This window comes from Porticoccus sp. W117 (assembly GCF_030341905.1).
GTDB lineage: Bacteria > Pseudomonadota > Gammaproteobacteria > Pseudomonadales > Porticoccaceae > SCSIO-12696.
Genome location: NZ_JATAAF010000001.1, coordinates 228,350 through 390,110, shown reverse-complemented (window position 1 = coordinate 390,110; position 161,761 = coordinate 228,350). Strand labels below are relative to the sequence as shown.

The 161,761-nt window shown below is 52.4% G+C and carries 136 protein-coding genes and 1 tRNA gene (1 of these 137 only partly in view); 85 read left to right on the top strand and 52 right to left on the bottom strand.

All coding sequences use genetic code 11. The features are described 5' to 3' along the window. Positions 1–276 precede the first annotated feature (276 nt). From QSV34_RS01755 to QSV34_RS01705, 11 genes are all read left to right on the top strand, one after another. Positions 277–822 carry a putative antibiotic biosynthesis monooxygenase gene (locus QSV34_RS01755; RefSeq protein WP_289151450.1) on the top strand — a complete coding sequence of 182 codons (546 nt, stop codon included), beginning with the start codon at positions 277–279 and terminating at the stop codon, positions 820–822. Between the two features lie 937 nt (positions 823–1,759). Next, entirely contained in the window at positions 1,760–2,365 is a 606-nt protein-coding gene (locus QSV34_RS01750; protein WP_289151448.1) for an RNA polymerase sigma factor, read from the top strand. Next, a complete protein-coding gene (locus tag QSV34_RS01745) occupies positions 2,365–3,444 on the top strand; it encodes a FecR family protein (protein WP_289151446.1) in 1,080 nt (359 codons plus the stop codon). The genes QSV34_RS01750 and QSV34_RS01745 overlap by 1 nt, the downstream gene beginning before the upstream one ends. Positions 3,445–3,584: 140 nt before the next feature. Continuing rightward, positions 3,585–6,719: a TonB-dependent receptor gene (locus QSV34_RS01740; protein WP_289151464.1), complete on the top strand. Its 3,135-nt coding sequence runs from the start codon at positions 3,585–3,587 to the stop codon at positions 6,717–6,719. A gap of 95 nt (positions 6,720–6,814) precedes the next feature. Further along, positions 6,815–7,963 carry a cellulase family glycosylhydrolase gene (locus QSV34_RS01735; protein ID WP_289151444.1) on the top strand — a complete coding sequence of 383 codons (1,149 nt, stop codon included), beginning with the start codon at positions 6,815–6,817 and terminating at the stop codon, positions 7,961–7,963. A 16-nt stretch (positions 7,964–7,979) separates the two neighbouring features. Further along, complete coding sequence (locus QSV34_RS01730; RefSeq protein ID WP_289151443.1) at positions 7,980–9,170, top strand: aldose epimerase family protein; 1,191 nt, start codon at positions 7,980–7,982, stop codon at positions 9,168–9,170. A gap of 12 nt (positions 9,171–9,182) precedes the next feature. Further along, on the top strand, positions 9,183–11,039 hold the full coding sequence (locus QSV34_RS01725; protein ID WP_289151441.1) for an MGH1-like glycoside hydrolase domain-containing protein: 1,857 nt from the start codon (positions 9,183–9,185) through the stop codon (positions 11,037–11,039). A gap of 8 nt (positions 11,040–11,047) precedes the next feature. Next, positions 11,048–12,490: a sulfatase-like hydrolase/transferase gene (locus QSV34_RS01720; RefSeq protein WP_289151439.1), complete on the top strand. Its 1,443-nt coding sequence runs from the start codon at positions 11,048–11,050 to the stop codon at positions 12,488–12,490. 88 nt (positions 12,491–12,578) lie between these two features. Further along, positions 12,579–14,738 carry an MGH1-like glycoside hydrolase domain-containing protein gene (locus QSV34_RS01715; RefSeq protein ID WP_289151437.1) on the top strand — a complete coding sequence of 720 codons (2,160 nt, stop codon included), beginning with the start codon at positions 12,579–12,581 and terminating at the stop codon, positions 14,736–14,738. A 245-nt stretch (positions 14,739–14,983) separates the two neighbouring features. After that, a complete protein-coding gene (locus QSV34_RS01710) occupies positions 14,984–16,399 on the top strand; it encodes a glycoside hydrolase family 172 protein (protein WP_289151435.1) in 1,416 nt (471 codons plus the stop codon). A 19-nt stretch (positions 16,400–16,418) separates the two neighbouring features. Then, positions 16,419–17,753 (top strand): serine hydrolase domain-containing protein, encoded by a 1,335-nt coding sequence (locus QSV34_RS01705; protein WP_289151433.1) that lies wholly within the window; start codon positions 16,419–16,421, stop codon positions 17,751–17,753. 201 nt (positions 17,754–17,954) lie between these two features. On the opposite strand, the gene QSV34_RS01700 is transcribed toward QSV34_RS01705, so the two are convergent. The 6 genes from QSV34_RS01700 to QSV34_RS01675 are packed head-to-tail and all read right to left on the bottom strand — an operon-like array spanning position 17,955 to position 23,184. Beyond that, complete coding sequence (locus QSV34_RS01700) at positions 17,955–18,365, bottom strand: methylglyoxal synthase (protein ID WP_289151431.1); 411 nt, start codon at positions 18,363–18,365, stop codon at positions 17,955–17,957. Between the two features lie 13 nt (positions 18,366–18,378). Further along, entirely contained in the window at positions 18,379–19,086 is a 708-nt protein-coding gene (locus tag QSV34_RS01695; RefSeq protein WP_289151430.1) for a FadR/GntR family transcriptional regulator, read from the bottom strand. Positions 19,087–19,111: 25 nt separating this feature from the next. Further along, the gene (locus QSV34_RS01690) at positions 19,112–20,002 is read right to left on the bottom strand and encodes an SMP-30/gluconolactonase/LRE family protein (protein ID WP_289151429.1); all 891 of its coding nucleotides are present in this window, start codon (positions 20,000–20,002) and stop codon (positions 19,112–19,114) included. 2 nt (positions 20,003–20,004) lie between these two features. Then, positions 20,005–21,567, bottom strand: coding sequence for a sodium/sugar symporter (locus QSV34_RS01685; protein ID WP_289151427.1), 1,563 nt, complete (start codon positions 21,565–21,567; stop codon positions 20,005–20,007). 22 nt (positions 21,568–21,589) lie between these two features. Beyond that, positions 21,590–22,219, bottom strand: coding sequence for a 2-dehydro-3-deoxy-6-phosphogalactonate aldolase (locus QSV34_RS01680; protein ID WP_289151425.1), 630 nt, complete (start codon positions 22,217–22,219; stop codon positions 21,590–21,592). Positions 22,220–22,248: 29 nt separating this feature from the next. Then, positions 22,249–23,184, bottom strand: a complete 936-nt coding sequence (locus QSV34_RS01675) for a 2-dehydro-3-deoxygalactonokinase (RefSeq protein ID WP_289151423.1) — start codon at positions 23,182–23,184, stop codon at positions 22,249–22,251. A 148-nt stretch (positions 23,185–23,332) separates the two neighbouring features. On the opposite strand from QSV34_RS01675, the gene dgoD reads away from it, so the two are divergent. The 6 genes from dgoD to QSV34_RS01645 all read left to right on the top strand — a co-directional run bounded on the left by dgoD (position 23,333) and on the right by QSV34_RS01645 (position 29,227). Next, complete coding sequence (gene dgoD / locus QSV34_RS01670) at positions 23,333–24,481, top strand: galactonate dehydratase (protein WP_289151421.1); 1,149 nt, start codon at positions 23,333–23,335, stop codon at positions 24,479–24,481. A gap of 61 nt (positions 24,482–24,542) precedes the next feature. Further along, complete coding sequence (locus tag QSV34_RS01665) at positions 24,543–25,364, top strand: SDR family NAD(P)-dependent oxidoreductase (protein ID WP_289151462.1); 822 nt, start codon at positions 24,543–24,545, stop codon at positions 25,362–25,364. Between the two features lie 226 nt (positions 25,365–25,590). Beyond that, entirely contained in the window at positions 25,591–26,280 is a 690-nt protein-coding gene (locus QSV34_RS01660) for a TorF family putative porin (protein ID WP_289151419.1), read from the top strand. Between the two features lie 60 nt (positions 26,281–26,340). After that, positions 26,341–27,606 (top strand): ammonium transporter AmtB, encoded by a 1,266-nt coding sequence (locus tag QSV34_RS01655; protein ID WP_289151417.1) that lies wholly within the window; start codon positions 26,341–26,343, stop codon positions 27,604–27,606. Positions 27,607–27,646: 40 nt separating this feature from the next. After that, the gene (locus tag QSV34_RS01650) at positions 27,647–27,985 is read left to right on the top strand and encodes a P-II family nitrogen regulator (protein WP_289151416.1); all 339 of its coding nucleotides are present in this window, start codon (positions 27,647–27,649) and stop codon (positions 27,983–27,985) included. A gap of 78 nt (positions 27,986–28,063) precedes the next feature. Beyond that, positions 28,064–29,227, top strand: coding sequence for a formylglycine-generating enzyme family protein (locus tag QSV34_RS01645; RefSeq protein ID WP_289151415.1), 1,164 nt, complete (start codon positions 28,064–28,066; stop codon positions 29,225–29,227). Between the two features lie 24 nt (positions 29,228–29,251). On the opposite strand, the gene pgi is transcribed toward QSV34_RS01645, so the two are convergent. From pgi to hexR, 3 genes are all read right to left on the bottom strand, one after another. Further along, positions 29,252–30,847 carry a glucose-6-phosphate isomerase gene (gene pgi, locus QSV34_RS01640; RefSeq protein ID WP_289151413.1) on the bottom strand — a complete coding sequence of 532 codons (1,596 nt, stop codon included), beginning with the start codon at positions 30,845–30,847 and terminating at the stop codon, positions 29,252–29,254. A gap of 118 nt (positions 30,848–30,965) precedes the next feature. Beyond that, a complete protein-coding gene (gene gap / locus QSV34_RS01635; protein ID WP_289151412.1) occupies positions 30,966–31,967 on the bottom strand; it encodes a type I glyceraldehyde-3-phosphate dehydrogenase in 1,002 nt (333 codons plus the stop codon). A 117-nt stretch (positions 31,968–32,084) separates the two neighbouring features. Beyond that, entirely contained in the window at positions 32,085–32,930 is an 846-nt protein-coding gene (gene hexR, locus QSV34_RS01630) for a transcriptional regulator HexR (RefSeq protein ID WP_289151410.1), read from the bottom strand. A gap of 176 nt (positions 32,931–33,106) precedes the next feature. On the opposite strand from hexR, the gene zwf reads away from it, so the two are divergent. The 9 genes from zwf (at position 33,107) to QSV34_RS01585 (ending at position 47,220) form a co-directional block, all read left to right on the top strand. Next, a complete protein-coding gene (gene zwf, locus QSV34_RS01625) occupies positions 33,107–34,552 on the top strand; it encodes a glucose-6-phosphate dehydrogenase (RefSeq protein ID WP_289151409.1) in 1,446 nt (481 codons plus the stop codon). Next, entirely contained in the window at positions 34,553–35,287 is a 735-nt protein-coding gene (pgl, locus tag QSV34_RS01620) for a 6-phosphogluconolactonase (RefSeq protein ID WP_289151407.1), read from the top strand. Continuing rightward, positions 35,284–37,092, top strand: coding sequence for a phosphogluconate dehydratase (edd, locus tag QSV34_RS01615; RefSeq protein ID WP_289151405.1), 1,809 nt, complete (start codon positions 35,284–35,286; stop codon positions 37,090–37,092). Before pgl ends, edd begins: the two co-directional genes overlap by 4 nt. Before the next feature lie 18 nt (positions 37,093–37,110). After that, the gene (gene eda / locus QSV34_RS01610) at positions 37,111–37,737 is read left to right on the top strand and encodes a bifunctional 4-hydroxy-2-oxoglutarate aldolase/2-dehydro-3-deoxy-phosphogluconate aldolase (protein WP_289151403.1); all 627 of its coding nucleotides are present in this window, start codon (positions 37,111–37,113) and stop codon (positions 37,735–37,737) included. Between the two features lie 33 nt (positions 37,738–37,770). Further along, positions 37,771–40,434, top strand: coding sequence for a phosphoenolpyruvate carboxylase (gene ppc / locus QSV34_RS01605; protein WP_289151401.1), 2,664 nt, complete (start codon positions 37,771–37,773; stop codon positions 40,432–40,434). A gap of 188 nt (positions 40,435–40,622) precedes the next feature. Next, positions 40,623–45,074, top strand: a complete 4,452-nt coding sequence (gene gltB / locus QSV34_RS01600; protein WP_289151400.1) for a glutamate synthase large subunit — start codon at positions 40,623–40,625, stop codon at positions 45,072–45,074. Between the two features lie 3 nt (positions 45,075–45,077). Beyond that, positions 45,078–46,523, top strand: coding sequence for a glutamate synthase small subunit GltD family protein (locus QSV34_RS01595; RefSeq protein ID WP_289151398.1), 1,446 nt, complete (start codon positions 45,078–45,080; stop codon positions 46,521–46,523). Between the two features lie 116 nt (positions 46,524–46,639). Next, positions 46,640–46,894, top strand: a complete 255-nt coding sequence (locus QSV34_RS01590; RefSeq protein WP_289151396.1) for an AbrB/MazE/SpoVT family DNA-binding domain-containing protein — start codon at positions 46,640–46,642, stop codon at positions 46,892–46,894. Then, on the top strand, positions 46,894–47,220 hold the full coding sequence (locus QSV34_RS01585; protein WP_289151394.1) for a type II toxin-antitoxin system PemK/MazF family toxin: 327 nt from the start codon (positions 46,894–46,896) through the stop codon (positions 47,218–47,220). The genes QSV34_RS01590 and QSV34_RS01585 overlap by 1 nt, the downstream gene beginning before the upstream one ends. A gap of 75 nt (positions 47,221–47,295) precedes the next feature. Here the strand turns inward: QSV34_RS01585 and QSV34_RS01580 are convergent, their stop codons facing one another. Beyond that, the gene (locus QSV34_RS01580) at positions 47,296–48,744 is read right to left on the bottom strand and encodes an MFS transporter (protein ID WP_289151393.1); all 1,449 of its coding nucleotides are present in this window, start codon (positions 48,742–48,744) and stop codon (positions 47,296–47,298) included. A 657-nt stretch (positions 48,745–49,401) separates the two neighbouring features. Between QSV34_RS01580 and bglX the strand changes: the two genes are divergently transcribed. Genes bglX through QSV34_RS01565 form a run of 3 tightly spaced genes read left to right on the top strand, consistent with a single transcriptional unit; the run spans position 49,402 to position 54,816 of the window. Beyond that, entirely contained in the window at positions 49,402–51,624 is a 2,223-nt protein-coding gene (gene bglX, locus QSV34_RS01575; RefSeq protein ID WP_289151391.1) for a beta-glucosidase BglX, read from the top strand. 11 nt (positions 51,625–51,635) lie between these two features. Further along, positions 51,636–52,958, top strand: a complete 1,323-nt coding sequence (locus QSV34_RS01570; RefSeq protein WP_289151389.1) for a glycoside hydrolase family 2 TIM barrel-domain containing protein — start codon at positions 51,636–51,638, stop codon at positions 52,956–52,958. Between the two features lie 46 nt (positions 52,959–53,004). Next, a complete protein-coding gene (locus tag QSV34_RS01565) occupies positions 53,005–54,816 on the top strand; it encodes a glycoside hydrolase family 3 protein (RefSeq protein ID WP_289151388.1) in 1,812 nt (603 codons plus the stop codon). Positions 54,817–55,113: 297 nt separating this feature from the next. Here the strand turns inward: QSV34_RS01565 and QSV34_RS01560 are convergent, their stop codons facing one another. After that, positions 55,114–57,939 (bottom strand): TonB-dependent receptor, encoded by a 2,826-nt coding sequence (locus QSV34_RS01560; RefSeq protein ID WP_289151386.1) that lies wholly within the window; start codon positions 57,937–57,939, stop codon positions 55,114–55,116. A gap of 233 nt (positions 57,940–58,172) precedes the next feature. After that, the gene (locus QSV34_RS01555) at positions 58,173–59,774 is read right to left on the bottom strand and encodes a sugar porter family MFS transporter (RefSeq protein WP_289151384.1); all 1,602 of its coding nucleotides are present in this window, start codon (positions 59,772–59,774) and stop codon (positions 58,173–58,175) included. Positions 59,775–60,110: 336 nt separating this feature from the next. On the opposite strand from QSV34_RS01555, the gene QSV34_RS01550 reads away from it, so the two are divergent. The 3 genes from QSV34_RS01550 to glk are packed head-to-tail and all read left to right on the top strand — an operon-like array spanning position 60,111 to position 62,967. Further along, positions 60,111–61,139 carry a sensor histidine kinase gene (locus QSV34_RS01550; RefSeq protein WP_289151383.1) on the top strand — a complete coding sequence of 343 codons (1,029 nt, stop codon included), beginning with the start codon at positions 60,111–60,113 and terminating at the stop codon, positions 61,137–61,139. 2 nt (positions 61,140–61,141) lie between these two features. After that, on the top strand, positions 61,142–62,011 hold the full coding sequence (locus QSV34_RS01545) for a LytR/AlgR family response regulator transcription factor (protein ID WP_289151381.1): 870 nt from the start codon (positions 61,142–61,144) through the stop codon (positions 62,009–62,011). Positions 62,012–62,013: 2 nt separating this feature from the next. Continuing rightward, positions 62,014–62,967, top strand: coding sequence for a glucokinase (glk, locus tag QSV34_RS01540; RefSeq protein ID WP_289151379.1), 954 nt, complete (start codon positions 62,014–62,016; stop codon positions 62,965–62,967). 54 nt (positions 62,968–63,021) lie between these two features. Here the strand turns inward: glk and QSV34_RS01535 are convergent, their stop codons facing one another. Beyond that, on the bottom strand, positions 63,022–63,507 hold the full coding sequence (locus QSV34_RS01535; RefSeq protein WP_289151378.1) for an Lrp/AsnC ligand binding domain-containing protein: 486 nt from the start codon (positions 63,505–63,507) through the stop codon (positions 63,022–63,024). A gap of 157 nt (positions 63,508–63,664) precedes the next feature. Here QSV34_RS01535 and ald point away from each other — a divergent pair, with 157 nt between their 5' ends. Beyond that, on the top strand, positions 63,665–64,783 hold the full coding sequence (gene ald, locus QSV34_RS01530; protein ID WP_289151376.1) for an alanine dehydrogenase: 1,119 nt from the start codon (positions 63,665–63,667) through the stop codon (positions 64,781–64,783). Positions 64,784–64,941: 158 nt separating this feature from the next. Here ald and QSV34_RS01525 read toward each other — a convergent pair whose 3' ends face one another. The 5 genes from QSV34_RS01525 to QSV34_RS01505 are packed head-to-tail and all read right to left on the bottom strand — an operon-like array spanning position 64,942 to position 69,545. After that, the gene (locus QSV34_RS01525; protein WP_289151374.1) at positions 64,942–65,496 is read right to left on the bottom strand and encodes a PqiC family protein; all 555 of its coding nucleotides are present in this window, start codon (positions 65,494–65,496) and stop codon (positions 64,942–64,944) included. Next, a complete protein-coding gene (locus QSV34_RS01520; RefSeq protein ID WP_289151372.1) occupies positions 65,493–66,449 on the bottom strand; it encodes an MlaD family protein in 957 nt (318 codons plus the stop codon). The genes QSV34_RS01525 and QSV34_RS01520 overlap by 4 nt, the downstream gene beginning before the upstream one ends. After that, the gene (locus QSV34_RS01515; protein WP_289151370.1) at positions 66,446–67,270 is read right to left on the bottom strand and encodes an ABC transporter ATP-binding protein; all 825 of its coding nucleotides are present in this window, start codon (positions 67,268–67,270) and stop codon (positions 66,446–66,448) included. The genes QSV34_RS01520 and QSV34_RS01515 overlap by 4 nt, the downstream gene beginning before the upstream one ends. Continuing rightward, positions 67,267–68,379, bottom strand: coding sequence for an MlaE family ABC transporter permease (locus QSV34_RS01510; protein ID WP_289151368.1), 1,113 nt, complete (start codon positions 68,377–68,379; stop codon positions 67,267–67,269). Before QSV34_RS01510 ends, QSV34_RS01515 begins: the two co-directional genes overlap by 4 nt. Next, positions 68,379–69,545: a cation:proton antiporter gene (locus tag QSV34_RS01505; RefSeq protein WP_289151367.1), complete on the bottom strand. Its 1,167-nt coding sequence runs from the start codon at positions 69,543–69,545 to the stop codon at positions 68,379–68,381. The genes QSV34_RS01510 and QSV34_RS01505 overlap by 1 nt, the downstream gene beginning before the upstream one ends. Before the next feature lie 128 nt (positions 69,546–69,673). Here QSV34_RS01505 and QSV34_RS01500 point away from each other — a divergent pair, with 128 nt between their 5' ends. After that, positions 69,674–69,802, top strand: coding sequence for a hypothetical protein (locus QSV34_RS01500; protein ID WP_289151366.1), 129 nt, complete (start codon positions 69,674–69,676; stop codon positions 69,800–69,802). A 110-nt stretch (positions 69,803–69,912) separates the two neighbouring features. Here the strand turns inward: QSV34_RS01500 and QSV34_RS01495 are convergent, their stop codons facing one another. After that, positions 69,913–70,125 carry a DUF2970 domain-containing protein gene (locus tag QSV34_RS01495; protein WP_289151364.1) on the bottom strand — a complete coding sequence of 71 codons (213 nt, stop codon included), beginning with the start codon at positions 70,123–70,125 and terminating at the stop codon, positions 69,913–69,915. Positions 70,126–70,161: 36 nt separating this feature from the next. Continuing rightward, the gene (metH, locus tag QSV34_RS01490) at positions 70,162–73,872 is read right to left on the bottom strand and encodes a methionine synthase (protein ID WP_289151362.1); all 3,711 of its coding nucleotides are present in this window, start codon (positions 73,870–73,872) and stop codon (positions 70,162–70,164) included. 179 nt (positions 73,873–74,051) lie between these two features. On the opposite strand from metH, the gene QSV34_RS01485 reads away from it, so the two are divergent. Further along, positions 74,052–74,696, top strand: a complete 645-nt coding sequence (locus QSV34_RS01485) for a lipocalin family protein (RefSeq protein WP_289151361.1) — start codon at positions 74,052–74,054, stop codon at positions 74,694–74,696. 97 nt (positions 74,697–74,793) lie between these two features. Next, positions 74,794–75,390 (top strand): Fe-S biogenesis protein NfuA, encoded by a 597-nt coding sequence (nfuA, locus tag QSV34_RS01480; RefSeq protein WP_289151360.1) that lies wholly within the window; start codon positions 74,794–74,796, stop codon positions 75,388–75,390. A 77-nt stretch (positions 75,391–75,467) separates the two neighbouring features. Here the strand turns inward: nfuA and nhaA are convergent, their stop codons facing one another. Further along, positions 75,468–76,916 carry a Na+/H+ antiporter NhaA gene (nhaA, locus tag QSV34_RS01475; protein ID WP_289151359.1) on the bottom strand — a complete coding sequence of 483 codons (1,449 nt, stop codon included), beginning with the start codon at positions 76,914–76,916 and terminating at the stop codon, positions 75,468–75,470. Between the two features lie 110 nt (positions 76,917–77,026). Between nhaA and hemH the strand changes: the two genes are divergently transcribed. The 3 genes from hemH to QSV34_RS01460 all read left to right on the top strand — a co-directional run bounded on the left by hemH (position 77,027) and on the right by QSV34_RS01460 (position 79,923). Further along, on the top strand, positions 77,027–78,043 hold the full coding sequence (hemH, locus tag QSV34_RS01470; protein WP_289151357.1) for a ferrochelatase: 1,017 nt from the start codon (positions 77,027–77,029) through the stop codon (positions 78,041–78,043). Positions 78,044–78,052: 9 nt separating this feature from the next. Continuing rightward, on the top strand, positions 78,053–79,012 hold the full coding sequence (locus tag QSV34_RS01465; RefSeq protein ID WP_289151356.1) for a YbgA family protein: 960 nt from the start codon (positions 78,053–78,055) through the stop codon (positions 79,010–79,012). Positions 79,013–79,236: 224 nt separating this feature from the next. After that, a complete protein-coding gene (locus tag QSV34_RS01460) occupies positions 79,237–79,923 on the top strand; it encodes a DUF3299 domain-containing protein (protein ID WP_289151355.1) in 687 nt (228 codons plus the stop codon). 5 nt (positions 79,924–79,928) lie between these two features. Here the strand turns inward: QSV34_RS01460 and QSV34_RS01455 are convergent, their stop codons facing one another. The 3 genes from QSV34_RS01455 to QSV34_RS01445 all read right to left on the bottom strand — a co-directional run bounded on the left by QSV34_RS01455 (position 79,929) and on the right by QSV34_RS01445 (position 82,251). Continuing rightward, positions 79,929–81,221 carry a type II toxin-antitoxin system HipA family toxin gene (locus QSV34_RS01455; protein WP_289151353.1) on the bottom strand — a complete coding sequence of 431 codons (1,293 nt, stop codon included), beginning with the start codon at positions 81,219–81,221 and terminating at the stop codon, positions 79,929–79,931. Beyond that, complete coding sequence (locus QSV34_RS01450) at positions 81,218–81,553, bottom strand: helix-turn-helix domain-containing protein (protein WP_289151351.1); 336 nt, start codon at positions 81,551–81,553, stop codon at positions 81,218–81,220. Before QSV34_RS01450 ends, QSV34_RS01455 begins: the two co-directional genes overlap by 4 nt. 173 nt (positions 81,554–81,726) lie before the next feature. Then, a complete protein-coding gene (locus QSV34_RS01445; protein ID WP_289151350.1) occupies positions 81,727–82,251 on the bottom strand; it encodes a MerC domain-containing protein in 525 nt (174 codons plus the stop codon). 297 nt (positions 82,252–82,548) lie between these two features. Between QSV34_RS01445 and QSV34_RS01440 the strand changes: the two genes are divergently transcribed. Further along, on the top strand, positions 82,549–83,286 hold the full coding sequence (locus tag QSV34_RS01440) for a DUF1826 domain-containing protein (protein ID WP_289151348.1): 738 nt from the start codon (positions 82,549–82,551) through the stop codon (positions 83,284–83,286). Positions 83,287–83,392: 106 nt separating this feature from the next. Next, on the top strand, positions 83,393–85,786 hold the full coding sequence (locus QSV34_RS01435) for a TonB-dependent receptor (RefSeq protein WP_289151346.1): 2,394 nt from the start codon (positions 83,393–83,395) through the stop codon (positions 85,784–85,786). 55 nt (positions 85,787–85,841) lie between these two features. Here QSV34_RS01435 and QSV34_RS01430 read toward each other — a convergent pair whose 3' ends face one another. From QSV34_RS01430 to QSV34_RS01420, 3 genes are read right to left on the bottom strand one after another with little or no spacing between them, the layout of a single operon-like run. Further along, on the bottom strand, positions 85,842–86,186 hold the full coding sequence (locus tag QSV34_RS01430) for a hypothetical protein (RefSeq protein WP_289151344.1): 345 nt from the start codon (positions 86,184–86,186) through the stop codon (positions 85,842–85,844). A gap of 43 nt (positions 86,187–86,229) precedes the next feature. Further along, positions 86,230–87,267 (bottom strand): CobW family GTP-binding protein, encoded by a 1,038-nt coding sequence (locus QSV34_RS01425; RefSeq protein ID WP_289151342.1) that lies wholly within the window; start codon positions 87,265–87,267, stop codon positions 86,230–86,232. A gap of 10 nt (positions 87,268–87,277) precedes the next feature. Continuing rightward, the gene (locus QSV34_RS01420) at positions 87,278–87,739 is read right to left on the bottom strand and encodes a Fur family transcriptional regulator (RefSeq protein WP_289151340.1); all 462 of its coding nucleotides are present in this window, start codon (positions 87,737–87,739) and stop codon (positions 87,278–87,280) included. A gap of 718 nt (positions 87,740–88,457) precedes the next feature. Here QSV34_RS01420 and QSV34_RS01415 point away from each other — a divergent pair. Continuing rightward, positions 88,458–89,099 (top strand): response regulator, encoded by a 642-nt coding sequence (locus QSV34_RS01415; RefSeq protein WP_289151338.1) that lies wholly within the window; start codon positions 88,458–88,460, stop codon positions 89,097–89,099. Between the two features lie 14 nt (positions 89,100–89,113). On the opposite strand, the gene QSV34_RS01410 is transcribed toward QSV34_RS01415, so the two are convergent. After that, a complete protein-coding gene (locus tag QSV34_RS01410; RefSeq protein WP_289151336.1) occupies positions 89,114–90,844 on the bottom strand; it encodes an ATP-binding response regulator in 1,731 nt (576 codons plus the stop codon). Between the two features lie 225 nt (positions 90,845–91,069). Here QSV34_RS01410 and QSV34_RS01405 point away from each other — a divergent pair, with 225 nt between their 5' ends. Both QSV34_RS01405 and QSV34_RS01400 read left to right on the top strand, forming a co-directional pair. Then, complete coding sequence (locus QSV34_RS01405; RefSeq protein ID WP_289151334.1) at positions 91,070–92,140, top strand: TIGR03032 family protein; 1,071 nt, start codon at positions 91,070–91,072, stop codon at positions 92,138–92,140. A 63-nt stretch (positions 92,141–92,203) separates the two neighbouring features. Next, positions 92,204–98,212, top strand: a complete 6,009-nt coding sequence (locus QSV34_RS01400) for an autotransporter domain-containing protein (RefSeq protein WP_289151332.1) — start codon at positions 92,204–92,206, stop codon at positions 98,210–98,212. 315 nt (positions 98,213–98,527) lie between these two features. Here the strand turns inward: QSV34_RS01400 and QSV34_RS01395 are convergent. Next, a tRNA-Leu gene (locus tag QSV34_RS01395) sits at positions 98,528–98,614 on the bottom strand. Positions 98,615–98,711: 97 nt separating this feature from the next. On the opposite strand from QSV34_RS01395, the gene queA reads away from it, so the two are divergent. The 6 genes from queA to QSV34_RS01365 all read left to right on the top strand — a co-directional run bounded on the left by queA (position 98,712) and on the right by QSV34_RS01365 (position 107,446). Further along, complete coding sequence (gene queA, locus QSV34_RS01390) at positions 98,712–99,761, top strand: tRNA preQ1(34) S-adenosylmethionine ribosyltransferase-isomerase QueA (RefSeq protein ID WP_289151460.1); 1,050 nt, start codon at positions 98,712–98,714, stop codon at positions 99,759–99,761. Between the two features lie 125 nt (positions 99,762–99,886). Next, positions 99,887–101,011: a tRNA guanosine(34) transglycosylase Tgt gene (gene tgt, locus QSV34_RS01385; RefSeq protein WP_502928978.1), complete on the top strand. Its 1,125-nt coding sequence runs from the start codon at positions 99,887–99,889 to the stop codon at positions 101,009–101,011. Positions 101,012–101,184: 173 nt separating this feature from the next. Beyond that, entirely contained in the window at positions 101,185–103,038 is a 1,854-nt protein-coding gene (gene secD / locus QSV34_RS01380) for a protein translocase subunit SecD (RefSeq protein ID WP_289151329.1), read from the top strand. Positions 103,039–103,134: 96 nt separating this feature from the next. Continuing rightward, positions 103,135–104,055 (top strand): protein translocase subunit SecF, encoded by a 921-nt coding sequence (gene secF / locus QSV34_RS01375; protein ID WP_289151457.1) that lies wholly within the window; start codon positions 103,135–103,137, stop codon positions 104,053–104,055. Between the two features lie 159 nt (positions 104,056–104,214). Further along, on the top strand, positions 104,215–107,028 hold the full coding sequence (locus QSV34_RS01370; protein WP_289151327.1) for a DUF748 domain-containing protein: 2,814 nt from the start codon (positions 104,215–104,217) through the stop codon (positions 107,026–107,028). Positions 107,029–107,080: 52 nt separating this feature from the next. Beyond that, complete coding sequence (locus QSV34_RS01365; RefSeq protein ID WP_289151325.1) at positions 107,081–107,446, top strand: VOC family protein; 366 nt, start codon at positions 107,081–107,083, stop codon at positions 107,444–107,446. Between the two features lie 144 nt (positions 107,447–107,590). Here QSV34_RS01365 and QSV34_RS01360 read toward each other — a convergent pair whose 3' ends face one another. Next, on the bottom strand, positions 107,591–108,166 hold the full coding sequence (locus tag QSV34_RS01360) for a lytic transglycosylase domain-containing protein (RefSeq protein ID WP_289151324.1): 576 nt from the start codon (positions 108,164–108,166) through the stop codon (positions 107,591–107,593). Further along, a complete protein-coding gene (locus QSV34_RS01355; RefSeq protein WP_289151322.1) occupies positions 108,153–109,895 on the bottom strand; it encodes a proline--tRNA ligase in 1,743 nt (580 codons plus the stop codon). Before QSV34_RS01355 ends, QSV34_RS01360 begins: the two co-directional genes overlap by 14 nt. An 85-nt stretch (positions 109,896–109,980) precedes the next feature. Between QSV34_RS01355 and QSV34_RS01350 the strand changes: the two genes are divergently transcribed. Then, entirely contained in the window at positions 109,981–110,415 is a 435-nt protein-coding gene (locus QSV34_RS01350) for an HIT family protein (RefSeq protein WP_289151320.1), read from the top strand. A gap of 11 nt (positions 110,416–110,426) precedes the next feature. On the opposite strand, the gene QSV34_RS01345 is transcribed toward QSV34_RS01350, so the two are convergent. The 3 genes from QSV34_RS01345 to QSV34_RS01335 are packed head-to-tail and all read right to left on the bottom strand — an operon-like array spanning position 110,427 to position 112,111. Then, positions 110,427–111,242 carry a DUF6279 family lipoprotein gene (locus QSV34_RS01345; RefSeq protein WP_289151318.1) on the bottom strand — a complete coding sequence of 272 codons (816 nt, stop codon included), beginning with the start codon at positions 111,240–111,242 and terminating at the stop codon, positions 110,427–110,429. Between the two features lie 34 nt (positions 111,243–111,276). After that, on the bottom strand, positions 111,277–111,666 hold the full coding sequence (locus QSV34_RS01340; RefSeq protein WP_289151316.1) for a hypothetical protein: 390 nt from the start codon (positions 111,664–111,666) through the stop codon (positions 111,277–111,279). Positions 111,667–111,673: 7 nt separating this feature from the next. Further along, positions 111,674–112,111, bottom strand: coding sequence for a YHS domain-containing (seleno)protein (locus QSV34_RS01335; RefSeq protein WP_289151314.1), 438 nt, complete (start codon positions 112,109–112,111; stop codon positions 111,674–111,676). 72 nt (positions 112,112–112,183) lie between these two features. Here QSV34_RS01335 and QSV34_RS01330 point away from each other — a divergent pair, with 72 nt between their 5' ends. From QSV34_RS01330 to QSV34_RS01310, 5 genes are all read left to right on the top strand, one after another. Beyond that, positions 112,184–112,678: an MOSC domain-containing protein gene (locus tag QSV34_RS01330; protein ID WP_289151313.1), complete on the top strand. Its 495-nt coding sequence runs from the start codon at positions 112,184–112,186 to the stop codon at positions 112,676–112,678. A gap of 63 nt (positions 112,679–112,741) precedes the next feature. After that, on the top strand, positions 112,742–113,326 hold the full coding sequence (locus tag QSV34_RS01325) for a TetR/AcrR family transcriptional regulator (RefSeq protein WP_289151311.1): 585 nt from the start codon (positions 112,742–112,744) through the stop codon (positions 113,324–113,326). Positions 113,327–113,412: 86 nt separating this feature from the next. After that, positions 113,413–114,516, top strand: a complete 1,104-nt coding sequence (locus QSV34_RS01320; RefSeq protein ID WP_289151310.1) for a lipid A deacylase LpxR family protein — start codon at positions 113,413–113,415, stop codon at positions 114,514–114,516. 133 nt (positions 114,517–114,649) lie between these two features. After that, a complete protein-coding gene (locus tag QSV34_RS01315) occupies positions 114,650–114,976 on the top strand; it encodes a hypothetical protein (RefSeq protein ID WP_289151308.1) in 327 nt (108 codons plus the stop codon). A 146-nt stretch (positions 114,977–115,122) separates the two neighbouring features. Continuing rightward, complete coding sequence (locus QSV34_RS01310; protein ID WP_289151306.1) at positions 115,123–116,184, top strand: AI-2E family transporter; 1,062 nt, start codon at positions 115,123–115,125, stop codon at positions 116,182–116,184. An 18-nt stretch (positions 116,185–116,202) separates the two neighbouring features. On the opposite strand, the gene QSV34_RS01305 is transcribed toward QSV34_RS01310, so the two are convergent. Beyond that, positions 116,203–117,657 (bottom strand): protein adenylyltransferase SelO, encoded by a 1,455-nt coding sequence (locus tag QSV34_RS01305; protein ID WP_289151304.1) that lies wholly within the window; start codon positions 117,655–117,657, stop codon positions 116,203–116,205. Positions 117,658–117,695: 38 nt separating this feature from the next. Beyond that, positions 117,696–118,904: a TonB family protein gene (locus QSV34_RS01300; RefSeq protein ID WP_289151302.1), complete on the bottom strand. Its 1,209-nt coding sequence runs from the start codon at positions 118,902–118,904 to the stop codon at positions 117,696–117,698. A 274-nt stretch (positions 118,905–119,178) separates the two neighbouring features. On the opposite strand from QSV34_RS01300, the gene QSV34_RS01295 reads away from it, so the two are divergent. Continuing rightward, positions 119,179–119,847: a cyclic nucleotide-binding domain-containing protein gene (locus QSV34_RS01295; RefSeq protein WP_289151300.1), complete on the top strand. Its 669-nt coding sequence runs from the start codon at positions 119,179–119,181 to the stop codon at positions 119,845–119,847. Positions 119,848–119,923: 76 nt separating this feature from the next. Here QSV34_RS01295 and QSV34_RS01290 read toward each other — a convergent pair whose 3' ends face one another. Continuing rightward, entirely contained in the window at positions 119,924–120,646 is a 723-nt protein-coding gene (locus QSV34_RS01290) for a M14 family metallopeptidase (RefSeq protein ID WP_289151298.1), read from the bottom strand. A 15-nt stretch (positions 120,647–120,661) separates the two neighbouring features. Then, complete coding sequence (locus tag QSV34_RS01285) at positions 120,662–121,171, bottom strand: M14-type cytosolic carboxypeptidase (RefSeq protein WP_289151296.1); 510 nt, start codon at positions 121,169–121,171, stop codon at positions 120,662–120,664. Positions 121,172–121,441: 270 nt separating this feature from the next. Between QSV34_RS01285 and QSV34_RS01280 the strand changes: the two genes are divergently transcribed. From QSV34_RS01280 to dinB, 6 genes are all read left to right on the top strand, one after another. Continuing rightward, entirely contained in the window at positions 121,442–122,548 is a 1,107-nt protein-coding gene (locus tag QSV34_RS01280; RefSeq protein WP_289151294.1) for an efflux RND transporter periplasmic adaptor subunit, read from the top strand. After that, positions 122,545–125,739: an efflux RND transporter permease subunit gene (locus QSV34_RS01275; protein WP_289151292.1), complete on the top strand. Its 3,195-nt coding sequence runs from the start codon at positions 122,545–122,547 to the stop codon at positions 125,737–125,739. The genes QSV34_RS01280 and QSV34_RS01275 overlap by 4 nt, the downstream gene beginning before the upstream one ends. After that, positions 125,736–126,635, top strand: a complete 900-nt coding sequence (locus QSV34_RS01270; protein ID WP_289151290.1) for a hypothetical protein — start codon at positions 125,736–125,738, stop codon at positions 126,633–126,635. The genes QSV34_RS01275 and QSV34_RS01270 overlap by 4 nt, the downstream gene beginning before the upstream one ends. A gap of 112 nt (positions 126,636–126,747) precedes the next feature. Further along, positions 126,748–126,957, top strand: a complete 210-nt coding sequence (locus QSV34_RS01265; RefSeq protein WP_289151289.1) for a hypothetical protein — start codon at positions 126,748–126,750, stop codon at positions 126,955–126,957. A gap of 18 nt (positions 126,958–126,975) precedes the next feature. Next, entirely contained in the window at positions 126,976–127,353 is a 378-nt protein-coding gene (locus tag QSV34_RS01260) for a nuclear transport factor 2 family protein (protein WP_289151287.1), read from the top strand. 141 nt (positions 127,354–127,494) lie between these two features. After that, positions 127,495–128,559, top strand: a complete 1,065-nt coding sequence (gene dinB, locus QSV34_RS01255; protein ID WP_289151285.1) for a DNA polymerase IV — start codon at positions 127,495–127,497, stop codon at positions 128,557–128,559. A gap of 100 nt (positions 128,560–128,659) precedes the next feature. Here dinB and QSV34_RS01250 read toward each other — a convergent pair whose 3' ends face one another. After that, the gene (locus tag QSV34_RS01250) at positions 128,660–129,217 is read right to left on the bottom strand and encodes an NAD/FAD-utilizing enzyme (RefSeq protein ID WP_289151284.1); all 558 of its coding nucleotides are present in this window, start codon (positions 129,215–129,217) and stop codon (positions 128,660–128,662) included. Positions 129,218–129,371: 154 nt separating this feature from the next. Here QSV34_RS01250 and QSV34_RS01245 point away from each other — a divergent pair, with 154 nt between their 5' ends. Further along, positions 129,372–130,262: a TraB/GumN family protein gene (locus QSV34_RS01245; RefSeq protein WP_289151282.1), complete on the top strand. Its 891-nt coding sequence runs from the start codon at positions 129,372–129,374 to the stop codon at positions 130,260–130,262. A 117-nt stretch (positions 130,263–130,379) separates the two neighbouring features. Here the strand turns inward: QSV34_RS01245 and QSV34_RS01240 are convergent, their stop codons facing one another. Next, the gene (locus tag QSV34_RS01240) at positions 130,380–130,976 is read right to left on the bottom strand and encodes a chalcone isomerase family protein (protein ID WP_289151281.1); all 597 of its coding nucleotides are present in this window, start codon (positions 130,974–130,976) and stop codon (positions 130,380–130,382) included. Then, a complete protein-coding gene (locus QSV34_RS01235) occupies positions 130,973–131,560 on the bottom strand; it encodes a nuclear transport factor 2 family protein (protein ID WP_289151279.1) in 588 nt (195 codons plus the stop codon). The genes QSV34_RS01240 and QSV34_RS01235 overlap by 4 nt, the downstream gene beginning before the upstream one ends. Positions 131,561–131,660: 100 nt before the next feature. Here QSV34_RS01235 and QSV34_RS01230 point away from each other — a divergent pair, with 100 nt between their 5' ends. The 10 genes from QSV34_RS01230 (at position 131,661) to QSV34_RS01185 (ending at position 140,955) form a co-directional block, all read left to right on the top strand. Further along, complete coding sequence (locus tag QSV34_RS01230; protein ID WP_289151277.1) at positions 131,661–132,620, top strand: acyl-CoA desaturase; 960 nt, start codon at positions 131,661–131,663, stop codon at positions 132,618–132,620. Further along, positions 132,617–133,951: an NAD(P)/FAD-dependent oxidoreductase gene (locus QSV34_RS01225; RefSeq protein ID WP_289151275.1), complete on the top strand. Its 1,335-nt coding sequence runs from the start codon at positions 132,617–132,619 to the stop codon at positions 133,949–133,951. Before QSV34_RS01230 ends, QSV34_RS01225 begins: the two co-directional genes overlap by 4 nt. Then, complete coding sequence (locus QSV34_RS01220; RefSeq protein ID WP_289151273.1) at positions 133,935–134,747, top strand: DUF1365 domain-containing protein; 813 nt, start codon at positions 133,935–133,937, stop codon at positions 134,745–134,747. The genes QSV34_RS01225 and QSV34_RS01220 overlap by 17 nt, the downstream gene beginning before the upstream one ends. Next, positions 134,744–136,027, top strand: coding sequence for an SAM-dependent methyltransferase (locus QSV34_RS01215; protein WP_289151271.1), 1,284 nt, complete (start codon positions 134,744–134,746; stop codon positions 136,025–136,027). Before QSV34_RS01220 ends, QSV34_RS01215 begins: the two co-directional genes overlap by 4 nt. Positions 136,028–136,158: 131 nt before the next feature. Further along, the gene (locus QSV34_RS01210) at positions 136,159–136,674 is read left to right on the top strand and encodes a DUF2878 domain-containing protein (protein ID WP_289151269.1); all 516 of its coding nucleotides are present in this window, start codon (positions 136,159–136,161) and stop codon (positions 136,672–136,674) included. Further along, positions 136,661–137,470 (top strand): DUF1295 domain-containing protein, encoded by an 810-nt coding sequence (locus QSV34_RS01205; RefSeq protein WP_289151268.1) that lies wholly within the window; start codon positions 136,661–136,663, stop codon positions 137,468–137,470. The genes QSV34_RS01210 and QSV34_RS01205 overlap by 14 nt, the downstream gene beginning before the upstream one ends. Positions 137,471–137,527: 57 nt before the next feature. After that, positions 137,528–138,562: an SAM-dependent methyltransferase gene (locus QSV34_RS01200; RefSeq protein WP_289151266.1), complete on the top strand. Its 1,035-nt coding sequence runs from the start codon at positions 137,528–137,530 to the stop codon at positions 138,560–138,562. 28 nt (positions 138,563–138,590) lie between these two features. Further along, positions 138,591–139,904: a sensor histidine kinase gene (locus QSV34_RS01195; RefSeq protein ID WP_289151265.1), complete on the top strand. Its 1,314-nt coding sequence runs from the start codon at positions 138,591–138,593 to the stop codon at positions 139,902–139,904. Next, positions 139,901–140,617, top strand: a complete 717-nt coding sequence (locus tag QSV34_RS01190) for an SDR family NAD(P)-dependent oxidoreductase (protein ID WP_289151264.1) — start codon at positions 139,901–139,903, stop codon at positions 140,615–140,617. Before QSV34_RS01195 ends, QSV34_RS01190 begins: the two co-directional genes overlap by 4 nt. Positions 140,618–140,625: 8 nt before the next feature. Further along, on the top strand, positions 140,626–140,955 hold the full coding sequence (locus QSV34_RS01185; protein WP_289151262.1) for a DUF6482 family protein: 330 nt from the start codon (positions 140,626–140,628) through the stop codon (positions 140,953–140,955). A 2-nt stretch (positions 140,956–140,957) separates the two neighbouring features. On the opposite strand, the gene QSV34_RS01180 is transcribed toward QSV34_RS01185, so the two are convergent. The 5 genes from QSV34_RS01180 to QSV34_RS01160 form a co-directional block, all read right to left on the bottom strand. Next, complete coding sequence (locus QSV34_RS01180; RefSeq protein ID WP_289151260.1) at positions 140,958–141,644, bottom strand: response regulator transcription factor; 687 nt, start codon at positions 141,642–141,644, stop codon at positions 140,958–140,960. Between the two features lie 112 nt (positions 141,645–141,756). Further along, positions 141,757–144,636, bottom strand: coding sequence for a valine--tRNA ligase (locus tag QSV34_RS01175; protein WP_289151259.1), 2,880 nt, complete (start codon positions 144,634–144,636; stop codon positions 141,757–141,759). Between the two features lie 203 nt (positions 144,637–144,839). Continuing rightward, the gene (locus QSV34_RS01170; protein ID WP_289151257.1) at positions 144,840–145,019 is read right to left on the bottom strand and encodes a hypothetical protein; all 180 of its coding nucleotides are present in this window, start codon (positions 145,017–145,019) and stop codon (positions 144,840–144,842) included. 18 nt (positions 145,020–145,037) lie between these two features. Further along, positions 145,038–145,454: a DNA polymerase III subunit chi gene (locus tag QSV34_RS01165; RefSeq protein ID WP_289151255.1), complete on the bottom strand. Its 417-nt coding sequence runs from the start codon at positions 145,452–145,454 to the stop codon at positions 145,038–145,040. A gap of 82 nt (positions 145,455–145,536) precedes the next feature. Continuing rightward, positions 145,537–147,015 (bottom strand): leucyl aminopeptidase, encoded by a 1,479-nt coding sequence (locus tag QSV34_RS01160; RefSeq protein ID WP_289151253.1) that lies wholly within the window; start codon positions 147,013–147,015, stop codon positions 145,537–145,539. Between the two features lie 82 nt (positions 147,016–147,097). Between QSV34_RS01160 and lptF the strand changes: the two genes are divergently transcribed. The 3 genes from lptF to QSV34_RS01145 all read left to right on the top strand — a co-directional run bounded on the left by lptF (position 147,098) and on the right by QSV34_RS01145 (position 149,833). Then, positions 147,098–148,210 (top strand): LPS export ABC transporter permease LptF, encoded by a 1,113-nt coding sequence (gene lptF / locus QSV34_RS01155; protein WP_289151252.1) that lies wholly within the window; start codon positions 147,098–147,100, stop codon positions 148,208–148,210. Continuing rightward, positions 148,210–149,280 carry an LPS export ABC transporter permease LptG gene (gene lptG / locus QSV34_RS01150; protein ID WP_289151250.1) on the top strand — a complete coding sequence of 357 codons (1,071 nt, stop codon included), beginning with the start codon at positions 148,210–148,212 and terminating at the stop codon, positions 149,278–149,280. The genes lptF and lptG overlap by 1 nt, the downstream gene beginning before the upstream one ends. Before the next feature lie 304 nt (positions 149,281–149,584). Further along, positions 149,585–149,833: a hypothetical protein gene (locus QSV34_RS01145; protein ID WP_289151249.1), complete on the top strand. Its 249-nt coding sequence runs from the start codon at positions 149,585–149,587 to the stop codon at positions 149,831–149,833. A gap of 154 nt (positions 149,834–149,987) precedes the next feature. Here QSV34_RS01145 and lexA read toward each other — a convergent pair whose 3' ends face one another. The 5 genes from lexA to QSV34_RS01120 form a co-directional block, all read right to left on the bottom strand. Beyond that, entirely contained in the window at positions 149,988–150,602 is a 615-nt protein-coding gene (gene lexA / locus QSV34_RS01140) for a transcriptional repressor LexA (RefSeq protein ID WP_289151248.1), read from the bottom strand. 148 nt (positions 150,603–150,750) lie between these two features. After that, positions 150,751–151,065: a DUF6763 family protein gene (locus QSV34_RS01135; protein WP_289151247.1), complete on the bottom strand. Its 315-nt coding sequence runs from the start codon at positions 151,063–151,065 to the stop codon at positions 150,751–150,753. A gap of 280 nt (positions 151,066–151,345) precedes the next feature. Next, a complete protein-coding gene (locus QSV34_RS01130; RefSeq protein WP_289151246.1) occupies positions 151,346–151,837 on the bottom strand; it encodes an asparaginase domain-containing protein in 492 nt (163 codons plus the stop codon). 114 nt (positions 151,838–151,951) lie between these two features. Further along, entirely contained in the window at positions 151,952–152,980 is a 1,029-nt protein-coding gene (tdh, locus tag QSV34_RS01125) for an L-threonine 3-dehydrogenase (RefSeq protein WP_289151245.1), read from the bottom strand. A 149-nt stretch (positions 152,981–153,129) separates the two neighbouring features. Further along, positions 153,130–154,323: a glycine C-acetyltransferase gene (locus QSV34_RS01120; RefSeq protein WP_289151244.1), complete on the bottom strand. Its 1,194-nt coding sequence runs from the start codon at positions 154,321–154,323 to the stop codon at positions 153,130–153,132. A gap of 198 nt (positions 154,324–154,521) precedes the next feature. On the opposite strand from QSV34_RS01120, the gene nagZ reads away from it, so the two are divergent. The 6 genes from nagZ (at position 154,522) to QSV34_RS01090 (ending at position 159,372) form a co-directional block, all read left to right on the top strand. Then, the gene (gene nagZ, locus QSV34_RS01115; RefSeq protein ID WP_289151242.1) at positions 154,522–155,520 is read left to right on the top strand and encodes a beta-N-acetylhexosaminidase; all 999 of its coding nucleotides are present in this window, start codon (positions 154,522–154,524) and stop codon (positions 155,518–155,520) included. Positions 155,521–155,531: 11 nt separating this feature from the next. Then, the gene (locus QSV34_RS01110) at positions 155,532–156,650 is read left to right on the top strand and encodes a mechanosensitive ion channel family protein (protein ID WP_289151240.1); all 1,119 of its coding nucleotides are present in this window, start codon (positions 155,532–155,534) and stop codon (positions 156,648–156,650) included. A 5-nt stretch (positions 156,651–156,655) separates the two neighbouring features. Then, positions 156,656–157,228: a hypoxanthine-guanine phosphoribosyltransferase gene (locus tag QSV34_RS01105; protein WP_289151239.1), complete on the top strand. Its 573-nt coding sequence runs from the start codon at positions 156,656–156,658 to the stop codon at positions 157,226–157,228. A gap of 98 nt (positions 157,229–157,326) precedes the next feature. Continuing rightward, positions 157,327–158,088, top strand: a complete 762-nt coding sequence (locus QSV34_RS01100) for an S-methyl-5'-thioinosine phosphorylase (RefSeq protein WP_289151238.1) — start codon at positions 157,327–157,329, stop codon at positions 158,086–158,088. Further along, a complete protein-coding gene (locus QSV34_RS01095; protein ID WP_289151236.1) occupies positions 158,085–158,675 on the top strand; it encodes a hypothetical protein in 591 nt (196 codons plus the stop codon). The genes QSV34_RS01100 and QSV34_RS01095 overlap by 4 nt, the downstream gene beginning before the upstream one ends. Then, positions 158,665–159,372 (top strand): 4'-phosphopantetheinyl transferase family protein, encoded by a 708-nt coding sequence (locus QSV34_RS01090; protein WP_289151235.1) that lies wholly within the window; start codon positions 158,665–158,667, stop codon positions 159,370–159,372. The genes QSV34_RS01095 and QSV34_RS01090 overlap by 11 nt, the downstream gene beginning before the upstream one ends. A gap of 4 nt (positions 159,373–159,376) precedes the next feature. Here the strand turns inward: QSV34_RS01090 and QSV34_RS01085 are convergent, their stop codons facing one another. After that, the gene (locus QSV34_RS01085) at positions 159,377–159,985 is read right to left on the bottom strand and encodes an RNA polymerase sigma factor (RefSeq protein WP_289151233.1); all 609 of its coding nucleotides are present in this window, start codon (positions 159,983–159,985) and stop codon (positions 159,377–159,379) included. A gap of 177 nt (positions 159,986–160,162) precedes the next feature. Here QSV34_RS01085 and QSV34_RS01080 point away from each other — a divergent pair, with 177 nt between their 5' ends. Both QSV34_RS01080 and QSV34_RS01075 read left to right on the top strand, forming a co-directional pair. Further along, a complete protein-coding gene (locus QSV34_RS01080) occupies positions 160,163–161,182 on the top strand; it encodes a FecR family protein (RefSeq protein ID WP_289151231.1) in 1,020 nt (339 codons plus the stop codon). Between the two features lie 197 nt (positions 161,183–161,379). Continuing rightward, positions 161,380–161,761: the start of a TonB-dependent receptor gene (locus QSV34_RS01075; RefSeq protein ID WP_289151230.1), read on the top strand. It continues 2,894 nt past the right edge of the window; 382 of the gene's 3,276 nt are visible here — the first part of the coding sequence; it begins with the start codon at positions 161,380–161,382; the stop codon falls past the right edge of the window.

Here is a 161,761-nt window from a genome sequence, read left to right as displayed (position 1 = left end):
GAGCCCCCCTCAGCAAGGCAAAAAGTGCGTAAATATCGAGTTATTTACGCAAAATTTGGAGAAAACGAGCACCTGAATTTTTGAATTGCAGAAACTGGCACTGCATTATCAATTAATCAGATGTTCCCTAGTGCTTGATAATCAAAGTATTAATCACCAAAGACGGCTGTATGTATTGGAAGTCTGTGATTGAAAATGGATATACAGAGATGGACAAGAAATTTGCTTTAACTTTTTGAAGATCAATTGCTTGAAAATGACCTGGTGGTGATATTCATGTCTAAGTTAGCCGGTAACAGTGTTGTGACTGTTGTTCATCATAGAGTAAAGCTGAATCAAATTGATGAGTATATCGGCTGGCAAAAGAAACTCACTAAAGCTTCTGAAAAGTTTGAAGGTTATGTCAATACTATTTTGATAGAGCCTGGAATGGTGACTCCAAATGATAACGAGTACGTGATCATCTTCAAATTTGAAAACGCTGAGCTATTGCAGCGTTGGAATACCTCGGAGATCAGAGAAAAAATATTGTCTGAGTCGAGCGGTTTTTCTGAAGAATCTCCAAAGTTACGAACATTTATGGGGTTAGAACACTGGTTTATGAAGCCAGGTGAAACTCCGTCAAGAGGAAAAATGACGGTAGTTTCTTTTTTTGCAATTGGACCTTTGGTGTATTTTATTCCACCAAATTTGGGTGGTTTGTTAATCTTCAATGACGTGATTAACCAAACTATTATTACAGCCGTTGTTACTATTTGTATGTCTTATATTGCATTGCCAATAATGACAAGAATATTCAAGCGCTGGTTGAGTAAAACGTGAAAACACTTTCAATTGATCAGAATGCAGTTTAATTAATTACAGGTTTAGGGAAGGGGTGTCTCAGGAACTTAGCGTCAGAGAGTGCTTGAGGGATAACCTGAGACGGACTCTAGCGACAAAATATAGAAGCCACTTTAATGTGGTTCTTTTGTGACTAAGCTTTAATTGTACAGACTCAGCCTTGGCTGTTAATAAGTGATATTCGCCTTGTTTATGACGCCTAATCAGCCAGAAAAGTTAGACCTACAGGCAAGTAAAGTCGTAGCCGCTAGGTGTTCTACCGAGCGGTTGTTGGTTTCCGACACTTTTCCGACACCAGTACGTCATTGTTATACTTTTTCCGACAAAATCAGCAACGAACGCCGTCATAAAGGTTAATAAAAACAATAACTTAAATTTAGCGGCACACCTACGAACCGAGCGGTCGAAGGTTCGAATCCTTCCGAGTGCGCCATATACGCAAAAGGCCTGTCAGCAATGACAGGCCTTTTGCGTATGGGGTTGTCCGACACTTGCCCCACACCCCCGAATCTGTGCCATTTGCCACCAGTAATAATGCGGGCATTTGAACAACACCTCGGTTAGCTGTTTGCTCCAACCGGTCAATAACTCCTGAATACCAGAGATTATTAAATCTCAATAAATCAAATGCTTGCAAACTTGTTCTTATTGGCTAAATTCTCCTTTTTCCTCTCCTGGAAACGCGCCATGAGTCATACACTATACTGAACAGCAAAAAATAAATTTTTTAGGGGTGTGGGTTTATAGGGTTCACTGGTTACATAGATGTGCGCTTTTGTAGTGTAGCTAGCTGCGCGTGGCCTGTTGCTGATAACTGCTTGATATTTTGTCCTGAAGTGGTGATGAGGCGCAGGTTATATACCGTTTGTAGCGTGAGTTGTGGCAATTGGACCTTTTTGAGGGGAAATCTGTGTAAATGGCAGTAGATGAGAAAGTTTCAGGGCATGAGCCTAGAGGGCGTTTATCGGTTGTTTCCAAGAACTTTTTGGAAAATAGTGCCTTTCTCCGGCGTTTTTTAGCCCGTTTTCTATTTGACCGGCAGGATATCGAAGATGTCGCTCAGGAGGCTTATCTGCGAGCCTTTAAAGCGGAGAAGGATAAAAAAATTGACCAACCAAAGGCGTTCTTGTTCCAGATTGCCAAAAACCTGGCACTTACAGAGCTGACTCGAAAATCACGACAAATTACGGATTACATTGAAGATATTGAATCTTCAATGGACACACAGGATCGACCCTCGGTGGAGGAGGAAGAAAGTGCTCGGCAGCACTTGGCGTTGTACTGTGAGGCTCTAGCCTCTTTACCTGAACGGCGAAGGGTTGCTTGCTTGTTACGCAAAGTACATGGTTTTACCCATCGGGAGATCGCCGATCGGATGGGTATTTCAATAAGTGCCGTACAGAAACACTTACTAAAAGGCATGCTTGCTTGTAAGGCTTACATACGAGAGCGGGAAACATTCAACCCCGACTCTGATTCAAGTCTTGCGTCCGGTTATATGCCTATGGAGAAGAAAGATTGATGGAAAACATTTACGAATTTCCTGATCGCTCCCTGATTGAAAAGGAAGCCGGTGAATGGATTATCAAACTGGATAGTGACTCTTCTCTCTCAGCAGAAGAAGAGCTTGCTCTGCGCGAGTGGCTGGGTCGAAGCTCTTTGCATAGAGAAAAGATCGAAACTCTAGCCAGGTTCTGGGGCAATATGAATGTGCTGACGGAGTTGGCTGTTCCACTGGGTAAACATGATAGCCAGCGTGGCAAGCGAAGGGGGCGAAAACAGCTTAAGTGGCTGGTTTCTACAGCGGTTGCTGCCAGTTTGATTGTGTCTTTGGTTGTTCTGTCACCTCTTTTTAAAGGGGCAGCGAATATTGATAGCGGCCTCTATGCTACGGCAGTGGGTCAGCAGCGAGATAAAACCCTCGTCGATGGCTCGGTTGTGCAACTCAATACCAATAGCCAGATAAGAATTGATTACAGCGAAGGGTACCGCGACATTTACCTTTTACAGGGAGAGGCTCATTTCACCGTCGCCAAAGATGCGGAACGCCCGTTCCGGGTTTACGCGGGTAGAGGCAGAGTTCAGGCAATCGGGACGGCATTTTCTGTGCGTCTTAAAGGGGCTGATGTAAGTGTGACTGTTACTGAAGGCGAAGTTGGTCTGGTTGCTCTGCAACAAGAAAAGGATAGTAGCTTCGAGCCGAGTGCACCTCAACATAAAGATGCAGTAGCTAAAAAATTTGGCCATTTGAAAGCGGGGCAGATAACTACTATTAAGAATATTTTAGCCTCTTATGAAGATTCTGAAAGTAGCATGGATCCGATCACCGATATTGACCAGCATCAAATGGATAAGCAGCTCTCCTGGAGAAAGGGTTTACTCATGTTTACGGGTGATCCACTGGAAATGGTAGTCGCAGAAATCAGTCGTTACAGCACGGTATCCATTGAGATAAATGATCCAGAGGTGCGAGCCATAAAGATCGGTGGTCAATTCAGGGTTGGCGAAACGGAAGCTATGCTGGATTCACTGGAAAGTAACTTTGGCCTTCACGTACAACGTACTGGATACAATCAGGTGGTGTTGTCGCTTCCTGAATGATCAACCCCGGCTGGTCAAGAGGTTTTTAACGTGTTAGGGGTAAGCTCTATAGCCCCTGATGTGTTTTTGAAATCTTTAAAGAGCGGTATTCTTATATAAAAACACTACAAAGAAGTATGTCAGGAGGGTGTTTTTTGATTGTGAAACCAAAAATTTTTAAGAAAATATTTTTCCACAGGTGTGGCTTTTTATTTCTCAACAGTTTCATAGTTGGAAAGGCCATGCTGAAGGAAAATATAAAGTTTTCTAACAGAAATTTGGTTTTTGGGAATAGGGGGTATAAAGAGTCTTTCTGGCGAACTATAGTTTTTATCTTTCTGTTTCAGTCAGGGACTTTTTTATCGGCTAATGCTGCAGTTGATTCTGATGATGAGTACTTTGAAGTTGATGTGCCCGCGTCAAATGCTGCTGCAGCACTTAATAAATTGGCCGAACAAACGGGCGCAACTTTTTTATTCCCCTATGCTGTTGCAGAAACTCGCCAAGCCAATGCAGTTGTTGGGAATTATCAAGTAGTTGATGCCCTGCAATTATTGTTAGCAGACTCTGATCTTTCTGTCGGTCTTTCCACTAAAGGTGTTATCAAGATTTCCCTCAAGAAATCTTCTGATAATGATATGCCAGATGAGGAGAAGACTGTGAAAAAAAATAAACTGTCAACAGGTATCTTAGCTGCATTGGGGGCTTTTTTTTCGGCAAGTAGCTCGGCGGAACAGGCCGATCAAAGTGTAGACATTTCTGAAGAGCTGGTGGTTACCGGGTTTAGAGGTAGTCTGGAGCGAGCAATTGATCAAAAGCGTAATGCTGAGCAGATAGGAGACTTCATTTCAGCTGAGGGTTTGGCGGACTTTGCAGATCAAAGTGTCAGTGCGTCACTAAGCCGGGTAACTGGTGTGGGTGTGTCTGGTACGGAGCCATTTTTTACCGGTGTTCAAATTCGTGGTATTTCCCAAAACAGCGTACTTGTCAACGGACGTGTTTTGCGGGGTGCTAACCCGGAAGGTGGTGACCGCTTTATTGATTTGCAAACTGTGCCTTCTGAAGTTTTGCGGGGTATCGAGGTTTTTAAATCGCCTACCGCCGATATGGTTGAGGGGGGATTGGGAGGCGTGGTCAATGTGAGAACCTGGAGTCCTCTCGATATAGATGAAACCAAGTTCAGCTTAACCGGCCAAATACAGGATAATTCGCAAGCTGAAGATAAAGGGCAAAGACTCGCCGCTCTTTATTCTACCAAGTGGGATACTGACGCCGGCGTTATTGGCTTGATGGTCAATGTGAGTACCGCAGAGAGCGGGCAGCGTCTGGATAATACCAATTTCTTTGCTTTACGTGATATTGGCGACTTGGGTATCGCCAACGTACCGGGCTCTCTGGTTTTTCCGCAATTGCCAATTTCCGGAGCAATAACGCAAGAGTTGCAGGCGGATACTTACACCGCAGCTCTTCATTTTGCACCCAATGATAATGCCCGCTTTCACTTTGATATTTTTGGTAGTGATTTCCAGCTTATCGACTCACGCCGTTCCTTTGTGCTGCTGGGTTTTGACCCCACAGCACTCACATTCTCCAACGTTCAGTCTGCCGATTTGGGCAGGTTAGTGTCAACGGATGTAGATGGCTATGGATTGATTCAGGAAGGTGTTTCATTTCCTCGTACCCAAGAGTTCAGACACTTCACTCTTGGCAGCGAAATTACCCATGGAGACTATACTTTCAGTGGAGAGGCGACTTATTACGAGTCCGATAGCCTGAAGCTCTTTTACGCCAACCCGACACGTCGTGTCGATAGTATTAGTGCCAATATTGATCTTAGAAATTCAGATGGTGGTGTACTCACTCCAGACCCAGCTTTAGATTATCAAGATCAATCTCAGTATTATCGCTTTAATACTTTCCTGGATGACCAACCAGAAGACAGTATTGAGACAACACTGCGCTTTGATGTGGATTACAACCTTCAGGGAGATTTCTTCAGTAGGATTAAAGTTGGTGTGCGCTATTCTGATTATGAGCGCAATCGGCAACGTTTTAATGTTGACCAATCACTGACAACTGTTGACCGCAATGGTAATGGTATGACCGGAGACGCGGAAGATGGTTTGGTTTTGTCCGGTGGCTCAATTCCAGTGCTGAATTCTTCGATAAGTGGATTTTTGACAGAGTTTGGTGGGTTCCCTGTTTTTGCTGCTCCCGATGCATTTGCATTCCAGGATCGCGCTTCAATTTATGCTCAATTGGCACGGGACGGGATTAACAATGTTCCGCTTGTGGAGAGCAACTCATTTAGCCTGGGTGAAACTAGTTTTGCAGCCTATATATCTGGGGATATCAGTACAGAGTGGGGTGGTTTGCCACTGACCGGTAACTTGGGTGTTCGTATAGTACAAACCGACGTCAGCAATGTGGGTGTGCTGGAAACGGAAGATGGTTCTTTCCAACCCTTTACCCGGGATGCAGACTATACGAACGTCTTGCCTAGCCTGAATCTGGCTTTGGGCGTGCGCGATGATATGGTTTTGCGCTTTAGCGCATCTAAAACAATTGCACGAGCCCGGTTTGAGGATTTGATTCCGACACCAAGGTTGAACTTCTTTGAAAATACTGGCTCTATCGGAAATCCGGCTATTGAGCCTGCAGAATCTACTAACCTGGATGTTTCTCTGGAGTGGTATTTTGCTGATGGTAATATTCTGAGCGGTGCTCTGTACTACAAGGATGTAGGTGATTTCATTGTCAACACCTTTGATGACCAAGTGTTCGACACCTCAACAGGACCAGAAACTTTCAGAGTATCAACACCTGCCAATAGTGGTGAGAGTGGTGGTATTTATGGTTTTGAATTGGGCTTCCTGAAAACATTTGGTGACTTTGGTATTCAGGCAAACTATACCTATTCTGATGATGATCTAGGTATTGAAGATGGAGCAGGGCGGGCCATACCAGCACTGCAACTGTCTGAGCACACAGCCAACCTGACGGCTTTCTACGAATCAGGCCCTCTTGGCTTGAGAGCCGCTTACCAATACCGTAGCTCTTTTGTTTTCGACCAGGTAATTGATGGTGATCGTGCATCTTTCGTACAAGATCGCGGCACTCTCGATTTGTCCGCCTCCTACGATGTCAACGATAACATCACCATTACCGCTGATGTGACTAATCTCACCAACGAGGTTACCAGTCTGCATTTTGGTAACTCCGGTGATATAGACCAGCCCTGGCGCGCGTTTTCTACGGGGCGTAATGCCTTTGTTGGAATCCGTATGACATATTAAGCGGGTCTCCTCTTAATATCCTTGGGACTGCTTTAGCAGTCCCGCTTTCTATAGTTAGACGCTTAACTCTGTTGTTGAAAGGGCTGGGAGATTCCATGCGATTGTTGTCAAAATCCCTCTATCAAATCGGATTGTTGTACTTTGTACTTTGTTCTTATGCATTAGCAGAAGAGCACCGCTGGAGCGCCGAGCAGGCCAACAAATGGTACGCGGAGCAGCCCTGGCCGACGGGCTTTAACTACGCACCGCGCTATGCCATTAATCAGTTGGAAATGTGGCAGAAAGAGACCTTTGATCCCGAGGTGATCGACCAGGAACTGGGTTGGGCGTCTGAGATCGGTTTTAACATGGCCCGGGTTTTTCTCCACGACCTACTGTGGGAACAAGACCGTAAAGGCTTTCTAAAACGCGTTGACCAGTTCCTGGCCATTGCCGACAAACACAACATCAAGGTGATGTTAGTGTTGTTTGATGATGTCTGGGATCCTTTCCCCAAGCTCGGTAAACAGCGCAGCCCCATTCCCCATACCCATAATTCCGGTTGGGTGCAGGGGCCGGGCAAAGCCATTCTCGGTGACTACGACCGCCATGATGAGCTGCAAAGCTATGTGCAAGGCATCGTCAGTCGCTATGGCCAGGATGAGCGGGTAGCGATTTGGGATTTGTACAATGAACCGGGTAACACCAATCCCAATTCCTACGACATTGTTGAGCTGGGCAATAAACACCGCTACAGCCTGCAACTGATCAAAAAAGTGTTTCGCTGGGCACGAGAAGTACAGCCTTCGCAACCCATTACCTCTAGCATCTGGCGCTCCAACGACGGCAAGTGGGTGGGGGAGGATCCCCAAAGCCCCTATCGCGGTTTGTACCGCTTTATGCTCGACCATTCAGACATTCTTACCTTCCATGTTTACAGCGACCTGCAGGCCACGCAAAGCTTGGTGAGTGCCCTGCAGCAGCACGGTAGGCCACTACTCTGTACCGAGTACATGGCGCGGGAAACCGGCAGTACTTTCGAAAACATCATGCCCTATTTTGCGGACAACAAGGTCGGCGCGATCCACTGGGGGTTTGTTTCTGGAAAAAGCCAGACCATCTATCCCTGGCGTTCCTGGCCTGAAGCCTTTAGCGGTGAAGCCGACCCCTGGTTCCACGATCTGCTCAGGGCTGATGGCACCCCATACAGCGATAAGGAAGTGGCGCTTATCAAAGCGCTGATTATTAAAAGCAAACAAGAATAACGTACGGAGCATCACCATGACCCTAAGACTGGCCGTAACACTTTTTAGCCTGTTATTGCTGAACCTTGGTTGTTCCCCTTCGCAGCCGGATCAGGAGGCAAGCAAGGTGACCCATTTAGAAAGCCAAAGCAGTGAACAACAGGTACAACGGGTTAGCACAACGATGTTTGGCAAGCTGGACGACGGCCGTGAGGTAGGGCTGACGACCCTGAGTAATAGTGCTGGCATGCGGGTGGCCATTATGGACTTGGGTGCCACCATTGTTGAATTACACACACCGGATCGAGATGGGAACCTGGCTGACATTACTCTCGGTTTTGACAACCCTGGTCAATACCTGACCGACAGCCCCTATTTCGGTGCCATTGTTGGGCGCTACGCCAACCGCATCAAAGACGGCAAATTCACCCTGGAAGGGCAGGACTACAGCCTCGCCGTGAATAACGGACCCAACGCCCTGCACGGTGGCCTGGTAGGTTTTGATAAACGGCTCTGGCGCAGCCAGGGTAAATCCTCCGGCAGCGATGCCTCCGTCACCTTCTCACTGGTCAGTGAAGACGGTGATGAAGGTTATCCCGGCACCTTGAAAGTACAGGTCACTTACACCCTGGACGACAGCAACCGCCTGCGCGTCGACTACCTGGCCACCACCGATAAAACCACTGTGGTCAACCTGTCCCAGCATGCCTACTTCAACCTCAATGGTCATGGCGCAGGGGAGATCATCGGTCATCAACTCATGTTGAACGCCAGTCACTATACGCCGGTTGATGCCACCCTGATTCCTACCGGCGAAATCGCTACTGTGGTCGATACGCCCATGGATTTCCGGCAAGCCAAAACCATTGGTCGGGATATTGCTGTTGGCCACCAACAGCTGGCCTTTGGTGGCGGTTATGACCACAACTGGGTGCTGGATAAATCAGGTACGGAATCATTGCAGTTAGCTGCCTCAGCCTACACCCCAAAAACCGGCCGAACTATGGCCATATACACCGACCAGCCGGGTATTCAGTTTTACGCGGGTAATTTTCTTGATGGCACCGTCACCGGCAAAGACGGAGTGGTGTATCACTACCGCAATGGTTTTTGTTTGGAGACTCAGCACTATCCGGACAGCCCTAACCAGCCGAACTTTCCCTCCACCGTACTCAAGCCGGGGGAGCAGTATAAAACCACCACCGTTTTTGAGTTTGCGGTCAAGTAAGCAGGGCGTGAAATGAAAAAGTTAACCTTCAATCGAAGATTCGGTATGGCGGCAGCGCTTGCTTTAGGCATTGGCCTGTCACTTTCCGGGTATGCAGGAACAGATGCCCAGGCAGATAAAAAAACCGCTGAGATGCAGCGCCTGAAAAACCAGGCCCGACAAACCCTGGCACAGGATGTTAAAGAATTTAACAACTACTCGAATCGCCCTGTCTCAGATGGGCCATTCAACACCGGCAATGTCGGCCAGCTCTTGGCGGACAACGCTCCTTATTTTATTAGCCCCAGCGAAGACTTTACCGAGGTTTTTAATTACCGCTGGTGGATGATGTCCAAGCATTTTCGCCTGTGGAAAGACCCGGATACCCAGGAAGAACACTGGGTCATCACCGAGTTTTTCGGCTGGCCGGGACACGGTAGCCGCAGTGGCGCTATCCCTTGCCCGGCCGGCCACCAGTTTTACGACATGCGCTGGTTTCGCGACACCCAATACCTGAAAGACTACATCGACTTCTATATGAGCGGCCACGCATCCAAGCACAATCAGCGCGAAGGGCGACCCTTTCACAGCTATATAGCCCGTCCGGAAAGCCACCACTATTCCAGTTGGATGATCGACGGCACCGAAGCCTTCCTGAAAGTGCACCCAGACAATGTCTGGCGAGATCAATTACTTCCCCATATGGAAGCCCACCAGCAGGTATGGGACGACAAATTTCGCGTGCGCAAAGGGGGCAGCAACACCGATGGCTTGTACAAGGTGCTCGACCTTTACGATGGCATGGAGTTTACCATTTCCGCCAGCCTGCCTCTGGTTGCAGGGGATGGTCCCTACGCCATCTATACCGAAAAGGACTGGCGCGATTACTACCAGGGCTGGAAGACCATAGACGAGCTGCGGGGCTCAGATCACGTTAAGGCTTACACCAGCGCCTTCGCCAACGCCTACCCACTGGTTTATCTGGTGCGCCCCTCAATCAACAGCTATTACTACGGCAACCTGAAATCCCTGGGCAACCTCTATGCCCTAAAGGCAGAGGGTTCTGCTGACAAAAGGGACAAGCTGAAAAGTGAGGACTACTTGCTGCGAGCACAAAGGTTGCAAGCCAAAACGCTGGACACCCTGTGGCACCAGGAAGATCAATTTTTCTATTCCCACACGGCGGCGGATAACAACTACGGGCCAAAAGACACGCCCTCCATCGTGCGCGAATCCGTCGGCTATACCCCCTGGTACTTCAACATGATCCCGGCAGGGGAAACACAATACGACGGCGCCTGGGCACAGTTGTCATCCCCTGAAGGCTTTATGGGCAAGTTGGGTATGACCACCGCTGAAAAACGTCACCCCTATTACAACGAAGAAGCCTATGCCTGGAACGGTCGCGGCTGGCCCTTCCAGAATTCGGTGGTGAATAAGGCCTACGCCAACTACCTGAAAAACTACAAACAAGAGGTCACCCCGAAAGACAGGAAGCTACTGTTTAGCCATATCGAAAAGCTGGTTCATCTGCACGGGGAAGAGCGCAATATTGGTGAATATTACCTGCCCTCGAAGAGCGCTGAATTTGGCGGCGTGAAAGATTATTTTCATTCCACCTTTCCAGACATGTTGATCGAAGACCTGCTGGGATTTACCGCCTCACACGACAACCGCTTCTCACTGCAACCGCTGTTGCCGACAGGGCAGTGGGATCACTTTTACCTGGGTAACATCCGCTACCACGACCGTGATGTGGACATTGTTTGGAAGCAGGACTGGGATGCAGGGCAAGCCGGCGACCAGTCGGGTCTGTGCGTGTGGGTGGATAACGAGCTAGCTCAATGTGGTACAGATTTGACTGAAAAATTAACCATAAAATTGAAATAGAGCGCGAGATGAAACGCTTTACGAATACAATTTTTAAACATTTATCTAAGCCATTGGTAGTAGCGCTGTTGGCCGTACATCCATTAAAGCCCATGGCGGACTACTTGGAAGGTGACGCAAACGAGCCAGCCGATAAGCCCAATATTATTGTTATTTTTATTGACGATATGGGTTGGGGGGATTTGTCCAGCTTTGGCAGTAAAGTAGCCAATACGCCAGCGATTGACCAGTTAGCTAAAGAAGGCATGGCTTTTGAGCAGTATTACGTGAACTCGCCCGTGTGCTCGCCATCACGTATAGCCTTGTCGACCGGGCAATACCCGTTGCGTTGGGGTATTACCTCGTATCTGGATAACCGCGCCACCAACGCCAAGCGGGGCATCCAAAACTGGCTTGATCCCAAAGCACCCATGTTGGCGCGCTCCCTAAAAAAGGCAGGTTACGCCACCGGCCATTTTGGCAAATGGCACATGGGCGGCCAGCGCGATGTTGATGATGCGCCGCCCATTACCGACTATGGCTTTGATCAATCGTTAACTAATTTTGAAGGCATGGGACCCAAGCTACTGCCGCTGACGCGCAATGGCCGTAATACATTTAATCGCACCTGGAGAGATGCTGAGCGCTTAGGCCCCTATATGTATATGCAGCGTTCACGGATCACCACCGGTTTTATCGATGCTGCCATAGGCTTTATTGACAGAGCAGCCGACGACGGCAAGCCGTTTTACGTCAATATCTGGCCTGATGATGTACATGGCCCCTGGTGGCCACCGGCAGAAGACTACAACATTGCCAATTCTGGTGGCAGACGTGGCCTTTACTTGGCGGTGCTAGAGTCTATGGATAGGCAATTTGAAGCGTTGTTTGACTATATTCGCCAAGACAAAAGGTTACAGAATAACACCTTGATCCTGTTTGCGTCTGATAACGGGCCCGATCCCGGTATTGGCGACGCCAACGGTTTAAAAGGCTACAAAGCGCACCTTTATGAAGGCGGTATTCGCTCACCACTGATTGTTTGGGGGCCAGCGTTCATGGCCAAAGATGTCATTGGTAGCCGCAATAAAGATTCGGTTTTTTCTTCTATCGATATTGTGCCGTCTTTACTTGAATTCGCGGATGCTGAGTTGGTTGAGGGCGTGAGCTACGATGGTGAAAACCTGCTTAAAACCCTGCTGGGGAAATCGCAAGCCTCGCGCAAGCAGCCGCTGTTTTTTAACCGTCTTCCAGATCGTCACATCTATAAAGGTATTACAGAAAATTACCTCGATCTGGCGGTTCGTTCCGGCAAATGGAAGTTACTCTGTAAATACGATGGCAGTGAGCCGCAACTGTATGATTTGCTCACTGACCCGGGTGAAAGCAATAACGTAAGCGAAACACATCCCAAGAAAACGCGGGCGTTGGTTAAAGAGGTAATTAGCTGGTATCAAAACACGAAAAGGTAAAGGCAAGGTCGCTTTTTAATAGACAAAAAATAGGGGTTTTGGTCGGTTTAAATAAATCGGCGATACATACAGAGAGAATAGAATTATTGTGAACAATGATAAAGCTCACCCTGGAATCTTCCGAGTTAGCCTGCTGGCGACATTTATCCTGATTGCTAGCGGTTGCAGCACTGACGCTGAAGATACCAGCAATGCTCTTGCTGCTTGCTCGGTTGATGCGCAAGAAATAAAGGATACACGCAATGCGCTTAAGGCTAAGGCAATCAAGAATCTCAAAACCTACGTCAATGAGTTTAATAATTATGGTCCGATCATTGACAACCTGGTTGGTATAGAAGGTCAGTCAAGCAATATCCGTGGCAGAGCGCCATGTCGAACCAAAACCGAAAGGGGAGGGGATATTTCATGCATTCACAACGATGACGCTTTTGTCTTTTTGCGTGACAACACGCCCTATTTTGAAAGCCCCGACAATGCCTTTAACGAAGTCTATGCCTATCGTTGGTGGGTGTATCGCAAACATTTACACGAGTACCAAGATGCCAATTTAAGTCGTAAAGTCTGGAACGTCAGTGAATTTCCAAACGGCCAAGGCCATGAATCGCCCGGCACGGCCATTGTTTGTCCAGCAGGGTTACAGTTTTATGACGGCCGATGGTTAAGAGACAGCCAATATTTAAGAGACTACGCCATCTATTGGTATCACGGTGAAGGGGCTAACCGAGCGTACATGGGAGGTTATGATCGCACTCTTTCTTATGTGGTTCGCGACTATGCGCACAACAACAGCGTTTGGCTAAACAATGCGGTTGACGCCTTCTTGCAAGTGCATCCTGATGTGTGGGATGAGAGCTGGAGTGAAAGTGAGCTGTGGAAAGACAAAGTGCTTACCGGCATGGAAGATCACTTTGGCGATTGGGATAACGACTTTACAGTGAATGCCAAGGGCAAAATAACCGACGGCATGTTCAAAAACCTTGATGCCCATGACTGCATGGAATATGCCGCTTCCACTCAGGCCGCTATGGTTCAGTCCGAAGGGCCATTTAGCTATTTCACCACCGATAACATTGGCGATACTTATAATGGCTGGGGGCTGTGGAATAAGTTTAAACAAGGCAAAAGCGGGCTGGATTTTAACGCCTTTGTTGATAATGGCTATAAGCGAGATGGACAAGGCAGTTTTTTAGACAAGAACTATCCGCAAATCAATACGGTACGCCCCAGTTTAAATAGCTACATGTATGCGGATTTGCTGTCGATGGCAAGATTGATGACGCGGCGTGCGGCAGAGTTAGGCGATACAGATCCTAAAGCGGCTGAATATAGGGGCAAAGCCACAGATTACACAAATAGAGCCGAGCAGTTGCGCGCAAAAATTCTCGACGTGCTTTGGAATGATGAGCAGTCTTTCTTTAAAACCCATACCGCAGACGACAATATTTATGCCGCTAAAGTAGATGGTGATGGCGACGCCTATCACATGCCATCCTATGAAACCCCTATGCGCGAATCTGTCGGTTATGTGCCCTGGTATTTTGACGGCATCGTGCCGCAAGGCGACAGTAAATATAACCTTGCCTGGCAACAGCTAAACGATGTAGAGGGCTTTGCAGGAAACTTTGGTATCACCTCCGTGGAAAGACGTAGCCCTTACTTTAATGAGCTTGCCTACTCATGGAACGGGCGCGGCTGGCCGCTGTTAAATTCGATTATTGGTAAGTCTTATGCCAATTTTGTTCGTAACTATGCGCCAGTTGAAACCCGTGATGACTGGCAAGCTAAGTACTTCGATTATTTACAAGAATATGTTGAGCTGCACCGCTCACGTGGCACCAAAGAAACAGGCTATGAAGACAGTTGGGCGATTGGCGAATACTACTTACCAGTCACCAGCACAGGTTACGCCAAAGAAGGTAACAAAGACACTCGATTAGGGCAGATGGGCGGTGAAATTGATTATAACCATTCGTCGTTTAACGACATTATCATCAGCGATTTGCTCGGCTTTAAAGCCAGTCACAAGCCTGAATTTACCATTGCCCCCTTAGTCCCTGAAAACAAATGGAATGACTTTTATTTGGGCAATGTCTTGTATCACGGCCGCGAAATCGACGTGATCTGGAAAAAAGACTGGGATAGTGGCAAACAAGGACAACAGCCTGGCTTAGTTGTACTGGTTGACAACGAACCAAGCGCCTGTGCGCCATCGCTTAACTCAGAAATTAACGTGACTTTGGCAAAGTAAAATAAACGATGCGTATGAAACCAGTCTGCTTATCACTGACGGCCGCTGCAGTGTTGTTATCGGGCTTCTCTGAATCATCTTCATCGGGCAGTGAGGCCCAGCCTAAAGCAAAGCATTCGATAACACTTGAGGTCGTTGCACGTCCAGATACCAGTACGACCAATGCGCACTATGTTAATGCGCACTACGTTTCTGACCGTGCATCCTTAGCGGTCAGTGCGTTAATTAATTGGGAAACCTGAACAATGCAAGCAAAACTAACTTGTAGCGCGCTTACTGCATTGTTATTAAGCGCCTGTAGCTCAACCACCAACACGGCCAAAACCGGCGCAGCAGTCTTTAAGGACGACAAAGCGCAAACCAACTCAGAGCTTTATAGCAAACCCGCTAAAGGCACTATTACTCGCTGGTTCAGCCCAGAAAATCCAACCGGTGCAAAAGGCAAAGGTGGTATCACCAACAAGGGCGCGAAGGGCAATGCCTTTTTCATTGTCCAACCGGGTGCTACCCAAAATATTTTACAAGCTGAAGGGGCTGGCATTATTCAGCGCATGTGGATGAGTGGCTCAATTGCGGTTACGCCCGAGCAACGTCGTGGGGTTGTCATCAATATGTACTGGGACGGTGAAGACAAACCTGCGGTATCTGCCCCTATCGCGGACTTTTTTGGCAATGCCCTGGGCGAGATGACCCGTTTTGACAGCGAGCTGTTTTCTAACCCGGAAGGGCGCTCGTTTAACTTTACTATTCCAATGCCGTTTCGCGATGGCGCAAAAATCGAAATCGTCAATGAATCGTCATCGCAAGTGCTTTTTTGGTATGACATTAATATGGTACAGGTAGACGCCTTACCTGATGATGCCATGTACTTTCACGCTCACTGGCGCAGAGATCATCAAACCGAATTAGCAAAAGATTTTGAAATTCTGCCCAAAGTACAAGGCACTGGTCGCTTTATTGGCACCAACGTCGGCATTATCGGCAGTGCTGGCTACGATGAATCCTGGTTTGGCGAAGGCGAAGTGAAAATCTATCTCGATGGCGATAATGAATTGCCATCGTTGGTAGGGACAGGTACAGAAGACTATATTGGCACTGGCTGGGGCCAGGGTGAGTATATCGGTCAGCAGTTTGGCTCAATGATCACCGATACCGACCACAACTTGCACACCCTTTATCGCTACCATATTAAAGACGCGGTTTATTTTCATGAAGATATTAAAGTAACCGTGCAACAGATGGGGCATGTACACCAGGATGTACTGGCGAAAATTAGAGACGATGGCATGCCAGTAATCCCTGTGTGGAGTGCCGATACCAAAGGGCTGCGCATGGGCGACCCAGGCGGTGAGCCAATCGAGCATTTGCGCTTTTTAGATGATGACAGCCTGGATCCTTATGAAAGAAAAGGCTGGGGGGTGAACTACTACCGCACGGATGACGTGTCAGCCACCAGTTACTTTTATTTAGACAGCCCAGTTAGTAACTTACCACCATTACAGCCCCTTGAAGCGCGCATGCGCGATATGCAGGAAAAAGTGTGGACACTGCTGGAAGCGAAGAAAAAGAAACTCTCGGAGCGCGAAAAACGAGACATAAAACGTCACGAAGCGTTTGAAAAAGCGCAGGCCGAGAAAGCACTGGCTGAAAAAACCGAGTAAGAAAAATAAAGAGAAGTAGATGAAATCATCCGTGTTATTTCTTGGCGCAAAAACGAGTAAGGCAATTAGCATTCCCGCGTCGGTCTTGTGGGTGCTGTCGTTACTGCTGGCCTGCTCCCTGGTCAGGGCAGGCGATTTGCCTGCGGCGTCGCCCGAAGCATTGGGCATGTCTTCCGATCGCCTGCAGCGTTTGGATAAGCAGTTGCAGGCCTATGTGGACAATAAGAAACTTGCCGGAAGCGTGGCCTTGGTGGCGCGCAAGGGGCGGGTTGCCTACTGGAAAGCCTTTGGCTATCGCGATCTGGAGTCCAACCAGCCCATGCAACGCGATACCCTGTTTCGCATCGCTTCGCAAACGAAAAGCCTGGTCAGTGTGGGCATTATGTTGCTGCAGGAAGAAGGGCGCTTGCTGATCTCAGACCCGGTGGATAAATACCTGCCTGAATTTGCCAAGACCACCGTTGCGGTGGTCGATGAAGCGGGCGGCTATCAAGTAGTTGATGCTAAACGTCCTATTACCATTCGCGACCTGCTGACTCATACTGCCGGTGTTGGCTATGGCGAGGGTTTGGCAGCGGATCGCTGGAAAGCAGCGGGTATTCAGGGTTATTACTTTGCGGATCGGGATGAACCTATCGCCGAGACTGTTAACCGCATGGCGGCCTTACCCTTCGAGGCCCAGCCGGGCGAGAAGTTTGTCTATGGCTACAGCACCGACATTTTAGGGGTTGTGATCGAAAAGGCCTCTGGTCAGACATTGGATGCCTTTCTAAAGACCCGCCTATTCGAACCCTTGGGGATGCACGATACTCATTTCTACCTGCCAAAAAGTAAAAAGGCGCGTCTCGCGGTGGTGTACTCGTCCACCGACAAAGACGATATCGAGCGGGCGCCCAATCCCGGTACACACATAGGTCAGGGGGCTTACCTGAACGGCCCCAGAAAAAGCTTTTCCGGGGGCGCGGGGCTACTGTCCACCGCCATGGATTATTCGCGCTATCTGCAAATGTTACTGAACGGCGGCGAGCTAGACGGCAAGCGTATCCTCTCTCCCAAAACCGTTGAACTGATGACCGTGAATCACCTGGATGGTCTGCCCTTTAACAAAGGCAACGGTTTTGGTTTGGGTTTTTATGTGACCCATGATTTAGGTGCCAGCGGTGAGCTTGGTTCTGTTGGCCAATATGGCTGGGGTGGCGCCTACTTCACCACCTATTGGGTCGATCCCCGGGAAGAACTGCTCGTGGTTTTTATGACGCAGCTTGTTCCGGCCAAGGGCGTGGATGCTCACCAGAAACTACGCAGCCTGGTTTATCAGGCGATTACTCAGATTGAAATCAACGACTATGAATAAATTCTTGAACTTAGTTGGCAGTAAGCGAGTAAAAGGGTTTTTTTGTCAATTCTAGTGCGAACATCAAAATCATAGTGGTACTCTCCTCTGTTTCTTTTAGATTGATTTCTCACAACCAGTCTTGCCACATTGTTATGTAGGCAAAGCCAGCTTGCATCAAAGCATGAGGTGGGTTGGTGGTAGTGTGTTTAAACTTGCTTGTTAGCGGGGGTTTGGATTAACCGGAATGCCGTCAGTTATAGGCAGGCGACCGAAGTTTTCGGCAATTAAGTTGGCCGTAGCCTCGTTATAGGCGTGAGGAATATTGTAAAGAGTTGCCAGTCGGGTCAGGGCTTTCACATCCACATCGTGGGGCATAGGGGAGAGTGGATCAATAAAGAAAATCAGGGCGTTGAGTCTGCCTTCACAAATGCGTGCCCCAATTTGTTGGTCTCCGCCCAATGGACCACTTTTTAACAGCTCTATATTCAATTCCGGGCAAGTCTGCAGTATCAATCCACCGGTTGTTCCTGTGGCAACAATGTCACAGTTGGCCAGCTGGCTGCGATGGATTTTTACCCAATCGAGCAGGGTATTTTTCATTTCGTCGTGGGCAACTAAGCCGATTTGCATAAGTGGTGACCTGTTAAGTTTGTTCTTTGGCAATGGCTTTGCGAAACATATCCAGAGCTTCCTGGTTCATCGCTGCCATCAATTGCTTTGCTTTTTTATGATGGCCGGACTTTATCGCTTCGTAGGTGGATCGGTGGGCAGCTACGCTGGCAATCCGTACACCCTTCAAACTATTGGTAAAGCGAATGCTGAACTTCAGGGCAGTACTAATCATTTGGTGGAACTGGGTCAAGAAGCGATTGCCACTGGCATTTAACACTGCCACATGAAAGGCAATGTCGGAGTCCAGGGGGTCGTCAAGCCCTGCTTCCGCAGCTTCCATTCGTTTGACGGCTTTTTCAATGTCAGCAAGCTGCTCAGCTGATGCGGATTGAGCAGCCAATCCTGCCGCCATGGGCTCAATGGCAAGGCGCATTTCGGCAAACTCCGCCAGTAGCGGCAGGGAAAATTTACGCTCCAGCAGCCAGCTCAGTACATCCGGGTCCAGCAGGTTCCAATGTTCTTCTGGCTGCACCCGGGTTCCCTGCCTGGGGCGGGCACTTAGCAAACCTTTTGCAGTAAGCATTTTGACTGCTTCGCGCAGTACGGTGCGGGAGGCATCGAATGTTTCGCACAGCTCTGCTTCAATAGGAAATGGTTGTTCAGCGGTGTAACGCTCAGTGACAATATCCTTTCCCAGTTCCTGGACAATGGTTTGTGTCAAATTTTGGGTAGAAACCATTTGTTTTACTCTTGGAATCGTATTTTCACGTCTGGTAAATAGGCTCTTGCAATCCGGTTATAGTTGTTTCCAGCACAAACAAATTCCCCGCCTGTGTGTCTTTGGCCAATTGCTGGCTGTTTAAACCCTGACGTGCAGACGTGACAAACAGGGTTTTCATATCTGCCCCACCAAAGGCTAGGCAACTGGGTTGCTGAGTTGGTATTGCCACTTTCTCTGTGATCTGACCTTGAGGTGTGTAACGTACGACACAATGGCCTCCCCAATGTGCACTCCATACATGCCCGTTAGAGTCGGTTATGCCCCCATCGGGAAACTGGCCTACTGGTGTTGCTGAAAACTGTTTTTGCTCAGATATGCTACCACGTGAAATATCGTATTTATAAGAATAAATGTGCTGTTTAGGGGAATCAGCAAAATAGAATGTGCTGTTATCCGGCGCCCAGCAAATACCGTTCGAGATGGCAATATCGGATTTGTGTATAGAGAGTTCACCGTTGCTGTCCAGGCAGTACAGATTGGCCGGCTTGCCAGTAGCGGCACCTTTGTCTTCCACCATGGCGCCCACCCAAAAGCGTCCCTGGCGATCCAGGCGGCCATCGTTGAGGCGGCGGCCGCTGCCGGGCTGTAATTCTTCTGGGCGATGCAGCCATTGCAGGTTGCCGGTTCTGTACTCGTAAAGGGCAAACCCGCTGGCAAAAGCCACCAGTAGTTTGTCCGGGTTGTCAGTTAGCGCAAAACAACACAGCCGCTCTGGGGTATCAAAGTACTCAATATCCAGGCTTGGGTAAGCCATGCAGAACAGGCGGCTTTCCTGAATATCTGTCCACCACGCAGCTTGGCTGCGGGCGTCCCACACAACGCCCTCGCCGAGAGTGTTGTGTACGGGAATGCTATGAATTAACTCAGCGCTCACAGTTACCACCAGGTTGCATACAGGGCTGAGAGAATCAGCACAACGCCCACAGTAGCTATATTAAAGCCGTTGCTGGTGGAGAAATTGACTTCGCCCACATTGACGGTTTCACCTTTGACCTCCTGCCTGGACTGCAGGGAAATCACCACGGCCAGTACCGTACAGGCCAGGAAAACCAGACCGACCCGATCCATAAACGGCAGCTCTGGCCAGAACAGTTTGCCCAGCAGGGATAAAACAAAGGAGCCTACCGCAGCCGTCAGTGCAGCAGTGGCAGTGGTTTTTTTCCAGAACATGCCCAGCAGGAACAGCACCACAATGCCAGGCGTAAAGAAGCCGGTGAATTCCTGGATAAACTGGAAGGCTTGGCTGAAATTACCCAGCAGGGGCTTGGCGATAATCATGGCAATGACGATTGCAGTCAGAGCCACTATACGGCCAATAGAGACTAGCTTATTGGTATCGGTATCTGGTTTGAAGTGGCGGTAGATGTCCATGGTAAAGATGGTGGAAATTGAGTTCATCATGGAACCCAGAGAAGACAGGATGGCAGCAATCAAAGCGGCAAATACCAGGCCCTTCAAACCGGCGGGTACCAGCTTCATCATTTCCGGGTAAGCCTTGTCCGGTGAGCTGAGGTCCGGTGCCAGCATCACTGCGGCAATACCGGGCAACACCACAATAACCGGCATCAACAGTTTCAGGTAAGCGGCAAAGGCGATGCCTTTTTGTGCTTCCTGAACGCTTTTGGCGGCCAGTGCACGCTGGATGATGTACTGGTTAAAGCCCCAGTAAGACAGGTTCATAATCCACATGCCGCCCACCAGCACAGAGATGCCGGGCAGGTCTTTGTAGAAGGGATTATCCGGCGACAGGATCATATCGAACTTTTCTGGCAGCTTGGCAGTGAGTTCGTTAAAGCCACCGACAACGCCGCTGTCGCCACCGATTTTGTCCAGTGTCAGGTAAGTGATCAGCAGGCCGCCAAATACCAACAGAACCACCTGCACAATATCGGTAAATGCCACTGCTTTCAGGCCGCCATACAGCGAGTAGGCGGTGGCCAGTACGCCCAGAATCACCAGACCGTAGACCAGATCTAGGCCGGTAACGGTATTGATGGCCAAAGCGCCGAGCCAGAGAATGGCAGTGAGATTAACGACCACATAAAGCGATAGCCAGAACACCGCCATGATCATCCGTACCCGGTGATCGTAGCGTTGCTCCAGATACTGGGGCATGGTGTAAATGCCGTGCTTGAGAAAAATCGGCAAGAAATATTTGCCAACAATAAGCAGGGTTATGGCAGACATCCATTCGTAAGAGGCGATCCCCAGGCCCAGTGCATAGCCGGAACCGGACATGCCGATAATCTGTTCCGCAGAAATATTGGCGGCAATCAGCGAGGCACCAATGGCCCACCAGGGCAGGGACTTGCCCGCCAGGAAATAATCTTCAGTGGTTTTATCGTGGCCGGGTTTTTCCCGGCTAACCCACTGGGCCAGGCCAATAATAAACAGCGCGTAAACGCCAATCACAGATAAATCCAGCGTAGATAAATTCACAGTTCACCCTCCTGTTTTTCAATTATTGTGCGCGGATTGTTGCAGTGACCAACGCCTGTGCCTTTTGCTGCAATTCTTCCAGAGCTACACCGGGCTGATAAAGGTCGCCGCCAATACCAACAGCAGTGACACCCATCTTCAGCCAGTCACAGATGTTTTCGGGATTTATGCCACCGGTGGCCACTACGCCTACGTTCGTGGGCAAAATCGCAGAAATGGACTTGAAGTAATCTGGCCCGATGCTGGTCGCAGGGAATACTTTCAAATAAGTAGCGCCGGCATGGATGGCCTGGTAGGCCTCAGTTGGTGTGTTAAAGCCTGGTACTGGAATCATGCCCAATTCCAGGCTGCGTCGAATAATGTCCGGATCAGTGTTTGGAGCTACTATTAATTTGCCCCCGGCTTGGTGTACTTGCTCCACTTGCTCCACTGTGACCACAGTGCCGGCTCCGCACAGGCAGGTATTACCGAAGCGTTCACATAACAGCCTGATACTGGTGTAAGGGTCAGGGGAGTTAAGGGGGACTTCTATTACCCGTATCCCTTCAGCCACCAGAACTTCAGAAACATCGAGAATTTCGTTGGGGCGAATGCCGCGCAATATGGCGACGACAGGGTGTTGTGTCAGTAACTGCAGAGGATCGAAAGGCATATTTTGAGTGACCTGTGAACGTGATGAGATTATCGCAGTGTTTGCATGCCTGCCAGAGAGAGCTGGTCGCCGTCCAGAGTTTGGCAGGGTATTTTGCAGTGTTCGCAAGCGAGGCTGTAAAGATGATTTAGTGATTTGTTCGCGATGAAATGTATCTGACTTTGAGAATGGGTTGAGCCAAATAACTTGATCGCATTCTGAATGTCTTTGCCAATAATTAGTCCGGAAAGAAAGTCTGCTGCCTGCTCTGCAGATATCTCTCCGGTAATTTGCCGACTGCGGGTTTCAAACAGCAGATGAAGCAGGTCGCAGCTACTTTGTTCTATGCTGCGCTGAATACCTTGTATAAAAACAGCTTCGTCCGGAAGGTTATTTTCAGTATTCGGTACGAGGATGCTGTGGCGTTTCAATGTGGCGTACAACTCACCACTTAAGCTGGTTAAAAAGCTCTCCACAACGCCGCTGCTTATCTGCACCCATTTACTGTGTGTACCTGGCAGGCAAAGTAAATGACTTCCACTGTTGAGGTGAGCCTGGCATTGCAGTGCCCCTAATAGTTGGGTTTCTTCACCGCGCATAACATCGATGGTACCAGTGGGACTGGTGCAACGAATACCGGGAACAATTTGTGTTGGAATGCCATGAGTGGGTACACGAAAAAGATGATCTTTCAGTGTAGCCAAGGGTAGGGGGCAATTTATATATCCGGCATCCAGCCAACCAATGGTGGAGCCTACCATGCCGCATAACAATATTTGTTCAATGTTTTGCCCAATCCAGGGTTTTATCAGTTTGGCCAATATTTTGGGAATTTGATCCGGGTTGGTATTGGCTATGCCGGGACCATTGCGTCTATCGAGACACTGCTTTGAAGCACTATCCAGTAAAAACAGACGCAGATTGGTTGTGCCCCAATCGCCAACGATGTAACAGGCGGTTGTGCCCGTAGTGCGGCTTTCTGTCATTTTGGGAGGCACTCGTTCATCGATCGCTAATATATTCTGTGTGAGCTTGGTGTTGTTATTTAGTAATATAAATACTATTATAATTTTTGATGAGAGTCCACTGATGATTTATTCGTCATTCCATTCCTGATAAGCAAGGTGTTCATGCATGAAAATCAAAGGCATTCGCTTATATCCTGTGGCGCCAAGATGGGTGTTTCTGGCAATTGACACCGATGCAGGAATTACGGGGTGGGGGGAGCCTGTTATTGAAGGGCGTGCCGCTACGGTAGTTGCAGCAGTTGAAGAGCTTTCGCTCTACCTGATTGATAAAGACCCACGCCAAATTAATGATATTTGGCAAATGCTCTATCGCGGTGGTTTCTATAGAGGTGGGCCAATCCTTATGTCGGCAATTGCAGGCATTGATCAGGCGCTATGGGATATCAAAGGTAAAGCCTTGGGGCAACCAGTCTATGAATTGCTGGGCGGTACCTGTCGGGACAGCATGAAAACCTACGCATGGGTAGGTGGTGATGATCCTGGTGATGAAGTGCGTCAAATGGAAGAGAGGCTGGAGCTGGGCTGGGATACTTTCAAGTTAAATGGTTGCGGTGCCCTAAAATTGATCGATACCTTCAGGGCAGTTGATAAAGTTGTAGAACGAATCGCCACCATTCGGGAAGCCTTTGGCAGCCGCATCGATTTCGGCCTGGATTTTCATGGTCGCGTCTCGGTTCCTATGGCCAAGGTTCTGTTGAAAGAATTAGAGCCGTTTCACCCCTTATTCGTAGAGGAGCCGGTACTTGCTGAACAATATGAACAGTATGCCAAACTTGGCAGGCAGACCAGTATCGTTCTGGCAGCTGGTGAGCGCATGTACAGCCGTTTTGAATTTAAGCACGTACTACAAGATGGCGGGTTGGGAATTATTCAGCCGGACTTGTCCCACGCAGGGGGTATTACCGAATGCTTGAAAATTGCCACCATGGCAGAAGCCTACGATGTTGGCCTGGCGCCGCACTGCCCATTGGGGCCAATAGCCTTGGCTTCTTGCCTGGCAGTGGACTTCGTTTCCTACAATGCGGTCATTCAGGAGCAGTCTATGGGTATTCATTACAATCAAGAAGCGGATCTCCTGGACTATGTAGTCAATAAAGACGACTTCGCTATGACTGACGGCAATATTAAACCACTGCCTGGCCCTGGCTTGGGAGTGGTTATTGACGAAGAGGCCGTCAAAGAGGCCGCCGAACGGCCTATGAATTGGAAGAATCCGCTATGGCGCCATGATGATGGTTGTGTCGCGGAGTGGTAACAGATAAATATTAATCGCCACTAAAAAGTGAGCCAGATCAATAGCAGAGGCAAGATTGGAAATGAGTTCGCCAGATTTTATAAGTGATGCCAAAGGAACACTGGATAACGCGACAAATGATTTTTTCCCGAAATACAAAGATCTTTCCGAAGTGGGGGTCTTTATTACTGGTGGTGGGTCGGGAATTGGCGCCGCTATGGTTGCAGCCTTTGCTGTTCAGGGGGCTAAGGTGGGTTTTGTGTCGCTGACTCAAGAGCCGGCTAATCAGCTTTGTGAGGATGTAGAGCAGCAGACCGGCAATCGCCCTCACTATTACCCATGTGATATTCGCGATATTTACAACCTGGGTAACATCATGAGGAGCTTTCAGGAAGATATTGCTCCCATCAGGGTGCTTGTTAATAACGCTGCCAGAGACACGCGTCACGATGTGAGCAGCTATACACCAGAGCAGTGGGATGATGCTATGAATACCAACCTTCGACCACATTATTTCACAGCTCAATATGCTGTAGATGGTATGCGCAAAGTTGGGGGTGGCTCCATTATCAACTTGGGCTCAAATTCTGCCATTCTCGGCTTGTCTGGCTACCCGGCTTATGTTGCTTCAAAGGCAGGCATTATTGGTTTGACCAAGGCACTAGCGCGGGAGCTAGGCCCGGACAATATTCGGGTGAATTGCTTGATTCCAGGGTGGGTGATGACCGAGCGCCAAAAAAAGCTGTGGGTAACGCCTGAGGCTTTGCAGGAATGCCTGGATCAGCAATCGCTGAAAAGCACCATTTCATGTGAAGATGTTGCCCAATCGGCGCTCTTTCTTGCTGCCAATGCATCAGCCATGATTACCGGACAATCACTCATTATCGACGGCGGGCGGGTTTAGGGGGGCTAAGTAGCTGCCCTGAAAGTATCCTATTTTTTTTGAGTTGCACTATATTTGTGCAACTATGGTTTAAATGATATTTATGCACTACATTTGTGCATAAATTTTATCGTGAATGCTTTGATTCTTCTTAACTGTTTGAAAAATAAATAAAAATAAAAATTGGCACGGTATGTGTAATAGAAGGTTAGAAATTTAACTAACCCTCTAAAAGGAGTACACAACCGTGCGCAACGTTACTTTTAAATCCCTTCTCGCTGCTTTGATTCTGCCTGCCAGTATGGCTCAGGCGGAAGATGTTATTTCTGCCAATGTCAGCCTCACTACCGATTACATATTTCGCGGCCAGTCCCAAACCGGTGAGCACGGTGCCATTCAGGGCGGTTTTGATTACAGCGCTGATAGCGGCTTTTACGCCGGTGCCTGGGCGTCCACTGTGGACTTTGGTTCTTCCGCCCAGGCGGAAGTGGACTTTTACGGCGGTTATGCCGGGTCTTTTTCTGAGTCAGTGGATTACGACATTGGCTACATCTATTACAGCTACACCGGTGAGAGTGCGCTGGACTATCAGGAGCTGACCTTTTCGGTAAGCCTGTCTAATTTGAGTCTTGGGTTGGTGTATTCCGACGAATACCTGGGTGAAGGCGGTGAGAGCTTTGTTTATCTGTCTTCCGGGTACTCCATTTCCCTGCCTCAAGAGTACGCCCTCGACCTGCACCTGGGCTTCAACAGTGCCGACGATATGGACATCACTTTTGATGGCACTGGCGACGACAGCTACATCGACTGGTCTGCAGTCGTTACCAAGAACTTTGGTGGCGCCGACTTCAGCTTGGGGTACTACGGCACTGATATTGGTTCCGGTAATGAGCTGGCGGATGACCGTCTGGTGTTCGCCATCAGCAAGTCTCTGTAATTACAAGTCCATGTAACTAACGGGTAATCATTTTCCTGAAAAGCGCTTGGGAGAACCATTGTGGAAAATCAAATTTTTGAACTTCAGTTCGCCATGGACACCTTTTACTTCCTGGTGTGTGGCGCGCTGGTAATGTGGATGGCGGCGGGCTTTGCCATGCTGGAATCCGGCTTGGTGCGTGCCAAAAATACCACCGAAATTCTCACCAAAAACGTCGCCCTGTTTGCGGTGGCCTGCACCATGTACCTGGTGTGCGGCTACCAGTTTATGTACGACGGTGGCTGGTTCCTGTCCGGTATCGGCGGTGGTGAAAACTACGCGGCTGAGCAACTGGCGGCTTCTGCAGAAAACGGTTTTGGCGGTGATTCCGTCTATTCCGGTGCCTCAGACTTTTTCTTTCAGGTGGTGTTCGTGGCTACCGCTATGTCCATTGTCTCCGGTGCGGTGGCCGAGCGTATGAAACTGTGGGCGTTCCTGTTGTTCGCGGTGGTCATGACTGGCGTTATCTACCCGCTGGAAGGTGGTTGGACCTGGGGCGGCAAAGACGTCTTTGGCCTGTTTAACCTGGGTGACCTTGGTTTCAGTGATTTTGCCGGCTCCGGCATTGTGCATATGGCTGGTGCCGCGGCTGCGTTGGCTGGTGTGTTATTGCTTGGCCCTCGTAAGGGCAAGTACCGCAAAGATGGCAGTGTTGTCGCCATTCCCGGTGCCAACCTGCCGATGGCAACCCTGGGTACCTTTATCCTGTGGATGGGCTGGTTTGGTTTTAATGGCGGTTCAGTGCTGAAACTGGGTGATATTTCCAGTGCTCATTCGGTGGCCATGGTGTTTACCAATACCAATGCGGCGGCGGCCGGTGGTTTGGTGGCTGCTCTGTTGGTAAGCAAGCTGATTTTCAAAAAAGCAGATCTCACCATGTGTCTGAACGGTGCGCTGGCGGGCCTGGTGGCCATTACCGCAGAGCCTTCTACCCCGACTCCTTTGCAGGCCACTCTGTTTGGTGCGCTGGGTGGTGTATTGGTGGTGCACAGCATTGTGATGCTGGACAAGCTGAAAATCGATGATCCGGTGGGTGCTATTTCCGTACACGGTGTGGTTGGCTTGTTGGGGCTGTTGCTGGTTCCTGTCACCAATGACGGTGCCACCATTGGCGGCCAGCTCGCTGGTGCGGCAACCATCGCTTTGTGGACCTTTGGTGCCAGTGCTGTGGTTTGGTTGTTGCTGAAAGTGACTATGGGTATTCGCATCTCCGAAGATGAAGAATACGACGGTGCCGATCTGGCTGAGTGTGGTCTGGAGGCATACCCGGAATTCACTAACCGTTAATGGACTCGTTTAACGAGACAAGTGTAAAGAGGATAAAGTGATGAAATTAGTATCGGCAATTATCAAGCCATTCAAAATGGATGATGTGCGCGAAGCCCTGGCGGAAGTGGGCGTACAAGGTATCACCGCAACAGAGGTAAAGGGTTTTGGACGCCAGAAAGGGCACACAGAGCTGTACCGTGGAGCCGAGTACGTGGTGGATTTTCTGCCCAAGGTTCGCCTGGATATCGCGGTTTCCGGTGATCAGGTGGATGTGGTGGTGGAAGCGATCATCAAATCTGCGGCTACCGGAAAAATTGGTGACGGCAAAATCTTTGTATCTGACCTGCAGGAAGTGGTTCGTATTCGTACCGGGGAAACCGGGGTGGATGCGCTGTAGTCTGGAGCGACTTAGTATCTGTTACCATGCTTTGCAGCTGGTATGACGTCGCCTGTGGTTGTATTCGAGGGCTCAGTAATGAAGAGCACAAAACAAGAAAAGTTTTTACTCCCCAAACTTTCCGGGTTGGCTGTTGCTTTGTTGCTGGTTGGTTGCGAAAGAGAAGGTGGGTCGGGAGCTGGAGTCTCTGCCCCATATTCTGATCAGGCTGCGTCGCAGCCGGTGGTATGCACCTCCTGCGGTGATCTGGGCAAGCTGTCTCCCCGACAACAAGCAATGCAACAGGTAAAACAGGTGGCTGATTCACAGCCAAAGGCAGATGGTGGTACACCGGAAGGGATGGTATTGATCCCTGCTGGCACTTATACCCTGAGCGATACCGTTACCCACAGCACCATGAGCCCTTTGGCCCGTCGGGGCTTTAATCGCCCGCCCGTGTATACCTATGAAACAGAAGCCTTCTGGATTGACGCTCACGAGGTGACTAACGCGGAATTCAAACAGTTTGTGGATGCTACCGGTTATGTCACCACTGCGGAAAAGCCTTTCGATCCGGCAGACTTCCCCGGCTTGAGTGCCCAGCAGCTTGCCGAGGTAAGAGCCACATTCAAACCCGGAGCCGTGGTATTTACACCCCCCGATCACGCAGTTGAGCTGGATACTTTCAATCAGTTTTTGCAGTGGTGGTCTTATGTGCCCGGTGCCAGTTGGAAGTACCCCAAAGGGCCGGGCAGTGATATTGCTGACATGATGGACCACCCGGTGGTTAATGTGTCCTGGTACGACGCCAAGGCCTATGCTGAGTGGGCGGGCAAGCAGTTGCCCAATACTCATCAATGGGAAATTGCCGCTCGCGGTGGCCTGGTGGGCAAGGAGTTTGTCTGGGGGGAAGCGCAGCTTGGCAAAGGCGGTGAAAGTGGCCGCGAATACCAGGCGAATATCTGGCAGGGAGAGTTTCCACAGGCCAACAATAAGGCCGATGGTTTTGTGAGCACAGCGCCGGTAGGCAGTTTCCCGGCCAATGGGTTTGGTATTTACGACATGGCGGGCAATGTTTGGGAGTGGGTAGACGATCTGGCTCCGGGTTACCCGGCGGAGTCAGGGTATCGAACCCAGCGTGGAGGTTCCTACCTGTGCAGCGACGTTTATTGCGCCGCTTTCCGCCCGGCCCACAGTGCCGGATCAGATGCCTATACCGGCCTTGGACATACCGGGTTTCGTTGCATCAGGATGAAGCAATAAACAGCATCAGGGTGATATTAAAGGCTAGCTGGCCGTCACTCGTTTCAGCAGTTGTGCCGTAGACGCATCCCAGCTGCTGTCACCATCTTGTTGAGCAAGCTGCCTGGCAATTTTCTTGCCCAGTTCCACGCCCCATTGGTCAAAGGAGTTGATGCCCCAGATAACGCCTTCGGCAAACACTTTGTGCTCGTAAAGAGCAATCAAGGCGCCCAGGTTGAAAGGTGTGAGCTCGTCCATTAGCAACGTGGTGGAAGGGCGGTTGCCGGGGTAGCGAGCGTGTGCTGGGGTGTCTGCCTCGCTGTGGCCCTTCATCAAAGCCGCTCCCTGGGCCAGCATGTTTTGCAGCAGAATGCGGTGGTGTTCTTCGCTGCTCAATGTGTCTTTGGCCGCGCCGATAAATTGCACCGGTATCAGTTGGGTGCCCTGATGGAGCAGCTGGAAAAACGCGTGCTGGCCGTTAGTGCCCGGTTCCCCCCAGATAACACCGCCGGTGCGATAGGAGATGTCATCGCCATTCTGGGTGACGGACTTGCCGTTACTTTCCATTTCCAGTTGTTGCAAATAAGGCGGCAGGAAGTTCAGGCGCTCACAGTAGGGGATTACCGCAGTCGATGTTGCATTGAGAAAATTGTTGTACCAAATATTCAGCAACGCCAGTATGACCGGCATGTTCTCGCTGAAATCCGTGTTAAAAAAGTGCTCGTCCATGGCCTTGGCGCCATCCAGCAATTCCACAAAACGATCGTAGCCGACGCTGATGGCAATCGACAGGCCAACACCGCTCCACAGGGAGTAGCGGCCGCCTACCCAGTTGCCAAACTCGATAATCTGGTCTCCGGGTACGCCGTAATTCAGTGCGTTGTCACGGTTGGCGGTAATGCCCAGAACATGGCTGCTGGACTCGGGGTTTGCCAGGCCCAATTGCTGGTTCAGCCAGGCGAGGGCGGTTTTTGCATTGAGCAGGGTTTCCTGGGTGGTGAAGGTTTTACTGACAATCACCACCAGGGTGGTTTCTGCATTGAGGCATTTCAGCAGTGTGTTGATCTCGGCGCCATCGACGTTGGAGATAAAGTGACAGCGCACACCTGCATGAGCGTACTGCTGCAGGGCTCGACAGGCCATTTTCGGCCCCAGATCCGAGCCGCCAATACCGATATTGATCACATCGGTAATCTGTTTTCCGCTGCTGCCAAGCCATTGGCCACTGCGAATGCGGTCGCTGACGTCTTTAATCTGGGCCTGGCCTTTGTCCACCAGTTCGGCAACATTGCCACCGTCTACAGAAAAGTCGAACTTCGCCGGGTTGCGCAGTGCGCTATGCAGTACCGGGCGACCCTCTGAACGGTTGATGGGTTCACCGCTGACCATGGCTTTGATGCTGCTTGCCAGGGGGGATACTTCCGCCAGGCTGAACAGGGTGCCTAGAACGCTACTGTTGATCAGGCTTTTGGAATAGTCGAAAAACAAACCTTGCCAGGCAACGCTCATTTGTTGGGCACGGCCAGGATCACTTTCCAGCAGGTTGGCGATACTCAGATCGCCAGCACGGCTGGCTTGTGCCTTCAACAGCTTCCACTGCTCGGTAGAGGAGGGATCGAAATCTGTATTGGTATTCGTCATGCCGGCCACTGTAGCAGAAAATAAAAAAGGACTTATGCCAAAACCACCTGTCGAGGGGTAGGTTTCCTGTTACAGCTAGGCATAAGTCCGGAAAACGAAAATTCGATATCTTAAGTCGTTAAAGGTCGCCGATAACCAGTGCGTTGTCGAGCATGCGGTTGGAGAAGCCCCACTCGTTGTCGTACCAGGCGAGAATTTTCACCTGATCGCCAATCACTTTGGTTTGGGTCTTGTCAAAAATAGACGATGCCGGATTGTGGTTAAAATCTGTGGATACCAGTGGCAGGTCATTAACCGCCAGCACAGATCCCATTTCTCCGTGGGCGGCTTCTTCAACCGCGTGATTGATTTCTTCCACCGACGTGCTTCTGCTCGCCTTGAACGTCAAATCCAGCAAAGAGGTGTTGATCACTGGCACCCGTACCGACAGGCCATCCAGTTTTCCGCGCAGCTCTGGAATAACATCGCCAATGGCGGCAGCGGCACCGGTTTTTGATGGAATCATCGATTGGGTGGCAGAGCGGGCACGACGCAAATCCGTGTGGTAAATGTCATTCAATACCTGGTCATTGGTGTAAGCGTGCACCGTATTGGCCAGGCCGGATTCAATACCCACCGCGCTGTGCAACGCCTTGGCAATGGGTGCCAGGCAGTTGGTGGTGCAGGAAGCGTTGGAGATAACCCGATGCTCTGCGGAAAGAATCTGGTGGTTGACGCCGTGTACCACGGTGGCGTCCATATCAGTGCCGGGGGCGGAAACCAGTACGCGTTTGGCGCCAGCCGCCAGGTGCTTGCTGGCATCCGGGCGTTTGGTAAAGAGGCCGGTGCACTCCATCACCAAATCAATTTCCAGGCTTTCCCAGGGCAGTTCTTCAGGGTTGCGTTCTGCAAATACCTGAATGGTGTCGCCGTCGATAAGCAGCCCGTGTTCGGTTACCGCGACCGTGCGGCCAAAGTGGCCGTGCACCGTGTCGTGGCGCAACAGGTGTGCATTGATTTCCGGGGAGCCCAGATCGTTGATGGCGACAATCTGTATGCGGTCGTTGTAGCCGCCTTCGTAACAGGCTCTAAGGACATTGCGTCCGATACGGCCAAAACCATTAATTGCTACCCTGATCATGACAAGACACCTGCAAGCAAAATTGACATGCGCGCAGTATTTAGTAATTAAATTACAAAATCAACGTTAATTTTTGATTATTTGTTGAAAATTGAAAGTTATTTAGATTTTTGCGAGTTATCTTTTGTGTTTTCGTGTGGCCAGAAGTGAGTCTTTGATTTTTTTCAGGTGGTTGGAGAACTGCGGGCCTCGTTTTACCGCCACTGCGGTGGCCAGTACATCGATCAGAACCAGGTGGTTGATGCGTGACGTCATGGGTGTGTAGAGGTCGGTGTCTTCCGGGGTGTCTACCGGGAGTACGATATCGCACTGCTTGGCCAGTGGGGAGCGTGCGTCGGTGATACCGAGCACTGTGGCACCGGTTTCTTTAGCGACTTCGGCATTTTCGATGATTGCCTTGGTGCGCCCGGTGTATGAGATAAATACCGCTGTATCCTGTTGCCCCATGGCGGAGCAGCTCATGCGTTGATTGAGGATGTCGGTGTGGGCGATGACCGGGGTGTTGAAGCGAAAGAACTTGTGTTGTGCGTCCATGGCTACCGAGCCGGAGGCGCCAAGCCCAAAAAACACAATGCATTTGGCCTGAGCCAGGGCGTTTACCGCCATTTCCAGAGATGGGATATCCAGTGAAGATTGCGTCGTGTGCAGTGTTGCGCGGGTGGATTCAAAGATTTTTTCCGCCAGGGTGCTCAGACTGTCTGAGGGGGTGACGTCCCGTGTCATTAAAGGCTGTCCGTTGGACAGCTCTTTGGCCAGTTTTACTTTGAAGTCCGGGTAGCCCTTACAGCCCATGCTACGGCAAAAGCGGTTGACGGTAGGCTCGCTGACACCGGCTTGTTTGGCGATAACGGCAATCGGAGTGTGTATCGCATCTTCCGGGGCCGCCAGTACCGCCTCGCACACTTTGCGTTCCGACTTGCTCAGGTGAAGGTTTGGGCTTTTCAGTAATGGCAGCAAATTCATGGGGCTGTGCCTGGTGTCTGGGTTGAATTCTGGTGTTGGATTGGTGTCGTCATGATACGTTCGTTGCTGTTGGTGTGAAAGCCACGCTAGCAAAAATGAAAATAAATTACAAAAAATGTTGTTTTTTGTGATTTTTGTCGGTAATTTGTAATCCACTTAATTAACGAGGTGTTGTTGTGGCTTGTGATGTATTGATCTTTGGCGGTGTGGGCGATTTGGCGTATCGCAAGCTGTACCCGTCTTTATACAAGCTGGATAAAAACGGCAGTCTGCCGGAGGGCCTGCGAATTTTTGGTGTTTCCAGGCGGGAAATCCCGGAAGAGGAGTTTCTCACAGAGATTCGCCAGGGCATTTCCCGCAACGAAGACATTGACGCGGATGCCTGGCAGAGCTTTCTTGATCGGCTTCAACTGGTGTTTGCCGATGCCACCGTTGCCGATGACCTGCGCCCGATTAAAGAGCAGTACTTTTCCGACGGCAGTCGCGAACTGATGGTTTACCTGGCAACACCACCCAACATCTTTGCGCCTATTTGCCAGTCAATGGCAGCGGTGGGTCTAAATCGGCCCAGTACGCGTATCGTGGTTGAAAAACCTCTGGGGGATGATCGCGAGTCATTCCGGGAGATCAACTGCCACCTGACGGAGATTTTTGATGAAAGCCAGGTGTATCGCATCGACCATTATCTGGGTAAAGAGGCGGTACAAAACCTGCTGGCGCTGCGCTTTGCCAATGCCCTGTTTGAGCCATTGTGGAATAACAATTACATCGACCACATCCAGATTACCGTTGCCGAAACCGTCGGTGTGGAAGGGCGCTGGGGTTTTTATGACGAAGCCGGTGCGATGCGCGATATGGTGCAGAATCACCTGTTGCAGTTGCTCTGCCTCACCGCCATGGAACCACCTGCGGAGCTGGCTGCGGATGCGGTACGCGATGAAAAACTGAAAGTGCTGCGTTGCCTCAAACCCATTGTTGCCAGCAACCTCAAAGAAACTGTGGTGCGTGGCCAATACGCCGCCGGGGCTGTTGCTGGTGAACCGGTTCCCGGGTATCGGCAAGAGGAGGGGGCAGCTCAGAAATCCGATACCGAAACCTTTGTTGCCCTGAAGGCGGAAGTGGATAACTGGCGCTGGGCTGGCGTGCCATTCTACTTGCGCACCGGCAAACGTCTGCCCATGCGTTATTCCGAAATTGTTATCCAGTTCAAAGAGATTCCTCACTCCATTTTTAGCGGCTCCACCAGCGAACCCAACCGCCTGACCATTCGCCTGCAGCCCAACGATAGCATCCAGCTGAGCTTGATGAGCAAGGTGCCGGGGCTGAAAAAGGGAATGGATTTAAAGGCGGTGCCACTGGACTTGTTCTTCTCCGAAATTTTTGCGGGTGAGCAGGGGGTGAGCGCCTACGAGCGCTTGCTGCTGGATGTGATCAACTCCAATCCGACCCTGTTCGTGCGCTCCGATGAGGTAGAAGCAGCCTGGACATGGGTGGATGGCATCCGCTCCGCCTGGCAGGAAGTTGGCCAAAACGTGGCTCAGTACACCGCTGGCAGTTGGGGGCCTACCGCTGCCATCGCATTGCTGGCGAAAGATGACCGCCAATGGTACGAGGACATTTAAATGGTCAACGGAATACGCAAAGTTCTGACGGATACGGTCTCAATTGCCTCTTATTCGTCTTCGGATCAACTGGCCGAGCAGCTGGCGGCCACCGTCGCCCGTGAACTACGGGACGCTGTCACCGAGCGCGGTGTAGCTACCCTGGCTGTTTCCGGTGGCAGTACCCCGAAGGCTTTCTTTCAGGCGCTTTCCAGAAGGGAGCTGCCCTGGCAGCACGTCATCGTGACCTTGGTTGATGAGCGCTGGGTGGATGCGGATCATCCGGCTTCTAACGCTCGCCTGGTGGCCGAACAGCTGTTGCAAAATCGGGCGCACAAAGCGCGTTTTATGCCACTTAAAAACAGCAGCGAAACGCCTTTCGATGGTGTCAACGAAGTCGAGCAAAGTTTGCAAGAGCTGCCATTGCCGTTTGATGTGGTGGTACTGGGCATGGGTGATGACGGCCATACTGCCTCCTTCTTTCCCCAAGCCGACAATCTGGAAGAAGTGCTGGATATGGAGGGTGAGCGTCTCTGCTTGCCTACCACGCCTCCGGTGGCTCCTCACGACAGAATGACGTTGTCGCTGCCTGCGGTTCTCAACTGTCGCTTTCTCGCCTTGCATTTCGAAGGCAGCAACAAGTGGCGGGTTTTCCAAAAAGCCCTGGGTATGGCCAGTCAGGCCTCTTACCCGGTTTCTGCTGTGTTGCGGCAGAACAAGGTTCCTGTAAACCTCTTTTACACAGGTGAGTCATGAATCCAGTTGTTGAGCAGGTAACGGCCCGTATACGCGAGCGCAGTCGCCAGGGCAGGGCAGATTATCTGGCTGCCATGGCGCAGACGCGGGAAGAGAATCCCCCCAAAAAACGCCTTTCCTGTGGCAATTTGGCCCACGGGTATGCGGCTTGTGGTGAGCAGGATAAGCAGACCATACGCTTGATGAACAGTGCCAATCTGGGCATTGTTACTTCCTACAACGATATGTTGTCAGCCCACCAACCATTGCTGGATTACCCGGAGCAAATCAAAGCAGTGGCCAGAGAAGTTGGCAGCAGCGCTCAGGTGGCCGGTGGTGTTCCCGCCATGTGCGATGGGGTCACCCAGGGTCAACCGGGTATGGAATTGAGCCTGTTTAGCCGCGATGTGGTGGCCATGGCCACTGCGGTTGGCCTCAGCCACAACCTGTTTGACGGTGTGCTGTGCCTCGGAGTGTGCGACAAAATCGTCCCCGGTATGATCATCGGCGCATTGCAATTTGGTCACTTGCCCACGGTTTTTGTCCCGGCCGGCCCCATGCCTTCGGGCATCCCCAATAAAGAAAAAGCCGCTGTGCGCCAGCGTTTTGCCGAGGGCAAAGCCTCTCGCGAAGAATTGCTGGAAGCGGAATCTGCCTCCTACCACAGCCCTGGTACTTGCACCTTTTACGGTACGGCCAACAGCAACCAGGTGTTGATGGAAATGCTCGGTGTGCAATTGCCCGGCAGTTCTTTTGTGAACCCGGAAGACCCGATGCGAGCAGCGCTTACCAGAGAGTCTGTGCTCAAGGTAATCGCCGCCGCCGACCCTGCCAGTGGTATCAGGCCCCTGTGCGAAACCGTCACTGAGGAATCGCTGGTCAACGCCGTGGTTGCCTTGTTGGCTACTGGCGGTTCCACCAACCACACCTTGCACCTGGTAGCCATTGCTGCCGCTGCCGGTATCGATTTGCGCTGGCAGGACTTTGATGACTTGTCTCGTGCGGTGCCTTTGCTGGCCCGCGTGTACCCCAATGGCGAAGCCGACATTAATGCCTTCCAGAGAGCCGGTGGTATGGCCTTCCTGGTGCGCGAGTTGCGTTCTGCCGGGCTGCTGAATGAGAACGTGCATTCCTTGATGGGTGAGGGTCTGGACAGTTTCGAGCTGGCACCTCAGCTGACGGATGATGGGCGCATTGCCTGGCAACACAACGTGCTCGAATCCCGTTTGCCAGAGGTGCTGACCGGTGTTGCAGAACCCTTTGACCAAGAAGGTGGCCTGCGGGTATTGCAAGGCAATCTGGGAGAGTCGGTAATCAAAGTCTCCGCGGTGAAACCGGAGCACCGGGTGGTGTCCGCCCCCTGTCGTATTTTTCACGCCCAGGACGACATCAAAACTGCTTTTGATGCCGGTGAGTTGGATCGCGATGTTATTGCAGTGGTGCGCTTTCAGGGGCCAAAAGCCAACGGCATGCCCGAATTGCACAAGCTGACGCCCTATCTGGGGCTGTTGCAGGATCGCGGTTATCAGGTGGCATTGGTTACCGACGGCCGTATGTCCGGCGCGTCAGGCAAGGTGCCTGCGGCCATTCACCTGTCTCCTGAGGCGGTGGATCAAGGGCCCATCTCGCGCTTGCGCGACGGCGACCTGATTACCCTGGATGCGGAGCAGGGCATTCTCAACGTAAATCTGAGCGATCAGGAACTGGCCCAAAGAGAGCCCGCCACTGCTCCCAGGGACACCCAGAATCTCGGTCGCAATCTGTTCGCCAACTTTCGTCAAGCGGTAGGGGGAGCCAGCAGTGGCGCCTCTTCCCTTGATCCCTGATTGAAAGGGTAATTTCCCATGACTCTTGTCAAAAAACTTGCCGATATCAAAGTGTTGCCTGTTCTTGTTATTGAGGATGACGGCCTCGCTGTTGATCTTTGCCGAGCCTTGCACAACGGTGGTATTAAAGCAGTGGAAATTACCCTGCGTACGCCCGCTGCCGCTGCCGCTATTGCTCGCGTCAAGCAGGCACTTCCAGAGCTGAGTGTGTCTGCAGGTACCGTGCTCAACGGCGATCACGCGTTGCTGGCCGCCGATGCCGGGGTGGATTTTCTGGTCAGTCCCGGAATCGTTGAATCTCTGGTGAAAAAAGCCGAAGCACTGAGCTTGCCACTGCTGCCTGGGGTGGCTACCGCGTCTGAAGTGATGCGTGGCACCGAGATGGGTTTGAACTGCTTTAAATTGTTTCCGGCAGTGGCCGTCGGTGGTATGGACTTGTTGAAGTCGCTGGCGTCGCCGCTGCCCAACGTGTCTTTCTGCCCTACAGGTGGTTTGAGCCTGGACAACTTTACCGACTTTCTGGCGCTGCCCAACGTGGTGTGTGTCGGGGGTTCCTGGATGGCCAATAGCAGTGTTATAGCGGACAGGGATTGGCAACGCATTGAAGACATTGCCAGAGACACGGTTGCCCGTGTCGTGCAATAACGTGTCGCCCAGTAAGTCTCAGAGAATTCCATAATGTCTTCCCAATCCCTGCACGACAATTCCCTGCACAAGCGTTCTCTCCACAACCATTCTATCCATAAGAATGTGCAACTGCTTGGCACCATGCTCGGCAATACCGTCAGGGCTGCCGAAGGTGACAGTGTCTTTGCAAAAGTAGAGATGATCCGCCAATTGGCCAAGCAGGGCAGGGCTGGCGACCCGGTAAAGCAGCAGGAGCTGCTGAATCTGTTGTCAGGTCTGGAGAAAGAAGAATTTCTACCGGTGGTACGAGCCTTTAGCCACTTTCTCAAACTGGCCAACATTGCCGAACAGCACAACGGGTTGTCTCGCTGGAGTGAGTCGACTTATTCCGCCAGCGGCACTTTGGCCAATGTGTTTTCCAAATTGTCCGAAAGCGGCGTCGGTGAGCAGGAGATCGCGGATGCGGTGGCCAGCCTTCATATGGAAATGGTCATTACCGCTCACCCCACGGAAATTACCCGCCGCAGCCTGATTAACAAACACGTGGAAATTCAGCACTGCCTGGGCCAGCTGGAACTGGATGGCATGGCGGATGCCGAGCGCGACGCTCTGGAAAAACGCCTGCAAGAATTGGTGGCCCATATCTGGCACACCAATGAATTTCGGTCTGCCCGCCCAACCCCTGTAGACGAAGCGAAATGGGCCTTGGCGGTGGTGGAAAATTCACTGTGGCGAGCCGTACCAGAATTTTTGCGCCGCCTTTCTTGCACCCTGGAAGAAGCTACCGGCAAGTCGCTGCCGCTGGATGCCAAACCCGTATCGTTTGTCTCCTGGATTGGCGGCGACCGGGATGGCAACCCCAATGTGACCGCCGAAGTCACCCGCGAAGTGATTTTGCTGAATCGCTGGAAGGCGATTGACCTCTATTTGAAAGACATTCGCGAGCTGATTGATGAACTTTCCATGTCTGCCTGTGACAGCGAACTGGCGGAATACACCAATGGAGCTGCCGAGCCCTACCGGGTGGTGTTGCGCGATTTGCGTAATCGCCTGAAAAATACCCTGCGCAATATTGATGCTGAACTCAGTGGCAAATCCGTCAAAGGGCACGCCGGTCTGGAGTCAGCGGATCAGCTGTGGCAGCCGCTGCAGCTGTGTTACCAGTCACTGCACGCCTGCAACATGGGCTCTATTGCCGACAGCAAACTACTGAATACCTTGCGCCGTATCGCCTGCTTTGGCCTCAATTTGCTGCAACTGGATGTTCGCCAGGAGAGTACCCGTCACAGCGATGTGTTCTCCGAACTCACCCAATATCTGGAATTGGGTGATTACAACCAGTGGAGCGAGGAGCAGAAGCAGGAGTTTCTGGTGGCGGAGTTGCAAAACAAGCGCCCGCTGGTGCCTGCTCAATGGCAACCCTCGGCGCCGGTCAAAGAAGTGCTGGATACCTGTGCGGAAATTGCCCGCCAGCCCAAAGGCACCATCACTTCCTACGTGATTTCCATGGCCCGCCAGCCCTCCGATGTGCTGGCGGTGAAACTGTTGCTGAAAATTTCCGGTGTTGAGGAACCTCTGCCGGTAGCACCGCTGTTTGAAACCCTCGATGACCTGGTCAATGCCGCCAGTACCATAAAGCGACTGTTGGATAACTCCTGGTATCGGGAGCATATTCAGGGCCAGCAAATGGTGATGATCGGATACTCCGATTCCGCCAAAGACGCCGGCATGATGGCGGCGGGCTGGGCGCAATACAAAGCCCAGGAGCAACTGCTGGAAGTTTGCGGTAAGGCCGATGTGGCGCTGAAATTGTTTCATGGTCGCGGCGGTACCGTGGGGCGCGGTGGTGCGCCCACACACGCAGCCCTGTTGTCGCAACCCCCAGGCTCCCTCCGCAATGGTTTGCGAGTGACTATTCAGGGGGAAATGATTCAGGCCCAGCTGGGGTTGGCGTCACTGGCCAGTAAAACCCTGGCGCTATACAGCAGTGCGATTCTTACCGCTGATCTGGAGCGCCCGCCGGTGCCGAGCCAACAGTGGCGCGATGTTATGGAATTTCTGTCCGAGCACTCTTGCAATGCCTATCGCCAGTTGGTGCAGGAAGACAGCGATTTTATTGAGTACTTTCGCTCCGCCACTCCGGAGCAGGAATTGGCCAAATTACCTCTCGGCTCGCGGCCGGCGAAGCGCCGTCAGGGCGGTGGCATTGAAACCCTGCGGGCGATTCCCTGGATATTTGCCTGGAGCCAGAATCGTCTGATGTTGCCCGCCTGGCTGGGTGCCGGGCAGGCGCTGCAAAAATGCATCGATGCTGGCCAGCAGGAATTGCTGGAGGCCATGTGTACACAGTGGCCTTTCTTCTCCACGCGCTTGTCGCTTTTGGAAATGGTGTATGCCAAGACGGACAGTAAAATTTCCGCTTACTACGATTCACTGTTGGTTGGCACCGAACTGCATTCTCTGGGCGAACAGCTGCGCAACCAGCTGCAGGCGGACATCGGAACGGCTCTGGCCATCTCCAATGACAGTGACTTGATGGATGATGCGCCGGAAAACAAACAGTCGGTGATTTCCCGCAACGCCTACACCGACCCACTGAATTTTATTCAGGCCGAATTGCTGCGCCGCAACCGAAATGAATGCGACGACACCCTGGAACAAGCCTTGATGGTAACGATTTCGGGGATTGCTGCGGGCATGCGCAATACGGGCTGATGCTGCCTGTTACCTATGTCCAATTGTCAATTGCGTAAGAGAGGGATAAAACGAGTTACCAAAAAAGTTTGCTTACCTGGCTTTTTTGCCAGCTCTCCGAAAGTTGTTTTATGTAATTTAAATTCCGGGCTCATTGAGGGTTTTATGTTCTGTCGCGCGTCAAGAGTAGTTTATGGGGGAATATGACTGTGTCTGAAGGGTTATATCGTCTGGATGAATTCAAAGACAGCTGCGGTTTTGGCTTGATCGCACACCTGCGCGGTGTGCCCAGCCACGGGTTGTTGCAAAACGCCATCGGTGCGTTGACCTGCATGACCCACCGCGGCGGTATTGCCCCGGACGGTAAAACCGGCGACGGCTGCGGTTTGTTGATGCAAAAGCCCGACAGCTTTTTGCGCAATATCGCCCGCAGTCATTTTGCGGTTGAGCTGCCCTCAGTGTATGCCGTTGGCGCGATTTTTCTGAGCCAGAACGAACCGTTGCGCGATGTCGCCAAGGAGGTGTTGGCCGCTGAAATCATGACCCAGGGCTTGCAGGTGGTGGGCTGGCGCCATGTGCCGGTGGACGACAGCTGCCTGGGGGAAATTGCCAAAGAATGTCTGCCTGCCATTGAACAGGTGTTTGTCGCCACCCACGAGTTAGACAAGGCCAACTTTGAAGCCCGCCTGCTGATTGCCCGCCGTCGCGCTGAGCAGCGCCTGGAATCCGATGAAGATTTTCACGTAGTCAGCCTGTCCAGTGGCGTGCTGGGTTACAAGGGCCTGATGATGCCGGTGGATCTGTCGAAGTTTTATCTGGATTTGGCGGACAGCCGCCTGGAAACCGGCATTTGCGTCTTCCACCAGCGTTTTTCCACCAATACCTTGCCGCGCTGGTCGCTGGCGCAACCGTTCCGCATGCTGGCCCACAACGGCGAGATCAACACCATTGAAGGCAACCGCTCCTGGGCGCGGGCCCGGCGTAGCAAATTTGCTTCGCCACTGCTGCCGGATTTACTGGAGGCGGGGGAGTTGGTGAGCAGCTCCGGCTCCGATTCCTTTAGCCTGGACAACATGCTGGAACTGCTGGTGACCGGTGGCATGGACATGCACCGGGCGGTGCGCCTGCTGGTGCCCCCCGCCTGGCACAACGTGGAAGATCGCGACCCGGAAGTACGCGCCTATTATGAATACAGCGCCATGCACATGGAGCCCTGGGACGGCCCCGCTGGACTGGTGCTCACCGATGGTCGTTATGCCATCTGTACTCTGGACCGTAACGGCCTGCGTCCGTCCCGCTGGACCCTGACCCGTGACGACCACATCATTGTGGCCTCGGAAATGGGGGTCTGTGACTTACAGCCTCAGGACGTGGTGGCCAAAGGCCGCCTGGGCCCTGGGGATATTCTCTCCGTGGATACTCACACCGGTCGCATCTTTCATCGGGACGATCTGGAACATTTTTTGGCCAGTCGCCATCCCTACAAAAAGTGGCTTCGTGAGGGCGTGACGCGGCTCGATTCCACCATGGAAGACGAGAGCATCGAGCTGGAAGGCACCCTGGAGCCGGAACAAATACGCACCTACATGAAGATGTTCAACCTCTCCATGGAGGAACGCCAGCAGATCATCCTGCCCATGGCGGAAGGGGGTAAGGAGGCGGTTGGCTCCATGGGGGACGACACACCCATCGCGGTGCTGTCTCGCAAGCAGCGCAACCTGTTTGATTACTTCCGCCAACAATTTGCCCAGGTCACCAACCCGCCCATCGATTCGCTCCGTGAAGTGACGGTGATGTCACTGGGTACCGTGGCCGGTCGCGAACACAACCTGTTTGAGGAAACCCCTCGCCACGGGGTGCGCATTAACCTCAACAGCCCGCTGTTGTCGCCGCGCAAATACTACGCCCTCAAACACAACGAACACCCGGAGTTTCTTGCCCACAAGTTTGATCTCAACTACGACCCGACGGAGATAAACCTGGAAGCGGCCCTGAAACAACTCTGCGAGGACGTGGAACAAAAAGTCCGCGAGGGCATACTGGTCTGTATCCTTTCCGACCACAGTATCCGCGCTGGTTGCCAGCCCATTCATATCCTGCTGGCGGTGGGTGCGGTACACAATCACCTGATCAACACCGGCCTGCGCTGCGACTCCAATATTGTTGCCAGTACCGGTCAGGCCAGGGACGCCCACCAGATTGCCACCCTCATCGGCGTTGGTGCCTCGCTGGTGTACCCGTACCTGAGTTACCACACTCTGTACGACCTCAGCTGCAGCAACGAACTATCTTGCAGCGTCAATAAGGCCTTTAAACAATATCGACGGGGCATTAATCACGGGCTATTGAAGATTATCTCCAAGATGGGCATTTCCACCCTGGCGTCCTATCGCGGTGCCCAGCTGTTTGAAGTGATTGGCCTGTCCAAAGAAATCACCGAGCGTTGCTTCCCGCAAACCACCAGCCGCATTGAGGGCGCCACCTTTGCGGATCTGGAAGCGGACCAGAAAGTGCACGCCACCCGTGCCTGGCAGATTACCCGCACCCTGGAGCCCGGCGGCCTGCACAAATTTGTCTACGGCCAGGAGCAACACGCCTTTGATCCGGACGTGGTGAAAGCCCTGCAAAACGCTGTACGCAACGGTGGCCAGGAACACTGGCAGCCCTACGCCGCATTGATCAACAACCGGCCGACGCTGGCACTGCGGGACATGCTGCAGCTGAACCCGAATCAACAGGCCATTGCGCTGGATGAAGTTGAGCCGGTAACAGACATTGTTCGCTGTTTCGACTCCGCTGCCATGTCCCTGGGGGCCTTGTCCCCAGAAGCCCACGAAGCCCTGGCGGTGGCCATGAACCGCTTGGGCGGGCGCTCCAACTCCGGGGAGGGTGGCGAAGACCCGGTGCGCTTCAACACCGAAAAAATGTCCCGCATCAAGCAGATTGCCTCTGGCCGCTTTGGGGTAACGCCGCACTACCTGGTGAATGCGGACGTACTGCAAATCAAAATCGCCCAGGGCGCCAAGCCCGGTGAGGGCGGCCAGCTGCCCGGCCACAAGGTCAACGACCTGATTGCCCGGTTGCGCTTCTCGGTACCCGGCGTGACCCTGATCTCGCCGCCGCCGCACCACGATATTTATTCCATTGAGGATTTGGCCCAGCTGATCTTCGACCTCAAACAGGTCAACCCGAAAGCCCTGGTATCGGTAAAACTGGTGTCCCGCCCCGGTGTGGGCACCATCGCCGCCGGCGTGGCAAAAACCTACGCGGACTTGATCACCATCTCCGGCCACGACGGTGGCACTGGCGCCAGCCCGATTACCTCCATTCGCTACGCCGGTTCCCCCTGGGAACTGGGCTTGGCAGAAGCCCACCAGACCTTGCAGGTGAACAACCTGCGGGACAAGGTGCGGCTGCAAACCGACGGTGGCCTGAAAACCGGCCTGGATGTGGTGAAAGCCGCCATTCTTGGCGCCGAGAGCTTTGGCTTTGGTACCGCGCCCATGGTGGCGTTGGGCTGTAAATACCTGCGTATTTGCCACCTCAACAACTGCGCCACTGGTGTTGCCACTCAGGATCAACAACTGCGCGACAAACACTTCGAAGGCACCGTGGAGATGGTGATGAACTTCTTCCTCGGCGTGGCGGAAGAAGCGCGGCAGATTATGGCGTCTCTGGGGGTCAGTAGCCTGAAAGAGTTGATTGGCCGCGTTGATCTATTGGATATATTGCCCGGCGACACCGACAAACAACGTCACTTGCAGTTAGCGCCCATCGTCCATACCGATGACCTGCTGGAAGGCAAGCCCCGGTTCTGCATGCTGGAACGCAACCAGCCGTTTGACAAGGCGGAACTGGCAGAGCGCATTCTCAAAGACACCCAGCAAGCCATCCACAGTGGCGAGGGCGGCGAATTCCACTATCCGGTGAGCAATTGCGACCGCTCCATTGGCGCGCGTTTGTCCGGAGAAATCGCCCGTACCTTCGGCGCCGAAGGATTGCCAAACCCGCTGAAACTCCACCTCGACGGCGTGGCGGGCCTCTCCCTGGGGGTGTGGAACGCACCGGGGCTGGAAATTTACCTGAAAGGCGATGCAAACGATTACGTGGGCAAAGGCATGGCTGGCGGCAAGATCGTGTTGCGCCCGGCGGATGGCAGCCAGTTCTCCACGCAACTGGCGCCCATTATGGGCAACACCTGCCTGTACGGCTCTACCGGCGGCCGCCTGTATGCCTCCGGTACCGCCGGTGAACGCTTTGGGGTGCGCAACTCTGGCACCGTGGCGGTGATTGAAGGGGCAGGGGATCATTGCTGTGAATACATGACTGGCGGCATTGTGGTGGTACTGGGCAAAGTGGGCCACAACTTCGGTGCCGGTATGACCGGTGGCTTTGCCTTTGTGCTGGATATGGAGCGCACCATGATGGATCGCATCAATATGGATTCTGTGGATATCAATCGCATCTCCAACGAAGGTGCTCAGGCTTATCGAACCTTGCTCAAACAGTTAATACGAGAGCAGGTGGACGAAACCGACAGTGCCTACGCGCGGGAAATCGTCGACAACTTTGAGGATTACCGTTCCAAGTTCTGGTTGGTGAAGCCCAAGGCGGCCAATCTGGAAGGCCTTTTGTCCAGCTACCAGAAGCGGGGGGAATAAAAAATGAGTAAGCCAAACATCCCCCTGCAAAAGCCCTCGTTCGATAACAACGACTTCCAGTTTGTGGAAGTACCCCGGGAAGACCCGGAGAAAAAGCCCATCGAGGTACGCCGCGACCAGTATGTAGAGATTTACAACCTGTTCGAGCCGGAACAGGCGGCCCAGCAGTCCCACCGCTGCCTGGATTGCGGCAACCCCTACTGCGAATGGAAATGCCCGGTACACAACTACATTCCCAACTGGTTGCAGCTGGTGAGCGATGGCAATATCGCCGAGGCGGTGGAGCTGTGTCACCAGACCAACTCCCTGCCGGAAGTCTGTGGCCGGGTGTGCCCGCAAGACCGCCTCTGTGAAGGTGCATGTACTCTCAACGACGGCTTTGGTGCCGTGACCATTGGCAATGTGGAGAAGTACATTACCGATACCGCCCTGGAAATGGGCTGGAAGCCTGACCTTTCCCAGGTAAAAACCATCGACAAAAAAGTCGCCATTGTCGGTGCCGGCCCGGCGGGTCTGGCTTGTGCGGATGTATTGACACGCAACGGCATCAAGGCCGTCGTTTTTGACCGCTATCCGGAAATTGGCGGTTTGCTCACCTTTGGTATCCCGGAGTTCAAACTGGAAAAATCGGTGATGGTGAAGCGTCGGGAACTGTTTGAAGGCATGGGTATTGAGTTCCAACTAAACACAGAGATTGGTAAAGATATCGCTTTCCAACAGCTGATGGATGACTACGACGCTGTCTTTCTCGGCATGGGTACCTACACCTCCATGCAGGGAAACCTCCCCGGTGAAGACCTACCCGGCGTCTATCCGGCGTTGCCGTTCCTGGTGGGCAATGTTAAAAACAACCTCAATATGGAGCAGGGGGACACCCCCTACATCAACCTGGAAGGCAAGCGCGTCGTGGTACTCGGCGGTGGCGATACCGCCATGGACTGTAACCGCACGTCCATACGCCAGGGTGCCGACAAAGTGACCTGTGCCTACCGCCGCGACCGGGACAATATGCCGGGCTCGCGCAAAGAAGTGGAAAACGCTTTGGAAGAGGGGGTGCACTTCCTGTTTAACCGCCAGCCGGTGGAAATCGTCGGCGATGGCATAGTGGAAGGCATCAAACTGGTAGAAACCCGCCTGGGTGAGCCCGACGCCAGTGGCCGCCGCCGCCCGGAAACCGTGCCCGGCAGTGAAAAAATCATCCCTGCTGACGTGGTGCTGGTAGCGTTTGGCTTCCGTCCCAGCCCGGCGCCCTGGTTCGCTGACTTCGACATCAACCTGGATGACGGCGACCGTGTGATTGCCTCTGAACACCAGGAACTGCCATTCCAGACCGGCAACCCGAAAATTTTCGCCGGTGGCGATATGGTGCGCGGTTCTGATTTGGTGGTGACGGCCATCTGGGAAGGCAGGCAGGCGGCGCGGGGGATTATGGACTTCTTAGAGGTGTGAGTTTAGAGGTGTAAGTCTTGAGGTATAAGTCTTAGCTCCCAGCCCTTTGTTTTACTCTTGTATAACTTTTTGCTCGGTTATACAATCGTAAAACATTTTAATCAGGAGACAGTGCCATGACAGCCGTTGCTGTACGCCAATCAGGTGGAGCGAACATCGTCAGCATTCCCAAGGCTATCGTCAAAACACTGGGATTACAGGTAGGCTCAAAACTGGATTTATCCATTGTTGATAACCGGATTGTTTTGACGCCTATTGAAGATGAACAATCTTTGGAAGAACTGCTGGCTAATAGCCCCAGAGAGTGCTTTCAGGTTACTGATGAAGATCGGGAGTGGATTGACGCCATCCATACAGATAAGGAAATCTAATGTACGTACCAGAGAAAGGAGACATCGTTACTTTGAGTTTTGACCCCAGTGCTGGAAATGAAATTATGAAGCGTCGCCCGGCGCTAGTGATTTCTCGCCAGATGTTCAATGAGCATACGGGGTTTGCCATTGTCGCTCCTATCACCAGCACCAAGCGAGGAATGGCACTGGAAGTTGAGCTTGAGGGAACAAATTCTCAGGGAGTGGTTTTAATTCACCAACTGCGCTCGCTGGATGTGGACAGCCGGGGTGTTGAGTTCGTTGAAAAGGCTCCGACTGCACTCATAGAGCGAGCTACCAGTTTGGCGGTTACCATTATTCGCTGAAACCGTCGTATTTCCCCCTTGGTTACCAGGCGTCGTTCTGGTGGTAATTGCCATTAATCCTATGAAATAGGACTATCAGCCGGAGCGACTTGCCTCTAACTGCAGGCGTATTTCGTGAGCTTTTTGCTCGGTAATTGGGTAGCGACTGACGGCCCAGATCGCCAGCAGTGAGGCGAACATGGGGATCAGTACATCGAACAACCGCATCAGGAAAATAGTTTGTTCGCTTTGGTTGCCTTCAAGGGCCACATCAAAGCCGGTGGCATTGAGCAAAAAGCCGCCGATGGCGATGGCTGCAGCCATGCCCAGCTTCACTACCCACCAGTAAATGGAGCCAAACATGCCTTCACGGCGTTGTTTGGTTTCCAGTTCATCCATGTCGCAGACATCGGCGATCATGGAACCCATTAATGTAAATAACCCGCCGAGGCCAAATGCCATCAGTGGTGTTGGTAGCAATAATAACCATGGTGTGGCGGGTGAGTAACACAGCCATTTCAGGCCATAGCCGACCACTGAAATACCGATAGCCACATAGAACGTATTTCGTTTGCCGATTTTGGACGACATCCAGCTGACAATAAAAATAACGCAAAATGTAGCAATTGCCGATAGCGTACCGGCCCAGCCTGCGTACTGTGCCCCCAACTCTTGGTCGCCACCAAAAACGTAATAAATAATCACATAAAACTGGAAAGATGAAACCAGCATAAAACCATTAAAAACCAGGAAGGTAGCAGCGCATAGATAGAGAAACGGTTTAAATTTTATGGTGGCGACAAAGCCCGCAAAAAATCCTTTTATACCTGTTGGAAACTCTTCAAATTGACTTTTGTTGTTGTCGCCAGTTTCTGTACGTTGTGGCGGTGGACGTTTTCTGTGAACTTCTTTCAAAAAGATTGCCGGCAACACGCCAACAAAAATGGTGAAAGCCGCGATAATAATGGCTAGCCAGCCGGCCCCGTTGACCATGCCGCCAAACCACTCCAGCTGCATAAAAAACAGAAACCAGGGGGCAATTAAATAAGCCATTTGCCCCATAAAGTTTTGTACCGCCATCAATCGGGTTCTTTCGTGATAGTCCGGTGTCAACTCGTAGCCAAGAGCTACCCAAGGAGTAGCGAAAACCGTATAGGCCAGGTAGAAGATGAAAGACCCGGTGAGAAAAAACCAGAAATAGTAAGATTCACTTTGCCCTTCAGGCAGCTGCCACAGCAGGGCAAAAATAAAACCGGCAGCAATGGCACCCCAAAAAATATAGGGCCGCCTGCGCCCCCACTTTGATTTTGTATTGTCTGAGATATAACCCATCAGTGGGTCGGTGATGGCATCGGTGAGTCGTGGCAGGGCACCCAAAAGACCAACCAGTGCCGGGTTCATACCCAACCCTAAATTCAGCACAATTGTCATCCCGCCAATAGCGGCAGCCAGCAGATTATTAACAAAGGCACCGGTGCCGTATATCAGCTTTTTAACAAGCGGAATGCGGTCTTGGGGAGCGGTTTGGTAATGTTCCTGTGCCATGGGCCAGAATGTTCTGTTGTTATGATTTCGATCCAAGACTAGCCGGGATCACTCTGCAAGCACATGAATATGCGTTGAATGGCACCTGTCGCGAGACAAGTTGGCTGCCACTGGCTTATGGTTGCCGGGATATTTGATTTATAGTCGAAAAAACAGCCTTCTACGCTATTTGCCTACAAAACTCCGATTGCAGCGATGCGTTTGTCCGAGTTATCTCATCTCCGAACCAGCCTGTCCCGTTTGTATTGTCTATAAGCCACCGAAACTTTAATTTTTACTGTGACAATCTCTGTAACTCAAGGGCACTTCTAAAAATTGATTATGGCCTCTGCGCAATCTGACAAGCGTTATCGCAAGGCGGCCCGCGCAGGGCAAGGCTGGTTGTCCTTGGCAAGCGAGCCAACACGGCGATAACGCTTGTCAGGCCGCGCCCTTCGGGGCTTTCAGGCTGCTCCGCCCTCGGTGTTGCGCCTTCTTGACAGGCAATCAGCATGCCTGCGAAGCCGCGCCTTGATGGCGAACCAGCCTGAAAGCCAGAGGCCGCAAGCAATTATTAGAAGTGCCCTAAAGACAACAGGTCAAAAACTGATTGGCCGAACCTGACCCTGCAACGCAGATATAAAAAGAGACGATAAAAATATGTTATGCAGTAATAGCGTGGCGATTCAAAACGACCGGGAGTTTGGCATTCCGCAATCCACAGAGGAAAAAGTCTCTGAGCTGATTCAGAGAATGAACCTGGATGAAAAAATTGGTCAGATGAGCCAGTTGCAAGCGGGCTGTGGCCATATCCCTGACCACCTTGCAGATGATATCCGCCATGGTCGTGTTGGTTCTGTACTGAATGAAGTGAATGTTGATGTTGTCAATGAATTGCAGCGCATCAGCATTGAGGAAACCCGCCTGGGGATTCCTCTGTTGATTGGCCGCGATGTGATTCACGGCTTCAAAACAGTATTCCCCATTCCGCTGGGGCTTGCAGCGAGCTGGGATCCACAACTGATAAAACAAACCTGCCGTATCAGTGCGCAGGAAGCCGCTTCCTGTGGAGTTAATTGGACATTTGCACCAATGATCGACATTAGCCGCGACCCCCGTTGGGGGCGTGTTGCCGAGTCTTTGGGGGAAGATCCCTATTTGTGCGCGACCCTGGGCGCTGCCATGGTGGATGGTTTTCAGGGAGATAAGTTGTCTGAAAAGGGCGCCATCGCTGCCTGTGCCAAACACTTTGCCGCTTACGGTGCGGCGGAGGCGGGCAAAGACTACAACACCGTAAACGTACCTGAAAATGAGTTGCGCAATGTGTACCTGCGTCCATTCAAAAAATTGGCAGATTCCGGGGTGGCGTCTTTTATGACCGCATTCTGTGATCTCAATGGTGTGCCAGCTACCGGCAACAGCTGGTTGCTGGATGACGTACTGAGAAAAGAGTGGGATTACCGTGGGCTGCTTGTCAGTGACTGGGATTCCGTGATTGAACTCAGCGTGCACGGCTTTACTCACAACGACAAAGAGTCTGCCTGCGAAGCGGTTAACGCCGGTGTCGATATGGAAATGGCCAGCAGGTCTTACAAGCACCACTTACAGCAGTTGGTGGATGAAGGCCGTGTCGACCTTCCGCAGATCGATCGCATGGTGGCCAGAATACTCACCCTTAAATTCGACCTGGGGTTGTTTGATAACCCCTATACCTCAGCGGCGGATTACCCCGCTTTGGTCAATGTGGATCACCTTGAAGTGGCGCAGCAATCAGCGGCAAAAAGCTGCGTGCTGCTAAAGAATGACAACCAGGTGCTGCCATTGAATGCCGATCAGATGAGCTCCATTGCCGTGATCGGGCCATTGGCGGACGATGATTATGAGCAGTTGGGCACTTGGGTATTTGATGGTGATCCTCACCACAGTGTCACTTGCAAAGCGGCCATTGAGCGCCTGGTTGGCGATAAGCTGGATGTACGTTACTGCAAGGGCCTGCAGACAACCCGCTCTGAATCCTGTGAGCAGTTTTCAGAAGCACTGGAATTGGCAGCCCAGTGTGATGCCACTGTCGTTGTCGTGGGTGAAGAATCCTTTATGTCCGGCGAGGCACACTCGCGGGCCAGTATTGATTTGCCTGGCCAACAGGTGGCACTGATCGATGCGTTGGCGAAAGAAGGCAAGCCTCTGATTGTTGTTGTTATGGCCGGTCGGCCGCTGACCATTGAAAATATTCTCGATAAAGCCGATAGCATTCTCTATGCCTGGCACCCAGGCACTATGGGCGGCCCGGCTATTGCGGATTTGCTGTTTGGTTTTCAGGCGCCTTCCGGGAAGTTGCCGGTTACCTTCCCACGTGCGGTTGGTCAGATTCCCATTTACTACGCCCACAAAAATACCGGTCGCCCGGTGTCGGATGTGAACTGTCTGTCCATGGCAGATATTCCAGAGCGCCCGGAACAAACCTCTCTGGGTATGGCGTCGTTCCATCTGGATGTGAACTACCGGCCACTGTTTCCTTTTGGCTATGGGCTGTCCTATACCTGCTTCGAATACTCAGGCATCCGCATGGCCAGGCAACAGGTGGCCCTGGGAGGCCAGGTTGAGATTGTGGCGGATATTAAAAACACCGGGCACTGTGCCGGTGAGGAAGTTGTACAACTGTATATCCGTGATCTGGTGGGCAGCGTTACTCGCCCGGTAAAAGAGTTAAAGGGATTTCAACGGGTCTTGTTGCAGCCAGGAGAGCAAAAAACCATCACCTTTACACTGCACACCGATGAGCTGGCGTTTTACGGCAGAGACATGCAGTTAAACACCGAACCGGGAAGTTTTCAGGCATGGGTTGGTGGTGATTCAGATGCCCGATTGATGATTGATTTTGATATTTACGATGATGAATAGTGGAGCTGGCTATGATTGCTGCAGGTAAAAAACTCATCTTTGGCTTATCAACTGCAATGCTTGTTGCGTTGTTTTGTATGCCTGTATTAGCGACACAAAATGCATCCCAGGCGATTAAAGTAGAAGTGGTGCAAACCGATGGCGTTTACAGTTTGCTTCGCGGCGGCCAGCCGTACCACGTTAAAGGCGCTGGAATAGATGATGGTGACATAGACGCGTTTGCCAAACATGGTGGCAACTCCTTTCGCACCTGGTCTGTTGTTGATGGCAAAGGCAGAACCGGGCAGGAGCTATTGGACAAAGCCCAAAAGCTGGGTTTGACGGTCTCTCTGAATTTACCCCTGGGTGCAGAACACTGGGGGTTTGATTACAGCGATGAAGCCGCGGTGGCGGCTCAGTTCGAAGAAATCAAAAAACACGTTCTCAAATACAAAGACCATCCTGCCCTGCTGACCTGGATTATTGGTAACGAGCTGAATTACGACTTCACCAACCCGAAAGTCTTTGATGCAATTAACGACATTGCCAAAATGATTAAGGAGGTTGACCCGAACCACCCCACAACGACTACCTTGGCAGGCTTTGACAAACGCGCTCTTGCTTTTATTGAAGAGCGAGCATCAGCGTTGGATTTTGTCAGCTTTCAAATGTATGGTTCATTAGTCGTGCTGCCAAAATTTCTCAAGGAAATCGACTATAAAAAACCGTTTTTTGTCACGGAATGGGGTGCTGTTGGCCATTGGGAAGTGGGCAAGACTTTGTGGAAGGCACCGGTGGAATTTACCAGCAGTGAAAAAGCCGATAACTATTTGAAGGGTTACACAAAAACCCTGGAATCCGTATCGAATCAATTGCTTGGTAATTACGTGTTTCTCTGGGGGCAGAAACAGGAGCGCACGCCCACTTGGTACAGCATGTTTCTGAAGTCCGGCGAAAGCACCGAAACGGTTGATGTAATGCACTACATATGGAATGACAAATGGCCGGAAAATCGGGCACCGATCGTAAAAACCATGCTGTTGAAAGGTCGAAATGCCCACAGCAACATCGCTTTGAGTCCAAATCAGACGGTAACGGCACGGTTCCTTGTGAAAGATCCAGACAAGGACAAACTGCGCTATCGCTGGGAGTTGATGTTCGAGAGTAAAGCAACGGAGGCGGGCGGCGCCAAAGAAGTCATTCCTCCGGTGATTACCGGTTTGGTCAAAGGAGATGGTAAATCAGTCAAACTGACCGCGCCTGGCCGAGTGGGTGCATACCGGTTATTCGCCTATGCCTACGACGACAAGGGACATGTTGCACACGCCAATATTCCTTTTTATGTCACCAAGTAGTGTGTGAACGCATTATGGAAACGCCACTGAGATTTATAGGTTGATCATGGAGAAATCGCTCGCTAACCCGGAAATTAAAGCTCGTGTCGAGGCACTGCTGTTACAGATGAATCTGGATCAAAAAATTGGCCAGATGACCCAGACAGAGCGAATGTCCTGCACACCGGAAGACGTAAAAAACTACCACTTGGGGTCAGTTCTCAGTGGCGGTGGCTCCTGCCCAGGTGATAATCGCCCGGACGATTGGGTGCGTATGAATGACGCTTACTGGGCTGCTTCCATGGAGCAGAGTGACGAGCACCTGGCGATACCGATTATTTATGGTGTCGATGCCATTCACGGCAATAACAATGTGCTGGGAGCAACCGTGTTCCCCCATAACATTGGTTTGGGAGCTGCCAACGATCCGGAACTGTTGCAGCGAATTGCCCAGGCTACAGCGCGGGAAATTCTTGCCACTGGGGTTGAGTGGACGTTTGCACCCACCTTGGCGGTAGCCAGAGACAAGCGTTGGGGTCGCACCTACGAGAGTTATTCGGAAGAAAATACCATTGTCGGCAGTTACGCTGAAAAGTTCGTTAACGGCCTGCAAAGTGATAGCCATGATGACTGTGTGGTGGCCTGTGTTAAACACTGGGTAGGGGATGGCGGTACAACCCACGGTATTGATCAAGGCGATACTGCGTTGAGTTTTGACGAACTCAAGCGTACCCATATCGAGCCCTATTATGCGGCAATCGATGCCGGCGTTATGACCATCATGGCTTCGTTTAACAGTTGGAACGGAGATAAGTGCCACGGCCATCGCTACCTGATCAGCGACTTGTTGAAAGACGAAATGGGTTTTCAAGGATTTGTGATTTCTGACTGGGATGGTATTGACTACCTTTCGGAAGATTACTTTGATGCGGTCGGCAAGGGTGTCAACGCTGGCATTGATATGTTTATGGTGTCGGAGGAATGGCAACCTTTCCTCCGCCATCTGAAAAGGCACGTCCAAGATGGCACCGTGCCAATGAGTCGCATTGATGATGCAGTGCGGCGTATCCTGACGGTGAAGTTTGCCTGCGGCTTGTTTGAGCGGCCGCGTCCCGTTGAACGCCCCTGGTCGAACCATGAATGTTTTGGTGGCTCTGAGCATCGCGACATTGCCCGTGAGGCGGTGCGCAAATCTCTGGTGCTGCTGAAAAATGACAGTGATCTTCTGCCTCTGAATAAGCAAGCCAATATTCTGGTGGCGGGGAAAAATGCTCACAACCGAGGCCATCAGTGCGGCGGCTTTACCGTTGCCTGGCAGGGTGCCCTGGATAACGAAACCATCGAGGGTGGCACCTCCATTTGGGAAGGTATTCATCAACAAAGCCCCAGTGCAACGTTGAGTGAAGATGGCCGTGATGCTGATCCGGAAAAACACGATGTTGCCATTGTTGTTATCGGTGAATTGCCCTACGCAGAAGGGATGGGTGATATCCGCGATGGCAATGATGTGATTGTGGAAGCTGGCTCCCAGATCAAGGGGTTAATGAAAGTATTGGAGCCTTATGGTCACACTCTGGAGTTGGCCCAATTGCACCCGGAAGACCTGGCCACAATCCAGCGTATAGCCAGCAAAGGCATTCCAGTGGTTACGGTTCTGGTTTCTGGTCGACCTTTGGTGGTCAATCGGGAGCTGGATGACTCAACCAGCTTTGTTGCCGCCTGGTTGCCTGGCTCAGAAGGGCAGGGGGTGGCCGATGTGTTATTTGGTGATTATGACTTCCAGGGCCGGTTAAGTTTTTCCTGGCCGGAGAAAGTATCAGCAGATGCGGGGATAGACGATGAGTTGTTTCCTTATGGGTATGGTTTGAATTACCAGTAACCAGCTTTCTGAAAAATTCTAGTTTCCTGAGATGCTGTCTCTTTGAAGCAGCACTTTTTTGTATTGGGTACAATCTCCGTTACCGCAGCGCGGCGATCTTCATATCTTCAAGTTAACCGTTCAATGTTTCCATTGACTACGCCAAAAGCCGTAGGGTGGATTAGCGCAGCGTAATCCACCAATCGCTCTAAAATATTGCAGATTCTTCACTGCAATCAGAATGAAAGCATTTAAGATCGCCCATAAAAAACGCAGCCCGAAGGCTGCGTAAGTATGGGGGTAGATTGGTTTGTATGTTTAGAACAGAGCTCTAAAGCGCAGTCCGTAGGTGCGTGGCCGTGAGAAGAAGCGGGTGTTATCAAATTCGGTGATGATAATAGCCTGCTCTTTTTGCTCATCGGTGACGTTGTTGACGTAAAGCTCTGCACGATACTTGTTGTCAAATCCGTAGGAAAAGCCCAGTCCGAAATCCAGTGTCCAGTAGCCTTCAATTTCGTCATCCAGTCGACCTCTGGGGTCGTCGGGGAAACGGAAGTCTATGCCATTGAATATGGTCAAGTGCTGATCGGAACGGTAGCCAGCGGACAACACACCATCAAATTGACCGTAGTTGGTAACATATGCCTTGGACAGGGAGGCGTTGAATTGCAGATTGGGAGTGCGGGGCAATTCGTTGCCTTCGATGGAAACGTTTACCGCGTCCAGCGGAGATACGTCTGCCTGGAAGCGGCTGTCGCTTACTTCGACGGAGTCCTTCACTTCTGTGTCGATGTACAGCAAGTTATAACGGAAGTTCCATTCGCCCGGGAAGTCAAATCCACCTTCAAATTGCGCGCCTTTGATTTCTGCATTGGAGGCGTTAAAGGTAAAGTTCACTACGTTGCCGCCCAGTGCTTCCAGCTCGGCATCGCTGAGCATTGAAACATCAAAGCCTTCAAAGTTAAGGATTTGCAGGCTGGAAACCAGAGTGTTCAACTGCAGATCTTTGTAGTCGTAGTAGAACGCTGTGGCGTTGAATGTGGCGGGAATGTCACCCAGAGTAAAGGCGTTTTTCAAACCCACTTCGTACAGAGTCACCTTTTCTTCATCGTAGGTGGGTGCCAAGGTGTCGGTATCAAACGCACGGGGCGCGCCACCGGCTGGGTTGGGGGTAACTACACCTTCGGTGCCTGACAGGTTGTCATTAAAACCGCCGGATTTGTGGCCGGTGGCCACCAAGCCGTAGAGCAGACTATCTTCGAAAACATCCATTTCCAGTCGGATGCGCCAGTCTACAAATTCGTTTTCTACGCGGCCGTTTTGCAAAGCGATGTCGTTACCGGGAACAATGAACGACAGGCGATCTGCATTGCCCGCGAATATGCCGTCTACAAAGCCGCCAGCTGTGGGGCAGCCCGTTGCGGATACTAATAAATCAGGGCAGAGAGGTAGATTAGTGACATCACCGCCGCCGCCGCCGGGTACTTCGCCATTGGCGAGGATATCGCCCAGCCCATCGCGAGCACCGAAGGTGCGAACGCCGTCCAGGAAGAAGTCGATGGATTCGTTACTGGTCACCAAACCGTCGCCATCGGTGTCCGGGTTAAAAATGGTGCGATCAAATCCGTTAAACTCAAACCCTTCTGTACCAAACGCACTGGCTCCGAGCTGGAAACCTTCTACGCCCTGGAAGAACACATAACGGGCATTTACGCCAAAGCGTTGTTTTTCATCGGATGTGTAACGCAAGCCACCGGTCAGACGTACTTTTTCACTAATTTCCCAAGTGGCATCGGTGTAGTAAGAAATACTTTCCGTATCAGTCGTCTGGTTAAATTCGTTACCGGCAAAGAACGCGTTGCGGTCTGCCGTGGCGCCCAAAAAGGTTCGTTGTGATTCTTCAAAGTAGAATACGCCTGCAGACCAATAGCCTTTCGCTGAGCCGATACCATCGCCGGAAAAGCGCAGCTCGTGAATATCAGATTCGGAATCTGTAATAAATTTCACCCGGGCGAAATTATCGAAAGTCTCACTAAAGGGCGTGGCTCCAATAGGAGGTGTGTCGTTGCGCAAGGTATCCAGTGCACCGGGGTAGAACGGTGACAGGGCCGCGCCGCCGAATTCGTAATCGTAGATCAGGTGACGACGGGAAACGGTGTATTCCACATCGAAGTTATCGGCACTGTACTTCACTCGGCCTTTTAAACCCCAGTGAGAAGTATCTTCTTCGGGGGTAAATGCACGGCCAAATACCGCTCTGGGATTGCTAATGCTGTCCGGGTCAATACCGTTGCCCAACAGGTTGGCGTAGTTAGAACCGGTATAACCAGTACCTTTTTGCTCAACTCGGTCGTAGGTGAGTTGCATGTCCCATTGATCCGTTGGCTTATACAGGTAGGAAATGCGCACACCTTCGTCATCCGCGGCTTCTGCAACACCTATGCCTTCGCTTTCTGCCACTGGTACGTCCAAACCCAGTTCATCACTGGTTGGAGATATGTTGCTGTAGTAGCTATCGTGCTCGCTAACAAAGCCGGCAACCCGGAGGGCAGAATTATCGGTTAATGCGATGTTGGCGACACCTTCAAGGCGTTGTTCACCAAAATTACCGAAAGATAGATCGACTGCGCCGTCGGTATTGCCGATACCTGGAGACCAGGGAATGATATTTACGGTTCCCGCTGTGGCGTTACGGCCACGCAGGGTACCCTGTGGCCCCACGTTCACTTCCACCCGTTGAATATCGAAGAACGATGCGCCGATGCCGGCGGGGCGAGGAATGTAAACACCGTCCAAGTGGGTGGCTGCTGCTGGGTCACCCAGTTCGGTGTTATTGGAGGAGCCAATACCGCGAATGTACACCTCAATATTGCCCTGATTGTTGGAGATGGACAGGCCAGGAATGGACGCGTCGATATCTTCGATGGTGGCCACGCCCAGTTGTTTGAGGTCTTCCCCGCTGATTTGTGCGGCGGTGCCGGCATAGTCTTGTAGAGATTGTTCGCGCCGTTCAACCGTAACAACGATTTCTTCCATAACGGATTTGCCGTCTTTCCCTTCGCTTTCTTCCGCCACACTGAGCGGCGATAGCATGGCGACTACAGGCAGAATGGTTGTGTTGAGCTTAACTTTGTTATCAAACACGGCATACCCTCTTAGTAAATAATTATTGATGGAACTTTACATTGATGGAAATTTACTGGTTTACACTCTACGACAGGCCAGGAACACCCTCTACAGGTTTGCGTTAAGTCGTCTCCTGCGTGCGATAAAGCGGTATGAAGTTGGAAAATAGGCAGAAGTTAAAGCGCATAGAAGCGCTGAATGGTATTTAAGTTATTTTTTTTATGAAAACTAAGCTGACGAAAATTTCTATATCAACTTTTTAAAATCAGTGATTTTTCCAATTCTTCCAGAGACTTATCTTTCGTTTCTGGAAGTATTTTTATAATCAGAATAAGGCCGATGAACGCAAATACCCCGTAAGCCAGGAATGTGATTGATGCTCCCAGAATGGCCAATTTCCATGGAAAGACAAGTTGTACCAGAAAGCTGACCGCTGAGTTGATTAAACCCACCAGAGAAATGGCCAAGGCGCGAATTCTGTTGGGAAACAGCTCAGAGAACAGCACCCACATAACAGGCCCAATGGAAATGGCAAAGCTGGCGACAAAGCCCAGTATGGCAATCAGTATCAGCTGTGAATTGATTTGAGTAGCCAGAGCCATCAATTGGGGCTCATGGATTTTCGCCAGTTCATCCCCCAGAGCTTGAAGGATGGCCGCTTTAAAGCTGATGTCATCGCCGTGGATAACGCCATTCAAATGAGCTACTTGATGAACAATTTGCTCCGGCAGGCTTTGTATCGCTTGCTCAGACAACACATAGGTAGCGGTATGAAAACCATAAGCCAGCAGGCACATAAATACGGCTATACCCGAAAGGCCCCAAACAAGCAGCGGCTTCCGGCCCAACTTGTCCACCAGAAGAATGGCCAGAATAGTGAATGCAAGGTTGGTGAGACCCACCAATATGGCTTGCATAAAGGAGGCGTCTGTACCGATTCCCGACTGTTCAAAGATCATTGGGGCGTAGAAGAAAACTGCGTTTATACCAGTGATCTGCTGCAATATGGCGATTGAAATGCCCAGGATCATAACCAGGCGAAGAGAGGGATGGAGCAGTTCTGAAAACGAGCGTTTCTGCGGCTTAGTGTCGGACAGAATGCTATTTCTGGTGGTCTCCACAATGGAGCTTGCCGCTTCGGGGCCAGCTATGCGCGCAAAAATTCCAAGGGCTTTTTTCTCTTGCTTTTGCATAATTAGCCAGCGGGGGCTTTCCGGTACAAAGAACAACAGACCGAAATACACAATGGCGGGCAGGGCCTCTATGCCAAGCATCCAGCGCCAGTTCCATTGCCCCATATTCAGGGTGGTTGCCAGCTGAGATTCAGACTGCCCGAGCTTGAGAATCAGATAATTGGTAAAAAATGCGGTGGAAATGCCAATCACAATATTCAGTTGGTTGAATGACACCATGCGCCCGCGCAGTTTTGGCGGGGCAATTTCTGCAATGTACATGGGGGCGATGATCAATGCAGCACCCACGCCGAAGCCGCCGATCATGCGGGCTATCACCAAAGTGACAAACGAATTTGCCAACGCCGATGCCAACGCCGAAATAAAAAATAACAATGCTGCGTATTTCAGTACGGTTTTTCTGCCCCAGCGATCACTGGCAAGGCCACTGACCATCATGCCCAGTGTGGCGGTAAGTGTCAGAGAGGCAACGGCCCAGCCCAGTTCGATTTTGCTGAGGTTAAACTCCGGTTCAATAAACCGAACCACGCCGGAAATAACGGAGGCATCAAAACCCATCAAAAAACCACCCAGAGCAACAATCAGCGCTACATAGGCAGCGTACGATTTGCTGTAAGTTCGGTCGGCAGGTTTTTTCTCTGGATTTTGATCGTTATTCACGGTTGTGGACCTTTTTTATCCTGGTAATTTTGCTGTTGGCGTATCCTGTGAACAATATTGATGCGGTGAACAGGGTAATTGGTGGGATAAGATGGATTGGATTTTGAATATGACTCGATGCTCTTGTGTACTATTCTGTTGCTTAGCCATGTTTGGTAAACATGGGCACGAAATGGCGTATGGTTTTGCAAACCAGGTATTTACACCAAAAGGCAATTGCATTTGAAAAGTCCATTAAAGGCTGTACCTCGTCTGAGAGCTGAAAACCGCTTCCACTACATCTGGGTTTTGCAGATTGTTTTTTGGGCCGGCTTCGTCCTTGTTACGTTTACAACCTTGACCCTGTGGTACGAGCAAACCTCCTGGGCGTATATCGGCCACAATTTATTGCAGGCGGTAATAGCTGCGCTGCTGTCGCTTATTTTGCACCTGATTTTTAATGCCATTTGGGAATTGCCTATTACAGTGCGTATTGTAGTTGGTTTGCTGGCTGTGCTTGTTGTCGCCCTGGCGTGGACAGCGTTCAGAATTGCGTCATTTATGTGGATTACAGAGGAGGAAAATGTATGGAGTGATTTTGGTGGCTGGTTCTTTGGCGCCATCTTTATCTTTTTATGCTGGAGCACCCTGTATCACGGTATCCGCTACTTCTATCTGCTTGACTCCGAACATCACATGAAATTACAGGCTGAAGCCTTGGTGGGGGCCGAGCACATCAAGCGTTTGAATGCCGAGTCAGCGGCCAAAGAAGCTCAGTTGCAAATGCTGCGCTACCAACTGAATCCCCATTTTTTGTTCAATACGCTCAATGCCATTAGCTCTCTGGTGCAACTTAATAAAGCCGAACAGGCCAACGGAGTGATTGTCAGGCTGAGCCGTTTTCTGCGTTATTCATTGGATAACAATCCAGACCTTAAAGTCCCCTTGCGGAGGGAAATTGATGCGCTGATGCTCTATCTGGAGATCGAAAAAACCCGCTTTGAAGAGCGCTTGCATCTGGATTTTCAGGTAGACCCTGATGTAGAGGATGCACTGCTTCCAAGCCTTTTGTTTCAGCCCCTGATTGAAAATTCAGTGAAGTACGCCATTGCCAAGAGCCCCAATGGTGGAGCCATTCGCTTCAGAGCCAGCAAGGCTGGCGAGCGAGTGCGGCTCGTGCTCAGTGATACCGGCAGCAACAAAACAGTGGAAAGCAGCAGAGGAAAGCGCTCCGGTGGCCGGGGTATCGGTTTAAAAAATACATTGGATCGACTGAAAATAGCTTACGGAGAAGATTTCAGTTTTGATCTGGGCAGCAGCGATTCCGGCGGCCTGCAAACCACCATCGAAATTCCCTATGAAGCCTCTGCAGAGGAGTTGGTATAGCTATGGAAACCCCACCTGTGGTTGCAGAAAGCCAGAATGCCGAGAGCAAATTGCGCACCATTATTGTGGATGATGAGCCACTGGCGCTTGAGCTGCTGCGTTCCTATCTCGGCAACTTGTCAGTTATCGATATTGTTGCCGAGTGTCGCAATGGTAGTGAGGCTGTGGATGCCATTATTGAACACCAGCCAGATCTTGTGTTTCTCGATATACAGATGCCCGGTTTAAATGGGTTTGATGTTATCAACAAATTGCAGGCGGACATTGTGCCTCTGATTGTTTTTGTCACTGCCTATGACGAATACGCGCTCAGTGCCTTCGATGTCTGTGCGGTGGACTACATTCTCAAGCCCATTGACCTTGAAAGGGCGACCCGGGCAGTGGATCGCTGTATGGAACGCCGGGGCAGTGCAAACGATCATGGCAATGGCAAATCTGCCATTGTTGACGCCATGGAACAAATTAACCAAAAAACGTCTCTGGCAAACCGTTCAATCACTCTGGATTCTGGTATTCAGAATACACACATTGTCGTCAAGGATCAGGGTGTGGTGACATTGATTGAACAGGCGGATATCGAGTGGGTGGATGCCGCCGGAGACTACATGTGCATCCATGCATCCGGTGATACGCATATTATGCGCAGTACCTTGAAAGACCTGTTGGATCATCTAAATCCTGACGTTTTCAAGCGCATTCATCGTTCCACCATTGTCAATCTGAACTGTATAGAACAGATTCTTCCCCACACCAAAGGTGAGTATTTTTTAAAGTTGCGCGGTTCTGAGCGGGTTAAGGTAAGCCGTAATTACCGGGGGACGATCAAGGATTTTTTAACCGGCTTCGAGTCGGGAGAGAGCCAGGGGGGGTGAGAGTGCCTGACAACATTAGCCTGGTAGCGGATATTGGCGGCACCAATGCGCGCTTTGCCTGGGTAGAACAAGGGCAGGTAGTCTTGCGGGACATCAAGGTTTACCAAGCGATAGAGTACCCCGGTTTGATGGATGCGCTACAGGCTTACCTGCAAGACTTTTCCCTGACAGTGCCACAAAAAATCTGTTTTGCGATCGCCGGTATGGTCAATGGTGACCATATTAACCTGATGAACAATCATTGGTCGTTCAGCAAGAGCCAGCTTTCTGCAGATCTGGGTGTTGAGGTGACTGTTATCAATGATTTTAGTGCCCAGGCATACAGTATTGACTGCCTGCCCAGTGAGCATATTCACTGGTTGGGGGAGCCGCGCCCGGCAGGTGGTGAGCCGCGAACGGTTATTGGCCCTGGAACCGGTCTGGGTGTCGCTATTCAAAGTGCCGATGGTGAGTTAATACCCTCTGAGGGTGGGCATGTCAGCTTTGCTCCCCACAATGCCCATGAAGATGATCTGCTCCGGTTGCTGCGGAAACGCCTGGGGGGGCGAATTTCTAACGAACGACTGCTGTCAGGCCAGGGGCTGGAAAATCTCTATTGGGCGAATGCACAGCTGCAGGGTAAGCAATCCACCAGAAGCGCGCCGCAGGTGGTGGACGGTTGCGCACAAGGTGATTCCATATGCCGACAGGCGCTGGATGATTTTGTGATGATCCTGGCGTCGGTTTGCGGCGACTTGGCATTGCTGACGCTGTCATCCGGTGGTGTCTATCTCACCGGTGGCATACTCCCCAGGGTGTGGCAGTGGTTTGATACCGATGCCTTCCGTACCCGTTTTGCGGACAAAGGTCGTTATCGCGCCTTTTGCGAAACGGTACCGGTTGCCATGATCCGGGCAGAGCAACCGGGCTTGTTGGGTTGTGCCGCTGCTTTAGGCGGCCGCCGGGAGGATCGTTGACGGCACAGGGGTATGCAGTCGTTTGGGAAGTGGGCTGCTGATTTACCTCGCCGTTTAACGATTGCCATGCACCGGCACTTCCAGTGTCTCCTTCAATTGCTCCATCACTACGTAACTGGTGGATTCCTGCACGCCGGGTAGCTGCAATAACGTTTCCCCCAAAAACACCCGATAGGCGCTCATGTCGGCCACTCTGGCCTTGATTAGGTAGTCAAAGTTGCCGGTTACCAGATAGCACTCCTGCACCTCTGGCAGGGCGACGGCGGCTTCGCGAAATTCAGCAAACTTTTCCTGGGAGGTGCGATACAGGCGTATCTGCACAAACACCACCAGGGCTGCATCCAGAAATTCCGGGTTGATCAGGGCCGTGTAGCCGTTGATAACACCTTCCTTTTCCAGGCGTTTGATGCGGTCGATACAGGGTGTTACCGACAACCCCACCCGGCGCGATAGTTCGGTGTAGCTGATGCGGCCATCCTTTTGCAGCAGTTTGAGGATGTTGCGGTCGATCTTGCTGAGTTCTTTGGCACGCTTCTTCATAAATTTACTGTCTATTAGATTTAAACAGGATAATTTTCTGCTTTTATCGAAAATTAAGCAAACATTTTTGTGCTTTATCCCTATAATTCCTGAAAACACAGTGTGAGCCAAATGGTGGCAGGCACCCTCATTTGAAATGACGCGATAGGAGCTAATTATGTTGATCGGTGTACCCAAGGAAATTAAAAACCACGAATACCGCATTGGTCTGACCCCGGATTCCGTGAAAGAGCTGGTGCGCAACGGCCACCAGGTGATCGTTGAGACCAACGGTGGCGCTTCCATCGGTTTTGACAACGGTCAATACGAAGCCGCTGGCGCCGAAATTGTCGCCACTGCCCAAGAGGTTTTTGAGCGCGCCGAGATGGTCGTTAAAGTGAAAGAGCCTCAGCCCAACGAGTGCGAAATGCTCCGTGAAGGCCAGGTGTTGTTCACCTACCTGCACTTGGCTCCAGACCTGCGCCAGACCGAACTGCTGGTTAAATCCGGCGCGACCTGCATTGCTTACGAAACCGTTACCGACAATGCGGGTACCTTGCCGTTGTTGGCACCTATGTCCGAGGTTGCGGGCCGTATGTCTATCCAGGCCGGTGCTCACCACCTGGAAAAAGCCCAGGGTGGCCAGGGCGTTCTGCTGGGTGGCGTACCCGGTGTTGCCCCTGCCAAGGTGTTGGTTATCGGCGGTGGTGTGGTTGGTACCAATGCGGCCTACATGGCGGAGGGCATGGGCGCTGATGTCACCATTCTGGATCGCTCGGTTCCCCGCCTGCGCGAACTGGACAAGGAGTTTGGTGGCCGCATCAACTGCGTATACTCCACTGCTGCAGCGGTAGAGCAGTACGCTCTGGAAGCTGACCTGGTGGTTGGCGCGGTACTGATTCCCGGCGCTGCCGCTCCCCGTCTGCTGACCCGCGATATTATTTCTCGCATGAAAAACGGCTCAGTGCTGGTAGACGTGGCCATTGACCAGGGCGGTTGCTTTGAAACCTCCAAAGCCACTACCCACGAAGAACCCACCTACGTGGTTGACGGTGTGGTTCACTACTGCGTGGCCAACATGCCCGGCGGTGTTGCCCGTACCTCTACCATGGCTCTGAATAATGTGACTCTGCCTTACGCCATTGCCTTGGCCAACAAGGGCGCCAAAGAAGCCATGCTGGAAGACCAGCACCTGCTCAATGGCCTCAATGTGCACAAAGGCCAGATTACCTACGATGCGGTCGGTGTGGCTCACGATCTGCCTTATGTGGATGCGGCTGAAGCGCTGAATAGCTAAGTTGTTTTCAAGGCTGTAAAAAAACCGACGTCGAGAGGCGTCGGTTTTTTTTGTGCCTGTTTGCTTGTCATTCTGAATGTAGCCCGGGTGAAGTGCAGCGGAACCCGGGAAAGTTTGTAACCAACCCTGTCCCCGGGTTCCGCTGCGCTCCACCCGGGCTACAGGCTGTTGGCAATCTTCTGGCTGAGTTGCAAAAGAGCATCGCTAAAACCTTCCGCAAGAGCGCTGTATTCATCGTTCGCCAATGGGCTGCTAAAAGTATCCAGCTGGGTTTGTGGTGACTCGTTTTTGTTTTCGGTATTGGTCAGGTGCCACTGCACTTTGATGGTAGCACTGCCATTCGTTTTATCCATAGTGAGCACATTAACCGTCACCCGGTAGCGGGGTTGCTGGCTTTGTCGCCAGGGGTGTATCACCAACTCGCTGGATCCGGTGAGGGTGGCAAGGTTTTCCAGCAGGACGCGTTCAATGCTGTTTTGCAGTGGCTCCCCCCAGCGATGAAACTGTTCCAGGTTGAGTTGCCCGGCCTGTGAGCTGACCGTGATCTGTGGGCGATTCAGATATTCCGCCACGGTCACCGGGCCAATACCAATGGAGCAGTCGCAGGGCGCACTGGCGCCTGTTGCTTTGCTGCTTAACAGGTAATAGTTGCTTTGCGGTGTGCTGCTGCAACCTGCAATCAGCAGGGCTGCGAAAAGTGTCAGGTATTTCATTGCTGGTTTTTCCCTTGAATAAGCGATTCCGGCTCCCGTTCCAGAGTTTCCGCCAGTAGCCGCATGGCGCGGGCGGTACGTTCCAGCTCGGCGGCAGCGCGGGTCATTTGTTGCAGCATGGGAGAGTCCTCCGACAGCACATAGGCGGCGTTGGCAGAGGCCTGGTCAATGTTGCTCATGCTGGTGGCGAAGGTATCCAGACTTTGCTGCAACGAGGCAGACATGGTGGGTAGCTCCCGGTTGATGCCTTGCAGTGTGGTATTAAGGCTTTGCAGGGTAGGGTCGATATTCTCGGTCACTTCACCCACTTTAAATTTCAGATAACTGGCCAGCCCTTGGTAGGCCGCCAGTGTGGTGTTGATGTTCTTGGTGAGTTCCTGGGTATTGCGATCGTTGACGATCTGGTCGAGGCCGTTGAGGGTGGTGGTGATGCGCGAGCTGATGCCCTTCAGGTCGATCTGTTGCAGGTTTTGCGAGATCGCCTCCAGGTCGCTGGGCACGGTGGGGAATTGGGTGTATTCCGTGTCCACTTCAACCAGTCGCGGTGTGGCATCCGGGTAGTAATCCATCTGCACATAAACCAGGCCTGTCAGCAGACTTTGCAGGCGCAGTTGCGCGGCCAGCCCGCAACCTTCCAGGCCGCGAATCTCCCCCGGTGTGCCCACCTGGTTGACCCGGTTTTCGTTGATGGCGATGGTAATAAAGTTGAGCACCTTAAAGGTGGCGGTTTCGATGTTGACGGTGATGTCGGTGACTTCGCCAATGGTGACGCCCTTAAGGGCCACCGGCGCGCCGATACTGAGACCATCCACGGAGCTTTCATACACCAGGGTAAAGTGCTTGCGTTCGGCGCCAAACAGGCCATTGTTGATAAAAATTGCCAGTAGCCCGGCGAGCACCAGTGCGCCCACCACAAAGCCGCCAATGGCAATATGCCTGCTGTTGGAATTCATGGGGTTTTCTCCCTGTGGCTGTTATCCGTCTGATCGTGAGCGAGCTGCCCTCTGGAAAGCTTTCCCCTGGCAAGAAAGTTCCTCACCTGATGGTGCGGGCTGTCGGTTTTCAAGCGCTGCGGGTGGCCGCAATCGAGCATGGTTTTACTTTCCGGGTCGAGAAACACGCTGTTGTTGCCAATGGCAAAAATGCTCGCCAGTTCGTGGGTAACCACCACAATGGTAGCACCGGTGGTTTGTTGTATCTGCACAATCAGTTCATCCAGCAGTTTGCTGCTGAGAGGGTCGAGCCCGGCACTGGGCTCGTCGAAGAACAGCACCTCCGGATCCAGTGCAATGGCTCGCGCCAGCCCGGCGCGCTTTTGCATGCCGCCGCTGATCTGTGAGGGGTAATAATTCTGGAACCCCGCCAAACCAACCAGGGCCAATTTGTAATGCACCAGATCGGCGATCTCCGCCTTGCTGAGCTGAGTGTTTTGTTGCAAGGGCAGGGCGACGTTTTCCGCCAGAGTCATGGCGCTGAACAGGCCGCCGGTCTGGAACGTGGTTCCCCAGCTGCGGCGCATATCATCCTGCTGCCGTGCGCTGGCATCAAAGTAGCTCACGCCGTTGTAGCAAATTTCCCCGGCGGCCGGTTGCAACAGGCCAATCAGGTGTTTCAGCAGGGTGCTTTTGCCGCAGCCGCTGCCTCCCATAACAATAAAAATGTCGCCACGATTTACCGTAAAGGTCAGGTCTCGCTGAATCAGGGTGTCACCGTAGGCCATGGTGAGGCCGGTCACTTCGATGTGCGCTTTGTGTTTGGTATCTGCCGCGCTCATATGCCCATCTCGCTATACAAAATATTCAACAGGGCATCACTGATCACCAGATAGACAATGGCGGTTACAACGGCTTTGGTGGTGGCCTGGCCAACCGCTGCGGAGTCGCGGCCACAGCTCATGCCAGCACGGCACCCGGCAATGGCAATCAGTGCGGCGAAGACCACCGCTTTTACCAGGCCGCTCAGTACCTGAGTCATATCCAGTGCCTGTCGAGACTGTTCCACATATTGCAGAAAGCTGATGTCCATCCCCAAGCCGACAATGGCGCCGCCGATAATGCCGAGAATGTTCGCGTAGATCACCAGCAGCGGCATAATCAAAATCAGCGCCACCATGCGTGGCAGCACCAGAAATTCCATGGGGGAAATACCCAGGGTGCGCACTGCATCGATCTCGTCATTGACCTGCATGGTACCCAGCTGTGCGGCGTAGGCTGCACCGGTACGGCCCGCCATAATAATCGCGGTCATCAGGGCGCCCATTTCCCGCACCATGCCAATGGCCACCAGGTCGGCGACATACACTTCCGCTCCCAGCAGGCGCAATTGCACAGCGCCCAGATAGGCGAGAATCATCCCCACCAGTATGCTCAGCAGGGTAATAATGCCGAGGGCCTGCGGCCCGGCGAGAAACAAAAATTGCCCCAAATCGGTAAAGCGCATATTGGCGCGCCCCACCAGTAGCTTGCCGGTGGCTTCGGCGCACTCGCCGAGAAAGCCCAGGAAACCCAGCATTTTTTGCATGCCACTGGTCAGCGCCCGCCAGGGATTAAAGCCCGGTTGTTGAGGCTTGCTTTGCTGGCGTGTTGGAACCGCCGTTGCCAGTTTTAACAGTGATTGAGCCCCCTGCGGCAGTTTGCTGCCGTCAAAGGCGATGTTTTGCTCAGTGCAGTAATTGTGGCAGCTGAGCAGCACTGCGCTGAGGCGGGAATCCCACTGGCAATCATCGGCGATGGTGACGCGTAGCTGCTGAAGGTCGTGCCTCGCCAGTTGTTTGGCAATCACGGAAAAGGGGGCTGTACCCTTGCTGGCCAATTGCCACGGGCCGTTAAACAGCAGTTCGCCGCTGTTGCCCTCGACCTTCAATTCGAATTGCGGCTCGCTCATCAGTCGCGCCTCAGCCGGTCGCTGACGGCAATGGGATTGGGGAAGTTGAAGGTAACAATGTAGCTGGAAATCAGGAAGGTGAGAATGGCCGCCGCCTGGATGGCGTGGGAGGCGAGGGTGCCAATCAGGGAGGCGTTAAAGGCCACGTAGGCGATCAGCAGGGAGAACTCGCTGATTTGGCCAAGGCGGAAGCCCAGGTCCCAGGCAAGCGGGCGTTTTTCGTGCTGGTATTTCAGCAGGAAACGGAAAGTGGCCGGTTTCAGGGCCAGCATTACTGCGCCCAGCACCAACGCCGGCAGCAGAATTTCTTCCAGCAAGCCGAGGTTAAAGCCGGCTCCCAGAGCGACAAAAAATAGAATCAGGAAAAAGTCCCGCAAGGGCTTCAGGCTCAGAGCAATGTACTGGGAGATGGGATTGGTGGCGATGGTAATGCCCGCCAGAAAGGCGCCGATCTCCCGGGAGAGACCGACTACTTCTGCCAGTTCCGCCATGCCCAGGCACCAGCCCAGCGCCAGCAGAAATACGTATTCGCTGACCCGGTCGAATCGGGCGAACAACTTCACCAGCCCAAAGCGCACCGTGACCACTGCAATGCCAATCAGTACCGGCAGTGCCAACAGAGTTTTGCCAATTTGCAGTGGGTCGATTTCGCCGCCGGAGCCGCTGAGTAGCACCAGCAAGACAAAAATGGCGATAAAGTCCTGCACCAGCAGCATGCCCACCATCATGTCGCCGATATGGCGGTGGTGAAGAATGGTAGTGGGCAATAGTTTGATGCCGATAATGGTGCTGGAGAACATCATCGCCAGTCCAATAATGATGCTTTCCAACTGGCTGAAGCCAAATACCAGGCCAATCAGGTAGCCCACGGCGGCAAACAGGGCGGAGCTAATCAGAGTGATCAGGGTGACTTTGCGAAACACATTGAGCAGTGACTGGGGTTGCATATCCAGCCCAAGCAAAAACAGCAGGAAAATAATGCCGATATGGGAAATTTCCGTCAGCAGCCCGATGTCAGATACCCAGCCCATGCCGTAAGGGCCGATGATTGCGCCCAGCACAATATAGACAACCAGCAACGGCTGCCGACCGTACAGCGCCAGAGAGGCGATAACAGCGGCGCCGGTAAAAATCAGGAAAAACGACTGAAAAACCGTTTCGGTCATGGAGTGCCCGGAATTGTTTTTATCTTTGCCAACTATCCCTTGTTCTCCGGGGGGATGCAAGGAAGATGCAATAGGGTCTGTTACAAGCTAGAATCGGCCCACAATTACAACGATAGGAGGGACATTTGATGTCTGAGCAGGAACAACAGGTAGACTCTGCCGGTAGTGACGATAACGGCAAAACCGACGCCATGGCGGCGCTGTTCGCTGTGCTTTTGGTTGTGGCGGGAATGATTTATTGGGTGAGTCAGCAGTAAGAAAATCGTCATCGCGAGCGCAGCGTGGCGATCTCGATCAGTTTTGATGCGGCCTTTAGGAGATTGCCGCGTCGCCTGCGGCCCCTCGCAATGACGGTGGAATCATTCAGTTAAGGCAGTACCAGCCTCACGATTGCGATTAGTCCAAAAATAAAAACAACTGTAAAAACAATCCCGCAAATCAAAAAGGTTTTAAAACTCCCCGTCTTAAAATCCCGTTCGCGGTTTTTATCACTTTGTACACCGATGCCCGCCGCCAGGGTGCTGCCAATCAGCTCCTTGACGGTGGGTTTGTCTTGTTCGGATGGCTGACTTTCTTTCATATTGCCTCCGGGGACAGATTTAAATCTGTCCCCCTCCTAATATCCCAAAACCGGCGTTAACCAACGCTCCAATTCCCGTAATTCCATCCCTTTGCGCTGGGCCAGGCTCTCCACCTGATCTTGCTGTATTTTCCCGGTATTGAAGTATCGGGATTCCGGGTGGGAGAAGTACCAGCCACTTACCGCTGCGGCGGGGAACATGGCGTAGCTGTCGGTTAACGATACACCAATACTTTCTTCCACATCCAGTAATCGGAAAAGGGTGGCCTTTTCGGTGTGATCCGGGCAGGCCGGGTAGCCGGGGGCTGGGCGAATACCGGTGTATTTTTCTTTGATCAGCGCTTCATTGTCCAGACTTTCGTCCGGCACATAGCCCCAGAACTCCGTGCGCACTCGCTTGTGCATATGCTCCGCAAAGGATTCTGCCAATCGGTCTGCCAGTGCTTTGATCATAATGGCATTGTAGTCGTCGCCGTTGGCTTCGTATTGCTGGGCCAATTCTTCCGCGCCAATGCCAGCGGTAACCGCAAAGCCGCCAATATAGTCTTCTGCGTTGCTGTCTTTGGGGGCGATGTAATCCGCCAAGCTGTGGTGTTTGATGGTGGCACCGGGCTTGGCGTTTTGCTGGCGAATATGGTGCAACTGCACCAACTCAGTAGAACGCTCTGAGTTCTCATACACGGCAATATCATCGCCATTTACCCGGTTGGCCGGCCACAGGCCGATCACTGCTTTGGCAGTCAGCAGTTTTTTGTCGACTATCTCTTTCAACATAGCCTGGGCGTCGTTATACAGACTGGTGGCGGCTTCGCCCACCACCTTATCCTCGAGAATGCGCGGGAATTTGCCCGCCAGATCCCAAGAGATAAAAAACGGTGTCCAGTCGATGGTGTCGATCAGTTCTTCCAGGGGGTAATCGTCAAACACTTTGGTGCCGGTAAAGGTGGGCGCCGGCGGTTGGTAATTGTCCCAATCCCACTGGAAGCCCGCCTCGATGGCTTTGGGGTAGGGCAACACTGTGCCCCGCGGTTTGCGGTTGGCGGTACGCACTCGCACTTTTTCGTATTCGTCGGTCAGCTCTGTGTAGAACGGTTTGCGCAGCTCATCGCTCATCAGAGTGGTGGCAACCCCCACGGCGCGAGAGGCATCCGCCACATACACCGCTTGGTTGAGATTGAATTTGGGGTCAATTTTTACCGCAGTGTGAGCCTTGGAGGTGGTGGCGCCGCCGATCAAAAGAGGCAGGTTCATCTCCAACCGTTCCATTTCGCTGGCCACGTGCACCATTTCGTCCAGAGATGGCGTAATCAAACCAGACAGGCCAATAATATCGGCGTTTTCTTTTTGTGCGGTGTCGAGGATTTTTTCCGCGGGTACCATCACTCCCAGGTCCACCACTTCGAAGTTGTTGCACTGCAACACCACGCCGACAATGTTTTTGCCGATATCGTGCACGTCGCCCTTAACGGTGGCCATAATCACTTTGCCGTTGGATTTGGCTTTGCCGTCTTTTTCTGCCTCGATATAAGGTTGTAGATAGGCTACGGATTGCTTCATCACCCGGGCAGATTTCACCACTTGCGGCAAAAACATTTTGCCGGAGCCAAACAGATCGCCCACTACGTTCATGCCATCCATCAGCGGGCCTTCAATCACATTCAGCGGGCGGCTGGCGTTTTGGCGGGCGGCTTCGGTGTCTTCTTCGATGTAGGCGTTAATGCCTTTGACCAGAGCGTGTTCCAGACGTTTTTCCACCGGCCATTCACGCCATTCCAGGTCTTCCTTTTTCTCGCCGGTGCTGCCATCGCCGCGGTATTTTTCGGCAATATCCAGCAGCGCTTCGGTGTTAGCCTGATTGTTGGCGGCAGGTCGGTTAAGAATGACATCCTCTACTTTTTCCCGCAGTTCATCCGGCAAGTCGTCATACACCGCCAGTTGGCCAGCGTTGACGATGCCCATATTCATGCCCGCCTGAATGGCGTGGTACAGAAACACGGAGTGGATCGCCTCGCGCACCGGGTTGTTGCCCCGGAACGAGAACGACACGTTTGATACACCGCCGGAAATCATCGCCCCCGGCAGGTTTTGTTTGATCCAGCGGGTGCCTTCGATAAAGTCCACCGCGTAGTTGTTGTGCTCCTCAATACCGGTGGCTACGGCAAAAATATTGGGGTCGAAAATAATATCGTTGGGGTTAAAACCGACGGTATTTACCAGCAAGTCGTAGCTGCGGGAACAGATTTCAATGCGGCGCTGCAGATTGTCCGCCTGACCTTCGGTATCGAACGCCATTACCACTACAGCAGCACCGTAGCGCTTGCACAGCTGGGCTTTTTCCAGAAACTCGGCTTCGCCTTCTTTGAGGCTGATGGAGTTCACAATGGGCTTACCCTGAATGCATTTCAGGCCCGCTTCAATCACGTCCCACTTGGAGGAATCCACCATAATGGGAATGCGGGAAATGTCCGGTTCCGACGCCACCAGATTGAGAAAGGTGACCATGGCTTTGTGGGCATCCAGCATGCCCTCGTCCATGTTGATATCGATCACCTGGGCGCCGTCTTCCACCTGAGCGCGGGCTACGTCCAGGGCGGTATCGTAATCCTCTTCCAGAATCAGCCGTTTAAAACGGGCGGAGCCGGTGACGTTACAGCGCTCGCCCACGTTTACAAACAGGGAGTCGGCGGTGATGTTAAAAGGTTCCAGCCCAGAAAGGCGGCAGGCGGGTTCCAACTCTGGCACTGTGCGGGGCGCGCACTTGGCGGCTCGCTCGGCAATGGCGCGAATGTGCTCCGGCGACGTGCCGCAGCAGCCGCCGATAATATTGAGCAGACCGCTGGCCGCAAATTCACCGACAATCTCCGCCATTTCCTCAGCGGTTTGGTCGTATTCGCCAAACTCATTGGGCAGCCCCGCATTGGGGTGGGCGCTGACCAGGGTATCTGCCACCCGCGACATTTCTTCCACGTAAGAGCGCAGCTCCGCCGCACCCAGAGCGCAGTTCAAGCCTATGGAAAACGGTTTGGCGTGAGCCAGAGAATTCCAGAATGCTTCCGTGGTTTGCCCGGACAGGGTGCGGCCACTGGCGTCGGTAATGGTGCCGGAAATCATAATCGGCAATTCGAAGCCCAGCTGCTCAAATACTTCCTGCACCGCGTAGACCGCCGCCTTGGCATTGAGGGTATCGAATACGGTTTCGATTAAAATCAGATCGGCACCGCCTTCGATCAGCGCCTCGGTCGCTTCAATGTAATTTTCTACAAGCTCATCAAAGCTGGTGTTGCGCGCTGCCGGGTCATTTACATCGGGCGAAATAGACGCGGTGCGGCTGGTGGGGCCAAGCACACCGGCCACAAAACGCGGCTTGTGGGGCTCTTTTGTGGTCCAGGCATCGGCTGCCTCACGGGCCAGGCGGGCGCCTTCCCGGTTTAGCTCCGCCGTCAAATCCTCCATGCCGTAGTCCGCTTGGGAAATGCGGTTTGAGTTAAAGGTATTGGTTTCCAGAATATCGCTGCCCGCCGCCAGATAGGCATCGTGGATATCGCGAATAATATCCGGCTGGGTAAGGGTCAGAAGGTCGTTATTGCCCCCCAAATCCTGCCCCCAATCCGCAAAGCGTTCGCCCCGGTAATCTGCCTCCTGCAGTTTGTGCTGCTGGATCATGGTGCCCATGGCGCCGTCGAGAATCAGAATGCGTTCGGAAGCGGCGTTGTGCAGGGCGGCGATACGGGTGTTGCGGTCAGTCACGGGAATACCTGAATGTGCGAATTAGCCGGCCATTTTACCAACTTAGCTGTGGCGAAGCGTCAGCCCACAGGCTTTTTTGCTTGAGCATTTTTGGGGTTGCCTATGAAAAATTTTTGGAAAGAGCCAAATCTCCCGTTGACGCGAATTTCACAATGGCGGTGCTTTAATGCGGAACCTGTATGCAGCGGAGAAAAGCTATGTGGGTATTGCCACAAAAGAGAAAGGCTTCTGCGGTGGGTTGGCTTGGAGCCACCTTGTTTCTGGCGGGCTGTGCCAGTCACCCGGAGCCTTTACCGCGGGCGCAGCAGGTCGACCTGGAGCGTTTTATGGGCGCCTGGTATGTGATTGGTTATACCCCCACTTTCCTGGATAAAAACGCTCATAACGGTGTTGAGCACTACTACCTGAAAAAGAGTGCTTCTGGTGGAAAAGACAAAATTCTCACCACTTACCAGTTTCGCAAAGGCAGTTTTGATGGCGAGTTAAAAACCCTGAAGCCCACTGGCTTTGTGTACGACAAAGACACCAACGCGGAATGGCGTATGCAATTTTTTTGGCCGTTCAAAGCGGATTACATCGTGATGTACCTGTCGGAGGACTATCAGCAAACCGTTATTGCTCACCCCAACCGGCGCTATGCCTGGATTATGCAGCGCACACCGGAAATGCCGGAAGATACATACAATCAATTGCTGAACAAGCTCGAAGTGGCGGGGTATGACCCGGCTATTATCAAGCGCCAGCCTCAGAATTGGCAGAATGATCAGCAGCGCCTGGCTGATATAGAACGTATTGGCGCTAGCGAACCGTTGGTTGAGCGCTGAAGACTTCTGCTCGGTATTGTTGTTCTGGCTATGTACTGGGGGTAGAATACATGACTAAATTAGTAAGGTATAAGCTCTCAGATACAGGCGCTACAGAATGACCTCGGCACAACTCAATATCGACATCACTGAATCCGCTCAAGAATACCTGGCAGGCTTGCTGGCCAAGCAGGATTGCGAAGGCATCGGTATCCGCATGTTTGTTTCCGATCCTGGTACCCCCAAAGCGGAAACCTGCATCGCCTACTGCCGCCCCGGCGAGGAAAAAGAGGGCGATACCAAAATGGCACTAAATGGTTTTGATGCCTGGTTTGAGGAGCGCAGCATTCCGTTTCTGGACGAAGCCAAAGTGGATTACTCGCCGGATAAAATGGGTGGCCAGCTCACCATTCGCGCCCCCAATTCGCGCATGCCCAAAGTCTCCGACGACAGCCCAATCGAAGACAAAATCAACTACGTGCTGTACAGCGAAGTAAATCCCGGCCTTGCTGCCCACGGTGGCAATGTGTCGCTGGAAATGATGGACGGCAATATCGCCGTACTGCGCTTTGGTGGCGGCTGCCAGGGGTGTAGCGCGGTGGATATGACGTTGAAAGACGGTGTGGAAAAATCCCTGATGGATCAGATTCCAGAGCTGGAAGGGGTGCGAGATATTACCGATCACAGCGACAAGTCGTCGGCGTACTATCAATAGGTTAAGTAGGCATCAGACAAATAAAAACGGGAGGCAATTGTTAAATTGCCTCCCGTTTTTTATGGTTTCCTGATGCCTTAGGCTTCCTGTTCTTCTGGTTTAGCTTTCACCTTCGGCGACGCCTTCGCCAGACAAATAAACCCGGCAATCCCTGCCAACAGCGAAGCAATGATGACTCCGGCTTTGGCCAGTACTAGCCCGTCGGCTACACCTTCAAAGGCCAGCTCGGCAATGAATATCGACATGGTAAAGCCGATGCCGCCCAGGAAGGCGATGCCGACTATATGCAAAAAGTTGCAGCCGGTGGGTAATTCCCCCAAGCCCAGCTTCCAACCCACCCAGGTGGCACCGGCAATGCCGATCAGCTTGCCCAGCACTAGACCCAGAGTAACCCCGAGGGTGATGTTGTTGAAGATTTCTGTCTCACCGGCGAATCCGGCTAGGGGAATGCCTGCGTTGGCCAGTGCGAACACGGGGATCACAATATAGGTCACTGGCAGGTGGAGGGCGGTTTCAATGCGTTGCAGCGGGGCTTCCGCCAACTGTGCACCGTCGCCCAAGGCGCGCACATAGGCGCGCATATGTTCGTTGCGCAGTATTTTTTCGCCGGGCCGATAGCTGCTGTCAAAGCGACGGATCAGGTCTTTGACTTGTGAGCTGAAGGCCACCGGGTTGTATTTGGGTTTAGCGGGTACGGCAAAGGCGGTGATTACGCCTGCCAGGGTGGCGTGAATTCCTGCTTCGTGAAGTTGCATCCACAACATGACCCCCACGACCAGGTAGGGCAGGGGGCGGCGAATACCCCACCAGTTGAGGAACCACAGGAAGGCGATACACACCAGTGACATCAACAGCGCAAACTGGTTGATGTCCTCGGTGTAAAAAATGGCGATAACCGCGATGGCTCCCAGGTCGTCGACAATGGCCAGTGCCACCAAAAAGGCAATCAGGCTTTTCGGGACGCGACCGCCGAGCAGGGCGCAGGTGCCTACCGCAAAGGCAATGTCGGTGGCCATGGGGATGCCCCAGCCGGCTGCCCCCATGCCGCTGGGGTTAAAGGCGTAGTAAATCAAGGCGGGGAATACCATGCCGCCAATGGCCGCCATAATCGGTAAGGTGGCGTGCTTGACGGTAGACAGTTCGCCCACCAGAAAGCCGCGCTTCAGCTCCAAACCCACGTGGAAGAAGAAAAACGCCATCAGGCCATCGTTCACCCAGTGGTGAACGCTCATTTTCAGGCCGCCGTCGCCAAAAGCAAAACCGGCTTTGGTAGCCAGCAGTTGGCTGTATTGTTCGAACCAGTTGCTGTTTGCGATAATCAGGGCAACGATGGCGCAAATCATCAGCAGTACGCCACTGGTGGTTTGACGATGAATAAATTCCTCAAAAGGCGTCAGAATGCGATCGAACGCTCTTTCCCAAGGGGCGTTAAAGACACGACCTTTGCGGGGTTTGGCGTCAACTATCTGGTGTTCATCCATCATTTGCTCCAGTGCGGTGCGCGACAGGTCGCTTATCAAACACAAAAAACGACTGTTCGGTCAATACTGTTTCCTTGTAAGGGTATTTCTATATCGCTTGCACTCTGCCGTAAAGCGGTTACCCTGCGTGCCAAAGCGATGAGTCGAGGTCAACAATGGGTTTTAAGGGCCAAACCACCCCGCCACACAATCTACCTGAGCCGCCGGTGGGTGTGCTACTGACTAATCTGGGTACGCCTGATGCGCCCACTCCCAAGGCGTTGCGTCGGTATCTGCGGCAGTTTTTAAGCGATCCGCGAGTGGTGGAAATCCCCAGACTGCTGTGGTGGTTTATCCTGCACCTGTTTATTTTGCCTCTGCGACCCCGTGCCTCAGCCAAGCTGTACCAGCAGATCTGGACTGACGAAGGTTCGCCATTACTCGATATTTCCCGCCGTCAAGCTGGGCTGTTGCAGCAGCGATTGGACAGCAGTTGCGGTGAAGGAAAGGTGAAAGTGGTGCTGGGTATGCGCTACGGCAATCCCTCCATGGATGAGGCGGTGAATGAGCTGGCAGAGAGTCGCGCACGCCATCTGGTGGTATTGCCGCTCTATCCCCAGTACAGCGGCAGCACCACCGGCTCTACGTTCGATGAGCTGGGGCGAGTCTTGAGTGACTATCGCTGGGTGCCCAAGGTGAGCTTTATCAATGGCTACCAGAGTCACCCGGCCTATATCGATGCGCTCTGTGCTTCCGTCCATCAACATATACAGCAGTACGGCCTGCCCCAACGCTGGGTGTTTTCCTACCATGGCACACCCCAGCGTTACCTTGAACAGGGCGACCCTTACTATTGTTTTTGTGTGCAGACCACCCGGTTGGTGCGCGAGCGCCTGGGGCTTGATGAGTGGCAGGTGCTAACAACCTTTCAATCCCGCTTCGGCAAAGCCCCTTGGCTGCAGCCCTATACGGATAAAACCCTGGAATCCCTGCCGGAGCAGGGTGTCACCAATGTGGCAGTGATCTGCCCCGGGTTTTCCTCCGATTGCCTGGAAACCCTGGAAGAGATTGAAGGCGAAAACTTTCACGCCTTTATCACAGCCGGTGGGGAACAATTCCACTACATCCCCTGCCTCAATGATTCGCCGGGTCATATCGAGATGATGGCCCGGTTGATTGAGGAAAATATGTAAGAGGCTTCTATGAGCGCATCGCAAATAAACCCTATCCTTGTTGGCATCAGTGCTTGCCTGGTGGGGCAGCCGGTGCGCTATAACGGTGGTCACAGCCAGTCGAAATTGTGCCTGCAAACACTTGCCGAGTATTTTCAATTCAAGCCTTTCTGCCCGGAAGTGGCTGCCGGGTTTGGCATACCACGGCCTACTATGCGCTTGGTGGGTGACCCGGAAAGCCCGCAACTTCAATTCTCCGAGGGCTCCGGTGACTTGTCTGCAAAACTGATTGCCGGCTTTCAGGGGCAACTGCCACAGATGGCAGACCTTGACGGCTATATCCTGATGAAAAATTCCCCCAGTTGCGGCCTGGAACGCATCAAGGTATATCGGGAAAACGGCTACCCCAGCGAACAGAAAAGCGCGGGCCTGTTTACCAAAGCGGTTCAGCAACACTGGCCGTTGTTGCCGCTTGAGGAGGAGGGGCGCCTCAACGATCCTTACTTGCGGGAAAACTTTATTCTGCGGGTGTTCACCCACAACGACTATCGCCATCAAGTTCGCAACCGCCCCAGCTACCACAATCTGTTGCAATTCCACAGTCGCTACAAATACCTGGTGATGGCCCACAGCTACAGCGCCTATCGAGATATTGGCCGTATGTTAGCCAAAGGCCATGACGAGCCTCTGCAACAGGTGATTGATGAATATGCTCAGAAATTGTTTGCCGCCATCGCCAAACCGGCCCGGCGCAAGGGGCACGCCAATACACTGCTGCACATCCTCGGTTACCTGAAACAATCCGTTCCCGGCCCCCTGCGCCAGGACATCGTCGAGGTGGTGGATAACTATCGCCGCGGCCAGGTGCCTCTGGTGGCACCGATCACCCTGTTGCGCCATCACATTGAGCAGTACGGCAGCGACTACATTCGCTCACAGCGTTATTTGCACCCTTACCCCGATAACCTGGCATTGAGAAATCAGGTCTAAATCACTTTCTATGACCCATCTGGTTTGGTTTCGCAACGACCTGCGTATAACGACGGTTGGCAGTGGAGTTCTTCCACCGGCTGCAATCCGCGATCAACTCAATTACCCTCAACCTGTTTTGGATTACCGCGAAGCTCGCCAAAGGGCGACAGATCATTTTAAGAATGCTCTGTCCAATTCGTTGTCAAAGGACAGCTAATATTATTGGTATGGTTGTATAAATTGTGAACGTTACTAACCGGGTGAAGAAATTGGGTGTGGGTGTGGGTATGGGTATGGGTGTTTGTGCTGGTGCCTGCTTAATAGCATTGGTTGTGTACTTTTTGTCGCCATCCCCGTCCTCGGCTCTTGAGGTTTCTCTCGCAGAAGATCACCAAGTATTTCGCACCCTTCAGTGGACAGACTTGATGCCTGACAGTGACCTCCAGGCAATTCTCAATGCTCCAGAAATCACTCACGACGGCGAAGAGGAGTATTACAGTCTACCCATGCAGGGGCTGTCTCTGGATGGATTTGAGCTGGATGAGGAGGCCAAGCTGGACGAGGCAAACCGCGCTTTTCAGGAGGCGCTGGTATCCAGCAAAGTGCGGCCGGAGCTGGATGGGGAACATATCCGCGTGCCCGGATTTATGGTGCCCATTGAAATGGACGGCCCCAAGAACGTCACCGAATTTTTTCTGGTTCCCTATTACGGTGCTTGCATCCATGAACCGCCACCGCCGCCCAATCAGATTATCCATATCAAGTATCCGCAGGGTTTTTATCTCGATGACCTGTTTATACCGGTGTGGGTGGCCGGTACTGCCCATACCACCAGTTTGTCCAAAAGTGGTGTCAATGCGGCTTATTCAATGTCAGAAGTGCAGATAACCCTCTATACCGAAGCGCCAGAAGCGGATGATGGAAAGTAGCCGGCTTACCACTTTATACGCCAGGTGCCCATAACGTGGTTTTGCAACGGCAGTGGAATATTCAGTTCATTAGCCAGTTCTGGCCAGCGTGAAAAACCGTCCAGCACTTCATCAAGAATGCGCTTTTCCCGGCCCCTGGGGAGCCCTGCATAATTTGCCAGGTGTTTTAAATCTGCCATGTCAAAGTTATTGGTTTTGCCGTTGATGCTGAGCTGGTGATTACGGGTAAAGTTGCTGCCTTCGGAGTGGCAGAGGTCGTAGGCGGGTGCAATGTCCCACTGACCGTTGCGGTTCATGGTGAAAGAGAAATTTTTAACGTGGTCGTCCTGATTGCAGCCCACCAGATTGAAAACCGTACGACGGAACTGCTGCTCGATACTGGCCTGGGGTATGTGCAGTTGTTTCATCACCATAAAAAGTTGTTCATAGGAGTAGTAACCGCTTTCCCAATAATCAAAGTGCGCCAGGGCTCCCAGGGTTTGCATAAACAGTTTTTGGCCGTTATCGCTGCGGTCAAAACGCCGGGTCATAAAATGGTTGCGGCCGTTTTCCTGAAACAGTCGGCTTTCCATCATGTCGATGCCGCAGCTTCTGGCGATCTGATAGTAGCTGTATTCCAGCAGCCCATAACCCGCCGGGTCGGCCACGCCCCAGTCGCCGTTAAACTCGACACCGTCGAACTTGATTAACCAGTGCTCAAAGTCGGCGGGCAGTTGCAACTGCCCGCTGCGAACCTGGTTGGTTTTCGGGTTAAAGGCAATCACTGCCTTGGCGCGGGCACCACCGGCGGAGGTGCCAACACTGAGGATATCCAGCAAGCCCTGGTCGCTGCCTTCAGACAGGTGAGTATCCAGAGTCTGCCGGTTGGCAAATGCCATGGAGGCCAGCTCCACCAGTTGCTGAACTTCCAATGCCTTGTCGGCGTTTTGTTCCAGGTCGGTGGCGGGCTCAAACTCCAGAGCCCCCATGCCGCGAGTACCGGTATAGCAAAGCCGATCTACCGCGTTAAATTGCTGGCTGCTGCGGCCAGTTTGCGCCAGCCATACATCAATCAGCTTGTTGCCGTACTTGTCTGGCAAACTGTCTGCCAGCAGCCCTGGCAAGCCGTGGAATGAGCGGGGATGTAAGTCGGTAAACTGGTAAATATGCCCGGCTCTGGCTGGCATGGTCAGCGGTGCCAGTTCAATACCGTGGCTGGCAAATACCGGGTCGTATTCAAAGCGGGCGAAAGATTCGCCCTGATCCATGGATACGTAACCAATGGGGGTGCCCCAGAGTTTGACAGTGGCGGTGGTCATTGCTGTTCATCCTGCCAGGGGGACGTGCTTGGTTCTTCTACCTGATTGCGGCGCTTTTTCCCCTGAGCCTTGACCTCCGCCATAGGTGACTGAAACGACTCTGGCAACAGCGAGTCGATGGCACTGCTCATCTGCAAGGCTTTAAGCAGTTTGATCCAAGAGCCCAACTGGCTGTCCCGGCCATCTTCGATGCGTCGCAAGGTGGCTACGCCAATGCCCGCGTCGTCAGCGAGCCGTTGCTGGCTGTAGCCGCGTTGCTTGCGAATGCGTGCCAGGCGGGTGCCCAATTCCTGCAGGGCGGTAGTGTCTGGCGTCAGGTTATTGATTTTCATGTGATCAATTATGATCTATAAATGGATTTTTTACCACTTTTTATATCATAAATGATTGTTTTTATGGGTTGAGGCTGGCAGTTGGTTAGCTACGCGCATTTAGGCCGAGCCGTTTCGTTGGCTTACATTCATACAAGTCAAAGGATGGAGTTTTGTTACCTCTCAGGCTGCTTCTACGTCAGTTCACAGGGGCAGTCGCTACTGCCGTCCAGGTGGCAGCGATTGGAAAAAATATTTCCAGTGTGCGCGGCGATCAGTAAGAGCCCGCCCAGTGTGCTCAGAATGCTGGCCAGGGGGAAATTAAACTCGGCACTGCCATCAGCACCCTGGCGAAGTGACGGGCAGCAGCCATTTTCGCAGGTTGCTGCTGCAACAGCTTCTGCCGGGGTTAGCGCTGGCGCCAGTAAGCTGGCAAAAATAAACAGGATGCCCAGGCTGGCGCAGCTGGCCACCCATTTCTTCTGGTGGCGTTTATAGCCTTTAAAGATAACACCTGCTGCCAGCGGAATCGTGATCGCTGCCAATACCCAGTGGGCGGCTGGATGAGCCCATATACCGGCAAAATCCGCGGCCACAATCAAAATTACCGGTGTTAGCAGGCAGTGAACGGCGCAGATACTGGAGGCCCAAATACCAACGCGGTCGGTTTTTTCAGAATGTCCGGGTGGTTGGAGAGAAGTAGGGGTTATTGCTGTCATGATGTATTCAGTGGTTATCGACGATTTAATCAATACTGTTATGTTATAACAATATTTCTTTCAAAGAAATATACTAATTGACTGGACTTTTGGGCACAGGTTTCCAGTCTATAGGGCGATCATCATGGCCGTGACCATGAAATATGGGCTAAAAATCAACTCTTAGCCCCACCATACCTGGTTCAGAAAGTGTCAGTCAGAATCAATATTAATGATCTTTATAAAAGTAATGATATGTTATATCATTACTTTTGTCGTGCATAGGTTGAGTGCTTCACGACGAGGCTCCCTCCACGTGTGTTTTCGGTTTCTTTATCCGAGAGAAATAAACCCTCTGATTTCCAGGAAAAATGCATGAGCGCAATCGCCGTTCAAAATAATGAGATCACCCCAGCTGTAGAAACGCGCTCAGTTATTGAGGGCGTTGAGCCAACAGTGTTAGCGGATATTTACCAGGCCGGCACCAATATTGTTGTTTGGCAGCGCCACTCCATCGATAGCTTGGTTCAAGCTGCTGACCGCATTCTTGAAATTCACCCAACCTTGCAAACATCGTTAACCGTCACCCCGCAAAGTGCTTGTGCAGCTGTTGGCGATGCACTGGGTACAACGGGCGCGGCGGCGGTGTTGAGCGAGGACATCGCACAGCTGGTCGACATGTTCTGCTATCTGTTTGAACTCAAACGAGCCGGACTGAGATTAACCGCTTTGGATCGCGCCATGTGCCCTCGCTTCCATGTGGACAGGGTGCCTTGCCGTTTAGTCACCACCTATAAAGGGGTCGCAACCCAGTGGCTGCCACACCACCTGGTTGATCGCAGCAAATTAGGTGCAGGTAGCCAGGGAATGCCTGATGAAGAGTCTGGACTATTTGACCAAATAACCGACATCCAACAGCTCAACGAAGGAAATGTGGCTTTGCTTAAAGGTGAGCTTTGGGAGGGAAATGAAAATACAGGCCTGGTTCATCGTTCGCCCGCCATCAACTCTGAGCAACGTCGATTGTTGTTAACCCTGGACTTTATAAGTGGCTAAGCCGCCTTCACGGGTGCCATATCACTGACTGTTTTTTAACCCATAGCAAGCACTCTGCTTGCTGCGTACAACATCAATAATTTTTATGGTCATTTTGGGGAATGTTATGAAATTAAGATTGCTCTCTGCGGCGATATTTTTGGCGTCGACCTCCGCACAGGCTTTGGAGGGGAGAATATTAGACAGTAACGGCAAAGCCATTGATGGTGCACTGATAGACGTGGTTGGCAAGCGTCAATCAGCAACCACTGACGGGCAGGGGAGCTTCACACTGGATGTTGATAGCGCAGTAACCCTGCATGTATCAGCGCCCGGTTTTGTCCACAAAACCATTTATCTTGACTCCGGCGATGTCGATAACTCACAACGTATCGTGTTGAGCAAAAGTGCCATTGAGCAAATAGACGTTATCGGTATTCCCTTGCACGCATCCAGCATAGAGTCGGCACTGCCTATCAATGTTCTGTTGGGTGAAGAGCTCCGCAACAAGCAGGCAGCCACCTTGGGTGATTCGCTGGCCGGCGAAGTGGGCGTTAACACCAATTTCCACGGTAACGTTGCCAGCACTCCGATAATTCGTGGCTTGAGTGGCCCTCGTGTATTGATCACGCAAAACAGCCTCGATGTCAGCGATGTTTCCCGTGTTGGCCCCGATCATACAGTGGCCACTGAAGTCTCTACCTCTGAGCGGCTGGAAGTTCTTCGAGGGCCGGCTACCTTGTTTTTTGGCAGCGGTGCCATTGGTGGTGTGGTGAATGTTGTCGACAAGCGCGTGCCCACGGGTACCGAGGCCTGGAGTGAATGGTTGCTGTCTCACGACTCGGTCAATAATCAGGATTTGGCGTCTCTGAACCTCAACACAGGCTCTGGAAATGTTGCCTTCCATCTCGATGGCTTCTGGCGCCAGGCGGATGACTATGAAGTGCCAGTGTCCCCGGAAATTGACGAAGACCATGGCGAGCGTACTGTCGCCAGCACGGCGGAAGAGTCCAGTGGATACACCTTGGGCACCAGCTATTTGCTCGACAATGGTTATGTGGGCTTGTCGGTTGGCCAGCTTGAGCGCGACTACGGTATTCCCTGCCACAGCCATGGTGAGGAAGAGCACGAGGAGGGGGAACATGATCATGATGAGGCTGAGGAAGAAGTGATTTTGGATCTTAAGCAAGATCGTTACCAGCTAATCAGCGAACTCGCTTTTGATAGCACCTTTATCAATGCACTGAATACGCGGGTTGGCTACACCGACTACGCCCACACCGAATTTGAAAATGGCACAACGGGCACGACGTTCACCAACCAGACCAGTGAAATCAAGCTCGAGTTCCTGCACCAGACATTGGCCGAATGGAATGGCGGGTTAGTCTTTGATTACAAAACCAGCGAGTTTTCAGCAGTTGGGGAAGAAGCCTTTGCTCCCCCTTCGAAAACAGATGCGTTTGCCATTGCTCTGGTTGAAGAACGCCGCTTTGGCGATGTGCTGCTGCAATTGGGAGCGCGCGCAGAGCACGTAACCGTTAAAAGCGATGAGGTTTCCATCGGCGACGTAGAGTTCCACCACCACGATGAAGAGGGTGAAGAACATGGTGAAGAAGGCCATGGTGATGAGGAGCATGGCGCAGAAATTTTCTCTTTTAACGAAAGCTATACCCCGATTAGCCTGTCAGCGGGCGCGGTCTGGGATTTTGCACCGGGTTATAACGTTGGCATTTCCCTTAGCCATTCTGAACGTGCGCCTTCCGCTGCGGAGTTGCTGTCTTTCGGCCCACACATAGCGACTGGCACCTTTGAAATAGGGGCTTTATTTGAGGCCCATGAAGACGATGGCGAGTTGCACTTTGAACCTCTGGAAAATGCTCCAAGGATGGAAAAGTCCAACAATATAGATATCACTTTTCGTAAGTTTGAAGGCAATATCGGTGTCGTCCTCAACGCCTTTTATAACCAGGTAGACAACTATTACGCACAATTTGATACCGAGCTTTTTGCGGAATCGGACCATGATCACGGAGATGAAGAGGGTGGTGAAGAAGATGTTCACGGAGGTGAGTTGCCGGTATTTCTCTTCCAGAGTGCTGATGTATCACTGAGCGGTTTTGAGGCGCAGGGTATTTGGCAAATTAATCCGCAATTCAAAACCACGCTCTATACCGACTACGTGCGTGCCAAGCTGGACGAAGGTGGTAACTTGCCGCGCATTCCACCCATGCGCGTTGGAGCCAGCTTTGATTATGAGCACGAGCGCTTATCCGCCAGCCTCAGCTGGACCCGCTACAGCGATCAGGACGATGTGGCTGTGTTGGAAACGGAAACCGATGGTTACGATTGGGTCAGTGCCAATGTTAACTACCGCATTCCGTTTGGCGGCACAGAGCTGACGTTGTTTGTTAAGGCAGATAACCTGATGGACGAAGAGGCCCGTGTACATTCCTCTTTTCTGAAAAACCTGGCTCCCAGGCCTGGGCGCAATTTCCGGGTGGGTATTCGCAGCACTTTTTAATGAACCATAAAACAGTGACACAGGGATGTGTCACTGCTGGTTTTTAATCAGTCGGCTAATGATTTTTCAGGATTTCCACAGGCCCATGATCATCGCAATGGCCATTGTGTACATGGTGTAAACGGCCGTCGACGATGTAATCCGTATGGTCGCCATGAGGAACGGCTTCGTGGCCACAGCCTGGGCCATGCACATGGTCACCACAGGTATGCAGTGGTGCGCATTGATCGGGATTGGTTGTGCTGACTTCGATGGTGTGTTCGTCGTAGTGATCTTCGTGCGGATAATGCAAATGACCGTCGTGAATATAGTCGGTGTGATCACCGTGGCGAATCGCTGTGTGGCCACAGCCGGGGCCGTGGGTGTGTTCCGGGTGTGAGGATGCGTGTGAACAGGGCATAAAATTTTCTCCGGAAGATTTTCTGGGAGTTTCCCTATCCATTCTAGACTACCGAATCTGAGAGTGCCTCCGAATTGACTATGCAGGCAAACAGTTGCTCTTCCCACTGATCAGGTATTTCACCGGCAATAATTTCTATGCGGCTTTCCAGGCAGTCATTCAGTTCGATTTCGGTCAACGCGTCGCTGGTCAAGTTGTAGCCATACACGCCGTCTTCGGTAATAAAGACCGCTTTCATTCTTTCCGCAACAATGCCGTTCAAAAATACAGCCAGCTTGTCTCGACAGAACGTTTTTACAGGGTCAAAACGCCAGCCAATACTGTGGAAACCTTCTCCCTGGTTAACGGCCTTGATAAAACCGCCACTGGGTATGGGGTCATCACTTGGGCTGGTTTTGGCGTTGTCTTTTTTGTGGTGTTGATGATGGTGGTGCGCTTGTCGTGAAACAGGAATAAGGCCATCCAGTACATCCATTGCAAGCTCGCCTTGTTCAGTAAAAATAATTTTAACGCCCTTTGCTGCCTTTGATTTGGCATAGTCTTTGAGCTTTGCTTTATGCTCAGGCTGATATAAATCCTGTTTGTTGCCAACAATAACGTCAGCGATAGCAATTTGTTGGTTGAAAGTTGCGTGCTCGGTGTATCTTGAATCCTCCAGCTTGCGTGCATCCACCAGGGTAATGATTTTTTGAATTGAAAGAACATCCTGATAGTGGTCTGCGGTTAAAGCCTCTAATACCTCAATGGGGTGACCAAGCCCGGTTGGCTCAATCAACAAGCGATGTGGCTTTGCGCGAGCAAGTAATTGATTGAGGGCAATCTGCATTGGCAGGCCTGCCGCACAACACATGCAGCCACCGGGCACTTCACGAATGTACACTTCCTGGCCTTCACTGTGCTGGCCCTGAAACAGGCTACCATCAACGCCGATTTCACCAAATTCATTAACCAGTACAGCCCAGCGCTCGTTATCGGGTTTTGATTTCAGTAAATGCAAAATGGCTGAGGTTTTTCCTACCCCTAAAAAGCCAGTAATAATATTTGTGGGAACCACAGTGATTCTTTCTTTGGACTTGTTCATAGGTAATATCTTAAGAGGCTTTATCGCTGCAGGGGCCGCACAGGCAATTTATTTCCAGCCGGGGGCTCGCCATCTGGAAACCTGCTTGCTCTATATCGTGCTTCAAGGTGTCAATGGTTGATTCATTCACACTGATTTCCTTTACCTGTTGGCAGTTGTTGCAGATTAAAAACTGCGGTACTCCGTGACCGTGACTGCAGGTGATGTGCGAACAGGCAATGTACTTGTTTGCCATGTTGAGTTTATGGGCCAAGTGCTCTTCTTGCAGGAAATCGAGAATACGATAGACAGACATGGGGGGCAGTGTTTTGTCATACACTTGCTTGCAGTAGTCAACCAGCTCATAAGCAGACATTGCTTTATTGGATTGCAATAAAGCAGAGAGCACGCATTTGCGTTTGCTGGTTAATTTGCTCCCGCGTGTTTTGCAGCTGTTTTCTGCGTGATCAATAATTTCCTGTACCGTATTCATAAATGATGACCTGGGCAGGGCGATGTTTACTGTCAAGGGGAGTCAACGTTGCTTATTATCGAATGATACCTTATATCATTCTTTGGGCAAGGTATTTATGTGGATAGTTTAAGTGCTCTAGTAATCTGCCCTGAGCGGAGTGAATATGATGAATTGAGATACACATCATGCCGCCTGTTTCAGTTCCAAACCGGTCGGCATCATGGTGCTACAAAGCCTGATTTGAGCCAAGATAGCACCAAAAGTCGCACCAGACGCCAGTGACTGTTACTGAACGTAGGAGAATGCTACAGGCACAAAAAAGCCCCATTTTAAGGGGCTTTCAGGTCATCCATAATCGTTACTGGATGTTGAAGTGGTACCAGAGGCCGGACTTGAAATATAGATCTATGTATTTGAAAAATAAACATAAAAACTTTTATTGTTGCAGGTTGTACCGTCAAAAATACGGTCAAGCTTCATATATATCCACAAAGAATATATTACTATGACTAAATCATGCTGCTGTGCATGAATACCCTTGTGATTGAGACGGTCCATCCAGAGTCTGTTGCTTCAAATCGAGAGCTGCTCTGCACTTAAAATAAAAGGCAGAAATGTCTGAGAAACCGTAGAAACTTGGTTCGTGGTTCTTAAAATAGTTGGCATCTAATTTGTTTCAGTGTCTAATGCTCTGCTGATTTTTTTGAGGCCAGCAGTAACAGGAGTGTACGTAGCAGTGGACACCATTTTGATCGTTGATGACCATCCGTTGTTTGTTGACGGTTTGCAGCTGATGTTGTCTGACCTCTGGGAGGGTGTAGAGATCTTGAGTGCCCACAGTGTCAAGGAAGCAAAGGCCATTCTGGAGCAGAATGCCGCTATCGATTTGATTTTTCTGGATCTGAATATGCCTGGCGAATGTGGTCGAGCGATGCTCAACCTACATGCAGAGATGATGATTACTGCGCCGGTGATTGTGGTATCTGAGTATAGTACTCCGGAAAATGTTCATCAGGTGCTGGAGTTGGGGGCGTCGGCATTCCTGTCCAAAAACTTGGCAAAAACGCAGATGGCAGAGTGCTTGCGCGCGATCCAATGCGGGCAGATTTATCTGCCTCCATCGGTAGAATTGGCGCTGCAGCAGTATCGAAACTCAGTGTTGTTGGAGTATCGAGCCATTGAGTCAGTACTCAGTGCACGGCAGAAGGAGATCCTGGTGTTGCTGGCTAATGGGTACTCCAATGCCGATATTGGTGACAGCTTACGTATATCTGAGAGCACCGTTAAATCGCACGTTTCAAAAATTATGAATTTGTTTGATGTCGATAATCGCACAGCCTGTGTTGCTGAGGCTGTGCGATTGGGTTTTCTGAAATAATTGAAAGCTTCTTATCAGCGAGTTATGCGAGCTAATACATTGGCAAGCAGGTGGCTTTTAACCGGCTTGTTAAGAAAGAATAGCTTGTGTTGCCGCGCTCGCTGGGTAATTTCGGGAGCAGTATCGCCGGAGATGATCAGCGCAGGAATCGGCTTGCCCAGTATCGACCGAATTGCATCGATAACCTCAATGCCATTTTCGCCTTTTAATCGATAATCACAAATTAACACATCCGGATCGATTTCCTCGTTTTGCAGTACAGCGAGTGCCTTTGCTTTAGAGGTAAAGCCCCAAACACTGCAGTTCCAGTCGTTTAGCAGTAGGCTCATGGCATCGAGAATGGGCTGATCATCATCAATCATAAGGATTTTTAGTCCTTCAATGGAGGGGCTCTCCATGCCATCCTTTTCGACCGTTACCATTGCGAGATCTCCTTCAGCAACAGTCAGTTGGAATCTGGAGCCTCGTCCAGGTGTCGATTCTACCGATAGTTCGCAACCCAGTAGAGTGCATAGCCGTTTGACTACGGCCAGGCCCAGCCCTATTCCCTTGCTTCGGTCTCGGGCGTCATTGTTCAGTTGCAGGTATTCATCGAAAATTCGCTGCTGATCTTGTGAGGGAATACCAATGCCGGTATCGGTTACTGTTATACGCAAGTTTTCTTGGCCGGATGCGGTAATGTTGATATTACCTTCCTCGGTAAACTTAATAGCATTACTGACTAAGTTATGGAGCACGCGCTCCAGTAATATCAGGTCTGTGTATACGACCTGCTCACTGTGATCAAACACCAGCGATAGCTGCTTGTTGTGAGCAATGGGGGTAAAAATCGTCTCAATAGATTCGAATACTTGGCTGAGTCGGTAATGGCCGAGCTGCGGCTTGATCGCCCCTGAGTCCAGCTGCGAGAGATCAAGCAGTGAATTAAACAGTCCGCTTAAGGCATTTTTTGAGGCCATTAACTTATCTATAACTGGATCAGAAGGGGTGCGATTGCTGTTGTTCTTTAAGTTTTCCAGCAAAATGCCCATGGCGTGAAGGGGTTGACGCAAGTCGTGACTGGCGGAGGCCAGAAACTGGGACTTAGCGAGATTGGACCGTTCGGCTTCCTCTTTAGCATCGGTTAATTCGGAGACCAGCTGCTGATTGATCAACCCCAAGCTGATGGACTCATCAATGCGTTTTCTCATATCCCGGCTCATGCTGGTTAGTGCCAGTGCATATATTGCGGTCAATGCCGCCAGTTCAAACAATTCCTCATAGATACAGTTGGCGACAATCATCCCTAGAATTGAATAGGCGTACGCCTGCCAGATATGTGGGCGAGCAGAAAATGTGGGTGCTGCACCGGCAGGCATGCCAGCGATAGCAATAAAGAGGAGGGCAAACAATTCAATGTCTTTTGTGGCATCAAAAAGCCAGATCGCACTGCCTAGTATCAAGCCCGAAATCAACACTGAAAGCTGAATGGCAAGCTCACGATAGCGGTGCACGCGATCAGCATTTACTCTGTGATCAATCAAGCGCAACACGGCCACTCTTACTCCCCAGTTGATCAGCCACGTACAGCACCATGCCACAGCCATAAAGGCTGGCACATGAGTAGATACCAACCAAGCTAGGAATAACAGATAGGGGGCGATCATATAGCTGGATCGCTGGGTTTGGCGAGCCAATATGTCGATCAGCTGCCGGTACTTTTCAGCCTCCATTGGTGGTGTCAGTACATTCTTGGGTGGAACCATCAGGCCTTTCCTGTTAACTGGCGACTGGACTCTACCACAATCGTAAGTGCTTTAGCCGACGCTTGATGGTACTTAAGTATGACACCGTTTTGCATCGACGATGGTAGATTCGCGCCAGAATTGGTGATCCCTAATCAGGGGTGATGCTACCTAACGGGAGGCGGTATTTTGGGTCAAGCTGTATCTGGTGAGTCTGCTACTGGGGCTCGAGAGTCCAGTGCTCAGATGGTAAAGAATAATGAAGAATCTACTGCGAGCAGTATCGAGTACTCTGTGTCAGGTGGCTTGTCTGCGCTTCTTTCCCGATTAGGTGTTTCTTTCGCTTTTACTTCCTATCAGTCCAATATCCTCTACATGGTTGGTCGCAATGCGAGTGCTGGAATCAATATCCATCAGTCTGTGATGTCCAACCCGATGGGTTTGTGCCTGGAGGAGGGGGGCGGCCTTACCCTTTCTGCGGGTTACGAAATCATGCGATTCCAAAATGTATTGGATTCCGATCAGCGTGTTAACAACACCTTCGACGCCTGTTATGTGCCCAGAGTAGTGAATATTACTGGCCGGTTGGATGCCCACGATGTGGGAGTAAATAGTGACGGTCAGGCGGTATTTATCAACACCCGTTATAACTGTATTGCAACCACATCAAATCGCCACAGCTTCGAAGAGTTATGGCGCCCGCCCTTTATCTCTGCACTGGTGGATGAAGATCGCTGCCACCTCAATGGCCTAGCCATGGAAAATGGCTCTCCACGTTATGTAACAGCTGTATCGGCATCCGACACCATTGATGGCTGGCGTGACCGTCGTTCTGATGGCGGCATTGTGCTGGATGTGCAAAGCAATGAAGTTATTTGTCGTGGTCTCTCTATGCCGCACTCTCCAAGGTTACACAACGGCGAACTTTGGTTGCTTAACTCCGGTACCGGCGAATTGGGTGTCGTTAAACGCGGCTCTGAAGAAGAGGGCGTCTTTGAGCCTAGGGCGTTCTGCCCAGGATTTTTGAGGGGGTTGGCGTTTCATGGCAACTACGCCTTTGTTGGTTTATCCAAGCCGCGCTACAAGCGTTTTGAAGGGCTGCAATTGGATGAAAAATTACAGGCTGCTGACTCCGAACCCTGGTGTGGGATTCAGATTATTGACCTTACCACCGGCTCCTGTGTGGATTGGCTGCGCATCGACGGTGAGCTGAGTGAGCTCTATGACCTGGAGGTGATACCAGGTGTATCTACACCGATGGCAGTGCCCCCAAATACCCCGGAAGCTGCTTCTCTGATTACTTTGGCAAATAGTTAATAGGCTATTTGCCTTCACATTTGATAGTGAAAAATAACAACACTATGGACCTGGAATAAATTTATGAACAGTCAATACAGCCAATCGCACCCTTGGAAAGCCAGCCGACGTTTTAATAAATTGGCGCTTAACTCTGCAATTGTTGCAGCCCTCTTTGGTGGTGGTTATGGCCGTGTCGCCTATGCCGGCAGCACCAGTGGTAGCTCGCCCAATTTCACTGCGTCTGGCCCCGCCAATTCAACAACGGATGTGACTCAGACTCTGTCGGGAACAGACTTGACGGTTACTACTCTCGATGGCTTTGGTATTGATACCTCTGCCACCGGCGGCTCGTCGGCTTTTGTGCTCAATAGCACTGGCAGCCTAACTTTCTTTGATGAGTTTCTCTCTACCATTCGCGGTGCGGCCAATGGTATTGATGCCACTAATAACGGTTCTGGTGCGTTGACTATCACCACGACGGGGCAGGTCTCAGGTCTGAATGGAATCGCTATCAGTGCTCTGGGCAATGCCTCAAGTAGCGATTTAATTCTTAATGTCAATTCCGTGATAGGTGGCACCGTAGGTATTGATGCCTCTCACCGAGGTACTGGTCAATTAACGATTACCGCCACTGGTGAACTGGTGGGTTTAAATGGCGGTGGTATCGACGCTTCATTGTCCAACGGCACTGATTTGTTGATCGATGTCGCCAATGTTACTGGCGCCGAAGCGGGAATCAATGCAACTCACTCGGGAACCGGGCAGCTAAATATCAGCGCCGGCAATGTCGAGGGCGATTTGAATGCCGGTATTTTTGCCAGCCTGCAGCCTTCTGGCGCGGGCCAGGGTACCGACCTAATTATTAGTGCCAATGATGTCACCTCAAATTCGGGCCACGGGATTCACGCGGAACATTACGGCGGCGGTGAATTGAATATTACAACCACAGGCTCAGTGGTCGGGAGGCGAAGTGGTATTCTTGTTGACAATTATGGTGGCGGCGCGCTCTCGATCAATGCGGTAGATGTACGGGGGGTGCAGAGCACAGGTATAAGTATAAACGGATCATATTCCACTGGGGGTATCAATGTGACGTCAACGGGCCATGTGCACGGCCGGTTAGATGGCGTTGGTATAGCGGATGGCGGACAAGGTGATTTCACCGTTAACGTGGTCGATGCGACCGGTGATCTTCGCTCTGGAATTAGGCTCTATGGCGATGGTGCCACGGGCAATATCAGTGTCACCAGCACTGGGGAGGTTCGCGGGGGGCGGACAGGTATTGAGATTGAGCGCGAAGCTGGATCGGGCGATATTTCTGTGACGGCGAACAATGTATATGGCCTAAGTGAAGCCATCGATGTTAAAACTTATGACAGTTCGGGTGACATCGAGATCACAACCACTGGATCAGTAGCCGGCACACGTGGTGGTATTAGTGTTTATCGATATAACGGTTCCGGTGATGTGACGATCAACGCTCATGACGCTACCGCTGTAGTCGATGGATCGGGTATTGACCTTTTTACTTATACTGGTGGCGCTGAACTGAGCGGTGATGCTTCTATCACCGTGACCGGCACGGCCTCTGGTGTGCTGTTCGGTGTTAATGCGGAGCACAATCGCACCGGTGATTTGTCTATTCATGTTAACGACGCTACTGCCACTCAAGTTGATGGTATCACCGCTACAAACCGCGGAGCTGACCTGTCAATTACCGCCACCGGAACCGTGACAGGCGGTTCTTTAGGGCGCGCCATTTATGCTGAACAATTGGGCACAGGTAATTTAGTGATCTCGGCTAATAACCTGGTAGCTACACCGGGAGGCGGCACTGATGCAAATGATGGTATTTACGCTCGCAACGAGAATGGTGTAGATACCCGCATCACCGTGACCGGCCGTGTGGAATCTGACGGTGATGGCATTAATGCTGATCACAGAGGCAGTGGCGATCTGGTGATCGTTGCCAACGAGTTGATTGCTAATCCGACCACAGACTTAATTCGTTACAAAGGCGTTGACGCTCACAACACCGGTGGTGGTGACACGCATATCACGGTCACGGGGCTGATTCATGCCGGCGGCGAAGGTGTTGGTGTCGATCATAACAACGTTAGCGGAAACTTGACGCTTGAAGTCAATGATATTATCGCTGGCCCCGGTACCGGTGGTGACCGCAATGATGGCATCGATGCGGTTGTTCGTGGTGGTAATTCCACCATCAAGGTAAACGGGCATATTCAGGCCGGTGATGATGGCATTGACGCCGGCCATTTTGGTAGCGGTGAATTGGCGATTACGGTAAATCGTATTACCGCCGATGCTCATGCGATAAATACATATTTTAGTAATCAAAGCACTGATATGTCGGTTACCTCTACCGGGGCTTTAACTGCCGGTGCGAACGGCCTGAATATTTCCCACAGAGGCAGTGGCACGCTGAATATCGACGTGGCGGATATTACCGCCGACAGTGACAACAGCGGTGATGGTGATGCGATTGCCATAACCACCTCATCTTCCGTTTCAGATATAACCATCAATGCCTCTGGTCGACTGTCTGGTCAATCCGGTGTGCAGCTTACCAATGCGGGTACCGGTGCAACATCGGTGACTGTGAATCACGTCGACGCAGCAAGCGGTGATGCGGTGCGTTTAGTTAATGATGCCAGTGCGAGCATTATGGCGGTGACCGCTACGGGCCTGTTATCTGCTGCTGAAGATGGTTTGGATCTTTCCCACAGCGGCAGTGGTGCGCTGAATGTCAATGTGGTGGATATTACCGCCGACAGTGACAACAGCGGTGACGGTGATGCGATTGCCATTACCACCACATCCACTGTTTCCGACATAACCATTAGTGCCTCTGGCCGGCTGTCTGGTCAATCCGGTGTGCAGCTTACCAATGCGGGTACCGGTGCAACATCGGTGACTGTGAATCACGTCGACGCAGCAAGCGGTGATGCGGTGCGTTTAGTTAATGATGCCACTGCGAGCATTATGGCGGTGACCGCTACGGGCCTGTTAACTGCTGCTGAAGATGGTTTGGATCTTTCCCAGAGCGGCAGTGGTGCCCTGAATGTCAACGTGGTGGATATTGTCGCCGACAGTGACAACAGCGGTGACGGTGATGCGATTGCCATTACCACCACATCGACTGTTTCCGACATAACCATCAATGCCTCTGGCCGGCTGTCTGGTCAATCTGGTGTGCAGCTTACCAATGCGGGCACCGGTGCAACTTCCGTGACTGTGAATCACGTCGACGCAGCAAGCGGTGATGCGGTGCATTTAGTGAATGATGCCACTGCGAGCATTATGGCAGTGACGGTGAATGGTGCGATCACCGCCGGTGATGACGGCTTGGACCTGCGCAATAGCGGCACCGGACCCACCATCATTACCGTGGCAGCGGGCGCGGATGTGCGCGGCACCAATTTGGCCATTCGCACTAACGGCGACAATATCGCCAGCGCTGATACGCTCAATGTGGCTGGTACTATTAACGGCAGTGTGGATCTTGGCGGCGGTAATGATCAGCTGAATGTGCAATCTACTGGTGCGATTTTGGGTGATGTTCAACTGGGTGAGGGCGTCAATACTGTTGAGATAGCAGGCGATGTGACCGGCAATTTAACAGCTGGTGCTGGTGCCGATGCTGTCACGTTGTCAGGCGGTCAATTCACTGGAAATATCAATCTTGGAGCGGGTGATAACCGTGTGGAGATTCAATCAGCCGCACTGACTCAAGGCGATATCACGCTGGGGGCTGGCAGCGATACGGTTCTGTTTTCCGGCCAGGCAACAGGCGATGTTGTACTTGATGCGGGTAATGATCGATTCAGTGTGCAGTCTACCGGTTCAGTGACGGGTGATGTCCAACTGGGTGAAGGCGTCAATGTCGTTGATGTGGCTGGCGATATTGCTGGCAATTTAACCGCTGGTGCTGGTGCAGATGTAATCACGTTGTCAGGCGGTCAGTTCACCGGAAATATCAACCTTGGAGCGGGTGATAACCGAGTAGAGATTCAGTCAGCCGCACTGACTCAAGGTGATATCACGCTGGGGTCCGGTAGCGATACTGTGGTGTTTTCTGGTCAGACCGTAGGAGATGTTTTACTTGATGCGGGTGATGACCGATTCAGTGTGCAGTCTACCGGTTCAGTCACGGGTAATATTCAACTGGGAGAGGGTGTCAATACTGTTGATATGGCTGGAGATATTTCAGGCGACTTAACAGCTGGTAGTAGCGCCGATGTGGTCACGTTGTCAGGCGGCCAATTCATCGGAAATATCAACCTTGGAGCTGGTGATAACCGTGTAGAAGTTCAATCAGCTGCACTGATTCAAGGCGATATCACGCTGGGGGCTGGCAGTGATACGGTACTGTTCGCAGGTCAGACAACCGGCGGCGTTGTGCTCGGTGACGGAGATGATCAATTTGACCTGATTGCCGGCACTTTCATGGGAGATATTGAGCTAGGGACTGGTGATGATACTGTGAATATCACCGGTGGATCTCTTAACGGGCAGATTACTGGGGTTGGTCAGGGTGTTGTAACCATCGATGTGGGTGCGAGTAACGATTTCGTTTCCTACGGTGTGGTTAATGTTGAGGACTACATTATTCGTAGCGGTAAAGTGTTCCAGAGAGGCAACTTCAGTACTGCCAGTACCACAACGGTTGTTGAGAACGGCGCTACGTTGTCATTTGACAGTGCAATTAATGGCTCCGGCGCGTTGGTTTCCAACGGTAATTTGGAATTTGTTGTTAACAACGCCAATGCTGGTCAGTTGACTCAGGCTGGGACTGTTACCTTAAACAGCGGCAGTACTATTACCGTAGTCACGGATGACCTGGCCCAACTGCTACAGTCACAGGAGCTTATTAGTGCATCCAGCATTATTGATAATGGCGTAACACTACTAGCAGATGATAATTTCCTGTTTGATCTGTCGTTATCCAATACGGGGGGAAGCTTATCGGTTGTCTCGGAAGTGGTCGACTTGGGTTCGCTCTCTGATGACAGCAATATATCCCAATTCGGTAATGCACTTGCTTCCCTTGTAGCTCGTGGCAATACCAATGGTGCGGTCGACTTTTTGGGTAATTTAACACCTGGAGATGTCAATAGTTTTGAACAATTGCTCAGTGAATTGAGCCCGTCCGTTAGTGGTGCTGTTGTTCATGCGGGTATGCAAATGAATGACGCCTCCATGGCTTTGATTGGTCGTCGAGTGGCTGATGTCTTTGAGCATGAAAGTGGCCAAATCAATGGTTTGTGGGTGGAGGCATTTACCGATAATACTCAACAGCAAGCTATCAATGGTGTTGAAGGGTTTGATGCGCACTCTCGCGGTGGCGTATTGGGCTATGACCTCAGAATTGATGACTGGAAAGTTGGTTTAGCTTTTGGTCGTGGCTACAGCGATGTTGACAATGATCGTTTGTCTGGCGAGCGGATCGAGACTGAAAGCGATCAGCTGGCAGTTTATGCTGGTTATCAAAAACATCGCTGGCACGCTAGTGCCAGCCTTAGCTACTCGGATGTTGAGTACAACCTGACTCGTCAAGAGACCTTTTTAGGTAACGGTGTGATTACAGGTGATACTAACGGAGATTTACTGGCTGTGAGTATTGGAGGGGGCTACCGTTACGAACTGGGTGGGCTGACGTTAACTCCTGTGGCTCAAGTGCACTATCAAGCACTTAACGTTGATAGCTACACCGAACAAGGCGGCCTGAATTTGCAGTTAGATTATGCCGACACCGCTATGTTGACCAGTGAAATAGGTTTAATGGGGGCAGCGCCATTCAAAATTGATGGCTGGGATGTTGCAGCTACTGGTCACCTGCTCTGGAGTCACGAATACCTGAGTGAAGCAGAGAGAGTTGATGTGGTGCTAGCCTCAGGCGAACGCTTCTACCAGCAGGGTTTTTCCCGGGATAAAAATCTGCTGGATACCCGTGTTGGCGTTGAAGCGAACAATGGTAAAGGCTTAACACTAGGCATCAACCTGCATGGGCGTATTGGTAGTCATATTGATACTTACGGTGCTGCTGCCAAAGTTGAGTACCGCTTTTAACTGATCCTCGTTTGATGCCTCCGGTCGCTTTGGGTATTACCAAAGTGATTGGAGGCGTTGATATCTATCAGGCAGAGTACCCACACCATCAGCCATCTTGTAGCTGATGGTGTGGGGCTTGGCTTCCTTGATCTGAATGCTGACCAGAGGCGTGTGACGGTATCTGTTTCAAAACGAATCACTATACCGTTGAAAACACCGACAAATACTTTGGATGCCGAAGGAAATCTGTGAACAAAAAAAGACCTCAAATCCTTTAATTTCGGGGCTTGAGGCCTTTTCTCGGATGTCCTTGGATGTTGCTGGACGTTTAAGTGGTACCAGAGGCCGGACTTGAACCGGCACGCCCGTGAAGGCAACGGATTTTGAATCCGTCGTGTCTACCAATTTCACCACTCTGGCACAGGCGGGGGATTATAGCAGCGGCACTTGTGTCGTCAATGGAAAAAATTGCCACTTTCCGCTACCCTTGCGGCCCTTTTTACAACCTGCCGGTACCATGCGCCGAAATCAGTTTCACTACCACTTGCCGGATGAGCTAATTGCCCGTCAGCCCGCTGCCGAAAGACGCGGTAGCCGCCTGTTGTGCCTGGATGGTGTTAGCGGAGAATTGGCCCACCGGCAGTTCCCGGATATTGTGAATCAGCTAAACCCCGGTGACTTGCTGGTGTTTAACAACACCAAAGTGATTCCGGCACGATTGTTTGGCAATAAAGAGAGTGGTGGCAAGGTAGAGGTACTGGTGGAGCGTCTGCTGGACGACCGCCGTTTGCTGGCCCATGTGCGCGCCAGCAAATCTCCAAAGCCAGGTACCCGGTTGTTGTTTGATGGTGATGCCAGCGCTCAGATGTTGGGCCGCCAGGGTGAGCTGTTTGAATTGGAGTTCACTGGTGACAGTAGCGCCCTTGAGGTGCTCGAAAGTATTGGCCATATGCCACTGCCGCCCTATATCGACCGTGACGATACCCATGATGATCGCGAGCGCTACCAGACTGTGTATGCGCAAACCCCCGGTGCGGTTGCGGCACCCACGGCGGGGCTGCACTTTGATGATGAATTACTGCAGCAGCTCAAAGCCAAAGGGGTTGAGCTGGCGTTTGTGACCCTGCATGTAGGAGCGGGCACCTTCCAGCCGGTGCGGGCGGATAATATTGCCGACCATCATATGCACGCGGAAGTCGTCGAGGTGACGGCGCAGGTGTGCCAGCAAGTGCGCGATACCAAGGCTCGAGGTGGCAGAGTGATTGCGGTGGGCACCACCAGTGTGCGCTGCCTGGAGTCAGCTGCGGCCAGCGGTGCCATTGAGCCCTACAGTGGCGATACCGATATTTTTATCTATCCAGGCTATGAGTACCGGGTAGTAGACGCACTGCTGACCAATTTCCACCTACCGGAATCCACGTTGATTATGCTGGTCAGCGCGTTTGCCGGGTATCGCCATACCATGAATGCCTATCAACAGGCGGTGGCACAACAATACCGGTTTTTTAGTTATGGGGATGCGATGTTGATTACCCGTAACCCGGATGCGCCAAAAGAAGATATATAGAGTAGCGCTGGATGCAGCGCAGCGGAACCCGGGAGAACGGTGGCTACAAATGCGGCCCCGGGTTTCGCTGAGCTGCACCCGGGCTAAGGGATAATTGGAGAAAGATTTTGACCCGCCAATGCTTTATGAAATTTGAGCTGGATACCAGCGACGGCCAGGCCCGCCGAGGCCGTATGCAGTTCCCCCGTGGCACGGTAGAGACCCCGGCTTTTATGCCCGTAGGCACCTATGGCACCGTTAAAGGCATGCTGCCCCGGGACATCGAGGCCACTGGCGCGCAAATTGTGCTGGGCAATACCTTTCACTTGATGTTGCGCCCCGGTACCGAAGTGGTGCAGCAGCACGGCGACCTCCACGACTTTATGCAATGGCAGAAGCCAATTCTGACGGATTCCGGCGGTTTTCAGGTGTTTAGCCTGGGTAAGCTGCGCAAGATCACTGAGGAGGGGGTGACCTTTCAGTCCCCGGTCAACGGCGACAAAATTTTTCTCGACCCGGAAAAGTCCATTCAGGTACAGCGGGAACTGGGCTCAGATATCGTGATGATCTTTGACGAGTGCACTCCGTACCCAGCGACGGAAAAGGAGGCCCGCGATTCCATGGAACTGTCATTGCGCTGGGCACAGCGCAGTAAACAAGCCCATGGTGACAGCCCGTCGGCCTTGTTTGGCATTATTCAGGGTGGTATGTACAACGACTTGCGCCAGCAGTCACTGGATGGCCTGACCAAAATCGACTTCGACGGTTACGCCATCGGCGGCCTGTCAGTGGGCGAGCCCAAAGACGAGATGCTAAAGGTGCTGGACGGTCTTACGGCCCATATGCCGGAACACAAACCCCGTTACTTGATGGGGGTGGGCAAACCCCAGGACATTGTCGAAGCGGTGCGCCGGGGTGTGGATATGTTCGATTGTGTAATGCCCACCCGCAATGCTCGCAATGGCCACTACTTTACCAGCCAGGGTGTGTTGAAAATTCGCAACGCCAAAAACAAAACCGATACCGGCCCTATCGACCCCAACTGCGATTGCTATACCTGCCAAAATTTCAGTCGCAGCTATATGCACCATTTGGACAAGTGCGGGGAAATTTTGGGGCCGCAATTGGCCACTATCCATAACATTCACTACTACCAAACCCTGATGCAGGGGTTAAGGGATGCTATTGCTGCCGGTGAATTAGAGGCATTTGTGGATGATTTTTACGCTACCACCGGCTATTTGCGCTCGGAAGATCAAGCCAACACTTGAAAAGCCACCAATAGACCGCACCTTGCACTATAATTCGGCGCTTTGTCGTTACTAGGCTAGGCCGTCATTGCGAGCGAAGCGAAGCAATCTCCTGGCCAGTGATCCAGTTTTCACGAGATTGCCGCGTCGCTGCGCTCCTCGCAATGACGGTAGGTTTTTAAACAGGAAAAATAATGAACCGCTACCCACTCTGGAAATACCTGCTGATCCTGCTGATTGCCGGGCTCGGTATTCTCTACTCCCTGCCCAACCTCTACCCGCCAGACCCGGCGGTACAGATTTCTGGCCAGCGCAGCAATATGACTATGGACCAGTCCATTCTCGATCGCGCCGAAGCGGCCCTGAGTGATGCGGGTATTGCCATGGTTGGTGGCGAGGTCAATGAGCGCAATGTGCTGTTGCGCCTGGAACGGGACGACGAACAGCTGGCGGCCAGGGACGTGATTAAAAATGCTCTGGGTGATGAATATATCGCCGCTCTTAACAAGGCCTCCAACACCCCGGAATGGCTGGCGGGGCTGGGTGGCGAGCCCATGAAGCTGGGCCTGGACCTGAGCGGCGGTATTCACTTTTTGCTGCAGGTGGACACCAGTGACCGTCTGCAACAGGAAGTGGAAACCCAGATATCCAACTTGAAAGAAAAAATGCGCGAGGAGCAGATTCGCGGCGTGCGCATTACCGTGGAAGATCCACAGAATATTGTCGCTCTCAGTCGCGATGAAGAATCCCGCAGCAAGCTTAAACAATTGGTGCGTTCCAGCGAGTTTCGCGCTTTGTCTTTTCCGGAAAGCAAGGTGGAGTCTGAGCAGGACGGCCTTTATGAACTGCGCCTGCAGGCCAGCGACAGCTGGGTCAAAGAGCGGGTAGACAGCTGGGTAAAGCAAAACCTGCAATCTCTGCGTAAGCGGGTTAATGAGCTGGGGGTTTCTGAGCCCATTGTTCAGCAACAGGGTAGAGACCGCATTATGGTGCAGCTGCCCGGGATTCAGGATACCGCCGAAGCACAGCGCATTATCAATAAAACTGCCACGCTGGAATTTCGCCTGGAAGCTCGCAATGGCGGCCAGACCTTCCCCTTTAAAAGCGAACCAGGCCGCAGTGCCACCCTGGAACGCAAGGCTATTACCACCGGTGAGGCGGTGATTGATGCGTCTTCCGGGCTGGATCAGAACGGCGGCCCTATGGTCAGCATTCGCCTCAACACGGAGGGTGGTAACCAAATGGGTAGCACCACTTTGAAAAATGTTGGTCACCCTATGGCGATTTTGTTCGTGGAACAAAACTCCAAAATTGTTAAAGGCCGGGATGCAGACGGCAACGAAATCGATGTCATCCAAACCACCGAAACCAAGGAAATTATCAGTCTGGCGACTATTCAAGGGGTGTTTGGCGCCAGTTTCCAGATAACCGGGCTGGACAGTGTTCAGGAAGCCCGGGAGCTGGCTTTGTTACTGCGCGCCGGTGCACTGGCAGCGCCTATGGTAATTGTAGAGAGTCGCACCATTGGCCCATCTCTGGGGCAGGAAAATATCGAACTGGGTGTCACCTCGGTGCAGCTGGGCATGGTCATGGTGCTGTTGTTTATGCTGGTGTACTACAAGGCATTTGGCATTGTTGCCAACGTTGCCCTGGCCATGAACCTGGTGATTCTGGTGGCGACCATGTCACTGTTTGGTGCCATCCTTACCTTGCCGGGTATTGCCGGTATTGTGTTGACCGTGGGTATGGCAGTAGATGCCAACGTGCTGATTTTCTCGCGCATTAAAGAAGAACTGAAAAACGGCCTGTCGCCGCAACAGGCGATCTCCGCCGGCTATGACCGCGCCTTTGTGTCTATCTTTGATGCCAATATCACCACCTTGATTGTGGCGTTGATCCTGTTCCTGATTGGCTCCGGCCCGGTGAAAGGTTTTGCGGTCACACTTTCCATCGGTATTGTCACCTCCATGTTCACCTCCATTATGGGCACCCGTGCCCTGGTGAACGCGACTATTGGCGGCAAAAAACTGCAGAAGCTGTGGATATAGGAGGCGGCCATGAGTAAGCAAAATAACGCTATCGAAGAACGTAATACCGAAGAAAACAGCGAGCCCAGAACAAGAGTCGTGAAAATCATCAACTTTATGGGCCAGCGCAAAAAGGCCGCAGTGCTGTCGGTACTGCTGGTGATTGGCTCCATCGTATCGCTGGCCATGAATGGCATTCAGGCCGGGCTCGATTTCACCGGCGGTGTGCAGGTAGAAGTGGGCTATGAACAAACCGCCGACCTGGAAAAAATTCGCAGCCAGCTAAGTGATGCCGGGTTTAGCCCGGTGGTGCAGCATTACGGGGCGGAAACGGAAGTGATTATCCGCATGCAGGAAAATGCGCAAGTGCTGCCCATTGATCCGCTCACGGAAAAGCCAAAAACCGTTAATGATTATGTGGAAGAAACCCTGCGCGCCGATGGCGATGCCTTGGAAATCAAGCAATTCCAGGTCATCGGTTCGGTGATCGGTGAGGAACTGCGAGACGATGGCGGCATAGGCATGTTGGCGGCGCTGGCCATTGTGATGATTTACGTAGCCATTCGCTTCCAGCTGAAATTTTCCCTGGGCGCGGTGGCGGCACTGATTCACGACGTAGTGATTGTGCTGGGCTTTTTCTCGGTCTTTAAACTGGAATTTGACCTGACCGTGCTGGCGGCGGTGCTGGCGGTCATCGGTTACTCCCTGAACGATACCATTGTGGTGTCAGACCGCATCCGGGAGAACTTCCGCCTGTTGCGCAAAGCCTCACCGGTGGATGTGATCAACGAATCCCTGACCCAGACCCTGGGGCGCACCTTGATTACCTCGTTAACCACCTTGCTGGTATTGGCGGCACTTTACTTTGTCGGTGGCGAGATGATTCACAACTTCTCCATTGCCCTGATTGTCGGCGTACTGGTGGGTACCTACTCATCCATTTACGTGGCTGCCAATATCCTGCTGGCCATGCACATCGACCGCGAAGACCTGATGCCCACCCAGAAAGAGGGTGAGCTGGTGGATGATTTGCCGTAGCGTCTTGTCATCCTGAGGCCACGCAGTGGCCGTGAGGATCTCACAAGTTTCAAACTCTGAGATCCTCACGTCGCTACGCTCCTCAGGATGACGTTATCAAAAACACATTCCTGTAGTGCTATCATGACTGCCCTTATCCCGCCGTAGAAGGGCAGTTACGTGCGCAAAACCTTCCGTATTTTTCTCTACATAGCACTGGCCTATCTGTTGCTGGCCACTTTCGCGTTGCCGCCGCTGCTTAACTGGCAGCTGAAAAAAATCTACCAGCAGGAGACCGGCAGGGAACTGCAGCTGGGGGGTAGTTGGTTTAATCCCATTACTCTTGAAGTAGGCTTGGAAGAACTGGCAGTTCACGACCCGGATGGCGAATTGTTGCTTGGGTTTGATGAGCTGGCGGTGGACTTTTCTCTGCTGGGAACGGTGTTTTTGGATGGCTACCGTTTAGATGCTCTCTCACTGCAAGGCTTGCAGGGCCATCTGCGCCTGCTGAAAGAGGGAGATTACAGCTTTGCCGATATTCTGCGCCACCGGGAAGGTTTGCCTACGGCACCTGCCGAAGAATCCAATGAACCACCACCGGCATTTTACATTGGCGAAATTGATATCACCGCCCACCGCCTTGCCCACAGCGATTTGAGCCGCAGTGAACCATTTAGCCATCAACTGCGTGACTTGCAGTTAAGCAGCAAGGGCTTTTCCATCGGTGGTGAGGGAAATGCCAGTTACCAATTGTCTCTCAACAGCAGAGGGGGCGGGCAGCTGTCCATCGCCGGTGAGCTCTCGCTGTTAAGCCAGCAAGCCAGTGGTACGCTGACCATCGAGCAGTTGAGCTTATTGCCACTGTGGGAGCTGCTGTCTCCTCAATTGGCATTTCGCCTGCAAAGTGGTGATCTCAGTGCTGGCCTGGGTTACCAACTCAGCTGGAAAAGCGGCCTGCAATTCAAACTGGCCGATAGCCGCATAGAGCTGGCAGAGATGGCTATCGAACCACTCACAGCAGACCCGGAATTGCCCAATAAGCTGAGCTGGCAGCGTTTGACGATTGCCGGGGTTGCGGTGGATAGCGAGACACGCCAAGCCCGTGTGGGTGACATCCAGTGGCAGAATTTGCAGTTGGAAAGTGGTCACCGGCAGGAGGGCGATACACTCAGGTTACCACTGGTTGAGATGTTTGCGGCGCCTGCTAAAGAACAAGCAATCGAACAAACCCCTCAGACAACACCCGACTCGGCCCCCTGGCAGGTGCAACTGGATCGTTTTTCCATGGATAGTGGCGAGCTGAGCTGGCGGGCAGATGCTCTGGGTAACAGCCCAGTGCAATTGCGATCTCTCGATATGATTATCTCCGAGGTCAGCTGGCCGGAGCAGGGTGCTATGACTGTGGATGTGAGCGGGGCCATCAACGGCCAGGGGCGTGTCAGTGTCTCTGGAGAGCTGGCGCCACAATCGCTGCAGGGGCAGTTGCAGGTAGGTATTCAGCTGCCTCTGGCGGCGATCAATTCGCTACTGGGCGCCAGCGTTAATGGCGAGTTTGACAGTGGCCAGTTCAACGCCGATATGACACTGGGATTTGCCAATCAGGGATTGGCGACGATTACCGGGCAGAGCGCGGTGGATAACCTGTCTCTGGTGGATGCCAGCGGTGCCGATGTGGTGGCCTGGCAGCAGCTGTCTATAGATGGCCTGCAGGTTAATTTGCCGCAGCAGCGAATTGCGATCGAAAAAATTTCCCTGGCCAAGCCCGACGCCCGAATGGCCATTGACCAACAGGGTAGCAGCAACCTGCAGCGCTTGTTGGGGCAGGAAGGTACGGTCGCGGAAGAAAGCGTTGAACCTGCGGAAACAACAGCCCCTTGGGAGCTGGCCATTAAAGAGGTGGCCATCGACAGTGGCCAGGTGGCTTTTTCTGATGCCAGCCTTGCGGAGCCTTTTGCTGCCCGCCTGGAACAACTGTCGGGCACGGTTACCAGTTTTCACTCCAGCGGTGATACGCCCGCCAAAGTCAATTTGAAGGGGCTTGTAGACGACTACGCTCCCATTGCCCTGACCGGCACTCTTGGGCCGACGATTCCCTCTCTGAACCTCGACCTGGCCTTTGAACTGGATACTCTGGAAGTGCCCAGCCTCAGCCCTTACAGCGGCACTTATGTGGGGCGCGCCATTGATCAGGGGCAGTTGCAACTGGAGTTGGCGTACCAGGTAAAAGACAACCGCCTTAAAGGCAAAAACAAGGTGCGTATTGAGCAGTTGTCCCTGGGTGACAAAGTGGATAGCCCGGATGCGGTCAGTTTGCCTCTGGGGGCAGCGGTGGCGTTGCTGAAAGACGTGAACGGCGTGATCAATATGAGTGTGCCGATTAGTGGCGATCTGGCCGACCCGTCGTTTACCGTCAGTTCCGTGGTGTGGTCGGCGTTCCAGAACCTGATTATTAAGACCGTCGCCTCACCCTTTAAGTTACTGGGCAGTCTGGTAGGCGCTGAGGACGACCTGCAGCGAGTACCGTTTGCCCCCGGTGCAGTGACCTTGAGCGAACGCTCCCAGCAAAAAGTGGCAATGCTGGCCCAGGCATTGGCCGAACGACCCAACCTGAAATTGACCTTGCAGGGGCAATACGATCAGGAGCGGGATGGTGCTCACCTGCAACAGCAACAGCTGGACAGTCGCTTGCAGGAAGCAGGGCTTGGCGAACAGTCTTTGGCAGACCGGGACGAACGCTGGGCAGCAGTAGTAAGCAGGCTTTACCGCCAGACTTTCCCCGACCGCCCGGTTGCCGAACGCCCGGCCAGTGCACTCTACGATGAACTGCTTGGTCATCAGGCTATCGACCCGGCAGCGCTGCTGTCGCTGGCAGAAAGTCGTGCCCAGACGGTGATGGCGCAGCTTTCTGAATTGGGTGTGGTGGCAGAACGAATTCGCCTTAAAGAGGCCACAGAAAAGTCTGCGGATGGTTCACAGGTGGTGCTCGATATTTGATAAATTCGTTGTTACATTTAGAGCTTCAAACCAATAACAAAAGGGGTGTGTAATGATCGACCATATCGGCCTGACAGTGACCAACCTGGAAAACAGCAAGGCATTTTTCAGCCAGGCGCTGGAACCATTGGGTATTGGCTTGTTAATGGAAGTAGATGGTTGGGTTGGCTATGGCGCCGAGGGCAAGCCGGAGTTCTGGTTTGGCCAGCAAGACCTGGGGCAGCGCCCCATGCACATCAGCTTTGGCGCCAGCAGCCGCGCTCAGGTGGATGCTTTCTACCAGGCCGCCCTTGCGGCCGGAGGCCAGGATAACGGCGCCCCCGGTATTCGTGAACACTATCATCCCAGTTACTACAGCGCCTTTGTGATCGGCCCTGATGGCCACAACATTGAGGCGGTTTGTCACGAGGCGGAGTAAGACGGCCTACCTGCGGAATATGTAAAAAGCGCCATCCCCGCGCAGGCGGGGATCCATATTGAGCATGGCGCTAAAGCATTGTAGATGCGGAGGTATGTGGATTTCCGCCTTCGCGGGAATGACGGGAAACATTTCCAACTTTTGTTATTTCCAATACCTTGACCAAGCGTCCAGCACCTTCCCCGCGTATTTATAAGTCCCATAACTGCCGTTATACCGAGCCAATGCGTCGGCAACTTTGCCGTTTTCCTTGTCCAGATAGTATTTGAGAATGGTGCAGCCGTAGCGCAAGTTAGTGTCGGTGTTGAACAGGTTGTCGTCTTCCCGGCCAATTTCTTTTTTCCAGAAGGGCATTATTTGCATCATGCCGCGGGCGCCGGCGTGGGAGATGGCGTAGCGGTCGAAGCCGCTTTCAATTTCGATCACCGCCAGCACAATCTCCGCGTGCACACCGGCCCGGTTAGCCTCCCGGTGAATTTTTTTCAGCAATTCCAGGCGCTTTTTTTCGTCTTTTACAAAACGCTTTAACGGACCGTTTTTGCTTGCCAGCCATACGTGGGCGTCGTATTTGTCTTCAAATCCGGTGCTGTCGGTGGCGGCCTGGCGTAACAGGTCTACTAACTCCTGTTCGGGCTTTTGGTTCGCGGCAGCACTGCCTGCCGATAGCAGGCAGGCCAGCAGCAAAAGCAGAATATTGTGTAATGGTTTATTGCGCCACATTGTTTTTAATATTGTTTTTAATAAAGCCGATTACCTCGCCTACGGCGATGTCCAGATTGTCGCTGGCACGGCGGTTTTTGTATTCCACGGTGCCGTTGGCCAAACCTCGATCGCCCACCACAATGCGGTGGGGCAGGCCCATCAGTTCGGTGTCTGCCAACATGGCGCCGAGGCGTGCTTTGGGCTCGTCCATAAATAGCACGTCGTAACCGGCGGCACTGAGATCGGCGTACAGTTTTTCGCAGGTTTCTTTAACGGTTTCCGATTTGTTCATATTAATAGGCACCAGGGCAATCTGGAACGGTGCCAGGGCGTCGGGCCAGATAATGCCGTTGTCGTCGTGGTTTTGTTCAATGGCGGAAGCGACGATGCGGCTGACGCCGATACCGTAGCAGCCCATGGACATGACTTGCTCTTTGCCATTTTCGTCCAACACTTTGGCGTTCATGGCCTCGGAGTATTTGCTGCCCAGTTGGAAGATATGGCCTACCTCGATGCCGCGTTTGATTTCCAGTACACCATTGCCGTCCGGGCTGGCGTCACCGGCCACCACGTTGCGGATATCCGCTACCTGGCCAAGGGCGCAATCACGCTCCCAGTTGACGCCAGTGAGGTGGTGGTCGTCTTCGTTGGCACCGCAAACAAAATCCGCCAGCTGTGCGGCATCGCGATCCACAATCACCTCGATACCGATATTCACCGGCCCCAGTGAGCCCACATTGCAACCCAGTTCTGCTTTGATGCGTTCTTCTGGAGCAAAAGTGAGCGGAGAGGCGATAGCGGGCAGTTTTTCGGCTTTCAACACGTTGAGTTCGTGATCACCACGCAGCACCAGGGCCACCAGGGGTTGGTTGTCGTTGTCGTCTTGCTTTTCACCCAAAACGATCAGCGTCTTGATGCTTTGTTGTTCTTCGGTGCCGAGAAATTCACTGACGGCGGCGATGGTGTGGGCGCCGGGGGTGTGCACCTTGGCCAGTTCGGCAACGGGGGCAGGGCGCTCACCTTGCGGTGCCAGTGCTTCGGCCTTTTCCACATTGGCGGCATAGTCACTGCCGCTGCTGAAGGCGATGGCGTCTTCGCCAGATTCTGCCAGTACATGGAATTCGTGAGAGTGGCTGCCGCCAATAGCTCCGGTGTCCGCCAGCACCGGGCGGTAGTTCAGCCCCAGGCGCTCAAATACCTTGCTATAAGCGCCGTGCATCACATCGTAGGTTTGCTGCAGAGATTCCTGGCTGATATGGAATGAATAGGCATCTTTCATCAGGAATTCCCGCGCCCGCATCACTCCGAAGCGGGGGCGGATTTCGTCGCGGAATTTGGTCTGAATCTGGTAGAAGTTCACTGGCAGTTGCTTGTAGCTGTGAATCTCGTGGCGGACCAGATCGGTAATTACTTCTTCGTGAGTTGGGCCCAGGCAGAAATCCCGCTGGTGGCGGTCGCTCATGCGCAACAACTGTGGCCCAAATTGTTCCCAGCGCTCTGATTCCTGCCACAGCTCCGCCGGTTGTACCACCGGCATCAGCAGTTCTTGCGCCCCGGCGTTATCCATTTCTTCGCGCACGACATTTTCTACTTTGCGCAGCACCCGCAGGCCCAGTGGCAACCAGTTGTACAGCCCGGAGGCGAGCTTGCGAATCATGCCAGCGCGCAGCATCAGCTTGTGGCTGATGATTTCGGCGTCGGCGGGGGTCTCTTTTTGAGTGGCAATCAGAAAGCGTGTGGCGCGCATGTGGTGCTTATCCTAAAAGTGATTAGTGCTAAAAATTGTCGTAAAAAAGGCGTATTCTACGTATCCAATTGCAAAGGGTACAGCCATGCCGGAATTTACACTCCATCCACAATTACAAAAGGACACCATTGTGGTGGGTCGTTTCCCGCTGTGCCTGCTATTGCTGCACAGGGACGCCAATTACCCCTGGTTTATTCTGGTGCCCCAGCGTGGAGATTTAACGGAAATGCATCAACTCAGCGAGGATGATCGCGCCCAGCTGACGGCGGAATCCTGCGTGTTGTCTGAAGTGTTGGAAAAGGTGTTCGAAGCGGACAAACTGAACCTGGCTGCCCTTGGTAATATGGTGCCACAGCTGCATTACCATCACATTGTGCGCTACCACGGTGACCCGGCCTGGCCTGCGCCTGTCTGGGGGGAAGTGCCGGCGGTGCCGTATCAGAAAGACGAGTTAGCCGAGCGCCTGGCGACCATTCGGGAGGGCTTGGCAGACTCGGAATTTGTTTCTGCCCATAAGTGATCTAAATAACATCACTGTAGCTGGGTAAAATCCTCTATCAGGTTGTTCAGCTTTTTATCCAGTTTACGCCGTTGTTTGTCGCTGCGGCTGTTCAGTAAGTTGGCCAACAGTTGCCGGGTGGCGCGGCGATTTTTTTCTGTTTGCTCTCGGTACTCCGCTTGCCACAGGCTCTCATCATCCAGCAGATAGCGGTCGAGAAAAATTTGTATGTCGGCTTGTTGTGCGCCGGCCAAGGCGTCGGCAAATTTCTGTTGCCACAGCATTTGCTGGTCGGCGTCCAATTGCGCCATTGGATGCATGGCTTGTGCCCACTCTTCTATCAGTTGTTTTTGCTCCCTGGACAGTGGCCCAATCCATTTTTTGATAAAACGGGTCATGGCTTTTCGTCGCGCCTTGTGGCGTTTTTCCTCGGTCTTGTAGGTGTTCTCCTCAAGGTATTTTTCAGTTTCCCTGGCCAGTGTTTTCAGGAGTTTGTCTGCTTGTTTAGCAGACAGGGATGACAGCAGCTGCGCCAGGGCAGGGGTGACTTTTTTCTTGCTGTGCTCCATTAATTGCTGTGTGGCCAGCGCCTGCTTATGGATGCTGTCAGCAGTGAGTTGCTGCTCCGATAAGGTAGTACGCAGCTGTTCGAGAAATTCCACATAAAGCGGCAATTGGGTTTCCCGGTGCCACTGGTGTAACTGGCGAAACTCGCTTTTGAAGAAGGCTTTTTGCTCGCGGTCAAGATCGATGTAATCATCCACCGCCCAGTTGGCCCACCAGTGGGCGTAGTTGTAGGCGATTTTTGTGGTGCAACCGGCTGTTACCAGCAGCATCAGCAGTAGCACAAAGAATCTGATCCGTGTGCGCCTCTTTCCCATATCAAGTTGCCTTTGCGGTTTTGGCGAGGGTTAGCAGGTAGGAAATCACAAACAGGGTGCTGAAAGCCGCCCCCGGCAAAATAGTGAGCAAAATATTGGGGGTGCCAGCGGCGAAATTGACGCACCAGGCGCCCATATACAGCAACAGGCAGGTAATGATTCCGGCCACCAGCGGGCCTTTGCGGTGGTGGGCAAAATAGCGATAGAGGAATTCCAGTAAAACGGTTGTAAGCAAGGTCATGACAAAACTGTAACCGCCATAACTGAGGGCATAGCTCATGGCGGACATCACACCGCCATCGCTGTTTACAAACAGCGTCCAGCCGCCGTAGCAGACGAATGCAGCTACGGCGGAGAGCAGTATGCGGGCAGTGGGGGAGAGTTTTGCCATTAAGGGATTAGTCGACCAACCCAGGCCAGTGTTTATCGGCATCGATAATGTACCGATCCCGATCTTTTGTCCATTTGTCGTTGATGGATTTGTTGTAGTTCAAATACAACTTGCCATTGAGGACGGTGAATTGATCCGGGTCGATACCTGCGGTGTCATTCTGTGCCACAGCCCAGGCGCAATAGCCGCCGTACTGGGGGGCGTACATGTTGGGGCTGGCCTTGAATAACTCCAGATTCTGGCGGCTGCTAAAACGCCAGTTGGCACCCTTCCAGGAGTGCTGGAAATCTTTGCTGCCTTTAACGGCGCGGTTTTCTGTAAAGTAGGCCACCGGGTCGTAGCCTTTGATGGCCGTGTTGCCCCAAAAGCCGGTGTTGATTTCATCCACGGCATAACTGAATGGCGCCACCAAAATCAGCGCCAGAAACAAAACCTTTGTTTTCATGGTCTATTCCTGTTGAATTTGTGTTGCCACTTGGGCTGCGTGATGGTTTAGAAGTTCCAAAGGATAAATTGAATGAGCACTCCCCACGGTTTGTTGAAGCGTTACACGGCGCAGATGTCCCCAGGCACTTTGCGTTGGATAGGCCTGCGCCCGGAACGGCGTGCTGAACTGGTGATTGTGGATAAAACTCGTGCTCTGGAAGGTCTGGGCCTGGAAGGGGATCACCGCTGCCTGAAAACACCGGGTTCCGGTCGCCAGGTCACGCTGATTTGCCAAGAGCACATCGACGCTATGGCAGCGATTCTTGGCCGTGAGGAGATCGCGCCGCAATTACTGCGCCGCAACCTGGTGGTTTCCGGCATTAACTTACTGGTATTGCGCCATCGCCGCTTCCGCATTGGCGAGGCCGAGTTTGAAGGCACGGCACATTGCCACCCTTGCAGCCGCATGGAAGAAACATTGGGCCCCGGCGGTTTTGCCGCCATGTTCGGTCACGGCGGGCTCTGTGCCAAAGTGGTGTGTGGTGGCGAGTTGGCGTTGGGTGATTCGGTTGAGCTACTTTCATAAAATGGCCGGCCATAAAACGACCGGTCATAATTATCTTTACTAGCCTGTGCTACAGTGGCGGCCATGAGTAAACGACAGTCGAAAAAAGAACATATTCTGCACGCCGGTATGCTGGTGATGAAAGTACAGGGGTACAACGGCACCAGTGTTAAAGATATCGTTGATGCCGCCGGTGTTCCCAAAGGGTCGTTTTACAATTACTTCGACAGCAAGGAAGCGTTTGCGGTAGAGGCACTGCAAAATGCAGCCGCTGAGGACTACCAGGCCAACAGTCGAATTCTCAGTAATCAGCAGCAGGAACCCCTGCAACGGTTACGGGAGTATTTCATCCACCACGCCCAGGAAGTCTGTGATAATGATTTTCAGATTGGCTGCTTCCTCGGCAATATGTGCCAGGAAATGGCGGACAACAGCGCGGCCATTCGGTTGGCTGTGAAAACAGTTTTGCAGACCAACACCCGCCAGCTGGCTGCTGTGTTGGAAGAGGCTCAACGCAGAGGGGATATAAAAGCCGATGCGGATATTGAGCAACTGGCACAGTTTCTGTTTAACGCCTGGCAGGGGGCGTTGCTGCGCATGAAAGCCGCCAAAAACAGCGAACCACTGGATATTTTTCTGTCCCTTTTTCCCCGTTTGTTGAATTTGTAAAAAGCAGTTACTTTGATTTGAACCAAAAATAAGACGACCGGTCATATATTTCAGAATAATGCTCACCACCGCTGAGATATATGGCCATGAAAAACAAATCCCCATTGGCACTGTTGCCGTTACTGCTCGCTACCACTGTGCTCCACGCCGCCGAACCATCGCCGCAGCTGAGCCACTTTATATCCGACACCCTGGTGCATTCCCCGGAAGCGGATGCGAGTGGTGATGAGGTACGCGCTTGGGATAATTGGGCGTTGTCTTTCGACAATGATATTTTGCTGCCTGGCAGCCGCGACCGGGATTACACCTACGGCATTAGCCTGACGCTCTCCGGGGCAGGGGCCAGGAACAGCTGGTATTCCCCGTATCGCGCGCTTGCCTGGCTGGATCGTGGTGTTGGCGTGGACGGCAAATCCGCCAATGATATTGAGCGGGTCACTCTGGAAACCGGGGTGATCGCTTTTACGCCTGATGATATCGAGACGGCTCAGGCACTTGAGGGAGAGCGTCCCTACAGCAGCTTGCTGTACCTCAGCAGCGTGCGCCAGCAGGTGGATTTGGAAAACAACACCGCATGGAACAGCAGTTTTACCGTCGGTATTCTCGGCCTGCCATTGGTGGGCAGCTTGCAAAACCAACTTCACGATTTGCTGGGTGGCGACCGGGCCAACGGCTGGAACAATCAGATATCCGACGGTGGCGAACTCACCGCTCGTTACGCTGTGGCCAGACAGCAAAACTGGAACCTCAACAGCAACAACCTGGAAGTAAAGACTACCGTGCAGGGATCTGTGGGTTATTTATCGGAGGCGAGCTGGAGCATCAACTTGCGCGCCGGTGATATTCACAGCCCCTGGTGGTCGTTTAATCCGCAACTGGCCAGCTATGGTCAGCAAAGCAGCGAGATCGCGGTTAGCGCCCAATCAGAGCGTTACTTCTGGGCTGGTGCGGCCGTTAAAGCCCGCGCTTACAACGCCCTGCTGCAAGGGCAATTTCGCGACAGTGCGGTTAGCTATGGCAGTGGCGAGGTAGAGCATCTGCTGTTGGAAGCCTGGGCCGGCTATACCCTGACTTTTGATGGTGGCTACCGCGTCAGCTACATGGTTCGCGGCCAATCGTCGGAACTGAAACAAGGTGAGGGCGACCGCAACCTGTTGTGGGGTGGGGTGACTTTCAGCAAAACGTTTTGATGCAGCAGAATTACCTGTAGGGTGGATTAGCGCAGCGTAATCCACCATCTGGCCACTGGCGGATTACGCTGCGCTAATCCGCCCTACGGCTAATGGTTTACACTCATACCGTTTCATTCCGTGCGGAGCTGGTGTGAGCTACCTGGTTACCCTGATTCTGACCCTGGCAGTGCTGGCAATTACCCTATGGGTATTTGTTCGCATCGGCACACCCGTGTACCGCATTGAACGCAGCAACGTCATTACTCTGTTGCAAATGGTGGTGGACGGCACCGCCAGCGAAAGCGACTGGGATGTGTTTATCGGCATGCCCATTCAATACGACAGCGAACTGGAAGCGGTGCGTCAGCGTTGTGCTGAGCTTACCGAGGAAGAATATACCGGTGGTACAGGGCTGTTGTTTACAGAGCAGGGTATGACTGAAATCGCTGAGATACTGGACTCCTTGGTCGCTGGCTAAAATTATATGCTCACTGTAGGTCGGGCTTTAGCCCGACAATTTCATTGACGGCCTGAAGGCCGACCTACATCAGTAGCGCCGACTCTGTTGGCTACTTCCTTTGACTGCTCTACACTGCCCTGAAATCAGAATTTCAGGGAATCGTTATGGTTGTTCAAGGTGAACCTCTTTCTCCAGTAGCGCGCTTTTTATTACTGACCGCTGCTTTTGTCATTGTGGTGGCGGGGATGAAGCAGGCGGCTTCTCTGCTGGTGCCGTTTTTGCTTTCGGTGTTTATCGCCATGTTGTGTTCGCCGCTGCTTAGTTGGCTGCGGGCTCGCAATGTGCCTTCCGGGGTTGCCATTTGTTTGATTATTCTCTCTGTGGTGCTGGCGGGTATTGCCGTGGGCGCCGTGGTGGGCGGTGCGGTCAGGGACTTCAATAACGACTTGCCACAGTATCAGGCCCGCCTGCAGGAAATGTCTGCCGGGTTGGTTGAGTGGCTGGTGGGTATGGGGGTGAATGCCGATCCCCAGCAACTAAAAGAAGTGATTAACCCCAGTGTGGCCATGAAGATGGCGGGCAATGTGGTGGCGGGTTTTAGCGACACCATGGCCAACGCTTTTATGATTTTGCTGACGGTGATTTTTATTCTCGCCGAAGAGGCGGGTTTTGCCGCCAAGCTGGTGCACGCCAGAGGGGGCAGCACCGGTGCCCTGGAAGCCCTGGAGCGCTTTAGCAAGGTGGTCAACAACTACATGGGCCTGAAAACCCTGATCAGTCTGGGTACCGGTTTGCTGGCTTATATCCTGCTGTTGATTATTGGCGTGGACTACGCGGTGATGTGGGCCATGCTGGCGTTCCTGCTGAATTTTGTACCCACCGTTGGCTCTATTCTGGCGGCGTTGCCACCGACCTTGTTGGCCCTGGTGCAACTGGGGCCATTCCCGGCCCTGTGGACGGCGGTGGGTTACCTGGCCATCAACACTATAGTTGGCAACGGTGTTGAGCCCAGAGTAATGGGTAAGGGACTGAACCTGTCGGCGCTGGTGGTGTTTTTGTCGTTGGTATTCTGGGGTTGGGCTCTGGGTATGGTGGGTATGCTGTTGTCCATCCCGCTCACTATTATGGTGAAGATTGCCCTGGAAAATAACGAGTCCACCCGCTGGATCGGTTTGATGCTGGGGGCGGGGGATGAGAGCGCTGCTGAGGATCGGCCTGCGAGCTAGTTTTGCGGGCAACGCCGCCTACGACGAGCAGCTGAGGCTAAGTCCTTGAGCCCACTCCGGTGGTTGCGCGGCGTACTGCTCCAACTCTGGATGTTCGTCAAAGGGTGACGCCAGCAAGGTAATCAAACGGTCGATTTCTGAGTAATCCTGCTCGTCTTCCGCCTTGCGAATGGCCACTTCCGCCAGATAGTTTCGCAATATGTACTTTGGGTTGGCCTTTTTCATGGCGGCGCAACGCTGGGGTTGTGGCCAATCCTGTTGTTGCAAACGTTGTCGATAGTCTTGTGCCCATTTACGAAAGTCGTCGGGATTGTTGAACAATTCGGCGATTTTTTCGTTTTCGCTATCAAAATCACACAGACGCCGAAACAGCAGGGTGTAATCCACACTGTTGTCGGCCATGGTGGCAAGCAGGCTGTCGATCAGTTGACCGTCGTTGGTGTGTTGCTCTTTCAGCCCCAGTTTGGCTGCCATCAGCTCTGCAAGAGTGTCCAAAAAAGCCGGCTCGTACTGTTGCAATGCCTGGGTCAGTTGCTCTGAGTCCACCAAACTGGACAGCGCGTGGGCCAGGGCATTGCAGTTCCACAGGCCGATAGCGGGTTGGCGACTAAAAGCGTAGCGACCGCGCTCGTCGGAATGATTGCAGACAAACCCCGGTTGGTAGTCATCCATAAAACCAAAGGGGCCGTAGTCGATGGTGTCACCGAGAATGGACATATTGTCAGTGTTCATTACCCCATGAGTAAAACCCACCGCCTGCCAGTGGGCGATCATTTCTGCGGTAGCGGTGACGGTGCGTTCCAGAAAACGGTAATGGCGATCTTGTTCGCCCAGCAGACCCGGGTGGTGGCGTTCAATCACATAGTCCGCCAGTTGTTTTACCCGCTGGTGTTGGCCGTTGTAATGGAAAAACTCGAAAGAGCCAAAGCGAACATGGCTGCGAGCCAAGCGTATCAATACCGCTGCCGGCTCTACGGTTTCCCGCTGTACTTTGTCGCTGCCGGTGGTGATGGACAGCCCGCGGGTGGTGGCAATCCCCAGGCCGTGCATGGCTTCGCTGCACAGGTATTCGCGGATGGTGGAGCGCATCACTGCGCGACCATCACCAAAGCGGGAGTAGGGGGTCTGGCCCGCGCCTTTGAGTTGCATTTCCCATTCGCCATCTGGCCCTTTTACGGTTCCCAGGGACATGGCCCGGCCATCCCCCAGCTGCGGTACATAAACGCCAAACTGGTGGCCGCTGTAAACGGTGGCCAGGGGTGGGCAGGGTTGGAAGTAGCTGTTGCCGCTGGCCAGGTGCAGAAATTCGTCGCTGGCCAGCTGTTGCGGTGATAGTTGCAGCAGTTCGGCGGCGGATGCTGAAGTGTGTACCAATGCCGGGTTGCGTAAACCCTGGGGGGGCACTTCGGAATAAAAAGGCTCACCCAACTGATGCAGGGGTTGGTAAATATTGGCGGCGGGAAAAAGACTCATGGGGCTATTGTAGCCCCATGAGTCAATGGGATCAGCGCTTATCGTTCAACCAGAGTGAATTTGAACGGGATCGTCAGACTCAGGGTTTCGTCGATAATTTCCTGAGGCAGCGGTTCGTAGGGCGCGGCTTTTTTAACGGCGCGGATGGCTGCTCGGTCAAGAGTCTTGTGAGGGCTTTGTTCTGCCGCAGCGACGTTAACTAATTCGCCGTTGCGATCCACCTCAATAGTCAGGCGCACTTGCCCTTGGTAACCTCGTTGTTGAGCGTGGTTCGGGTATCTCAGGGATTTGTGTATCTGCTTCTTGGCACCGCGTATATAGTCTTTTACCGCCAACGCGGAAGATACCGAGAATTCCTCTTCGGCTACTTCCTCGGCAGCTGCGACGCTCTCAGCATCTATTTCCGGCTCTGCGGCTTGTTCGACTGTCTGTTGTTCAACAAACTTTTTGGCAGCGGCCAGGGCGATAGCAGTTGCATCAGGCTCTGCACTTGGTACCAACATGGCGTGGGTGGGCAGGGCGTCGTTTTCCAGGGTACGCTCTTTTTCGGCTTCCGCAGCTGCCAGGGCAGCGGCTTCTTCAGCGGCCTTCTGCTCTGCCAGTAGCTGGCCCTCGTCGATCTCAGGCTCCGGTGGAGCAATCCACTCAGTGATCGCATTGATACGGGCTTCGCCGGGTTGAATTTGTGCCAGCTGAGCGTGCAGTGCGTCGGTATCGACGTCTTTACCCAGCATGGCATTGCGGAAATCGGTGCTGGGAGGGGCCTTGCCGATCCAGGCGTTGGCGAACAGGTTAAACAAGCCACCGGGTAAGTCTTCCGCCAGGGTGACACCATTCACCTGGTAGCTGCAGCGGTCACCAGTCATCTGGATGGAGACGATATCACCGGGCTCAAGGCCTCCTTTCTGCTGATTGAACAGTTCGACCAGAGGCTCCGCCAGGCTGTTGAAGGTTTTGTTGCTGTTGCTGATGGCAATGCTCTGCATCCACAAGTTGACCCAGCGGCGCTTGGAATAACTGCTGGTCAGGCGCATTTCCATGCGTTTGGCGGTGGTGGTGGAGATAATGTTTTCGTAATTGTTGCTGGGCAGTTCCAGATACAGCGCGGCCAGGAATTTATCGTTGCCCAGGTCTCGATAGCTGGATGCGCCATTGAGTATCAGGCTGCTGGCGTCCGCCATACTAAAATTGCTGCACAGCGAAACGACACAGGCCGCCAGCAGTGACAGTAAACGTGAATTCTTCATTTTACCCTGCCCAAATAGTAATAAAGTATTTGATGTTGTTTTTATCTAATGCAAAATTACCACTTCGGGAGTGATGGGCAGAATAGGCTATCGTTAAAAAGTGAGGGGCTTTTTGTTTAATGTGTGAGCTGCGTCACAAATACCTGGGGTGCCACAGGCTGCCAACTTGTGCTGTAAAAGAGAGTCTTGGCCTCTCCCCGAGAGGCAGTTAGTATGAGTGCAAACTCAACATGCCATATCAAATAACAATAATATTTTTCCTGTCAGGAGAACCATGAAAATTTTTAACGCGTCCGATGTTGAGGACGGTGAACTGCAGCGCCGCATTGCCTCTTTGCACCTGTTTCGTGAAATTCGTGAACAGGATGACAGTCAATACCAGCAGCTGCTGGAGCACTCCAGGGTACTGTTGTTCGAGCCCGGCGACATCGTCCTCAGCCCAGGTGGCCTTGATCGTTGGCTCTACTTCCTGGTTCGCGGCGAGTTGGAAGTGCTGGCTCGCGATGAATCCACATTGCTTACCGAACTGCACGCTGGTGAGATTTTTGGTGACATTGGCCAGCTGACCCGCAAACCCCGAGGCAACTTTGTGCGTGTCCCGGAAAAGGGCCGCCCGGTAACGGTGTTTGCGGTGGATTTTGACCAGCTGGGAGACCTGGATTATCACCAGGAAATTCATATACCCACCAAGATTTGCCTCTACAAGCAGTTGGTTCACGTGTTGCGTTGGCGCAACGACTGCTATCGCCATAAATTCCCTGATAGCGAATTGGCCACCAAACCATATGACAGTACACCCAACCTGGGGCGCGACGGCTCTATTGAACAGCTCCACGGCCTGGCGGCCCAGGCGGAGAAACTGGCAGAACGGTTGATCTACTTGAACTACGAGTTGGGTGCTTTGGCGGTTGAAGACAAGCCGCTGGAGATGGCCTTGAGTTGAGTAGCGCCTGCCATTTTATCTGAGCAGGTTGGATAGCAGGGCGGATATCGCTTGCAGCCATTCCACCCCGTGTTTGTTATTCAGGGGCCAGAGTGTTGAGTTGATCCAGCATAACCTTCATCAGGTTTTTGGCATAGGTTCTTCCCCTGGTGCGGATAATGCTTCTATCCACCTCATCGCCATCTTCATAAGTAACCGCTTCTGCAGCAAACGCCTGGAAGAACCAGTTGTAGCAATAAGGCAGCTCTTGATCTCTGCGGCTGTAGCGAGCAATTTCTCCGTCGCTGCCGGTAGATTCTTTAATCAAGTTGGGGATGATGCGGGTTTTTACCTTGCGTTCGTTTTCCAGTTGGTAGATCAGCAGGTAGGGGCCAGAATAAGAGGTGTGAAAATCTGCGCCAAACCAGATTTCTTTGCCCTCTTTTTCCACTTTGTCGACGATAAAGTCTCTGGCGGTGCGTGTTTCCGGCTGGGTAAAGTCGACCCAGTCCCGATTTAGATCAGCGCCGTTGGCATTGTGGCGCCATTGCCCTTCGTCAGCGCCATCGGGGTTCAGCAAGGGGAATACATAGAGGTTGAATCTGGAGCGGAATGCTTTGGCAATGTCCGAGTCAGAAACCACTTCCTCAAAGAAGGCTTCAAAGCCAATGGTTCCCCCTGGTATTTCCGGCGGGTGTTGCCTGGCAATCAATACCAGCGACGGCTTAGCGGAATCTGGCTCTGATGACACCACAAAAATATCCCGCCCCATAACGCTTTTCCCGGCAACGGATTTTTTCAGGTATTTGCGGGATGACATCAAATCACCCAGCCATTAGTAGGTATCGCTGGAGGAGGTAACTTCTTGAGCGGCAAGCCAGGTCTTTTGTTGTTCTGCTTGCACATTAAGGGTAATCAATGTGTCCCCTTCGGAAGCCACCACACCGTCTACTGGTTGCCAGTTTTTGCCGTCTCGGCTGATTTTGGGGATATAGCGATGTTTGTGTGCAGTGTATTTAATGTTCAATTCAACGGTTTTTGGTTTGTCACTCCACACCTGAAAGGCGAAATAAGAGCTGCTGTTTACAGGGATATTTTCAGGCTCAATCGTTAGCTGATAGCGGTTTGCTGCCAAACGCACCGCATTGTTGAGGCGGGCGCCATCGAATTGGTTGCTTATATAGACCCCGTCTTGGTCAAAGCCATAGGTTTTCTTTTGCTGAATCGCTACCGTGCCCGCCGCAGGGGCGGTTTGCACCTGGTTGCCTGGTGCATCGCTATGAGCGGTGCAGCCCTGTGCCGCAAAGCAGCAGAAGATAACCAAACTGTTGATTATTGTTTTCATCGCAGACCCCTTAATGAATCAGATACAAAACCATAAATATCCCCACAACTATGAAATCATAGGCCAAGGAGCGGGGAGTTTCAGGCGTTTATCCCCCTAAGGGGTGTTGTTTGCTTGGGCCGCGGAATTCGGGGTTTACGATTTTCTGCTTTTTTATTCCAGAACAGCTATTCCGTAATTGCCTTTATTGGTTTAGTATTGTCGCCATAATGCTAGCCAGTGGCTGGCTTTTTCTTTATTTCTCAGGGACTTATTGTCAGGAGATGGTTGGTGAGCAAGAATGTTCGTATTGCGCTGGTGGTTTTTCTGGCGACTCTGTTGTGGTTTGTCACGGGCATGTGGAAGGCCCCGCAAGTAGAGGAGAAAGCCGACAGCGCTGACAACCAGCGCACTCTGGTCACCGCCCAGTGGTTTAACGCTCAACCCTATGCCAGCCGCTTTAGTGCCCGCGGCCGCACCGAGCCCAATCGGGCTGTGGATCTGCGTGCGGAAGTATCCGGCCGGGTTGTCGCCGTGCCAGCGCAACGGGGACAGCAGGTGGACGCCGGAGATGTGGTTTGTCGCCTGGCGGTGGAAGATCGTCAGCAACGCCTGGACGAGGCCAGCGCCGCCCTGAAAGAGGCGCAATTGCGTCACGAGGGAGTCGCCAAGCTCAAGCAGCAAGGGTTGCAATCGGAACTGGCTATTGCCGAAGCCAAAAGCGGTCTGGAGCGCGCCCGCGCTGATCTGAAAAGACGCCAACTGGATTTGCAAAACACCGAAATTCGCGCCCCGTTTGCCGGTGTGGTGGAAACCCGCCCAGTGGAAATCGGCGACTTTATGAATCGCGGTGACAGCTGTGGCCAGTTGTTGGAGATCTCACCCCTGAAAGTGATGGCCCAGGTGTCTGAACAGCAAGTGCAGAAAGTTTCTCTGGGCAGCTCCGCAGAAGTGGAGCTGGTGGACGGCAGCCGGGCAAGCGGTGAGATTACCTACCTGGGGCAGCAGGCCTCCTCCGCCACCCGCACTTATCGTATTGAAGCCACCATCGACAACGCAGACAGCCGCCTCCGGGCCGGGCTCACCGCCCAGTTCAAGGTGTCTTCCAGAGAATTGTTGGCCCAGCGTATTCCCTCCAGCGTGCTTGGCCTGGGGGACAGCGGCGAAATCGGTGTGCGCCTGCTGGACGACAGCTACCGGGTGCAATTTCAGGAAGTCCAGATTGTCGGCGATGACAGCGGCGGCGTATGGGTACTCGGTTTGCCGGATAAGGCTCTGCTGATTACCGTGGGCCAGGAGTATGTCGCCAACGGCGAACAGGTGCAGGCAAACGTCGTTGACAGTGGCGCTGAAAAAGCCGCTGGTGAGGTGGTTACTGCGGAGTCGCCAGCGTCATGAAACTGCTCGACAAAGCCATCAGCCATTCCAGGGCAACCCTTTCCATACTGGCCTTTATCCTGCTTGCTGGCTTTGCCTCCCAGAGGATGATGACTCTGGAAGTGGCTCCCAACGTCAACGCGCCCTTTGTGATTGTGTCGGTATTTCACGACGGTATTTCGCCGGAAGACGCGGTGCGTTTGCTGATCAAACCCATGGAAACCGAGCTCAAATCCGTGGAGGGCATCAAGGAAATCAAAACCTACGGCAACGAGAGCCTGGCAACCGCGGTTATTGAGTTTGAAATTGAGCGGGATTCCGACGCGGCCATTCAGGATGTGCGGGTGGCCATGGATCGCGCCCAGGCAAAATTCCCCGCGGATACTGAAGAGCCGGTGGTGCAGGAAGCCTCTGCCTCCAAAGAGCCGACACTGGTGATTACCTTTTCCGGCAAGGGTGTGCTGGAACGGGAGCTGTTTCAAATTGCCCGTCGCTATCAGGATAAAATCGAAGCCCTGCCCAGCGTGCTGGAAGCTAACCTCAGCGGCAGCCGTGAAGAAGTGGTGGAGGCAGTGATCGACCAGTCGCGGCTGGAACGCTACAACCTGCGGGCGGAAGAACTTTACCAGGCAGTGGTCAACAACAACCGCCTGATTCCCGCCGGTGAGTACGACACCGCCCAGGGGCGCTTTGGCGTAAAAGTGCCAGCGTTGATTGAAACCCGGCAGGATGTGTACAGCCTGCCGCTACGTTTTGATGATCAGGGAGTTGTCACTCTGGGGGATGTGGCCGAAGTTCGCCGCACCTTTAAAGACGCCAACGGGTTTAGCCATATCAATGGCAAATCCACCATTGCCCTGACGGTATCGAAGCGGGACAAATTCAATGAAATCGATACCGCCGAGGCCATCAAGGCGGTCATCGACGAAGGCCGTGACGCGCTGCCCGCCAGTGTGGAAATTATCTACGTATTCGACCGTTCCGAATTCAGCTACCAGATGATCAGCGAACTGTCTGGCAACATCCTCACGGCGATGGTGCTGGTGTTGATTATTGTGGTGGCGGCTCTGGGGTTGCGCTCCGGGTTGCTGGTGGGTTTTGGTATTCCATTCTCCCTGATGGGCAGCGCCATCATCCTGCAAATGATCGGCTATTCGTTCAACTTTATGGTGGCGTTTGGCTTGTTGCTGGCGCTGGGTATGTTGATTGATGGCGCCATTGTGGTGGTGGAATACGCGGATCGTCAGCGCAGTCTGGGCAAGTCCATGAAGGAGTCTTACCTGATTGCCGTGGGGCGTATGCGCCTGCCGGTAATGTCCTCCACCGCCACTACACTGTTGGTGTTTTTGCCGCTGATGCTGTGGCCCGGCACTACCGGAGAATTTATGGGTTACCTGCCAGTCACCGTGTTTGCGGTACTGGTGTGGTCACTGATTTATGCGCTGTTCTTTTCGCCGGTACTGGGCACCCTGATTGGCCGTGCCCAGAAAACCCATCGCACCGTTGAAGCGACACAGTCCGACAGTGCCTGGCCGCAGAAACTGACCCGTTTTGGTCGGGGTTACGCCAGCCTGGTGGGGGCATTTGTGCGTCAGCCGGTGGCGGTGTTTGTGTCCGCGATTGTTTTGTTGTTTGTGGTGTTTGCCATTTACGGGCAGTTTGGCCGCGGCGCCATGTTCTTTACCGAAACCGAAAACAACTACGGAATGGGTGCGGTGCGGGCCAAGGGTAATTTGTCGGTGGCGGAGCGAGAGAAATTGACCACCCAGGTAGAGCAGATTCTGTTGTCCGTTCCCGAGGTGAAAGCGGTGTATTCCGCCAGTGGTGGTACCGGGGTAGGGGACAACGGCAGCACCCGTTATCGGGACGAAGTGGCCGAGGTATTGATTGAGCTGGTGGATGCCAGCGAGCGGGAACGCAGCAGCCGCGAGGTGTTTGCTTCTGTTCGTGAGGCCACCGCCAATATGCCCGGCATGTATTTTACCGCCGACCCGGTTGAGGGCGGGCCGCCTACCGGGCGCGACGTGCAGTTGCAATTGGCATCGGCGAATCAGGACAAACTGTTTGCCACCGCGCGTATGATTCGTCGCCACCTGGAAGAAAACGTCGAGGGTTTACGGGATATTGAAGACACCACACCGCAGCCCGGTATTGAATGGGAAATCACCCTTGATCGCGCCCAGGCGGCCATGCACGGTGTCAACGTGACCTTGGTGGGCCAGATGGTGCAGATGATCACCAACGGCGTACTGCTGGGCAAATACCGCCCGGACGATGCCGAAGACGAAGTGGATATTCGGGTGCGTTACCCCAACAGTGATCGCAGCCTGTCGGCGCTGGAAAATATTCGCGTTACCACCGCCCAGGGGCCGGTTCCTGTAGCCAGCTTTGTCAAACTGGTGCCGCAGCAAAAGGTGGATAGCATTCAGCGCATCGATCTGGAGCAGGTGGCCTTTGTTCGCGCCAACACCCTTGAGGGTGTGCTGGCAGACACCAAGGTGAAAGAAGTGCAGCAATGGCTGGAAACCGTGGATATCGACCCTGCTGTGCAGGTCAGCTTTCGCGGTGCCAATGAAGAACAGGCGGAATCCGGCCAGTTCCTCGCTACTGCGGGCATGATGGCGCTGTTCCTGATGCTGATTATGATGGTGATGCAGTTCAACAGCTTCTATCAGGCGTTCCTGATTTTGTCGGCGGTGATTATGTCGACCGCGGGTGTGCTGTTGGGTCTGGTGTTCAGCCAGCAGCCGTTCAGCATCATCATGACTGGCGTGGGCATTATTGCCCTGGCGGGGATTGTGGTGAACAACAACATTGTACTGATCGACACCTACAATCACCTGCGCCGCGACCGCCCGGATATGAGCCCTTTTGAGGCAGCGCACCTGTCGGCGGTATTGCGCCTGCGGCCGGTACTGCTCACCACGGTGACTACGGTGGTGGGTTTGATGCCGCTGGCCAATGGTTTCAGTGTGGACTTTTTGCAACGTACCGCCGGATTTGGTGGTGCGGTCACCTCTTGGTGGACGCCCCTGGCCAGTGCCATTGTCGATGGCTTGGTGTTTTCCACTTTGCTGACCTTGCTGGTCACACCGGCACTGATTGTGATGCCGCAACAGCTGAAACGCTGGTTCTCCAAAGGTGAGGATAAACCGGAGCCATACAGCGGCAAGCCGGACGATAGCCGGCCCGCAGGAATCGGTATTTCGTGACCGCCGTGCATCCGCCTTGGGCGCAACGAGCTGAGCAACGCTATCGGCAGTTGTGCCTAGGGGCGCGGACTCTTTTTGATGACCCTCAGTGGCCATTTGATCACACGACAGGGCTGGCTTACCTGGAAGTCGCCAATCATTTGGCCAGACAGTGCCGTGGTCGCCATAGCCCACTTATGGTGGGCATCAGCGGTGGTCAGGGGGCTGGCAAAAGTACTCTCAGCCACTTTGTTGGTCAGCTGCTTTCGGATGAATACGGCCTGTCTGCCCAAGTGCTTTCCCTGGACGATTTTTATTTCAGCAAAGCCCGGCGTCAGCAGTTGGCGCAGGAAGTACATCCGTTGTTTACCACCCGCGGTGTGCCCGGCACCCACGATCTGCAGTGTTTGAACGACGTTCTCGCACACTTGCAGAGCGGCAACCCGGTCAGACTGGCCCAGTTTGATAAAAGTGACGATGATTTGCTGCCAGAGCGGCAATGGCAACAGAGTGTGACCAAGCCTGATGTCATATTGCTGGAAGGCTGGTGCATGGGCGCTTTGCCGCAACCGCAAGAATCCCTGGTACACCCGGTAAACATTTTAGAGGCGCAGCAAGATGCTGATGCCCGCTGGCGCCACCAGGTAAACCGCTACCTGCAGGGCAGCTACAAAGAGTTATTTCAACGCCTGGATACACTGCTCTATCTGCAAGTGCCGGATATAACAGCAGTGCGTCGTTGGCGGCATCAGCAGGAGGCGGGGAAGGGGCTGTCTCAGCAGCAAGTGGACGAGTTTGTGCAGTACTTTGAGCGCCTGACAGACTGGATGCAGCAAACATTGCCACAGCGTGCGGATCTGGTGTTAGCATTGTCTGCCACTCATCAGGTGCAGGATATTAGAGTTAATGCCACTTAAAGTTATATTTCGAGCTGCTTTTATTTTTTGGGCGTTGCTGTCCGTATGCGCCTCTGCTTTCTTACTATTTACACAGCCCGCCATCTACTGGGCTGGCCCTTTGGTGGCCGGCTTGGCACCAATGGTTAACCTGGTGTTTCCCTACGACAAACAAATCTCTCCACATCACAAGGTAAAACTGCCCAGAGTGTCTTTGCTGGTGATGCTCAGCGTGGCACTGGTATTGCTGACCATTCCCGAGCGGGGATTGGCGCTGTGGCTGACACTGGGCTGTCTGGGAGGCTTTTTACTGGATACCTACTGGGCTCGCGAGCCCGAATAAAATCATCAAGGAGTCATTATGAGCAATCAAGAAAATGCCGCGCTGCTGGCCGCCGTTTCTGCAGCCAGTGAGCGCTGGAAAAATGCCTTTAACAGTGGCGATGGTGCCGGTTGTGCAGCCCAGTACGAGGCGGATGCCGTTATGCACGCGCGCCCATTTGGTACTTTTACCGGCACTAAACAAATACAGGCATTCTGGGACAACTTGATATCTCAGGGCTTTTCCGATGTGGAGTATGTAGAACCAAAAATGGAAGTGGTGGACGCCAACAGTGTTTTGCTTACCTCAGGCTGGAAGATGAACAACGCCTCGGGTGTAATTCATAAAGAGCTGTGGGTTCTTCAAACCGATGGCACCGCCAAACTTCGCGAGGATGACTTCGAAGCTCAGGGTTGATTTCAGGTAACCTCATGGCGAGATAAATCGGCAGCAAAGTCGACTTGTCTCTAGGAAGGAGTTAATTTCTGCAACCTGCAACTCGCTTGCCTCTTTCCTCAAATCATTCGACAATAACTGTAATTATATACAGTTATTGTCATGCGCAAAATTATCCACATCGACTGCGATTGTTTTTACGCCTCTGTAGAGATGCGCGATGATCCATCCCTGCGGGATTTGCCCATTGCCATCGGTGGCCAATCTGATCGGCGGGGGGTTGTTGCCACATGCAATTATCCAGCTCGTGAATACGGTGTGCGCTCTGCTATGGCATCGGCTCACGCGCGCCGCTTGTGCCCCAGTTTGATTCTGATTCCACCGCGTATGGACAAATACCGTGAGGCGGCAGAGCAGATTCGCAAAATCTTTTTTTCTTATACAGAGCTTGTGGAGCCGTTGTCGCAGGATGAGGCATTTCTGGATGTGTCCGACTGTGAACAATGCCGGGGCAGCGCGACCTTGATTGCCCAGGAGATTCGCCAACGTATAGCCAGCGAAGTTGGCGTAACCGCATCGGCGGGTATTGCTCCCAATAAATTCCTCGCCAAAATTGCCAGTGACTGGCACAAACCCAATGGCCAGCTGGTGATTACCCCTGACGAAGTGCCTGACTTCGTCCGTCGCCTGCCAGTTAACAAGATATTTGGTGTCGGCAAAGTGACGGCAAAAAAGCTGGAGCGCATGGGTATTTTGACTTGTGGCGAGCTTCAGCAGCGTGACTTAACCGCTCTGGTGGAGAGTTTTGGAGTATTTGGCCAGCGGCTCTATCAACTCAGTCGTGGTGAAGATAATCGCCCGGTAAAACCCCATCGGCGCCGTAAATCCCTCAGTGTGGAACACACTTACGCGGCGGACTTGCCAGACGCCAATAGCTGCCTGAAGAAATTGCCGGAATTGCTGGTTGAATTGAAAGGGCGCTTGCGCAGGGTGGATGACAGCTATCAGGTGGTTCGGCAGTTCGTCAAAGTGAAGTTTAATGACTTTGCCGTGACCACCCTGGAGCGCGCCCATGACCCGAAGCTGTCGCTGGACAGTTTTGCCGCGTTATTGCAAGAAGCGTTCCCGCGAGGCAATCGCCCAGTGCGATTGCTGGGTATTGGCGTCCGTTTTGTGGATTTAACTACAGACCATGGTTTTGTGCAGTTGGAGCTATTTGCCCGTTGAATATTTGCCCTTGTGGGTCGGCCTTTAGGCCGACAAAGTAATCACTACGTAGCAACAATCTTGTCGGCCTAAAGGCCGACCTACACAATCGCCCAGCGCCTTACGGCATGGACTTCATAAACCAGGAAAACTTGTTGCGCCACCAGATAACCAGAGCGGGTGTTGAGGAGCCGATACCGGCATCGTGCAATCTGGGGTGGTTATTCACCACTTGAGAAAGAATATTTTCCTGCTCAGGTTTGGTATCCACAAAAAACACATGCTGCCCATCTTGCAGTTGCTTTTGAAAGCGTTTGAATTGCTTGTGAGGTTCCTGAATGCCAAACAAGCCGCCTTCCCAAGTGCAAAATCCCAGCACAATAATGGCCAGGAAGATAAAGGGCACCCAGGTGGTTTTTTCCGGAAGGTTGGAGTTGTGGGCCAGTAAAAGCACGACAGCGGCGGCCAAAATACCGATAATCGCGCCAATGATGGTGCCGTTAACCACATCTTTTCGCAGTACGGCTTCTACTTCATTCAGGTGTTCATGTTTCGCCACATCGGCGTCATTCAGGCTCAATACATGTATCTGTGGGGCGGTGAATCCCTGGGCCTCAAGCTCCTGCTCAACATTTTCCAGATCATCCAGATCACTGCTTATGTAATAGTGTCTTTTCATCTGTAAACCCTCAGTAATTGATTGGCAATGCCTGTCGAAATACTGAATCGAAAAAGCGGCAAACCTTTTTCAAGTATAGCAACTGGATAGGTAATTGCCCGTCGCAGTGGTAGAGTGCACGTTGATTTTGACTCTCAACAAGGCGAAAAATTCGATGAAAAGGAAATTGACAGCGTCACTGGCGTTTTTTCTGTTGTTGGCATTTTCTGGAACGGTATGGAGCGCCAATGACAAAGCGCTATTTTGGAAGCTGGAAACCAAGAGGGCCACGGTTTATCTGTTTGGCTCAATTCACCTGGCGGACAAAAGTTTTTACCCGCTGCGCCCGGAGGTAGAAAAAGCCTTTGCCAGCGCCGATGCCCTGGCGGTTGAGGCAGATATTCTCAATATCGATGCGGTTCAAGAACAGAGGTTGCTGTTCCAGTACGGTATGTATCCAGCGGGTGAGCGGCTTACCGACCATATTTCGCAGGCAACTTTGCAATCCCTTGAGTCGGCCCTGGTGAAGCACGGTGTGCCGCTGCCTGAGACCATGTATACGCGCATGCGTCCGGGCACACTGATGGTTACACTCGGTTACCTGATGGCGGCGCAATCTGGTCTGGACGCGAGCTATGGACTGGATTTGCACTTTCTCAGGCAGGCCACAGAAAACAACAAACAAATTCTTGAGCTGGAAGGCTCAGAGCAGCTGATGCAGTTAATGGCTTCTCTGGGGCCTGCGGATTTTTTGATCCAGGAAACCATCGGGCAGTTGGACGAAGCCAGTGAAATGATGGCGCCTATGGTGGAGGCCTGGAAGCAGGGTGATGAAAAGACCCTTGAAAAGATTGCCGTTGACAGCATGGACAGTGGCAGCAAAGAGTCCAAGGCTCTGGTAGATGCCTTTTTATACGACCGCAATCACGGCATGGTAGAAAAGATCGAGGGTTATATTGCCAAGGGCGGCACGTATTTTGTGGTGGCGGGTTCCGCTCATTTTGTCGGTGACGAAGGGGTGCCGGAACTGCTGAAAAAGGCAGGCTATTCTGTAGAAAGGCGCTGAGGCTTCTTTAGGGTGCCTCTAAAAATAGTGATATTTTTTGCGAGAGCAAGGCGGCGGCGCACGGAGACCCGGAGTGTATAAGGCATACATGAGGAGGCGAGTACGACGCCAACGCAGCTATCGCGGAAATAGTGCATTTTTAGAGGTGCCCTTCAATAACTTTCGCTTTAAGGCTTTGCTAAACGGGCGCTTGCCAAACCATATCTGAAAATAGGATTGGCCCAACTGCGCAGATTGGCTTTGAGAAATAAGCGCCCCGTTTTTCTGCAACAACAGCCCGGTGTTATCGGAATAACAGATGTCGTAACGCTCGCCCTTGGTCATGGCCTGGTAGTTGCTGTTAAAGCGTTGCAGTTCGCCTTCTATCGCAGAAAACTGCGCTTCGCTGAGATTGCGTTGCAACAGTGTGTAGGCGGATTTTTGAAAATCCTCTGGGGAAAAATCCCGTTTATACACAATGGAAAGCTGGATCGGCTGATTCAGGGTGTCTTCTTCAATACTGCAGTCTTGCAAATAGAGTGCCGCTGTTCCCACATTAAACACGGCCATGACTCTGATATCTGTACTGTTGCAGAGTTGTAATTGCTGGTTATCCAGCATGGCTGTGGGCTGAAATACGTCACTCTTGGCATACAGACTGCTGGCATACAAATTGACGCTGGCTGATAACACGCTGACCGCTAACAGCCAGCACTTTACAAACGCTGAATTCACAATTGTTCCCTGATCAGTTTTATCGGCAGGCCCACATAGGGGATATGCTGGTAGAAACCGTCTACTCCATCCCAATAATCCTGATGAACCACGACCTGGCCATTGCTGTTAAAGCGCAAGTGAGTAATGCCTATTGACTCACTATCAATGGTTTTTCCTTTTACTTGCGCGGTGATGGTCATCGTCCAGCGCAGGTAAACATCGTTGCCGCTGCGAGCCATGTCGTCGATCACTACTGTGGAACGGCTCAAATTCTCGGCGGTGTGTACCAGATAATCACGCAGCTCCGCGCGGCTTTCAAAGGTATTAAACGTATCGTTGAAATACAGCGGGTCGGCGTACAAGGAATCTACAGACTCCGCCAATGTAGGCGCAATCAAGTCCTCATAAACCTTGGAAAAGTTGGCTATTGCGCTTTCGCTGGCAGGCTGCGCTGGAAATTTCGCCAGCGCGGCCCGGTAATTGGCACTGTGATAGCTGTTGCGGGGCTCGTCGACGCTCACCAAAAGCCAGAGCCCTGCGATCAGGCTCGCTGTTACCAGAACAGTACAAAGCGCCATGTAAATATGCAGTGTTTTTTTCATGGTGCCATTACAGGCAAGTGGCTGTGAAAAATGAGTGAAAGGGGGCTTCACGGTTTTTTCACGAAGCCGGCGATACTTTGGTGTCACCTAAGGGGGCCCCATGAAAGCGATCAAATCCTGGTTCGACAACCAACCCAATAGCCATTCACTGGAAGGGATAAACCCATCCGGCAAGGATCGCCAAGTTGACTGGGTGCGAATAATCCCCTTTATTTTTCTCCACCTGGCTTGCCTGGGTGTTTTCTTTGTGGGCTTTTCATGGGTCGCTCTGGGCGTAGCCGCTGTACTCTACATTGCCAGAATGTTTGCCATTACCGCGTTTTACCACCGCTATTTTTCCCACAAAACTTTTCGTACCGGCCGTGTGGTGCAGTTTCTGTTTGCCCTGTTAGGCGCCAGTGCCACTCAACGTGGCCCGCTGTGGTGGGCAGCTCATCATCGCAACCACCATCGCTGTTCTGATCGGGAAGGCGATGCCCACTCTCCGAAAGACGGTTTTTGGTGGAGCCATATGGGGTGGTTTTTATCTCACCGCCACTTTCAGGCGGATTATTCGCTGATTTCCGATTTTCAACGCTTTCCGGAATTGCGCTGGCTGGATCGTCACGATTTGGCCGTACCTGCACTGCTGGCTGCTTTTTTATACGGACTGGGAGCGCTGTTGGAAGCGGTGGCGCCCCAGTTAAATACCAATGGTTTGCAAATGCTGGTTTGGGGCTACTTTGTTTCCACGGTGGTACTGATCCATGCCAGCCTGTGCATCAACTCCCTGGCCCATCGCTTTGGGTCAGTACGTTACGGCACTCCTGATGAAAGCCGCAATAATTTTTGGCTGGCCTTGATGACCTTGGGAGAGGGCTGGCACAACAACCATCACTACTACCCTGCATCTGCCCGCCAGGGCTTCTACTGGTGGGAAATTGATATGAGTTACTACGTGCTCAAAGGCATGGAGCGAATGGGTCTGATCTGGAATCTGCGCACCATTCCAGTAAAGCGGCGGGACAGTAACCATTTGGCAAAAACGGCTGTACCGCCTACTGCGGAGCAGCAAGGATGAACTCACCACCGATGGAGATTGCGGTTGTTGGCAGCGGTATATCCGGTCTGGCCTGTGCCTATTACCTGGATAAGAGCCTTGATAAGAGTTTGGATAACAGTCCAGGCAAAAAGCACCGGGTAACTCTGTTTGAAAGCAGCAATTATCCCGGTGGTCATGTGGATACTCACGATATTCACGTGGCGGATAAGTACTGGCATATTGACAGCGGTTTTATCGTTTTCAACGAAGAAAACTACCCAAATTTTTGCCGCCTGCTCAATGAGCTGGGTGTTGCCAGCCAGCGTACCACCATGAGCTTTAGCGTTTCCGATCCAGTATCCGGGCTGGAATATAACGCCACCAATTTAGACAAGCTGTTCTGCCAGCGGAGAAACATCTTTAGCCCAGCATTCCAGCGCATGATTAAAGACCTGATGCGCTTTTATCGCCAGGCACCAACATTGCTGGAAGATGAGAGCAACCAGCAAACCCTCGGCGAGTACTTGCGGGAAAATCGTTACAGTGATGTATTTATTGAAAAGCACCTGATCCCAATGGCTTGTGCCCTTTGGTCCGGGCCCAGTGCCAGTATTGAACAATTTCCCGCACGCTATTTTGTTCAGTTTATGCATAACCACCACATGCTGACATTGAGCAAGCGACCTCAGTGGCGGGTGGTTAAAGATGGTTCCAGCAGTTATGTGGACGCTCTGCTGGAAAAATTCACCGGTGATTTGCACGTTAATACGCCAGTGGAAAAAATACGCCGTACTAGCGACGGTGTGACCCTTCAGGTAAATGGCCAATCCCGACAGTTTGATCAAGTGGTCTTGGCTTGCCATTCGGATCAAGCACTTGCTCTGTTGGAAGACGCCACCGATGCAGAGCAGCAAGTGCTGGGCAGCATTGCCTATCAAAACAATCATATGCTCTTGCACAGCGATATTTCAGTGCTTCCCCGGCACCTGAAAGCCTGGGCATGCTGGAACGTGCGCTTGGGAGCTGACCTGTATAACCAATGCACAGTCAGCTACCACATGAATCAGCTACAAGGGCTGGGTAGTGCTGGGTTGCAAACCGACAATGGCACACCGGATTTTATCGTTTCTCTCAATTGCGAACATCTGATCGACCCTGAAAAAGTCTACGCTGAACGCCATTACAGCCACCCGGTGTACAACGCCGCTACCCTGGCTGCACAGCATCGCTGGTCGCAGATATCCGGCCATAACCGAACCCATTACTGCGGTGCCTATTGGGGATGGGGTTTTCACGAGGATGGGGTACGCAGTGCCCTGCGAGTGGTGGATCATATTGAAGGTAACTTGGTGAATGCTCATGTTACCTGATGGCATCTACAAAGGCTGGGTACAGCACAGCCGTCACCGTCCCAGGCCTCATCGGTTTCGCTACCCGATGGCGATGGTGCTGTTAGACCTGGATCAGCTACAAAAGACTTTTTCCAAAAGTCGTTGGTGGTCGTTGGAGCGTTTTAATGCCATTGGCTTTTGCAGGAAAGACTATTTATGCGCTGAAGGCTCTTTGGCCGCACCGGAAGCCAATCTCAAAGAAGCGGTGGTTAATACCATCTTTCGCGATTGTGGTGACCGCTTTGAAGGTACGGTAAAAATTCTTACCCAGCCGCGCTACTTTGGCATTGTGTTCAATCCGGTTACCTATTACTTCTGCTACAACCCGGATAATCAGCTGCGCTACATCGTTACGGAAATCAACAATACTCCCTGGAACGAACGCCACGGTTATGTGTTGCCGGTTGTCGATGGCTGTACTCGCTTCGAGTTTGACAAGGAGTTTCACGTATCACCGTTTATGCCTATGGATTTGCAGTACCACTGGCGGTTCAGGTTGCGCGATAAAAAAGCGCATGTGCATATGACGCTTCTCAAAGATGGCCTGCGTCAATTTGACGCGGTAATGTCTACAAGGCAGCAACCATTGACAAGCAGATCCATGGCGTTCTTGCCTATCCATTACCCGATGCAAACCCTGTTGGTGGTGTTGCGAATTTATTGGCAAGCGCTGCGTTTATGGCTGAAGCGTATTCCCTTTTTTGATCATCCAGACACTCATCCATCTTCTTTACCTAAAGTCCCTTTACCTGAAATAACGGGAGACAAGTCATGACTACTCAGGTAACCGCACTGGCGGCAAAAAATCGTTTTTTAAAAAGCCCTGAAAAGACGCAGCGTAAGAGTACGCTATTCGAAAAGTTGTTTGTGAATCGACTTGGCTCCTTAAAAAATGGCGCAATTCATCTGGCGGCACCCGGAGGTCATTACTTGTTGGGAGATGGCCAGGCAGATTTGCAGGTGCAAATGCATGTTAACGACAGTGCCTTTTTTCAAAGTGTGGCAACTGGCGGCAGTGTGGGCGCTGCAGAGTCTTATATGGCCGGTGAGTGGCATTGCTCTGACTTAACGGCTTTGGTGTGCATTCTGGTGCGCAACCAGGATTTGCTGGATGGCATGGAAGGCGGAGTGGCAACCGTTGCCGGGTGGCTGTTGAAAGCGGTTCATCAACTCCATAAAAACAATCGCAGTGGCAGTCGGCGCAATATTGCTGCTCACTACGATATTGGCAACGATTTATTTGAGTTGTTTTTGGACAAAGAGTGGATGATGTATTCCTCCGCTTTGTACCATACTGGTGATGAGTCGCTGGCCCAGGCTCAGGAATTAAAATTAGCCAGGTTGTGCGACAAGCTGGATTTAAAGCCTTCCGATCATTTGCTGGAAATTGGCACCGGTTGGGGTGGCGCCGCTATCTTTGCCGCGCAGAATTATGGTTGCCGGGTGACCACTACAACCATATCGGAAGAGCAATATAAATTAGCGGTAGAGCGTATAGCCGGTGCGGGTTTGTCCGACAAAATCACAGTGCTGCTGGAAGATTACCGTGATCTGGACGGCCAGTACGACAAGTTACTTTCCATCGAAATGGTGGAGGCCGTGGGCCATCAATTTCTGGATGGTTATTTCAAACAATGTCAGCATTTACTGAAGCCGGATGGCCTGGCGGCAATTCAGGCAATCACCATTGAAGATCATCGTTACAAGCAAGCGCTGAATTCGGTGGATTTTATCAAGCGCTATATTTTCCCCGGCAGTTTTATTCCCTGTGTGAGTGTATTGACTAGCAGTGCAGCCAAGGCGGGTTTGCGGCTGACCAATTTGGAAGATATTGGCCCCAGCTACGCACTGACATTGCAGGAGTGGCGTGAACGTTTTATGGACCAGCTGGATCAGGTGCGTGAGCTGGGCTATTCGGAGGCGTTTATCCGTATGTGGGAGTTCTACTTGTGTTACTGCGAGGGCGGTTTCCGAGAGCGCAGTATCAATGATGTGCACTTGTTGTTTGCTGCCAGTGGTAATCGTCGTGAGCAGTGGGTGCCGGAGGGCAGCTAGCATGATGTGGGTAATGGTTTTTGTGACACGCCGTGAACCCTTCCTTGGGGGCTCGTGGCCAGCATCCATGCTGGCCGCGGTCAAAAAAACCATTACCCACACCACGCTTGCTAGAGAGTAGAGGAAAAGCAGTGATTAATTTTATCGCCTTTCAGATCGTGTGGTTTAGCTGTGTGCTGGGTGCCAGCTGGGGTAATACCTGGTTGCCTGTTCTGGCGACGTTGGTTTTTGTGCTGCTTCATTTTTCCATATCACCGGTGCGTCGTGCAGACGCGCAGTTGTTGGCACTTGCCATTCCCATCGGCATTTTCCTGGCTACCCTGTGGTCATTACTGGGCATTTTGCAGTATTCAAATCAGCCACTGTTCCCAGTGGCTCCTCTGTGGATTGTCTGCCTGTGGGTGGCGTTTGCGCTGACCTTGAATCACTCCCTGTCATGGATGCAGCGCAATTTGTATCTGGCCGGGTTATTGGCGGCTGTTGGTAGTCCGCTGTCTTATTACGGCGCGCAAAAGTTGGGTGCGGTAGTGTGGCTGGATAGCACAGGTGTTATTGCCGCTACATCACTGAGTTGGTTGTTGGTGGTGCCGTTGTTATTGAGAAAAGCGGCCAAGTGGTCGCAGGAGGGGCGTCATGCTTTGGCCTGACTTGCCAGTTGAAAGCCTACCGGTTGAGACCCTGTTGGCCGCCAGTGTTGCTATGGCACTTGCCTGGTTGTGGCAAGTGCGCAGCAATAATGCAGGCATTGTCGATGCGGTATGGGCATTGGGTATTTCCGTGTCTGCTTTTTACTACGGTTTTACCGGTGGTGGTAGTGAGTGGTTGCGTTGGACAGTGGCACTGCTCATGGGTTGTTGGTATTTGCGCCTGGGCGTTTATCTGACCCATCGGGTAGTTACCGAGCCGGAAGATGGCCGCTATCAATATCTGCGCCAGTACTGGGGAAAACGAGTTAACCCGTATCACTTTTTATTTTTTCAGTTTCAGGCTCTGTTGATTTGGTGCTTTAGCCTGCCTGCCTGGTTGATCGCCAACGGTGAAGTGGCTGCAGCTGGCACTCAACATATTACGGCTGTGATGTTGGCGCTGGTGGCTTTTGCGGGTGTCACTGTGTCGGATAAGCAGTTGGCGCAATTCCGTAGTCAAGCAGCCAATAAAGGCAAGGTGTGTGAAGTTGGCCTTTGGAATTATTCCCGCCACCCCAACTATTTTTTTGAATGGCTGCATTGGTTCAGCTATCCGTTGCTCGCCATTGGTATTGTCGGTGGCGAATGGCTGTGGCTGGCGCCGGTGTTGATGCTGCTGTTCTTGATTTTTATTACTGGCATTCCCTATACCGAACAACAGGCTATCCGCTCTCGCGGTGATGCCTATCTGCGCTATCGGGAAACTACCAGTGCGTTCATCCCCTGGATGAAGAGTCTGGATAAAGAGTCTGGATAAAGAGTCTGGATAAATAGTTTGGAAAAAGAATCTTGAAAAAATTGTGGAGAGCAACTGATGAAAATAATTGATCTGGCAGAAAAAAAATTGGTACCGGATTCCGCTATCCGTATGGGTATTCGTAAGCTGCTGAAGCAACGTTTGCAGGATGAATTTGCCAATAACCCGGAGCTGGCCAGCGCGCAAAAAAGTGAACTGATTAACCAGTTGCGTAACAGCCCCATTGCGATCGAAACTGATGCGGCCAATGAACAGCACTACGAGGTGCCTGCGAAATTCTACCAACTGGCGCTTGGAAAGCACCTGAAATACAGCAGTTGCTGGTGGAATAACAATACTCGCACTTTGGAAGATGCTGAACAGTTGATGCTGGAACTGTATTTGCAGCGTGGCCAATTTGAAGATGGGCAAGATATCCTGGAGTTAGGCTGTGGTTGGGGCTCACTCACTCTGTTTATGGCCGAAAAATTGCCTAATTCACGGATTACTGCAGTCTCTAACTCCAATTCCCAGCGTGAGTATATTCAGGCACAAGCCAAACAGCGTGGTATCGATAATATTCAGGTGATTACTCAGGACGTCAATCAATTGGAGCTGGATCAACAGTTCGACCGCATTGTGTCTATCGAAATGTTTGAGCATGTGCGCAACTACCAAAAACTACTTACCAAAGTGAGTGGCTGGTTACGTCAAGATGGCAAATTGTTTGTGCATATTTTTTGCCATCGTTCGGTACTTTATCCGTTTGAAACCGAAGGAGACGATAACTGGATGGGGCGTTACTTTTTTACCGGTGGATTGATGCCATCCGCTGACACATTGCTTTACTTTCAGGATCATCTCACCATTGAAGATCAATGGTTGGTGAATGGCAGTCACTATCAAAAAACATCGGAAGCCTGGCTCGACAATATGGATCGTCACCGCAAGGAGATCACCGAGTTGTTCGAACAAACCTACGGTGAGGGGCAGGGGGCTATCTGGACTCAGCGCTGGCGGATGTTTTTTATGGCCTGTGCAGAGCTGTTTGGTTACCAGTCAGGGAATGAATGGATGGTGACTCACTATTTGTTTAATAAAAAGCTACACTGAGCCGGTTGATGGGTGTTTAGGACGGCAGATGCCAAAAACAAGAAAAAATCTCCATTCCAAAATGACCAAGGTCTTCCTGTTGCAGGTGGGCCTGATCAGCTTGGTGGCCGCAGCGGGGGTATTTGCTGCAAGGGAAATGATTGAAAGTGTGTTGATGCGCAAAGCTCTGGAAGGAGAGGCGGAATATTTTTGGCAACACCGAGAGCAAAATCCTGACCTGGCAATGCCCAATACCCTCAACCTGAGGGGGTTTCTGGCCCACAACGGTGATTCCAGCACCGTTCCATTGCCACTGCATGAATTACATCCTGGGTTACAACGGGTTCATTTTGATGGCAGCAAGCCCATTATTTATGTGGAAGATAAAACCACTGCCTCCGGTACCGACCGCCTCTATCTGATTTTTGATGAAGAGAGTGTCTCTTTACTGACATTGGTGTTCGGCATACTGCCGCTGACTGCAGTACTGGTTATTCTGTATATCTTTGCCTGGCTTGCCTATCGCCAGTCCCACCGGGCCATTTCCCCTATCGTTAAATTGGCCAAAGTGGTGGAAGAAGCCGAGCCCAAAGAAGGACAGTGGCTGGCGTTGAATTTGGACGAATTGCGCCATGCCCGTGATTTGGAAGTGTCCACCTTGGTGCGTGCCCTCGATCACTTTACCGAACGCTTGGGCGACTTTATCGAACGAGAGCGCAATTTCACCCGGGATGCCAGCCACGAGCTGCGTACCCCGATTGCTGTGCTTCGCAGCTCATTGGAATTGCTGGAACGCAAGCAAAAAGATTTTGGTGATGCCACCGTCACCCGTATGTATCGCACGTTGTTTGATATGGAAGCGCTGATCGAAACTCTGTTGTTATTGGCCAGAGAAGAGAGTGATCAACTGCCCAGCCAACAGGTAGTCATAAATGATCTGGTGAAAGAGGAACTGGGTGCACTGGGCACTGTATTTCATGATAAGGCCATTGAAATCAGTGTAGTAGATAAAGAAGTGCTGACAGTAGATGCGCCCACAGCGGTGGCGAAAATATTGATCAATAATCTGCTGCGCAATGCCTACAACTACACTCCGGAAGGGAAGATAGAAGTGGTGTTGGAAGCCCATTGCCTGCTGGTAAAAGACAGTGGCCCCGGTATGGATGCTGCCACATTGGAAAGGCTGGGAACTCCATTTCATCGAGGCGGCACAGAAGGGGAATTGGGTGGTCATGGCTTGGGTATGGCCATTGTCAAACGGTTGTGTAATCGCTATGGCTGGACACTAAAACTGGATAGTGAATTGGGTAAGGGGACGGAAGTCAGGGTGTGCTTTATGGCAGGGGATGGCGGTTCAGCATGAGCGGCGCCAGCCTGGTCATTGGTGCCAGCAGTGGCATTGCACAAGCGGTAATTTCCCAGCTGTTGACTGATGATCCGGCGGCAACTGTTTACAGGGTTTCCCGGAGTCCAAATGTTTCTCAGGATAAAAACGTTCATTCAATTTCCTGTGATTACAGCGAAGCACAGATTGAATCTGCTATTGAACAGCTGAAACACAGTCCCTCTATCACCCAGGTATTTATTTGCAATGGTGTGCTTCACAGCGACGCTCATATGCCAGAAAAACGCCTTGAAGATATTTCTGGCAGCCATTTTCTGCAGGCTATAAACAGCAATACCCTGATACCGTTGCTGTGGTTGAAGCACTTGTTGCCACTGCTCAATCAAGATGATCCCTGTACGGTGACGCTATTTAGCGCCCGTGTGGGCAGCATTGGTGACAATCGCCTGGGCGGTTGGTACAGCTATCGCGCGTCCAAGGCGGCGCTTAATATGGCGGTTAAAACCGCTGCAGTTGAGTACGCGCGCCGCGCCAAACAAGTAAAGCTGATACTGTTTCATCCGGGTACGACAGATACTCCTCTTTCGAAGCCTTTTCAGACCAATGTTCCGGGCGGCAAATTATTTTCGCCGCAGTTTGTCGCTCAGCAATTGCTGTCTATCGTTGATCACCTGGAGCCGGATGGGCAACTGAGTTATCTGGATTGGCAGGGAAAGACCATTCCCTGGTAGGAGGCGCTGTGAAAAAAATTAAAATCACTCAGCTGTTGCGACAAGGGTCTGTTGAAGAGCTGTTACTGCACTCGCTGGATGGCGCGCTTTACGTGGTGCAGGCCAAAGTGAATGACCGCTATTACAGCTTGTCTACCGCAACTGGCAAAGAGTACAGTCGACGCTCCATTGAGGACATCAAAAACGACTTTTCCGGCATTCATGTAGAGGCCATGTGGTTGATTCAGCAAAGTGCCTACGATGAAATGGTAGGGCAGCCGGTGAATACCATGGGCAATGGTTTGCGAGTTCCTTTATCGCCAAAGCCGGTGGGCGAGGGTTGTGACGGTAGCGATTGAATTTATTGGCTATCGTCGCACAACTTAAAACCGACACCGGGAATGGTGTGCAGTAATTGCTGATCAAAGGGTTTATCGATCACTTTGCGCAGTGTATACAGGTGGCTGCGCAGTGCATCGCTGTCCGGGGCGTCGTCTCCCCATATTTCCATTTCGATTTGTTCACGAGTCACCACCTTGGGTGATTCGCGCATCAGCAGACGCAGAATTTTTAATCCGGTAGGGGATAACTTCAGGCTTTTACCAGCGCGGCTTACCTGCATGGTTTGTGTATCAAAGGTGAGTCCGCCAATGGCGAGAATGCTGTTTTCCAGCTCGCCACGCTGGCGACGAATTAAGGCGTGAATACGCGCTTCCAGTTCCTTTAACTCGAATGGCTTGATCAGGTAGTCGTCGGCACCGCGATCAAAGCCGGTTAGCTTGTCGTCCAATGTATCCATGGCGGTGAGCATAATAATCGGCATGCCCAACCCCAGTTGGTTGCGCAGCTGATGACATACCTCATAGCCGTCGATGCCGGGCAGCATAATATCCAGAACCACGGCGTCGTAGTGATTGTTCGCTGCCAATTGCACCGCCAGTGGGCCATTGGCGGCAAAGTCCACGGTAAAACCACCGGCCTCAAGAAAGTCGCCAATATTGGCGGCCAGGTCGCTGTGGTCTTCGACGATAAGGATGGTGCTGGACATGGAGTTTTCCCAACGTCATTGCGAGGCCGAAGGCCGCGGCAATCTCAATGTGAGTGATAGAAACCTTATGGAGATTGCCACACCGCTGCGCGGCTCGCAATGACGGGGAATGTTAAAGGTTGGCAATCTCCGCTTTCTGCTGTTCCAACTTGCCAATAGCAGTTTGCATATCCGCCATTTTGGCGCGCTCTTTATCCACCACTTCTGCCGGGGCTTTGTCGACAAACTTTGGATTGTTCAGCTTGCCTTCCACGCGGGCGAAGTCTTTGCTGATTTTGTCGATCTCTTTTTGCAGGCGAGTCAGTTCTGCGTCTTTGTCAATCAGACCGGCCATGGGTACTAGAATTTCCAACTCTCCGGCCAGGGCGGTGGCAGAAAGAGGTTTTTCGTCACCGTCGTTAAGCCAGGTGATGGATTCCAGGCTGGCCAGTTTCAACAGGAATTGGCGATTGTCATCCAACCGTTTCAGGTCGGCGTCGCTGCCATTGGAAAAATACACGGATAGCTGTTTGGCCGGCGGGATATTCATTTCACCGCGAATGGTGCGCACACCCATAATCACTTGTTTTAGCCACTCGATATCCGCTTCTGCGTCGGAGTCACGCTTGCTGTCCACAGCTTTCGGATAGGGCTGCAACATGATGGTGTCGCCTTGTTTGCCCGCCAGCTCTTTAATGGCCTGCCAGATTTCCTCAGTGAGGTAAGGCATCAGCGGGTGCATCAGGCGCATTATGGTTTCCAGCACACGTACCAAGGTGCGGCGGGTACCGCGTTTGGCTTCTGGGGTGGCGTTTTCGTCCCACAGCACCGGTTTCGACAGCTCCAAATACCAATCGCAGTATTCATTCCAGATAAAATCGTAGAGTGTCTGGCTGGCCAGGTCGAAGCGGTATTGATCGAAATGGCGCGACACTTCCGCTTCCACCGTTTGCAGTTTGCTGGCAATCCAGCGGTCTGCCAGTGACAGTTCAACTTCTTCGCACTTTCCATCTATAGAAAGTTGCCCGCAATCTTGCCCTTCAGCGTTCATCAACACATAGCGGGACGCATTCCAGATTTTATTGGCAAAATTGCGGTAGCCTTCCAGGCGCTTCATATCCCAGTTGATATCGCGGCCGGTGGAGGCCAGTGCCGCCAGGGTAAAGCGCAGGGCATCGGTACCGTGTGCGGCAATGCCTTCCGGGAACTCTTTTTCGGTGCGTTTTTTGATTTTTTCTGCCAGCTGCGGCTGCATCATATTACCGGTGCGCTTGGCCACCAGATCGTCCAGGCTTATACCGTCAATCATATCCAGCGGGTCGATCACATTACCCTTGGATTTGGACATCTTCTGGCCGTGGTCATCGCGGATCAGGCCGGTCACGTACACCGCTTTGAACGGCACCTGCGGGTTGCCATCGTCGTCTTTCATAAAGTGCATGGTCATCATTACCATGCGCGCCACCCAGAAAAAGATAATGTCGAACCCGGTCACCAACACATCAGTGGGGTGAAAGGCTTTCAGGCGCTCCAGCGTTGCCGGGTCATCGGCGGGCCAGCCCAGGGTGCCAAAAGTCCACAGGGCAGAGCTGAACCAGGTGTCCAGTACATCGTCGTCCTGTTGCAGCGGGGCATCACCCAGATTGTGTTTGGCGCGTACTTCGGCTTCGTCGCGACCTACGTAGACGTTGCCTTGCTCGTCGTACCAGGCAGGGATGCGGTGGCCCCACCACAGCTGGCGGGACACACACCAGTCCTGAATGTCGCGCATCCAGGCGAAGTACATATTTTCGTAGTTCTGGGGTACAAACTTGATGCGGCCGTCTTCCACCGCTTCGATGGCAGGCTTGGCCAGGGTTTTGGCGTCTACGTACCACTGATCGGTGAGCATGGGCTCGATCACCACGCCGCCACGATCCCCGTAAGGCACGGTCATGGCGTTTTCTTCGATGGCTTCCAGCAAACCCAGGGCTTCGAAGTCTGCAACAATTTCCCGGCGGGCGGCGAAGCGCTCCATACCTTGATACTTCTCTGGCAGGGTGGGGTCGAGGGTATCGTTAACGCTGCCATCGGAATTAAAGCACTGGGCGCTGTCGCGAATATCCCCGTTAAAGGTCAATACGTTAATCATCGGCAGGCTGTGGCGCTTGCCCACCTCGTTATCGTTGAAGTCGTGGGCCGGGGTGATTTTTACGCAGCCGGTGCCTTTCTCCATATCCGCGTGTTCGTCACCGACGATGGGAATACGGCGATTTACCAGCGGCAGAATAATGTCTTTGCCAATCAGGTCTTTGTAGCGCGGGTCTTCCGGATTTACCGCAACGCCGGTGTCCCCCAGCATGGTTTCCGGGCGGGTGGTGGCCACTACCAGATAGTCTTTGCCATCCGCCGTAGTAGCACCGTCGGCAAGGGCATAGCGCAGGTGCCACATCTTGCCTTTGACTTCTTTGTTTTCCACTTCCAAATCGGAGATGGCGGTGTGCAATTTCGGGTCCCAGTTCACCAGGCGCTTGCCCCTGTACAACAGGCCGTCTTCGTAGAGGCGCACAAACACTTCCTGAACCGCTTTGGTAAAGCCGGGGTCCATGGTGAAGCGCTCGGTATCCCAATCCACGGAGTTGCCCAGGCGGCGCATTTGTTGGGTGATGGTACCGCCGGATTCTTCTTTCCACTCCCACACTTTGTCCATAAAAGCGTCGCGGCCCAGATCCAGGCGGCTTTTGCCTTCAGCCGCCAGTTTGCGTTCCACCACCATTTGCGTGGCGATACCGGCGTGGTCGGTACCCACCTGCCACAGGCTGTTTTTGCCCTGCATGCGGTGGTAACGAGTAAGGGCATCCATAATGGTGTGCTGGAAGGCATGACCCATATGCAGGCTGCCGGTAACATTTGGCGGGGGAATCATTTGCGAGAACGACTCAGTTCCCTCGCCAGAGGGCGCAAAGTAGCCGTTCTGTTCCCAAGTTTGGTACCAGTTCTGTTCGATGTCTTGCGGGCGGTAATTCTTGTCCATTACAAATCCAATAGCCTGCCGCTGCCTTTTGGGCTGCACAGGGGAAATAAAGGTTGAGCAATGCTGATGATCTAATGTGAAGCTACAGCGTCATCCCCGCGAAGGCGGGGATCCATTTCGACAAAGACCGAAATGGTGGATTCCCGCCTGCGCGGGAATGACGGGAGTTTCTTAAATGAGCAGCATTAGGGTAAAGGGCGGAATTATATAGTCTTGTTGTCGCCTTGGGGAGCGTCTGTACCGTGGTTGACGACGTCAGCGGCAGGAGTTGTGAGGATGGGAATATCCAGTTCGTCCAGCAATTGGTCGGTCACCATATCGGCAGCGGGTGTTTCCAGAACAGGGATTTCAGTGTTTTCCTTTGAGTCTGGTGTGCCGTACATGGCAGGTATCCTCAGTTTTTACTTACTTAGATCATGGTAGCGCAGCGGATAACCGCGTTCCTTGTAGTAGCGAAAGCTGTTGCGCTTGCTTTCGATAACGTCTTTTTGATCGTAGATAATCTCCAGCACTTTCTCAAAGCGGCCGTGCCAGGATGGGACTTGTGTCCCAAGGTTGATGAGAACGTGGTGGTGCTCGCCGGGGTTGTCCCCCCAACTGATGTTTACCTGTTGATGCTCATCGTCAGTGGCGTGGCCGATAAAGGCGCTTTCCTGAAACGACCACAGCAACTCATCCAGTTGTTTGCCAACGGTTTCGTTCGGCGCATGCACCAGAATGGGCAGGCCGCGAGCGCTGACTTTTTCGATCAGGCGGCAGCAGTAGAGCAGGGCATCTGCAAGGGGCTGGCAGGTGTTATAGAACTGGATGTCGGTCATGAGATGAGAGATGGGAGACGAAAGATGAGAGATGAGAAAACGCGGTTGCGTCTCTCGTCTTCCCTCTTTCGCCTCTCGTTTTTTATTTGGCCACCTTGCTCAGGTACTCAACCAGCATCGGCACTGGTCGGCCGGTGGCGCCTTTGTTGGCGCCGGAGTTCCAGAAGGTGCCGGCAATATCCAGGTGGGCCCAGTTGTACTTGGTGGCGAATTTTGCCAGGAAGGCGGCGGCGGTGATGGAGCCACCGGCGCGACCGGCACCGATGTTTTGCAGGTCGGCAAACGGGGATTTCAGCTCTTCGCCATACTCGTCCCACAGGGGCATTGGCCAGCCGCGGTCGGCGGATTCGTTACCGGCGGCAACCAGTTGCTCTGACAGCTCATCATTGTTGGAGTAGATCGCGGTGGGGTGGTGGCCCAAACCTATGATAATGGCGCCGGTGAGTGTGGCAACGTCGATTACCGCTTGTGGTTTGTAACGTTCGGCGTAAGTCATGCAGTCACACAATACCAAGCGGCCTTCGGCGTCGGTATTGAGCACTTCAATGGTCAGGCCGGACATGGAGGTAACGATGTCGCCGGGTTTGGTGGCTTTGCCGCTGGGCATGTTTTCCACGCAGCCGACGATGGCCACCAGGTTGATGGGCAATCCCATCTCGATAACAGTTTGCATGGTGCCGTAAACGGTGGCGGAACCGCCCATGTCGTACTTCATTTCGTCCATGGACTGGCCCGGTTTGAGGCTGATGCCACCGGAATCGAAGGTAACCCCCTTGCCGATCAGTACTACTGGCTTGTCTGTCTTCTTGCCACCCTTGTATTCGACAATCACCGTTTTGCCGGGATTGTCGGAGCCAGCGGAAACAGACAGCAGGGAATTCATACCCAAGGCTTTCATCTGCTTTTCATCCAGCACCTTGGTGGTGACCTTTGGGTTGTTTTTGGCAAAGGCCCGGCCGCGAGTAGCCATGTAGGATGGATCGCAAGCATTGCCCGGCAGGTCGCCCAGTTCACGGGCCAGGTTGACGCCGCTGGCAATGGCGCGGCCATTGGCCAGGGCATTTTTAATGGTGGCGCTGCCTTTGCTGCTCTGCAAGGTCACTTTTTTCAGGGCGACTTTTGGCGGTTTTTTGGATTTGAATTTGGTGAACTGGTAAACGGCTTCGCCACACAGGCGGGCTGCCTGCTGTGCGCGCCAGGCCATATCGCGGCCGGTCACGTCCAGGTCTTCCACACAAAGCAGGGCGTCTTTCACTTTCAGAGCCACCAGTTTCTTGGCGGCAGCCTTCACCAGTTTAATAAAACCCTGGTCATTCAGGGCGTCTTTGCCTGCACCCACCAGCAGTACACGCTGGGCCCCCAGACCATTGGTGACGGGCAGTAAAAGTTGTTCGCCTTTTTTGCCGCTGAAGTCGCCGCTTTTGACGAGCGCAGTAAGGGTGCCATTGGTGGCTTTATCGACGGCGTTGGCTACCCCGGTGAGTTTACCTTCGGCGGCGACGATAACCAGGCAGGCGGTTTTTGCGGTGGTGGCGTCAGCGGTGCGCAGTGAGAATTCCATGGTGTCTCCAAGAACAAATGGTTAAACTTGCGCGCTAGTCTATTCTAAATTCCCAGCGGCTACCAAGGGCAGTAATCGCTTCGTGATTATTTTTCGTTACCTTTTAAGGCAGTTACTCGGCAGTACCGTGGCGGTGTGCTTTGTGTTGCTGTTGGTGTTTATGAGCAGCCGGTTTGTGAAATACCTCCGGGATGCTGCTCTGGGCAAATACGATGCGGACGTGTTGTTTGCCCTGATGGGTTACAAGCTGCCGGAATTTCTCGAATTACTGTTGCCGCTGTCATTTTTCCTCTCTATCTTGCTGGTATACGGGCGCCTCTATCTGGACAGCGAAATGACCGTGCTGTCCTGCTGTGGGGTAAGCCGCAGCCAGGTGCTGCGCTACACCATGGTGAGTTCTCTGGTTGTTGCCGCCGTTGTGGGGTTAATGAGTATTGAGCTGACCCCCAGTGGTGCCGCCAAAGCCACCGCTCTTGAGCGGGCGCAACAACAACGGGCAGAGCTGGATTCCATGCCCGCCAAACGCTTCCAGAAATTACAGGCAGGCAGCGGCGTTGCTTATGCGGAAGAAGTGAGCAACGGCGAACTGCAAGATGTGTTTTATACAGAGTCTGTAGCCAACACCGAGGACGGCAGTGGTCAGATTTTGGTGCTTGCGCACAAGGGTTACCAAAAACGCTCAGAAAATTTGAAGGATAATTTTCTGGTGTTGGAAGACGGTTACCGCATTGAGGGCACCCCCGGTGAGGCGTTATTTCGAATCACCTACTTTAATGAGTTTGGCAAGCGCCTGGCGCAAACCAAGGAAGACGATTGGCGCATTAAGAAAATACAGAAAAAATCTCTTGGCTTTCGTGAGCTGGCCGCTTCCGACGATCCCCAGCATATTGCTCTGCTGCACCGCCGCCTGTCATGGCCGGTGATGGTGCTGATTCTGACTATTGCGGCTATTCCGCTGAGTAAAACCAACCCCCGTCAGGGGCGCTATATGCGCCTGCTGCCCGCCATACTGCTGTACGTTATTTACTGGCAGGCGGTGGAGGCCGGGGTGAGCAAGGTGTCTGAGGGTGAGCTTAACGTCTACGGAGGTGTTTGGGGAATCCACCTGTTGTTTTTGTTGGTCGCGGTGACGATTTTTTACTGGGATCGGTTGCGTTGCAAGTTTTCCCGGCGCGCAGCGGGGGAGACAGCCTGATGCGCCAGCTTTCTGCCTATGTGGCTCGCTCGGTACTGGCCAGCTTGTTGGGTGTGTTGGCCATTTTGGTGGGCATTGATGCCCTGACGGCGTTTATCAATGAGTCTGGCTCTATCAATGCCAACTACACCTACTTGAATGTCATGACCTATATTGGCATGACGGTGCCGTCGCGCATTTATGAATTTATTCCCTTTGCGTCGTTGATCGGCTGTCTGATTGGTCTGGGCGCTCTGGCAGGCAACAGCGAGTTGGTGATTATGCGCGCATCCGGTGTGTCACTGCTGCGCATTGTCTGGTTTGTGATACGACCGACTCTGTTGGTGATTTTTGTTGGCGTGATGTTGGCGGAATATCTGGTGCCTTATGCCGATCAGTCTGCGACTACTTACAAAGCCCTCAAGCGCAGCGGCAGCGGCCAGGTGGAGCAAAAGTTTCGCTCTAACTTGTGGAACAAGGAAGGTACCGAGTTTATGCACTTTAATATTGTCGCGCCGGGAGGGGAGCTACTCTACGGTGTGACTCGCTACCAGTTCGATGATCAGCGCAACCTGAAACAGGCCAGCTTTTCGGAAAGCGCAGTGTTTCGCCGGGATCATTGGGTGGAAGAGAATGTTGCCATTACCCATATCGAACCCAACCGCACCCATGTGGAACAACAGGTACAGCGGCGCTGGCAAACCGACTTGTCTCCCAAGTTACTCAACCTGATTTCCATTCCCAAGGAATCGCTCTCAATCGGTGGGCTGCACAGCTACGCTCGCTATTTGCAGGATCAGGGCCAGGACTCCCAACCACTGTGGCTGGAGTTTTGGGGCAAGGTGTTACAGCCACTCAGTGTGCTGAGCCTGGTATTGGTAGCGATTTCGTTTATCTTCGGCCCACTGCGCCAGGTCACCATGGGCTTTCGAGTCTTTACCGGGGTGATTTTTGGCATGACCTTCTGGATCAGCCAGAAGATGTTGGGGCCCTCCAGCCTGGTGTATGAATTCCCGCCAGTGATTGCGGTACTGGTACCCATTGCGGTGTTTATGCTTATTGGGGCGCTGTTGCTGCGGAGGGCGGCGTAATACAGAACTTTGTGCGACGAACTTTGGGTTACGATCAGACTAGTAGGCCTTTGCCTTCCTGCGAGGGCCTAGTAGGAGATTGACTTGCACCTTCCATGGCGCCCGCACTATGGGCCGCCTGCGGCCTCTAAATTAGCTTTCATGACAGTTTGCCTTTGCTATGCCGAGGGTGGCAATTTCGCTCTAAAATCAGGGAAGTCAACTTTTGGATTATGGTGTCTACTCAACCGGGGACACACCACGAAGGCTTGGCTTTTGTGATAGACTCGCAGTTATCCCCAGTTCTTGAAATTGATGTAACCTCATGTCCTCTACGCTTTACGAAATTGTTCAACTCTCCGATGGTGACTACGCTTTGCAGCGCAGCGATGGTGGTGGTGAGCCGCTGGTGCGCATTCGATTTTCCAAAGAGGCGCAGCACTACCTGAGAGATTCCAGTGTCGATGTGGCGAAGGCCATGATTGATGCGGGTATCGAGGTGGTGGAGCAGATTAACGAAGAGGATGAAGCGGAGCAGGAAGTACGCGAGGAAGCTCCGCGACTGTTGCATTGATGGTGTGTTTGTCGTCCTGAGCGTAACGCCAAGTTTTTGGTAAAACTTTCAAAAGCCGTCATTCCCGCGAAAGCGGGAATCTACAGACCTTAGTATTCATGGGCTTTAGTGCCAAATTGCATATGGATCTCCGCCTGCGCGGGGATGACGAGTCTTAGAGTTCTGTTCTTAACACCCCCACACTCAATCCCTCAATAGCGAAGTCCTGCTCTCGCAGGTTGACCACAATGGGTTCAAAATCTTCATTCTCTGGTAGCAGGTGGATTTCGTATTTGCTGCGGGTGCGCTTGAGGCGCTTAACGGTTACTTCATCGTCTACTCGTGCCACCACTACCTGGCCATTTTCTGCGGTTTGTTGCCGGTGTACGGCCAGCAGGTCGCCGTCCATAATGCCAATGTCTTTCATGCTCATGCCCTGTACCCGAAGAAAGTAGGAGGCAGCGGGGTAAAATAGTTGTTCCGGTACTTCGTAGTAATCTTCAATGTTTTCCTCGGCGAGAATGGGGTTGCCTGCCGCGACACGGCCAACAACCGGCAGGCCGTCGGGCACTCCGTCTTCTGCCAGCAGGCGAATACTGCGAGAGCCACCGGGAACAATTTCAATGACCCCTTTGCGTTCCAATGCCTTGAGGTGTTCCTGGGCGGCATTGGCGGAGCGAAAACCCAGTGCGTCGGCAATTTCGGCACGAGTAGGGGGATAGCCGGTATCGTTGATGTATTCCTTGATCAAGTCGAGAATCTGCTGCTGGCGTGCGGTCAGGTCAATCATCGGCTTTTCCTTTGTAAGACATAAGTCATGAGAAGGTCTGGATTTATGTACAGCTGTTATTTTATCCAGTATGGTCTGATCAAAGTATGGATGCAAGCAGAAATTTCCTCACTGATAGAGGAGATTAGAGGGGAGGGGTGAGGGTTATTCAGTCGTCCAGGCGGAAACCGTTATTGACGTCCAGTGTGGACAGTGGGTCCTGGGGGCTTTCAGGGATGGCGATGTCGTCGAGTTCGTGGCTGTCTTCGCTGCTGAGTTCGTAGGAGGCGCGCCAGTCTTCCGGGGCTTCGGCGCCAAGAATTAGCATTTGCCCCCAAGTTTCAAAATCCAGCTCGCTGACTTCGCCGCCCAGTAATTGAATTTCTATGGTGCCTGCACTGTCGTCTACGGCGACCACTTCAAACAACACATCCTCCTCAGCGTCCTGGTACCAGGAACCAATTTCAGGGTAGTGTTTGGCCACGACAGTGCTCCCAATTGGAAATTGAGTTAAAACCCTATCATTGCTGAAGTGGCTTGCCTATTGCCGTTGTGTGCATAAGACATTCGTTCGTTTTCCCAGAAATAATTTGTTTTCGACGAGCTTTTTAAAAGCAAAGAAAATTCAAGCAATTAGCGATTGTGAAATAGTTTTTCTTATAGGGAAGGAGAATAAAAAGAGAGTATTTAATGAAAAAAATATCTAAAGAAATAATGGCGAAAAAGTGCTTCAAGCACCTTTTCGCACGTTTGGGATAGGTTTTTTACGGGTTTACCGGTTCAAAGCGATTGGCGGCAACGTTTTTAACAACCCTGGTGGCGTCGAACAGTTGACCGTTCATGGCGATATAAACGCCGGGCTGTACCGCTTGCAGAGCGCCCAGGGCGCAGCCGATATTAAAAATGGCGTCGGTCTCGCGGAATATGGCCGGTTGCAGGGCGCCGGTCATCAGAATGTGTTTTTCGGGCACCTGTTCCCGCAGCCACTTGCCGGTTTCTACCATGCCATCGGTGCCGTGTGTCACCAGTACATAATCGCTGTCGCAGTTTTTTACCTGATCGACGATAAGTTGGCGATCGTCGTCGGTGAGGTCGAGACTGTCTTTGCGCAGCACCGAAGTGACTTCAAATTCGAAGCCCACTTCCATGCGCTTTAAGAGCTCGCCAATTACCGGGTCGCCCACCTGGTAGTCGCTTTTTGCATCGAAGTAAATTTTATCGATGGTGCCGCCGGTGGTGATGATATTGATTTTCATGGTTTCTCCAATACTGTCATCCTGAGGAGCGCAGCGACGTGAGGATCTCATAGACTGCAATTTGTGAGACCCTCACGTCGCTGCGCTCCTCAGGGTGACAAAAAACGCGTTGCGTTATTTTTGCCAGTCCAGAATCACTTTCCCCGACTTCCCCGAGCACATCATATCGAAACCTTGCTGGAAGTCGTCGATACCGTAGTGGTGGGTAATGATGGGGCTGAGATCCAGGCCGCTCTGAATCAGGGTGCTCATTTTGTACCAGGTTTCAAACATTTCCCGGCCGTAAATGCCTTTCAGGGTCAGGCCTTTGAAAATCACCTGGTTCCAGTCGATGGCCATATCGCCGGGAGGGATGCCCAGCATGGCAATGCTGCCGCCGTGATTCATGTGCTGCAACATGTCGTTAAAGGCTACTGGAACACCGGACATTTCCAAACCGATATCAAAGCCTTCCATCATGCCCAGCTCTGCCATCACTTGTGACAGGCTTTGCTGGCTGGGGTTAACCGCCAGTGTGGCGCCCATTTTGCGCGCCAGGTCGAGGCGGTATTCATTGATGTCGGTAATCACCACGTAGCGGGCGCCGCAGTGTTTGGCGATGGCCGCCGCCATAATGCCAATGGGGCCAGCGCCGGTGATCAACACATCTTCGCCCACCAGATCGAATGACAGGGCGGTGTGTGCCGCGTTACCAAAGGGGTCGAAGATAGAGGCCAAATCGTCGGAAATATCGTCCGGCAGTTTGAAAGCGTTGAAGGCGGGAATCACCAGATATTCGGCAAAAGCGCCGGGGCGATCCACGCCCACGCCTTCGGTGTTGCGGCACAGGTGGCGACGGCCGGCGCGACAGTTGCGGCAGTGACCACAGGTAATATGGCCCTCGCCGGAAACCCGGTCACCAATGCTAAAACCGCGCACTTCCTGGCCCATGTCCACCACTTCGCCAGAAAACTCGTGGCCCACCACCATGGGTACGGGAATGGTTTTTTGCGACCATTTATCCCAGTTGTAAATATGCACATCGGTGCCGCAGATGGCGGTTTTGCGAATGCGGATGAGCAGGTCGTTGTGGCCCATCTCGGGCTTGTCCACATCGCTCATCCAGATGCCGGGTTCGGCTTTTAACTTCGATAGTGCTTTCATGGTAAAAACCTCTGGTCGCACGTCGCACGCTTCACGTCGCACGCCGTATGGCACAGGGCTGAAAGAGTAGCGTTTTTAGCGTGCGACGTGCGACGTCAGACGTGCGGCCCACAACTACGAAGCGCTAAATTTCAGCACATTAAAAAACCTTAAATAATGTCGAGTTCCTTACCCACTTTAATAAACGCCTCAATCGCTTTATCCAGCTGCTCGCGGCTGTGCGCGGCGGACATCTGGGTGCGGATGCGGGCCTGGCCACGGGGCACTACCGGGAAGGAGAAACCCACCACGTAGATACCTTCCGCCAGCATTTTATCGGCGAACTCGGCAGCCAGGCGGGCGTCGCCAATCATCACCGGGATAATGGCATGGTCGGCACCAGCCAGGGTAAAGCCGGCTGCGGTCATGCGCTCACGGAAGTATTTGCTGTTGTCATCCAGCTTCTGGATCAGGTCTTTGCTCTCGGACAGCATCTCCACCACCTTGATAGAGGCAGTAACTACCGCCGGTGCCAGGGAATTGGAGAACAAATAAGGGCGTGAACGCTGGCGCAGAATGTCGATAATTTCCTTGCGTCCAGAAGTATAGCCGCCGGAGGAGCCGCCCATGGCCTTGCCCAGGGTGCCGGTGATGATGTCCACCCGCTCCATCACCTGGCAGTACTCGTGAGAGCCGCGGCCATTCTCGCCCAAAAAGCCCACCGCGTGGGAGTCGTCCACCATCACAAGAGCGTCGTACTTGTCAGCCAGGTCGCATACGGATTTCAGGTCGGCGATCACGCCGTCCATGGAAAATACGCCATCGGTGGCAATCAGCTTGAAGCGGGCGCCGGCCTCGGTGGCTTCCTGCAGGCGCGCTTCCAGCTCTGCCATGTCGTTGTTGGCGTAGCGGTAGCGTTTGGCTTTACACAGGCGCACACCATCGATAATGGAGGCGTGGTTGAGGGCGTCGGAAATAATGGCGTCTTCCGGGCCCAACAAGGTTTCAAAAAGGCCGCCGTTGGCGTCGAAACAGGAGGAATAGAGGATGGTGTCTTCCATACCCAAAAACTCACTGAGCTTTTGCTCCAGAGTCTTGTGAATGTCCTGAGTGCCGCAGATAAAGCGCACTGAGGCCACCCCAAAGCCGTGTTTGTCCAGGCCACCTTTGGCCGCCTCGATCAGCGCCGGATGGTTGGCCAGCCCCAGGTAGTTGTTGGCGCAGAAGTTCAAAACCTGCTGGCCGCCTTGAACCTCAATGTCTGCGGACTGTTGAGAGGTGATAATGCGCTCGCCCTTGAACAGGCCGTCGGCGCGGATTTGGTCGAGCTCAGCTGCGAGGTGTTGCAGAAATTTACTGGTCATGGGGCAGGCGTTCTAAGCGAAATGGAAGAGGGGGATCATTTTAAGTTTCACCCGGTAGTGAGTCCAGAAAACTCATTGGTTGAAAAACAACCAGATTGGGGTGGTGGTATAGCACGTTGACATTGTTGTTGGGGGCTCTTAACGTGGCCGCTTTTACCGTGATCGATAAGGTTAGTTGGTATGCCAATAGGCCCGTTAATGCTCGACTTGGAGGGCACTGCCCTCACCGCTGATGAGCGCCACCTGTTGCAGCAGCCCCAGGTGGGTGGGGTGATTTTTTTCGCCCGCAACTTTGAGTCCCGTAAACAAATTTGTACGCTTGTGGAAGCCGTTCGTGCCGTGCGCCCGGAGCTGCTGCTTGCAGTGGATCAGGAGGGGGGGCGGGTACAGCGCTTTAAAACCGGTTTTACCCGCCTGCCAGCAATGCAAAAGCTGGGCGATTTGTATCGCAGCAGCCCTGAGCAGGGCTTGGCGCTGTGTCGCGATGCCGGTTGGCTGATGGCCAGCGAAATTCGCGCCTGTGGCATCGACTTCAGTTTCGCTCCGGTGCTGGATTTGGATACGGATACCTGCGAAGTGATCGCCGATCGGGCGTTTTCCGACAATCCCGACCAGATGGTGGCCTGTGCCGGTGCCTTTATTGAGGGTATGGCGCAAGCGGGTATGGCAGCCACTGGCAAGCACTTCCCCGGCCACGGCGCGGTGCTGGCGGACAGCCACCTGGAAACCCCTTACGACGACCGCCCACTGGATGCCATTCGTGCCAACGACCTGATTCCCTTTGCACGGCTGGCAGGCAGTTATGAAGCGGTAATGCCTGCTCATATGGTGTTCCCGAAAGTGGTGCCCGAGTCGGTGGGCTTTTCCCGTTTCTGGCTGCAGGAAATACTCCGCGGCGAGCTGGCATTCGATGGCGTGATCTTCAGCGATGACCTGTCCATGAAAGGCGCCGATGTGGCCGGTGGCTACGCTGAAAAAGCCGCTGCGGCACTGAGTGCCGGTTGTGATATGGTGCTGGTTTGCAATTGTCGTGAGGGAGCCTTGGAAGTATTGGATTACCTCCAACAACAACCACTGCCTGCCTCTGATCGTTTGCAACGCATGGCCGGAAAAGGCGCAGTGGATTGGCAGCAATTGCAGGACATGCCCCGTTATTTGAGCACACAGCAGCAACTGCAAGCGCTGCCAGAGGCATAGGAGAGTAAAAAGTGCAGGAGTTTGAAAACTGGCTGGAAGGCCTGATCGGCGAACAATTTGTGCTGGTCGTGGAAATCTTCCTGATTGTTTTTGCTGCGTTGTTCCTGGGTTATCTGGTCAACAAAGTGATTGATCGTCTCGAAATCCAGGCCGCGAAGACGAAAACAGTCTGGGATGATGCTCTGATTGAGGCTTTTCGCCGACCGGTAGTCTGGTTTATCTGGGTATCCGGTATCAACTTGGCTGCCATCGCGGCTGGCGTGGTTTTGACGGTACCGGTTGGCGAGCAGCTGACAGCGTGGGGCAAGTTGATACAGCTTGCCAACACCACAGCGATGGTGTTTTTGCCAATGCTGTTCCTGCTTAATTTTATCAAACGCGCTGAGCAGAATTTTCTCGATCCTGAATATCAGTCGCCACCGGTAGATGAAACCACTGCCAAAGCCGTAGGCAAACTATTGCGAGCGGCGGTTGTTATCAGTGCCGCGCTGATTCTGATGGATCAGTTTGACGTCAATATATCCGGCTTGCTGGCCTTTGGTGGTATCGGCGGTATTGCGGTGGGTTTTGCCGCCAAAGACCTGCTGGCCAACTTCTTTGGCGGCATGATGATCTACTTCGACCGCCCCTTTAAAGTGGGTGACTGGGTGCGTTCGCCGGATCAGGAGATCGAAGGTACGGTGGAGGATATCGGCTGGCGCATGACCCGTATTCGCACCTTCGACAAGCGCCCGCTGTACATTCCCAATTCGGTATTCACCCAGATATCCATCGAAAATCCGTCGCGCATGACCAACCGCCGCATTTACGAAACCATCGGCATTCGCTACGACGATATCGCCGCCATGGATGCCATTGTTGCCGATGTCAAAGCCATGCTACTGGCCCACGACGAGATCGATACCAGGCAAACGTTAATCGTCAATTTCAACAGCTTTGCGGCATCTTCTGTGGACTTCTTTGTCTACACCTTTACCAAAACCTGCAACTGGGTACACTTCCACGAAGTGAAGCAAGATGTATTGCTGAAAATTGCCGCCATTATCGACAACCACGGGGCGGAAATTGCCTTCCCCACATCCACTGTTCATGTGCCGAATGGCATAGCCACTAACCCGACAGAGGCATAAACCTTTTGAGTGACTCCCCTGCTAATGACTTACCAGATGTTGTTGAAATTCTCGATTACGCCCTGGAACTGAGTTCTGGTGATGAAGTGGACGCTGCCATTGAGCGCATTTCCAGTGACATTACTGAAAAACTGGCGGACAAAAACCCCATTGTTATCTGCGTGCTCAACGGCGGTGTGGTATTTACTGGCCAACTGTTGCCGCAACTGCGTTTCCCTCTGGAACTGGATTACCTGCACGCCACCCGCTATCGCGGCGAAATGATCGGCGCCGAGATTAACTGGCTGGCACGCCCGCAGCTGGAAATGAAAGACCGCACCGTGCTTATCCTCGACGATATTTTTGACGAGGGCTTTACCCTGGAAGCCATTGCCGAACACTGTCGTGCCGAGGGGGCGGAAGAAGTATTTACCGCGGTACTGGTGGAAAAACGCCATGATCGAGAGCGTGCCAAACAGCGTCCGGATTTTGTCGGCCTGACCACCAGCGACCTTTACTTGTTCGGTTCCGGTATGGACTACCTGGGTTACTGGCGCAACTTGCCGGGGATTTATGGTTTGAAGGTGGAGTGGGAGTGATTCTGTCATCCTGAGCGGCGCAGCCGCGTGAGGATCTCACAATTTCAAACTCTGAGATCCTCACGTCGCTACGCTCCTCAGGATGACGATGTAACACTATGAAAAAAATCGCCATTATCGGCGGTACCGGCCTGACCCAAATGCCGGAACTGCAGGTTCATCAAAACAAAACGGTTACCACCCAATACGGCTCGCCATCATCGTCGCTGCTATGTGGCCAACTAAGTGGGGCCGATGTGGTGTTTCTCGCCCGCCATGGCAGTGACCACAGTATCCCGCCCCACTGTGTGAACTACCGTGCCAATATGGCTGCCTTGAAGCAGGAAGGTGTGAGTGCGGTGATTGCTGTCAACGCGGTGGGTGGTATTCGCCGGGATATGAGTGCTGGCACGTTGGTGGTGCCAGATCAGATTATCGACTACACCTGGGGCCGGGAACACACCTATTCTGATGGCTCCGACGTGCCACTCGCTCATGTGGACTTTACCCAACCCTATACAGAACCGCTGCGCCAACAACTGTTAAGCGCATTGCAGGCGGAAGGAATAGCGGCTATTAACGGTGGTGTGCACGGTGTGACCCAGGGGCCAAGGCTGGAAAGTGCCGCGGAAATCGACCGTCTGGAGCGGGACGGTTGCGACTTGGTGGGCATGACTGCAATGCCGGAAGCTGCATTGGCGCGTGAGCTGGAATTGGGCTACGCCTGCCTGGCACTGGTGGTCAACCCGGCTGCCGGACGCAGCGTTGATACCATTTCCATGGCGGATATTCAGACCGTTCTGGAACAAAGTATTCCAAAAATTCGGGCAGTGCTGGCAAGAGCCTGTGAGCATATGGTGGAAAAAGGAGATAGCCTGTGAAAACGCCTAACTATTTATTTGTGTGGCTATTCTGCGTACTTTCTTTGGCAGGTTGCACCAATAACGACTCGCCACAAGCCGTCTCGAAACAGTTTTGGCAGGCGATGGCAGCAGGGGATGTGGACGCAGCGAAGGCCTTGGCCACCAAAGGCAGTATGGATGGTATTAGCATCAGCGATGACCGCCGCATCGAAGGTCTGCACATTGGTGATGTCAGCCTGGGGGAGAACGAGCAAACCTCGCTGGTGGCCACTTCTTTTGACTCTGTTAATAACAACAGCCGAATCACCCTGTCTTTCGATACCGTCGTGGAACAACACCAGGGCCAATGGCGGGTAAATTTCACTCGCACCACCCAATCCATGCTGGGCAGCTCTTTTCAGCAACTGCAGGATGCTTTGGCAGAAACCATCAGCGAGGCCGGAGACGCCATTGGCGAAGCGGTGGATGGCGCTTTGGATGACGCGGTTCGGGAAATGAGTTCAGTGCTGCAAGATACGGCTCGGGATATGCAGCAGGCGGCGGATGATATTCGCGCTGAGCTGGAACAGTTGAAGCAAAATGACGCAGCTCCCATTGAAAAATAATACCCTCCCTTTCCTGGTAAACGACGACTTCGCTGCACCTTTAGCTGAACAAGGACTGGTGATTAAATGCACCGGTTTTGATGTTGCGGCTTATCAACCGGATTGTTATCAACAGTTCAACATTCCTCTGCCGCAACGGGTCAGCAAAGCAGTGCCAAAACGACAGGCGGAATTCCTCGCTGGCCGCTACTGTGCCGCTCGTGCCCTCAGCGCACTGGGTAGCGATAACCTGAATGTGCAAAGCGGTGAAAACCGCATTCCCATCTGGCCCCAAAAAACCATTGGTTCAATCTCACACACCGCCGGAAAAGCCGTGGCTGTGGCTGGCTGGCAGCGGGATTACGCTGGTGTTGGCATAGACTGCGAAACCCTGGTGAGCGACGAAGTCTGCGAACGCATCTACGATACCATTACCACCCCGGAGGATAGCCAGCTGTTTGACAACGGCTGTTGGCAAAAGCCATGGTTTTTTACCCTGATGTTTTCCGCCAAAGAAAGCCTGTTTAAAGCCCTGTACCCCACGGTGAACAAGTACTTTGGTTTTGATAAAGCGCAATTGCTGGAAGTGACGGAAGAGGGCTTTGTAATTGCCTTGAGAGAAACGCTCAACAGCCGCTGGCAGAAAGGGCAAACATTCTCCGGGCGCTATTTGTCCCTGGATGGTTATCTTGTGACGTTACTGATGTTGCCACATTGAGCGTTCACAACAGGTGTTTGAGCTCACTGTAGCAGTGGCGCAGGGCTTGCAATACGTATTTGCGCACCATGCTTTCTGACACTCCCATGGCTTCAGCAATTTCCGGGTAGCCTTTGCCCTTGATCTTGTAGAGAGTAAAAGCGGTCCGGCATTTGTCAGACAGGCTGCCGAGGCACTTTTGCAGTTCATCCAGTACTTCCCTGGATTGCTGGATGCGATCCGGAGACAATTGATGGACGCCAATATGGCTATCGTCTTCGGGGTTGGCAGGCACTTCCGGTGAGCGCTGGTTGCGGCGGTAGCGGTCGATGGCGATGTTGCTGGCAATGCGCTGTAAATAGGAACGCAAATAGCTGTGCGTATCGGGCTCATCCAGTCGCAACAGGCGGACAAACGCCTCTTGAACGATTTCTTCCGCGTCCTCTTCGGACACGCCAAACTTCTTTACATGGCGCAGCATCCATACCCGATGCTGGGTGTAAAGGCGGCTGTAATAGGCGGTTTTGTCGCCTTTGCCATCACCGCCAGATGACAGGATGTCGATGACATTGTCCTTCTGGTCTGTGGGGTGGCGAGGGCTCATAGGCTTGGTAGTGGGGTGAAAACGTCTCAAAAGAGTAGCTTATCTGTTGTTGATCAGCAATTTTTACATTTTTTATTCCCAAAACGGTTGGTTGGTTCGTATATAGAGGTAAGCTACAGAAATAAACTGGTTCTGTATAATCGCGCCAATTCGTATCTGAAATTAGTATCTGGCTGATCGCCTGACAGGTTTTTTATGGACACTCGTTTGACTACACAAGAAATGGATCGCATTGAAGGCGAGGCCGCCGAGTGGGTGCTGGTATTGAATGAGGGCAGTCTGGCGGATGATACTCTGGCGGAATGGCGCAACTGGATTGACGCCAGCCCGCACCACAGAGACACCTATGAAAAAATGTCCAACCTGTGGTCTATGGCGGACAACTTGCCCGCCGAAGCGTCTAGCCACCAGCAGGTGCCAGACGACTTGTTGTCGGACGTCCAGAATAATGTAGTACCACTGCCGAAAAGAAATACCCATTGGATTTGGCAGAGTGCAGCGGCAGCAGCAGTTTTGGTGTTGTCGATTTTCTTGCTGCTGCCAGTAAAAAAGGAAATTCCTGTATTGGCTTTGACGGGCCTTTCGGCGCTGCAGACTGCTCACAGCGAACACACCAACTACAAACTCCCTGACGGCTCGCAAGTTAATTTGGGTGCAAACACCAAGATTCAGTTTGCCTATGACGATCAGTCTCGCCGCATCACGCTGGTAAGGGGTGAGGCCATGTTTGATGTGGCCAAAGACCCTGAACGCCCCTTTATTGTGTCTGCCGGGGCAGGGCAATATCAGGCGTTGGGGACAGTGTTTAATGTGGAGTTGCTCAAAAACCGTTCTACCCTGATTGTCACTGAAGGCATTGTTCAGGCAGGCCTGAACAGTTCAGACCAGAACTACGACGGCAGCAACTACCCCCGCTTAGTGGCTGGGGAATCGGTGTCGGTTTCCAGAGAAGGTGCCATTGGCGACGTTAAACAGGTCGATCTGAATGTGGCGCTCACCTGGCAGCAGGGGCAGCTGATTTTTGTGGATCAACCCCTGTCAGAAGTGTTTGAAAGGGTAAATCGCTATCGGCAGAAATCTGTTGTGGTCTCCGAAGAGCTGAAAGCCATGCGCTATACCGGCTCAGTGCGCAGCGACAGTATTGACGACCTTTTAAATATTTTGCCCGAAGTATTTAACGTCAAAGTGGTTCATCAATCCGAAGCGGTTTACATCTTCCCCATCTGAGCGAATTTCCTTGTGTTTTTTACTGCTCGTTAGCTGTTTTACAGCTTGAGATAGCTATCTGTTCTTTGCGTTCTCGAAAAATTTGAAAAAATTTTACTTTTTTATTCCCAAAATACGCCTCCCGTTCGTAACTATTACTAAGCAGTTAAAAACTGCCCAAAAATAGAATATTTTTTTAACTAGGGGAGGTTATGTCCATGAATGCAATCAAACGCCCGGTTACCCGTGTGAAACAAAAAAGATTGGCATCTGTAATTAAAAGAAAAACTCAGAGTCTGGCATTAATGGCCGCACTGACCGGTACTGCCGGTATGGCATGGGCCGGTGCCGACGATGTACACGAATTTTCAATTTCTTCACAGGGAATGGCCGAAGCCCTGGCACAGTTTTCCAGTCAGAGCGGATTGCAGGTGATCGTTAACAGCGACATGCTCAGAGGGCTAAATTCTCCACTTCTCCAGGGAGAGGTTAGCAGCGAAAAAGCTTTGGAATCTTTGCTTTCCCAATCTGGTTTGAGCTACGAATTTCGCAATGACGATACAGTGATTATCAAGGCGGCCGAGAGCTCGGAGTCCCGGG

What these genes read in the sequence shown, in the direction of transcription:
- QSV34_RS01175 (WP_289151259.1), bottom strand. Translation starts at nt 144,636, where the DNA reads ATGGACAAGAATTACCGCCCGCAAGACATCGAACAGAACTGGTACCAA.
- secD (WP_289151329.1), top strand. Translation starts at nt 101,185, where the DNA reads ATGAACCGCTACCCACTCTGGAAATACCTGCTGATCCTGCTGATTGCC.
- QSV34_RS01545 (WP_289151381.1), top strand. Translation starts at nt 61,142, where the DNA reads ATGGAAACCCCACCTGTGGTTGCAGAAAGCCAGAATGCCGAGAGCAAA.
- QSV34_RS01160 (WP_289151253.1), bottom strand. Translation starts at nt 147,015, where the DNA reads ATGGAATTCTCACTGCGCACCGCTGACGCCACCACCGCAAAAACCGCC.
- tdh (WP_289151245.1), bottom strand. Translation starts at nt 152,980, where the DNA reads ATGAAAGCACTATCGAAGTTAAAAGCCGAACCCGGCATCTGGATGAGC.
- QSV34_RS01100 (WP_289151238.1), top strand. Translation starts at nt 157,327, where the DNA reads ATGAAAAAAATCGCCATTATCGGCGGTACCGGCCTGACCCAAATGCCG.
- QSV34_RS01500 (WP_289151366.1), top strand. Translation starts at nt 69,674, where the DNA reads ATGTCTGAGCAGGAACAACAGGTAGACTCTGCCGGTAGTGACGATAAC.
- QSV34_RS01595 (WP_289151398.1), top strand. Translation starts at nt 45,078, where the DNA reads ATGAGTAAGCCAAACATCCCCCTGCAAAAGCCCTCGTTCGATAACAAC.
- QSV34_RS01735 (WP_289151444.1), top strand. Translation starts at nt 6,815, where the DNA reads ATGCGATTGTTGTCAAAATCCCTCTATCAAATCGGATTGTTGTACTTT.
- lexA (WP_289151248.1), bottom strand. Translation starts at nt 150,602, where the DNA reads ATGATTGACCTGACCGCACGCCAGCAGCAGATTCTCGACTTGATCAAG.
- pgl (WP_289151407.1), top strand. Translation starts at nt 34,553, where the DNA reads ATGGTCAACGGAATACGCAAAGTTCTGACGGATACGGTCTCAATTGCC.
- nagZ (WP_289151242.1), top strand. Translation starts at nt 154,522, where the DNA reads ATGCTCGACTTGGAGGGCACTGCCCTCACCGCTGATGAGCGCCACCTG.
- edd (WP_289151405.1), top strand. Translation starts at nt 35,284, where the DNA reads ATGAATCCAGTTGTTGAGCAGGTAACGGCCCGTATACGCGAGCGCAGT.
- QSV34_RS01755 (WP_289151450.1), top strand. Translation starts at nt 277, where the DNA reads ATGTCTAAGTTAGCCGGTAACAGTGTTGTGACTGTTGTTCATCATAGA.
- QSV34_RS01650 (WP_289151416.1), top strand. Translation starts at nt 27,647, where the DNA reads ATGAAATTAGTATCGGCAATTATCAAGCCATTCAAAATGGATGATGTG.
- QSV34_RS01165 (WP_289151255.1), bottom strand. Translation starts at nt 145,454, where the DNA reads ATGACCGACATCCAGTTCTATAACACCTGCCAGCCCCTTGCAGATGCC.
- QSV34_RS01355 (WP_289151322.1), bottom strand. Translation starts at nt 109,895, where the DNA reads ATGCGCGCCACACGCTTTCTGATTGCCACTCAAAAAGAGACCCCCGCC.
- QSV34_RS01665 (WP_289151462.1), top strand. Translation starts at nt 24,543, where the DNA reads ATGAGTTCGCCAGATTTTATAAGTGATGCCAAAGGAACACTGGATAAC.
- QSV34_RS01410 (WP_289151336.1), bottom strand. Translation starts at nt 90,844, where the DNA reads ATGGTTCCACCCAAGAATGTACTGACACCACCAATGGAGGCTGAAAAG.
- QSV34_RS01330 (WP_289151313.1), top strand. Translation starts at nt 112,184, where the DNA reads ATGAGCACTCCCCACGGTTTGTTGAAGCGTTACACGGCGCAGATGTCC.
- QSV34_RS01425 (WP_289151342.1), bottom strand. Translation starts at nt 87,267, where the DNA reads ATGAACAAGTCCAAAGAAAGAATCACTGTGGTTCCCACAAATATTATT.
- QSV34_RS01465 (WP_289151356.1), top strand. Translation starts at nt 78,053, where the DNA reads ATGAGCGCATCGCAAATAAACCCTATCCTTGTTGGCATCAGTGCTTGC.
- QSV34_RS01295 (WP_289151300.1), top strand. Translation starts at nt 119,179, where the DNA reads ATGAAAATTTTTAACGCGTCCGATGTTGAGGACGGTGAACTGCAGCGC.
- QSV34_RS01420 (WP_289151340.1), bottom strand. Translation starts at nt 87,739, where the DNA reads ATGAATACGGTACAGGAAATTATTGATCACGCAGAAAACAGCTGCAAA.
- queA (WP_289151460.1), top strand. Translation starts at nt 98,712, where the DNA reads ATGCGCCGAAATCAGTTTCACTACCACTTGCCGGATGAGCTAATTGCC.
- ppc (WP_289151401.1), top strand. Translation starts at nt 37,771, where the DNA reads ATGTCTTCCCAATCCCTGCACGACAATTCCCTGCACAAGCGTTCTCTC.
- QSV34_RS01235 (WP_289151279.1), bottom strand. Translation starts at nt 131,560, where the DNA reads ATGAAAAAAACACTGCATATTTACATGGCGCTTTGTACTGTTCTGGTA.
- QSV34_RS01205 (WP_289151268.1), top strand. Translation starts at nt 136,661, where the DNA reads ATGCTTTGGCCTGACTTGCCAGTTGAAAGCCTACCGGTTGAGACCCTG.
- QSV34_RS01535 (WP_289151378.1), bottom strand. Translation starts at nt 63,507, where the DNA reads ATGAAGAAGCGTGCCAAAGAACTCAGCAAGATCGACCGCAACATCCTC.
- QSV34_RS01350 (WP_289151320.1), top strand. Translation starts at nt 109,981, where the DNA reads ATGCCGGAATTTACACTCCATCCACAATTACAAAAGGACACCATTGTG.
- QSV34_RS01750 (WP_289151448.1), top strand. Translation starts at nt 1,760, where the DNA reads ATGGCAGTAGATGAGAAAGTTTCAGGGCATGAGCCTAGAGGGCGTTTA.
- hexR (WP_289151410.1), bottom strand. Translation starts at nt 32,930, where the DNA reads ATGAATTTGCTGCCATTACTGAAAAGCCCAAACCTTCACCTGAGCAAG.
- QSV34_RS01245 (WP_289151282.1), top strand. Translation starts at nt 129,372, where the DNA reads ATGAAAAGGAAATTGACAGCGTCACTGGCGTTTTTTCTGTTGTTGGCA.
- QSV34_RS01200 (WP_289151266.1), top strand. Translation starts at nt 137,528, where the DNA reads ATGAAAATAATTGATCTGGCAGAAAAAAAATTGGTACCGGATTCCGCT.
- QSV34_RS01275 (WP_289151292.1), top strand. Translation starts at nt 122,545, where the DNA reads ATGAAACTGCTCGACAAAGCCATCAGCCATTCCAGGGCAACCCTTTCC.
- QSV34_RS01570 (WP_289151389.1), top strand. Translation starts at nt 51,636, where the DNA reads ATGATTGCTGCAGGTAAAAAACTCATCTTTGGCTTATCAACTGCAATG.
- QSV34_RS01220 (WP_289151273.1), top strand. Translation starts at nt 133,935, where the DNA reads ATGCTCATGTTACCTGATGGCATCTACAAAGGCTGGGTACAGCACAGC.
- lptG (WP_289151250.1), top strand. Translation starts at nt 148,210, where the DNA reads ATGCGCCAGCTTTCTGCCTATGTGGCTCGCTCGGTACTGGCCAGCTTG.
- QSV34_RS01250 (WP_289151284.1), bottom strand. Translation starts at nt 129,217, where the DNA reads ATGAAAAGACACTATTACATAAGCAGTGATCTGGATGATCTGGAAAAT.
- QSV34_RS01215 (WP_289151271.1), top strand. Translation starts at nt 134,744, where the DNA reads ATGACTACTCAGGTAACCGCACTGGCGGCAAAAAATCGTTTTTTAAAA.
- QSV34_RS01435 (WP_289151346.1), top strand. Translation starts at nt 83,393, where the DNA reads ATGAAATTAAGATTGCTCTCTGCGGCGATATTTTTGGCGTCGACCTCC.
- QSV34_RS01320 (WP_289151310.1), top strand. Translation starts at nt 113,413, where the DNA reads ATGAAAAACAAATCCCCATTGGCACTGTTGCCGTTACTGCTCGCTACC.
- tgt (WP_502928978.1), top strand. Translation starts at nt 99,887, where the DNA reads ATGAAATTTGAGCTGGATACCAGCGACGGCCAGGCCCGCCGAGGCCGT.
- gap (WP_289151412.1), bottom strand. Translation starts at nt 31,967, where the DNA reads ATGATCAGGGTAGCAATTAATGGTTTTGGCCGTATCGGACGCAATGTC.
- dgoD (WP_289151421.1), top strand. Translation starts at nt 23,333, where the DNA reads ATGAAAATCAAAGGCATTCGCTTATATCCTGTGGCGCCAAGATGGGTG.
- QSV34_RS01335 (WP_289151314.1), bottom strand. Translation starts at nt 112,111, where the DNA reads ATGAAAACAAAGGTTTTGTTTCTGGCGCTGATTTTGGTGGCGCCATTC.
- QSV34_RS01445 (WP_289151350.1), bottom strand. Translation starts at nt 82,251, where the DNA reads ATGACAGCAATAACCCCTACTTCTCTCCAACCACCCGGACATTCTGAA.
- QSV34_RS01745 (WP_289151446.1), top strand. Translation starts at nt 2,365, where the DNA reads ATGGAAAACATTTACGAATTTCCTGATCGCTCCCTGATTGAAAAGGAA.
- QSV34_RS01120 (WP_289151244.1), bottom strand. Translation starts at nt 154,323, where the DNA reads ATGACCAGTAAATTTCTGCAACACCTCGCAGCTGAGCTCGACCAAATC.
- QSV34_RS01180 (WP_289151260.1), bottom strand. Translation starts at nt 141,644, where the DNA reads ATGTCCAGCACCATCCTTATCGTCGAAGACCACAGCGACCTGGCCGCC.
- QSV34_RS01170 (WP_289151257.1), bottom strand. Translation starts at nt 145,019, where the DNA reads ATGTACGGCACACCAGACTCAAAGGAAAACACTGAAATCCCTGTTCTG.
- dinB (WP_289151285.1), top strand. Translation starts at nt 127,495, where the DNA reads ATGCGCAAAATTATCCACATCGACTGCGATTGTTTTTACGCCTCTGTA.
- QSV34_RS01340 (WP_289151316.1), bottom strand. Translation starts at nt 111,666, where the DNA reads ATGGCAAAACTCTCCCCCACTGCCCGCATACTGCTCTCCGCCGTAGCT.
- QSV34_RS01710 (WP_289151435.1), top strand. Translation starts at nt 14,984, where the DNA reads ATGCAAGCAAAACTAACTTGTAGCGCGCTTACTGCATTGTTATTAAGC.
- QSV34_RS01700 (WP_289151431.1), bottom strand. Translation starts at nt 18,365, where the DNA reads ATGCAAATCGGCTTAGTTGCCCACGACGAAATGAAAAATACCCTGCTC.
- QSV34_RS01305 (WP_289151304.1), bottom strand. Translation starts at nt 117,657, where the DNA reads ATGAGTCTTTTTCCCGCCGCCAATATTTACCAACCCCTGCATCAGTTG.
- QSV34_RS01360 (WP_289151324.1), bottom strand. Translation starts at nt 108,166, where the DNA reads ATGTGGCGCAATAAACCATTACACAATATTCTGCTTTTGCTGCTGGCC.
- QSV34_RS01695 (WP_289151430.1), bottom strand. Translation starts at nt 19,086, where the DNA reads ATGGTTTCTACCCAAAATTTGACACAAACCATTGTCCAGGAACTGGGA.
- QSV34_RS01645 (WP_289151415.1), top strand. Translation starts at nt 28,064, where the DNA reads ATGAAGAGCACAAAACAAGAAAAGTTTTTACTCCCCAAACTTTCCGGG.
- QSV34_RS01290 (WP_289151298.1), bottom strand. Translation starts at nt 120,646, where the DNA reads ATGTCATCCCGCAAATACCTGAAAAAATCCGTTGCCGGGAAAAGCGTT.
- pgi (WP_289151413.1), bottom strand. Translation starts at nt 30,847, where the DNA reads ATGACGAATACCAATACAGATTTCGATCCCTCCTCTACCGAGCAGTGG.
- QSV34_RS01520 (WP_289151372.1), bottom strand. Translation starts at nt 66,449, where the DNA reads ATGAATTCCAACAGCAGGCATATTGCCATTGGCGGCTTTGTGGTGGGC.
- QSV34_RS01525 (WP_289151374.1), bottom strand. Translation starts at nt 65,496, where the DNA reads ATGAAATACCTGACACTTTTCGCAGCCCTGCTGATTGCAGGTTGCAGC.
- QSV34_RS01675 (WP_289151423.1), bottom strand. Translation starts at nt 23,184, where the DNA reads ATGACAGAAAGCCGCACTACGGGCACAACCGCCTGTTACATCGTTGGC.
- QSV34_RS01565 (WP_289151388.1), top strand. Translation starts at nt 53,005, where the DNA reads ATGGAGAAATCGCTCGCTAACCCGGAAATTAAAGCTCGTGTCGAGGCA.
- nfuA (WP_289151360.1), top strand. Translation starts at nt 74,794, where the DNA reads ATGACCTCGGCACAACTCAATATCGACATCACTGAATCCGCTCAAGAA.
- QSV34_RS01225 (WP_289151275.1), top strand. Translation starts at nt 132,617, where the DNA reads ATGAACTCACCACCGATGGAGATTGCGGTTGTTGGCAGCGGTATATCC.
- hemH (WP_289151357.1), top strand. Translation starts at nt 77,027, where the DNA reads ATGGGTTTTAAGGGCCAAACCACCCCGCCACACAATCTACCTGAGCCG.
- QSV34_RS01195 (WP_289151265.1), top strand. Translation starts at nt 138,591, where the DNA reads ATGCCAAAAACAAGAAAAAATCTCCATTCCAAAATGACCAAGGTCTTC.
- QSV34_RS01705 (WP_289151433.1), top strand. Translation starts at nt 16,419, where the DNA reads ATGAAATCATCCGTGTTATTTCTTGGCGCAAAAACGAGTAAGGCAATT.
- QSV34_RS01310 (WP_289151306.1), top strand. Translation starts at nt 115,123, where the DNA reads ATGGTTGTTCAAGGTGAACCTCTTTCTCCAGTAGCGCGCTTTTTATTA.
- QSV34_RS01510 (WP_289151368.1), bottom strand. Translation starts at nt 68,379, where the DNA reads ATGAGCGAGCCGCAATTCGAATTGAAGGTCGAGGGCAACAGCGGCGAA.
- QSV34_RS01725 (WP_289151441.1), top strand. Translation starts at nt 9,183, where the DNA reads ATGAAAAAGTTAACCTTCAATCGAAGATTCGGTATGGCGGCAGCGCTT.
- QSV34_RS01450 (WP_289151351.1), bottom strand. Translation starts at nt 81,553, where the DNA reads ATGAAAATCAATAACCTGACGCCAGACACTACCGCCCTGCAGGAATTG.
- QSV34_RS01230 (WP_289151277.1), top strand. Translation starts at nt 131,661, where the DNA reads ATGAAAGCGATCAAATCCTGGTTCGACAACCAACCCAATAGCCATTCA.
- QSV34_RS01495 (WP_289151364.1), bottom strand. Translation starts at nt 70,125, where the DNA reads ATGAAAGAAAGTCAGCCATCCGAACAAGACAAACCCACCGTCAAGGAG.
- secF (WP_289151457.1), top strand. Translation starts at nt 103,135, where the DNA reads ATGGGCCAGCGCAAAAAGGCCGCAGTGCTGTCGGTACTGCTGGTGATT.
- QSV34_RS01400 (WP_289151332.1), top strand. Translation starts at nt 92,204, where the DNA reads ATGAACAGTCAATACAGCCAATCGCACCCTTGGAAAGCCAGCCGACGT.
- QSV34_RS01325 (WP_289151311.1), top strand. Translation starts at nt 112,742, where the DNA reads ATGAGTAAACGACAGTCGAAAAAAGAACATATTCTGCACGCCGGTATG.
- QSV34_RS01365 (WP_289151325.1), top strand. Translation starts at nt 107,081, where the DNA reads ATGATCGACCATATCGGCCTGACAGTGACCAACCTGGAAAACAGCAAG.
- QSV34_RS01515 (WP_289151370.1), bottom strand. Translation starts at nt 67,270, where the DNA reads ATGAGCGCGGCAGATACCAAACACAAAGCGCACATCGAAGTGACCGGC.
- QSV34_RS01300 (WP_289151302.1), bottom strand. Translation starts at nt 118,904, where the DNA reads ATGAAGAATTCACGTTTACTGTCACTGCTGGCGGCCTGTGTCGTTTCG.
- QSV34_RS01580 (WP_289151393.1), bottom strand. Translation starts at nt 48,744, where the DNA reads ATGGCACAGGAACATTACCAAACCGCTCCCCAAGACCGCATTCCGCTT.
- QSV34_RS01505 (WP_289151367.1), bottom strand. Translation starts at nt 69,545, where the DNA reads ATGACCGAAACGGTTTTTCAGTCGTTTTTCCTGATTTTTACCGGCGCC.
- QSV34_RS01190 (WP_289151264.1), top strand. Translation starts at nt 139,901, where the DNA reads ATGAGCGGCGCCAGCCTGGTCATTGGTGCCAGCAGTGGCATTGCACAA.
- QSV34_RS01405 (WP_289151334.1), top strand. Translation starts at nt 91,070, where the DNA reads ATGGTAAAGAATAATGAAGAATCTACTGCGAGCAGTATCGAGTACTCT.
- ald (WP_289151376.1), top strand. Translation starts at nt 63,665, where the DNA reads ATGTTGATCGGTGTACCCAAGGAAATTAAAAACCACGAATACCGCATT.
- eda (WP_289151403.1), top strand. Translation starts at nt 37,111, where the DNA reads ATGACTCTTGTCAAAAAACTTGCCGATATCAAAGTGTTGCCTGTTCTT.
- QSV34_RS01260 (WP_289151287.1), top strand. Translation starts at nt 126,976, where the DNA reads ATGAGCAATCAAGAAAATGCCGCGCTGCTGGCCGCCGTTTCTGCAGCC.
- QSV34_RS01730 (WP_289151443.1), top strand. Translation starts at nt 7,980, where the DNA reads ATGACCCTAAGACTGGCCGTAACACTTTTTAGCCTGTTATTGCTGAAC.
- QSV34_RS01720 (WP_289151439.1), top strand. Translation starts at nt 11,048, where the DNA reads ATGAAACGCTTTACGAATACAATTTTTAAACATTTATCTAAGCCATTG.
- QSV34_RS01130 (WP_289151246.1), bottom strand. Translation starts at nt 151,837, where the DNA reads ATGAAAATCAATATCATCACCACCGGCGGCACCATCGATAAAATTTAC.
- QSV34_RS01590 (WP_289151396.1), top strand. Translation starts at nt 46,640, where the DNA reads ATGACAGCCGTTGCTGTACGCCAATCAGGTGGAGCGAACATCGTCAGC.
- QSV34_RS01430 (WP_289151344.1), bottom strand. Translation starts at nt 86,186, where the DNA reads ATGCCCTGTTCACACGCATCCTCACACCCGGAACACACCCACGGCCCC.
- QSV34_RS01680 (WP_289151425.1), bottom strand. Translation starts at nt 22,219, where the DNA reads ATGCCTTTCGATCCTCTGCAGTTACTGACACAACACCCTGTCGTCGCC.
- QSV34_RS01455 (WP_289151353.1), bottom strand. Translation starts at nt 81,221, where the DNA reads ATGACCACCGCCACTGTCAAACTCTGGGGCACCCCCATTGGTTACGTA.
- QSV34_RS01585 (WP_289151394.1), top strand. Translation starts at nt 46,894, where the DNA reads ATGTACGTACCAGAGAAAGGAGACATCGTTACTTTGAGTTTTGACCCC.
- QSV34_RS01145 (WP_289151249.1), top strand. Translation starts at nt 149,585, where the DNA reads ATGTCCTCTACGCTTTACGAAATTGTTCAACTCTCCGATGGTGACTAC.
- QSV34_RS01285 (WP_289151296.1), bottom strand. Translation starts at nt 121,171, where the DNA reads ATGAAAACAATAATCAACAGTTTGGTTATCTTCTGCTGCTTTGCGGCA.
- QSV34_RS01485 (WP_289151361.1), top strand. Translation starts at nt 74,052, where the DNA reads ATGCAGCGGAGAAAAGCTATGTGGGTATTGCCACAAAAGAGAAAGGCT.